209 protein-coding genes, 2 tRNA genes and 1 pseudogene (2 of these 212 cut by a window edge) are annotated in these 228271 nt (G+C 67.7%); 141 read left to right on the forward strand and 71 right to left on the reverse strand.

Features of this window, described 5'->3' with window-relative positions:
• On the forward strand, positions 1 to 547 hold the 3' portion of the coding sequence (locus LMA02_RS05840; RefSeq protein WP_228907242.1) for a porin. The gene continues 524 nt to the left of window position 1, outside the view; 547 of the gene's 1071 nt are visible here — the last part of the coding sequence; its start codon lies beyond the left edge, outside the window; its stop codon occupies positions 545 to 547.
• 68 nt (positions 548 to 615) lie between these two features.
• On the opposite strand, the gene LMA02_RS05845 is transcribed toward LMA02_RS05840, so the two are convergent.
• Complete coding sequence (locus tag LMA02_RS05845; protein WP_228907243.1) at positions 616 to 1572, reverse strand: LysR family transcriptional regulator; 957 nt, start codon at positions 1570 to 1572, stop codon at positions 616 to 618.
• A gap of 186 nt (positions 1573 to 1758) precedes the next feature.
• On the opposite strand from LMA02_RS05845, the gene LMA02_RS05850 reads away from it, so the two are divergent.
• The 3 genes from LMA02_RS05850 to LMA02_RS05860 are packed head-to-tail and all read left to right on the forward strand — an operon-like array spanning position 1759 to position 5413.
• Positions 1759 to 3069, forward strand: coding sequence for an MFS transporter (locus LMA02_RS05850; RefSeq protein WP_228907244.1), 1311 nt, complete (start codon positions 1759 to 1761; stop codon positions 3067 to 3069).
• Between the two features lie 30 nt (positions 3070 to 3099).
• A complete protein-coding gene (locus LMA02_RS05855; protein ID WP_228907245.1) occupies positions 3100 to 4365 on the forward strand; it encodes a Zn-dependent hydrolase in 1266 nt (421 codons plus the stop codon).
• A 25-nt stretch (positions 4366 to 4390) separates the two neighbouring features.
• On the forward strand, positions 4391 to 5413 hold the full coding sequence (locus LMA02_RS05860; RefSeq protein ID WP_228907246.1) for a histone deacetylase family protein: 1023 nt from the start codon (positions 4391 to 4393) through the stop codon (positions 5411 to 5413).
• A gap of 120 nt (positions 5414 to 5533) precedes the next feature.
• Here the strand turns inward: LMA02_RS05860 and LMA02_RS05865 are convergent, their stop codons facing one another.
• Both LMA02_RS05865 and LMA02_RS05870 read right to left on the reverse strand, forming a co-directional pair.
• Positions 5534 to 6739, reverse strand: a complete 1206-nt coding sequence (locus tag LMA02_RS05865; protein ID WP_228907247.1) for an MFS transporter — start codon at positions 6737 to 6739, stop codon at positions 5534 to 5536.
• A 576-nt stretch (positions 6740 to 7315) separates the two neighbouring features.
• The gene (locus LMA02_RS05870; protein WP_228907248.1) at positions 7316 to 8227 is read right to left on the reverse strand and encodes a LysR family transcriptional regulator; all 912 of its coding nucleotides are present in this window, start codon (positions 8225 to 8227) and stop codon (positions 7316 to 7318) included.
• Between the two features lie 173 nt (positions 8228 to 8400).
• Here LMA02_RS05870 and LMA02_RS05875 point away from each other — a divergent pair, with 173 nt between their 5' ends.
• A complete protein-coding gene (locus tag LMA02_RS05875) occupies positions 8401 to 9321 on the forward strand; it encodes a pyridoxal-phosphate dependent enzyme (protein WP_228907249.1) in 921 nt (306 codons plus the stop codon).
• Between the two features lie 84 nt (positions 9322 to 9405).
• Here the strand turns inward: LMA02_RS05875 and LMA02_RS05880 are convergent, their stop codons facing one another.
• The gene (locus tag LMA02_RS05880) at positions 9406 to 10533 is read right to left on the reverse strand and encodes a DUF2242 domain-containing protein (protein ID WP_228907250.1); all 1128 of its coding nucleotides are present in this window, start codon (positions 10531 to 10533) and stop codon (positions 9406 to 9408) included.
• A gap of 148 nt (positions 10534 to 10681) precedes the next feature.
• Positions 10682 to 11575 carry a LysR family transcriptional regulator gene (locus LMA02_RS05885; RefSeq protein ID WP_166726053.1) on the reverse strand — a complete coding sequence of 298 codons (894 nt, stop codon included), beginning with the start codon at positions 11573 to 11575 and terminating at the stop codon, positions 10682 to 10684.
• A 108-nt stretch (positions 11576 to 11683) separates the two neighbouring features.
• Here LMA02_RS05885 and LMA02_RS05890 point away from each other — a divergent pair, with 108 nt between their 5' ends.
• A complete protein-coding gene (locus LMA02_RS05890) occupies positions 11684 to 12439 on the forward strand; it encodes a TerC family protein (RefSeq protein WP_228907251.1) in 756 nt (251 codons plus the stop codon).
• 60 nt (positions 12440 to 12499) lie between these two features.
• Positions 12500 to 12802, forward strand: a complete 303-nt coding sequence (locus LMA02_RS05895; protein ID WP_228907252.1) for a zf-TFIIB domain-containing protein — start codon at positions 12500 to 12502, stop codon at positions 12800 to 12802.
• 107 nt (positions 12803 to 12909) lie between these two features.
• Here LMA02_RS05895 and LMA02_RS05900 read toward each other — a convergent pair whose 3' ends face one another.
• A complete protein-coding gene (locus LMA02_RS05900) occupies positions 12910 to 13320 on the reverse strand; it encodes an Hsp20/alpha crystallin family protein (protein WP_228907253.1) in 411 nt (136 codons plus the stop codon).
• A gap of 16 nt (positions 13321 to 13336) precedes the next feature.
• Positions 13337 to 13777, reverse strand: a complete 441-nt coding sequence (locus tag LMA02_RS05905; RefSeq protein ID WP_228907254.1) for an Hsp20/alpha crystallin family protein — start codon at positions 13775 to 13777, stop codon at positions 13337 to 13339.
• Between the two features lie 245 nt (positions 13778 to 14022).
• Here LMA02_RS05905 and LMA02_RS05910 point away from each other — a divergent pair, with 245 nt between their 5' ends.
• Complete coding sequence (locus tag LMA02_RS05910; protein ID WP_228907255.1) at positions 14023 to 14940, forward strand: 3-hydroxyacyl-CoA dehydrogenase NAD-binding domain-containing protein; 918 nt, start codon at positions 14023 to 14025, stop codon at positions 14938 to 14940.
• Between the two features lie 7 nt (positions 14941 to 14947).
• Here the strand turns inward: LMA02_RS05910 and LMA02_RS05915 are convergent, their stop codons facing one another.
• On the reverse strand, positions 14948 to 15796 hold the full coding sequence (locus tag LMA02_RS05915) for a LysR substrate-binding domain-containing protein (RefSeq protein WP_011656476.1): 849 nt from the start codon (positions 15794 to 15796) through the stop codon (positions 14948 to 14950).
• 332 nt (positions 15797 to 16128) lie between these two features.
• On the opposite strand from LMA02_RS05915, the gene madL reads away from it, so the two are divergent.
• From madL to LMA02_RS05970, 11 genes are all read left to right on the forward strand, one after another.
• Positions 16129 to 16524: a malonate transporter subunit MadL gene (gene madL, locus LMA02_RS05920; RefSeq protein ID WP_166726046.1), complete on the forward strand. Its 396-nt coding sequence runs from the start codon at positions 16129 to 16131 to the stop codon at positions 16522 to 16524.
• An 11-nt stretch (positions 16525 to 16535) separates the two neighbouring features.
• The gene (gene madM, locus LMA02_RS05925; RefSeq protein ID WP_228907256.1) at positions 16536 to 17303 is read left to right on the forward strand and encodes a malonate transporter subunit MadM; all 768 of its coding nucleotides are present in this window, start codon (positions 16536 to 16538) and stop codon (positions 17301 to 17303) included.
• A gap of 178 nt (positions 17304 to 17481) precedes the next feature.
• Complete coding sequence (gene mdcA, locus LMA02_RS05930; protein ID WP_165751173.1) at positions 17482 to 19128, forward strand: malonate decarboxylase subunit alpha; 1647 nt, start codon at positions 17482 to 17484, stop codon at positions 19126 to 19128.
• A gap of 10 nt (positions 19129 to 19138) precedes the next feature.
• On the forward strand, positions 19139 to 19453 hold the full coding sequence (gene mdcC / locus LMA02_RS05935) for a malonate decarboxylase acyl carrier protein (RefSeq protein ID WP_006754569.1): 315 nt from the start codon (positions 19139 to 19141) through the stop codon (positions 19451 to 19453).
• Entirely contained in the window at positions 19450 to 20373 is a 924-nt protein-coding gene (locus LMA02_RS05940; protein WP_228907257.1) for a biotin-independent malonate decarboxylase subunit beta, read from the forward strand. Before mdcC ends, LMA02_RS05940 begins: the two co-directional genes overlap by 4 nt.
• A gap of 79 nt (positions 20374 to 20452) precedes the next feature.
• Positions 20453 to 21160 carry a biotin-independent malonate decarboxylase subunit gamma gene (gene mdcE / locus LMA02_RS05945; RefSeq protein WP_228907258.1) on the forward strand — a complete coding sequence of 236 codons (708 nt, stop codon included), beginning with the start codon at positions 20453 to 20455 and terminating at the stop codon, positions 21158 to 21160.
• Complete coding sequence (gene mdcG, locus LMA02_RS05950; RefSeq protein ID WP_228907259.1) at positions 21147 to 21815, forward strand: malonate decarboxylase holo-[acyl-carrier-protein] synthase; 669 nt, start codon at positions 21147 to 21149, stop codon at positions 21813 to 21815. Before mdcE ends, mdcG begins: the two co-directional genes overlap by 14 nt.
• Positions 21812 to 22678 carry a triphosphoribosyl-dephospho-CoA synthase MdcB gene (gene mdcB, locus LMA02_RS05955; RefSeq protein WP_228907260.1) on the forward strand — a complete coding sequence of 289 codons (867 nt, stop codon included), beginning with the start codon at positions 21812 to 21814 and terminating at the stop codon, positions 22676 to 22678. The genes mdcG and mdcB overlap by 4 nt, the downstream gene beginning before the upstream one ends.
• Positions 22675 to 23607, forward strand: coding sequence for a malonate decarboxylase subunit epsilon (mdcH, locus tag LMA02_RS05960; RefSeq protein ID WP_228907261.1), 933 nt, complete (start codon positions 22675 to 22677; stop codon positions 23605 to 23607). The genes mdcB and mdcH overlap by 4 nt, the downstream gene beginning before the upstream one ends.
• 149 nt (positions 23608 to 23756) lie before the next feature.
• The gene (locus LMA02_RS05965; RefSeq protein WP_175663937.1) at positions 23757 to 24278 is read left to right on the forward strand and encodes a phospholipase D-like domain-containing protein; all 522 of its coding nucleotides are present in this window, start codon (positions 23757 to 23759) and stop codon (positions 24276 to 24278) included.
• Positions 24279 to 24468: 190 nt separating this feature from the next.
• On the forward strand, positions 24469 to 25137 hold the full coding sequence (locus tag LMA02_RS05970; RefSeq protein WP_228907614.1) for a phosphoribosyltransferase: 669 nt from the start codon (positions 24469 to 24471) through the stop codon (positions 25135 to 25137).
• On the opposite strand, the gene phaZ is transcribed toward LMA02_RS05970, so the two are convergent.
• Entirely contained in the window at positions 25124 to 26347 is a 1224-nt protein-coding gene (phaZ, locus tag LMA02_RS05975) for a polyhydroxyalkanoate depolymerase (RefSeq protein WP_228907262.1), read from the reverse strand. The two genes, LMA02_RS05970 and phaZ, sit on opposite strands and share 14 nt — an antisense overlap.
• Positions 26348 to 26533: 186 nt before the next feature.
• Here phaZ and LMA02_RS05980 point away from each other — a divergent pair, with 186 nt between their 5' ends.
• The gene (locus LMA02_RS05980) at positions 26534 to 27163 is read left to right on the forward strand and encodes a glutathione S-transferase family protein (RefSeq protein ID WP_228907263.1); all 630 of its coding nucleotides are present in this window, start codon (positions 26534 to 26536) and stop codon (positions 27161 to 27163) included.
• 353 nt (positions 27164 to 27516) lie between these two features.
• On the forward strand, positions 27517 to 27711 hold the full coding sequence (locus LMA02_RS05985) for a hypothetical protein (protein ID WP_006750289.1): 195 nt from the start codon (positions 27517 to 27519) through the stop codon (positions 27709 to 27711).
• Positions 27712 to 27823: 112 nt separating this feature from the next.
• On the opposite strand, the gene proP is transcribed toward LMA02_RS05985, so the two are convergent.
• Complete coding sequence (proP, locus tag LMA02_RS05990; RefSeq protein ID WP_228907264.1) at positions 27824 to 29308, reverse strand: glycine betaine/L-proline transporter ProP; 1485 nt, start codon at positions 29306 to 29308, stop codon at positions 27824 to 27826.
• A gap of 539 nt (positions 29309 to 29847) precedes the next feature.
• On the opposite strand from proP, the gene LMA02_RS05995 reads away from it, so the two are divergent.
• On the forward strand, positions 29848 to 30180 hold the full coding sequence (locus LMA02_RS05995; RefSeq protein WP_228907265.1) for a YnfA family protein: 333 nt from the start codon (positions 29848 to 29850) through the stop codon (positions 30178 to 30180).
• A 63-nt stretch (positions 30181 to 30243) separates the two neighbouring features.
• Here the strand turns inward: LMA02_RS05995 and dnaQ are convergent, their stop codons facing one another.
• From dnaQ to LMA02_RS06010, 3 genes are read right to left on the reverse strand one after another with little or no spacing between them, the layout of a single operon-like run.
• Complete coding sequence (gene dnaQ / locus LMA02_RS06000) at positions 30244 to 30978, reverse strand: DNA polymerase III subunit epsilon (protein WP_228907266.1); 735 nt, start codon at positions 30976 to 30978, stop codon at positions 30244 to 30246.
• 38 nt (positions 30979 to 31016) lie between these two features.
• Positions 31017 to 31460 (reverse strand): ribonuclease HI, encoded by a 444-nt coding sequence (rnhA, locus tag LMA02_RS06005; RefSeq protein WP_105833750.1) that lies wholly within the window; start codon positions 31458 to 31460, stop codon positions 31017 to 31019.
• Positions 31457 to 32269: a class I SAM-dependent methyltransferase gene (locus tag LMA02_RS06010; protein ID WP_228907267.1), complete on the reverse strand. Its 813-nt coding sequence runs from the start codon at positions 32267 to 32269 to the stop codon at positions 31457 to 31459. The genes rnhA and LMA02_RS06010 overlap by 4 nt, the downstream gene beginning before the upstream one ends.
• 18 nt (positions 32270 to 32287) lie before the next feature.
• Between LMA02_RS06010 and gloB the strand changes: the two genes are divergently transcribed.
• From gloB to LMA02_RS06050, 8 genes are all read left to right on the forward strand, one after another.
• A complete protein-coding gene (gene gloB / locus LMA02_RS06015) occupies positions 32288 to 33124 on the forward strand; it encodes a hydroxyacylglutathione hydrolase (protein ID WP_228907268.1) in 837 nt (278 codons plus the stop codon).
• 151 nt (positions 33125 to 33275) lie between these two features.
• On the forward strand, positions 33276 to 34850 hold the full coding sequence (locus LMA02_RS06020) for a transglycosylase SLT domain-containing protein (RefSeq protein ID WP_228907269.1): 1575 nt from the start codon (positions 33276 to 33278) through the stop codon (positions 34848 to 34850).
• A 137-nt stretch (positions 34851 to 34987) separates the two neighbouring features.
• Entirely contained in the window at positions 34988 to 36220 is a 1233-nt protein-coding gene (locus LMA02_RS06025) for an MFS transporter (RefSeq protein ID WP_228907270.1), read from the forward strand.
• Positions 36221 to 36583: 363 nt separating this feature from the next.
• Positions 36584 to 37729, forward strand: a complete 1146-nt coding sequence (carA, locus tag LMA02_RS06030; protein ID WP_228907271.1) for a glutamine-hydrolyzing carbamoyl-phosphate synthase small subunit — start codon at positions 36584 to 36586, stop codon at positions 37727 to 37729.
• A gap of 37 nt (positions 37730 to 37766) precedes the next feature.
• Positions 37767 to 38438, forward strand: coding sequence for a leucine efflux protein LeuE (leuE, locus tag LMA02_RS06035; protein ID WP_228907272.1), 672 nt, complete (start codon positions 37767 to 37769; stop codon positions 38436 to 38438).
• A gap of 60 nt (positions 38439 to 38498) precedes the next feature.
• Positions 38499 to 41753 carry a carbamoyl-phosphate synthase large subunit gene (gene carB / locus LMA02_RS06040; protein ID WP_006750300.1) on the forward strand — a complete coding sequence of 1085 codons (3255 nt, stop codon included), beginning with the start codon at positions 38499 to 38501 and terminating at the stop codon, positions 41751 to 41753.
• A gap of 118 nt (positions 41754 to 41871) precedes the next feature.
• Complete coding sequence (gene greA, locus LMA02_RS06045; protein ID WP_006750301.1) at positions 41872 to 42348, forward strand: transcription elongation factor GreA; 477 nt, start codon at positions 41872 to 41874, stop codon at positions 42346 to 42348.
• A gap of 14 nt (positions 42349 to 42362) precedes the next feature.
• Complete coding sequence (locus LMA02_RS06050) at positions 42363 to 42821, forward strand: DUF4149 domain-containing protein (RefSeq protein ID WP_059523468.1); 459 nt, start codon at positions 42363 to 42365, stop codon at positions 42819 to 42821.
• A gap of 58 nt (positions 42822 to 42879) precedes the next feature.
• Here LMA02_RS06050 and LMA02_RS06055 read toward each other — a convergent pair whose 3' ends face one another.
• On the reverse strand, positions 42880 to 43407 hold the full coding sequence (locus LMA02_RS06055) for a YhbY family RNA-binding protein (protein ID WP_228907273.1): 528 nt from the start codon (positions 43405 to 43407) through the stop codon (positions 42880 to 42882).
• A 193-nt stretch (positions 43408 to 43600) separates the two neighbouring features.
• On the opposite strand from LMA02_RS06055, the gene LMA02_RS06060 reads away from it, so the two are divergent.
• From LMA02_RS06060 to phoR, 11 genes are all read left to right on the forward strand, one after another.
• Positions 43601 to 44263 carry an RlmE family RNA methyltransferase gene (locus LMA02_RS06060; protein ID WP_228907274.1) on the forward strand — a complete coding sequence of 221 codons (663 nt, stop codon included), beginning with the start codon at positions 43601 to 43603 and terminating at the stop codon, positions 44261 to 44263.
• A 166-nt stretch (positions 44264 to 44429) separates the two neighbouring features.
• The gene (ftsH, locus tag LMA02_RS06065) at positions 44430 to 46325 is read left to right on the forward strand and encodes an ATP-dependent zinc metalloprotease FtsH (protein ID WP_006758678.1); all 1896 of its coding nucleotides are present in this window, start codon (positions 44430 to 44432) and stop codon (positions 46323 to 46325) included.
• A gap of 28 nt (positions 46326 to 46353) precedes the next feature.
• Positions 46354 to 47295 carry a dihydropteroate synthase gene (gene folP / locus LMA02_RS06070; protein WP_228907275.1) on the forward strand — a complete coding sequence of 314 codons (942 nt, stop codon included), beginning with the start codon at positions 46354 to 46356 and terminating at the stop codon, positions 47293 to 47295.
• 36 nt (positions 47296 to 47331) lie between these two features.
• Positions 47332 to 48687 carry a phosphoglucosamine mutase gene (gene glmM / locus LMA02_RS06075; RefSeq protein ID WP_228907276.1) on the forward strand — a complete coding sequence of 452 codons (1356 nt, stop codon included), beginning with the start codon at positions 47332 to 47334 and terminating at the stop codon, positions 48685 to 48687.
• A gap of 460 nt (positions 48688 to 49147) precedes the next feature.
• Positions 49148 to 50182, forward strand: coding sequence for a phosphate ABC transporter substrate-binding protein PstS (gene pstS, locus LMA02_RS06080; protein WP_228907277.1), 1035 nt, complete (start codon positions 49148 to 49150; stop codon positions 50180 to 50182).
• Between the two features lie 94 nt (positions 50183 to 50276).
• Positions 50277 to 51263: a phosphate ABC transporter permease PstC gene (gene pstC / locus LMA02_RS06085; protein WP_228907278.1), complete on the forward strand. Its 987-nt coding sequence runs from the start codon at positions 50277 to 50279 to the stop codon at positions 51261 to 51263.
• On the forward strand, positions 51260 to 52153 hold the full coding sequence (pstA, locus tag LMA02_RS06090; protein WP_228907279.1) for a phosphate ABC transporter permease PstA: 894 nt from the start codon (positions 51260 to 51262) through the stop codon (positions 52151 to 52153). Before pstC ends, pstA begins: the two co-directional genes overlap by 4 nt.
• A 15-nt stretch (positions 52154 to 52168) precedes the next feature.
• Positions 52169 to 53017 (forward strand): phosphate ABC transporter ATP-binding protein PstB, encoded by an 849-nt coding sequence (pstB, locus tag LMA02_RS06095; RefSeq protein WP_228907280.1) that lies wholly within the window; start codon positions 52169 to 52171, stop codon positions 53015 to 53017.
• An 18-nt stretch (positions 53018 to 53035) separates the two neighbouring features.
• The gene (phoU, locus tag LMA02_RS06100) at positions 53036 to 53740 is read left to right on the forward strand and encodes a phosphate signaling complex protein PhoU (RefSeq protein ID WP_166722308.1); all 705 of its coding nucleotides are present in this window, start codon (positions 53036 to 53038) and stop codon (positions 53738 to 53740) included.
• Between the two features lie 32 nt (positions 53741 to 53772).
• A complete protein-coding gene (phoB, locus tag LMA02_RS06105) occupies positions 53773 to 54474 on the forward strand; it encodes a phosphate regulon transcriptional regulator PhoB (RefSeq protein ID WP_006750313.1) in 702 nt (233 codons plus the stop codon).
• A 57-nt stretch (positions 54475 to 54531) separates the two neighbouring features.
• Positions 54532 to 55851, forward strand: coding sequence for a phosphate regulon sensor histidine kinase PhoR (gene phoR, locus LMA02_RS06110; protein WP_228907281.1), 1320 nt, complete (start codon positions 54532 to 54534; stop codon positions 55849 to 55851).
• A 110-nt stretch (positions 55852 to 55961) separates the two neighbouring features.
• Here the strand turns inward: phoR and ppk1 are convergent, their stop codons facing one another.
• Entirely contained in the window at positions 55962 to 58025 is a 2064-nt protein-coding gene (ppk1, locus tag LMA02_RS06115; protein ID WP_166722306.1) for a polyphosphate kinase 1, read from the reverse strand.
• A 279-nt stretch (positions 58026 to 58304) separates the two neighbouring features.
• Here ppk1 and ppx point away from each other — a divergent pair, with 279 nt between their 5' ends.
• Entirely contained in the window at positions 58305 to 59819 is a 1515-nt protein-coding gene (ppx, locus tag LMA02_RS06120) for an exopolyphosphatase (protein ID WP_228907282.1), read from the forward strand.
• Between the two features lie 69 nt (positions 59820 to 59888).
• Here ppx and LMA02_RS06125 read toward each other — a convergent pair whose 3' ends face one another.
• A complete protein-coding gene (locus LMA02_RS06125) occupies positions 59889 to 60320 on the reverse strand; it encodes a hypothetical protein (RefSeq protein ID WP_166722304.1) in 432 nt (143 codons plus the stop codon).
• 236 nt (positions 60321 to 60556) lie between these two features.
• On the opposite strand from LMA02_RS06125, the gene LMA02_RS06130 reads away from it, so the two are divergent.
• Positions 60557 to 61090, forward strand: coding sequence for a hypothetical protein (locus tag LMA02_RS06130; protein ID WP_228907283.1), 534 nt, complete (start codon positions 60557 to 60559; stop codon positions 61088 to 61090).
• 410 nt (positions 61091 to 61500) lie between these two features.
• On the opposite strand, the gene LMA02_RS06135 is transcribed toward LMA02_RS06130, so the two are convergent.
• Positions 61501 to 61577, reverse strand: a tRNA-Pro gene (locus LMA02_RS06135).
• Between the two features lie 161 nt (positions 61578 to 61738).
• Here LMA02_RS06135 and sixA point away from each other — a divergent pair.
• On the forward strand, positions 61739 to 62200 hold the full coding sequence (gene sixA / locus LMA02_RS06140) for a phosphohistidine phosphatase SixA (RefSeq protein WP_228907284.1): 462 nt from the start codon (positions 61739 to 61741) through the stop codon (positions 62198 to 62200).
• 159 nt (positions 62201 to 62359) lie between these two features.
• On the forward strand, positions 62360 to 63166 hold the full coding sequence (locus LMA02_RS06145) for a GNAT family N-acetyltransferase (protein ID WP_166722298.1): 807 nt from the start codon (positions 62360 to 62362) through the stop codon (positions 63164 to 63166).
• A gap of 194 nt (positions 63167 to 63360) precedes the next feature.
• On the opposite strand, the gene LMA02_RS06150 is transcribed toward LMA02_RS06145, so the two are convergent.
• Entirely contained in the window at positions 63361 to 63531 is a 171-nt protein-coding gene (locus LMA02_RS06150; RefSeq protein ID WP_166722297.1) for a hypothetical protein, read from the reverse strand.
• Positions 63532 to 63667: 136 nt separating this feature from the next.
• Between LMA02_RS06150 and LMA02_RS06155 the strand changes: the two genes are divergently transcribed.
• Positions 63668 to 63844 (forward strand): hypothetical protein, encoded by a 177-nt coding sequence (locus LMA02_RS06155; RefSeq protein ID WP_228907285.1) that lies wholly within the window; start codon positions 63668 to 63670, stop codon positions 63842 to 63844.
• A gap of 19 nt (positions 63845 to 63863) precedes the next feature.
• Here the strand turns inward: LMA02_RS06155 and LMA02_RS06160 are convergent, their stop codons facing one another.
• The 5 genes from LMA02_RS06160 to LMA02_RS06180 all read right to left on the reverse strand — a co-directional run bounded on the left by LMA02_RS06160 (position 63864) and on the right by LMA02_RS06180 (position 69374).
• The gene (locus tag LMA02_RS06160; protein WP_228907286.1) at positions 63864 to 65234 is read right to left on the reverse strand and encodes an MATE family efflux transporter; all 1371 of its coding nucleotides are present in this window, start codon (positions 65232 to 65234) and stop codon (positions 63864 to 63866) included.
• A gap of 8 nt (positions 65235 to 65242) precedes the next feature.
• On the reverse strand, positions 65243 to 65569 hold the full coding sequence (locus tag LMA02_RS06165; RefSeq protein ID WP_228907287.1) for a DUF2288 domain-containing protein: 327 nt from the start codon (positions 65567 to 65569) through the stop codon (positions 65243 to 65245).
• Between the two features lie 81 nt (positions 65570 to 65650).
• The gene (locus LMA02_RS06170; protein WP_228907288.1) at positions 65651 to 67270 is read right to left on the reverse strand and encodes an acyl-CoA synthetase; all 1620 of its coding nucleotides are present in this window, start codon (positions 67268 to 67270) and stop codon (positions 65651 to 65653) included.
• A 377-nt stretch (positions 67271 to 67647) separates the two neighbouring features.
• A complete protein-coding gene (locus LMA02_RS06175) occupies positions 67648 to 68340 on the reverse strand; it encodes a peptidoglycan DD-metalloendopeptidase family protein (RefSeq protein ID WP_166722293.1) in 693 nt (230 codons plus the stop codon).
• Positions 68341 to 68462: 122 nt separating this feature from the next.
• Entirely contained in the window at positions 68463 to 69374 is a 912-nt protein-coding gene (locus LMA02_RS06180; protein ID WP_228907289.1) for an aldose epimerase, read from the reverse strand.
• 156 nt (positions 69375 to 69530) lie between these two features.
• Here LMA02_RS06180 and LMA02_RS06185 point away from each other — a divergent pair, with 156 nt between their 5' ends.
• The 8 genes from LMA02_RS06185 to LMA02_RS06220 all read left to right on the forward strand — a co-directional run bounded on the left by LMA02_RS06185 (position 69531) and on the right by LMA02_RS06220 (position 74785).
• Complete coding sequence (locus LMA02_RS06185; RefSeq protein ID WP_006750334.1) at positions 69531 to 69638, forward strand: hypothetical protein; 108 nt, start codon at positions 69531 to 69533, stop codon at positions 69636 to 69638.
• Positions 69639 to 69859: 221 nt separating this feature from the next.
• Positions 69860 to 70690 (forward strand): undecaprenyl-diphosphate phosphatase, encoded by an 831-nt coding sequence (locus LMA02_RS06190; protein WP_228907290.1) that lies wholly within the window; start codon positions 69860 to 69862, stop codon positions 70688 to 70690.
• A 175-nt stretch (positions 70691 to 70865) separates the two neighbouring features.
• Positions 70866 to 70942, forward strand: a tRNA-Arg gene (locus LMA02_RS06195).
• Between the two features lie 624 nt (positions 70943 to 71566).
• Entirely contained in the window at positions 71567 to 72001 is a 435-nt protein-coding gene (locus LMA02_RS06200) for a hypothetical protein (protein ID WP_228907291.1), read from the forward strand.
• Positions 72002 to 72630: 629 nt separating this feature from the next.
• Positions 72631 to 73275 (forward strand): hypothetical protein, encoded by a 645-nt coding sequence (locus tag LMA02_RS06205; RefSeq protein ID WP_228907292.1) that lies wholly within the window; start codon positions 72631 to 72633, stop codon positions 73273 to 73275.
• A gap of 84 nt (positions 73276 to 73359) precedes the next feature.
• Complete coding sequence (locus LMA02_RS06210; protein ID WP_006750338.1) at positions 73360 to 73695, forward strand: RebB family R body protein; 336 nt, start codon at positions 73360 to 73362, stop codon at positions 73693 to 73695.
• A 199-nt stretch (positions 73696 to 73894) separates the two neighbouring features.
• The gene (locus LMA02_RS06215) at positions 73895 to 74263 is read left to right on the forward strand and encodes a RebB family R body protein (RefSeq protein ID WP_228907293.1); all 369 of its coding nucleotides are present in this window, start codon (positions 73895 to 73897) and stop codon (positions 74261 to 74263) included.
• A 198-nt stretch (positions 74264 to 74461) separates the two neighbouring features.
• On the forward strand, positions 74462 to 74785 hold the full coding sequence (locus LMA02_RS06220) for a RebB family R body protein (RefSeq protein WP_126227514.1): 324 nt from the start codon (positions 74462 to 74464) through the stop codon (positions 74783 to 74785).
• Positions 74786 to 74861: 76 nt separating this feature from the next.
• On the opposite strand, the gene LMA02_RS06225 is transcribed toward LMA02_RS06220, so the two are convergent.
• Together LMA02_RS06225 and LMA02_RS06230 are read right to left on the reverse strand one after the other, a co-directional pair.
• Positions 74862 to 75536 (reverse strand): Crp/Fnr family transcriptional regulator, encoded by a 675-nt coding sequence (locus LMA02_RS06225; protein WP_228907294.1) that lies wholly within the window; start codon positions 75534 to 75536, stop codon positions 74862 to 74864.
• Between the two features lie 15 nt (positions 75537 to 75551).
• A complete protein-coding gene (locus tag LMA02_RS06230; protein WP_228907295.1) occupies positions 75552 to 75746 on the reverse strand; it encodes a hypothetical protein in 195 nt (64 codons plus the stop codon).
• Between the two features lie 196 nt (positions 75747 to 75942).
• On the opposite strand from LMA02_RS06230, the gene LMA02_RS06235 reads away from it, so the two are divergent.
• The 4 genes from LMA02_RS06235 to LMA02_RS06250 all read left to right on the forward strand — a co-directional run bounded on the left by LMA02_RS06235 (position 75943) and on the right by LMA02_RS06250 (position 78419).
• Positions 75943 to 76500, forward strand: a complete 558-nt coding sequence (locus tag LMA02_RS06235; RefSeq protein WP_228907296.1) for an RNA polymerase sigma factor — start codon at positions 75943 to 75945, stop codon at positions 76498 to 76500.
• Between the two features lie 114 nt (positions 76501 to 76614).
• Positions 76615 to 76920 (forward strand): RebB family R body protein, encoded by a 306-nt coding sequence (locus LMA02_RS06240; RefSeq protein WP_228907297.1) that lies wholly within the window; start codon positions 76615 to 76617, stop codon positions 76918 to 76920.
• Between the two features lie 29 nt (positions 76921 to 76949).
• A complete protein-coding gene (locus LMA02_RS06245) occupies positions 76950 to 77561 on the forward strand; it encodes a hypothetical protein (protein WP_228907298.1) in 612 nt (203 codons plus the stop codon).
• A 411-nt stretch (positions 77562 to 77972) separates the two neighbouring features.
• Positions 77973 to 78419: a hypothetical protein gene (locus LMA02_RS06250; protein WP_228907299.1), complete on the forward strand. Its 447-nt coding sequence runs from the start codon at positions 77973 to 77975 to the stop codon at positions 78417 to 78419.
• 109 nt (positions 78420 to 78528) lie between these two features.
• Here the strand turns inward: LMA02_RS06250 and LMA02_RS06255 are convergent, their stop codons facing one another.
• The 10 genes from LMA02_RS06255 to LMA02_RS06300 form a co-directional block, all read right to left on the reverse strand.
• Positions 78529 to 78870 (reverse strand): L-rhamnose mutarotase, encoded by a 342-nt coding sequence (locus tag LMA02_RS06255; RefSeq protein WP_228907300.1) that lies wholly within the window; start codon positions 78868 to 78870, stop codon positions 78529 to 78531.
• 54 nt (positions 78871 to 78924) lie between these two features.
• Positions 78925 to 79278, reverse strand: a complete 354-nt coding sequence (locus LMA02_RS06260) for a hypothetical protein (RefSeq protein WP_228907301.1) — start codon at positions 79276 to 79278, stop codon at positions 78925 to 78927.
• A gap of 41 nt (positions 79279 to 79319) precedes the next feature.
• Positions 79320 to 80843: a UxaA family hydrolase gene (locus LMA02_RS06265; protein WP_228907302.1), complete on the reverse strand. Its 1524-nt coding sequence runs from the start codon at positions 80841 to 80843 to the stop codon at positions 79320 to 79322.
• Positions 80840 to 82000, reverse strand: a complete 1161-nt coding sequence (locus LMA02_RS06270; protein ID WP_228907303.1) for a mannitol dehydrogenase family protein — start codon at positions 81998 to 82000, stop codon at positions 80840 to 80842. Before LMA02_RS06270 ends, LMA02_RS06265 begins: the two co-directional genes overlap by 4 nt.
• Positions 82001 to 82024: 24 nt before the next feature.
• Entirely contained in the window at positions 82025 to 83032 is a 1008-nt protein-coding gene (locus LMA02_RS06275) for a zinc-binding alcohol dehydrogenase family protein (RefSeq protein ID WP_228907304.1), read from the reverse strand.
• Between the two features lie 13 nt (positions 83033 to 83045).
• Entirely contained in the window at positions 83046 to 83918 is an 873-nt protein-coding gene (locus LMA02_RS06280) for an amidohydrolase family protein (RefSeq protein WP_228907305.1), read from the reverse strand.
• Positions 83915 to 84931 (reverse strand): aldo/keto reductase, encoded by a 1017-nt coding sequence (locus LMA02_RS06285; protein WP_416378659.1) that lies wholly within the window; start codon positions 84929 to 84931, stop codon positions 83915 to 83917. Before LMA02_RS06285 ends, LMA02_RS06280 begins: the two co-directional genes overlap by 4 nt.
• 68 nt (positions 84932 to 84999) lie before the next feature.
• On the reverse strand, positions 85000 to 85947 hold the full coding sequence (locus tag LMA02_RS06290; protein WP_105833268.1) for an ABC transporter substrate-binding protein: 948 nt from the start codon (positions 85945 to 85947) through the stop codon (positions 85000 to 85002).
• Between the two features lie 39 nt (positions 85948 to 85986).
• On the reverse strand, positions 85987 to 87018 hold the full coding sequence (locus LMA02_RS06295) for an ABC transporter permease (protein WP_228907307.1): 1032 nt from the start codon (positions 87016 to 87018) through the stop codon (positions 85987 to 85989).
• Positions 87011 to 88558 carry a sugar ABC transporter ATP-binding protein gene (locus LMA02_RS06300; protein WP_228907308.1) on the reverse strand — a complete coding sequence of 516 codons (1548 nt, stop codon included), beginning with the start codon at positions 88556 to 88558 and terminating at the stop codon, positions 87011 to 87013. The genes LMA02_RS06295 and LMA02_RS06300 overlap by 8 nt, the downstream gene beginning before the upstream one ends.
• A gap of 239 nt (positions 88559 to 88797) precedes the next feature.
• On the opposite strand from LMA02_RS06300, the gene LMA02_RS06305 reads away from it, so the two are divergent.
• The 8 genes from LMA02_RS06305 to LMA02_RS06340 all read left to right on the forward strand — a co-directional run bounded on the left by LMA02_RS06305 (position 88798) and on the right by LMA02_RS06340 (position 99410).
• Positions 88798 to 89502 (forward strand): FadR/GntR family transcriptional regulator, encoded by a 705-nt coding sequence (locus LMA02_RS06305; RefSeq protein ID WP_228907309.1) that lies wholly within the window; start codon positions 88798 to 88800, stop codon positions 89500 to 89502.
• 383 nt (positions 89503 to 89885) lie between these two features.
• Positions 89886 to 90347 (forward strand): (2Fe-2S)-binding protein, encoded by a 462-nt coding sequence (locus tag LMA02_RS06310; RefSeq protein ID WP_006754739.1) that lies wholly within the window; start codon positions 89886 to 89888, stop codon positions 90345 to 90347.
• Complete coding sequence (locus LMA02_RS06315) at positions 90344 to 92668, forward strand: xanthine dehydrogenase family protein molybdopterin-binding subunit (protein WP_228907310.1); 2325 nt, start codon at positions 90344 to 90346, stop codon at positions 92666 to 92668. Before LMA02_RS06310 ends, LMA02_RS06315 begins: the two co-directional genes overlap by 4 nt.
• Before the next feature lie 534 nt (positions 92669 to 93202).
• A complete protein-coding gene (locus tag LMA02_RS06320) occupies positions 93203 to 95032 on the forward strand; it encodes an acyl-CoA dehydrogenase (RefSeq protein WP_228907311.1) in 1830 nt (609 codons plus the stop codon).
• A 126-nt stretch (positions 95033 to 95158) separates the two neighbouring features.
• The gene (locus tag LMA02_RS06325) at positions 95159 to 96139 is read left to right on the forward strand and encodes an NADPH:quinone oxidoreductase family protein (RefSeq protein WP_228907312.1); all 981 of its coding nucleotides are present in this window, start codon (positions 95159 to 95161) and stop codon (positions 96137 to 96139) included.
• A gap of 429 nt (positions 96140 to 96568) precedes the next feature.
• Positions 96569 to 97342: an ABC transporter ATP-binding protein gene (locus tag LMA02_RS06330; RefSeq protein WP_228907615.1), complete on the forward strand. Its 774-nt coding sequence runs from the start codon at positions 96569 to 96571 to the stop codon at positions 97340 to 97342.
• Positions 97339 to 98373, forward strand: coding sequence for an ABC transporter substrate-binding protein (locus LMA02_RS06335; RefSeq protein WP_416378660.1), 1035 nt, complete (start codon positions 97339 to 97341; stop codon positions 98371 to 98373). The genes LMA02_RS06330 and LMA02_RS06335 overlap by 4 nt, the downstream gene beginning before the upstream one ends.
• On the forward strand, positions 98370 to 99410 hold the full coding sequence (locus LMA02_RS06340) for a FecCD family ABC transporter permease (RefSeq protein ID WP_228907314.1): 1041 nt from the start codon (positions 98370 to 98372) through the stop codon (positions 99408 to 99410). Before LMA02_RS06335 ends, LMA02_RS06340 begins: the two co-directional genes overlap by 4 nt.
• Positions 99411 to 99590: 180 nt before the next feature.
• On the opposite strand, the gene LMA02_RS06345 is transcribed toward LMA02_RS06340, so the two are convergent.
• Both LMA02_RS06345 and LMA02_RS06350 read right to left on the reverse strand, forming a co-directional pair.
• Positions 99591 to 100961 carry an ATP-binding protein gene (locus LMA02_RS06345; RefSeq protein ID WP_228907315.1) on the reverse strand — a complete coding sequence of 457 codons (1371 nt, stop codon included), beginning with the start codon at positions 100959 to 100961 and terminating at the stop codon, positions 99591 to 99593.
• The gene (locus LMA02_RS06350; protein WP_228907316.1) at positions 100962 to 101687 is read right to left on the reverse strand and encodes a response regulator; all 726 of its coding nucleotides are present in this window, start codon (positions 101685 to 101687) and stop codon (positions 100962 to 100964) included.
• A 246-nt stretch (positions 101688 to 101933) separates the two neighbouring features.
• Between LMA02_RS06350 and LMA02_RS06355 the strand changes: the two genes are divergently transcribed.
• Together LMA02_RS06355 and LMA02_RS06360 are read left to right on the forward strand one after the other, a co-directional pair.
• Positions 101934 to 102680, forward strand: coding sequence for a MipA/OmpV family protein (locus LMA02_RS06355; protein ID WP_228907317.1), 747 nt, complete (start codon positions 101934 to 101936; stop codon positions 102678 to 102680).
• 268 nt (positions 102681 to 102948) lie between these two features.
• On the forward strand, positions 102949 to 103269 hold the full coding sequence (locus tag LMA02_RS06360; RefSeq protein WP_175695436.1) for a hypothetical protein: 321 nt from the start codon (positions 102949 to 102951) through the stop codon (positions 103267 to 103269).
• Between the two features lie 73 nt (positions 103270 to 103342).
• On the opposite strand, the gene LMA02_RS06365 is transcribed toward LMA02_RS06360, so the two are convergent.
• Both LMA02_RS06365 and LMA02_RS06370 read right to left on the reverse strand, forming a co-directional pair.
• Complete coding sequence (locus LMA02_RS06365; protein WP_228907318.1) at positions 103343 to 104563, reverse strand: transglycosylase SLT domain-containing protein; 1221 nt, start codon at positions 104561 to 104563, stop codon at positions 103343 to 103345.
• Between the two features lie 441 nt (positions 104564 to 105004).
• Positions 105005 to 106165, reverse strand: a complete 1161-nt coding sequence (locus LMA02_RS06370) for a porin (protein WP_228907319.1) — start codon at positions 106163 to 106165, stop codon at positions 105005 to 105007.
• A gap of 394 nt (positions 106166 to 106559) precedes the next feature.
• Between LMA02_RS06370 and LMA02_RS06375 the strand changes: the two genes are divergently transcribed.
• The gene (locus LMA02_RS06375) at positions 106560 to 107336 is read left to right on the forward strand and encodes a hypothetical protein (protein WP_228907320.1); all 777 of its coding nucleotides are present in this window, start codon (positions 106560 to 106562) and stop codon (positions 107334 to 107336) included.
• Between the two features lie 97 nt (positions 107337 to 107433).
• Positions 107434 to 108027 (forward strand): flavin reductase family protein, encoded by a 594-nt coding sequence (locus tag LMA02_RS06380; protein WP_228907321.1) that lies wholly within the window; start codon positions 107434 to 107436, stop codon positions 108025 to 108027.
• A gap of 40 nt (positions 108028 to 108067) precedes the next feature.
• Here LMA02_RS06380 and LMA02_RS06385 read toward each other — a convergent pair whose 3' ends face one another.
• On the reverse strand, positions 108068 to 108964 hold the full coding sequence (locus tag LMA02_RS06385; RefSeq protein ID WP_011656565.1) for a LysR family transcriptional regulator: 897 nt from the start codon (positions 108962 to 108964) through the stop codon (positions 108068 to 108070).
• 97 nt (positions 108965 to 109061) lie between these two features.
• Here LMA02_RS06385 and LMA02_RS06390 point away from each other — a divergent pair, with 97 nt between their 5' ends.
• The 5 genes from LMA02_RS06390 (at position 109062) to LMA02_RS06410 (ending at position 115150) form a co-directional block, all read left to right on the forward strand.
• Entirely contained in the window at positions 109062 to 110360 is a 1299-nt protein-coding gene (locus LMA02_RS06390; RefSeq protein WP_006757182.1) for a CitMHS family transporter, read from the forward strand.
• A 36-nt stretch (positions 110361 to 110396) separates the two neighbouring features.
• Positions 110397 to 111758 (forward strand): acyclic terpene utilization AtuA family protein, encoded by a 1362-nt coding sequence (locus LMA02_RS06395; RefSeq protein WP_228907322.1) that lies wholly within the window; start codon positions 110397 to 110399, stop codon positions 111756 to 111758.
• Positions 111758 to 112069, forward strand: a complete 312-nt coding sequence (locus tag LMA02_RS06400; RefSeq protein ID WP_012363621.1) for a hypothetical protein — start codon at positions 111758 to 111760, stop codon at positions 112067 to 112069. The genes LMA02_RS06395 and LMA02_RS06400 overlap by 1 nt, the downstream gene beginning before the upstream one ends.
• Positions 112070 to 112349: 280 nt before the next feature.
• Positions 112350 to 114179, forward strand: a complete 1830-nt coding sequence (locus LMA02_RS06405; protein ID WP_228907323.1) for a methyl-accepting chemotaxis protein — start codon at positions 112350 to 112352, stop codon at positions 114177 to 114179.
• Between the two features lie 122 nt (positions 114180 to 114301).
• Positions 114302 to 115150 (forward strand): topoisomerase IV, encoded by an 849-nt coding sequence (locus tag LMA02_RS06410; protein WP_228907324.1) that lies wholly within the window; start codon positions 114302 to 114304, stop codon positions 115148 to 115150.
• Positions 115151 to 115210: 60 nt separating this feature from the next.
• Here LMA02_RS06410 and LMA02_RS06415 read toward each other — a convergent pair whose 3' ends face one another.
• On the reverse strand, positions 115211 to 116140 hold the full coding sequence (locus tag LMA02_RS06415) for a phosphatidate cytidylyltransferase (protein WP_228907325.1): 930 nt from the start codon (positions 116138 to 116140) through the stop codon (positions 115211 to 115213).
• Positions 116141 to 116176: 36 nt separating this feature from the next.
• The gene (locus LMA02_RS06420; protein WP_228907326.1) at positions 116177 to 116809 is read right to left on the reverse strand and encodes a lysophospholipid acyltransferase family protein; all 633 of its coding nucleotides are present in this window, start codon (positions 116807 to 116809) and stop codon (positions 116177 to 116179) included.
• Positions 116810 to 117035: 226 nt separating this feature from the next.
• Here LMA02_RS06420 and LMA02_RS06425 point away from each other — a divergent pair, with 226 nt between their 5' ends.
• The 11 genes from LMA02_RS06425 (at position 117036) to LMA02_RS06475 (ending at position 129941) form a co-directional block, all read left to right on the forward strand.
• Positions 117036 to 117242 carry a hypothetical protein gene (locus tag LMA02_RS06425; protein ID WP_228907327.1) on the forward strand — a complete coding sequence of 69 codons (207 nt, stop codon included), beginning with the start codon at positions 117036 to 117038 and terminating at the stop codon, positions 117240 to 117242.
• A gap of 17 nt (positions 117243 to 117259) precedes the next feature.
• Complete coding sequence (locus LMA02_RS06430) at positions 117260 to 117865, forward strand: CDP-alcohol phosphatidyltransferase family protein (RefSeq protein ID WP_228907616.1); 606 nt, start codon at positions 117260 to 117262, stop codon at positions 117863 to 117865.
• A gap of 67 nt (positions 117866 to 117932) precedes the next feature.
• Positions 117933 to 119702, forward strand: coding sequence for a bifunctional alpha/beta hydrolase/class I SAM-dependent methyltransferase (locus LMA02_RS06435; RefSeq protein WP_228907328.1), 1770 nt, complete (start codon positions 117933 to 117935; stop codon positions 119700 to 119702).
• Positions 119699 to 121102 (forward strand): phosphatase PAP2/dual specificity phosphatase family protein, encoded by a 1404-nt coding sequence (locus LMA02_RS06440; protein WP_228907329.1) that lies wholly within the window; start codon positions 119699 to 119701, stop codon positions 121100 to 121102. Before LMA02_RS06435 ends, LMA02_RS06440 begins: the two co-directional genes overlap by 4 nt.
• Positions 121102 to 121554: a hypothetical protein gene (locus LMA02_RS06445; RefSeq protein WP_228907617.1), complete on the forward strand. Its 453-nt coding sequence runs from the start codon at positions 121102 to 121104 to the stop codon at positions 121552 to 121554. Before LMA02_RS06440 ends, LMA02_RS06445 begins: the two co-directional genes overlap by 1 nt.
• 244 nt (positions 121555 to 121798) lie before the next feature.
• Entirely contained in the window at positions 121799 to 124330 is a 2532-nt protein-coding gene (locus tag LMA02_RS06450) for a type VI secretion system Vgr family protein (RefSeq protein ID WP_228907330.1), read from the forward strand.
• A 5-nt stretch (positions 124331 to 124335) separates the two neighbouring features.
• Positions 124336 to 125355 (forward strand): DUF4123 domain-containing protein, encoded by a 1020-nt coding sequence (locus tag LMA02_RS06455; RefSeq protein WP_228907331.1) that lies wholly within the window; start codon positions 124336 to 124338, stop codon positions 125353 to 125355.
• A 5-nt stretch (positions 125356 to 125360) separates the two neighbouring features.
• The gene (locus LMA02_RS06460) at positions 125361 to 128186 is read left to right on the forward strand and encodes a T6SS effector BTH_I2691 family protein (RefSeq protein ID WP_228907332.1); all 2826 of its coding nucleotides are present in this window, start codon (positions 125361 to 125363) and stop codon (positions 128184 to 128186) included.
• 5 nt (positions 128187 to 128191) lie between these two features.
• Complete coding sequence (locus LMA02_RS06465) at positions 128192 to 128923, forward strand: putative type VI secretion system effector (RefSeq protein WP_416378662.1); 732 nt, start codon at positions 128192 to 128194, stop codon at positions 128921 to 128923.
• 25 nt (positions 128924 to 128948) lie between these two features.
• Positions 128949 to 129650 carry a putative type VI secretion system effector gene (locus LMA02_RS06470; protein WP_228907334.1) on the forward strand — a complete coding sequence of 234 codons (702 nt, stop codon included), beginning with the start codon at positions 128949 to 128951 and terminating at the stop codon, positions 129648 to 129650.
• A gap of 39 nt (positions 129651 to 129689) precedes the next feature.
• Positions 129690 to 129941 carry a PAAR domain-containing protein gene (locus LMA02_RS06475; RefSeq protein ID WP_228907335.1) on the forward strand — a complete coding sequence of 84 codons (252 nt, stop codon included), beginning with the start codon at positions 129690 to 129692 and terminating at the stop codon, positions 129939 to 129941.
• 51 nt (positions 129942 to 129992) lie between these two features.
• Here LMA02_RS06475 and tssF read toward each other — a convergent pair whose 3' ends face one another.
• Together tssF and LMA02_RS06485 are read right to left on the reverse strand one after the other, a co-directional pair.
• Positions 129993 to 131804: a type VI secretion system baseplate subunit TssF gene (gene tssF / locus LMA02_RS06480; protein ID WP_228907336.1), complete on the reverse strand. Its 1812-nt coding sequence runs from the start codon at positions 131802 to 131804 to the stop codon at positions 129993 to 129995.
• Positions 131805 to 132000: 196 nt separating this feature from the next.
• Complete coding sequence (locus tag LMA02_RS06485) at positions 132001 to 133587, reverse strand: sensor domain-containing diguanylate cyclase (RefSeq protein WP_228907337.1); 1587 nt, start codon at positions 133585 to 133587, stop codon at positions 132001 to 132003.
• Here LMA02_RS06485 and bcsB point away from each other — a divergent pair.
• From bcsB to LMA02_RS06530, 9 genes are read left to right on the forward strand one after another with little or no spacing between them, the layout of a single operon-like run.
• On the forward strand, positions 133531 to 135846 hold the full coding sequence (gene bcsB, locus LMA02_RS06490; protein WP_228907338.1) for a cellulose biosynthesis cyclic di-GMP-binding regulatory protein BcsB: 2316 nt from the start codon (positions 133531 to 133533) through the stop codon (positions 135844 to 135846). The genes LMA02_RS06485 and bcsB overlap by 57 nt on opposite strands.
• Before the next feature lie 3 nt (positions 135847 to 135849).
• On the forward strand, positions 135850 to 137070 hold the full coding sequence (gene bcsZ / locus LMA02_RS06495) for a cellulose synthase complex periplasmic endoglucanase BcsZ (RefSeq protein WP_228907339.1): 1221 nt from the start codon (positions 135850 to 135852) through the stop codon (positions 137068 to 137070).
• On the forward strand, positions 137055 to 140993 hold the full coding sequence (locus LMA02_RS06500; protein WP_228907340.1) for a cellulose synthase subunit BcsC-related outer membrane protein: 3939 nt from the start codon (positions 137055 to 137057) through the stop codon (positions 140991 to 140993). The genes bcsZ and LMA02_RS06500 overlap by 16 nt, the downstream gene beginning before the upstream one ends.
• 22 nt (positions 140994 to 141015) lie before the next feature.
• Positions 141016 to 142980: a cellulose biosynthesis protein BcsE gene (gene bcsE, locus LMA02_RS06505; protein WP_228907341.1), complete on the forward strand. Its 1965-nt coding sequence runs from the start codon at positions 141016 to 141018 to the stop codon at positions 142978 to 142980.
• Positions 142977 to 143186, forward strand: a complete 210-nt coding sequence (locus tag LMA02_RS06510) for a hypothetical protein (protein ID WP_228907342.1) — start codon at positions 142977 to 142979, stop codon at positions 143184 to 143186. Before bcsE ends, LMA02_RS06510 begins: the two co-directional genes overlap by 4 nt.
• Complete coding sequence (gene bcsQ, locus LMA02_RS06515) at positions 143183 to 143971, forward strand: cellulose biosynthesis protein BcsQ (RefSeq protein ID WP_228907343.1); 789 nt, start codon at positions 143183 to 143185, stop codon at positions 143969 to 143971. Before LMA02_RS06510 ends, bcsQ begins: the two co-directional genes overlap by 4 nt.
• Positions 143968 to 146505, forward strand: a complete 2538-nt coding sequence (gene bcsA / locus LMA02_RS06520) for a UDP-forming cellulose synthase catalytic subunit (protein ID WP_228907344.1) — start codon at positions 143968 to 143970, stop codon at positions 146503 to 146505. Before bcsQ ends, bcsA begins: the two co-directional genes overlap by 4 nt.
• 27 nt (positions 146506 to 146532) lie before the next feature.
• Positions 146533 to 148086, forward strand: a complete 1554-nt coding sequence (bcsG, locus tag LMA02_RS06525; protein WP_228907345.1) for a cellulose biosynthesis protein BcsG — start codon at positions 146533 to 146535, stop codon at positions 148084 to 148086.
• Positions 148068 to 148265: a hypothetical protein gene (locus LMA02_RS06530; RefSeq protein ID WP_175668454.1), complete on the forward strand. Its 198-nt coding sequence runs from the start codon at positions 148068 to 148070 to the stop codon at positions 148263 to 148265. The genes bcsG and LMA02_RS06530 overlap by 19 nt, the downstream gene beginning before the upstream one ends.
• Positions 148266 to 148325: 60 nt before the next feature.
• Here the strand turns inward: LMA02_RS06530 and LMA02_RS06535 are convergent, their stop codons facing one another.
• Genes LMA02_RS06535 through LMA02_RS06550 form a run of 4 tightly spaced genes read right to left on the reverse strand, consistent with a single transcriptional unit; the run spans position 148326 to position 151543 of the window.
• Complete coding sequence (locus LMA02_RS06535) at positions 148326 to 149210, reverse strand: pirin family protein (protein ID WP_228907346.1); 885 nt, start codon at positions 149208 to 149210, stop codon at positions 148326 to 148328.
• A gap of 24 nt (positions 149211 to 149234) precedes the next feature.
• Positions 149235 to 149627, reverse strand: a complete 393-nt coding sequence (locus LMA02_RS06540) for an OsmC family protein (RefSeq protein WP_006755536.1) — start codon at positions 149625 to 149627, stop codon at positions 149235 to 149237.
• A 49-nt stretch (positions 149628 to 149676) separates the two neighbouring features.
• Positions 149677 to 151257 (reverse strand): cation:proton antiporter, encoded by a 1581-nt coding sequence (locus tag LMA02_RS06545; protein WP_228907347.1) that lies wholly within the window; start codon positions 151255 to 151257, stop codon positions 149677 to 149679.
• Positions 151258 to 151282: 25 nt separating this feature from the next.
• Positions 151283 to 151543 carry a XapX domain-containing protein gene (locus LMA02_RS06550; RefSeq protein WP_006755534.1) on the reverse strand — a complete coding sequence of 87 codons (261 nt, stop codon included), beginning with the start codon at positions 151541 to 151543 and terminating at the stop codon, positions 151283 to 151285.
• 275 nt (positions 151544 to 151818) lie between these two features.
• Here LMA02_RS06550 and LMA02_RS06555 point away from each other — a divergent pair, with 275 nt between their 5' ends.
• On the forward strand, positions 151819 to 152505 hold the full coding sequence (locus LMA02_RS06555; RefSeq protein ID WP_228907348.1) for a hydrolase: 687 nt from the start codon (positions 151819 to 151821) through the stop codon (positions 152503 to 152505).
• 87 nt (positions 152506 to 152592) lie between these two features.
• Here the strand turns inward: LMA02_RS06555 and LMA02_RS06560 are convergent, their stop codons facing one another.
• Complete coding sequence (locus LMA02_RS06560) at positions 152593 to 153516, reverse strand: LysR family transcriptional regulator (protein WP_228907349.1); 924 nt, start codon at positions 153514 to 153516, stop codon at positions 152593 to 152595.
• A gap of 101 nt (positions 153517 to 153617) precedes the next feature.
• Here LMA02_RS06560 and LMA02_RS06565 point away from each other — a divergent pair, with 101 nt between their 5' ends.
• From LMA02_RS06565 to LMA02_RS06590, 6 genes are read left to right on the forward strand one after another with little or no spacing between them, the layout of a single operon-like run.
• Complete coding sequence (locus tag LMA02_RS06565; RefSeq protein WP_228907350.1) at positions 153618 to 153785, forward strand: DUF1427 family protein; 168 nt, start codon at positions 153618 to 153620, stop codon at positions 153783 to 153785.
• A gap of 19 nt (positions 153786 to 153804) precedes the next feature.
• Complete coding sequence (locus tag LMA02_RS06570) at positions 153805 to 155697, forward strand: amidohydrolase (protein ID WP_228907351.1); 1893 nt, start codon at positions 153805 to 153807, stop codon at positions 155695 to 155697.
• A gap of 1 nt (position 155698) precedes the next feature.
• A complete protein-coding gene (locus LMA02_RS06575) occupies positions 155699 to 156145 on the forward strand; it encodes a DoxX family protein (protein WP_228907352.1) in 447 nt (148 codons plus the stop codon).
• A gap of 53 nt (positions 156146 to 156198) precedes the next feature.
• Positions 156199 to 157113, forward strand: a complete 915-nt coding sequence (locus LMA02_RS06580) for a VOC family protein (RefSeq protein ID WP_228907353.1) — start codon at positions 156199 to 156201, stop codon at positions 157111 to 157113.
• Complete coding sequence (locus tag LMA02_RS06585) at positions 157110 to 157805, forward strand: YoaK family protein (RefSeq protein ID WP_228907354.1); 696 nt, start codon at positions 157110 to 157112, stop codon at positions 157803 to 157805. Before LMA02_RS06580 ends, LMA02_RS06585 begins: the two co-directional genes overlap by 4 nt.
• The gene (locus tag LMA02_RS06590; RefSeq protein WP_228907355.1) at positions 157802 to 159346 is read left to right on the forward strand and encodes an alginate export family protein; all 1545 of its coding nucleotides are present in this window, start codon (positions 157802 to 157804) and stop codon (positions 159344 to 159346) included. Before LMA02_RS06585 ends, LMA02_RS06590 begins: the two co-directional genes overlap by 4 nt.
• 200 nt (positions 159347 to 159546) lie before the next feature.
• Here LMA02_RS06590 and LMA02_RS06595 read toward each other — a convergent pair whose 3' ends face one another.
• Positions 159547 to 161133 (reverse strand): acid phosphatase, encoded by a 1587-nt coding sequence (locus LMA02_RS06595; RefSeq protein WP_228907356.1) that lies wholly within the window; start codon positions 161131 to 161133, stop codon positions 159547 to 159549.
• 221 nt (positions 161134 to 161354) lie between these two features.
• Between LMA02_RS06595 and LMA02_RS06600 the strand changes: the two genes are divergently transcribed.
• The 3 genes from LMA02_RS06600 (at position 161355) to LMA02_RS06610 (ending at position 163699) form a co-directional block, all read left to right on the forward strand.
• A complete protein-coding gene (locus LMA02_RS06600; protein ID WP_228907357.1) occupies positions 161355 to 162704 on the forward strand; it encodes a cytochrome-c peroxidase in 1350 nt (449 codons plus the stop codon).
• Between the two features lie 127 nt (positions 162705 to 162831).
• Positions 162832 to 163218 (forward strand): hypothetical protein, encoded by a 387-nt coding sequence (locus LMA02_RS06605; RefSeq protein WP_228907358.1) that lies wholly within the window; start codon positions 162832 to 162834, stop codon positions 163216 to 163218.
• Between the two features lie 10 nt (positions 163219 to 163228).
• Positions 163229 to 163699 (forward strand): NUDIX hydrolase, encoded by a 471-nt coding sequence (locus LMA02_RS06610; protein WP_228907359.1) that lies wholly within the window; start codon positions 163229 to 163231, stop codon positions 163697 to 163699.
• A gap of 149 nt (positions 163700 to 163848) precedes the next feature.
• Here the strand turns inward: LMA02_RS06610 and LMA02_RS06615 are convergent, their stop codons facing one another.
• Entirely contained in the window at positions 163849 to 165558 is a 1710-nt protein-coding gene (locus LMA02_RS06615) for a glutamine--tRNA ligase/YqeY domain fusion protein (protein WP_228907360.1), read from the reverse strand.
• 253 nt (positions 165559 to 165811) lie between these two features.
• On the opposite strand from LMA02_RS06615, the gene LMA02_RS06620 reads away from it, so the two are divergent.
• Both LMA02_RS06620 and LMA02_RS06625 read left to right on the forward strand, forming a co-directional pair.
• Positions 165812 to 166021: an ornithine acetyltransferase gene (locus tag LMA02_RS06620; RefSeq protein ID WP_006497729.1), complete on the forward strand. Its 210-nt coding sequence runs from the start codon at positions 165812 to 165814 to the stop codon at positions 166019 to 166021.
• Positions 166022 to 166183: 162 nt separating this feature from the next.
• Positions 166184 to 166732: an RBBP9/YdeN family alpha/beta hydrolase gene (locus tag LMA02_RS06625; RefSeq protein ID WP_228907361.1), complete on the forward strand. Its 549-nt coding sequence runs from the start codon at positions 166184 to 166186 to the stop codon at positions 166730 to 166732.
• A 96-nt stretch (positions 166733 to 166828) separates the two neighbouring features.
• On the opposite strand, the gene LMA02_RS06630 is transcribed toward LMA02_RS06625, so the two are convergent.
• Complete coding sequence (locus tag LMA02_RS06630; RefSeq protein WP_175668439.1) at positions 166829 to 168049, reverse strand: CaiB/BaiF CoA transferase family protein; 1221 nt, start codon at positions 168047 to 168049, stop codon at positions 166829 to 166831.
• 236 nt (positions 168050 to 168285) lie between these two features.
• Here LMA02_RS06630 and alaS point away from each other — a divergent pair, with 236 nt between their 5' ends.
• Positions 168286 to 170910, forward strand: coding sequence for an alanine--tRNA ligase (gene alaS / locus LMA02_RS06635; protein WP_228907362.1), 2625 nt, complete (start codon positions 168286 to 168288; stop codon positions 170908 to 170910).
• 261 nt (positions 170911 to 171171) lie between these two features.
• A complete protein-coding gene (locus tag LMA02_RS06640; protein WP_228907363.1) occupies positions 171172 to 172227 on the forward strand; it encodes a DUF6396 domain-containing protein in 1056 nt (351 codons plus the stop codon).
• A gap of 44 nt (positions 172228 to 172271) precedes the next feature.
• Here the strand turns inward: LMA02_RS06640 and LMA02_RS06645 are convergent, their stop codons facing one another.
• Positions 172272 to 173186, reverse strand: coding sequence for a LysR family transcriptional regulator (locus LMA02_RS06645; RefSeq protein ID WP_228907364.1), 915 nt, complete (start codon positions 173184 to 173186; stop codon positions 172272 to 172274).
• A 124-nt stretch (positions 173187 to 173310) separates the two neighbouring features.
• Here LMA02_RS06645 and LMA02_RS06650 point away from each other — a divergent pair, with 124 nt between their 5' ends.
• The 8 genes and pseudogenes from LMA02_RS06650 to LMA02_RS06685 all read left to right on the forward strand — a co-directional run bounded on the left by LMA02_RS06650 (position 173311) and on the right by LMA02_RS06685 (position 180278).
• Positions 173311 to 174546, forward strand: coding sequence for a YbfB/YjiJ family MFS transporter (locus tag LMA02_RS06650; RefSeq protein ID WP_228907365.1), 1236 nt, complete (start codon positions 173311 to 173313; stop codon positions 174544 to 174546).
• A 119-nt stretch (positions 174547 to 174665) separates the two neighbouring features.
• The gene (locus tag LMA02_RS06655) at positions 174666 to 175202 is read left to right on the forward strand and encodes an NUDIX domain-containing protein (protein WP_228907366.1); all 537 of its coding nucleotides are present in this window, start codon (positions 174666 to 174668) and stop codon (positions 175200 to 175202) included.
• 130 nt (positions 175203 to 175332) lie between these two features.
• Positions 175333 to 175770 carry an acyl-CoA thioesterase gene (locus LMA02_RS06660; protein WP_228907367.1) on the forward strand — a complete coding sequence of 146 codons (438 nt, stop codon included), beginning with the start codon at positions 175333 to 175335 and terminating at the stop codon, positions 175768 to 175770.
• A gap of 13 nt (positions 175771 to 175783) precedes the next feature.
• The gene (locus tag LMA02_RS06665; protein ID WP_228907368.1) at positions 175784 to 176722 is read left to right on the forward strand and encodes a branched-chain amino acid ABC transporter permease; all 939 of its coding nucleotides are present in this window, start codon (positions 175784 to 175786) and stop codon (positions 176720 to 176722) included.
• Entirely contained in the window at positions 176715 to 177941 is a 1227-nt protein-coding gene (locus LMA02_RS06670; protein ID WP_228907369.1) for a branched-chain amino acid ABC transporter permease, read from the forward strand. Before LMA02_RS06665 ends, LMA02_RS06670 begins: the two co-directional genes overlap by 8 nt.
• The gene (locus tag LMA02_RS06675; protein ID WP_228907370.1) at positions 177938 to 178687 is read left to right on the forward strand and encodes an ABC transporter ATP-binding protein; all 750 of its coding nucleotides are present in this window, start codon (positions 177938 to 177940) and stop codon (positions 178685 to 178687) included. Before LMA02_RS06670 ends, LMA02_RS06675 begins: the two co-directional genes overlap by 4 nt.
• Positions 178684 to 179369, forward strand: a pseudogene (locus LMA02_RS06680) (ABC transporter ATP-binding protein). Before LMA02_RS06675 ends, LMA02_RS06680 begins: the two are co-directional and overlap by 4 nt.
• A gap of 162 nt (positions 179370 to 179531) precedes the next feature.
• Positions 179532 to 180278: a glucose 1-dehydrogenase gene (locus tag LMA02_RS06685; protein WP_228907371.1), complete on the forward strand. Its 747-nt coding sequence runs from the start codon at positions 179532 to 179534 to the stop codon at positions 180276 to 180278.
• Between the two features lie 22 nt (positions 180279 to 180300).
• On the opposite strand, the gene LMA02_RS06690 is transcribed toward LMA02_RS06685, so the two are convergent.
• From LMA02_RS06690 to LMA02_RS06710, 5 genes are all read right to left on the reverse strand, one after another.
• Positions 180301 to 180807, reverse strand: coding sequence for a heme-degrading domain-containing protein (locus LMA02_RS06690; RefSeq protein WP_228907372.1), 507 nt, complete (start codon positions 180805 to 180807; stop codon positions 180301 to 180303).
• 86 nt (positions 180808 to 180893) lie between these two features.
• Positions 180894 to 181712 carry a 5-deoxy-glucuronate isomerase gene (gene iolB / locus LMA02_RS06695; protein ID WP_212084442.1) on the reverse strand — a complete coding sequence of 273 codons (819 nt, stop codon included), beginning with the start codon at positions 181710 to 181712 and terminating at the stop codon, positions 180894 to 180896.
• A gap of 43 nt (positions 181713 to 181755) precedes the next feature.
• Positions 181756 to 182685: a myo-inosose-2 dehydratase gene (iolE, locus tag LMA02_RS06700; RefSeq protein ID WP_228907373.1), complete on the reverse strand. Its 930-nt coding sequence runs from the start codon at positions 182683 to 182685 to the stop codon at positions 181756 to 181758.
• A 61-nt stretch (positions 182686 to 182746) separates the two neighbouring features.
• The gene (gene iolD / locus LMA02_RS06705) at positions 182747 to 184630 is read right to left on the reverse strand and encodes a 3D-(3,5/4)-trihydroxycyclohexane-1,2-dione acylhydrolase (decyclizing) (RefSeq protein WP_228907374.1); all 1884 of its coding nucleotides are present in this window, start codon (positions 184628 to 184630) and stop codon (positions 182747 to 182749) included.
• A 46-nt stretch (positions 184631 to 184676) separates the two neighbouring features.
• Entirely contained in the window at positions 184677 to 186632 is a 1956-nt protein-coding gene (locus LMA02_RS06710; protein ID WP_228907375.1) for a bifunctional 5-dehydro-2-deoxygluconokinase/5-dehydro-2-deoxyphosphogluconate aldolase, read from the reverse strand.
• A 307-nt stretch (positions 186633 to 186939) separates the two neighbouring features.
• Here LMA02_RS06710 and LMA02_RS06715 point away from each other — a divergent pair, with 307 nt between their 5' ends.
• The 8 genes from LMA02_RS06715 to LMA02_RS06750 all read left to right on the forward strand — a co-directional run bounded on the left by LMA02_RS06715 (position 186940) and on the right by LMA02_RS06750 (position 195969).
• Entirely contained in the window at positions 186940 to 187866 is a 927-nt protein-coding gene (locus tag LMA02_RS06715; protein WP_166725356.1) for a sugar ABC transporter substrate-binding protein, read from the forward strand.
• A 68-nt stretch (positions 187867 to 187934) separates the two neighbouring features.
• A complete protein-coding gene (locus tag LMA02_RS06720) occupies positions 187935 to 189509 on the forward strand; it encodes a sugar ABC transporter ATP-binding protein (protein WP_228907376.1) in 1575 nt (524 codons plus the stop codon).
• Between the two features lie 26 nt (positions 189510 to 189535).
• Positions 189536 to 190561, forward strand: a complete 1026-nt coding sequence (locus LMA02_RS06725; protein ID WP_228907377.1) for an ABC transporter permease — start codon at positions 189536 to 189538, stop codon at positions 190559 to 190561.
• 37 nt (positions 190562 to 190598) lie between these two features.
• A complete protein-coding gene (locus LMA02_RS06730) occupies positions 190599 to 191513 on the forward strand; it encodes a sugar phosphate isomerase/epimerase family protein (RefSeq protein ID WP_165751273.1) in 915 nt (304 codons plus the stop codon).
• Positions 191514 to 191576: 63 nt separating this feature from the next.
• Positions 191577 to 192590 carry a Gfo/Idh/MocA family protein gene (locus tag LMA02_RS06735; RefSeq protein ID WP_228907378.1) on the forward strand — a complete coding sequence of 338 codons (1014 nt, stop codon included), beginning with the start codon at positions 191577 to 191579 and terminating at the stop codon, positions 192588 to 192590.
• A 59-nt stretch (positions 192591 to 192649) separates the two neighbouring features.
• Entirely contained in the window at positions 192650 to 193576 is a 927-nt protein-coding gene (locus LMA02_RS06740; RefSeq protein WP_228907379.1) for a TIM barrel protein, read from the forward strand.
• Positions 193577 to 193631: 55 nt separating this feature from the next.
• Complete coding sequence (locus LMA02_RS06745; protein WP_228907380.1) at positions 193632 to 194804, forward strand: Gfo/Idh/MocA family protein; 1173 nt, start codon at positions 193632 to 193634, stop codon at positions 194802 to 194804.
• A 280-nt stretch (positions 194805 to 195084) separates the two neighbouring features.
• Entirely contained in the window at positions 195085 to 195969 is an 885-nt protein-coding gene (locus LMA02_RS06750; protein WP_175759410.1) for a MurR/RpiR family transcriptional regulator, read from the forward strand.
• A gap of 61 nt (positions 195970 to 196030) precedes the next feature.
• Here the strand turns inward: LMA02_RS06750 and LMA02_RS06755 are convergent, their stop codons facing one another.
• Complete coding sequence (locus LMA02_RS06755) at positions 196031 to 197551, reverse strand: CoA-acylating methylmalonate-semialdehyde dehydrogenase (protein ID WP_166725363.1); 1521 nt, start codon at positions 197549 to 197551, stop codon at positions 196031 to 196033.
• A 110-nt stretch (positions 197552 to 197661) separates the two neighbouring features.
• Between LMA02_RS06755 and LMA02_RS06760 the strand changes: the two genes are divergently transcribed.
• The 7 genes from LMA02_RS06760 to LMA02_RS06790 all read left to right on the forward strand — a co-directional run bounded on the left by LMA02_RS06760 (position 197662) and on the right by LMA02_RS06790 (position 205016).
• A complete protein-coding gene (locus LMA02_RS06760) occupies positions 197662 to 198597 on the forward strand; it encodes a LysR family transcriptional regulator (protein WP_006759565.1) in 936 nt (311 codons plus the stop codon).
• 128 nt (positions 198598 to 198725) lie between these two features.
• On the forward strand, positions 198726 to 198953 hold the full coding sequence (locus LMA02_RS06765) for a sulfurtransferase TusA family protein (protein ID WP_006753156.1): 228 nt from the start codon (positions 198726 to 198728) through the stop codon (positions 198951 to 198953).
• Positions 198954 to 199182: 229 nt separating this feature from the next.
• Positions 199183 to 199635 (forward strand): peptidase, encoded by a 453-nt coding sequence (locus LMA02_RS06770; RefSeq protein WP_228907381.1) that lies wholly within the window; start codon positions 199183 to 199185, stop codon positions 199633 to 199635.
• Between the two features lie 268 nt (positions 199636 to 199903).
• Positions 199904 to 200608, forward strand: a complete 705-nt coding sequence (locus LMA02_RS06775) for a response regulator transcription factor (RefSeq protein ID WP_166725289.1) — start codon at positions 199904 to 199906, stop codon at positions 200606 to 200608.
• The gene (locus LMA02_RS06780; RefSeq protein WP_228907382.1) at positions 200605 to 201966 is read left to right on the forward strand and encodes a FecR family protein; all 1362 of its coding nucleotides are present in this window, start codon (positions 200605 to 200607) and stop codon (positions 201964 to 201966) included. The genes LMA02_RS06775 and LMA02_RS06780 overlap by 4 nt, the downstream gene beginning before the upstream one ends.
• A 10-nt stretch (positions 201967 to 201976) precedes the next feature.
• Positions 201977 to 204364 carry a CHASE2 and HATPase_c domain-containing protein gene (locus LMA02_RS06785; protein WP_228907383.1) on the forward strand — a complete coding sequence of 796 codons (2388 nt, stop codon included), beginning with the start codon at positions 201977 to 201979 and terminating at the stop codon, positions 204362 to 204364.
• A 37-nt stretch (positions 204365 to 204401) separates the two neighbouring features.
• A complete protein-coding gene (locus LMA02_RS06790; RefSeq protein WP_228907384.1) occupies positions 204402 to 205016 on the forward strand; it encodes a DUF4136 domain-containing protein in 615 nt (204 codons plus the stop codon).
• A 60-nt stretch (positions 205017 to 205076) separates the two neighbouring features.
• Here LMA02_RS06790 and galU read toward each other — a convergent pair whose 3' ends face one another.
• On the reverse strand, positions 205077 to 205961 hold the full coding sequence (gene galU, locus LMA02_RS06795) for a UTP--glucose-1-phosphate uridylyltransferase GalU (RefSeq protein ID WP_166725285.1): 885 nt from the start codon (positions 205959 to 205961) through the stop codon (positions 205077 to 205079).
• A gap of 87 nt (positions 205962 to 206048) precedes the next feature.
• Positions 206049 to 208916: a valine--tRNA ligase gene (locus LMA02_RS06800; protein WP_228907385.1), complete on the reverse strand. Its 2868-nt coding sequence runs from the start codon at positions 208914 to 208916 to the stop codon at positions 206049 to 206051.
• Between the two features lie 214 nt (positions 208917 to 209130).
• Between LMA02_RS06800 and LMA02_RS06805 the strand changes: the two genes are divergently transcribed.
• From LMA02_RS06805 to LMA02_RS06815, 3 genes are read left to right on the forward strand one after another with little or no spacing between them, the layout of a single operon-like run.
• Entirely contained in the window at positions 209131 to 211494 is a 2364-nt protein-coding gene (locus LMA02_RS06805) for a UvrD-helicase domain-containing protein (RefSeq protein WP_228907386.1), read from the forward strand.
• A complete protein-coding gene (locus tag LMA02_RS06810; protein ID WP_228907387.1) occupies positions 211491 to 212300 on the forward strand; it encodes a 5'-methylthioadenosine/adenosylhomocysteine nucleosidase in 810 nt (269 codons plus the stop codon). The genes LMA02_RS06805 and LMA02_RS06810 overlap by 4 nt, the downstream gene beginning before the upstream one ends.
• Positions 212301 to 212311: 11 nt before the next feature.
• Entirely contained in the window at positions 212312 to 212608 is a 297-nt protein-coding gene (locus tag LMA02_RS06815; RefSeq protein WP_228907388.1) for a hypothetical protein, read from the forward strand.
• Between the two features lie 69 nt (positions 212609 to 212677).
• Here LMA02_RS06815 and LMA02_RS06820 read toward each other — a convergent pair whose 3' ends face one another.
• The gene (locus tag LMA02_RS06820) at positions 212678 to 213916 is read right to left on the reverse strand and encodes an MFS transporter (protein WP_228907389.1); all 1239 of its coding nucleotides are present in this window, start codon (positions 213914 to 213916) and stop codon (positions 212678 to 212680) included.
• A 395-nt stretch (positions 213917 to 214311) separates the two neighbouring features.
• Between LMA02_RS06820 and LMA02_RS06825 the strand changes: the two genes are divergently transcribed.
• Complete coding sequence (locus LMA02_RS06825) at positions 214312 to 215985, forward strand: methyl-accepting chemotaxis protein (RefSeq protein ID WP_228907390.1); 1674 nt, start codon at positions 214312 to 214314, stop codon at positions 215983 to 215985.
• An 18-nt stretch (positions 215986 to 216003) separates the two neighbouring features.
• On the opposite strand, the gene LMA02_RS06830 is transcribed toward LMA02_RS06825, so the two are convergent.
• Genes LMA02_RS06830 through LMA02_RS06845 form a run of 4 tightly spaced genes read right to left on the reverse strand, consistent with a single transcriptional unit; the run spans position 216004 to position 220904 of the window.
• Positions 216004 to 216882 (reverse strand): HlyD family secretion protein, encoded by an 879-nt coding sequence (locus tag LMA02_RS06830; protein WP_006755503.1) that lies wholly within the window; start codon positions 216880 to 216882, stop codon positions 216004 to 216006.
• Positions 216883 to 216894: 12 nt separating this feature from the next.
• On the reverse strand, positions 216895 to 217098 hold the full coding sequence (locus LMA02_RS06835; RefSeq protein ID WP_006755504.1) for a DUF1656 domain-containing protein: 204 nt from the start codon (positions 217096 to 217098) through the stop codon (positions 216895 to 216897).
• On the reverse strand, positions 217095 to 219296 hold the full coding sequence (locus LMA02_RS06840; protein WP_228907391.1) for an FUSC family protein: 2202 nt from the start codon (positions 219294 to 219296) through the stop codon (positions 217095 to 217097). Before LMA02_RS06840 ends, LMA02_RS06835 begins: the two co-directional genes overlap by 4 nt.
• A gap of 15 nt (positions 219297 to 219311) precedes the next feature.
• Complete coding sequence (locus tag LMA02_RS06845) at positions 219312 to 220904, reverse strand: efflux transporter outer membrane subunit (protein ID WP_228907392.1); 1593 nt, start codon at positions 220902 to 220904, stop codon at positions 219312 to 219314.
• A 157-nt stretch (positions 220905 to 221061) separates the two neighbouring features.
• Between LMA02_RS06845 and LMA02_RS06850 the strand changes: the two genes are divergently transcribed.
• A complete protein-coding gene (locus LMA02_RS06850) occupies positions 221062 to 222003 on the forward strand; it encodes a LysR family transcriptional regulator (protein ID WP_228907393.1) in 942 nt (313 codons plus the stop codon).
• A gap of 97 nt (positions 222004 to 222100) precedes the next feature.
• The gene (locus LMA02_RS06855) at positions 222101 to 222280 is read left to right on the forward strand and encodes a hypothetical protein (protein WP_228907657.1); all 180 of its coding nucleotides are present in this window, start codon (positions 222101 to 222103) and stop codon (positions 222278 to 222280) included.
• Between the two features lie 56 nt (positions 222281 to 222336).
• Here LMA02_RS06855 and LMA02_RS06860 read toward each other — a convergent pair whose 3' ends face one another.
• From LMA02_RS06860 to wrbA, 4 genes are read right to left on the reverse strand one after another with little or no spacing between them, the layout of a single operon-like run.
• The gene (locus LMA02_RS06860; protein WP_228907394.1) at positions 222337 to 223164 is read right to left on the reverse strand and encodes a metallophosphoesterase; all 828 of its coding nucleotides are present in this window, start codon (positions 223162 to 223164) and stop codon (positions 222337 to 222339) included.
• Positions 223165 to 223189: 25 nt separating this feature from the next.
• Positions 223190 to 224611, reverse strand: a complete 1422-nt coding sequence (locus LMA02_RS06865; RefSeq protein ID WP_228907618.1) for an FAD-binding oxidoreductase — start codon at positions 224609 to 224611, stop codon at positions 223190 to 223192.
• A 20-nt stretch (positions 224612 to 224631) separates the two neighbouring features.
• Positions 224632 to 225024: a DUF2069 domain-containing protein gene (locus LMA02_RS06870; protein WP_228907395.1), complete on the reverse strand. Its 393-nt coding sequence runs from the start codon at positions 225022 to 225024 to the stop codon at positions 224632 to 224634.
• Entirely contained in the window at positions 225021 to 225641 is a 621-nt protein-coding gene (gene wrbA, locus LMA02_RS06875) for an NAD(P)H:quinone oxidoreductase (RefSeq protein WP_228907396.1), read from the reverse strand. Before wrbA ends, LMA02_RS06870 begins: the two co-directional genes overlap by 4 nt.
• A 144-nt stretch (positions 225642 to 225785) precedes the next feature.
• On the opposite strand from wrbA, the gene LMA02_RS06880 reads away from it, so the two are divergent.
• Entirely contained in the window at positions 225786 to 227117 is a 1332-nt protein-coding gene (locus LMA02_RS06880) for a YihY family inner membrane protein (protein WP_228907397.1), read from the forward strand.
• A gap of 18 nt (positions 227118 to 227135) precedes the next feature.
• Here the strand turns inward: LMA02_RS06880 and LMA02_RS06885 are convergent, their stop codons facing one another.
• Positions 227136 to 227453, reverse strand: coding sequence for an Mpo1-like protein (locus LMA02_RS06885; protein WP_228907398.1), 318 nt, complete (start codon positions 227451 to 227453; stop codon positions 227136 to 227138).
• Positions 227454 to 227610: 157 nt separating this feature from the next.
• Here LMA02_RS06885 and LMA02_RS06890 point away from each other — a divergent pair, with 157 nt between their 5' ends.
• Both LMA02_RS06890 and LMA02_RS06895 read left to right on the forward strand, forming a co-directional pair.
• The gene (locus tag LMA02_RS06890; RefSeq protein ID WP_006755543.1) at positions 227611 to 228066 is read left to right on the forward strand and encodes a CBS domain-containing protein; all 456 of its coding nucleotides are present in this window, start codon (positions 227611 to 227613) and stop codon (positions 228064 to 228066) included.
• Between the two features lie 142 nt (positions 228067 to 228208).
• On the forward strand, positions 228209 to 228271 hold the beginning of the coding sequence (locus LMA02_RS06895; protein ID WP_228907399.1) for an MFS transporter. The gene runs 1872 nt beyond the window's last position; the window shows 63 of its 1935 coding nt (coding positions 1-63); its start codon is at positions 228209 to 228211; the stop codon falls past the right edge of the window.

The raw sequence follows: 228271 nt of genomic DNA on the forward strand, positions 1-228271 counted from the left end.
CGCCGGCTTCCAGGCCGGGCTGTACGTCGGGTTCGGCGAGGCGGGCGGCGTGCGCTCCGCGGGGTCGAGCCAGCAGTTCGACGTGACCTACGAGCACGGGCCGTTCGCGGCGTTCGTCGCGGGCCAGTGGTTGAAGAACACGACGGCGACCACGACCGATCGCACGATCATGGCCGGTGCATCGTATGCGATCGGCAAGGCGACCGTGTACGGCGGCTTCTCCGCGGTGAAATGGGCCGACCTCGGCATCGATTCGCGTGTGTACGGGCTGTCGGTCAAGTACCAGCTCAACCCGGCGAACTACGTCGCGCTCGGCTATGCGTACCTGCACGACCAGACGTCGCAAGGCGACAACGCCGACCAGTTCGGGCTGATGTACGAATACGACCTGTCGAAGCGCACGAGCTTCTACGGCGCGCTGTCGTACCTGCGCAACCGCAACCAGGCCGGCTACACGCTCGCGGGCGCGGCGAACCCGGGCCTGCCGCTCGCATATCCGGGCGCGAACGCGCGCGGCGTGCAGCTCGGCATCGTGCATCGCTTCTGACGATGCATCGGGCGCCGGGCCGTATGGGCCGGCGCCTGCTTCCTTGTCGCGGATGCGCGCATTCGCGCCTACATCCCCAGCCGTTCCGCGAGCGAGTGCTGTTGCATGCAGCGCTCCATCGCGTCGAGGAACGCGTGCTCGGCCGCGTTCATCTTGCGGTCGCGATGCCACAGCAGGAACACGTCGACGTCGACGAGGCCGTCGTCGGGCGGCAGCCGCCACAGCCGTTGCTGCGCGATGTCGTCGCGCACGATGTGCTCGGGCAGGCAGCCGATCCCGTAACCGGCGAAGATCAGCCGCCGCACTTCCTCCAGGCTCGGCGACGACGCGACGATGCGCCCGGTGAAGCCCTTCTGGTCGCGGAACACGGTGAGCGGCGACAGGCTGTCGCCGATCTGGTCGCTCGTGAACGACACGAAATTCTCCGCGAGCAGGTCGTCCATCCGCAACTGTGTCTGCCCGAACAGCCGGTGATGGCGGCCGCAGTAGATCGCGTAGCGCTGGCGCAGGAAGCAGCGCATCTCCAGCTTGTCGTGCGGCGTGCGGCACAGGCCGAGCCCGGCAGTGGCCGTCTTCTGCAGCAGCGACGACAGGATGTCCGACGAGCGCATCACTTCGATCTGCAGATCGATGCGCGGATACGCGCGATGGAAGTCGGCGAGGAATGCGTCGTAGACGGGCGACTCGATGCGGCTCACCGTCAGCAGCCGGATCGAACCGGTGAGGTCGGCCGTGCTGTCGTCGAGCTCCGTTTCGAGCCGCGACACGCCGCCGTAGATGTCGCTCGCGATCCGGTACACGGCTTCGCCCGCCGGCGTCGGCGCGAAGTGCGCGCCGCGCCGCTCGATCAGCTTTCGCTCCAGTGTGTCCTCGAGCCGCCGCAGCGCCTGGCTCACGGCCGGCTGCGTCACGTGCAGGCGCGCGGCCGCCCGGCTCACGCTGCGCTCCTGCATGATCACCAGGTAGGTGCGCAGCAGGTTCCAGTCGAGGCGGTCGTTGAGAAAGGGGGCGAGGTCGGCGCGCATCGGGTCTCCGGGCGAAGCATCGGATCAGTCATTAGCTGAATTTATACGCGAAATAATAACTTGAAATTTGACTAATGATGGGCGGTCGCCGATAAAGGAGGGGCGCCGCACCGTGCGGCGCGAGGCCGCGACAGACGGCCGGCCACCACGATATAGCGCGTGCCGCGGCGCGCGTCAGGAGCCCGCATGACCCAGTCCCTTCCTTCCGCCCGCCAGCCGGCGCGTGCCGCGACGGCCGCGTTCGTCGGCACGATGATCGAGTGGTACGACTTCTACATCTACGCGACCGCCGCCGCGCTCGTGTTCGGCGAACTCTATTTCCCGTCGCATGACCGCTTCGTGAGCACGATGGCGTCGTTCGCGACGTTCGCGGTCGGCTTCTTCGCGCGCCCGCTCGGCGGCATCGTGTTCGGCCATCTCGGCGACCGCATCGGCCGCAAGAAGGCGCTGATGACGACGCTGATGATGATGGGCGTCGCGACCGTGTGCGTCGGGCTGCTGCCCGACTATTCGCAGGTCGGCATGCTCGCGCCGGTGCTGCTGATCGTGCTGCGCGTCGTGCAGGGGATCGCCGTCGGCGGCGAGTGGGGCGGCGCGGTGCTGATGGCGGGCGAACACGCGCCGCAGGGCCGCCGCACGTTCTTCGCGTCGTTCGCGCAGCTCGGCAGCCCGGCCGGGCTGATCCTGTCGCTGATCGCGTTTCGCGCGGTCACGTCGATGGACAAGGCCGATTTCCTCGCATGGGGCTGGCGCCTGCCGTTTCTCGCGAGTTCGGCGCTGCTCGTCGTCGGCCTCCTGATCCGGCTCGGCGTGAACGAGTCGCCGGAATTCGCGCGCGTGAAGGAGGCGAACCGCACCGTGAAGCTGCCGGTGGCCGAAGTGTTGCGCTCCGCGTCGGGGCTCGTGCTGCTCTGCATCGGCGCGAACACGATCGGGATCGCGGGCGTCTATTTCACCAACACGTTCATGATCGCGTACACCACGCAGTACGTCGGCGTGTCGCGCTCGCTGATCCTCGACAGCCTGTTCGCGGTCGCGATCATCCAGTTCATCGCGCAGCCGCTCGCCGCGTGGATCGCCGAACGTATCGGCGGCGCGCGTTTCCTGAAGATCGCCGCGCTGCTCGCGATGCTGTCGCCGTACCCGATGTTCATGCTCGTGCAGGGCGGCACCTCCGCGTCGCTCGTCGCCGGCATCGCGCTCGCGGTCGTGTGCATGGCCGGCTTCTATTCGGTGATCGCCGGCTTCGTGAGCGACGTGTTTCCCGCGCACGTGCGCTATTCGGCGATCTCGCTCGCGTACCAGGTGTGCGGCGCGATCGCGGGCGGCCTGACGCCGCTCGTCGGCACCTGGCTCGCGCATCGCTTCGCGGGCCAGTGGTGGCCGCTCGCGGTGTTCTACACGGGTCTCGCCGGCATCTCGCTGCTTTGCATCGTCGCGCTCGACGCGCGACGCGCGGCCCGGCCGGCCGCGGCCGAAGCGCTCGGCTCGCACTGACCCTCGACGAACGAATTCATCGGAGTGCAAATGAAAGACCTGTGGGAAATCGACGGTGCTCGCCTGTGGCGGAGCCTGGCCGACATGGCGCGCATCGGCGCGACGCCGCGCGGCGGCGTGCGGCGCCTCGCGCTGACGGACGACGACCGCCGCGGGCGCGACCTGTTCGCGCAGTGGTGCCGCGACGCGGGGATGACGGTGAGCGTCGACGCGGTCGGCAACCTGTTCGCGCGGCGCGACGGCACCGATGCGCAGGCCGCGCCGGTGCTGATCGGCAGCCATCTCGACACGCAGCCCGAAGGCGGGCGCTTCGACGGCGTGTACGGCGTGCTGGCCGGGCTCGAAGTCGTGCGCACGCTGAACGATGCGGGCATCGCGACCGGCAAGCCGCTCGAGATCGTGTCGTGGACCAACGAGGAGGGCGCGCGTTTCGCGCCGGCGATGCTCGGCTCGGCCGTGTTCACGGGCGCGCTGCCGCTCGACGACGCGCTCGCGAAGCAGGACGCCGACGGCATCACGCTCGGCGCCGCGCTGGACGCATGCGGCTGTCGCGGCACGCGTGCGCCGGGCGGCGCGGTCGACGCGTATTTCGAAGCGCATATCGAACAGGGGCCCGTGCTCGAGGCGAACGGCACGACGATCGGCATCGTCACGGGCGGGCAGGCGATTCGCTGGCTCGACGTGCGCGTGACGGGCGTGGCCGCGCATGCGGGCACGACGCCGATGCCGTATCGCAAGGACGCGTATTTCGCGAGCGCGCAGATGGCGCTCGAGCTCGAGCGCATCGTCGCCGGCTACGCGCCGCGCGGGCTCGCGACGATCGGGCAGGTCGGCATCCGCAACGCGTCGCGCAACACGATCGCCGGCGACGTGACGTTCACCGTCGACCTGCGCCATCACGACGATGCGCAAGTCGATGCGATGGAGCGCGCCCTGCGCGACGCATGCGCGCGCGTGGGCGCCGCGCGCGGCGTGCAAGTCGCGATCGATACCTGCTGGCGCAGCCCCGCGACGCCGTTCGACCGCAGCTGCGTCGACCTGGTCGCGCAGGCGGCGGATGCATTCGGCTATACGAACGAACGGATCGTCAGCGGCGCCGGTCACGATGCGATCCTGCTCGCGCGCCGCGTGCCGACCGCGATGGTGTTCATCCCGTGCGTCGACGGGCTGTCGCACAACGAGGCCGAGGACGCGCTGCCCGACGACGTGACGCGCGGCACGAACGTGCTGCTCAACGCGGTGCTCGCCCGGGCGGGCGTCGCGACGCGCGTGGCCGCGGCCGCGCACGATGCATGACGCGACGAATCGACGAGGACCGACGATGAAAACCTATTTCCACCCCGAACAGTTGCTGCACCATCCGCGCACCTACCTGTCGCGCGGCAGGATGCGCGAGCCGCAGGAAGTGCCCGAGCGCGCGGCGCGGCTGGTCGCGGCAGTGCGTTCGCTCGACTTCGACGTGCGCGAGCCGGCCGATCGCGGCACCGCGCCGATCGCGGCCGTGCACGACATGAACTACCTGCGCTTTCTGGAGGAAGCGCACCGCGACTGGAAACGGATGCCCGACGACTGGGGCGACGAAGTGATGTCGAACGTATTCGTGCGCGATCCGAACCCGCTGCGCGGCGTGCTCGCGAAAGCCGCGCGCTATCTCGCCGACGGCAGCTGCCCGGTCGGCGCGAACACGTGGCGCGCCGCGTACTGGTCGGCACAGAGCGCGCTCGCGGCCGCGGCGGACGTCAACGACGGCGCGCGCGACGCGTACGCGCTGTGTCGCCCGCCCGGCCATCACGCGCGCCGCGATGCGGCCGGCGGCTTCTGCTACCTGAACAACGCGGCGATCGCCGCGCAGGCGCTGCTCGGCCGCCATCGGCGGGTCGCGATCCTCGATACCGACATGCATCACGGGCAGGGCGTGCAGGAGATCTTCTACGGCCGCGACGACGTGCTGTACGTGTCGATCCACGGCGACCCGACCAATTTCTATCCGGTCGTCGCCGGTTACGAGGAAGAGACGGGCGCGGGCCCCGGCGACGGCTACAACCTGAACCTGCCGATGCCGCACGGCGCGCCCGAGTCGACCTTCTTCGAGCGGCTCGACGACGCGCTGCGCGCGCTCGCGCGGTTCCAGCCGGATGCGCTCGTGCTCGCGCTCGGTTTCGACATCTACCAGGACGACCCGCAATCGCAGGTGGCCGTCACGACCGACGGGTTCGGCCGGCTCGGCGGCGCGATCGGCGCGCTCGGCTTGCCGACGGTGATCGTGCAGGAGGGCGGTTATCACCTCGAGAGCCTCGATGCGAACGCACGTGCATTCTTCGACGGGTTCGCCGCCACGCGCTGATACGTCGACCCGGCGGCCGCGATGCGCGGCCCGTCAGCGACAACGCCCGCGTCGGCATTCCGGCGCGGGCGTTGTTCAATTGAGGTGCCGCGTATCGGCACCCTGCGGGTCGCGGTGCGCTTACGAGTTCGCGGCGACCGGCGCGCGGCGGCGTTGCATCCTTTGCAGTGCGACCAGCGCGAGCCCGGCCGCGGCAATCAGCCCGCCGACGAGCGGCACGGCCGCGTAGCCGAAGCCGGCCGAGATCGCCGCGCCGCCGGCTGCCGCGCCGACCGCATTGCCGAGGTTGAACGCGCCGATGTTGACGGCCGATGCGAGGCCCGGCGCTTCGTGTGCGGCACGCATCACGCGCATCTGCAGCGGCGGGACCACCGCGAACGTCGCGACACCCCACACCAGCAGCGTGGCGGCCGCGCCGACATGCGTGCGGGCGAGCAGCGGGAACCCGGCCATCGTCACGATCAGCAGCACCAGGAAGCCGATCAGCGTGGCGTCGAGCGAGCGGTCGGCGAGGCGGCCGCCGGCGATGTTGCCGATCGAGAAGCCGACGCCGATCAGCACGAGCATCGCGGTCACGAAACCGGGCGTCGCGCCGGTCAGGTGTTCGAGCGTCGGGGCGACGTACGTGTAGAGCGTGAACATCGCGCCGGCGCCGAGCACCGTGGTCGCGAGCGCGCCGAGCACGACGGGGCGCGTGAGCACCGACAGTTCGGCACGCAGGTTCGGCATCTTGCCGGCGTCGCCCTTCGGCAGCGCGGCGAACAGGCCGGCGATGGCGATCAGGCCGAGCGCGGCGGTGGCCGCGAACGACATGCGCCAGCCGATCATCTGGCCGAGCCAGGTCGCGGCCGGCACGCCGCCGACGTTCGCGATCGTGAGGCCCATGAACATCGTCGCGACCGCGCTGGCCTGCCGTTCACGCGGCACGAGGCCGGCCGCGACCACCGAGCCGAGCCCGAAGAACGCGCCGTGGTTGAGGCTCGTGACGAGTCGTGCGAGCAGCAGCGTCGTGTAGTCCGGCGCGATGGCCGACAGCAGGTTGCCGATCGTGAAGATCGACATCAGCGCGATCAGCGCCGAGCGGCGCGACCAGCGCGCGAGCAGCAGCGTCATCAGCGGCGCGCCGACCATCACGCCGATCGCATACGCGCTGATCAGCATGCCGGCCTGCGGAATCGACACGTGTACGCCGTCGGCGATCACGGGCAGCAGGCCCATCGGCGAGAACTCGGTCGTGCCGATGCCGAACGCACCGGCGGCGAGCGCCAGCAGCGGCAGCGCGGCGCTGCCGCCCGGGCGGGAAGGAGAGGAAGTCGTGGTGTTCACGCGATGCGCTCCTGTAAGCGTGGGGCAACGGCATCGGCCGTTGTGGACAGGGTGAAGTGTGCCTGCATGACTTTTGCGGAAAAAGCCGTATCCGGGCGAAATTATCTTGATTTCATGTCAACAATGCGGGTTTGGGGCCGCGTGCGTGCGCGGCCCGCGGCCTCGGGCTGCTCGGGCGACGGGGCACGACAGCCGGCCCGTTGTGGCGCAAGCGCGTCATCCTTCCCGCCGATCCTGTACCCGCGCGGCTCGCGGCCAAAAAAAGCCCCGGTCACAGGGGGACCGTGACCGGGGCGGGAAGGCATCCTCTCTTTGGCACGAGGGTTGGATGCGGGCGCAGTATATTTCGGGGCATAACGATTCGAAATGACGTTAAACGGCCGTTTTTGGTGTCAATTTAAAAATAGCGACGCCGCAGCGCCGATTGTCATGAGTCTGAAAGGATTTTCGTACGTTCCAGCGGATGTTTACGTGCGATGACAGAGAGGCCGGCCGTCGCGCGACGCGGCCGGATCTGCGGTCGGCGATGCTACGGAATCCGTCGCAGGCGCGCGGGTTGAGCGCGCCGGCGCTCGGTCAGTCCGCGTGGCCGGCTGCGTCGCGCACGGCATCGAGAAACCGCGCGACGACGGGGGAAGCGGGCGCCGCCGCGCCGTCGAACACGAACTCGATGTCGAAGCGGCCCGCGAGTTCGTCGAGCGCGACGAGCCGGACCGTGCGCGGGCACGTCGGCGACGCGCTTTCCGGCACGAAGGCGCAACCCATGCCGGCCGCGACGAGCCCGATCAGCGTCGGGATATCGCTGCCGACCTGCGCGATGCGCGGCGTGAAGCCCGCGCGTTCGCACTGCGCCATCAGGAAGCGATGGTGCGCGGCGGAGCGCTGCGCGTCGAACCACACGAACGGTTCGTGCGCGACGTCGGCGAGCGTGCGCGGCGCGTGAAAGCGCCCTCCGGGTGGCGCGGGCATCGCCAGCACGAATCGGTCGCTCAGCAGCCGCACGCCCGACAGATGCGGTGCCTCGTCGCGGCGCCACGCCATGATGCCGCCATCGAGCTGGCCGCGCATCAGCGCCGCCGCCTGCTCGGCCGACAGCATCGGCGCAATCGACAGCTTCACGTCCGGACACGCGTCGCGAAACGTCTTGAGCACGTTCGCGACGACCGGCAGCGGCAGGCAGTTCGGCAGCGCGCCGAGCCGCAGTTCACCGAGCTGGCCGGCCGCGCTGCGCAACGCGCGTTCGCGGCTGTCCTGCAACGTCGCGAGCAGGCCCGTCGCATCCTGCAGGAAACTCGCGCCGGCCGCCGTGAGCGTGACGCCCGTCGTGCGGCGGATCAGCAGCGGCGTACCGATCGCGTCCTCGAGCTCGCGGATCTGCCGCGACAGCGCAGGCTGGACGATGCCGGCCGCGCGGGCGCCGGCCATCACGCTGCCGGCTTGCGCGACCGCCACGAAGTAACGCAGGTGACGCAGTTCGATCTGGCGCATGCGGTGTCGGCTCCGGTTTCGATGAAGGGGATATGCCTGTCAAGCATAGCAAGGGTCATTAAATGGTATTGGAAAGCATGGCCGGCGTGCCGTACGATGGGTGCGGTTGCCAGGCCTGTTCACAGGCCGCGTGCGTTTCCCTTGTCCCGACTGTCCCCACCGTGTCCCGCGCCATGCCGCTTCATATCCCGACCCCCTATATCCGTTCGCAAATCGCGTCGCGCCGCCTCGGCACGAACATCCGGCTGAAGCTCGACGCGCTGCAGCCGTGCGGTTCGTTCAAGTTGCGTGGCATCGGCGCGGTTTGCGAAGTGCGGCATGCGGCCGGCGCGCGCCGGTTCGTGTCGTCGTCAGGCGGCAATGCGGGCATCGCGGTGGCGTATTGCGGTCGTGAACTCGGCGTGCCGGTGCTCGTCGTCGTGCCGGAAACCGCGTCGGCCCGCGCGCGCGAGCTGATTCGTGTGGAAGGCGCGGAGGTGGTCGTGCACGGCGCGAGCTGGGCCGAGGCGAACGCGTTCGCGCTGTCGGCCGTCGGCGCGCAGGACGCGTTCGTGCATCCGTTCGACGACCCCGTGCTGTGGCAAGGGCACGCGACGATGATCGACGAGATGGCGGCGACCGGCCCGAAGCCCGACGCGGTCGTGCTTGCGGTCGGCGGCGGCGGGCTGCTGTGCGGCGTGCTCGAGGGGCTCGCGCGCAACGGCTGGCACGACGTGCCGGTCGTCGCGGTCGAGACGGAGGGCGCCGACAGCTATGCACGCTCGGTCGCGCAGGGGCGCCCGGTCGAATTGCCGGCGATCACGAGCATCGCGACGTCGCTCGGCGCGAAGCAGCCGTGTGACGCAGCGGTCGAATGGGCGACGCGGCATGCGATTCATCCGGTCGTCGTGTCGGATGCGCAGGCGGTGGCGGCGTCGTTGCGGTTCCTGGACGAGCACCGGATCGTCGTCGAGCCGGCGTGCGGCGCGGCATTGGCCGCGCTCGAGCAGTCGGTGCCGGTGCTTGCGTCGGCGTCGGACATCGCGGTGATCGTGTGCGGCGGCGTGACGGCGACGGTCGAGCAACTGCAGACGTTGAACGCGACGCTGCGGTAACGCGCCGACGCCCTCACGCCCCCCGTCCGTTATGCGGCGCAGCCGGCCGACGATGCAGACGAAGCCGTAACGGCGCTCGCGCAGTCAGTTCGCGGCGGGCGCGCTGGCGCCGGACGGCGCGGACGATGTGACGGGAGCGGCTGCCGACGCAGGCGCTTTATCTGTGGTCGTCGAAGCTGCGCTCGACGGCACAGGTGCGGATGCCGCGGATACGGGCGTGGCCGATACCGGCGTTGCAGCCGCGGTCGTGGCAGCCACAGGCGTCGAAGCAGCCGACGTCGATGCGGCCGACGTCGATGCGGCCGACAGCGAAGCGGCCGGCGCCGAAGCAGCCGGCGTCGACGCCGAAGCGGGCATCGGAGCAGCAGAGGCAGGTGCCGAAGCCGGCAGCGGAGCCGACGCGGGCGCTGCCCCCCCACCGGCCCCCGGCACGACACCGCGCATCGTCCCCGGCGCGACCACGGCCGATGCCGCCGCAGGTGCGGCCGGCACGACGGGCGTGCCCGGCGTCGGCGCGACGCTCGGCACCGACAGCGGCACCGGCGCGGCCGGCGGGGTCGGCACGACGGGCGTCGTCATCTTCATCGGCTCGCCCTGCGGCGTCGGTGCGGGTTCGGGCAGCGGCGCGACGGGTTCCTTCTCGGCCGCTTTCACGGTTGCGCGATCGCGGCGGGCGGGATCGATCTTCAGGAAATGCTCGACGAGATTGAAGAAGCGCTCGTAGAACACGCCGGCGGGAATCGTCTCGCTCGCCGTCTTCACGAGCGCGTCGTCGCTCGAGCCGATCGGCAGCGACAGCGACCCGAACACGCTGAGCCCGACGCTGGCCGACGTATTCGACTTCTTCAGCGTGTAGCGGTCCTGCACCGCGTTCACGTACGCGATGCTCGACGTGCCGTCCGCGTTCGCGTCCGCGCACACGACGTGAAACTCGATCACGACGTGCATGTCGTTGTTCGGCTGGAAATTCTTGCTGCCGTCGACCGCATCGTTGCGCGACGACGACACGACATAGCCCTGGCTCAGCAGCGCGCGACGCGCGGCCTCGCAGGCCGCGTCGGATTTCGAGCGGAACGTGTGCGCATACGGGCTGCTCGTCGCGTCGAACTGCTCCTGCTGGTAGATCGGCTTGGGCGGCGACGAGCACGCCGCCAGCACGGCCGCGGCCGCGAGCGCGCACGAAACGGAAAACAGGCGAAGTCGGTTGTGCATGGCGTCTTTCAAAAGGCTCGGCGAAATGCCGTGCGGGGCGGCGGGCGCCGCCAACGCGATGCCGCGCAACGGCTGGGCCGGTGCACGGCGCTTGGCAATCTCGTATGGCCGGGGCGTCATTATAGGTTCGTTTGATGTCGCGCTTGCTTCAGCCGGCCGGCGCCGGGCGCGCGACGGCGAGCAATTGCGACACGAGCGGATGGTGTTCGCCGCGCCGCGAGCGGATCGCATGGATTTCCTCGGTCACGTCGCCGGCACGGCCGAGCCGGCGCAGCCCGCGCAACAGCGATGCGTCGTTCGCGCCGAGTTCGCTGAGCGGAAACACGCCCAGGCCGCGTGCCGCGAACACGGCCATCAGCGCGCTGTCCTCGAATTCGCCGGCCACGCGGGGCACGATCCGTTCCCGCTCCAGCCACAGGTCCAGGCGTGCGCGTAGCGCCGAATGGGCAGTCGGCAGCAGCACCGGCAGCTCGGCGAGGCAGTGCGGGAAGCGCTGCCGCGCGGCGGGCGTGACGAGCGCCGCGGGCCCGTACCAGTCGACCGGCGACGCGACGAGCCGCTCGCTCGTCACGCGCAGATTCGACCCCGAAGGCGCCCCCTGGCCGGCCAGCACGAGATCGAGGTGATGCAGGGCCAGTTCCGCGAGCAGCGCGTCGTGCTCGCCCTCGTGACACAGCAGCCGAAGCGTGGGCGTGTCGAGCACCGGCGCGAGGATCGCATGCGCGGCCAGCTTCGAGATCCCGTCCGCGAGGCCGACCGCGAGCCGCACGGTCGGCTGGCTGGCCGCCGCGCGCACTTCGTCGGGGATCAGCCGGCCCATCTCGAAGATGACCTCCGCGCGCGCATACGCGGCTTGGCCCGCATCGGTCATCGTGACGCCGCGCCCGGCCGGGCGCAGCAGCTGGTGGCCGAGCGACTTCTCCAGGTCGCGCACCTGCGCGCTGATCGTTTGCACGGCCATGTCGAGCCGCTCGGCGGCGCGCGCGAAGCCACCTTCCTTCACGACGACCCAGAAATAGTACAGATGGCGAAAATTCAGCATCGGATCGAAATTTCGAAAAAACCGAACCAAAGATCAGATTCTCGCTGATTTTTCCGAAGTCGTGGAATGCCTATCATTGGGCTTTCCACATTCGAATCGGCCCTTTTCATGGACTATCTGCTGACGCTTGCCGCCGACCCCGCCGTCTGGGCCGCGCTCCTGACGCTCGTCGTGATGGAAGTCGTGCTCGGCATCGACAACCTGATCTTCATCTCGATCCTCAGCAACAAGCTGCCGGAAGCGCAGCGCGCCCGCACCCAGCGCCTGGGCATCGCGCTCGCGCTCGTGATGCGCCTCGCGCTGCTCGGCAGCGTCGCGTGGATCGCGAGCCTCACCGAACCGGTGTTCACGCTGTTCGATCACGCGTTCTCGTGGCGCGACATGATCCTGCTGTCGGGCGGCCTGTTCCTCGTGTGGAAGGCGACCACCGAGATCCATCATCACGTGTCGCATGACGCCGACGGCTCGGGTGCGTCCGGCGGCGCGGCCGGCCTGACGGTCTGGGCCGCGATCGGCCAGATCGTGATGCTCGACATCGTGTTCTCGATCGACAGCATCGTGACCGCGATCGGCATGACCGAGCACGTCCCGATCATGTTCGTCGCGGTGATCGTCGCGGTGAGCGTGATGCTGTTCGCCGCCCAGCCGCTCGCACGCTTCATCGACCGCAACCCGACCATCGTGATGCTCGCGCTGTCGTTCCTCGTCGTGATCGGCATGACGCTGATCGCGGAAGGTTTCGGTTCGCACGTGCCGAAGGGCTATATCTACGCGGCGATGGCGTTCTCGGCGTTCGTCGAGGGCATGAACATGCTGGCGCGTCGTGCGAAGGCCAAGCGCGCGGCGCGCGGCGAAGCTCACTGAGCAAGCGGGCGGGCGAGGGCCCGCCCTCGATCCGGAATTCTCAACGAAAGGAGAAGCGCGATGAAATGTCCGGTCTGCAAGACGCCCGACCTGCTGATGGCCGAGCGCCAGTCGATCGAGATCGACTACTGTCCGACGTGCCGCGGCGCGTGGCTCGATCGTGGCGAACTCGACAAGCTGATCGCACGCGAAACCGGCGAGGTGCCGGCACGCCGCGACGAGCCGCCGGTGCGGCACGATGCCCACGCACAGCGCGGGCGTGACGACGGCTGGGGGCGCGACGGCCGCCCGCACGACGACCGTTACCGGCACGACGGCCAGCGTCGCAAGAAGTCGATGTTCGACCCGTTCGATTTCGATTGAACGCGACGGCGCGCGCGTACCGCGCCGCACATAGCAAAAAGCCCCGCCAGGTGTGATGCCTGGCGGGGCTTTGTCATGCGCGTGACGCGATGAACACGCGCCGGCGCTTACGCGTTGCCGGCCGTCACGTCGATGCGGCGCGGGCGTGTTTCCTCGCGGCGCGGAATCGTCAACGTGAGCACGCCGTCGCGCAGGCTCGCATCGATTTGCGACGTGTCGAGATCGGGGCTCAGCACGAACGTGCGCACGAAGCGCGGCGCGCGGACCTCGGCATGGCGCACGCGCAGGTCGGCCGGCGTGTCGATGCGCGTGTCGGCTTCGATCGTCAGCGTGTTGTCGTGCACCTTCACGTCGAGGTTCTCGCGCGGCACGCCGGGCAGGTCGGCGCGCAGCGTGACGCGCCGCGCGTCCTCGACGATATCGACGGCCGGCGTGATCGCGGGCCGGCGCGCAGCTTCGGCGGCGGCCGCGTGGACGGCACCGGTCCTGTGTTCGGTCAGGGTCTGGCTGGTATTCATGTCGTTCTCCTGAAGGTTACTGAACGGTGATCGCACGCGGCTTCGCTGCCTCGCGCCGGCCGACGCGAATCAGCAGGCAGCCGTTTTCATAGCGGGCGCTGACGTTGTCGGCGTCGGCGTTCTGCGGCAGCTCGACGACGCGCCGGAACGCACCGTGAAAGCGCTCCTGCGCGTAGGTGCGCAGGTCGTCGCCGGCGTCGTGCGGCACCGGCTTGCGCTCGCCGCTGATCGTCAGCAGGTCCTTGTCGATCGACACGTCGAAGTCGGCCGCGGCCATGCCGGGGGCGAACGCGACGATCTCGATCGCGTCGTCGGTCGCGCCGACGTTCAGCGCGGGAAACGCGCTCGGCCGCACCGCGCGGATGCCGGTCGGATGCTCGCCGAACAGGCTCGCCATCTGCCGCTGCACGCGGGCGAATTCGTCGAACAGGTCGTAGCCGTGATGGATACCGCTCATGAAGGTCCTCCGGAACATGAAGTGCGAAAGACGCGACGACGCGACGCCGACGGCGTGTGCGATGCGCGGTTTTCCGCTGAGTCGAAACGGGGGCAGTGCGCGTGACGGGCACTGCCTGGCAACGGGTAATTAGAGGTCGTCGCGGCGGTTTTCAAGAGGGAAATTGCAACCGGCATCAACGCGTGACGATGCGAATCGATGCGACAATCGTCGCGCTATCCACAGACCACGGAGACGGGACGGACATGGACATTCAACGCATCGCGATCGTTGGTGCCGGCGTGATCGGCGCGAGCTGGGCGGCTTTCTATCTGTCGCAGGGCTTCGACGTCGTCGCGACCGATCCCGCGCCGCAGGCCGACGCGCGGCTGCGCGACGCACTCGCCGCGTTTCTCGGCGAACGCGCCGCCGAACTTTCCGCGCGGCTGTCGTTCGACGCGGATCTCGGGCGCGCGCTCGACGGCGTCGATTTCGTACAGGAGAACGGCCCCGAACGGCTCGACCTGAAGCGCGCGTTGTACCGGCAGATGGACGACGTGCTGCCCGCGCGCGTGCCGATCGCATCGAGTTCGTCGGGCCTGAAGATGTCGGAGATCCAGACCGCATGCGACAAGCATCCGGAACGCTGCCTGATCGCGCATCCGTTCAACCCGCCGCACCTGATTCCGCTCGTCGAGCTGGTCGGCGGCGACGCGACCGACCCGGGCGTGATCGCGCGCGTGAAGGCGTTCTACGACGCGCTCGGCAAGCAGACGATCGTGCTCAACAAGGAAATGACCGGTCACGTCGCGAACCGGCTCGCGGCCGCGCTGTTTCGCGAGGTGTATCACCTGGTCGGCGAAGGCGTGGTGAGCGTCGCCGATGCGGACAAGGCCGTCGCGTGGGGCCCGGGCCTGCGCTGGGGCCTGATGGGGCAGTGTCTGACCTATCACCTCGGCGGCGGCGCGGGCGGGATCGCACACTTCCTCGAACACCTGTCGGGGCCGATCACGACGTGGTGGGACGACCTCGGCACGCCGTCGTTCGATCCGGCCGTCGATCGCAAGCTGAACGACGAACTGCGCGCGATCCAGGGCGAGCGTTCGATGCAGGAACTGGCGGCCGAGCGCGACCGGCTGCTCGTCGAGCTGATCGACGCGCGGCGGCGCAGTTTCCTGCCCTGAGCGCCCGCTACAGTTCGGCGGCGGCCGTGATCAGCGTCGCCTCGAGCGCGAGCGTCGAGCGTGACGCAGCCGCGGGCCGGTCGATCACGTATTCGAGCTCGCCGAGTTCGGGCAGCCCCGCGTCGAGCCGTGCCAGCCCGGCCGGAATCACGTAGCCGGCGAACGCGCTGACGCCGAGCCCCGCGCTCGCGGCCGCGCGCAGCACCGCGATGCTGCTGCTCACGACGGCGATCCGGTAAGGGCGGCCGACCGCCTCCAGCGACTCGAGCACGCGGCGGCGCGACACGCTCGGCTCCGGATGCAGCGCGAGCGGCAGCACGGCCTCGTGGCCGGTGATCCGCGAATCGGGGCCGGTGCACCAGTACAGCGGTTCGCTGCGGATCACGCGGCCGCGCCGGCTGCCCGCGACGCGCTTTGCGAACACCAGATCGTGGCGGCCTTCGTCGAGCGCATCGAACAGGTCGCCCGACAGCCCCGTCGAGATCGCGAGCTCGACGTCCGGGTTGCGCTGCACGAAGCTCGCGAGCGCGGCCGTCAGGTGCGCGCTCGCGAAATCCTCCGACATCGCAAGCCGTACCTTGCCCGACAGCGGCGGGCCGCACACCGACGTGACGGCCTCGTCCATCAGTTCGAGAATGCGCACCGCGTAGCGGAACAGCGCGTCGCCGTGCTGCGACAGGTGCACGTTGCGCGTGTCGCGCTCGAACAGCGGCCGGTCGAGCAGCTCCTCGAGGCGGCGGATGTGCTGGCTGACGGTCGACTGCGACAGGCTCACGCGCTCGGACGCGGCGGTGAAACTGCCGGACTGGGCGACGGCGACGAAGCTGCGCAGCAACTCGGGCGGTAAGGGACGCATTGCTAAATCCACTGAATCGGTTTCGACAACTTCATAAATGGCCGGATTTTGCGGCGCTAGTATCGGATCACGCCCTGGTGCGGCCCATGCAAGGGGGCACATCGGACGCGTAGCCCGTGCCGTGCCGCCAGCTCCATCGGTCAGTCTAAGCCATCCGGCGTCCGGCCCGAAACCGCATCATCCCATCGACCGCCCGAGAATGCGCTCGCACGACGAGCCGCCGGGTCGCGGCGCCCCGCCGCAGGAGACAGACTGTCCGCGCCCGGGACCGGCGTGCGGGCCTGACTCCCGCACGCGTCAGGCGCTCGTCACGAAGAGACTGGAGACGACTCATGATCATCTACGGAACCGCGCTACTGGCGTTCTGCCATCTGGCCGGGCTGTTCCTCGGCGACCTGCTGGGCACCGCGATCGGCGTGAAGACCAACGTCGGCGGCGTCGGCATCGCGATGCTGCTGCTGATCTGCCTGCGCCTGTGGCTGCACCGGCGCGGCTGGCTGCCGAAGGAGACCGAGGCGGGCGTCGGTTTCTGGGGCGCGATGTACATCCCGGTCGTCGTCGCGATGGCCGCGAACCAGAACGTCGTCGCCGCGCTGAAGGGCGGACCGGTCGCGCTGCTGGCCGCCGTCGGCGCGGTCGGGATCTGCGCATGCTGCATTGCGGTACTCGCGCGCACCGGACGCGACGACACGGCCTTCGCGGGCGTGCCGCAATTCGAAGAACAGTGAAGGAGGCCGCCATGTTGCAGATGCTCGAAAAAACCGTCGCCCATAACGGGCTCGTCGCGTCGTTCGCGCTGGTCGGCCTGATCATGTGGCTGTCGTCGATCGCGTCGCGCAAGCTCACGTTCGGCCGCGTACACGGCTCCGCGATCGCGATCGTGATCGGTCTTGTGCTCGCCTATGTCGGCGGCGCGTTCACCGGCGGCGAGAAGGGGCTCGCCGACGTGCGGTTGTTCGCCGGTGTCGGCCTGATGGGCGGCGCGATGCTGCGCGATTTCGCGATCGTCGCGACCGCGTTCGAAGTGCAGCCGACCGAGGCGCGCAAGGCCGGCCTCGTCGGCGTCGTGTCGCTGCTGCTCGGCACCGTGCTGCCGTTCATCGTCGGCGCGTGCATCGCGCGCGCGTTCGGTTACACCGATGCGGTCAGCATGACGACCATTGGCGCGGGCGCCGTCACCTACATCGTCGGGCCCGTCACGGGCGCGGCGATCGGCGCGAGCTCCGACGTGATCGCGCTCAGCATCGCGACGGGGCTGGTCAAGGCGATCATCGTGATGGTCGGCACGCCGGTCGCGGCCAACTTCATGGGCCTGAAGACGCCGCGCTCCGCGATGATCTTCGGCGGCCTCGCCGGCACCGTGAGCGGCGTGAGCGCGGGCCTCGCCGCGACCGACCGCCGGCTCGTGCCGTATGGCGCGCTGGTCGCGACGTTCCATACGGGCGTCGGCTGCCTGCTCGGCCCGTCGCTGCTGTTCTTCACGACGCGCGCGCTGGTCGGCGCATAGCTGCCGCGTGCGACTCGGCGGGCCGCGCTCGGGCGGGCCGCGCGTGTAGCCGGTGTGCGCGGTTTCCGGCGCGCCGAATCCATCGCGGCGTCCTCTGAGTCGCATTCTTCAACATCATCAATCGACGGCGGCGCCAGGCTTAGAATGCCGCTGAACCATCGAAGCGGGAGAACTGTTCATGACGGGATGGAATCACGCGCGGCAAGCGCGCGACGCACGCCTCGCGGCCGGCGCGGCGTACGCGCAGGGCAAGCGGGTCGACGCGCGCGACACCGTCGCGTTGCTCGAAGCGGTGCTGCGGCCCGGCGACCGCGTTTGCCTCGAAGGCGACAACCAGAAACAGGCCGACCTGCTCGCGACGGCGCTCGCCGACGTCGACAGCGCGAAGATCCACGACCTGCACATGGTGCAGTCGGGCGTCGTGCTGCCCGAGCATCTCGACGTGTTCGAGCGCGGCATCGCGAAGCGTCTCGACTTCGCGTATTCGGGCCCGCAGTCGCAGCGGATCGCGAAGCTGCTGTTCGGCGGCAAGATCGCGCTCGGCGCGGTGCACACGTATCTCGAGCTGTTCGCACGCTACTTCATCGACCTCACGCCGCAGGTCGCGCTGATCGCCGCGGTCAGCGCCGATCGCGACGGTAACCTGTACACGGGCCCGAACACCGAAGACACGCCGACCGTCGTCGAGGCCACCGCGTTCAAGGACGGCATCGTGATCGCACAGGTCGACCGCATCGTCGACAAGGTGCCGCGCGTCGACATTCCCGGCGACCGCGTGCATTTCGTCGTCGAGGCCGGCCGGCCGTTCTACGTCGAGCCGCTGTTCACGCGCGACCCGGCCGCGATCACCGAAACGCAGATCCTGACCGCGATGCTCGCGATCAAGGGCATCTACGAACCGTACGGGATCAGGCGCCTGAACCACGGGATCGGCTTCAACACGGCCGCGATCGAGCTGCTGCTGCCGACCTACGGCGCGAAGCTCGGGCTGAAGGGCAAGGTCTGCACGCACTGGGCGCTCAATCCGCACCCGACGCTGATCCCCGCGATCGAGTCGGGCTGGGTCGAGCAGATTCACTGCTTCGGTTCCGAAGTGGGGATGGACGACTACATCCGCGCGCGCTCCGACGTGTGGTTCACGGGCTCCGACGGGTCGCTGCGCTCGAACCGCGCGTTCTGCCAGACCGCGGGCCTCTACGCGTGCGACATGTTCATCGGCTCGACGCTGCAGATCGACCTCGCGGGCCATTCGTCGACGGTCACGGCCGAGCGGATCGCCGGCTTTGGCGGCGCGCCGAACATGGGCAGCGACGCGCGCGGCCGGCGTCATCCGAGCGAGCCGTGGCTGAAGGCCGGCGCGCAAGCCGACCCCGACACGCCGGCGGCGCTCAGGCGCGGCCGCAAGCTGGTCGTGCAGATCGGCGAGACGTTCGGTGACAAGAACGTGCCGATGTTCGTCGAGAAGCTCGACGCGCTGAAGCTCGCCGACAAGCTGCAACTCGACCTCGCGCCGATCATGGTCTACGGCGACGACGTCACGCACATCGTCACCGAGGAAGGGATCGCGAACCTGCTGATGTGCCGCGACAAGGATGAACGCGAGCACGCGATCCGCGGCGTGGCCGGGTACACCGAGGTCGGCCGCGGCCGCGACCGCAGGATGGTCGAGCGGCTGCGCGAGCGCGGCGTGATCCGGCGTCCGGAGGATCTCGGCATCGATCCGCTCGACGCCGACCGCCGCTGGCTTGCCGCGCGCTCGATCAAGGATCTCGTGCACTGGTCGGGCGGCCTGTATGCGCCGCCGGCCCGGTTCCGCAACTGGTGAGGAAGAGGGCATGGAACAGTTGAACTACCGCTTCACCGCGCGCGAGCGCGCGCAGGGCGAACGGGCCACGGCGCTCGTCGGCGTGGTCGCGTCCGGCAATCTCGAGGTGCTCGTCGAGCGCGTGCTGCCGGGCAATGAATGCGAGATCGACATCCGCACCGCGGCGGTCGGTTTCGGCGCGGTGTGGCAGGCCGTCGTGTCGGACTTCGTCGAACGGCGCGCGCCGGGCGGCCTGAAGCTGTCGATCAACGACGGCGGCGCGCGGCCCGACATGGTGTCGCTGCGGCTCGCGCAGGCCGTGCGCGCGATCGAGGGGGACGCATGATGACCGACATGATCCATGACGCGCCCGCGTTCGTCGCGAACGGCGCGAGCTGGTACGAAGCGTCGGCGCGCCAGCGCGTCGACGGGCTGCTCGACGCGGGCAGCTTCACGGAATTTCTCGGGCCGGGCGAGCGCGTGACGAGCCCGCACCTGCCGCTGTTCGACCTGCCGCAGCAGTTCGACGACGGGATGGTGGTCGGCCACGGCCGGCTCGACGGCAAGCCGGTGTTCGTCGCCGCGCAGGAAGGCCGCTTCATGGGCGGCGCGTTCGGCGAAGTGCACGGCGCGAAGCTCACCGGGCTGCTGCGTGCGGCGCGCGAACTCGGCACGCCGGTGCTGATCCTGTTCGATACGGGCGGCGTGCGGCTGCAGGAAGCGAACGCGGGCGAGCTCGCGATCGCCGAGATCATGCGTGCGCTCGTCGACGCGCGTGCGGCCGGCGTGCCGGTGATCGGACTGATCGGCGGGCGCTCCGGCTGCTACGGCGGCGGCGGGCTGCTCGCCGCGTGCTGCTCGGCGCTCGCGGTGTCCGAGCAGGGGCGCATCAGCGTGTCGGGCCCCGAGGTGATCGAGACCAATCGCGGTGTCGAGGAGTTCGACGCGAAGGATCGCGCGCTGATCTGGCGCACGATGGGCGGCAAGCATCGGCGGCTGATCGGCGGCGCGGATCGTTACGTGGCCGACACGCCGGACGCGTTTCGCGCGGCGGCGCTCGAGCTGCTCGACCGTGCGCCGACATTCGATGTGGCGATGCTGCGCGCGGAGCAGACGCGTCTCGAAGCCCGCGTCGAACGGTTCGGGGGATGCAAGGACGCGCTCGACGTGTGGCGCGCGCTCGGCGCGGACACGCCGGAAGCGATCCCGGGCATGTCCGACGACGAATTCGCGAAGCTCGCCGACCAACTGCAGGAGCAGAAATGAAACGACCCCCACGCTCACTTCGTTCACTGCCCCCCGAGGGGGCGCCTGCCTACCTTGGGGCGGCCCGGCGGGAGGCAGCATGACGCTCGATGAAGTCCTGACCTCGCTGTTTCCCAAAGGCCATTCGATTACGCGTGGCGGCGGCCTGCTGACGGGCCACGCGCAGCTGGCCGGCACGCGCGTCGACGTGATCGGCGTTTCCGAGCGCTTGCCGTTCGGCATCGACGAAGCGCTGACGCTCGCGTCGCACGTGCTCGACACGATCGAGCGCGGCGGCGCCACGCCGATTCTCGTGCTCGTCGACAGCGACAGCCAGCGGATGAGCAAGCGCGACGAACTGCTCGGCCTGAACGAAGGGCTGTCGCATCTCGCGAAATGCCTGATGCAGGCGGAGCTTGCCGGGCACCGGACGATCGGCGTGCTGTACGGCCATACGGCCGCGGGTGCGTTCATCGCGACCGCGCTCGCGACACGTACGCTGCTCGCGGTGCCGGGCGCCGAGCCGGAGGTGATGGACCTGCCGTCGATGGCGCGCGTGACGAAGCTGCCGATCGACGTGCTGAAGGAGATGGCGCGCTCGACGCCGGTGTTCGCGCCGGGGCTCGACAATCTCGTGAAGATGGGCGCCGTCGACGCCGTGCTCGATCCGGCCCGCGCGCTCGACGCGCAGGTCGGCGAATGGCTCGGCAGGCCGGCCGAACGCGGCGACGGTCGTGCGGCGCGCGGCCGGCCGGTCGCGGCCGACGTCGCGCGACGCGTCGAGGCACTCGCGCGTGCCGCACGCTGACACACTGCTGCGCCGCCACACGCTTGTCACGCTGACGGCGGCCGGGTGGGGCGCGGCATGCGCGCGCGATCCCGTGCTGGCGGCCGATCCGCTGGTGCAGGCGTGGGTTGCGCACGGCTGGCCGCTGATCGTGCGCCGCGCCTCGCCCGACGAGGCCGACGCGGGTCGCATTCCGCTCGGCTTGCCGCTGCCGCCTTCCGCGGGCAAGCGGCGCATCGCGCTGAACGTCGCCGCCGACGCGGTGGCGGCGGTCGGCCCGCTGCCTGCGCTGGCCGACGTGCTCGCGGTCGCGCCCGACGCATGGCACGCGACGTTGCGCGAGCTGGACGCGCTCGGCGCGCGCTGCGGCGTGCCGGGCCGCGTGTTCGGCAGCCTCGCCTGGCAGGCGCTGACGGGCGAGCGCTACCTGAGCGCGTCCTCCGATCTCGATATCGTGTTTCCGCTGCCGGCCGCCGCCTCGCTCGCCGCGTTGCTCGACGGCCTGGCGGCGCTCGACGCGCGTGCGCCGATGCGTATCGACGGCGAACTGCTGCGCGACGACGGCGCCGGCGTGAACTGGCGCGAACTGCATGCGCGGCTGCCTGAAGTCGCGGTCAAGACGGCGATCGCCGTCGAGTTGATGTCTGCCGACGCATTCACGGGAGGCGCGCGATGAGAGCAGGGGCCGCCCGCCGCGCAACGGCGCCGTCCGACGCCGAGCGCATCGCCGCACTGGCCGAGCGCAGCCTCGTGCTCGAAATCGACACGTATCCGAAACCGGGGCTCGTCAGTCACGTCGACACCGGCAGCCATGCGGACATGGACGCCGCGACGTTCGCTCGCAGCGCGGCCGTGCTGCGGCCGTACTTCGCGGAACTCGCCGAAGCCGGCGCGCGCGACGCGGACATGGCCGTGCTGCGCAAGATCGGGCTGCGGGCGGAGCACGCGATGCTCGCCGCGACCGGCGGCGTCAACACGCATCGCGGTGCGATCTTCGGGCTCGGGCTGCTGTGCGCGGCCGCCGGCCGCCGCACGGTGCCCGGCACGGCGGCATGCGCGATGACGCTCGGCGCGTTCGTCGCGCGGCGCTGGGGCACCGAGATCCTCGGCGGCCCGCGGCTGCCCGACAGTCACGGCGAGCGCGCGAGCCGCCGTTATGGCGTCGGCGGCGCGCGTCGCGAGGCGGCTGACGGGTTCATGACCGTGTACGGCGTCGGGTTGCCGGCCCTGCGCCGCGCGCGGCGCAGCGTCCCGGGCGACCCGGAAGCCGCGCGTGTCGATGCCTGCTTCGCGCTGATCGCCGCGCTCGACGATACGAATCTGCTGCACCGGGGCGGGCAGGCCGGCCTGGAGTTCGCTCGGGCCACGGCACGCGCGTTCGTCGCCCGCGGCGGCATACGCGCCCGCGACTGGCGCTTGCGCGCGGCGGCCGCACACCGCGCATTCGTTGCCCGCCGGCTGAGCCCGGGCGGCGCGGCCGACCTGCTGGCGATGAGCGTGTTCGTCGATGCGCTCGAAGCGGATGAGGACGGGCGATGACGCTGGCGATCCTGTGTTCGGGGCAAGGCGCGCAGCGCGCGGACATGTTCGAGCTGACCGGCGCGCTGCCGCAGGCCGATGCGCTGTTCGCGCACGCCGGCCGGCTCCTCGGCGACGATCCGCGCCACTGGGTGCGGCACGCCGAACCGGACGCGCTCCACGAGAACCGCGCCGCGCAGATCCTCTGCACGGTGCAGGCGCTCGCGGCGGCCGCGTTGCTCGACACGGTGTGGCCGCGGCGTCGCTGTGTCGCGGGATACAGCGTCGGCGAAGTCGCGTCGTGGAGCGTCGCGGGGATGATCGATCCGCACGACGCGCTGGATCTGGCCGATGCACGTGCGCGTGCAATGGACGCCGCGAGCGGCGGCGACGAACGGATGGCGTTCGTGCGCGGACTGACGCGCGGGCAACTCGCGCAGCTGTGCGACGGACGCGATGCCGCGATCGCGATCGTCAATCCCGGCGACGCGTTCGTGGTGGCCGGGCGGCAGGCCGACGTCGCCGCGGTGGCCGACGACGCCGCACGCGACGGGGCGCTGCGCGTTGCGCCCGTGTGTGTGCGGATCGCGTCGCACACGCGACGGCTCGCGGCGGCGGTCCCTGCGTTTCGCGCGTCGCTGGCCGCCGTGAACGTGCGCCGGCCACCGCCCGGGACGCGACTGTTTTCGGGGATCGATGGTGCGTCGGTGCTCGATATCGGCGCGGGGCTCGACAAGCTCGCGCGGCAGATCGCGGAGCCGGTCGAGTGGGCGGCCTGCCTGGCCGCGTGCGTCGAGGCCGGCGCGACCGCGTTTCTCGAACTCGGCCCCGGTCGCGCGCTGGCCGAGATGGCGGGCGGCGCGTATCCGGCGCTGCCGGCGCGCAGCGTCGCGGATTTCCGTTCCGTCGACGGTATCGCGAGCTGGCTCGCGCGCGTCGCGGCCGGCTGACCGGCAGCGCGCAAGCGCCCCACAAGCGCCCCGGCATCGCGGTGCATCGATTCGGAAACCGCTCGGTTCGAGGGCTATTCCGCGGCGGGTGTTGCGCCGGCGCAGCACCGTTTCAGCGGGCGCTTGCCACGCGCATTGGCGTCGCTACAATGGCGCCCGCCATGAGACCAGCCGCCTTCCTCCTCGCCGCGCTCGGCTGCGCGGCGAGCGCCCACGCCAGCCCGATTCCGTCCGACGCCGCCTCGGTCGGCACGTACTTTTCGTATGACAATGCGGCGGCCGACGCGACCGTCGACCTGATCGGGCAAGCGCAGCGCCGCGTGCTGCTGGCCGGCTATGCGTACGTGCCGCCCGCGGTCGCGGCCGCGCTGCGTGCGGCGCGCTCGCGCGGGATCGAAGTGCGGGTCGTGCTGGTGCGTTCGTCGCGTGCAGGCAAGTACAGCGGCGCAGGCTATCTGAAATCGGCCGGCATCGATGTCGCGATCGACTCGCGACAGGGCGATCCGGCACCGCGCTTCGTGATCGTCGACGACAGCGTCGCGCTGACGACACTGTCCGACGACGCCGCCGCGCGCGCGGAAACGGTGAACGTGTTCCAGCGCGCGCCCGAACTCGCGCAGTCGTACGCGCAGTCGTTCTGGCGGCTGTACCGGCAGGCCGGCGGCCTCTGACCGGCGAACTGTCCGGCGCCCGCCTGGGCGAATTCCACTGTCCCTTTCCGCGCGGCATGCCCCCAGCCGCAATCCGCATGCCTTCCACGCCGGTGTGACCCCGCTTGCATCGGCGCGGCCGATGAACCATGCTCGTTGGACAGGCGCCGGCGCGGGTGTCGCGCGTGCGGCGCAACGCAGGGAGCCGATCGTGACCGAGTGTTTTGCCGATCGCGCCGACGCGGGTCGCCGGCTTGCGCACGCGCTGCGCGACTATGCGGGGCGTGGCGACGTCGTCGTGCTCGCGCTGCCGCGCGGCGGCGTGCCGGTGGCATTCCAGATCGCGCTGGCGCTGCACGCGCCGCTCGACGTGCTGGTCGTGCGCAAGCTCGGCATGCCGTCCGATCCCGAATTCGCGATCGGTGCGATCGCGACCGGCGGGGCAATCCACCTGCAACACGCGGCGATTCGCTCGATGGGCGTGACCGATGGCCAGCTGGCCGACGTGATCGCGCGCGAAACCGTCGAACTGGAGCGCCGCGACGCGCTGTATCGCGGCGGCCGGTCGCCGCTGCCGGTCGACGGCCGCATCGCGATCGTCGTCGACGACGGCGTCGCGACCGGCGCATCGATGCGCGTCGCGCTGCAGGCGCTGCGCGAGCGCCATCCCGCGCGCATCGTGGCCGCCGCACCGGTCGCGCCGGCCGGCGCGCGGCATGTGTTCGACGGTCTGGCCGACGCGTTCGTGACGGTGTCGCAGCCGTACCTATTCTTCGGGATAAGCCAGTTCTACGCGCGTTTTGACCAGACCGGAGACGACGAGGTGCGTGCGCTGCTCGAGGCGTCCCGCGCGCAGGACGACGGCATCACGTCCGCCTGACCCGGCGCCGGCGCGATCCGGGGCGAGCGGCTTCGGCCTGCGCGAACACGCGCTGCAGCGCCGGATGGACGTCGCCGCGCCAGCGGTCGCCCGTGAACAGCCCGTAGTGATCGCAATCGTTGATGTCGACACGATGGCGCTCGCCGGCCGCGAGGCCGCCGCACATGTCGAGTGCCGCATGCGTCTGGCCGGCGCCGGTGACGGCGTCGCAACTGCCTTCCACCGTCAGCAGCACAACGCCGCGCAGCGCGGCCGGCTCGACGCGCCGGCCGCCGACGTCCCACGTGCCGTTCGGCAGGCACATTCGCTGGAACACGACATCGACGGTATCGAGGAAATATTCGGCCGGCATGTCGAGCAGCGCCGTGTATTCGCGCAGCGCGCGCCGCGCGTCCGCCAGCGCCGTCAGGTCGAAGCGCGACGCGGCGCGCGCGTAGTCCTCGATCAGCGCCAGGAAGCGTTGCGGATACAGCAGCGCGATTTCGCCTTGCTGAAGATAGGTCGGGAACACATGCCGGCCGCGGCCGGGGAAGCAGGGCGGCACGATGTCGATCAGGTGACGGCGGCACCACGTGAGCGAACGCGACGCGGCGGTCGTGCCGAGCGAGCTCGGGTTGACGCGTGCGTCGAGCGGCCCGCCGATCAGCGTGACGCTCGCGGGCGGTGCGAGGCCGCGCGCGGCGCGCAGCGCAAGGGCGCCGAGCGCGGGCACGGTGGCCTGGCACACGGCGACCACGTGCAGCGGCCGATCGTCGCGTGCGAGCGCGTCGACGAAGCCGTCGAGCGTCGCCACGTACTCGTCGAGCCCGAAGCGGCCCGCCGCGAGCGGCACGTCGCGCGCATTGACCCAGTCGGTCACGCACACGTCGCCGTCCGCGAGCAGCGCCTCGACGGTCTCCCGCATCACCACGGCCGCGTGACCGGCGAGCGGCGCGCACAGCAGCATCGTGCGCCGTGCGCCGTCGCGCGCGAAGCGCCGCAGCTGGCAGAACGGCGTGCGCGCGACGATCCGCTCGTCGACGGCCGGCCGCCGGATCTCGAAGCGCGGCGGCCCGACGGCCGGCCCGAGCAGCGGCTCGAACAGGTCGTCATAGCACGACGACGCGGTGTGCGGCAGCGTCGCGGCGGGCCACACGTCGAACGCGTGACGCGTCGCTTCGCGCCACGCGCGCATCCATTCCCGCTGCTGCTCGACGACGGCGTACCACATGGCAAACCTTGGCGCGGAAGGGGCGTGAATCTGCATTATGGTCACTCCAGCCGCACAGCGGGTGTCAAAAAAAACGTGACCGGGTGACGTGGATCAAGCATGCATCGGGCACGCGTCGCGCTAGGCGGCGACGCACGGCGCTGCTACAGTCGTCGCTCCCATTCCCCCTCAAGCGGAGCGTTTGCGATGAAGCTGATCGGCATGCTGGATTCCCCGTTCGTGCGCCGTGTCGCCATATCGGCGAAGCTGCTCGACCTGCCGTTCGAACACGAGTCGGTCTCGGTGTTCCGCCACTTCGACCGGTTCCGGACGTTGAACCCGGTCGTAAAGGCGCCGACGCTCGTGACCGACGACGGCACGACGCTGATCGATTCGTCGCTGATCGTCGACTACCTCGACCATCGCGTCGCGCCGGAGCGGCGCCTGCTGCCCGACGCCGCCGACGCGCGGCTGCGCGCGCTCGTGCCGGTCGGTTTGGCGCTGGCCGCGGCCGAGAAGACGGTGCAGGTCGTGTACGAGCAGGCGCTGCGGCCGGCCGACAAGCAGCACGCACCGTGGCTCGAGCGGGTGCTGAGCCAGCTCGAGGCCGCGTACGGCGAACTCGAGCCGCTGGTCGCGGCCGCGAACGGCTGGCTCGGCGGCGCGCGCCTGCTGCAGTCCGACGTGACCGTCGCCGTCGCATGGCGTTTCACGCAGTTCATGACCGCCGATTACCCGGCGCTCGCGCGGATCGATCCGGCCCGTTATCCGGCACTCGCCGCGCATTCGGCGCGCGCGGAAGTACTGCCGGCGTTTGTCGAGACGCCGCTCGACTGAAGCTGGCGTCGCTCGCGGCGGCGCTCGATCGAGGGGCCGGGGCGCGACCGGCATGCGTGTGGCCTCATCGGGACCTTTGCCGGCATCCGGCACGGATTGACCCGGCCGTCCTCGACTGTCAGGCCGCCCGTTTTCTCCCCGGCCGTCCGGCGCAGCGTGCGCAAAACGACGGCGCGTGCGTCCGTTTTACGGTCCCCCGGTCGCCCCTCGCCACCCGCTCGGCCGCGCCGGCAAAGGGCCGGCCGATTGTTCTCGGCCGCTGACAAGTGACTTCGCATTCGTGCCATTTATCCGGATGCACCCGGTCCCTAGAATCCACTCCATCGAATACGCATTGCCTGATGGAGCCGAAGATGAGAGCCCTGATCGAATCGAGCCTGTACCACCCGTCCGTCGTGTTGCCGCTTGCCGCGCTGACGCAACTGATGGTCGAGCGCGACTTCAATCTCGGCCAGGTCGGCCTGATTGTCGCCGCGCGCGGCGCGCAGGCTGCCATGTCGCGTTCGCGCGCACTGATCTTCTCCCGCAACGGCGAAGCGCACGCATGAAGGTCCGTGCACCGGACAGACGAAAAAAAGGCCCGGCCGGCGCAAGCGCCGGTCGGGCCGATCGGATTCGATCGAGCCCCGGCTTCGGCCGGGGCTTTTTCATTTATGACGCTCAGGCGCGGGCGGCCGACACGACGCCATAGATCTCCGTGTCCTCTTCCTCGCGCAGCTGGCGCACCAGCTGGTGGGCTTCACGACGCGACGCGACGGCCGGCGGCGAGCCCTTGAGCGGCTGGCGCGCGGTTTCGGCGAGCGCGACCACCGACACGATACCGATCACGGCGGCGCCCATCATGTAGTACGCGGGCATCATCAGGTTGTGGGTCACGTCGACGAGCCACGCGGTGACGAGCGGCGTCGTACCGCCGAACAGCGACACCGACACGTTGAAGCCGATCGCGAGCGCGCCGTAGCGGATCTCGGTCGGGAACAGCGCCGGCAGTGCCGACGGCATCACGCCGGTGAAGCACGACAACAGCACGCCGAGGATCAGCAGGCCGCTGAACACCGAAGCGGTGGTGCCCGCATGGATCAGCATCATCGACGGGATCGACAGCACGAGCAGGCCGACGCAGCCGGCCAGCATCACGGGCTTGCGGCCGATCTTGTCCGACAGGCGGCCGGCGGCGAGCGTCAGCGGCATCATCAGCACCATCACGATCAGTACCAGCACGAGGCTGTGCGATTCGTCGAAGTGCAGCGTCGACGACATGAAGCTCGGCAGGTACGACAGCACCATGTAGTCGGTCACGTTGAAGATCAGCACGAGGCCGACGCAGAGCAGCAGCGCGCGCCAGTTGCGCAGCAGCGTGTCGCGAAAGCGTGTCTTCGGCACGGCCTTGTCCTGCGCTTCGCGCTCTTCGGCCTGGCGCTTGAACGCCGGCGTTTCCTCGAGCTTCATCCGGATGTACAGACCGATCAGGCCGAGCGGGCCCGCGATCAGGAACGGCACGCGCCAGCCCCACGACAGCAGCGCTTCCTGCGACAGCGATGCGGTGAGCAGCGCGACCACGCCGGCGCCCATCACATAGCCGATCAGCGTGCCGAACTCGAGGAAGCTGCCCATGAAGCCGCGGCGCTTGTCGGTCGAGAACTCGGCGATGAAGGTGGCGGCGCCGCCGTATTCGCCGCCGGTCGAGAAGCCCTGCACGAGGCGGGCGACGAGCAGCAGCACGGGCGCCATGATGCCGATCGACCCGTAGCTGGGGATCAGGCCGATCGCGAAGGTGCCGACGGCCATCATGATCATCGTGGCGGCGAGCACGCGCTGGCGGCCGATGCGGTCGCCGAGCGGGCCGAACACCATGCCGCCGAGCGGGCGCACGAGGAACGCGGCCGCGAAGGTGCCGAAGGTCGCGAGCAGCTGCGCGGACGGGCTGCTCGACGGGAAGAACACCTTGCCGAGCGTGACGGCGATATAGCTGTAGACGCCGAAGTCGAACCATTCCATCGCATTGCCGATGGCCATCGCGCTGACGGCACGTTTGAGCAGGCTTTGGTCGACGACGGTAATGTCGTCCGCGGCGAGCGGGGCCTCGCCGGACGAAGTGGAGGAAGAAGCAGCGGTCGGGCTGACGTGTGTTGCGGTCAAGGTCATGCACTCCTTTGACTGCGCCGGAACGGCTGGGCCGTCCGACACGGTTTGCCGGCAAGCGCGATGTCGTGTGCTGCGCGTCGGGGCAAGCCTTTAAGCGCTTACTGCACATAGGGCGGTAAGAGGCCGTAAGGGATTGCTTCGACGCGGGCCCGATGGGCCGTCGCGACGGTGCGCTCATGAAGAATGGGCCGCGTGATGCGAGCGGCGGATGCCGGTGCGGACGGGGTCCGGTGTTCCGGCAACTGCCCCGGAGGGGCAACGAAACGAGAAAAGCGGGCCTGTCGGGCGGGCTTTCCTGTGGATGCAATTCCGGTCGAAGCACCGGCCCGCAACGCGCGGACGGACTTCTCTCGAAATCGAATAGACAGAGATTGAATGTTGAAACAGGCGACATGATAGCACGATGACAGACGATCGTGCAAATTGCCCGGAATCCCCCGTGGGGCGGGGGTTCCGGCGCGGTCGGCTCCGGTATGATCGGCGGCGCGCGGCGGGGTCGCGCGGCCCGCCGGGCGACGGGCGAATTCACGAGGAACCGGATGACCGAACTGATGAAGATCGCGGCGCTGTTCGCCGTCACTGCGCTGGCCGAAATCGTCGGCTGCTACCTGCCGTGGCTCGTGCTGAAGGGCGGGCGGCCCGTGTGGCTGCTGGTGCCGGCCGCGCTGTCGCTCGCGCTGTTCGCGTGGCTGCTGACGCTGCACCCGAGCGCCGCGGGGCGCACGTACGCGGCGTACGGCGGCGTGTATATCGCGGTGGCGCTGATCTGGCTGCGGGTGGTCGACGGCGTCGCGCTGACGCGCTGGGATGCGGTGGGCGCGGTGCTCGCGCTCGGCGGGATGGCCGTCATCGCGCTGCAGCCGCGCGCGTAAGCGCGGCTGCAGGCGGGACTTTTTCGAGGCTCTTGAGGCTTTCGAGACTTGCGGGACGCCGCGTCAGGCGGCTTCGGCGGTATCCACGTCGGCGGACTTGCGCCACACGCAGGTGCCCTTGATCGACTTGTCGAGCTCGTCGAGCTGGGTCTGGTGGGCGGCGAGCTCGTCGTCGCTCGCCGCGAGGACCGGCAGGTCGAGCGACGCGAGCGACACGCGCTGGCCGTTCGCCGCGCCGCCGTCGGCGCCTGCGTCGTCGAGCATGTCGATCACGAGGCTGTCCTGGCCGCGCGTCATCGCGAGATAGACCTCGGCGAGCAGCTCCGAGTCGAGCAGTGCGCCGTGCAGCGTACGGTGCGCGTTGCTGATGCCGAACCGGTCGCACAGCGCGTCGAGCGAGTTGCGCTTGCCGGGGAACATCTGCTTGGCCTGCACGAGCGTGTCGATCACGCCGCCGCAATGCTCGGTGAACGGCGGCAGGTCGAGCCGCGCGAATTCGGCGTCGAGGAACCCGAGGTCGAACGGCGCGTTATGGATGATCAGCTCGGCGTCCTTCACGAAGTCGCGAATCTGGTCGACGACTTCCGCGAACTTCGGCTTGTCGCGCAGGAACTCGGTGGTGAGGCCGTGCACGGCCAGTGCGCCCGGATCGCTGTCGCGCTCGGGGTTCACGTAGATGTGCAGGTTGTTGCCGGTGAGCCGCCGGTTCAGCAGCTCGACGCAGCCGATTTCGATCAGGCGGTCGCCCGTGCGGGGGTTCAGGCCGGTGGTTTCGGTATCGAGAATGATCTGGCGCATGTCGGATAAATCGGGAAAGACAGTAGGATGGCCTGGGTTCAGGCCACGAGCGATTCGACGCCGCGATTCGCGAGCGCGTCCGCACGTTCGTTTTCGGGATGGCCGGCGTGGCCCTTCACCCAGCGCCACTCGATCTCGTGTTGCGCGACGAGCGCGTCGAGCCGCTTCCACAGGTCGGCGTTCTTCACCGGGGTCTTCGCCGCGGTGACCCAGCCTTTCTTCTTCCAGCCGTGGATCCACTCGCTGATGCCTTTCTGCACGTACTGCGAGTCGGTATGGACGATCACGCGGCACGGCCGTTTGAGCACTTCGAGCGCGCCGATCACGCCCATCAGCTCCATGCGGTTATTGGTCGTGTTGGGCTCGCCGCCGAACAGCTCTTTTTCGCGGTCGCCGTAGCGCAGCAGTGCGCCCCAGCCGCCGGGGCCGGGGTTGCCCTTGCAGGCGCCGTCGGTATAAATGTCGATGGTGTCGGTGGTCATGAGTGTTCTTGATGGGTGGTTGGGGTGGCCGCCGGCGTCAGGCCCGGCGCGAGCACGGGCTTTTTCATCTTGATCTGGCCGACGAGGCGCATGCCGCGCACGCGCTTGACGGCCGTGACCATGTAGACGGCGCCGAAGATCGGCCACCAGCGGTCGCCGGCGGCTTCCATGAAGCCATAGCGGGCAAGCCATTTGTCGGTGATGAGCGGCGGCCGGTAGCAGCCGAAGCGGCCGCGCTCGAGATCGAAGCCGAGCAGCTTGATCCAGTCCTTGAGCCGGATGAACGCGATCTGGTCGCGCGCGGCCGGCACGAACGGGCGGTTCGCCATGCGCCCGAACGATTGCCGCATGCCCCACAGGCTCAGCGAATTGAAGCCGGTGATCACGAGCTGGCCTTCCGGCATCAGCACGCGTTCGGCCTCGCGCAGCAGGCGGTGAGGGTCCGACGTGAATTCGAGCGTGTGCGGCATCACGATCAGGTCGACGCTCTGCGACTCGAACGGCAGGTCGAGCAGGTCGCACCACGTCGTGCTGCGATCGGTCGGCGCATGTTCGGGCCCGCGCGCCTCGCGCGCCCACGGATACTGGTAGGGCGCGCTCGCGCCGCTCGCCGGGTCGAGCACGAGGCCGCGATACGGCATGCGGTTCTCGCGCAGCGCATCGAGCTGCGGCAGGCCGAGCTGGAGCGCGTGAAACCCGAACACGTCGGACACGATCCGGTCGAGCTGCGCCTGCTCCCAGCCCAGCACGTAGCGGCCGGGCGGCGAGTCGGTCCAGGCGGGCCAGTCTATAATTTGTGGATCGGACATAACGTTGATTGCGCGCCCATGAACGAGCTGGAATACGTGCCGGTGCCGGCATTCGAAGACAACTACATCTGGCTCGTGTCGGACGGCCGCGATGCGATCGCCGTCGATCCGGGTGAAGCCGCGCCGGTACGCCGTGTTCTTGCGGAACGCGGCTGGCGGTTGACCGCTATTTTACTCACGCACCACCACGCCGACCATGTCGGCGGTGTCGCCGCACTGCGCGATAGCCAACCGGACGATGTGCCGCTCGTGGTTTACGGCCCGGCAGCCGAGGCGATCGGCGTGGTCACGCGGCCGCTCGCGGGCGGCGATCGCGTGACGCTCGACGCACCGGCGCTCGCGTTCGACGTGCTCGACGTGCCCGGACATACGCGCGGCCACATCGCGTATTTTCAGGCGGCCGGCGTAGGCGCGGCCGGCGCAGGCAGGGCTGGTCAAGGCGCGGCCACGCCGCACGTATTCTGCGGCGACACGCTGTTCTCGTGCGGCTGCGGCCGCCTGTTCGAAGGCACGCCCGCGCAGATGCTCGCGTCGCTCGACGCGCTCGCGGCGCTGCCCGGCGACACGCGCGTGCATTGCGCACACGAATACACGCTGTCGAACATCCGCTTCGCGCTCGCCTGCGAACCGGGCAATGCGGCGCTCGCCGCCTGGCGCGACGACGCGCAGGCGCTGCGCGCGCGCGGCGTGCCGACGCTCCCCACCACGATCGCGCACGAACGTGCCGTCAACCCGTTCATGCGCGCGGACAGCACGGCGATCCATGCGACGCTCGCGGCCGAGCTGCACGAAACGGTGCCGGATCGTCTGGCGGCATTCACGCTGATGCGCGAGTGGAAAAATCGTTTCCGATGACGCATTCCGGAGGATTCCAAACCTCAGGTGGCGCCTGTAAAAATTGCTCCAAATGTAGGATTTCGCTGAGTTTTCGGTGTTTTTATTGACGTGAAGCACGCACTTCCGTAGTATCGCCTGCAATTTCCAGCCGTCGGAAGCCGAGATTTTCATGCGACTTATATTGAGTGCGATGGTGGTCCTGCTACTCGCCGCTTGTGCGAGCCAGGCCCCTGTCGCCAACAACGCCGCCGATTCGCAGGCGACGTCCAACTACCTCCGTAAATCAGCCACCGCCAAAGAAACTGTCGACGTCGACAAGCAATCCGTCGGCGACCTGACCAGTGCGGACTCCGATCTCTGGGGCCGCATCCGTCGCGGCTTCCAGATGCCCGACCTGCAGAGCGACCTCGTCGACATGCAGACGACGTGGTACACGCAGCGTCCCGATTACGTGCAGCGCATGACCGAGCGCTCGCAGAAGTACCTGTATCACATCGTCGAGGAACTCGAAGCGCGACACATGCCGACCGAGCTCGCGCTGCTGCCGTTCATCGAATCCGCATACAACCCGCAGGCGCTGTCGGTCGCGAAGGCGGCCGGCATGTGGCAGTTCATGCCGGGCACGGGCCGCACGTACAACCTGAAGCGCAACATGTGGCAGGACGAGCGTCGCGACGTGCTCGCGTCGACGAGCGCCGCGCTCGACTACCTGTCGCGCCTGCATGACATGTTCGGCGACTGGTATCTGGCGCTGGCCGCCTACAACTGGGGCGAAGGCAACGTGCAGCGCGCGATCGCGCGCAACCAGGCGGCCGGCCTGCCGACCGACTACCAGAGCCTGCGGATGCCGAACGAGACGCGTAACTACGTGCCGAAGCTGCAGGCGGTGAAGAACATCATCGCGAGTCCGCAGCAGTACGGCCTCGCGCTGCCTGACATCCCGAACCACCCGTATTTCGTGACGGTCACGACATCGCGCGACATCGACGTGGCGGTGGCCGCGAAGCTCGCGAACCTGCCGCTCGACGAATTCCGCTCGCTGAACCCGTCGTTCTCGAAGCCGGTGATCCTGGGCGCGACCGAGCCGCAGATCCTGCTGCCGTTCGACAATGCGGCGGCGTTCGAGAAGAACCTGAAGGCGCACAACGGCCAGCTGTCGTCGTGGACCACCTACACGGTCAGCGAGCGCGCGCGCCCGGCCGCGATCGCCGAGAAGATCGGTGTCGACGCCGACACGCTGATGTCGGTCAACAAGATTCCGGCCGGCATGCGCCTGAAGCCCGGTTCGACGATCGTCGTGCCGCGCGGCGACGATGACGACGAGGACATCAGCGCGGACGTCGCGGAAAATGGCGCGCTCGCGATCGAACCCGATGTGCCCGACACGCGCAAGATGCTGATCCGCGTGCGCCGCAAGCAGTCGATGGCCGCACTCGCCGGCCGCTACGGCGTGTCGGTCGGCCAGCTGAAGGCATGGAACCGTACGCACCGCGATATGGTGATGCCGGGCCAGGCGCTCGTTTTGCACGTGCCGGTTGGCCGTTCGGTGCCGGCCGAGCCGGGTCCGGAGCGGATCGCGACGTCGGCGGCTGGTGCGCATATCGAGCGCGCGAGCCTGTCCGTCGGCGGCAAGTCGCGTGGCGCGAAGCACGGTGCCGCGAAGCCGGCGGCCCGCACGGCGAAGGCGGCTCCCGCGAAGGCGGCGCCGGCCAAGGCTGCTGCCCACAACGGCAAGAAGAAGTAACGCGGTCGCGATCGCAACGCGGCGGTCCGTCCGGGGCGCGCGATTGCGTTATCATCCGACGAAAGCAACGCCGTCACCGAGGTGACGGCGTTTTCATTTGTGCGCGGCAGCGGGGCGCGGGATAGCAAGGAGAGGCGATGTCGTCGGTGCAGGTGAGAGTGCTCGCGCTGTTCGCGATCGGGTATTTCGTGTCGTATGTGTTCCGCGGCGTCAATCTCGGCTTCGCGCCGTTCGTCACGCACGAGCTCGGGCTGTCGGCCGCCGATCTCGGGCTGCTCACCAGCCTCTATTTCCTCGGCTTCGCCGGCGCGCAGATTCCGGCCGGCGTGCTGCTCGACCATTTCGGCCCGCGCCGCGTGACGGCCGGGATGCTGCTGTTCGCGGCGGCCGGCGCCGCGGTGTTCGGCGTCGCGCACGACCTCGGCACGATGATGGTCGGCCGGCTCCTGATCGGCGTCGGCGTATCGGTGTGCCTCGGTGCGGCGTTCAAGGCGCTCGCGCAGCATTTTCCGGTCGGCCGGCTGCCGCTCCTCAACGGTCTCGTGATGGCCGTCGGGGGCCTCGGCGGCGTCGCGGTCGGCTCGCCGCTGACCTGGCTGCTCGGGCTCGCGAGCTGGCGCGCGATCTGCGGCGGCCTCGCGGTGCTGACGATCGTCGTCGCCGCCGCGATCGGCTTCGGCGCGCCGGAAGCCGAACAGCCGCGCCACCAGGGCGGGCTCGTCAGCCAGTTCAAGGGCACCTGGCACATCCTGAGCAGCCGCGCGTTCTGGAAGATCTCGTCGTTCTCGGTCGTCACGCAGGGCGTGTTCTACGCGATGCAGTCGCTGTGGGTCGGGCCGTACCTGCGCGATGTCGCGGGGTTCGATGCGCAGCGCGCGGCCCAGCTCGTGTCGGTGCTCGGGTTCGCGATGATGGCCGGCTGCGTCGGCTTCGGCGCGGCGGCGCGCGTGCTCGAGCGGCGCGGGGTGTCCGTCCAGGCGTTTTGCGGCGTCGGCATGGCGCTGTTCGTCGCGACGCAAGCCGCGATCGTCGCGCGCATCCCGCTGCCGCCGGCCGTACTGTGGGCGGCGTACGGGATGTTCGGCGGCGTCGGGATCCTGACCTATGCGGTGCTGGCCCGTCATTTCCCGGCCCATCTGATCGGGCGCGCGAACACGACGCTCACGCTCGTGATCTTCGTGCTGATCTTTGCGTTCCAGATCGGCATCGGCGCGGTGCTGTCACACTGGCCGGCGATCGACGGCCGTTATCCGGCCGCCGCGCACGTCACCGCATGGAGCGCGCTGCTCGCGCTGCAACTCGCGAGTGCGGTCTGGTACGCGTGGCCTGCGCGCGGCACTGGCAAGCAGGGTGATCCGGCGGTACGCTGACGGGTGGGCGGCCTGCGCAAACGGGGCCGCAGCAGCGCGCGCGGCGCGCGGTCGCCGCTGGCGTCAGGCGCGCCGCATGCATGATCGGGCGGCCATATCGATTGAAGATAGGGCCATTTTCGGGCTATAATTTGAAAGTTTGTGCTGATCAACCTCGCACCCTAGCGCCTACCTCACTCATCCCGTTCATCCGCCGCACGCCGCCTGTCGGGCGATGCCGCGAAGCCTCGTGCGCCACGCGCCGGGTTCGCGTCTCGACAACGCAGGTCGCGTCCAGCTAGCGACTCCGCGCGCCTACGCAGCGCGGCGCTCGCGCGGCAGGGTAAACAGGTCGGCAGCAGGGTGTTCCCCAAGGAGCCTCCCGTGTTGCCGTCTTTTTCTCCCGCCTTGCTTGCACTCGCCGACGGCACGGTCTTTCGTGGTTATTCGATCGGGGCCGAAGGCCATACGATCGGTGAAGTCGTGTTCAATACCGCGATTACCGGCTATCAGGAAATCCTGACCGATCCGAGCTACGCGCGTCAGATCGTCACGCTCACCTACCCGCATATCGGCAACGTCGGTATCAACGCCGAAGACGTCGAAGCCACGAAAGTCCATGCCGCCGGCCTGATCATCCGTGATCTGCCCACGCTCGCCTCGAACTTCCGCATGGACCGCACGCTCGGCGACTACCTGCGCGACGAAGGCGTCGTCGCGATCGCCGGCATCGATACCCGCAAGCTGACCCGTATCCTGCGCGACAAGGGCGCGCAGAACGGCTGCATCCTGGCCGGTTCGGACGACGAGGCGAAGGCGATCGAGCTCGCGCGCTCGTTCCCGGGCCTCGCCGGCATGGATCTCGCGAAGGTCGTGTCGACCACGAAGCCGTTCGAGTGGAAGCAGACCGAATGGCGCCTCGAAGGCGGCTACGGGATGCAGGAAGCACCGAAGTACCGCGTCGTCGCGTACGACTTCGGCGTCAAGTACAACATCCTGCGCATGCTCGCGGAGCGCGGCTGCCAGGTGACGGTGCTGCCGGCGCAGGCCAGCGCGGCCGACGCGCTCGCGCTGAATCCGGACGGCATCTTCCTGTCGAACGGCCCGGGCGACCCGGAGCCGTGCGACTACGCGATCGCGGCCACGAAGGAATTCATCGAGCGCGGCGTGCCGACCTTCGGCATCTGCCTCGGCCACCAGATCATGGGCCTCGCGGTCGGCGCCAAGACGCTGAAGATGAAGACGGGCCACCACGGCGCGAATCATCCGGTGAAGGATCTCGGCGACGGCCGCGTGGTCATCACGTCGCAGAACCACGGCTTCGCGGTCGACGCGGATTCGCTGCCGGCCAACGCGCGCGTGACGCACGTGTCGCTGTTCGACGGCACGCTGCAGGGCTTCGAGCTGACCGACAAGCCGGCGTTCTGTTTCCAGGGCCACCCGGAAGCGTCGCCCGGCCCGCACGACATCGGCTATCTGTTCGACCGTTTCACCGCCCTGATGGACGCGGCGCAGCAGCGCAACGCCTGACGTCACTGAAGCAACCGAAGAACGGGAGATTCGCATCATGTTCGGCCACGCACTCGGCATCACGGATATCTGGACCTACGTGTTCGGCGTGATCTTCATCATCCTGCTGCCGGGGCCGAACTCGATGTACGTGCTGTCGCTCGCGGCGCAGCGCGGCGTGAAGGCCGGCTATCGCGCGGCCTGCGGCGTGTTCGTCGGCGATGCGGTGCTGATGGTGCTGTCCGCCGCGGGCGTCGCGTCGCTGCTGAAGGCGAACCCGCTGCTGTTCTCCGTCGTCAAGTACGGCGGCGCCGCGTACCTGCTGTACATCGGCGCCGGGATGCTGCGCGGCGCGTGGCGCAAGCTGCGCGCACGCGCCGATGCGCCGGCCGACGCGCCGCTTGCGGTCGACGGCGAGCGGTCTTTCGACAAGCCGTTCCGCAAGGCGCTGATCGTGAGCCTCCTGAATCCGAAGGCGATCCTGTTCTTCATCTCGTTCTTCATCCAGTTCGTCGACCCGGCATTCCCGCATCCCGCGCTGTCGTTCGTCGTGCTCGGGGCGATCGCGCAATGCGCGAGCTTCCTGTACCTGAGCACGCTGATCTTCGCGGGCGCGCGGCTCGCCGAGCATTTCCGCCGCCGCCGCAAGCTCGCGGCGGGTGCGGCGAGCAGCGTGGGCGGCCTGTTCATCGGTTTCTCGGTGAAGCTCGCGCTCGCCACCATGAGTTGAGCGCAGCCGGCCGACCCGCGACAACGCCACGACAAAGATTACTTACTGAATTCACAAGCCATGCCAAAACGCACAGACATCAAAAGCATCCTCATCATCGGCGCCGGCCCGATCATCATCGGCCAGGCTTGCGAGTTCGACTATTCGGGCGCGCAGGCTTGCAAGGCGCTGCGTGAAGAGGGCTACAAGGTCGTCCTCGTGAACAGCAACCCGGCGACGATCATGACCGACCCGAATACGGCCGACGTCACGTACATCGAGCCGATCACGTGGGAAGTCGTCGCGCGCATCATCGAGAAGGAGCGCCCGGACGCGATCCTGCCGACGATGGGCGGCCAGACCGCGCTGAACTGCGCGCTCGACCTGCATCACCACGGCGTGCTCGAGAAATTCGGCGTCGAGCTGATCGGCGCGTCGCCGGAAGCGATCGACAAGGCGGAAGACCGCCAGAAGTTCAAGGACGCGATGACCAAGATCGGTCTCGGCTCGGCGAAGTCGGGCATCGCGCACTCGATGGAAGAAGCAACCCAGGTGCACGCCGAGATCATGGCGTACACCGGCGGCAGCGGCTATCCGATCGTGATCCGTCCGTCGTTCACGCTCGGCGGCTCGGGCGGCGGCATCGCGTACAACCGTGAAGAGTTCGAAGAGATCTGCAAGCGCGGCCTCGACCTGTCGCCCACGCGCGAACTGCTGATCGAGGAATCGCTGCTCGGCTGGAAGGAATACGAGATGGAAGTCGTGCGCGACCGCGCCGACAACTGCATCATCGTGTGCTCGATCGAAAACCTCGACCCGATGGGCGTGCACACCGGCGACTCGATCACGGTCGCGCCGGCGCAGACGCTCACCGACAAGGAATACCAGATCCTGCGCAACGCATCGCTCGCGGTGCTGCGCGAGATCGGCGTCGACACGGGCGGCTCGAACGTGCAGTTCTCGATCAACCCGAAGGACGGCCGCATGGTCGTCATCGAGATGAACCCGCGCGTGTCGCGTTCGTCGGCGCTCGCGTCGAAGGCGACCGGCTTCCCGATCGCAAAGGTCGCGGCGAAGCTGGCAGTCGGCTACACGCTCGACGAGCTGAAGAACGAAATCACCGGCGGCCAGACGCCGGCGTCGTTCGAGCCGACGATCGACTACGTCGTCACGAAGATTCCGCGTTTCGCGTTCGAGAAGTTCCGTGAAGCCGATTCGCGCCTGACCACGCAGATGAAGTCGGTCGGCGAAGTGATGGCGATCGGCCGCACGTTCCAGGAATCGTTCCAGAAGGCGCTGCGCGGCCTCGAAGTCGGCGTCGACGGTCTCGACGAGAAGTCGACCGACCGCGACGAGATCGCGATCGAGATCCACGAGCCGGGCCCGGATCGCATCTGGTACGTCGGCGATGCATTCCGTATCGGCATGACGGCCGAAGAGATCTTCGCGGAAACCGCGATCGACCCGTGGTTCCTCGCGCAGATCGAGCAGATCATCCTGAAGGAGAAGGCGCTGTCGGGCCGCACGCTCGCGTCGCTGACGTTCGACGAGCTGCGCTTCCTGAAGCAGAGCGGCTTCTCCGACCGCCGCCTCGCGAAGCTGCTCGGCGCGACGCCGGAAGACGTCCGCAAGCGCCGCGTGGAACTGAACGTGCGCCCGGTCTACAAGCGCGTCGACACCTGCGCGGCCGAGTTCGCGACGAAAACCGCGTACATGTACTCGACCTACGAGGAAGAGTGCGAGGCGCAGCCGACCACCAACAAGAAGATCATGGTGCTGGGCGGCGGCCCGAACCGGATCGGCCAGGGCATCGAGTTCGACTACTGCTGCGTGCACGCGGCCCTCGCGATGCGCGAGGACGGCTACGAAACGATCATGGTCAACTGCAACCCGGAAACGGTGTCGACCGACTATGACACGTCCGACCGCCTGTACTTCGAGCCGCTGACGCTCGAGGACGTGCTCGAGATCGTCGACAAGGAAAAGCCGGTCGGCGTGATCGTCCAGTACGGCGGCCAGACGCCGCTGAAGCTCGCGCTCGACCTCGAGGCGCACGGCGTGCCGATCGTCGGCACGTCGCCGGACATGATCGATGCGGCCGAAGACCGCGAACGCTTCCAGAAGCTGCTGCAGGACCTCGGCCTGCGCCAGCCGCCGAACCGCACCGCGCGCGCCGAAGAAGAAGCGCTCGCGCTGGCGGCCGAAATCGGCTACCCGCTGGTCGTGCGCCCGTCGTACGTGCTGGGCGGCCGCGCGATGGAAATCGTCCACGAGCCGCGCGACCTCGAGCGCTACATGCGCGAGGCCGTGAAGGTGTCGAACGATTCGCCGGTGCTGCTCGACCGCTTCCTGAACGACGCGATCGAATGCGACGTCGACTGCATCTGCGACGGCGAAGCGGTGTTCATCGGCGGCGTGATGGAGCACATCGAGCAGGCAGGCGTCCACTCGGGCGACTCGGCATGCTCGCTGCCGCCGTACTCGCTGTCGAAGGAAACCGTGGCCGAGCTGAAGCGCCAGACGGGCGCGATGGCGAAGGCGCTGAACGTGGTCGGCCTGATGAACGTGCAGTTCGCGATCCAGCAAGTGCCGCAGGCGGACGGTTCGAAGCAGGACATCATCTACGTGCTCGAAGTGAACCCGCGTGCATCGCGCACGGTGCCGTATGTGTCGAAGGCGACCAGCCTGCCGCTCGCGAAGATCGCGGCGCGCGCGATGGTCGGCCAGAAGCTCGCGCAGCAGGGCGTGACGAAGGAAGTCGAGCCGCCGTACTTCAGCGTGAAGGAAGCGGTGTTCCCGTTCGTCAAGTTCCCGACCGTCGATCCGGTCCTCGGGCCTGAAATGCGTTCGACCGGCGAAGTGATGGGTGTCGGCCAGACGTTCGGCGAAGCGCTGTTCAAGTCGCAGCTCGCGGCCGGTTCGCGCCTGCCGGAGTCGGGCACGGTGCTGCTGACCGTGATGGACGCCGACAAGCCGAAGGCGGTCGAAGTCGCGCGCATGCTGCACGACCTCGGCTACCCGATCGTCGCGACCAAGGGCACGGCTGCCGCGATCGAAGCGGCCGGCGTGCCGGTGAAGGTCGTCAACAAGGTGAAGGACGGCCGTCCGCACATCGTCGACATGATCAAGAACGGCGAGATCGCGCTCGTGTTCACGACGGTCGACGAGACGCGCCAGGCGATCGCCGATTCGCGTTCGATTCGCATGAGCGCGCAGGCGCACAAGGTCACGTACTACACGACGATGTCGGGTGCGCGCGCGGCCGTTGAAGGCTTGCGCTACCTGAAGGATCTGGAAGTCTATGATTTACAAGGTCTTCACGCTCGCCTAAACTAAGCAGTCAGTTTCCTGTCGAAGCAACACGTGCCGCGGTTAAGCGGTGTTTCCGGTTCACCGGAAATGCGCTTAATCGCGGTGATTTTTTTTATAGCCGTTATTATCGATTGAGCCGTTTATGAGCACCATTCCGTTGACAAAGCGTGGCGCAGAGCAACTGCGCGATGAATTGCAGCGCCTCAAGTCGGTCGAGCGGCCGGCCGTGATCACCGCGATCGCGGAGGCCCGCGCACAGGGTGATCTGTCCGAAAACGCCGAATACGACGCAGCGAAGGAAAAGCAGGGCTTCATCGAGGGCCGTATCGCGGAACTCGAATCGAAGCTGTCCGCCGCGCAGGTCATCGACCCCACCGTGCTCGATGCCGAGGGCCGTGTGGTCTTCGCGTCGACGGTCGAACTCGAGGATCTCGAGTCGGGCGACACCGTCAAGTATCAGATCGTCGGCGACGACGAAGCCGATATCGATCACGGCCTGATCTCGGTCAGCTCGCCGATCGCACGCGCGCTGATCGGCAAGTCCGAAGGCGACGTCGCGGCCGTGCAGGCGCCGAGCGGCGTGCGCGAATACGAAATCATCTCGGTCAGCTACATCTGAAGCCGGGCGACGTGATGCCGCATCGCGTGTTCCGTCTGCTGTCGGCCGTGTGGGTCGGCAGCCTGCTGACGATCGGGTATGCGGTCGCGCCCGTGCTGTTCAAGACGCTGGAGCGGATGACGGCCGGTTCGGTCGCCGCCCAGCTGTTTCGCATCGAGGCGATCCTCGGTGTCGTGTGCGGCGTGCTGCTGCTCGCGTTGTCGAATCAGCAGGTGCGGCGCGGCAGCGGCGATTATCGTCGCGTGCGCTGGATCGTCGCGGCGATGGTCGCGTGCGTGCTGGTCGGGTATTTTGCGCTGCAGCCGTTCATGAACGCGCTGCGAGTGGCCGCAATGGAAGCGGGCACCGATATCGCGAACTCACCGTATGCGAGCCGCTTCGGGATGCTGCACGGCGTCTCGAGCCTGTTCTATCTCGTCGAGAGCGTGCTGGGGCTGATGCTGATCTGGCGTCTGCCGGCGCGCGACGCCTGAACGGCCTGAGCGCCGCACGGGCAGCGCGGCACGGGATGCCCCGTGCCGCCCGGCAGGCTTACTTGCCCTGGTGCGGCCGCTTCGTGCTCGCTTGACGCTTTTTCGCCCGCTTCACCGTACCGCCCGCCGTCACGCGCTCGTTGCCGCGCACGACGACCTTGGTCGGCTTCGGGCGACGCACGGGGCTCGCGTTCGGCGACACCTTGACGACCTTGACGGTGCGCGGTGCACCGCCTTTCTTGTCGTCGCTGGCTTCGGCCGCGCTCGGCAGCGCGCCGGCACGGCGGCCGCGGGTCGGGGCCGTCACGGCGGCCTCGGGCTTCCAGATCACCAGCAGCTTGCCGATGTGCTGGATCGGCGCGGCGCTCAGGCGGTCGCAGATCTCGTCGTAAATGGCGACGCGCTCGTCGCGCTCGTCACCGAACACACGGATCTTGATCAGCTGGTGCGCGGCGAGGTGCACCTTGATTTCCTTCAGCACTGCGTCGGTGAGCCCTTCGGCGCCGATCAGCACGACGGGCTTGAGCGCATGGGCCTGGGAGCGCAGCGCGGAGCGCTCGGCGGGGGAAAGCGAAAGGGCGGGCATGGAAATGTCGAAATCTAGATAAGGGGCGCTGCGTCAGAAGCGAATCGCGGGAAGTTACCGCATCAGCCGCGCGCCGAAACCACGTAAAATCGCGGCTTGGGCCTCAAAAGGGGCCGCAGCCGCGCGAAGAAGACGCGTATTATCCGCCAAAAGCACGGCTTCACGAAGCAAATAGCAGCAATCTCTCTCTCGAATGGCAAAAAACCGCTTCAACCAGCACTGGCTGCACGACCACATCAACGACCCGTACGTCAAAATGGCGCAGCGGGAGGGCTATCGCGCGCGCGCCGCGTACAAACTGAAGGAAATCGACGAGCAGGACAAGCTGATTCGTCCGGGCCAGGTCATCGTCGATCTCGGTGCGACGCCGGGCAGCTGGAGCCAGTATGCCCGCAACAAGCTCGCGCAGGGCAAGAAGCGCGACACCCAACGCGAAGGCGGCATCGACGGCACGATCATCGCGCTCGACCTGCTGCCGATGGAGCCGATCGCCGACGTCCACTTCATCCAGGGCGACTTCCGCGAGGACGACGTCCTCCGGCAGCTCGAGGATGTGCTCGAAGGTCGCATGGTAGACCTTGTTATTTCGGACATGGCCCCCAACCTCTCCGGCGTGGCCTCGGCGGACGCGGCGCGCATCGAGCATCTGTGCGATCTGGCGCTTGAATTCGCGCAGAACCATCTGAAGCCGGATGGTGCGCTGCTCGTGAAATGCTTTCACGGCAGCGGCTACAGCCAGATCGTCGAGAAGTTCAAGCAGCAGTTTAAGGTGGTCGCGCCCCGCAAGCCGAAGGCGTCGCGCGACAAATCGTCCGAAACGTTCATTTTGGGCCGGCAGCTGAAGCAACCGCGGTGACGCGGAGCGCGGTGCCGCAAACGGGCTCCGGCCCTTGCCAGACAAGCGAAGCGCTATCGCGGCGGTTGTCAATGCTTATGGCAGGGGTGGTCGGACTGGATTAGAATGACCGAGGAGCGCCGCAAGGAAAATGTAGGCGCTCGTCTACGAGTGAAGGAGTGGTGCTTTGAACAACAATATGTTTTCGAAGGCAGCAGTGTGGCTGGTGATCGCACTGGTGCTGTTTACGGTGTTCAAGCAGTTCGACAAGCCCCGCGTCCAGGAAGGTGTGTCCTATTCGCAGTTCATGGACGACGCCAAGAGCGGCAAGGTCAAGAACGTCATCGTGCAGGGGCGCAACCTCACCGTCACTCCGGCTGATGGCCAGAAATACCAGATCGTGTCGCCCGGCGACATCTGGATGGTCGGCGACCTGATGAAGTATGGCGTGCAGGTCAGCGGCAAGGCCGACGACGAGCCGAACGCGCTGATGTCCGCGCTGTATTACCTCGGGCCGACGATCCTGATCATCGTGTTCTGGTTCTACATGATGAGGCAGATGCAGGGGGGCGGCAAAGGCGGCGCATTCTCGTTCGGGAAATCGCGCGCGCGGCTGATCGACGAGAACAACAACGCGGTCAACTTCTCCGACGTCGCGGGCTGCGACGAAGCGAAGGAAGAAGTGTCCGAGCTCGTCGACTTCCTGCGCGATCCGCAGAAATTCCAGAAGCTGGGCGGGCGCATCCCGCGCGGCGTGCTGCTCGTCGGCCCTCCGGGTACCGGCAAGACGCTGCTCGCCCGCGCGATCGCCGGTGAAGCGAAGGTGCCGTTCTTCAGCATCTCGGGTTCCGACTTCGTCGAAATGTTCGTCGGTGTCGGCGCGGCCCGTGTGCGCGACATGTTCGAGCAGGCGAAGAAGCACGCACCGTGCATCGTGTTCATCGACGAAATCGACGCGGTCGGTCGTCATCGCGGCGCCGGCATGGGCGGCGGCAACGACGAGCGCGAGCAGACGCTGAACCAGATGCTGGTCGAGATGGACGGCTTCGAGGCGAACTCCGGCGTGATCGTGATCGCCGCGACCAACCGTTCCGACGTGCTCGACAAGGCGCTGCTGCGTCCGGGCCGTTTCGACCGCCAGGTCTATGTCGGCCTGCCGGACATCCGCGGCCGCGAGCAGATCATGCGCGTGCACCTGCGCAAGGTGCCGATCGCGAACGACGTCGATGCAGCGGTCATCGCGCGCGGCACGCCGGGTTTCTCGGGCGCCGATCTCGCGAACCTCGTGAACGAAGCGGCGCTGTTCGCCGCACGTCGCGGCAAGCGCATCGTCGAGATGCAGGATTTCGAGGACGCGAAGGACAAGATCTTCATGGGTCCGGAGCGCAAGTCGGCGGTGATTCGCGAAGAAGCGAAGCGCGCGACGGCTTACCACGAGTCGGGCCACGCGGTGATCGCGAAGCTGCTGCCGAAGGCCGACCCGGTGCACAAGGTCACGATCATCCCGCGCGGTCGCGCGCTGGGTGTCACGTGGCAGCTGCCGGAGCATGACAACGAGACGTACTCGAAGGACTACCTGCTCGATCGCCTGGCGATCCTGTTCGGCGGTCGCGTGGCCGAGGAGCTGTTCCTGAACCTGATCAGCACCGGCGCGTCGGACGACTTCAACAAGGCGACGCAGACGGCACGCGCGATGGTGGCCCGTTTCGGCATGACCGACGCACTCGGACCGATGGTCTACGTCGACGACGAGAGCGACAACGGTCCGTTCGGTCGCGGCTTTACGCGCACGATCTCGGAAGCGACGCAGCAGAAGGTCGACGGCGAAATCCGTCGCGTGCTCGACGAACAGTACAACCTTGCGCGCCGCCTGCTCGAAGAGAACCGCGACAAGGTCGAGGCGATGACGGCCGCGCTGATGGAGTGGGAAACGATCGACGCCGATCAGATCAACGACATCATGGAAGGGCGTCCGCCGCGCTCGCCGAAGAGCTCGCCGGCTGTCGGCGGTGACTCGTCGGGTGGCGGCACGACCGCCGAAGTTAAGCCGGCCAACGCGCCGGCGCCTGCTTCGCCGGCCTGAGCGCCGCTGTAGCACCGTTCACGGGCTGGTGTGGCTTCACACCGGCCCGTTTTGCATTCATCAACGCCTCCCGCCCGTGTCCGATTCCGCTGCTTCCGCGTTCATTCCCGCGCCGCTCCAGTGCGGCCGTTTCTCGCTGACGTTCGAACGCCCGCTCGTGATGGGCATCCTCAACGCGACCCCCGATTCGTTTTCCGACGGCGGCCGCTTCCTCGCGCGCGACGATGCGCTGCGCCAGGCCGAGCGGATGATCGCCGAAGGCGTCGACCTGATCGACATCGGCGGTGAGTCGACGCGTCCCGGCGCGCCGCCCGTGCCGCTCGACGAGGAGCTCGCGCGCGTGATCCCGCTCGTCGAAGCGCTGCGGCCGCTGAACGTGCCGCTGTCGATCGACACCTACAAGCCGGCCGTGATGCGCGCGGCGCTCGCGGCCGGCGCCGACCTGATCAACGACATCTGGGGGTTTCGCCAGCCGGGTGCGATCGACGCGGTGCGCGAGGGCAACAGCGGGCTGTGCGCGATGCACATGCTCGGCGAGCCGCAGACGATGCAGGTCGGCGAGCCCGACTACGGCGACGTCGTGACCGACGTGCGCGACTTTCTCGCCGAGCGCGCGCAGGCGCTGCGCGACGCGGGCATCGCGCCGGAGCGGATCTGCGTCGATCCGGGCTTCGGGTTCGGCAAGGCGGTGGTCGACGACAACTACGCGCTGCTGGCCGCATTGGCGGACACGGCGCCCGCGCGGCCCGACGGGCGCGCGTACCCGATTCTCGCTGGCATGTCGCGCAAGTCGATGCTCGGCGCGGTGATCGGCGACAAGCCGCCGATGGAACGCGTCGCGGCGAGCGTGGCGGCCGCGCTGTGCGCAGTCGGGCGCGGCGCCGCGATCGTGCGCGTGCACGACGTCGCGGCGACGGTCGACGCGCTGAAGGTCTGGAACGCCGTGCGCGAAGCCGCGCGGCAACGATAAGTCAGAACTCAGAAAGACGAAGGAGGAAGATTCGCCATGGGACGTCGATATTTCGGCACGGACGGCATTCGCGGCACGGTAGGCGAGGCGCCCATCACGCCTGATTTCGTGTTGCGTCTCGGCTATGCGGCCGGCAAGGTACTGGCCGGCACGGCCGACGTCGCGGCGGGTGCGCGTCCGACGGTGCTGATCGGCAAGGACACGCGCGTGTCGGGCTACATGCTCGAGGCCGCACTCGAGGCCGGTTTCTCGGCAGCTGGCGTGGACGTGATGCTGGCCGGTCCGATGCCGACGCCGGGCGTCGCGTACCTGACGCGCGCGCTGCGCCTGTCGGCCGGCGTCGTGATCAGCGCATCGCACAATCCGTATCAGGACAACGGCATCAAGTTCTTCTCCGCGGACGGCAACAAGCTGCCCGACGATACCGAAGCCGCGATCGAAGCGCGGCTCGACAAGCCGCTCGAATGCGCATCGTCGGACCGGCTGGGCAAGGCGCGCCGCCTCGAAGACGCGGCCGGCCGCTACATCGAGTTCTGCAAGAGCACGTTCCCGGCCGCATACGACCTGCGCGGGCTGAAGCTCGTGATCGATTGCGCGCACGGCGCCGCGTACCAGATCGCGCCACACGTGTTCCACGAACTCGGCGCGGACGTGATCCCGATCGGCGTCGCGCCGAACGGCTTCAACATCAACGATGGCGTCGGTGCGACGGCGCCCGATGCACTCGTGCGCGCGGTGCGTGCGAACCATGCGGACCTCGGCATCGCGCTCGACGGCGACGCGGACCGCCTGCAGGTCGTCGATTCGACGGGCCGGCTGTTCAACGGCGACGAGCTGCTCTACGTGCTCGTGAAGGACCGGATCGCGACGGCCGGCAAGGTCGACGGCGCGGTGGGCACGCTGATGACGAACCTCGCGGTCGAGGTCGCGTTGCAGCGCGAGGGCGTGCCGTTCGTGCGCGCGGCGGTCGGTGATCGCTACGTGCTCGAGCAGCTGCGCGAACGCGGCTGGCAGCTCGGCGCGGAAGGCTCGGGCCACATCCTGTCGCTCGACCGCCATTCGACCGGCGACGGCATCGTGTCTGCGCTGCTCGTGCTCGCCGCGCTCAAGCGCAGCGACCGCACGCTCGCGCAGATGCTGGACGGCGTCACGCTGTTCCCGCAGAAGCTGATCAATGTGCGGATGAAGCCGGGCGCGGACTGGAAGGGCAGCGCATCGATTCGCACGGCGATCGACGCAGCCGAAAGCGCGCTCGCCGGCAGCGGCCGCGTGTTGATCCGCGCGTCGGGCACCGAGCCCGTGCTGCGCGTGATGGTCGAGGCGCAGCATGCGGCCGACGCGACCCGCCACGCGGAAGCGATCGCCGACGCGGTGCGGATGGCGACGAGCTGAGCCGAACCGGCGACGGCGCGCGACGCTCCTCCGGCCGAGTGCGCGTCTGCCACTGCGATGAGTCGACCTGCGGCGCCTTCGGGCGCCGCAATTCATCAGACGCAAAGGTTTGCGCTCTTAAATAGAAGGGGCTTCGACGCGGATTTCATCTGACAGAAGAAATCATCCGACCCTGAGTCGCAGCGGCATGCAGGAAAGGGCATGGCCACCTGTTTTCGCCGCGACATGATCGCATGCGCACCCCGGTCAAAACGGTGCCCATGCTGTCCCTGCCTGACCGGCAATTCTTGCCGTCATCCCCGCCGCGCGTTGCCTCCGCGGCCCCTCGCACAAGGCCGGCTACACCCTTTCAACCAGTCATGTTACTGTCACGCCAGTTTCATCGATTGTCACATTAACGTCATGAGGAGCCCCTAACCTTCGCGGTGCCGTAGTCATCCGCTCACACACTGGAGGTCTCATGAAATTGATGCAAACCGCGATTGCCGGCCTGGCTGGCGCGTTTTTCGCCGTTGCCGCGCACGCTGCCGACATCACGGGCGCAGGTAGCACGTTCGCCATGCCGATCTATACGAAATGGGCTGCCGACTACCAGCAGTCCGGCGGCGCGAAGGTGAACTACCAGGGTATCGGTTCGTCGGGCGGTCTGAAGCAGATCAACGCGAAGACGGTCGATTTTGCCGGTTCGGACGCTCCGCTGAAGGATGAAGAGCTCGCGAAGGAAGGCCTGTTCCAGTTCCCGACGGTGGTCGGCGGCGTGGTGCCGGTCATCAACGTGCCGGGCGTGAAGGCCGGTGAACTGACGCTGTCGGGCCCGGTGCTCGGCGACATCTACCTCGGCAAGATCAAGAAGTGGAACGATCCGGCGATCGCCGCACTGAACCCGAAGGTCAAGCTGCCGGACACGGACATCGCGGTCGTTCGCCGCGCTGACGGCTCGGGCACGAGCTTCATCTGGACGAACTACCTGTCCAAGGTGAACGACGAGTGGAAGTCGAAGGTCGGCGAAGGCACGACGGTCAACTGGCCGACGGGCACGGGCGGCAAGGGCAACGACGGCGTCGCGGCCTTCGTGCAGCGCCTGCCGGGCGCAGTCGGCTACGTCGAGTGGGCGTACGCGAAGAAGAACAACATGATCTACACCGCGCTGAAGAATTCGACGGGCACGGTGGTCGAGCCGAAGACGGAAACGTTCAAGGCCGCTGCGGCCGGCGCGAACTGGTCGAAGTCGTTCTACCAGATCCTGACGAACCAGCCGGGCAAGGAAGCATGGCCGGTCGTCGGCGCGACGTTCGTGCTGCTGCACGCGAAGCAGGACAAGCCGGAGCAGGGCGCCGAAACGCTGAAGTTCTTCAGCTGGGCATTCAAGAACGGCGAGAAGGCGGCTGACAGCCTCGACTACATCTCGCTGCCGCCGGCAGTCGAGGCGGAAATCCGCAAGCAGTGGAAGACGAAGGTCACGGACGCATCGGGCAAGCCGGTCGCCGCGGAGTAAGCATTGCAGCGGTTCACTGCCCGGCCGTGCCGGTCGGGCAGTGTGTGCGGTAAGGCCGGGCGTCACGGCGCCCGGCGATCCAGAACAGGCACCCATGTCTGAAATTTCCTACACGTCCTCCCGGTCCGCCGACGCCGCGTCGCAACGCGCGCCGAGCCGTCTCGGCGACGTTCTGTTCGGCGGCCTCGCACGGCTTGCCGCGATCGTGACCCTGCTGCTGCTGGGCGGGATCATCGTTTCCCTGATCATTGCGTCGCTGCCGACCATCCAGAAGTTCGGCCTCGGCTTCCTGTTTCAATCCGAGTGGGATCCGAACTCGGATGTCTACGGCGCACTCGTGCCGATCTACGGCACGCTCGTGACGTCGATCATCGCTCTCGTGATCGCGGTGCCGGTCAGCTTCGGCATCGCGCTGTTCCTCACCGAGCTGTCGCCCGTGTGGCTGCGCCGCCCGCTCGGCATCGCGATCGAGCTGCTCGCCGCGATTCCGTCGATCGTGTACGGCATGTGGGGCCTGCTCGTGTTCGCGCCGATCTTCGCCGAATACTTCCAGAAGCCGATCGGCCGCGTCTTCAAGGACGTGTGGGTGCTCGGTCCGCTGACGGCCGGCGCGCCGATCGGCATCGGCATCCTCGCGGCCGGCGTGATCCTCGCGATCATGATCATCCCGTACATCGCGTCGGTGATGCGCGACGTGTTCGAAGTCACGCCCGTGCTGCTGAAGGAATCGGCGTACGGGATCGGCTGCACGACGTGGGAAGTGATGTGGAAGGTCGTGCTGCCCTATACGAAGACCGGCGTGATCGGCGGCGTGATGCTCGGCCTTGGCCGCGCGCTCGGCGAAACGATGGCCGTGACCTTCGTGATCGGCAACACGAACCTGCTCGACAGCGTGTCGCTGTTCGCGCCGGGCAACAGCATCACGTCGGCGCTCGCGAACGAATTCGCGGAAGCGCAACCGGGCCTGCATACGTCCGCGCTGATGGAGCTGGGCCTGATCCTGTTCGTGATCACGTTCATCGTGCTGTCCGTCTCCAAACTGCTGCTGCTTCGTCTCGAGAAGGGAGAGGGCAAGAAATGAGCGAGCCCATCATGAATTTCCCCGGGCCGAACGGCGCCGCGCTCGACGCGATGCGCAACCGCCTGCAACGCAGGCGCAAGGTCACCAACGCGATCGCGCTCACCGCGTCGCTCGGCGCGATGGCATTCGGCCTGCTGTGGCTCGTGTGGATTGTCTACACGACCGTGCACCTCGGCGTCGGCGGCCTGTCGCTGCAGTTGTTCACCGAATCGACGCCGGCGCCGAACACGGAAGGCGGCGGTCTGGCGAACGCGATCGTCGGCAGTCTGCTGCTGTGCGGTTTCGGCACGCTGGTCGGCACGCCGATCGGCATCCTCGCGGGCGTCTATCTCGCCGAATACGGCCAGAAGAACCTGCTCGCGAGCACGATCCGCTTCATCAACGACATCCTGCTGTCGGCGCCGTCGATCGTCATCGGCCTGTTCGTGTACGCGATCGTCGTCGCGAAGTCGGGGCGCTTTTCGGGCTGGGCGGGCGTGATTGCGCTCGCGCTGCTGCAGATTCCGATCGTGATCCGCACGACCGAGAACATGCTGAAGCTCGTGCCGAACGCACTGCGTGAAGCGGCCGTCGCGCTCGGCACGCCGAAGTGGCGCATGGTGCTGAAGATCACGCTGCGCGCGTCGGTCGGCGGGATCGTGACGGGCGTGCTGCTCGCGATCGCGCGGATCGCCGGCGAAACGGCGCCGCTATTGTTCACGGCGCTGTCGAACCAGTTCTTCTCGTGGGACATGAGCCAGCCGATGGCGAACCTGCCCGTCACGATCTACAAGTTCGCGATGAGCCCGTTCGCCGAATGGCAGTCGCTCGCATGGGCGGGCGTGTTCCTGATTACGCTCGGGGTGCTCGGACTCAACGTCCTGGCGCGCTCGATCTTCTCGCAAAAGTAACGGCGGAGCGATCCGATGAATATGGCAGAAAGCCACCTGAATTCCGTCGAGCGCACCGCTGCGCCCGCCGGCACGCACGACGCGGTGCATGGCAGTCCGCTGGCGCCGCTGAACGCGAAGATCGAGGTCAACAACCTCAACTTTTTCTACAACAAGTTCCACGCGCTGAAGAACATCAACCTGCGCATTCCCGAAGGGAAGGTGACGGCGTTCATCGGCCCGTCGGGCTGCGGCAAGTCGACGCTCCTGCGCACGTTCAACAAGATGTACGCGCTCTATCCGGAGCAGCGCGCCGAAGGCGAAATCCTGATGGACGGCGAGAACCTGCTGACCACCAAGCGCGACATCTCGCTGCTGCGCGCGCGGATCGGCATGGTGTTCCAGAAGCCGACCCCGTTCCCGATGTCGATCTACGACAACATCGCGTTCGGCGTGAAGATGTTCGAAAAGCTCACGCGCTCGGAGATGGACGACCGCGTCGAATGGGCGCTGTCGAAGGCCGCGCTGTGGAACGAAGTGAAGGACAAGCTGGGCCAGAGCGGCTACGGGCTGTCCGGCGGCCAGCAGCAGCGTCTGTGCATCGCGCGCGGCATCGCGATCCGTCCGGAAGTGCTGCTGCTCGACGAGCCGTGCTCGGCGCTCGACCCGATCTCGACGGGCCGCATCGAGGAGCTGATCGCGGAGCTGAAGAGCGACTACACGGTCGTGATCGTCACGCACAACATGCAGCAGGCCGCGCGCTGCTCGGACTTCACGGCCTACATGTACCTGGGCGAGCTGATCGAATTCGGCGAAACCGAAAAGATCTTCATCAAGCCGGTGCGCAAGGAAACGGAAGACTACATCACTGGCCGTTTCGGCTGATGACGGAGAACAACAACCATGTCGGATAAACATCTGTCGAGCCAGTTCGACGCGGACCTGAATGCCGTGTCGTCGAAAGTGCTGGAAATGGGCGGACTCGTCGAGTCGCAGATCGTCGGCGCGATGCATGCGCTGAACGAATTCGACCGCGACGCGGCCGAGAAGGTGATCACGGCCGAGGAAACGCTGAACGCGATGGAAGTCGACATCGACCAGGAGTGCGGCAACATCATCGCGCGGAGACAGCCTGCCGCGCGCGACCTGCGCCTTCTGATGTCGATTTCGAAAACGATTACGAACCTCGAGCGCGCCGGCGACGAGGCCGAGAAGATCGCGAAGCGCGTGCGCCGCCTGGTCGACGAACCGGCCGCGCGCACGGTGAACATCGCCGAGATCAAGGTGTCGGGCGAGATGGCCGTGACGATCCTGCGCCGCGCGCTCGATGCATTCGCGCGCCTCGATACGGTGGCCGCCGCGCAGATCGTCAAGGACGACAAGGAAATCGACCTTGAATTCCGCGCGTTCGTGCGCAAGCTCGTGTCGTACATGCAGGAAGATCCGCGCACGATCTCGGTCGGTCTCGAATACCTGTTCATCGCAAAGGCGATCGAGCGGATCGGCGACCACGCGAAGAACATCGCGGAATTCATCATCTACATCGTGAAGGGCACGGACGTGCGGCATCAGCCGCGCGACACGCTCGACCGTGAAGCCAACAGTTAACGCGACCACGTACAGGAAGAACAGAGGTGCCGATGCCCAGCAACATTCTCGTCGTTGAAGATGAGCCCGCGATTTCCGAACTGATCTCGGTGAATCTCCAGCACGCCGGTCACTGCCCGATCCGCGCATACAACGCGGAGCAGGCGCAGAACCTGATCAGCGATGTGCTGCCCGATCTCGTGCTGCTCGACTGGATGCTGCCGGGCAAGTCCGGCATCGCGTTCGCGCGCGACCTGCGCAACAACGAACGGACCAAGCACATCCCGATCATCATGCTGACCGCGCGTGGCGACGAGCAGGACAAGGTGCTCGGCCTCGAGATCGGCGCGGACGACTATGTGACCAAGCCGTTCTCGCCGAAGGAACTGATGGCGCGTATCAAGGCCGTGCTGCGCCGCCGCGCGCCGCAGCTGACCGAGGACGTCGTGTCGATCAACGGGCTGCGCCTCGATCCGGCCACGCATCGGGTCGCCGCGCACGGCGACGGCAGCGAGATCAAGCTCGATCTCGGCCCGACCGAATTCCGCCTGCTGCATTTCTTCATGACGCATCCGGAGCGCGTGCACAGCCGCACGCAACTGCTCGACCAGGTGTGGGGCGATCACGTATTCGTCGAGGAGCGCACTGTCGACGTGCACATCAAACGATTGCGCGCGGCCTTGAAACCGGCCGGCTGCGATGCGATGATCGAGACCGTGCGCGGCAGCGGCTACCGGCTCGCCAAGCACGCGTAACGTATCAGCGCATGCCGTGTGCCACGGCATGCCGTTCATTCTTTCGGGCGCTGAATCATGAACATCATCTGGGCGCGCTTTCTCGTGTCGCTCGTGCTGCTCGTGCTGATCAGCGTATTGGTCGGCGTGTTCGCCGGCCCGACCGCGGCCTGCGGGTTCGCGGCCGTGATGCTGGTCGCGCAGGGCTTCTTCAGCACCTTCCATACGCAACGCCTGTGGCGTCTGCTCGATGCGCCCGTCTACGGCGAGGTGCCGAGCGCACCGGGCATCTGGGGTGAAATCTATTACCGGCTGCACAAGCTCGCGAAGCAGTGGCATGCGCAGGTGCGGCAGGTCGAGCAGCAGCATTCGCGCTTCATCCAGGCGATCCAGGCGTCGCCGAACGGCGTCGCGATGCTCGACGACCATGACCAGATCGAGTGGTGCAACGCGATCGCCGAGGTGCATTTCGGCCTCGATGCGAAACGCGACCTGCGCCAGCACATCACGAACCTGGTGCGTCATCCGGAATTCGTCCGCTACCTGAACGCGCAGCACTACGACGAAACGCTCGTGATGCGCGGGATGGGCGACTCGCGGCAGAACGTGCTGGAGGTGCAGGTGTTTCCGTACGGCGAGAACCGCAAGCTGCTGCTCACGCAGGACATCACGGAGCTCGAGCGGACCGACGCGATGCGCCGCGACTTCGTCGCGAACGTGTCGCACGAACTGAAGACGCCGCTCACCGTGCTGTCGGGTTTTCTCGAGACGATGCGCGAGCTGCCGCTGAACGAGGAAGATCGCGCGCGCTATCTCGAGATGATGGAGCAGCAGGCGTCGCGGATGCGGCACATCGTCACCGACCTGCTGGTGCTCGCGAAGCTCGAGGGCGAAAGCAGGCCGCCGGTCGATCACGCGATCGACATGCGTGCCGTGTTCGACCATCTGAAGGAAGATGCGCAGACGCTGTCGAACGGGCATCACGAGATCACGTTCACGATCGACGAGACGCTCGGCGTCACGGGCGCCCAGACCGAAGTGTTCAGCGCGTTCGCGAATCTCGTCACCAATGCGATCCGCTATACGCCGGACGGCGGCAAGATATTCGTGTCGTGGCGGCGCGAGGGCGCGCACGGCGTGTTTTCCGTCACCGACAGTGGTTTCGGCATTCCGGCCGCCGACCTGCCGCGGCTGACGGAGCGCTTCTATCGCGTCGACCGCAGCCGCTCGCGCGATACGGGCGGCACGGGGCTCGGCCTCGCGATCGTCAAGCACGTGCTGCAGCGGCACGACTCGCACCTGTATGTGCAGAGCGAGGAAGGGCGCGGCAGCACGTTCACCGCGCGCTTCCCGGCGTCGCGGATCATCGCGATCCGGCCGGCAGCATTCGAAGCTTGAGCGCGTGATCGTGTGACACGGTTCGTGCGCATCGCATCCGCGCACGACTGAAACGAAAAAGGCACAGCCCGCATGAGCTGTGCCTTTTTCGTTTAATGCGCGGCGCCTGCCTACGAACAGAACTTCGCGAGCAGCCCGAGTTGCGCGTTGCGCAGCGTCTTGCCCGCGCGACGGCGCCGATAGTGGCCGTCGCTTTGCATCAGCCACGCCGACTGGTTGTCGCCGAGGCAGACCGACAGCCCTTCGGCGATCACGCGGCGTTTGAGCTTGCGCTCGCGGATCGGGAATGCGACTTCGACGCGGCGGAACAGGTTGCGGTCCATCCAGTCCGCGCTCGACAGATAGACTTCCTCGGCGCCGTCCGCGTGGAAATAGTAGATGCGGTGGTGTTCGAGGAAGCGTCCGACGATCGAGCGCACCGTGATGTTTTCCGACAGCCCCGGCACGCCCGGCTTCAGCGCGCACACGCCGCGCACGATCAGGTCGACCTTGACGCCGGCCTGCGACGCTTCGTACAGCGCGGCGATCACCGTCGGCTCCAGCAGCGCGTTCATCTTCGCGACCACGCGCGCGCGCTTGCCGGCGCGCGCATTGTCGATCTCCGCGCGGATCGATTCGATGATGCGCGGATGCAGCGTGAACGGCGACTGCCACAGCTCGTGCAGCGTCAGCTCGCCGCCGATTCCGGTCAGTTGCTGGAAGACGTGGTGGACGTCCTCGCAGATCTTCTGGTCGGCCGTCATCAGCCCGAAGTCGGTGTAGAGGCGGGCGGTGCGCGGGTGATAGTTGCCGGTGCCGAGGTGCACGTAGCGGCGCAGCGTCGCCTTGCCGCCCTGCACGACGCGGCGCACGATCAGCATCATCTTCGCGTGGCACTTGTGACCGACCACGCCATACACCACATGCGCGCCGACGGCTTCGAGCTGCGACGCCCAGTTGATGTTGGTCTCCTCGTCGAAGCGCGCGAGCAACTCGACGACGACGGTCACTTCCTTGCCGTTGCGCGCGGCTGCCATCAGCGCGTCCATCAGCGGCGAATCGGTGCCGGTGCGGTAGATCGTCTGCTTGATCGCGACGACGCTCGGGTCCTTCGCGGCCTGCTGCAGCAGTTCGAGCACCGGCTGGAAACTTTCGTACGGGTGGTGCAGCAGGATGTCGCCGTCGTCGATCGCGTCGAACATCGCCGGTGCGTTGGCGATCGCGGGCGGGATCGATGCGGCGAACGGCGCGAACTTCAGGTCGGGGCGATCGACGAGATCGGGGATCTGCATCAGTCGCACGAGGTTCACGGAGCCGGCCACGCGATAGCAGTCCTTCTCGCCGAGCAGGCTTTCCTCGAGCAGGCGGCGCACGATATGTGCCGGCGTGTCGGCCGACACTTCGAGCCGCACCGCGTTGCCGAGGTGGCGCGCGGGCAGTTCGCCCTGCAGCGCGACGCGCAGGTTGGTGATTTCGTCTTCGTCGACGAACAGTTCGCTGTTGCGCGTGATGCGGAACTGGTTGCAGCTCTTCACGACGAGTTGCGGGAACAGTTCGCCGACGAAGCGCTGCATGAACGTGCTGAGCAGCACGAAGCCGTGCTCGAAGCCCGACAGTGCCTGCGGCATGCGCACGACGCGCGGCAGCGCGCGCGGCGCCTGCACGATGCCCATCACCGCCTGGCGGCCGAACGCGTCGCGGCCTTCGAGCTCGACGACGAAGTTCAGGCTCTTGTTCAGCACGCGCGGGAACGGGTGCGCGGGATCGAGGCCGATCGGCGTCAGCACCGGCAGCAGTTCGTCGAGGAAGTAGCGGCGCGCCCATTCGAGCTGCTCGTCGTTCCACGTGTCGCTTGCGTGGAAGTAGATGCCTTCCTGTTCGAGCGCCGGCAGCACGGTTTCATGCAACATCGTGTACTGGCGATGCACGAGCCGCTGCGCGCGCTCGACGACGAGGTCGTAAGCGTGCTGTAACGACATGCCGTCGGGCGTCAGGGCGCCGGGGTTGTCGCGGATCTGTTCCTGAAGGCCGGCCATCCGGACTTCGAAGAATTCGTCGAGATTGCTGCTGGTGATGCAGATGAAGCGCAGGCGCTCGAGCAACGGAACTTGCGGGTCGGCAGCCTGGGCCAGCACGCGCTCGTTGAAACCGAGGATGCCGAGTTCACGATTGAGAAGCGGATAACGGACGGACATCGGCAGAGTAGGGGATGATTCGGGCGATGATTCGAAAGGACGCTCGGAAACTCTCACGATACGATGACGTGCTGATGACGATTGTGTATTTATATCGGGAAATTCTACGCCGGAACCGTTTCGTCTCATAAATGTTTTGGCCATATACAATCTCCCCGTGTACATGCCCGTGAAGCGTGGCAACGGCAAGCGTTCCACGCTTAAAATGTCGCCTTTGATTGATCGTCCAGCGTGGCCGGAGCGGCTGCCGCGGGCGAACGCGCACGGAGCCCCCTTCTGATGGTTACATCCCCCCACTTGCTGGCTGCCGTCGATCTCGGCTCGAACAGCTTCCGGCTGATTGTCGGGCGCGTCGAGGAAACGCCGGCGGGCAGTCAGATCTATCCCGTCGATGCGCTGCGCGAGCCCGTTCGGCTGGCCGCGGGCCTGTCGAGCGACAAGATGCTCGATCGCGCGTCGCAGGAGCGTGGCTGGGAGGCGCTCAAGCGGTTTGGCGAGCGCCTGCGCGATTTCCACCCCGATCATGTGCGTGCGGTGGCGACCAACACGCTGCGCGTCGCGAAGAACGCGGGCGAATTCCTCGGCGAGGCCGAAGCGGCGCTCGGTTTTCCGATCGAAGTGATCGCGGGCCGCGAAGAGGCGCGCCTGATCTATGCGGGTGCCGCGCATTCGGTGCCGGCGAGCGCCGGCAAGCGGCTCGTCGTCGACATCGGCGGCGGCTCGACCGAATTCATCATCGGCTCGCACTACACGCCGATCGTGATGGAGAGCCTCTACATCGGCTGCGTGAGCCACAGCCGTGCGTTCTTTCCGGCCGGCAACGTCGACGAATACACGATGCGGCAGGCCGAACTCGCGGCCAAGCGCGAGATCCAGATCATTTCCAGCGAGTACAAGAAGGCCGGATGGGACCAGGCGATCGGCTCGTCGGGCACCGCGCGTGCGCTCGCGGAACTCGTCGAGGCGAACGGCTTCAACGACGCGGGCATCACGCACGGCATTTCGCGCGGCGGGCTCGAACGCCTGAAGCGTGCGCTGATCAAGTCCGAGAACGTGAACCGGCTGAAGCTGATCGCACTGAAGCCCGATCGCGTGCCGGTGCTCGCCGGCGGCCTCGCGATCATGCTCGCGGTATTCGAGGAACTGGGTGTCGACTATGTCGATACCACCGACGGCGCGCTGCGTCTCGGGGTGCTGTACGACCTGCTCGGCCGGACCCAGCACGAGGACATGCGCGCGGTGACCGTCGAGGGCTTCACGCGCCGCTACGGCGTCGATCGCGCGCAGGCCGAACGCATCGGTGCGCTTGCGGTGCGGTTCTACGACGAGCTCGAGGAAGCCGACGACGAAGCGCGCGAGGAGGCCCGGATGTTCCTCGGCTGGGCCGCCGCGTTGCATGAGATCGGGCTGTCGATCTCGCACAGTTCGTATCACAAGCATTCGGCCTATATCGCGAGCAACGCCGATATGCCGGGTTTTTCGCGCACCGACCAGGCGCGCCTTGCCGCGCTCGTGCTCGGGCACGCGGGCAAGCTCGGCAAGCTGTCGCAGGCGCGCGACGTCGAATGGCCGCTGCTGTTCTGCCTGCGGCTCGCGGCGCTGCTGTGCCGGCGCCGGACCGATGCCGGGCTGCCGGACATTTCCGTGTCGCAGATGAAGAAGGGCGGGTATGAAGTGCGCCTGCCGAGCGCGTGGGTCGAGCAGAACCCGCTGACCGACTACAGCCTCAGCCAGGAAGCGGCCGAGTGGGAGAAGGTCGGCATTCCGTATCGCGTGGTTTATACGGGCGCGTAACGAGACGCCCTCCCGGGAACGGCTCCGGCACCGGCGCGGCGCGCTCGCGCCGCTTTTCTTGCGACGCGCTCAGTCCGAGCACACGATCGCGGTCAGGAACGGGAACGCCTGCTTGACGGTCGCGTCGCTGCCGGCCTTGCGGACGGCCTGTTCGACGGCGCTTTTCGTGCCGCGTACCACAACACCATATGCCCAGTCGCCGATCGGTGTGCCGTCGCCCGGCTGGAAGATCGGGTCGTTCGCCTGGTAGCCAAGCACGACGTAGACGCCGAAGCCGTAGGCGGTCAGCGGATGGTTTGTGCGAAACGCGTTTACCGAATTCGCTTCGACGTGCATCGGCTCCGACTGGATGTCGCCGGCCGTAAGCAGCGGCGCGACGAACTTGTGGCCGTTCGAATGGCAGTCGAGCGCGTCGTCGAGCGACTTGGCCGACGCGGCGCCGGACGCGCCGAATGCGAGCAGCGCGCCGAACAGGGCGGTCTTGAGAACGTTGTTTTTCATGCTCGGTTGCGGGATGGTCACGGATATTATCGCGTGTTCTCGCAAGATTCGTGCGCGGGGTGAAAGGCGGCGACGATGGGAAAGCGTGGGGGCACGTTGGAAAGGCGGTGTAGGAGCGGTCGATTGCAGCGTTTTGTTTGCGACGGTTCGTTTCGAGTTCGTACATGCCGTATCGAAGTTGACATCGTTGAAGGATCGGATTGTCAAAAATGGCATGAATAAAGGCCAGACACCCAATGAAAAACTCCACAAAGACCACCTGCCCATTACTGCAAATAATCCGGAAATTTATTAACGCGAGTCAAATCGTGAAGCGCGCATGCGGATTAGGTGCACTGCTGTTCGGACTCGGTGTATTGAGCTTGCCGACGATCGGTGCGGCGCAGGACGTCGAAGGAGCAGGATGCCACGCAATTCGCCTGAAGCGGGCTATTACGCTCTCGGGGCAGTACGCGGTCGACTACGATGACGAGGCTATCGGCTCCGACATTTGGTTCGCGGAGGATGATGACTCGGCGAAACGGCTCCCGGATCGTTCGCAACGATCGGGCGCACTTGTGTTCACGAATCAGGCCGACGCGGTCCGCCGCCTGCGGATTCCGGTTGCGCGACCAGATGGTGTATGTCGGTTGGAAGGCACCGCGAAAGTAGAAATTAGAAATTTAGAAACGACGTGCCCCGGGCAGGAGGCGCCCGATCATGCTTTTCTGACAAAGGTTTTCCGTGCGAGCGTGCCCAACCGGATAGCTTGCGACGCCTCAGCTCAATAAGACGACTAGCTGCGGAACTTGACTGCGGATGTTTGCGAATAGGCCAGTACGGCGTCTGGGGGGCGGTTGGTTGCGGATCGCAGCGGTAGTGGATGAGCGGCTTATCGTCGAACGGCCGTGCTGGCAAGTGGGGGGAAGGCGTCTCTGCACTTTTGGTCGTCACCCCCTGATACTTCCCAATGCGACGAAGGGGTTCCGGAGCCCATGCCGCCGCGCGGCCATTTCGTCGTGATTGTTCACGTCGTTGCTGGCAGCGCGACGGACGAAATACGGCTGGTTGCGCTGCCGAACCGGTAGCAGCTGTGGCGCTTACTTATGGAAGTCGCCGCAGATGGTCGCAAAATATCAGGAATGACCCGACGGAGCACCAAAGAAAAAGGGGTTAGCTTACGCTAACCCCTTGATTCCTTTGGTCGGAGCGATAGGATTCGAACCTACGACCCTCTGATCCCAAATCAGATGCGCTACCAGGCTGCGCTACGCTCCGACGAGCCAAAGATTCTATCGTCTAATGGGTGACCGAGTCAATCACGTTATGCATATGGCGCACATCATCACGAACCGTTCACGATTGGCGACAATTCAGAGTGTGATCGTCCGGCACGCACCTGCGCGACCGGATCGTTCGCCGATGCATGGAGAGACATCATGATGAACCTGATCCTGTGGCGCCACGCCGAAGCCGAAGACTACGCGGCAAACGACCTCGCACGCCAGTTGACGGCCCGCGGGCGCAAGGAAGCGCAGGCAATGGCCAAATGGCTGCGCGGCCGGCTCGAGTCGAGCAGCGTGATCCTCGCGAGCCCCGCGGCACGCACCGTGCAGACCGTCGAGGCGCTCACCGACCAGTACCGGACCATCGATGCGCTCGCGCCGGGCGGCAGCGTCGACGACGTGCTGGCCGCCGCCGGCTGGCCGGACGGCATCGCGCCGACGGTTGTGATCGTCGGGCACCAGCCGACGCTCGGCAGCGTCGCCGCGCAGCTGATCGCCGGCAACGGCGACAGCTGGAGCATCAAGAAGGGCGGCATCGTGTGGGTCGCGAGCCGTACGCGCGACGGCAGCTGTCAGGCCGTGCTGCGTGCGTTGTTGACGCCGGACCTTGTGTGAAGAGGTTTGAAGGGATTGATCATACGGTTTCGCAAGCTTTCTGCTAAAGTCAATTCGGCGACACGTCATTGAAAGGACACGGTCGTGCCACAGAATGGTAACGGCCGGTTACTACATTGGCTGGCATGTCGTCCTATTCCTTACGATCAGGAAAGCCTAATGCGAGAACTGCCGACGCCTACGCTCCCTTTTGCCTCGCTTCCCCTCGACACGACGCGGCGTCACCTGCCGCGCGCTGCTGAAACCGTCACATCCGAGTACCGTCTGCGTGCCGCCTGGGCACGCACGGAAGACGAACTGCGCGAGGCACAGCGCCTGCGTTACACCGTCTTCGCCGAAGAGATGGGCGCGCAGCTCAGCGGCCCGTCCGGTCTCGACGTCGATCCGTTCGATGCCTATTGCGACCACCTGCTGGTGCGCGATCTCGACACGCTGAAGGTGGTCGGCACGTACCGCGTGCTGCCGCCGCACCAGGCCGCGCGTGTCGGCCGTCTGTACGCGGAAGGAGAATTCGACCTGTCGCGCCTGACGCACCTGCGTGGCAAGATGGTCGAGGTCGGCCGCTCGTGCGTGCACAGCGACTACCGCAGCGGCGCCGTGATCATGGCGCTGTGGGGCGGCCTCGGCGCCTACATGATGCAGAACGGCTACGAGACGATGCTCGGCTGCGCGAGCGTGTCGATGGCCGATGGCGGCCACTATGCGGCGAACCTGTATCAGTCGCTGTCGGCCAACTCGCTGACGGCGCCCGAATACCGCGCATTCCCGCATACTGCGCTGCCGGTCGACGAACTGCAGACGGGCACCGTCGTCGCGCCGCCGCCGCTGATCAAGGGCTACCTGCGCCTCGGCGCGAAGATCTGCGGTGCGCCCGCCTGGGATCCGGACTTCAACTGCGCGGATTTCCTGACCCTGTTCCGGCTGTCGGACATCAACGCCCGCTACGCCCGCCACTTCCTGGGCTGAGCAAACTGAATCGCGCGGCGCGCACGCGTGCGAACGCCGTCGCGTGGCAGGCTGCGCGACGGCGTTCGGCTATTCGGACGATGTCAGCCTATCCGGCCCTGTTAATTTGAACGAGACGCAGTAGCCACCGTGCGGGGGCGCGCACGTTCTGGGCGGGCCGCGCAGACGGCGGCCCGGACGACAGGGCGGCTTGCCTAGTGCTTGCGCCGCCAGTCGAGCAGGTGGTGTTCGGCCATCCAGTGATGGATCATCCCTTCGCCGCCGTGGCTGCGCTTGTATTCGCGCGATTCGAAGTACGACAGGGCGACGAGCACCATCAGGCCGACGAACAGGCCGATCAGGCCAGCGATTTCTTCAGACGACATGGCAGCCTCCTTTCAACGGGCACAGCGCCATGCCTTCATACTAGAACATCCGCGGGACGACCCCTAACCCGGAATTCCGCTAGACTCGGCGCGGTCCTGGCGCGCGATGGGCGCGCCGTTTTCCGGAGCCTTCCCGATGACCCGTTTCATGCTGGCCGTGCTGGCCGCGTCCATTCTTGCCGGCTGTTCCAGCGATCCCCGCCAGGCCCGTCGCGGCCACCCGCCGCAAGATCCGGCCGATTACCAAGGCGTGCCAACCGACATGACGCCGCCGTCGATGCTCGGCGCGCCGGCACCGGCACCCGCGCAATAACGTCCGGCCCGCGCGGCCGTCAGGCGCCGGCCGCGGGAGCGTCGGCGCCAATCCGCCGCACGAGCGCCGGCAGGTAGCGTGCGAGCGTCGCACCGCGCGCGACCATGAACAACAGCAGCGCGAACCACTGCCCGTGATTGCCGAACGGGCCGACGACGGTCAGCGTCGTGGCAATGAAGATCGCGAACGACGCGACCATCGCGCGCATCAGCGATTGCGTCTGCGTCGCGCCGATGAACACGCCGTCGAGCAGGAATCCCCACACGGACACGATCGGCGAGATCGCCGCCCACGGCAGGTATTGCAGCGCGACCGCGCGGATCTCGGCCTGATCGGTCAGTCGCGCGACGATCCATCCGCCGGCCGCCCAGTAGACGAGCGCGAACAGCAGCGCACCGAGCCCGGACCACAGCAACGTGACGCGCACGGTCTGCCGGAATGCGGCGCGGTCGCGCGCACCGGCCGCGGCGCCAACGAGCGCCTCGGCCGCATGCGCGAAACCGTCCAGCCCGTACGCCATGAACGTCTGGAAATTCAGCAGCAATGCGTTGGCCGCGAGCGTCGCGTCGCCCTGTTTGGCGCCGAGATGCGCGAACCAGCCGAACGCGCCGAGCAGGCACAGCGTGCGCAGGAAGATGTCGCGATTGAGCACGATCAGCCGCTTGAGCGCCGCACGGTCCGCCAGCGCACGCGCGGCGATGGGCGCGAGGCCGCGCGGCCGCAACTGCCACAGCATCCAGGCACCGAGTGCGAAGCCGCATGCGTCGGCGGTCGCGGTCGCCGCACCGATCCCGGCAATGCCCCAGCCGAAGCCGTACACGTACAGCAGTACGGCACCGATGTTCACGGCGTTGATGAAGACCTGTGCGACGAGTGCGAGCCGCACGCGCTGCACACCGAGCAGGTAGCCGAGCACGACGTAGTTCGCGAGCGCGAACGGCGCGCTCCAGATCCGCGCGTGGCCGTAGGCCAGCGCGGTTGCGCGGACCGCCTCGCTGCCGCCCAGCGCGGACAGTGCGAACGACAGCAGCGGCACCTGTAGCGCGAGCACCGCGGCGCCGAGCGCGAACGCGACGATCAGCGCGCGCAGCACGTTCAGCCGGATGCCGGCGGCGTCGCCGGCGCCGTGCGCCTGGGCGACGAGGCCGGTCGTGCCCATGCGCAGGAAGCCGAAGCCCCAGAACACGAAATTGAAGAACAGTCCGCCGAGCGCGACGCCGCCGAGATACTGCGCGCCGTCGAGGTGGCCGGCGACGGCCGTGTCCACCGCGCCGAGGATCGGCTGGGTCAGGTTCGCCACGACGATCGGGAACGCGAGCGCGAGGACGCGCCGGTGCGAGACGGCGGCCGACCCGGTGCCGGCAGCGTGCGGTAATGCGGATTCGGACATGGGACGCGTCAGGCGCGTTCCTGCACGCAGACCCACGGCGACACGACGACCGCCCACAGCTCCGGATTGCGCGCCGCGAAGTCGGCGGCGGTTTCCGCCGACATGCGCGCGACGAGGCCGGACGACAGCCAGCGCGTGACCTGTTGCGCATCGTCGCCGGCAATCGCTTCCGCGACGCTGACGAGATCGATATCGCGCGCGACCGACAGCAGCTTGCCCTGCGCGAAGAAGCGCTCGAGATCGCACCAGTCGATCTTGGCGGTTTCGCCGAGGAGTTTGGCGTAGAGCGGGCTGTGCGACGCGCCCGCGGCGGATTCGTGTTGGTGGGAGGACATCGTTGTGCGTTGGAAAGACAGCGTGGCGCCACTATAAACCATCCGGGCGACCGGCCGGCCGCCCGGCGCGGCCCACCCGGTTCACGCGTCGCGCAGCGCGCGGCGCACGATCTTGCCGGTCGCCGTCATCGGCAGGCTGTCGACGAACGCGATCGCGCGCGGGTACTCGTGCGCGGCCAGGCGCGTGCGCACGTGCGCCTGCAGCGCCTGGACGAGCGCGTCGTCGCCGACATGGCCGGGGTTCAGCACGACGAACGCCTTGACGATCTCGGTGCGGGTCGGGTCGGGCACGCCGACGACGGCCGCCATCCGCACCGCCGGGTGCGTGAGCAGGCAGTCCTCGATCGGCCCCGGGCCGATTCGGTAGCCGGCGCTCGTGATCACGTCGTCATCGCGGCCGACGAAGCGCACGAACCCGTCCGCGTCGATCGTGCCGGTGTCGCCGGTGAGCAGGTAGTCGCCCGCGAACTTGTCGCGCGTCGCGGCGGGATTGCGCCAGTATTCGATGAACATCACCGGGTCGGGGCGGCGCACCGCGATGCGCCCCTCGATGCCGGGCGGCAGCGGCGTGCCGTGCTCGTCGACGATCGCGACCGTATGGCCGGGCACGGCCTTGCCGATCGCACCGGGCTGCGCGTCGAACAGTGCGGCGCACGACGACAGCACCATGTTGCATTCGGTCTGTCCGTAGAACTCGTTGATCGTCACGCCGAGCGCGTCGCGTCCCCAGGCCGTCAGCTCGGTGCCGAGCGATTCTCCGCCGCTCGCGACCGATTTCAGCGCCAGCGTGTGGCGCTCGCGCGGCGCCGGCACCGTGCGCATCAGCTTCAGCGCGGTGGGCGGCAGGAACGCGTGGGTCACGCCGTGCCGCGCCATCAGCGCGAACGCGGCCTCGCCGTCGAACTTCTCGAAGCGGCGCGCGAGCACGGGCACGCCGTGATGCCATGACGGCAGCAGCACGTCGAGCAGGCCGCCGATCCAGGCCCAGTCGGCGGGCGTCCAGAACAGGCGCGCGTCGCGCGGGAAGCATTGCTGCGACATCTCGACGCCCGGCAGGTGGCCCAGCAGCACGCGATGGGCGTGCAGCGCGCCTTTCGGCTTGCCGGTCGTGCCGGACGTATAGATGATCACCGCAGGATCGTCGGCGGCGGTGTCAGCCGGCACGAAATCCGGCGATTCGGCTGCGAGGGCGGCGTCGTAGCGCAGCACGCCCGGCGCGTCGGGCACGTCGTCGCCGATGCAGTAGCACGTGCGCAGCGTCGGCAGTTGCGCGCGCAGCGGCGCGATCTTCGCATAGCCGGCCCCGTCGGTGACGAGCGCGGCGGCTTCGCTGTTCGCGAGCCGGTATTCGAGCGCGTCGGTGCCGAACAGCGTGAACAGCGGCACCGCGATCGCGCCGAGCTTGTACGCGGCGAGATGGGCAATCGCCGTTTCGGGGCCCTGCGCGAGGAAGATGGCGATCCGGTCGCCGCGTTGCAGGCCCGCACGCGCAAAGCTGTTCGCGAGCCGGTTAGAAGCATTCCTCAGGTCGTCGAATGTGATGCGCGACACGTCGCCTTGCGACGTTTCGTGGATCAGCGCGAGCCGTCCGCGCCCGTCGGCCCACTTGTCGCAGACGTCCACCGCGATGTTGTAGCGGGCCGGAACCGCCCACCGGAAGCGGGAGAGCAGGTCGTCGTAGCGTTCGGCGGCGGGCAGCATCGCGGGTCTCCTTGATGTCGATCGACGGATCCGGTCGATGGTTTACATCAACATTTCACGCGACCGAAACCACAATGGCGTGTGAGAGATAGGGAATGTTCGGACTCGTGCAACGGGTGCGACTCAGTGCACGATTCCGCAATGACGCATAAGATCACGACAAAACAGTGATGTGACCATGGATTTGCTTTTGATAGCTGCGGGGTTCAGCCTGTTCGGAATCGGGGCGCTGGTGGTGTTTGCCAGCCGCGTCGATCCGTTGTCCGGCCGTTTCACCGGCCGTCTGCGCAAGCGCTGACACAACCTTCCCGATTTCCTTCGCGACGACATGCGATGCATGCCGGCATCGCGTGTCGTCTTGTCGATGCCGGGCGCGTTCAGCGCGCCGGCAGGTAGCGTGCCGGATCGATCGAGCGGCCGCCGTAACGCAGCTCGAAATGCAGCGCGACGCGATCGGTGTCGCTGTTGCCCATCTCCGCGATCGTCTGCCCCTGCGTGACCGACTGACCTTCCTTCACGAGCAGCGCACGATTGTGTGCGTACGCCGTCAGGTAATCGGCGTTGTGCTTGAGGATGATCAGGTTGCCGTAGCCGCGCAATCCGTTACCCGCATAGACGACCGTGCCCGGCGCGGCGGCCAGCACCGGTGAGCCTGCGGCGTTCGCGATATCGATGCCCTTGGATTTCGAACCGTCGAACGTGCGCACCACGTTGCCGGCGGCCGGCCAGATCAGCGCGATGCTCGTGGCCGGCTTGACGGCCGATTCGACCGGCGCGGAAGGCGCAGGGCGACTGCGGCCCGCGCTGCCGGTGCCGGTGGTCGACGCGGTCGTGGTGCCGGGCGGCGGCGCGACGCGCAACACCTGGCCGACCTCGATCGCATCGGGGTTCGTGATCTGGTTCCAGCGCACGACGTTCGCCATCGACGTGCGATTCTCGCGCGCGATCTTGTAGAGCGTGTCGCCGCGCTCGACGCGGTAGTAACCCGGGCCGACGGGCGCGGAGCCGCACGCGACGAGCAGTGCGGCGCAGGCGGCCGCAAAGAGTCGCTTCGTTGTTGTTCCGAACATTGAACCTCGCAAAACCCTGCCGCGCGACGCGGCAGGCAATACAAAACGTCAGATTTTAACGGGTTCGACCCGAGCGCCGCAGTTTCGCGCCCATCGAGCGCCGTTTCGGGCGCGCGATCGCATCAGCCCGCGAGCGGCAGCACGCGGATGCGCAGCGTGGCCGTTTCGGTCGCGCCCGGCGCGAGCATACGCAGCCCGAGACCGTTGTGGATCGCGTCCGGCAGGCCGAGCCACGGTTCGACGCAGTAGAAGTCCGATTCCGGCTTTTCGGTCCAGGTCGTGACCGCGTACCACGGGATCGAGCCCGGTACGTCGAGCGCGATCTCGATCGTGCGGCGGCGGCCCGGCATCACGATGCGCACCGGCGTGGACGGCGCGCCGTCGAGGCAGTGGAAGCGGTCGAGGATGTCCGGATCATCGAGCGTGTAATGCGCGTCGCCGCGTTCGGGCGCGCTGATAGAGCCGTCGGCGTTCTGTGCGCAGCGGCGCGTGGGCGGTAGCTCGAGCGTGGTTTGCGCGCGTTCGCCGTGCGGCAGCGCGAAATAGAAATGGTGGCCCGCGTAGTAGGGCAGCGGCGTGTCGCCGCGGTTCGTCGTGGTGAGCGCGACCTCCAGCGTGTGTGCGTCGGCGAGCCGATAGGTCGTGTCGAAGCGGAAATCGAACGGGTAGCTCGCGTGCAGCGCTTCGTCGCTTTCCAGCGTCATCGTGAGTGCGGCGCCGTCGGCCGACGGGTGTGCCGCGAACGGCAGGTCGCGCGCGAAACCGTGCATCGGCAGGTCGCGGACCACGCCGGCGGCATCGCGCCAGCGGCCCAGTTCGCCGTCGACACGATGGCGGCCGAGGAACGGGAACAGCAGCGGATTGCCGCCGCGCACGCGCGCGAGGTTGCTCCAGTCGGCCGTTTCCGGCCAGAAGATGATCGGCTCGCCGCCGACGTGCCACGACAGCAGGCGGCCGCCGAATTGCGGGGCGACCCGAACGAGCGACGGGCCGGCGTGAAGTTCGTGAATGTCGTGCTGCTGGAAGATCGGCATGGCGAATCGGTATGAACGGGGTGGGCGGGGTGCGCGATGGCGCGCTCCATTATCGGGCCGCGAGGCGGTCGGGGAAAACCCTTCTCGGGAAATCGCGAGTTTTTCAGATTGTCAGCTGTCGGGATAATGCCTCTAAACCGGTGAGGTTGCCGGGTCATGACACTTCGAGGAGCGGCCATGGATCTGGCAATGGCAATGGGAATCGCACTGTTCGGCATGTTCACCGGCAGCACGGTATTATTTTTCTACCAGCTCGGCCGCTGACGGCAATTTCTGCCGGAATCGAAAGGCCCGCCATGCAAATGGCGGGCTTTTTGCTTTCCGTACGCTTACAAATTGCAAGCGTTTGTGTGCATTGCCGCAATAACCTGCCAAATGCCTTGGCGCGGTAATCCTGGCTGGGCATAATCGGGGCGCGTTTTTTCGGACGCGCACTGCGTCGTCCGCTTTTTCACCCGATTGCTCATCACTAAAAGGACCGACGCGTGAGTCTCTGGTTTCTGGTATTCCTGAGCGTCCTGCAGGGCGTCACCGAACTTTTCCCCGTCAGCAGTCTCGGCCACACGCTGCTCGTGCCAGCGTTGTTCGGCATGCACATCGACAAGCATGCGCCGCAGTTGCTGCCGTTCCTCGTCGCGCTGCACCTCGGCACCGCACTCGCGCTGCTGTGGTATTTCCGCGCGCGCTGGGTCGCGCTGATCAGCGGCTTCTTCGCGCAGCTCGGCGGCCGCAAGAACGACGACGGGCACCTGATGTGGGCGCTCATCATCGGCACGATCCCGACCGGGATCGTCGGCCTGCTGCTCGAGAAGCGCCTCGAGCGCGTGTTCCATGATCTGCGCATCGTCGCGGTCGCGCTGATCATCAACGGCGTGCTGCTGTGGGTCGGCGACCGCATTCAGCGCAGCCGTGCGCACCAGGCGCCCGAGAAGATGACGTTCAAGCAGGCGTTCTTCGTCGGCCTCGCGCAGATCGGCGCGCTGATTCCGGGTTTCTCGCGCAGCGGGCTGACGATGATCGCCGGCAATGTAGCCGGGCTGACGGCGGAGAAGGCGGCGGAGTTTTCATTCCTGCTCGGCACGCCGATCATCTTCGCCGCGGGCGTGCTCGAGTTGCCGAAACTCTTTCATGCGCGCGACGAGCTCATGGACGCGCTGCTCGGTGGCGTGCTGACGGCGATTGCCGCTTATCTGAGCGTGCGGTTTCTGATGCGCTATTTCGAAGGGCGCGGTCGGCTGGCTTCGTTCGGCGTGTATTGCGTGATCGCCGGCGTGTTTTTCCTCGGCTGGTTCATGATGCATCCGCAGCCGGTTTGACGGTTGCGGCGCCGGTCGCGCGTGATATGGCGCGATGATCGGGTATAATTTCGGGCTCGGCATCATGCCGGGCCCGTTTCGTTTCGGGGCTTTGAGTTCGTGGTTGTTGGCTGTGCTCGAAGCTTCGCGCGTCAAATGCGGTCCGGGTTTTTGTGGCCGTGTCTTGTTCCCTCGACCGCCCTTAGCTCAGTTGGATAGAGCAACGGCCTTCTAAGCCGTAGGTCACACGTTCGAATCGTGTAGGGCGGGCCAGTCAGATCAATGAATTACGCCGTTTTGCTCGTGTTCGATTTTCTGTTTGAGCCACTTGTGTAGGCATTTTGTTGTAGCGTCGTGCCCGTGCTGGCAACGTTTTGCTCCGTGTTGGCTGCACACCGTTACACCAACTGCGCGGCCCTTGTCACAGCGACTTCGGGGATGCCTCTCGGTGGAGCTAGCGAACTCGAACGAGCGGCGCGGGAGGCTCAGGCCCATTCGCAAGCATTCGGACCGACGTTTCCGACATACAATCTTCAACGAAGGTATCCCGCCGAACTGGCGCAATCGCGCCGGCCTTCTCTTTGGGATCGAAGTAGACCAATCTCCAAATAACGTCGTCATCGAAGTCCAAGTAGAAATCCGCGTTAGCCTCGCTCCAATTCTTCAGAAACTGCCCGCGCGCTCACCAGTGCAAGGCATAAGCCAACGGGTCGGCTTGAACGAGGCCGCTCAGACCAAGTTTCTGCCCATGCTCACCGTCTAGCAACCATACATAAGTCCACGTGGATGGACCGACGGATTGGCGTGCGTCAGCAGACGCTATCGGTGACATGGAACCTGGTTGGCTACATCGATGAGATATAACGCAACGCCGCCCGGACCGAACGGATATTGCTCATGAAACACAGAATTCAGTACGCGATTTCTACTGCACTGCTTGCCTTGGCGAGCCATTGCTTTGCTGTTGATGCGATCGACGGCGACGCGGCGAATCTCCTGGCGTCGTATTCCGCTAATCCCGGGGCTGGCGGCCCCGTGGGCTACCATGACCTTATCATGGGGAACAGTTACCACATGTATTTCACATTTCGGAGCGATGTGCCGAGTGCAAGCTATCGTAGGTGGACCGAAGACAAGCTGCGCCGCGAATTTCTTCCCCAGCTAGATCGCTACGCCTGCTCGGACACGCTCACCGCGGCACCTGGCGATGACTTGGCTTGGCCGGAATATCGCCGGAAGGGCGGCAACGTGGTCGTGCATATCCGTAGCCTTGCCGATCTTGATTATTCGATGGACGTTTCATTTCCTGGCCACCAGGATTTGTGTCACTAATCGCTGACCAGCAGTCGTCTCTTTTTTTGGGAACTGTCTCGCATCCGCGGAGAGGCTGCCGAATGGGCACGCCAACAGAGACAGTACTCAGATGAAACGCTATGTAATCCTAACGGACGACAAGGCAACATCCGCCGGTACGGTACAGGCTAAGGCCACGCTCTGCAGTGGAGCAATGTCCACGTTGCACATGAGAAAGATGGCGTTGTGTGCCAGCCTGCCATTCGACCGGACCGCCGGGTCAGTGCGGCGACAACATGCTCGCCACGCAACGAGCCGTCGACTTCAATGAACAGGCATTCCCGCGTGTAGTCCACGATCGTGAGCGTAGCGATCACGCAATTCATCGATCAACATGCGCCGACGCAACGTCGCGATCAAACCAGCCGATCACACAGCACGCCAACCCAACGCAACGCCGCCTGATTTCACAGACCCTTCGCATGGTTCGTCCCTGCAGCAGTCCTGCCGAATTTCCGGCGAGGCCGTCGCACATCCATTCCCGGGAGAACATCATGCGATATCCGTTGCAGTACTCCGACGCACGCGCGTCTGCGCCGCATCCATCTGACCTCGAACCCGCCCCGCACGCACCGGCACAGCGGCCGGACATCGAGGAGGTGTGAGCCATGAGCAACGAAGCACTTGACCCGCTGCTGCGGCAGTTCGCGGAAAAGCGATTGGGGCGGCCACTCGAGCCGGGCGAAGAACAGGCACTGCTGGAGCGGCTGCCGAGCAGGCACGCCAACCAGCCGGCGCCAACCGCCGGCACGGCCGCCACGCAGGCGTACGCCGCGAACCCGCCGCAGCCACAGCCGCAACCGAAAACCCGGCACGAGGCGCGCGAGCAGATCAAGCATTTCCTGCAGCTCAACCAGCAAAAGGCGTACGAGAAGATGCGCGGCATCCTGCAGACGATCGACGCGCAGAACGAGACGACCCTCGGCATGCTGGCGTCGGAACAGCGGAAGGTGTCCGGCGTACTCGACGCGCACGAGCCGCCGGCCGACGCTCAGGCATCCGGCGCGGCCGACATCCAGGACAGCACGCGCGAGGCAATGGCGATGATCGGCGAACAGCTGACGGGCCTCATCCGGCAGGAAATCGATGCGTGCTTCCGGCAATACGTCGATTTGCTCGCCGTACGGCTCGACGCGATATACGACCGCCTCCAAAGCATCGGCGCCGGTCCGACCGAATTGGCCGGATCGACCGCGCCGGATGCCGCCGCCACCGCGGTCGTTCACGACACCCCTGGCCCAGCGTCCATGTAGTAGCACGCGGGTCATGCGGCTGAACGCGAAAGACGGCCGGCCCCGATGTGCGACTTCTCAACTACGTGAACCAAGGAGCAACAAATGACTGAAAAGTGTCAAGTGTGCCAGGTCAATCCCGCGATTACCGACGCGGTCACACAGGTCAACGTCAAGGTGGTCGCCGAAGCGCCGGCAATGGCGATGGGCTCGCTGTACCAGGCCCAAAGTCATTCGCTCAGCATCCTGTTCGAGAACGCGGTGCAACAGCAATCGCAGGCCGCGATCCAGTCGCAGACGTCGACGAACGTGGGGACGATGCAGCTCTACACGATCGGGCCGGAAAGCGCGGGCGCGGCCGCCACGGAAATCGGCTCGAACGGGATCATCTCGCTGCTGGCCGACGTGATCGCGATCGGCAAGGCGGTGGCCCGTCCGTAAGGCGCCGTCGCAACACCGTGGTTGAGCGGCGGCGCAAGCGATACGAACCGCCAATGCCGCCGCCGCGCCGCGGATCCGCAGCACGGCCGCCGCCATCAGCGCAGCGGTGCCGTGTGGGGTTCCGGAGCAACTGACAGAACTGACAGAACGGGCAGAGCCGATTCGATGCGGCGCCCAATCGCAAACCAGGAGAAACTCGATGGGAAACGAAAACGATCCGACCACCGGCGACCCGGCAGACGCCTGCGACTGCAAGACCTGCGCGGTCAATGCCGCGATCACCGACGCGGTCACGCAGACCAACGTCAAGGTGGTGGGCGAAGCGCCCGCGATGGCGACGGGCTCGCTGTACCAGGCCCAGAGCCATTCGCTCAGCGTGCTGTTCGAAAACGCCGTGCAACAGCAGTCGCAGTCCGCAGTGCAACTGCCGACGTCGACGAACGTGGGGACGATGCAGCTCTACACGCTCGGGCCGGCGAGCGCGGGCGCCGCCGCGACGGAAATCGGCTCGAGCGGCGTGCTTGCCGTGCTGGCTGACGTACTCGCGATCGGCAAGGCGCTCGCCTGACGCGCAACCCGGCGTTGACGCCTGGCGGCAGCCGCGGTGGCTGCCGCCAGGCACCCGACGTCGTGCCGACGCCCGCGAAGGCCGCCGCCCGCGCCGCATCGACGGCCGCGCGGCGCGCTTCGCCGACCGACCCACTCATGCTTTCGCCGTGACCGCGTCGACTGCGCCGCTGCGGCGAGCAACAACAGGAGTAACGACATGCCGGAACAGGCCTCCGCTGCGATTGCCGATGCAGTCACGCAAGCCAACGTCAAGGTGGTGGGCGAAGCGCCCGCCGTGGCCTTGGGCACGCTCATGCAGTCGAACAGCCATGCGTCCGCGATCCTGCTTCACAACGCGGTGCAGATGCAGGCGAACCAGGCGGCGTCCAACCTCGCCGCCACGACCGTCGGCATCATGCAGCTCTATGCCGGCTCGCCGGTGGCGGCGGCTGCCGCGGCACGATCGTCGAACGACAGCTTCGTGTCGCAACTGGCCGCCGTCGCGCAGTTGATGAACGCGATCGGTCACTGGCGCAGCTGATCTGCACCGCGCGCCGCGCAACTCGGCGCGCAACCTCCTCGCGCCGCGGCGCCGCATATTCGTGCGCGCCGCGGCATCAATTGGCGTCGGCGATATACCGGAGCCGCTCCGGTTTCTCGATCGTCACACCGTGTTCGTGAAGCCGGATCAGGCCGTCGCGCTGCATCTTCTGCAGCGTGCCGTTCAGTCGCGGACGGCTGACGTTGAGCATCGCGGCCAGGATGCTCTGGTTCTCCGGCAGCGGCACCTCGAGGTCGTTCCCTTGCATGCGATTCAACAGATGGCGCGCAAGCCTTGCTTCGAGCCGGTACAGGCACGCCGACTCGACGAAGTCGCTCAGCTGGTGGATGTGCAGGCACAGCTGCTCGTAGATGCGCTCCATGAAATCAGCGTTGGCCCGCAGCGGTGCGAAGTGCTGGCGATGCAGCAGCGAAATGCGGCAGTCGTGGCTCAACTGCGCGGTGAAGCTGCGCCGGTGCGCGCGAAGGAGGGTGCTTTCACCGATGAGTTCGCCCGGCACCGAATGCCCGAGAATGATTTCGCGTCCGCCGGGTTCGTGCAGTGTCTTGTACACGCGGCCGCGGTGTACGAAGGCGACGAAATCTTCCGGATCGCCCTTGAAGAACAACATTCGGTTGCCGTGCTCGGGCCAGGGCATGAGATGCCGTTCGACGTGAGCGAGCAGGCTTTCCGGAAGATCGGTGAGTACCGGTATGTTGCGCAGCGTTTGAGCGTTAGCAAGGGCAGGCATGTTTTCCGTGCGAGGTTATTTGACGATGCGGCCACCTAGCGGAAAACGCTGCTGCTGGTACTGCGTGAAAAAAATAATGAAGATACCGAAATAATCGACGAGCAGTCCGGACGTGACGGCACTCTGGCGGCAATGACGCTCGGGCGATCGACCTCGATAGCGGCGTGCCGGCGCGCGAACGCGTCGCGACGCTAGTCGTTCTTTTTTCATCGCAATGCCATTATTTACGCCCGGCGGAGTGCCTGATACGACGGAACGGGCTACGCCCGTGGGTCAAAAATTTCCATTCATAATAATCAAGAAAATTGACCAAAACGATTATCTCAATAACGGTGTTACGCGGGTAACAGCGCCGTTCTCGGCATCAAATCGATTCTGTGTTTTCCATAAAAACGGAGGGCACGGAATGACAACCTCGAACCCACACGCCGGCCCGCCGGCCGCGTCACAGGCGCAGCAGCTCGATCGTACGTGGCGTGAAATGCAGGGGAAATTGCGGCGGCGCGCGCGCCTCTTGTGCAAGGGGGATATTTACCGTGCCGACGAACTGCTTTCGGATACCGCACTCAAGGTTCACATTTACCTGCAGCGTTCGCCCGAGCGTGTTCGGAATCTGGCCGGCTTTCTCTTTCTGGCGCTGAATCACGCATTCCTCTCTGGCGCGCGTCAGCGCCAGCGGGAAAACGGCATGCTCGAATACGACTCGAGCTGGGACGACGATCACATCGCCGAGCTGGCGGGCCACGCACCGTCGATGGAGCAGCAATTGGTGCTCCGACAGCAACTGCTGCGTCTCGACCAGGCGCTGTCGATGCTCCCGCAGCAGCAGCAAATGCTGTTCACGCTGAAGTTCGAGGAGGACATGCCCTATCCGCATATCGCGGCGACGCTCGGCATCAATGAGCCGCTTGCCAGAAAGCGCGTCGAGTTGCTGCGCAAGAAATTGCGCGACGGACTCGCTTGAGCGCGTTCACGAATGCGGGGACGCAGCGTTCCTAACGGCATACGCGGTGTCGATGGCCTGCCGGCCCGCCCGTTCCTTCAACCGCATGCCGGAGCCGAGATTCGAGGAGGCCTCGTGGCAGACAAAGTCAATGAGCAGGTTACCGACGCACTGACGCAGACCAATGTGAACGTCGTGGCCGGATCCCCGGCCCAGGCGCTGGGCACGCTTTACCAGATGTTCAGCCAGGCCGTCGGCATCTCCGCACAGAACATGACGCAGCAGCAGGCGGCGCTGAACCAGATTTCGAACGCCGTCGTGTCGAAAGCGGTGGCGATGATCCTGTCCGTCGAAGCATCGCCGAAGGCGGCATCGGGCGGCGCTTCGGGCGGCACGCCGCATGTCGCGACGGGCGGGCCGCAGACGGGTTCCACGCATTAGCACGCGCTGACTCTCGGGATACCTGAACCATGAATATGAAAGGCCTTTTGGGCGGGCGCGGCGACGACGCGCCGCAGACGCCGCGCGATGTCGAAGACGCCGCAGCCGAAGCCACGACGCCAGCCGATGTCGCGCCGGCCGCCGCGGCGTCGAAGGTCGGCGCGCGCGCGTGGCCGGTTAACCGGCTGCGCAGGTTCACCGATGCGCTGAAGGCGCCGAACCAGATCGCGGGTGGGGCCGGGCCAGGCGGCTCCGCGTTGCAGACCGTGCAGGCGATCAACGCGGAAGCGGCGTCCTACGCGACGACGCAGATCGCCGTCGGTCCGAACATGTTGATCACGCAGGCGGGCGGCATGGTTGCACAGGCGGCGGCCAACTACTTCGAGGCGTCGACGTCGCTGGCGATCGCGGGCAAGAGCGTGCTGATGAAGGATCTCGCGCAGAAGACCATCGACGAGAACGTGTCCGGGATGGCGATGGATGCGATGGGCCTGCTGTTGACGGACCTGTTCGTCGCGACCGCGGCGCTCGTCGCGGGTGCCGCGGAAGCGATCGAAGGGGAGGCCGCGAGCGTCGCGCTCGACAAGATCGACGAGAGCCTGCAGAAGTATCAGGCGCTGTTGGACAAGAAGGGTGCGTAGTGCGAGGCGTTGCGGCGGAATTCCCTGACGAATCAGGACGAAGGCGAGCGGATTTCCAACCTGCCGATCCTCGGGCACAAGCGGAGAAACAATGAGTACACCGACAGATTAAGAAATCGACACCGCGTGCTGCGCCGGGATCGCCTGCACGCATGACGAGGGAGAAGCAACCCCCATCGGCCGCGACAGGCCGATCCATTGCCGAGTTGAAGACGAACGTCCCGGGCAATCATGCCCGTGAAAGCAGGTCGATTGACGTCGGTGTGCGCAGCGACAAAGAATCAATCGACGCGATCCGCCGGGCCGTCAGGCCGGATGCGGGAAGTGAGCAGCGGGACCGACGCACGTCCGTTTTCCCGAACACGTCGCGGCTCCGCCACCAGCAGTCCCATCGAGTCATGCGAGGAACCCATGCCCTACATCATTCAGAACGTACAAGGTCCCGCGCCGCTGTCGGTTGGCGAGCGCATCTGGGGAGATGCGACGGAAATCGATTTCGGCGCGATGACGAGCTGCATCGCGCTCGTCGAGCAGACGCCGGGCCAACCGGCGTTGGTACGCGGGATCCATCTGTCGATCGTCAGCTCAGACGGCACGCCGGTCTACGATCCGGCGTCGAACGTGGCCGGACAGGTCGGCGCGATCATGCAGCCGAATGGCAACCTGCGTGCGTGCCTCGGGCGCATCGACGTCTGGCAGGCCAGTGAGTCGCAACCGCTGCGGGATTTCTTCGCGGGGCTGATGCAGAGCCTCGACATGACGACCTGGGTTCCGTTGCCGGACGGCAACCTGCGGGTGCGGTTCAACGGCGGTGTGATCCAGTATCGGGAGGGCACCGGCGCGTGGATCGACGTGTAGGCGGCACGATCCGTTGAAGCCGGCACCCGCCACGCGAGTGGGCACCGGCTAATGCCATTCAGGTGATCGTAGCGAAAACGTCAGGAAACGACATCCGCGAGTCGCACGCTCACGTCTGCGTTCGTAAATCGAATATGCAGGTCATCGGTGTCCACTTCAGACCGGCTGGTGTCCACGGCGTGGGGGCCTGGAATGTCCACATCACGTCTTCCCAAGCACGAACCGTCGGATTTGCTTCCGCGGCTTTGGCCATGCGTTCGGCATCGAACACCGCGTCATCGGTGTCCATCACCATCGTCATGCGCGTGCCGAGGCGGAAAATTTCCATACCGCGTACCCCATGCTCGCGTAGATGCCGTAACACTTCGGGCCATACGGCACGGTGATGCTCCTCATAGCGAGCGATCAGATCCGGATCGTCTTTCAGATCCAGTGCGAGACAGTAACGCATGGTGACCTCATGTTGGAAAGCGCTCGGAGAGCGTGAGTCGTCGACTGCTCAGGATCACCTATCAACGGGTAACGAAATACGTGCCGCACGTTTGCCCGATCGTCGCGGAATGCCGGATAGTACGGTCACGGCCGCTTGTGATCCCGAATGCGGCACCGTCGCGTCGGGTGGCGCACATGCTGCGGCAAGGCGCCGTTGCAGGTCGATGATCGCGGGCAGTTGAAAGTCGTGGACATCGGGCACGGCGCCGCCTTGACGTCGACAGACCTGAGCCGCAATGTCCAGCGCGTGCGAGCGCATGTCGATCAGGAGCGAGAGCGCCTCATCGAGCAGATCTTGTTGCTGCGCCGATAGCCGCAATTCGCTTGTGCGATCGCGCGGCGCCGATTGGGGCGGGTTCATGTCCATGGGTGACGATTTCCGGAGATGAGTGGGAGCAGGGCGGGGTATCACATGATCGGGCCGCGCAGCCACGGCACGAACTCGCGGTCGCCCATGCCGTTCTGCTCGCTGCAGGTGCGTGCGCCCGAGGCGACGTCCAGCATCAACCGGAATAGCCGCGCCCCTGCCTGTCCGACGGAAAGCGAGCCGTCGACGATCGCGCCGCCATTGAAATCCATATCCGAGCGCATCCGCTCGAACAGTCCGGTGGTCGTTGCCAGCTTGATGGTGGGAACCGGCTTGGAGCCAAACACTGAGCCGCGCCCCGTCGTAAAGCACACCAGATTGGCGCCTCCGGCGATCTGTCCGGTTGCGGATACCGGGTCATAGCCGGGCGTGTCCATGAAGACCAGGCCCGATTCAGATACACGGTCGGCATAGTCATAGACGGCGTTGAGCGTGCTGCTGCCGCCTTTCGAAACCGCGCCCAGCGACTTTTCGAGAATGGTCGTGATGCCGCCGGCCTTGTTGCCGGGCGAAGGGTTGTTGTTCATATCGCCGCCCGATTCGCCCGCATACCGTTCCCACCAGCGCAGCTTGTCGAGGAGCCGCTCGGCTACGACGTTAGACGCGCGTGCGGTCAGCAAATGTTCGGCGCCGTAGATCTCCGGTGTCTCGGAAAGGATGGCGGTGCCACCGTGGCGAACGAGCAGATCAACGGCTGCCCCGAGCGCGGGATTCGCGGTGATCCCCGAGTAGCCGTCGGAGCCGCCGCATTGCAGGCCCACCTTCAGCCGCGCGGCGGGAACTTCGGTACGCCGCATGCGATCGGCCACCGTCAGCATTTCCCGCACAATCGCGATGCCGCGCGCCACGGTTTCGCGCACGCCGCCTTCATCCTGGACGACAAGAGTCCTGACCGGGGTAGCGTGCGTTGTGTCAACGGACGTTGCAAGGTCACCGACCTGGTTCACTTCGCAACCGAGGCCCACCAGCAGCACGGCCGCGAAGTTCGGATTGCACGCGTAGCCGGTCAGCGTGCGGCGAAGTACGGCGATGCCGTCTCCGGTTGCGGACATCCCGCAGCCGCTCTGGTGCGTGATCGCAACCACGCCGTCCACCCTTTCGAACGGGGCCATCGCGTCGCCCTTGAAGGCGTCCGCAATCGCATGACAGACGCTGGCGGAACAGTTGACGCTGGCGATTACCCCAATGTAGTTGCGTGTGCCAACCTGTCCGTCCGCGCGCACAAAACCCTGAAACGTTTCCAATCGGTCTGCTGGTGCGAGCGCGTGCCCGGCATCGACGTGCGCGGGACGATGCGCGTGATGCTCGGGCATGCCGACGTTGTGAACGTGAACATGCTCGCCCGGCGCAATATCATTCAGCGCGACACCGATCGTTTGCCGGTACTTGATCACCGGGCTGCCTCGCACGATGCGACAGGTCGCTATCTTGTGACCCGCCGGAATGGACGTCGTAACGGTGGTCGCCAGGCCACTCACTTCAATTGTCGTGCCGGCCCCGAGCGTTCTCAATGCCACCGCTACGTTGTCGTCGCCATGAAGCATGACGACCATCCGATCATTCATGATGCATTTGCCTTTTTGGTTGAGGATGTCACGCCATGCCGCGCGAGCGTATCGCGTAGCCGCGTCTGATCAGGCGTAACTCCGAGCGAATCGGCCAGTTCGATCAGCGGCAGAATCCGCCGCCGGACTTTTTCTACATGGTTGCCGGCAATGTCCGCGATGTGATGGTCGAGATACGGATTGAGAAACCGTTCGCGCACGTTTGCAACGTACTGACCTGCGCGAACGCGCATTCCGAGCGCATCGAAGACGGGCAAGACTTCCTCGCCCCAGACGGCCTCGATTCCCTCGCGCAGCGTCGTGTCGTTCATCGCGTCGAACACGGTCTGCGCGCTGCTGCGGCGCTGCACGAGCCACTGGTCGGCGAGCCAGGTATGCCCGACGTTCAGAAAGAACAGCTTGAGCCGCTCATGGCTGAGCAGGTCGTCGGTCACGACGATATGTTCGTGCGTGCACGGCAGCTCCATGCCCGGATGTCGTTCGATGGCCCAGAGCGCGTAGGGCTCGGCCACGGCGCCCACCGGTTCGATCGGTTCGGACACGATCCGGTCGACCAGTGAGTTGACCCAGATGCATCGTTGCGACAGGTACGTGACGAAGGGCGCGGGCAGCGCCCATTGTTCAGCGAGGCCGATGACCAGCGCGCGTAGCGTGTCGCCATTGCGTGCGACGAGTTCGCACGGAAAGATCGACACGCCCGCACCGGGCAGTGCGCGCCAACGTGCATGCAGCAGCGTGAGCAGCTTGGCGGGGAAGCTGTGCGGGACATGACTCTCCCGCGCGAGCAGGGCCGGCGAATCGCGCTCGTCGAGACGATAGCCGGCGTCGCCGGTGTTCGACACAATCACGCGAACGTCATGCGCCATCGCATGCCGGATCATCGCCCAGTCGCGATCGGCGATCCACGCGGCGCGCACGGCGCGGCAGTGGACGACCGTATCCACGATCGCACCGTGTTCCCTGCCGCGGATCTTCACCGGATAACTGCCTGACTGGGCCAAAGCGGCGATGCGCGCATGGCTTGCCGGGTTGTCGGTGGTCTGCACCATGCGGATCCCGCCGATCGCGTCGCCGCGCTCCAGCGCCTGGGATACGAACAGCGCGACATGGGCCTGGAGAAACCGGCTGGTGCCAAACTGAAGAATCGGTTCACTCATCTCGAACGGTTCCCGCGAATTCGGTCAGCACTCGACCAGCGCCTTGACGACGGTCTGCCCGGGCTCCATCAGTTTCGGGAACTCGACGGGTACGTCCGACAGGCTCATCCGATGCGTATTGAGCGCCTTGTCCGGAATGTGGCCGGCGCGCATCGCGTCGAGGACCGTCTCGAAGTCTTCGGCGGTGGCGTTGCGGCTGCCGAGCAGGGTCGCTTCGCGCTTGTGAAACTCCGGATCGGAGAACGTAATCTCGCCCGGGACAATCGAAATCAGCACGTACTTGCCGCCGTGGGCAATGAACTCGAAACCGCGATTCATGGCCTTGACGTTACCCGTCGCATCGAACACCACGTCGAAGAACTCGCCGTTGGTCATCGTCGACAATTCGTCGACGTCGTTCGGCCCGATCTGCACCGTCGAAACGGCGAAGTGCTCGCGGCAGAACGCAAGGCGATCGGCGCGTGTGTCCAGACAGGTGACGTGTGCGCCTCTCAGCTTGGCGAACAGCATCGCCGCCATGCCGATCGGCCCCGCACCCACCACGAGGATCCTTTGGCCTGCGGACACGGCAGCACGCCGCACCGCGTGCGCGCCGATGGCCAGGAATTCGATCATTGCCGCCTGGTCCAGCGTGACCCCTTCGGCCTTGTGCACGAACTGTGCGGGCACCGACAGATATTCGGTCAATGCGCCGTCACGATGCACGCCGAGCACCTTGATGTTGACGCAGCAGTTGGTCTTGCCCTGTCGGCACGCGATGCACTGTCCGCACGACAGGTAGGGCATCACGTAGACCGCGTCTCCAGGCGCGACATGCGCGCCGGGATCGGCCTCGGCCACGATGGCGGACAGTTCATGGCCCATGACGCGCGGATATTGCAGGTAGGGTTGATTGCCCGAATAGATGTGCATGTCGGTGCCGCAAATACCGACTCGCTGCACGCGCAACAATATCTCGCCATCGGCGCGGGAAGGCGGAGCGCGATCTTCGTGGCGCAGTACGCCGGGCGATTCGCAAATGATGCTGAGCATGGTGACGTCCTCGTTATTGAGCGTGTTGATCGCCGGACGGCTGATCGATTCTGTAGAAGTGGCATGCATTGCCGCCGAAAACGCGCGCACGGGCGTCGGCCCCGAGGAAGCGGTCGCAGCATTGTTCGCACCACGCGAGCCAGGCCCCGTAGTCACCAAAATGGCCGGCAAGCCGGGAGACGGGCCAGTCACTGCCCCAGATCAGCCGGGACGCGCCGAACCACTCGCAGACGGCGCGCACGTACGGCTCGACGCGGAGAAGATCGGGATGCGGGCCGGCCTCCGTCCACAGTCCGGAGAGCTTGCAGTGCACGTTCGGATGCGCGGCGAGTTCGCTCATCGCGACGTGCCACGCTTCACTTCGGCCCGATGCGATCGGCGGCTTGGCAGCGTGATCGATGACGATGCGCAGGCGAGGGTAGCGGCGCGCGAACGCGAGCAGCGCGGGCAGATGGCGTGGCGTGACGAGTGCGTCGAACGCGAGGTCGTGCGCGAGCATGGCGTCGATGGCCGGCTCGAGAACCGGATCGTCGATCCAGTCGTCATCGGCAAGATCCTGCAGCATCGGACGAATGCCACGGAATTTCGGCTCACGGGCGAGCGACTCGATATCGGCCGGCGCATCCGTCGATTTGAGGTCCACCCATCCGACGACAGCCGACACGAAGCTCGTCCGGGATGCAACGTCGAGCAGATAGCGCGTGTCTTCCTCAGTCGGTAGCGACTGGACAAGGACGGTCCGCTGCACACCGGACCGCGCAAGCAGCGGTTCGAGATCCTGCGGACTGAAGTCCCGATAGATGGCATCCAGCGTTTGCGGGGGCCAATAGCCGTCGCGACTGGCCATCTGCCAGAAGTGCTGATGAGCGTCGATCGGGAACATCATGCGCACACCTCCGGAACCGGCGCGGCTGCGGCGATCAGCCCATCGCGTTGCAACGCAGTCCAGAGTTCCGGCGGGAGCGGCGTGTCGAGCCAGGCGATGTTCTTCTGCAACTGCTCGATACTGCGCGCCCCGACCACGCAGGACACGACGGCGGGGTGCGCCAGCGGAAACTGAAGTGCGGCCGCGGCAAGCGGTACCCCGAAGTCGGTACATACATCGGCGAGACGCGCGACCTTTCGGACCACTTCGTCCGGCGCATCCGCATAGTTGAACTTGCCGTTTCCGACCAGCACGCCCGAGTTAAACACGCCTCCTGCGACGATCCGGACATCGTTGCGCATGCATCTATCGAGCAAGGGCGCCAGCCCCTCCTGTTCGAGCAGCGTGTAGCGACCCGCGAGGAGCACGACGTCGAGATCCGCTTCCTCCATCGCGTCGACGGCGACTTCCCACTCGTTGACGCCGAGTCCGATGGCGGACACGGCATGGGCATCACGCAACTCCGCGAGCGCCCGGAATCCGCCTCCGCGGGTCAGCTGTTCCCAGTAGTGGGCATGCCGATCGCCGTGCGTGGCGGCGCCGATGTCGTGAACATAGAGGATGTCGATCGTCCGCATGCCGAGACGTTGCTGACTATCCTCGTACGAACGCATGATGCCGTCGAACGTGTAGTCGAAGTGAGGCCGGAAGGGCAACGGCTCCGCCCAACCGTCGTCGCCGGCCAGAACCGTATCGTCGGGCCGCATGAGGCGCCCGACCTTGGTGCTCAGTACATAGCGGTCGCGCGCCCGCGCCTGCAGCGATTGTCCGACGCGCCGCTCCGACAGCGTATAGCCGTAGAACGGCGCGGTGTCGAAATAGCGGATGCCGGCATCCCACGCCCAGTCGACGAGCGCATGGGCCTCGGCGGTCGACATTGACTTGTAGAGGCCGCCCAGTTGCGAGCAACCGAAGCCCAGTGTGCTCATGACCAATCCGCTACGGGGTAGCGCGTGCGTTGCAATGGCTTTCATGGCGTGTGTCTGAATGGAGGAGGTGCCGACGGGCGGCCCGGCAGAGAGCCGCCGCGACGGCGCGTTCGTCAGTACAGGACGTTCTTCGCTGCGGGCGAGTCGAGATTCTGCTTTTCGACCATCAGCACGCCTGTGTCCACCTGCTTGGACACCGGCTTGCGCTCGACCACGTTGACGAGGGTCTCGATGCCCTTGTAGCCCATCTGATACGAGCTCTGAACGGCGATGGCCTGAATCGTGCCGTCTCGAACAAATCCTTGGAGGTCCTGATTGCCGTCGAAGCCGATCGCCACGACCTTGCCGCCTTTGCCCGACTGCTGCAGCGCGCGTCCCATCCCTACGGCGGTCGGTTCGTTGGCGCCGAAAATGCCCTTGAGGTCGGGGTTCGCCGACAGGACGTCGGTCGTCTGATTCAGCGCATTCGCCATCTGCGACTGCGAATAGAACGGCCCCACCACCTGCAGCTTCGAATGCGCGGCGATGTACTTGCGGAATCCGCCGACGCGGCCGACTTCCGAACCGGCACCCGGCACGTACGACATGACCGCGACCTTGCCGGTCTGCCCGACCCGGTCGATCATCGCCTTCGCGCAGAGCTCACCGGCTTTCGCGTTGTCGGTCGACAGGAACGACTGGTAGTACTGCTTGCCGGCATCGGATACGGTCGAGTCGATCAACACCACCGGAATATGCGCTTCCCATGCTTTCTTCATGGCCGGCACGAGTGCATCCGGATCGGACGGCGCGAGGACGATGCCGGCGACATGCCGGTTCACCGCGTTCTCGACCATGTTGACTTCGTCGGCGATCGCCGATTCCGCGGCGGGGCCCTGGAATGTCATCGTGTATCCCTTCGCATTGGCCATGGCGGCGGTGGCGCCTTTCTGCACGTTCTGCCAGTAGTTGGAATTGGCCGTCTTCACGATCACGGCAATTTCGCCTCCGGCGGCCTGCGCATGCGCGCCGAACATCGCGCACAAGATTGCCGCCGCTGCCAGTACGGATAGTTTTTTCATGTCTCGCTCCTTGTTGGTGGTTGGAACTTCGTCTTGTGATTACAACTTCCGGTTGCGGAGTTGGTCGATCCACACGGTGCCGAGAATGACGACGCCGATGATGATCTGCTGGATGAAGCTCGACACGCCGTTCATGTTCAGGCCGTTGCGCAGCACGCCGATCACGAATGCGCCGATGGCGGTGCCGGAGATCGTGCCGACGCCGCCCATCAGCGACGTGCCGCCAATCACGGCGCTGGCGATGGCGTCGAGTTCGTACATCACGCCTTCGTTCGGCTGGGCCGTGACGAGACGCGACATCAGTACGCAGCCCGTGGCGCCGGCGAGCAATCCGGACAGGACGTAGGTAAACAGCTTGACGCCTTGCACGTTCACGCCGGACAGACGTGCCGCTTCCGCGTTCGATCCGACCGCGTAGATGTGGCGGCCCAGTGACGTTCGCGACAGCAGCACCGAGACCGCCACGAACAGGGCCACCATGATGACGACCGGGTACGGAATGCCGGGAAAGATCGTGTCGGGAAAGCCGTCGGCCCCGATGTGCGAGATCTTGAAGAGGGCGCCGTTGCCGAGTTCGCCGAACGCGTCGCCGAGCCCCGACACGGGTCGGGCGCCGGTGATCTGCAACGCGAGCCCGCGGGCGACCAGCATCATCCCGAGGGTGGCGATGAACGGCGGCAGCCCCATGTGCGTGACGCAGATCCCGTTGACCCAACCGCATGCAGCGCCGACCAGCATGCCGCCCAGCATCGCGACGGGGACCGGAATGCCGGCCTTGACGAGCAGCGCGGCGGCGACGCCAGCCAGCGCCAGGACCGATCCGACCGACAGATCGATGCCGCCCGTAATGATGACGCACGTCGCGGCCACGCCGAGATACGCGATCGACGTCACCTGAAGCGAGACGGTCATCAAGTTGCCGACGGAGAAGAATGCGGCGCTGGTCAGCGAAAACGCGACGATCAGCACGACCAGGCTGCCCAGCGCGGCAAATTTCTGGATCAGGTCGCGGCGTCGCTGCCGGGCCTGTTTATCGATGGCCGGCGTGCGGCCCGATGTGATGTCAAGCATGACTTCTTCCTGATGCATGATGCAAGATCTCCTCCTGATTGGTCTTTCCGGTTTCAAGAACCGCGGTGATACGTCCTTCGTGAAACACGGCAATGCGATCGGTCATGCCGAGCAACTCGGGCAGTTCCGAACTGATCAGGACGACACCGACGCCGTCCGCCGCGAGGCGGTCCATCAGCCCGTAAATCGCGTATTTCGCGCCGACGTCGATGCCGCGCGTCGGCTCGTCGAAAAAGAGGATGCGCGAGCCGCGGTATAGCCATTTGCTGATGACGATCTTTTGCTGGTTCCCGCCGGACAGGTTCCGCGCGATCTGTGCGACCGTCGGTGTGCGGATGCCCAGTTCGCGCACGTAACGCTCGGCGATAGCCGTTTCCTCGGCGAAACGCAGGAAGCCGCGTGACGAGATCGCCGCGACGTTGGCCAGCGTGATGTTTGCGGCGACCGGCATCGCCAGCGCGAGGCCGTCCTTTTTCCGGTCTTCGGACAGGTAGGCAATCCCGTGACGAATGGCTTCGCGCGGGGAGCCGATCGCGACAGGCGTATCGCCCAGCAGGATGGAGCCGGCATCGGGCCGCTCCGCGCCGAAGATCGCGCGGGCGACTTCGGTGCGTCCCGCGCCCATCAGGCCTGCGAAGCCGAGAATTTCGCCCTTGCGGAGTTCGAACGACACGGGGCCGAACGTGCCGGTTCGTTGCAGGTCGCGTACCTTCAGCAGCACGTGATCGGTGGGCGTGGATCGACGCGGCGGGTAGGCATCGTCGAGTGGACGGCCCACCATGCGGGCGACGATCTCGTTCACCGACGTCGATGCAAAATCGCTCGTGGCAATGTGGCGACCATCACGCAGCACCGTGACGCGATCCACGATTTCGGCCATCTCGTCGAGTCGATGCGAGATGTAAAGGATGGCGACGCCTTCGCTGCGAAGCTCCTTGATGATGCGAAACAGCTGGACCGTTTCCGATTCGGTCAGCGACGAGGTGGGTTCATCCATGATGAGCACGCGCGCGTCGAGTGACAGCGCCTTCGCAATTTCCACCATCTGCTGCTGCGCAATCGAGAGCGCGCCGACCAGCGTCGTAGGCGACACGTTCAAGCCGATTCGTTGCAGACACAACTGCGCGGCGTGGTTCAGCGTGCGGTAGTCGACGAACGGGCCGCGCTTGGGCTCGCGCGCCAGGTAGATGTTCTCCGCCACCGACAAGTGGGGCACCAGGTTCAGCTCCTGATGAATGATCGCGATGCCTGCGGCTTGTGCGTCGGTGGCGGACGAAAACTGCACGGGCGCCCCGTCGTAGAGGACGACGCCGTCGTCCGCGCGGTATTGCCCGCTGATGATTTTCATCAGCGTCGACTTGCCCGCGCCGTTCTCGCCGCAGACGGCGTGGACTTCTCCGGCCCGGAGATCCAGATCGATGCCGTCGAGCGCCACGACGCCGGGGAAACGCTTGCCCACGCCCTGCAGCTGCAGGATGGTTCGAGCAGTCGGCCCGCCGCGCGAAAGGGGTGGCGATTGCCGCAAGTCGGCAGGGGTCATGCGTGTCTCCGTAGGTCACTGGCGCAGTCGTCGAGCGGCAACTGGCCAGTCCAGTTGCAATGAATTCGAATGTGTGGCGCTCATCTGGTCAAGCCAATTGTGATTATGTTGAAGTGACCATACCAATGGTGTTAACCCTCATTTCGGGTAGATCCCATGCTGGTAGGGGGTTTCGTGGCCATGGTAGACTCCGCGTGAACGCGAAGCTCCGGCCATCTCGGTCGACCATTTTTCGGATCATGAAGCAGACAGAACCCAAGCGGCTTTACCAATCCGTGGCCGCGCAAATCCTCGCATTGATCCGTCAGGGCGGCATTCCCGCCGGTGGGCGACTGCCGCCCGAGCGAGAGCTCGCGACGACGCTCGGGGTCTCGCGCCCGTCGTTGCGCGAAGCGTTGATCGCCCTCGAAATCGGCGGGCAGATCGAGATACGTCTGGGCTCCGGGGTCTACGTTCGCGATCCTGGCGAGAGCGACGGTGGCGGGGTGCCCGCGTTGGGAGAGAGCCCATCGGAGCTGATGCAGGCACGCGGTGCCATAGAGGGTTCGGTGATCGTGCTGGCCACGGCGCGATTCTCGGCGGCTACGCTGGACCGATTGCGTCGCACGGTCGAGCGCATGAAGCGGCTCGCCGTCGCGGGAAAATCGCCCGTCGATGCGGACCGGCAGTTTCATATGCTCATTGCGGAGGTGGCAGGCAACTCCGTGTTGAGCCGCTTCGTGGGCGAGTTGTTCGATAGCCGACACGATCCGATTGCCGCCGCGATTCGCGGACATTCGGAAAGCCCGGAAACGTGGGCCGCCGCGGTGCGGGAGCACGAGCAGATCCTGAAGGCGTTGCAAGCGGGCGATCCGATCGCGGCGCAAACCGCGATGCGCGCCCATCTTCAAGCGTCGGAGGAGCGCTGGATCGGCGGCGCATTGCAGCACGGGATGGCGCCCTGACGGCGCCGATACCGGTCCCGCGAAATCCCTGACGCCCGGCCCACGCAGGCATGCGCGACATGCCGATACGCGTGCATCCATCTCGCGTTCGGCAGTTTCGCGGAATTCCCCTGTCGCCCCCGCAAACCGCCCCGTTCTGACGACAAACCGCAATTCGTCTGATAATACGCACGGCGATCCCACGCGAACGAGCAGTCGCGCGAATCCCGCCGAACCGTTGCACAGGCAACCAGGCGGCAGCATCGCCCCGATTGCGTCGTCACCCGCCGCAATCCGGAAACGAAACGGCGTCAGGCCCACCTGGTCGTTCGGAATGTGCCCAGCGCCGTTCAAATCCCCACACGACGCCCGCGCGACGCGGCGTCGCAACCAGGAGGTGAACGATGATCACGCTGACCGTCAACGGTGGCGAACGGCATTTCGATGGCAATCCCGACATGCCCTTGCTCTGGTATCTGCGCGATGTCCTTGGCCACACGGGCACCAAGTTCGGCTGCGGGATGGCGCTGTGCGGCGCATGCACCGTGCATCTCGACGGCGTCGCGATCCGGTCGTGCATCACCCCCGTTGCGGCCGCCGCGGGCAAGAAGGTGACGACGATCGAGGGCCTGTCGACGGACGTGAACCATCCGCTGCAGCAAGCCTGGCAGGAACTGAACGTCGCGCAATGCGGCTACTGTCAGTCCGGGCAGATCATGCAGGCCGCGTCGCTGCTGAAGACGAATCCCCATCCGAGCGACGCCGACATCGACGACGCGATGTCCGGCAACATCTGCCGCTGCGGTACCTATACGCGCATTCGCGCGGCGATCCGGCTGGCGGTGCGCCGCGGAGGTGCCGCATGAACGCGCCGGAACTCTCCGTCCACAATGAAAGCCGCCGCGCATTGCTGCTCGGCTTCGCATCCGGCGGACTGCTGCTCGCGTTCGGCGTGCCGTCGCTTGCGCGCGCGGCCACGCCCGCGCAGCCGCCGGTCAGCCCGAATCCGCAGTACGGCGGCGCGGGCATGCCGCACGGCTTGCGTGACGATCCGCACCTGTTCGTCGCGATCGCGCCCGACGGCACGGTGACGGTGACCTGCATTCGCTCGGAGATGGGACAAGGCGTGCGCACGAGCGTCGCGCTCGTGGTCGCCGACGAGCTGGGCGCGGACTGGGCACGCGTGAAGGTCGCGCAGGCCGTCGGCGACGAGCCGCGCTACGGCAACCAGAACACCGACGGTTCGCGCAGTCTGCGCCAGAGTTTCGCGGCGCTGCGCCGCGCGGGGGCGGCCGCGCGCACGATGCTCGAGCAGGCCGCGGCGGCGACTTGGGGCGTCGACGTGCGTCAAGTGAAGGCGACGGTGCACGAGGTCGTCGATACGAAAACCGGGCGCAAGCTCGGCTTCGGCGAACTGGCCGCGAAGGCGGCCGCGCTGCCCGTACCCGATACGAAGAGCGTGGCATTGAAGGCGCCGGCCGAGTTCCGCTATATCGGCAAGGGCGAAACGGCATTGATCGACGGACGCGACATCGTCGGCGGCCGCGCGCACTACGGGATCGACACGCGGCTCGACGGCATGCTGTATGCGGTCGTCGCGCGTCCGCCGGCCTATGGTGATACGGTCGCGTCGTTCGACGCGTCCGCCGCGGAAAAGCTGCCGGGTGTCGTCAAGGTCGTGCAGCTCGCGTCGACGCCGCTGCCGTCCGGGTTCCAGCCGCTCGGCGGCGTGGCCGTGATCGCACGCGACACGTGGACGGCCATCCAGGCGCGCGCCCGACTGAAGATCGACTGGAAGCACGGGCCGCACGCAGGCTACGATTCGGCGGCCTACCGCAAGACGCTCGAAGCGGCGGCCGCGCAGCCGGGCGACGTGATCCGCGACGACGGCGATACGGCCGCGGCGCTCGCGGGCGCCGCGAAGCGGGTGCGTGCGACGTACTACATTCCGCATCTCGCGCACGCGACGATGGAGCCGCCCGCGGCCGTCGCGCGCGTGGCCGACGGCCGCTGCGAAGTCTGGACCTGCACGCAGGCGCCGCAGACCACGCGCGACGAAATCGCGAAGGCGCTCGCGCTGCCGAGCGAGCGCGTCACGGTCAACGTGACGCTGCTCGGCGGCGGCTTCGGCCGCAAGTCGAAACCGGACTACGTGGTGGAGGCCGCGCTGCTGTCGAAAGCGGTGGGGGCGCCCGTCAAGCTGACGTTCACGCGCGAGGACGACATCGCGCACGACTATTTCCACGCGGTGTCGCTGGAAGCGTTCGACGGCGGCCTCGATGCGGCGGGGAAGGTGGTCGCGTGGCAGCATCGCACGGTCGCGCCGTCGATCCAGTCGACCTTCAGGGCCGGCGTCGTGCACGAGCAGCCGGGCGAGCTCGCGCAAGGTATCGCTGATCTTCCATTCGCAGTCCCGAACGTACGGATCGAGAACCCGGCCGCGCAAGCGCACACGCGGATCGGCTGGTTCCGTTCGGTGTACAACATTCCGCACGCGTTCGGGATCCAGAGCTTCGTGTCGGAACTCGCGCACGCGGCGGGCCGCGACCCGAAGGATTTCCTGCTCGACCTGATCGGGCCGGCGCGGCGTTTCGAGCCGCACATCACGGTGAAGAACGTGAACTACGGCGAGGATCCGGCGTTGTATCCGGTCGATACCGGACGGCTGCGGCGCGTGATCGAGACGGTCGCGCGCGAAGCCGGCTGGGGCCGCAAGCTGCCGAAGGGGCACGGGCTGGGGATCGCCGCGCATCGCAGCTTCGTGTCGTACACGGCGGTCGTGTGCGAAGTGCAGGTGGCCGCGGACGGCGCGATTTCGGTGCCGCGCGTCGACATCGCGATCGACTGCGGGCCGCAGGTCAACCCGGAGCGCGTGCGTTCGCAGCTCGAAGGCGCGGTGGTGATGGGGCTCGGCATCGCGCTGCACGGCGAGATCACGTTCAAGGACGGGCAACCGGAGCAGAGCAATTTCAACGGCTTCCAGGTGCTCCGGATGAACGAGGCGCCGCGTGAAATCCGCGTGCATCTGGTCGCGCCGGACGACTATGCGACACCGCTCGGCGGCGTGGGCGAGCCGGGCCTGCCGCCGGTCGCGCCGGCGCTGACCAACGCGATCTTCGCGGCAACCGGCACGCGGATTCGCAGCCTGCCCGTCGCGGATCAGCTCGCGAAGCAAAAGGCGGGTTGATACGCTGCCGCGCGCCTGCCATGGGCAGGGTGCGGCTCGCGCACGGGTTTGCGGCGCCCCCGGCGCCGCGCATCGATCGAATGCCTGCGCTCGCCGGACGGCGGCGCGAGGCCGGAGCATTGTTGTTTGCGAACGACCGTGCTAAATTCTCCGCCAGCACTTGCAGTCACCGACCCAATCATCCGGTTCCGGCAACCGGCGCCCACGGGCGCGCCGGCGCGCCGCCCGACCGCGAAGCATGGGACCAGAGTAAGCGCTAAAGCACTAACTCTGGTCGACCGCAAAGCATGGGACCAGAGTAAGCGCTAAAGCGCTAACTCTGGTCGACCGCAAAGCATGGGACCAGAGTAAGCGCTAAAGCGCTAACTCTGGTCGACAGGAGACAGACGTGATGGAGCATGCATCGATCGAGCACCCGCGGATCGACCGGGCCGCGCACGGCCGGGCCGCGCACGGCCGGGCCGCGCACGGCCGGACCGCGCGCGAGCGGCCGTCGACGATGGGGAAAACGCAGGCCACGCGGAGGGTGTCACGATGAGCCTGCTGATGTCGCGACGCGATCTCGCGTTCCTGCTGTACGACTGGCTCGATGCCGACACGCTCGGCGCGCTGCCGCGCTATGCGGAGCACAGCCGCGAGACCTTCGATGCGGTGCTCGATACCAGCGAGCGGATCGCCGCCGACCTGTTCGCGCCGCATGCGGCGCGCGGCGATCGCGAGGAGCCGCGGTTCGACGGCGAGCGCGTGACGCTGATCCCCGAAGTCGAGCCGGCCGTGCGCGCCTTCGCGGCTGCCGGCCTGATCGCCGCGGGCCAGGACGAAGCGTTCGGCGGGATGCGGTTGCCGAAGCTCGTCGAAGCCGCATCGTTCCTGTTCTTCCAGGCCGCGAACATCGCGACCGCCGCGTATCCGTTCCTCACGGTCGCGAACGCCAACCTGCTGCTCGCGCACGGCAGCCCCGCGCAGATCGACGCGTTCGCGCGTCCCGAGCTGGAAGGGCGATTCTTCGGCACGATGTGCCTGTCGGAGCCGCAGGCCGGCTCGTCGCTGTCCGATATCGTCACGCGCGCCGATTTCGAGTGTGCGTCGCCGCTCGGCCCGCGCTATCGGATCACCGGCAACAAGATGTGGATCTCCGGCGGCGAGCACGAGCTGGCGGAGAACATCGTCCATCTCGTGCTCGCGAAGATTCCCGACGAACAGGGCCGGCTTCTGCCTGGCACGCGCGGCATCTCGCTGTTCATCGTCCCGAAGTACCTGCCGACCGACGACGGCGCCGCGCGCGGCGAGCACAACGACGTGGTGCTGGCCGGCCTGAATCACAAGATGGGCTATCGCGGCACGACCAACTGCCTGCTGAACTTCGGCGAAGGCACGCGCCATCGTCCGCAGGGTCGCGCCGGCGCGATCGGCTATCTGGTCGGCGAACCGAATCACGGCCTCGCCTACATGTTCCACATGATGAACGAGGCGCGCATTGGCGTCGGCGCGGGCGCGGTGGCGCTCGGCTACACCGGTTACCTGCACGCGCTCGACTACGCGCGCAACCGGCCGCAGGGGCGTCCGCTTGGACCAGCCGGCAAGGACGCGGCCGCGCCGCAGGCGCCGATCGTCGCGCATCCGGACGTGCGGCGCATGCTGCTCGCGCAGAAGGCGTACGTCGAAGGCGGGCTCGCGCTGATCCTGTATTGCGCGCGGCTCGTCGACGAAGCGCGCGCGCATGGCGATGCGGCGGTGCGCGCCGAGGCCGCTCAACTGCTGGACATCCTGACGCCGATCGCGAAAAGCTGGCCGTCGCAGTGGTGCCTCGCGGCCAACGATCTCGCGATCCAGGTGCATGGCGGCTACGGCTATACGCGCGACTATCCGGTCGAGCGACTGTATCGCGACAACCGCCTGAACCCGATCCACGAAGGCACGCACGGCATCCAGGCGCTCGACCTGCTGGGCCGCAAGGTCGGCCAGGACGACGGTGCGCTGCTGCGCACGCTCGATGCGCGTATCGGCGCGACGCTCCAGCGCGCACGGGCCGCGGACGGCGACGCGCGCTCGCATGCCGACGCGCTCGCGCAGCGCTGGGCGCGGCTCGTCGAGGTCACGCGCGCGCTGGCCGAGCTTGACGATCCGCAGGTCCGGCTCGCGAATGCGAGCGTCTACCTGGAGGCGTTCGGCCATCTGGTCGTCGCGTGGCTGTGGCTCGACGTGACGCTTGCCGCGCACGGGCATGACGGCGATTTCCACGACGGCAAGCGTGCCGCCGCGCGTTACTTCTTTCGCTGGGAGCTGCCGAAGGTGGATGCGCAGCTCGATCTGCTGGCGAGCGTCGATACGACGACGCTCGAGATGCGCGACGCGTGGTTCTGAGCGTCGCGATGCACGGATGACGGTGCCGCGGTGCAGGCCGGTGTGCCTGCGCCGCGCGCCGCTCGCGCGGGCGTGTCCCGCTGCCGTATCGATGCGCGGCGACGTCGCGCAAGGAGAGAGGAAAGCATGAAAGCCCTGATGTGTACCGCATTCGGCCCGATCGACCGCTTGCGTATCGAGGACGTCGCGATTCCCGAACCGGCCGCGGGCCAGGTGCGGATTCGCGTGAAGGCGGCATCGCTCAATTTCCCCGATGCGCTGATCGTCCAGGGACTGTATCAGGTGAAGCCGGCGCTGCCGTTCTCGCCCGGTGCGGAATTCGCCGGCGTGATCGACGCGGTCGGCGACGGCGTGAGCGCATGGCAGCCGGGCGACGAGGTGGTCGCGTTCACCGGTCACGGCGGCTTCGCCGAGCAGTGCGTGGCCGACGTGCACCAGATCGCGGCGCTGCCGCCGGGGATGACGTTCGAGCAGGGCGCGGCGCTGGTGCTGGCCTACGGAACGTCGCTGCATGCGCTGCAGCAGCGCGCGCGTCTGCAGCAGGGCGAGACGCTGCTGGTGCTGGGTGCGGCGGGCGGCGTCGGGCTGGCGGCGATCGAGATCGCGAAGGCGCTGGGCGCGCGCGTGATTGCGGCCGCGTCGAGCGCGGACAAGCTCGCGCTGTGCCGCGAAGCCGGCGCCGACGACACGATCGACTATGCGACCGAGGACCTGCGGCGCCGCGTCGACGAATTGACCGGCGGCCGCGGCGCGGACGTCGTCTACGATCCGGTCGGCGGCGCGTACAGCGAGGCGGCGCTGCGCGCGACCGCGTGGCGCGGCCGGTTCCTCGTGGTCGGTTTCGCGGCCGGCGAGATTCCGAAGATCGCGCTGAACCTGGCGCTGCTCAAGGAGCGCGATATTCTCGGCGTGTTCTGGGGCGACGCGGTGCGGCGCGATCCCGCGCAGCACGCGGCGAACATGCGCCAGCTTGCGCAATGGTTCGCGGCCGGCAAGGTACGGCCGGCCATCACCGAACGCGTGCCGCTGTCGGCTGCGGCCGACGCGATCGCGCGCATGGCGAACCGGCAGGTCAAGGGCAAGGTCGTGATCCTGCCGGACGCGTGATCACGCTGACACCGGACCAAGCGGCGGCGGCCCGATCGGGCGCCGCGTTGGCCGCCGAGGTGTCCGTGCATCGCTGCACGTGAGCGCGCCGCGCGAACGGCGACGGCTCGTTCGTCATGTCGATTCCGGTTGGGCCATCCTGCTCTCGACCTGACAAATTCCTGACGATCAAGTTGATATATTGTATCATCTGACGTATTTGCCGCGGGCCGGCCCGGTTTGCCGGGCACGGCCGCCTGCGGCCAAGCCACGCGAAGATCGATACGAATTGACGAAGACCAGGAACACGGCCGTGCGCCGCGCGCGACGCGATTGCGCATCGGAACGCAACGACGGGGGGCGGCGTGCACGCGCCGCGCATGGGTGCACGACGCTGCCGGGTTGCGTGATGGCGAGCTCCGGCGCGCTTGCCGCGGAAGGCTGCCCGTGATGCACAGGCTCGATATCGAGCGCGTGAGCTGGTCGCCCGGTGGCGCGCTCGCCGTGCTCGACGCCGTGACGCTCACCGTCGCCGCAGGCGAGTTCGTCGGGCTCGTCGGCCCGAACGGCAGCGGCAAGACGAGCCTGCTGCGCTGCGTGTTCCGTTATGCGCGGCCCGACGCGGGCCGCATCGCGCTCGATGCGCAGGACGTATGGCGAATGCGGCCGCGCTCGCTCGCACAGCGCGTCGCTGTACTCCAGCAGGAGACGCCCGACGACTTCGGGCTGACGGTCGACGAACTGGTCGGTATGGGACGCACGCCGCACCAGCGCGCGTTCGAGGGCGAGCGCGCCGACGATCGCCGGATCGTCGAAGCCGCGTTGCGAGACGTCGACCTCATCGAGCGCCGCGCGCAACGTTTCGCGTCGCTGTCGGGTGGAGAAAAGCAGCGCGCGTTGCTGGCGCGCGCGCTTGTTCAGCAGCCCGAACTGCTGCTCCTCGACGAGCCGACCAACCACCTCGATCTCCGTCACCAGCTCGAACTGCTCGCGCGCGTGCGGCGCCTCGGCATCGCCACGCTCGCGACGATTCACGATCTCAATCTCGCGGCCGCGTACTGCGACCGGCTTCACGTGCTCGCGCACGGGCGCGTCGTCGCGTCCGGCTCGCCGTCCGACGTGCTGACCGATGCACTGCTGCGCGATGTGTTCGGCGTCGCCGCGCTCGTCGATCGCCATCCGGTCACAGGTCGGCCGCGCATCACGCCGCTTCATTCGGAATGACCATCATGCCGTTTTCCGTTTCATGCCGCAGATCGCGGCGTTCCTCGCATTCCCGCCCGCATTCCCGCCTGCTTTCTCGCTCGCTTGTCGCGGCCGTCGTATTCGGCTGCGCGGCCGCTCATGCCGGCGCGTATCCCGTCACCGTGCGCAGCTGCGATCGCGACGTGACGTTCGAGCGCGCGCCGACGCGCGCGGTGAGCAACGACGTGAACCTGACCGAGATGATGCTCGTGCTCGGATTGAAGGACCGGCTCGTCGGCTATACCGGTATCGGCGGCTGGAAGACCGGTACCGCGCGCGTGCACGACGCGCTGCGCGGCGTGCCGGAACTGGCCGCTCAATATCCGTCGCTCGAGGTGCTGGCGGCCGCGCGTGCGGACTTCTATCTCGCGGGCTGGAACTACGGGATGCATGTCGGCGGCGCGGTGACGCCGGCGACGCTCGCGCCGTTCGGCATTCGCACGTATGAGCTGACCGAATCGTGCTCGCACGTGATGAAGCGGCCGCCCGCGTCGTTCGACGACGTGTTCCGCGACCTGACCAATCTTGGCCGGATCTTCGGTGTCGACGCGCGCGCCGCGCAGGTCGTCGCCGACATGCGCGCGCGCCTCGCGGCGGTGTCGCGCGCGATCGGTCGTCCCGCGCCGCTGCGCGTGTTCGTCTACGACAGCGGCACCGACAAGCCGATGACCGCGGGCGGGCTCGCGATGCCGAGCGCGCTGCTCGCGGCGGCCGGCGCGCGCAACGTGATGGACGACGTGCCGCGCAGCTGGACGCAGGTCGGTTGGGAAAGCGTGGTCGCGCGCGATCCGCAGGCGATCGTGATCGTCGACTACTCGGCCGTGACGGCCGCGCAGAAGCAGCAGTTCCTGCTGAGCCAGCCGGCGCTCGCGCGCGTCGCCGCGATTCGCGACCGGCGTTTCGTCGTGATTCCGTACGACGCGGCGACGCCGGGCCCGGAGAACGTCGCGGCCGTCGAGGCGTTGGCGCGCGCGCTGTATCCGGCCGCGTTCGCCGCGCCGTCGCGATGAGCGCGCGGGGTGGCGTGTCGCGGCTCGGGCCGCGCAGGGTGACGGCCGTTCTGATGGTGCTGCTGGCGGTATCGATCGTCGTGTCCGCCGCGTTCGGCCCCGCGCCGATCTCGATGTCGGCCGCCGCGCGGATCGTCGCCGCGCACGCTGCGTCCGCGTTCGGCGCGACCGCTTCGTGGGCCACCGGCACGGGCGACGACAGCATCGTCTGGCTGATCCGGATGCCGCGCGCGCTGCTCGCCGCGATCGTCGGCGCGACGCTCGCGGCGGTCGGCGTCGCGTTGCAGGCGGCGACCGCGAACCGTCTCGCCGATCCGCATCTGCTCGGCGTGAGCGCGGGCGCGATGCTCGGCGCCGTCGCGGTCACAGTGGTGGCAGGTGCGGTGTTCGGTCCGTTCACGCTGTCGGCCGCCGCGTTCGCGGGTGCGCTGGCCGCGACCGCGTGCGTGGTCGCGCTCGCGTACCGGCGCGGCCGGCTCGACGCCGACCGGCTGCTGCTCGCCGGCGTGTCCGTGTCGTTCATGATGGCCGCGTTCGGCAACCTTCTGCTGTATCTGGGCGACCAGCGCGCCGCGTCGTCGGTGCTGTTCTGGATGCTCGGCGGCGTCGGGCTCGCGCGCTGGGATCTGCTGCCGGTGCCGGCCGTGTGCGCGGTGCTCGCGGGCGGCGCGCTCTACGCGCGGCGGCGCGAGCTGAATGCGCTGATGTCGGGCGACGTCGCGGCAGCCGCGCTCGGCGTGTCGGGTGGGCGGATGCGGCGCGAGGTGTTCGTCATCGCATCGTTCGCGACCGGTGCGGTGGTCGCAGTGAGCGGCGCGATCGGCTTCGTCGGTCTCGTGACGCCGCATCTGTGCCGTCGCGTCGTCGGCGCCGAGCACGGTCGGCTGCTGCCGGTCGCCGCGCTGACGGGCGCGATCATGCTCGTGTGGGCCGATGTCGCTGCGCGCACGCTCGCGGCGCCGGAGGATCTGCCGATCGGCATCGTGACCGCGCTGTTCGGCAGCCTGTTCTTCGTCGCGCTGTTGCGGCGGCGGTGAGCGGCTTGCGCTGAGCGGTCGGCGATGCTCGGCGGGCGAGAGCGGGGCGGCGCATCATGTGTCGCCTCGCCACCTCGCCACCTCGCCACCTCGCCACCTGGGCACCTCGGCACCTCGGCACCGCGGCACCGCGGCACCTCGGCACCGTGGCACCGTGGCACCGTGGCACCGCGGCACCGCTCAGCGAAGCGGTGAAGCCGCGTCGCCCAGCTCGGCCCGGCCGCGTGCCGGACTCGCCTGCGCGTTGCCCAGGAAGTCCGGCAAGGTCCGCGCCGGCAGCGAAATCACGAAGCGTGCACCGCCGAGCGGCGAATCCTCGAGTCGCACATTACCGCCGTGCACGAGCGCGACGCGTCGCACGATCGCGAGCCCGAGACCGAACCCGCCGGTCTGCCGGTCGCGGCTCGAATCGAGCCGCTGGAACGGTTCGAACACGCGTGCGCGCTCGGCGGCGGGAATGCCGGGGCCGTCGTCGTCGACGCTCAGCACCAGTGCACCGGACGCATCGTGCGTCGCGGACAGCAGGACCGTGCGCGCCGCATAGCGCGCGCTGTTGCGGATCAGGTTGAGCAGCGCACGGGCGACGAGTTTCGGATCGCACACGTGGGTGGCGGGCGCGCCGGTCGTCGACACGCCGAGCGTGATGCCGCGATCGGCGAGGTCGTTCGCGACGTTGCCGGCGACGCTGTCGATCAGCGCATCGACGACGACGTCCATCGGTGCGAGCTCGCTGGCGCCTTGTTCGAGGCGCCCGATCGTCAGCAGCTCCGTCACCAGTTCGTCGAGTTCGCGCACGTCGCGCCGCAGTTCGTCGCGGCGTTCGCGCATCCGGCCGCTCTCGTCGGATTCGGCGAGCAGCGCGAGCCCGAATTCGAGGCGGGCGAGCGGCGTCTTCAGCTCGTGCGAGATCCCGTGCATCATCTCGCGCTGCTGCTTGATCGACGCCTCGATCCGCTCGGCCATGTCGTTGAATTGCTGCGACAGCTCGTAGATGTTCGACCGGCCGGACAGCTTCACGCGGGTCGACAGGCGGCCCGCGCCGAACGCATGGGCGGCGGCCTGCAGCCTGCGCAGGTCGCGCCAGTGATACGAGATCCACAGCACGACCGCGAACAGCGCGGCGAGCGCGAGCAGCAAGTAGGCGTAGATCTTGATGTCGAGGTCGAAGGGCTGGATCGGGCGCGCATGCAGCACGGAGCCGTCCGCGAGCGGCATGTAGTAATCCTTGCCGTCGTAGCCGATCGCGATCTTGTGAGCGTCGAGGTCGCGCAATGGCGCGCCGCTCAGTTGGGCGCGGGCCTCTGCCATCGTCACGAAGTCGAATCCTTCATTGCCGTGCTTCGCGAGCTCGCGCAGCGCGAGCGTGCGCTGCGCGCCCGGATGGCGTTCGAGATAATCGTTCAGCACGAACGCGTAGGTCGTCAGCGAGTCTCGCTGCGCCTGCGCGGCGCGTTCGTAGAAGATCCGGTCGAACGAGAACTGGATGAACGCGATCGATCCGGCGACGCACAGGATCACGATGAGGTACAGCCTGATCAACGGACGCAGCATTTATTCGTCCCACGCGGAAGGGCTGAACAGGTAGCCGCGGCCCCAGATCGTCTTGATCTTGTGCGGCTCCGACGACGCATCCTCGAAACGGCGCCGCAGCTTCGAGATGCCGGAATCGACCGAGCGGTCGAGCCCGTCGAACTCGATCCCGCGCAACTGCTTCAGGATGTCGTCGCGGCTCAGCACCGTGCCGGCCGCGCGCGCGAGGATCAGCAGCAGGTTGAATTCGGCCGTTTTCAGGTCGACCGGTTCGCCGCGCCACGTGACCGTGCGGTTCGGCGGCGAGATCGTCAGGTCGCCGAATATCAGCGCGTCGGGCGCGGCGGCGCGGGTTTCCGTCGCGGCCGGCTGTGCCCGGCGCAGCAGCGCGCGGGCGCGCGCGACCAGCACGCGCGGCTCGATCGGCTTCGTCACGTAATCGTCGGCGCCGGTTTCGAGGCCCGCGACCTGATCGTAGACGTCCGCGCGCGCGGTGAGAATCAGCACCGGCACGTTGGTGAATGCGCGAATGCGCCGGCACACTTCCATCCCGTCGAGATTCGGCAGCATCAGGTCGAGTATCACGAGCGCGGGCTCGTGCTCGCGCACCGCCGCGACGGCCAGGTCGCCGCGCCGCACGACCGTTACCGTGAATTCATAGTTGTCGAGGTATTCGCGCACGAGCTGCGCGAGGCGGTCGTCGTCCTCGATCAGCAGCACACGGTATTTGAGCGGATTGTCGTACATGGTCTCCTCGATATGCGCGCGTCGTCCCGGCTCCCGGCAGGCGGGCGCGCGGCGCGGCACGCGAATTCTAGCCGGCGTTCCGGCGCCCCGGGCAGCAGGACGACAATCGCGAACAATCGAACACAATTGAGCACAGATTCCCCGCAGATTACGGACAACCCCGGTGCACGGCGGCACCTAGACTGCGGGCTCCGTCACTCATATCTCAATATTGTGCGCTCAACCCTTCGCCGTTCCCGCTATTGCGTGCCGCTTGCCGGCCTGACCCTTGCCGCCGCCGCTCACGCGGAAAACCAGTATTCGATTTCGCTCGGCGGCGGGTTCGCGCCGCGCTACCCGGGCAGCAACCAGTATCGCGGCGTCGTCGCACCGGGGCTGTCCGCGAAGTTCGGCAACGGCTTCTTCATCGACGGTCGCGAAGGTGCCGGCTACCGGCTGGATCTGCCGCACGGTGCGTTCGTGTCGGCGGCAGTGAGCTACGACCCGGGCCGCGCGGACGAGAACCGCTTCGACCTGCCGGGTTCGGACTACCTGAAGGGGATGGGCCGGATTCCGGGCTCGGTGCTCGTCGGCGTGCGGGCCGGTGTGACGCTGCTTGACGCGGCCGAACTGAGCGTCACGGTCGACACGCCGGTGACGCATACGTCGCGCGGCGTGTCCGGGCACGTCGATCTCGCGGTGCCGGTGTTCAAGACCGCGCAGCACGAGATCGTCGTGACGGGCAGCGTGCATGCCGGCACCGGCCGCTATACGCAGACGTTCTACGGCGTGACCGATGCGCAGTCGATGACGAGCCGCTTCCGGCCGTATTCGACGAGCGGCGGGATCGACAGCGCGACGGTGTCGGTTGCATGGAACTGGAACCTGTCGCGGCACTGGTCGGTGCTCGCGACGGGCGGCGTGACGCGGCTGCTCGGGCGCTATGGCGACAGCCCGATCGTCCAGTCGCGCAGCAACTACTACGGGATGGCCGGCGCGACCTACAAGTTCTGAACGGGTGGCGCGCGCATGCCGGCCGCGATGCGTCGGCGTCGCGCCGTTGCCGCGCATCGCGTGCGGTAACATGCAGGCGGTCCGGCACCACGCCGGGCTCGCGACGCCGGTGCGCCGAATCGATTCGACCGCGTCGCGCAACGCCGCCGTATGCGGGCCGGCATCCGTCAGGAAGCGGCCGGTGACGCTCGGCACCCATCACGCATGCAATGCCCGGCCGTGCACGACTGCCGTACTGGGACCGCCGGGCCGCGACAGGGAGAAGCTGGTGAAGAACACGATCGCGATGCTCGTTGCACTCGTTGCGAGCGCAACCTTTTCAGGATGTGCGGACATGAACACGAAGCACCCCAACGCCACCGCCGGCGGCGCGGCGCGAAACGCCGCGCCGATGTGCAGCGCAGACGGCGCGCCGGACGATGCGCTGATCGGCAAGACCGAAGCCGAGGCGACCGCGCTGCTCGACGGTTGCCTGTGGCGCGTGCTCGAGCGCGACGGCAAGTCGTTGCCGGGCACGATGGACTACCGCGAGGAGCGCCGCGACCTCGGCATTCGCGACGGCAAGGTGATCTGGGTAAGGCGCGGGTGATCGATGAGGCCGGTGGGGCCGGCCGAGCCGCATATCGTATGTCGGCCGCGACGGCCGTGCGAACCCGTGCGCGTTACTTCGAGATATACCAGAGCGCGTCGGTGCTGACGCGCGCGGCCGGCGCCTGAGGTGTTGCGGCCGGCGGCGGCGTATTCGACGTCACCGCGGTGGGCCACGTGGCCGGCGTGTTCGACGAAGGCGACGAGGTGGACGCCGGCGCGGTATTTGCCGTATTCGCGGCCGCGGCCGAGCCCGATGTCGACGGCGTGTTCAGATACCACAGCGCGTCGGCCGACGCCGTGCGCTTGGCCGACGCATTCGCGGGCTGTTTCGCCGCAGGCGTCGTGGCAGCCGTCGTCGCCCCCGAACGTGGCGCTCCCGCCGCGGTTCCAGCTCCTGCCTGCGTCGTTGCCCCCGCCGCGCCGCGCTGCGCGCGCGCCTCGAACGGCCCGAGCTGGAAGATCAACGTTTGCGCGGGGCGCGTCAGAACGGCATACGGGAACTGCAGTTCCCACGACATCAGCACGCGGCCCGACGACGTTTCGGTGAAGATCGCGGGCACATGCTTCATGTCGCTGAACTGCACGTAGATCCGCGCACCGTCGTCGAATACCTGGGTCGGTTTGGCCTGATCAGCGCCCGTGACGGTCCAGCCGAAGTTGTACGTGCCGGCCGGGCCGGCGGGACCGCCTTGCGGCGGCGGTGCGGCCGGTGACAGCGTGCGGGCCCGCGCGGCCGGCGGCGCGGATACGCTCAGGCTCGCGAACGGGTTGTATGTCTGCACCTGCTGCGGCGGTGTAAAGGAGGGGGGCAGGATGGGCATGGGAGTATCCGGCGAATCCGGCATGGTCCGGATTGCATCATAGACCTTGCGGGCATACGCGAGGCGCTTGTCGGGCGACGCGGCGTTGTACGCGCCGATCGCGGTCCAGTTGGCGCCGAGCTGGCGGATGTTCTGCGACAGGATCCACGCGCCGACGTACGCGTTGGTGCACGCATCGAACAGGCTTTCCCGCGTGATGCCTTCGCGCGCGAGCGTCGGCAGCCAGGTGCTGTTGATCTGCATCAGGCCGATGTCGACGGTGCCGTTCGTGTTGGTGTTGACCGCGTTCGGATTCATCCCCGATTCGACCTGCGCGATGCCGCGCAGCAGGCTCACGCTCACGTGCTGGAACGTGGCCGCGTCGTCGAGACAGTCGGCCCACGCGGCCCCGTGCAGCGCGCACGACAGCGCGATCGTCGCGGCGATCTTCGGCGTGGCGTGGCTGATCGAACGGGCAGTATGACGCGGCATGGCAGGATGGGGCGGGATCCGGCCGCCCGGTGCAAGGAAATTACGCAGACGCGAAGTGTGCCATAGCGCGCAGTCAAATGGCTCGCGTCAAACTTTCCTTTGCATTTGCCGGTGCGTTTATCGCGCATTTTCCGCTGCGCCGGGATCGTCGCGCGACCGGATGGAATCGGTAAAAACGGCTGATTTTCGCGCGCATGCCGACGTCCGATCGCAGGCGCAATACTGACGCCGCGCGTCAGTTGCGCCGTGAATGCGGAATGCGGTGATGAATCGCGCAGCGATGTGAAAGGAACACGGTGCGGCCGCCGATGCACGGCCCCGGAAGCGGCGACGGCGGCCGTAGCCGCCGTCTTGGCGAATCGATCATCCGGAATCCGCGATCCGACACCGACCGACCGGCCGCGCGACACCGAGACACCGCGCGCAGCCGGCCGTCGTCGATCAGAAGCGGTGACGCAGGCCGAGGTTGACCAGCGTCTGCGAGCTCGTGCCCGCATAGCCATACGAGGCGATCGACGCCTGCGCGGCCATCGATCCGCCGTTGCCGTCGCCGGTCTGGCCGCTCGCATGCTGGTACGCGGCGCTCAGGTACACGTCGGTGCGCTTCGACAGGCTGTAGTCCGCGCCGGCCGACACCTGGTGATAGGTCGCCGACGTATCGCCGCCCGAGCGCGTGTAGCTGTAGCCGACGCCGACGAGCAGCGCATCGGTCGCCTGATAGTTCACGAAGCCTTGCCCGGTGTTGTAGTGCTCGTTCGAGTCGAACGCCGAGCTTGCGTCGCGACGGTACTGCGCGTTGCTGTAGCCGAGGCCGAACGTGAACGGGCCGGCGACGTACTGGCCCGCGATGCGGGCGATGCCGATCGAGTGCGCGCTCGCATAGCCGCTGTTGATCGGGCCGTCGAAGGTGCCGTCCGACGAACTGGTCCAGCCGTTGCGCAGGCCGTTCGACGCGGGGCTGTTGGTCGCGTGGAAGTAGCCGCCGGCGACGGTGAACGGCCCGTTGTTGTACGACGCGGCTGCCGAATACGATTGCGCGGCGCCGGTGCTGCCGGCGATGCCGCCGAACGAGTACATCGCGGAGAACTGCAGGCCCGAATACACGGCCGACGTGTACTTCACCGCGTTGTCGACGCGGAAGCTGTTGTCGTAGTTGTCGACGTCGCCCGGCGTCGCGAACACGCTGCCGAGATAGTTGTCGGCGGTGATGCCCTGCACGAGGTCAACGAGCGGATCGTACTGGCGGCCGAACGTGAGGGTGCCGTAGCGCTCGCTCGTCAGCCCGACGAATGCCTGCCGGCCGAACAGGCGGCCGCCCTGGCCCTGCCGGCCGTTGCTCGGGTCGAAGCCGTTCTCGAGCTGGAACAGCGCCTTCAGCCCGCCGCCGAGATCTTCGGTGCCTTTCACGCCCCAGCGGCTGCCGGCCAGGTTGCCGGCGCTGCTGTTGCCGAGCATCCATGCGTTGTCCTTGCCCTGCGCGTGATTCACGTACGTGATCGACGTGTCGATCACGCCGTACAGCGTCACGCTCGACTGCGCGTGCGCGGCGGGGATCGCGGCGAACGACGCGAGCGAAATCAGCGAGAGGGTCGTGCGTTTCATTTCATCTCCTTGCCATTGGCGTGCTTGAACCGGAATGGCAGGAGACTACAGAGCCGCCGCCGAACGGCAAAAATGGAATTCTCCGATGTGACCTAAAGCAGACAGGCGCGTGCTGCGAAAAGGCCTGTTGAGAGATTCAGATTATTGAGCACTGTGTGCTAATCGACCTGAATTTCAAGATAGTGTGATCGGCGTATTGCCGGATTCGTGATAATTCCGGGGGATTTTCGATGGGATTTCGCTAAAACGGTGTTCGTGATGGATTCGTCAATTCATTATTTAATGGAATCGAATCGCGCGATGCGGGCCGAATATGCTATTGCACGTGTCCCACTTGTTTCATGCAATCGCCGCGTGTCGCGCATGACGGCGCGCGGCTTCGGAGAAGAACCTGATGAACCGGAAGATGAAGACGGGCGCCGCGCGCGCCGTGGTGGCCGGCACGCGGCGTCGCGCGTTGCGCTCGCTCGCGGGCGCGGCGTTCGCTCTGTGCGCGGGCCTGTCGGCCAGCGCGCCCGCGCGCGCCGCCGATGGCCCGGCTGCGGCGCCGGCCGTCACGCGCGTTGCGATGCTCGTGCAGCTGCGCGGCCCGAACCTGAAGATCGACGAACGGATCGGCCAGCATCTCGGCGAGCGCGGTTACGCGGTGCGACTGATCGACGAGAGCGCGACGCCCGACGCGGCGCGCGATGCCGACCTCGTCGTGATCTCGTCGACGGTGTCGTCGAAGAACGTGCGGCCCGGCTGGCGCACGCTCGACAAGCCGCTCGTCACGTGGGAGAACGACCTGCTCGACGATCTCGCGATGACGGGCAAGCGCCACGACGTCGACTTCGGCGAAACGGGCAAGGAACGCTATCTGTGGCTCGTCAACGCGCCGCATTCGATCTCGGCCGGATTGCCGGCCGGCGTGGCCGACGTGTATGGCAAGCAGGCGCCGATGAGCTGGGGCAGGCCGGGGCTTGGCGCGATCACGATCGCGACCGTGTACGGGCAGCCGGACAAGGCCGCGATTTTCGCGTACGAGAAGGGGGCGACGATGGACTACGAAGCGCTCGCGCCGGCGCGCCGCGTGATGTTCTTCCTCGCCAACGACACGTTCGCGAACCTGTCGCCGGCCGGGCTCGCGCTGTTCGACGCGGCGCTCGACTGGGCGGCGGGGCGGCGCTGATGCAACGCGGCGCGCGCAGCGTCGGCGGCGATCGGCATTGAGTGCGAGAATTCGCCCTTCGGCCGGCGCGCGCCGCGCCGCTCACCAGGGAACCCGCATGGACAGTCACATCGCTCCGGTGGCGCTGCAGAAAGCCTACCGTCTCCTCAACCACGGCCCGACCGTGCTCGTGTCGGCCCGCCACGACGGTGTCGACAACGTGATGGCCGCCGCGTGGGCCTGCGCGCTCGATTTCCTGCCGCCGAAGCTGACGGTCGTGCTCGACAAGTCCGCGAAGACGCGCGAGCTCGTCGAGCGCAGCGGCACGTTCGTGATCCAGGTGCCGACGGCCGCGCAACTGCAGCTCACGCACGCGGTCGGCAGCCACAGTCTCGCCGAGCGGCCCGACAAGCTGCGCGACGCGGGCGTCACGCTGTTCGACCTTCCCGGCCACGACCTGCCGTTCGTCGCCGGCTGCTCCGGCTGGCTCGCGTGCAAGCTGATTCCCGAGCCGCACAACCAGCAGACCTACGACCTGTTCATCGGCGAGGTGGTCGGTGCGTGGTCCGACACGCGCGTGTTCCGCGACGGTCACTGGTATTTCGAATCGGCCGATCCGGCGCTGCGCAGCCTGCATTACATCGCGGGCGGCAACTTCTATGCGATCGGCGAATCGCTGCACGTCGATCCGGGCCAGCCGGACCCGCAGTAAGCCGCCGGCCGGTGGTCGGCCGCAGTTCCTGGCGCGCGCCTCACGCGCGCTTTTTCAACGCCGCCAGCATCGCGTCGGCGAACGCCTGCGTGACGCGCGGCAGCGTGCGCCCGCGCTTCACGACGAGCGCGATCGGCCGCACGAACGCGGGATCGTCGATCGGTTTCGCGACGAGGTCGGGCTCGGCGCGCACCTCGCGCGCGGTCGCCGGCAGGATCGTCACGCCGAGCCCGCCGCGCACCATCGCGACGGCCGTCATCATGTAGGTCGGTTCGCACGCGATGTCGGGCGTGCAGCCGGCCGCGTCCAGTGCGGCATCGACCACGCCGCGCACGCTCGTGCCGCGCGCGGTCAGCACGAGCGGCACGGCGGCGACGTCGGCGGTGCGCACGCGCCGCTTGCGCGCGAGCGGATGATCCTTCGGGCACACGGCGACGAGCCGGTCGGCGCCCACGTACAGCACCTCCAGCGACGCATCGAACGCATCGCCGCCCGTCAGGCCGAGATCGGCTTCCTCGTTGCGCACCAGCGCGGTGACGAGGCTCGCGACACCGTCACGAATCTCGAAGCCCGCACGCGGCACGTCGTGCCGGAACGACTGGATCAGCTCCGGCAGCAGGCTCGATGCGAAGGTCGGCAGGCACGCGAGCCGCACCGTGCCGCTCGCGCCTTCGCCGAGCGCACGCGCATCGCGCAGCACGCGCTCCATGTCGTCGAGCGAGCGCTGCAGCAGCGGCAGCAGTTCGCGCCCGGTCTGCGTGAGCGCGACGCTCCGGCTGTTGCGGTCGAACAGCCGCGCGCCGACGATTTCCTCGAGCCGCCGGATCTGCACGGTCAGCGCCGGCTGCGACAGGTGCAGCCGCGCGGCCGCACGCGTGAAGTTGCCGGCGTGGGCGACGGTGACGAACGCGCGAATGTCGCGAAGATTCAGATCCATAACGATTCGTGATTGCTGCGATCAAATCATTTCAATTGTGCTATCGCTGCGCCGACCTTACGCTCGTCTCCAACAAAAGACAAGGTAGGAGACACGGATGCTGCCGTTACTCGGGCTTGGCACGATCGTCGTGCTGCTGGCCGCGATTCTGTCGAAGCGGATGTCGCCGCTCGTCGCGCTGATCCTCGTGCCGATCGCGGCATCGCTGATCGGCGGCTTCGGGCTGCATACGAGCAAATTCGTGATCGACGGGCTGAAGGGCCTCGCGCCCGTGGTCGGGATGTTCGTCTTCGCGATCCTCTATTTCGGGACGATCACCGACGCCGGCACGCTCGATCCGATCATCGATCGCATCCTGCGCGCGGTCGGCACGCGGCCCACGCGCATCGTGATGGGCACGACGCTGCTCGCGCTGCTGATCCACCTCGACGGCTCCGGCGCCGTCTGCTTTCTCGTGACGATTCCCGCGGTGCTGCCGCTGTACGACCGCCTGAAGATGGACCGGCGCGTGCTGGCCGCGGCCGTGTCGATGGCCGCGGGGATCAACTTCCTGCCGTGGACGGGGCCGATGATCCGCGCGTCGGCGTCGCTGCACCTGCCGGTGTCGGCGCTGTTCAATCCGCTGATTCCGGTGCAGGCGATCGGGCTCGTGTTCGTGTTCGGCGTCGCGTACTGGCTCGGGCGGCGCGAGGAGAAGCGGCTCGGCCTGTCGCGCGACGATGCGTCGATTCCGCTGCCCAAACGCGAGCTGACGCCCGACGAGCAGGCGCTGCGCCGGCCGCACCTGTTCTGGTTCAACCTGGTGCTGACGCTCGTCGTGCTCGGCACGATGGTCGTGATGGGCGAGAAGATTCCACCCGCGATCATGTTCATGGTCGGGCTGTGCGTCGCGCTGATGGTGAACTACCCGAACGTCGACATGCAGAGGAAGCGTATCGACGCGCACGCGCGCGCGGCGCTGATGATGGCCGGCATCCTGCTCGCGGCCGGGGTGTTTACCGGGATCATGCAGGGCAGCGGCATGCTGAAGGCGATGGCGCAGGCGGCGGTCGGCTTCGTGCCGCCGTCGATGGCCGGCCACATTCCGGTCGCGCTCGGCCTCGCATCGATGCCGCTCAGCATGCTGTTCGATCCCGATTCGTTCTACTTCGGCGTGCTGCCGGTGATCGCGGAGGTGGCCGGCCAGTTCGGCGTGCCGGCCGTCCATGTCGGGCAGGCCGCGTTGCTCGGCCAGATGACGACCGGCTTCCCGGTCAGCCCGCTGACGCCCGCGACGTTCCTCGTCGTCGGCCTGTGCGGGATCGAGTTGGCCGAGCACCAGAAGTTCACGTTCCCGCTGCTGTTCGGCGCCTCGATCGTGATGACGATCGCGTGCGTCGTGCTGGGCGTTTTTTGATTGTTCCCGGCGCGCGCGCCGGATGACGGTACCGACATGACAGCAAAGCCACCACACGAACGGCGCGTGCGCATCGGCGCGGGCGCCGGCTACTCGGGCGACCGGATCGAGCCGGCGGTCGAACTGGCCGAACACGGGCAGCTCGACTATCTCGTCTTCGAATGCCTGGCCGAGCGCACGATCGCGATCGCGCAGCAGGCGCGGCGCAAGGATCCGTCGCTCGGCTACGATCCGCTGCTCGACGCGCGCATGCAGGCCGTGCTGCCGGTGGCCGCGCACAAGCGCGTGCGGATCGTGTCGAACATGGGCGCGGCCAACCCGCGCGCGGCCGCGCGGCGCACCGCGCAGATCGCGCAGTCGCTCGGCCTCGCGGGGCTGAAGGTCGCGGCGGTCGAAGGCGACGACGTGCTCGACGTCGTGCTGCGCGGCGCGTTCCGGTTCGAGGAGTCGGGCGACGAAGTCGCCGTGTATCGCGAGCGCATCGTATCCGCGAACGCGTATCTCGGCGCCGCGCCGATCGTCGAGGCGCTCGCGGCCGGCGCGGACGTCGTGTTGACCGGGCGCGTCGCCGATCCGTCGCTGTTCGCCGCGCCGCTGATCCATGCGTTCGGCTGGCGGATGGACGACTGGGACACGCTGGGGGCCGCGACGGTCGTCGGCCATTTGCTCGAATGCGCGGGGCAGGTGACGGGCGGCTATTTCGCCGACCCCGGCTACAAGGACGTGCCGGATCTCGCGCGGCTCGGATTCCCGATCGGCGAGGTCGCGGCCGACGGCTCGGTCGTGATCACCAAGGTGCCGCACGCGGGCGGCCGCGTGAGCGCGGCGACCTGCAAGGAACAGCTGCTGTACGAGATCCACGATCCGGCGCGCTACCTGCAGCCCGACGTCGTCGCGGATTTCACGCGCGTGGCCGTCGCGGAGGAGGCGCCGGACCGCGTGCGCGTGACGGGCGGGCGCGGCACCGCGCGCCCCGAGACCCTGAAGGTGTCGGTCGCGTATGTCGACGGCCATATCGGCGAAGGGCAGATCTCGTACGGCGGGCCGGGGGCGCTGGCGCGCGCGCGGCTCGCGCTCGACATCGTCCGCGAGCGGCTCGCGCTGACCGGCGTGGCCGCGACCGAGTTGCGCTTCGATCTGATCGGCGTCGATGCGCTGTACGGCGACGCGACGCCCGCCGTGCGCGGTGAGCCGGCCGAAGTCCGCGTGCGGGTGGCCGGCCGGGCGGCGAGTGCCGCCGAGGCCGCGCGGATCGGCAACGAAGTCGAGACGCTTTATACGAACGGGCCGGCCGGCGGCGGCGGCGCGTTCAAGTCGACGCGCGAGGTGATCGCGGTGCAGTCGGTGCTGCTGCCGCGCGCGGCCGTGACGCCGTCGTTTTCATTCGTGGAGGCCTGATGCAACTGCGTGAACTCGCGCATGCGCGCACCGGCGACAAGGGCAATACGCTGAACGTGTCGGTCATCTGCCGCGATCCGCGTCACTACGAACACCTGCGTGCGCATCTCGATGCGCGGGCGGTGAAGACGTGGCTCGCGGGCATCGTGCACGGCGACGTCGTGCGCTACGAACTGCCGGCGCTGGCCGCATTCAACTTCGTGCTGCGCGATGCGCTCGGCGGCGGCGTCACGCGCTCGCTCGCGCTCGACGCGCACGGCAAGTCGGTCAGTTCGGCGCTGCTGGCGATCGAGGTGCCGGAGCCGGTGTGACGATGTGACGGTGTGCGCCGCCGGCGGGGCGTGCGCTCATGATCACCGTTCATGGTGACGGAATCGGCCGTTCGCGGGCCCGTCTGCGTGCTCGACGCGTTCGCCCGCGATGTGCGCAGGCGCTGATCCACGCAAGTGTCGTGGGCCGAGCCGGCGCATCCCGGATTTTTTGCATGGTCTGACCAGTCTAACCTCAAGTTGCGTCGCGGCCGGTCGTTAAACCCGTTTGCGTACTCATTGACTGTTCGATAACAACGCGCAACCGGAGATCGCCGTCACCATGCTGTCATCAATTCGCGCCCGGATCGTGGCGACCTGCGTCGCCATCGTCGTCACGGCGCTCGCCGTCACCGGCGGCCTCGTGTACCAGGTCGTCAAGCGACACAACGACGAAACCATCGACCGGAACCTGCAGTCGGTCCTGGCCGGCCACGCGCTGGCGCTCGACGAGTGGGTCGCCAGTCGCGCGCAGCAGACCCAGGCGCTGGCGGATACGCTGGCGATCGGCGAAGGCGATCCGCTGCCGGCACTGACGCTGCTCGGCAAGTCGGGCGGGTTCCAGGTGCTGACGCTCGGCCTGCCGGACCGCACGGCCTTCTCGAACATCCCGCTCGCGCCCGGTTACGATCCGACCGCGCGCCCGTGGTACAAGCAGGCGGTCGAGGCCGGCCGGCTCGTCGTCACCGCGCTGTATCAGGACGCGTCGACCGGCAAGCCGGCTTTTGCATTCGCGGTGCCGATCATGCGCGGCGGCGCGCTGAAGGGCGTGCTGGCGGCGAGTCTCTACATGGAACGCGCGAGCGCGATCGTCGCGTCGATGCACCCGACGCCGGCGAGTTTCGCGTTTCTCGTCGACCGCGGCGGGCGCCTCATCGCGGGCGCGAAGACCGACCTGATCATGAAACCGGCCGTGCAGCTGTCGCCGGAACTGACGCCCGAGCGCCTCGCGAGCCTGCAGAGCGCGAGCGAGCCGGTGGCGATCGAGGTGGACGGCGTGACCAAGCTGTTGCGCGCGCAACCGATCGCCGGCACCGACTGGTCGCTCGTGATGGCGCTCGACCGGTCGGACGTGACGGCCGGCATGCGGGCCGTCGCGACGACGACGCTCGTGGCCATCGTCATCGTGGCCTGTATCGCGGCCGCGCTCGTCGGCGCGCTGACGAACGCGGCATTCAAGCGCGTGCTGCTGGTGCGCGATGCGCTGACCGACGTCGCCAGCGGCAGCGGCGACCTGACGAAGCGGCTGCGGGCGGACGGCAACGACGAGGCCGCGCAGATCGCGCGCGCGTTCAACCTGTTTGCGGAAAAGATTTCGGCGATCCTGCTGCAGATCCGCGGGTTCAGCGAGTCCGTGAGCGTGGCGAGCGCGGAGATCGCGCAGGGCAACCAGGACCTGTCGGGCCGCACCGAGCATGCGGCGTCGAGTCTTCAGGAAACCGCGGCGGCGCTCGAGGAGATTGCCGGCACGGCGCGTAACTCGGCCGATGCGGCGACCCAGGTGAACCGGCTCGCGGAGTCGGCGTCGGGCGTCGCGATGCGCGGCGGCGAGGTGGTGAGCCAGGTGGTCGCGACGATGGGCGAGATCACGGCGGCCTCGAACGAAATCTCGAACATCATCGGTGTGATCGACGGCATCGCGTTCCAGACCAACATCCTCGCATTGAATGCGGCCGTCGAGGCGGCGCGCGCGAACGAGCACGGGCGAGGCTTCGCGGTCGTTGCGGGCGAGGTGCGCACGCTCGCGCAACGCAGCGCGCAGGCCGCCAAGGAAATCAAGCAGCTGATCCAGGCGTCCGTCGACAAGATCGAGGGCGGGTCGGGGCTCGTGCACACGGCGGGCGCCACGATGGACGAGATCGTCGAGGGCGTGCGCGGCATCACGAGCGTGATCGCGGAAATGACGGTTGCTGCGAACGAGCAGAGCACCGGCCTCGCGCAGGTGAACCAGGCGGTGTCGCAGCTCGATCACTCGACGCAGCAGAACGCGGCGCTCGTCGAGGAGTCCGCCGCGGCCGCGGCGCTGTTGCGCGAGCAGGCGGCGCAGCTCGCGCAAATGGTCGGCGAATTCAAGCTGGCGCAGCCGCAAACGGCCGATACCGCGCCGGTGTGACGCGGCGCGCGCCGGGCCAGCGCGATGCGCGCTTGCGATGCCGCGCCGTGCGTGTACGCTACGGCCTCGCGGGCAGCGCCCGCGCGTGCGGCAGGGGCCGCGCGCATCGACCGGATCCTGGAATGAAGAACGAGATCGTCACGCCGGCCGGCGTGAAGGGCGCGGTCATGCGCCGTGGCCGGTTCGCGGCGACCCTCGCCGCACTGTCCGCCCTCGCGGCGTTCACCGCGCTCGTCGCGACATCGCCGGCCCATGCCGCCGAGCCGGCGCGCCCCGAGCGTCAGCTGCAAAAGTTCATCCACGACACCTACGGCAAGTGGCGCACCGATCGCAAGGGCTGGCAGTCGGACGCGGGTGATTTCATTTACGCGTCGTGCGGATCGCTGCGCGTCGCGACGGCCGATGGCCCGCGCACGCTGCTCGCGATGTGCGGCGAGACCGAGGACGCCGTGCAGAACGGGATGCCGGGGATGGATTCCGATGCGACGCCGGGCACCATCGACCTGTACGTGCTTCGGCCTTCGCAGGACGGGACGACGCTCGAACCGGCGCTGAAGAAGACAGGCATCGCGTCCGGCGGACGCGGCGAGCCGGGCACGGTGAGCATCCAGCGGCTCGGGCCGCACCTGTTCGGTTTCGTCCTCGGCAACAGCGACTCGCGGCAAGGCTATACGCAAACCATGCGCTCGATCTGGCTGCCGTACGGCGACGCGCTGGTGCCGGCGGCGGCGCGCATCGACGAAGCGCTCGACAATGCGGAATCGACCGAATGCGCGAACGATCCGGCGCGCTGCGAGGAACGCCGCTTCGCAATCGCGCCGGACACGAGCGTCAACGATAGCGTCTATCCACTGATCGTGACCGAGACCGGCACGCGCGGCAATCGCGCGATTCACGCGCGCCATACCGTGAAGTTCGACGCGGCGCGCGGCCGCTACATCGTGCCGAAGGCCGTGCGCGACGGGTATTGAGCGGTCCATGCGGGGGTACCGCGGAACCGCGGATCCGGGCGGCATCGCGCCGCCCGCCCGTCACACGTACACGTAGCGCACGAGGTGGAAGAACACCGGCGCCGCGAAGCAGATCGAGTCGACGCGATCGAGCATCCCGCCGTGGCCCGCGATCATCGAGCCCCAGTCCTTGGTGCCGAGCGAGCGCTTCACGGCCGACAGCACGAGGCCGCCGACGAAGCCCGCGATCACGATCGCGAGCGAGATCCCGAACGCCGCGCCGAAGCTGAACGGCGTCACGCGATACAGCGACGCGCCGCACAGCGTGGCGAGCAGGCCGCCGCCGATGAAGCCTTCGACCGTCTTCGACGGCGACAGGCGCGGCGCGATCTTGCGTCGCCCGCACAGCTTGCCGACCACGTACTGCAGCACGTCGCTGATCTGCACGACGAACAGGAAGAAGAACAGCAGCAGCGCGTTCTGCCCCGTGTAGCGCGGAATGTCGAGGATCAGCACGGCCGGCGCATGGCTCAGCCCGTACACGCAGACCATCAGCGCCCAGTTGATCTTCGCGTTGCGGCTCAGGAATTCGCGCGTGTCCTGCGTGAGCGCCGACACCAGCGACATCGCGAAGAACAGGTGCACCGGCACGAAGATCGAGTACATCCCGTACCAGTTGATCGCGAGCAGCAGGTACTGCACCGGAATCGCGATGAAGAACGCGATGAAGAGCGTCGTATGGTCGCTAGCGGTGGTCGGCGTGAGCGTGATGAATTCGCGCAGCGTCAGGTACGACAGCAGCGCGAACACCAGATACGTGACGTTGTTGCCGAGGCTAATCGCGATGACCATGATCGCGATCATCGCCCACCACGCACGGATGCGCTGGTTCAGGTTGACGACGGTCGCGCTGGCGCCGCCGCTGCGCGCGCCGAGGATCGCGCCGATCACCGTCGCGAGCAGCAGCACGCCGGTGACGCCCGCGACCAGTTCCCAGAAGAGAGTTCGCATGAAGAGGTCCGGAAAAGGGAGAGGAGGGCGCCGCGATCAGCCGGCCGGCCGCTGCGGCGGCGCGAGCGCGACGATCGCGTCGCGCATGCGGGTGAGGAAGGTTGGCTTGTCTTCACTGGCGCCGAGCGCGTCGTTCGCACCGAAGTGCACCTTGCAGATCAGCGGCACGGGCCAGATCGCGCCCTTCGGCATGATGCGCTGCAGGTTTTCGAGATAGACCGGCACGAGCGCGACGTCCGGAAATTCCGTCGCGAGATGGAACAGGCCGCTCTTGAATGGCTGCGGCAAGACGTCGGCGCCGCGCGTGCCTTCCGGGAAGATGATGATCGAGTGGCCTTGCCGCAGCGCGTCGCGCACCGGATCCAGAGGATTGCCGCTGTTTTCGCGATGACGGTCGATCAGCACGACGTTCAGCAGCTTCTGCGCGATATGGCGCTTCAGGTCGCTGCTGTCCCAGTAGTCGCGCGCGGCGACCGGCCGCACGACCGCGCGCACGTCGCGCGGCAGCGCGGCGAGGATCGCGAGCGTGTCGATGTGGCTCGTGTGGTTCGAGAAGTAGATCTTCTGCGTCGGCGACGGCGGTGCCTGATGCCAGACCGGATACGCGCCGGCGACGAGCCGGACGATCGACAGCAGGAAATCGCGCTGCCAGACGTTCAGGATGTTCATCGGCGCCGCGCCTCCTGCCTGCACGCCCGCGCGGCCGCGCATGCGCGGCAGGCGGAATCCCGGAATGCCGGCGCGGCAGGATGCGCACCGGACGGCCATTGTTTAAGTTTTTTCACATTCGTGGCTGCCTGTCGCAGGGCCGCGATAATCGGACGATGCGCCGGCGGACGTCGCGGCGCGGTCGCCGGTCGGCGGCGTGATAATCGGCTGTTGCACGAGCGCCCGTTTGCAGTTCGAATGGATCTTGCTGCGATCGGGCCAGCGGATTATCGCGAGTTTCCGTCAAAAACGCCAGATTGCCCGGTGCGGCGCCGGCGGCGTGCTGCTTGACGCGTCCGGGCTGCTCGGCGACGATGACGACCACCTGTCGAAAGCCGTCGATGCCGACGGTTGTGCCGCCCGGGGCATGGCGGCTGGAAACGTGTCCGAATGAGCAGAACCAATAAAACGATGAGCCTCTACGCACTCAAACCGAAATTCCAGAACCGTCTGCGTCCGTTCGCGGATTCGCTTGCCGAACGCGGCGTCACCGCCAACCAGGTCACGTTGTTCGCGGCCGGCGGCTCGATCGTCGTCGGCGCGCTCGCGGGGCTCGGCGTGTTCGCCCGCGTGCTGTTCCTGCTGATCCCGATCTGGCTGTTCGCGCGGATGGCGCTCAACGCGATCGACGGCATGCTCGCCCGCGAACACGGGCAGAAGAGCACGCTCGGCGCGTACCTGAACGAGCTCGGCGACGTCGTGTCCGATGTCGCGCTCGTGCTGCCGTTCCTCGCGATTCCCGCGTTTGCTCCGGCAGACGTCTGGCTGTTCGCGCTGACGGCGGTCATCGTCGAATGCGCGGGGCTGATCGGCCCGCTCGCCGGTGCGACGCGCCGCTACGACGGCCCGTTCGGCAAAAGCGACCGCGCGCTCGCGCTCGGCGCGTTCGCGCTGTGGATCGGCTTCGGCCTGCCGGTCGGCAGCGTCGCCGCGTGGCTGTGGCGCGTGCTGATCGTGCTGTCGATCGTGACGGTGGTGCGGCGCGTGCAGGCCGGGGTCGCCGAAGCGGGCGGCTGACGGCCAGGGATGGGCCGGCGCCTGAGGGCGGCGCCGCATGATTCGAACAACGAAACGAGAGAAACGCATGAGCGCACGCACGGCCCGCGAGGCTGACTTCATCACGCACGACGGCGAAACGCTGTTCTATCGACACTGGCCCGCGACGGGCCCGCGCTGCCGCGGCGCGATCGTGCTGCTGCATCGCGGCCACGAGCATTCGGCGCGCGTCGCGCATCTCGTCGACGAGCTCGACCTGCCGGACTTCGCGTTCTTCGCATGGGATGCGCGCGGCCACGGCCGCTCACCCGGCGCGCGCGGCTACAGCCCGAGCGCGGCCGCGTCGGTGCGCGACCTGCAGGTCTTCGTCGAGCATATCCGCGACACGCACGGCATCGCGATCGAGGACATCGCCGTGGTCGGGCAGAGCGTCGGCGCGGTGCTCGCGGCCACCTGGGTACACGATTACGCGCCGCCGATCCGCTGCCTCGTGGTCGCGTCGCCGGCGTTCCACATCAAGCTCTACGTGCCGTTCGCGCGGCCGGGGCTGCGGCTGATGCACAAGCTGCGCGGGCTGTTCTACGTGAACAGCTACGTGAAACCGAAATTCCTCACGCACGACCCCGAACGGATCGCGAGCTATGCGGCCGATCCCCTGATCACGCGGCCGATCGCCGTCAACATGCTGCTCGACCTGCACGACACCGCGAAGCGGATCGTCGCCGATGCGGCCGCGATCACCGTGCCGACGCAGCTGTTGATCTCGGGCGCCGACTGGGTCGTCCATCGCGGCCCGCAGGACCGCTTCTTCGAGCGGCTCGGCGCCGTGCGCAAGGAGCGCATCGTGCTGCCCGGCTTCTATCACGACACGCTCGGCGAGCGCGACCGCGCGCAGGCGCTCGCGCCGCTGCGCACGTTCGTGCTGCGCGAGTTCGATACGCCGAGCCCGCGCGTGTCGCTGGCCGACGCCGACCGGCGCGGCGCGTTCCACGACGAATACGCGGCGCTCGGCCGGCCGCCCGCGAACCCGTTCGCCCGCGCGTACTGGGCGATCACGCGGGCGGGGCTGAAGGCCGGCGGCGCACTGTCGGACGGCATCGCGCTCGGGCTGCGGCTCGGCTTCGATTCGGGCTCGACGCTCGATTACGTGTATCGCAACAGCGCGCAGGGCCGGCTCGGCGTCGGCGCGCTGATCGACCGCACCTATCTCGATTCGCCGGGCTGGGTCGGCATCCGTCAGCGCAAGGTGCATCTGCAGGAGCTGATCGGCGCGGCGATCGGCCGGCTGCGCGGCCTCGGCGAACCCGTGCGGATCGTCGACATCGCGGCCGGGCACGGACGCTATGTGCTCGACGCGATCGCGACGGCCGCCGAACGCGACGGCGCGGCGCCCGACGACATCACGCTGCGCGACTACAGCCCGCCGAACGTCGAAGCCGGACGCGTGCTGATCGCGCAGCGCGGCCTCGAGCCGATCGCGCGCTTCGAGCGCGGCGACGCATTCGACGAGGCGTCGCTCGCGACGCTCGAGCCGCGGCCGACGCTCGCGATCGTGTCGGGGCTGTATGAACTGTTCGGCGAGAACGCGCTGATCGAGCGCTCGCTGCGCGGGCTCGCGCAGGCGGTGCCGCCCGGCGGCTATCTCGTCTATACGGGGCAGCCGTGGCATCCGCAGCTCGAATTCATCGCGCGTGCGCTGAACAATCACCGCGGCGACGCGACCTGGGTGATGCGCCGCCGCTCGCAGGCCGAGATGGACGAGCTCGTCGCGCGCGCCGGTTTCCGCAAGCTCGATCAGCGCATCGACGAGATGGGCATCTTCACGGTGAGCCTCGCGCAGCGGGTCGACGCGTCGTGAGCGCGCTCGGCGGCGGCGCGGGCGGCGGTCTGGCCGAGCCGGCGGCCGGCGCGCGCGATGCGTCGTTCGCGCTGCGCGTCGGCTGGCTCGCGGCGATGGGCGCGGTGTTCTTCTCCACCTACGGCTTCGCGAACTGGCTCGCCGCGCGCCGCGCCGAGGTGCCGACCTTCGCGTTCGGCTGGGAGCACGGGATTCCGTTCGTGCCGTGGACCATCGTGCCGTACTGGTCGATCGACCTACTGTACGCGCTGTCGTTCTTCTTCTGGACCCGCCGCGACGATCTGCTCGATCACGTGAAGCGGCTGTTGACCGTGCAGTTGATCTCGGTCGCATGCTTCATTGCATGGCCGCTGCGCTTCGGCTTCGAGCGGCCCGATGCGGGCGGCGTGGCCGGCGCGCTGTTCACGCTGCTGATGGGGTTCGACAAGCCGTTCAACCAGGCGCCGTCGCTGCACATCGGCCTGCTCGTCGTGTTGTGGGCCGTCTATGCGAAGCATCTGCGCGGCACGGCCGCGCGCATCGTGCTGCACACGTGGTTCGCGGCGATCGGCGTGTCGGTGCTGACGACCTACCAGCATCACTCGATCGACGTGCCGACCGGTGCGGCTGTCGGCTGTCTCGCGCTGTTCCTGTTTCCGTTGCGTGACGCCGCGGGGCGGTTGCCGGGTGCGGCCGCTTCCCCGTCCACCGCCGGCCGCGCGCTGGCGCGCCGCTACGCGCTCGGCGCGGCGCTGGTCGCGCTCGCGGCGCTTTACTGCGTGTCGCGTGCGCCGGGCCTGGCGCTGGCGGCCGGGTGGGGGGCGCTGGCGCTCGCGTGCGTCGCGCGGATCTATTGGCGCGGCGCGCCCGGCGCGTTCCAGAAGGACGACGCGGGCCGCTTGCCGATGTCTGTGCGCTGGCTGCTCGCGCCGACGATCGCCGGGGCGTTCGTCAATTCGCGGTGGTGGACGTTCCGGCAGCCGGCGCCGGTGCGGATCGACGAGCGCGTGTCGATCGGCCGCACGCCGACCACGCGCGAGGTGCGGCGCCACGGCTTCACGGCGCTCGTCGACCTGACGGCCGAGATGCCGCGCTGGGCCACGGCCGACGCGGCTCTCGCGTATGCGGCGGTGCCGCAACTCGACCTCGTCGCGCCCACGCCCGCGCAGCTCGCGGCGGCCGTCGCGGCACTCGAGCGCCTGCATGCCGAAGGGCGTGACGTGCTGGTCTGCTGCGCGCTGGGCTATGGGCGCAGCGTGTTGTGCGCGGCCGCGTGGCTCGCCGCGCGGCGGGGGCTCGGCGATGCGCGCGACGCGCTCGCGGCGGTACGGGCGGTGCGGCCGCGAGCGGTATGGTCGGACGACGGCGTGGCCGTGCTGCAGGACTGGATCGACCGCCGCCGCGTGACGGGAGGGTCATGATGCGCGACCCATCTGCTCCGTTCCGGATCGCTGCCGCGCGCGGTGCGCTCGATGCGGGCGCGTGGGCGATCGCGGCCGCGTTGGCCGCGGCCGGTGCCGGCTGGTGGATCGCGTCGGGCTGGGCGCCGGCGACGATCACGCGCGTGCTGTTGGCCGTGGTCAGCACCGGGTCGGGGATTGCCGCGCTGTGGTACGCGGTGCGCATCGAGATCGACCGGCGGCTGTTCGCCGCGCTGGCGCGGGCGGCGTCGTGCGATGCGTCGGTCGACGACGGGCTCGCCGCGCTCGATCGTGCGCTTGCCGAGCTCGGCTGGATCGATGCAGGGAAGGCCGGACGCGCGCTCGCCGAGCGCGTGCGCGGCGCGGTCGGGCTGTGCCGTGCTGCAGTGCTGGTCGCGATCGTGCAGTCGATCGTGGTCGGGCTGGCGATCGCGGTGCCGCAGGTCGGTTAGCCGTGCGTGCGTGCGCGGCGGCGGATGCCACCGAGCGATAGCCATGTATGGACGAGGGTGCGAGTCAGGTAACGATTGCCGAATAAAAACTAAGAATACGAAATATCGGCAATATTTACCCGTCAATGGTTGCATTGAGCCTGACGATATTCAAAGACTGTCGGCTAATCGAATTTATTGTGAAAGGTATTTATAATATCGGCTCGGCAGAAATCCCGCCTTAATACAATCAAGGGCATGCTGCATGGGCCATACCGCACTTTATAAGACGTTGCGTCTGGGCGACGCGCAATACAATCGGCTTGTCAAACTGGATACGCCACTCGGCGTCGACTGGTTACTGCCTCTGTACGTTAAAGGAACGGCCAGATTAGGACGCGATTATGAATTCGTGATCGACGTCGTGTCGCCGCGCGGTGGCCAGATCGAACTCAAAGCGCTGCTCGCCAAGCCGGTGACGCTCTGGATTCAGCAGGTCGACGGTACGTACATGCCGATTCACGGTTACGTTCACCGCTTCAGCCGGCTGGGATCCGACGGGCCCCTCACGTACTACAAGCTGGCCTTTTCCTCGTGGCTTTACTTCCTGTGCCTGCGTCGCGACATGCGCGACTGGCAGGAGCAGAACGGCGAACAGATTCTCACCGACGTATTCAACGAGCATGCGCAGGCACGCGGAGCGTTCCGCTTCGACCTGCATGGTGCGTTACCGTCGTATTCGAATCGCGTGCAATGGGAATACGATCTGAATTTCGTCCACCGAAGCATGGAAGAGGTGGGTGTATTTCCCTACTTCGAACAAGCGGACGACGGCCGATCCCACACGATGGTCGTGACGGACGACGCCTATTTCGTTCCGGCGCTCAGGCAACCGGTCGTCGAGTTCGGCCGCATGGAAATTGGCGGCGAGCTGGACGGATTCGCTCAATGGAAGGAGCAGCTTCAGATCGAGAGTGCGCAACTGACGTCGCGCTCGTTCGACTACAAGCGGCCCGATCTTCCCCGGCAAGTTCAAGGCGTGACCGACGTCCACGGCAATTTACCGACGCACGGCGAGGTCTACGACTATCCGGGTGCCTATATGTGGTCCGATCGGGAGCAGGGCGAACGCCTCGCGCGGATTCGCCTCGAAGAGAAGATGTCGCGAATGAAACGCTTTCACGGTGTGGGCGGCTTGCGCTGCGCGATGCCCGGAAGGCGTTTCGAACTTCGCGGTCACCCGGTTCATGATGCGGGCAACCAAGCTGATCGAGAGTTCGTGCTGCTTGGAGTCGACTGGTTGATATGCAACAACGTGCCGGGTCTCGATGGTGTGGAGGCCTTTCCCGACGGGCTGGCTGCCGAGGTTTCCGAGGCGAAGGCCGGAGCGACCGTGCGTCATGCAGACGGCAGCGAAGGCTTCTTTCAGGTGAAGGTCGAGGCACAGCCGCGCAACGTTCCGTTTCGCAGTCCGTTCGAGCACAAGAAGCCGGTCATGCAGTTGCAGAACGCGATCGTTGCCGGGCCGGGTGGTGAAGAGGTGTACACCGACTCGCTGAATCGCGTGAAGGTGTGGTTTCACTGGAACCGCCGCAATGACCAGGACGAACGCGCGTCATGTTGGGTGCGGCCGACTTTTCTCGATGCCGGTGCGAACCGCGGCGGCATCCAGCCACTGCGCAAGGGCGATGAAGTCGTCGTCGGTTTCATGGAAGGCGATTGCGACCGACCCGTCATCATAGCGAGGATGTACGGGGGCGCGACCCAACCGGTGTGGCACTCGAACGGACTGCTGTCGGGCTACCGGTCGCGCGAGTATGGCGGGACGGGCTACAACCAGCTCGTCATGGACGACTCGACGCAGCAGAATCGCGTTCACCTCTATTCCAGCAGCTATCAGTCGCATCTGCATCTCGGCTACCTGATCCAGCATACGGACAATGCACGCGGCGCATTCCTCGGCAATGGCTTCGATCTCAAATCGGACGCGTATGGCGCCATTCGTGCGGGGCAGGGGCTGTTCGTTTCGACGCATTCGGCAACGGCTCAGCAGCCTCTGAACGTGACTGCCGCGACCGAGCAATTGGCGAGTGCGGAGAGCGTGGTGGAACTGACGTCCCAGGCGAGTGCGGCAAATCAGGCCGAGAGCCTGGACGAGGGGCACGACGCACTGAAGCGATTCACCGATGCGACGCAGTACAACGTGGCGGGTGGCGCAGGCAGCGGCGGGCGAACGGGAGGTGGCGGCACGGGTAGCGCAAACGGGTTCTCGACGCCGATCATGCTGATCGCGAGCCCCGCGGGCGTGGGCGTGTCGACGCAGGACTCGGCGCAGCTCACGGCGAACCAGCAAGTCAATATCGTCAGCGGCAGAAGTACCCACGTCGCAGCCGGGAAATCGCTGATCGCGAGCGTGATGGAAAAGATCAGCCTGTTTGCTCAGAACGCGGGGATCAAGCTCTTCGCGGCCAAGGGGAAGGTCGAGATTCAGGCGCAGAGCGACGAGATGAAGCTTGCGGCGCTCAACGACGTGACGATCACGAGTTCGAGCGGGCGTGTCGTGATCTCCGCGGAAAAGGAGATCTGGATCGGTGCCGGCGGCTCCTATATCAAGATCGCGCCCGACCTGATCGAGAACGGAACGAGCGGCCAGATCCTCGAGAAATGTGCATCGTGGGACAAGCCCGGCGCATCATCGATGCGCCTGCCGTCGCCGATTGCGAGCGTACAGAAAGGTTGCGCTTGGAAGGCGGCGTCGGCGGCGGCCGACAGTGCGTCGAGCGTCGTGCTGGAGTAATCGAGATGAATACTCCGAACAATCGTTTCGCGGATCGTCCAGGCGGCCTGGATGCGTCGAGCGAGAACGCGGCGATCGATGCAACCGCCAGTGTGCTGCACGCCTATTTCGACAAGCATCCGGAAATGCTTTGTCTTCTGGTTGTCGATCCGTCGCAGCGTGACTTGCCGGCCGACGACGGATCGGCATTCAGCGAGCTGAAGCGCACGATCGTGACGATCGCGCACGACGGATTTCCGGCTGAACAGCAGCCTTACCTCGTTGAACTGGATTTGCTGTCGCCGGGAGGCGCCATGCTGCTGAAGGAAAGCGTGCGGCTCGCATTCGAAGACCGGCGTCCCGCATCGATGGCGCAGGGCCTCGGACAGCGGATCGGCGGATGGTTGGCGAGTACTGCTTCCGCCGACGAAGTCGCCGGACACTGGTCGACGCAAGTGTTGCAGTACGACGAGCGCGGACGACTGTGTGCGCTGCGCTTTTACGATACGCGCGCGTTGGGTTTGATCTGGCCGCTATTGACCGAGCAACAGCAGCAGGCGCTACTCGGCCCGGTGACTGTCTGGCATGCGCTCGACGTGTGCGCGAAACCGCGAGCGTATGGCCGGGGCGTTGGATCGAGCCGGGCGTGTTCGCTCACGGCGGCACAATGGCCGGAGGTGCATCGCCACGGCCTCGTCAACCGCGCGCTCGCATTGCACGCGTTGGCGGTAGGCCGTCAGCCGACGCCTGCGGAAGTGGAGGCGGCCGTTGCCGCTGCGGCGCGGGCGGAGCAACACGGGCTGCAGGATCGGGACGACCTGATCGCGTTCATCGGACACGCACTTGACTGGCATCCGCAGTTCGACCGGCATCCCGAGATTGAGAAGGTGCTGCGGCAGTTTTCGCCCGACGATTTTTATACTGCGGCGATCGGCCACCTTCAGCCTGACGACATCGATGAAATTCGACAAGGGGCGTGGTACGGAGAGGCGGCATCTCTATCCAACCCGCAACGCCGACCGAGCCCCGACACGAGATACGAATAAAAGAAATGGCGACCACTGAACGAGAATGCGCGAATTGCCAGAAGACCGGGCTGCCGATCCTGCCTGTCCGCTATACCGTTTTGCCGAATAAGGTTCCGGCAAAACTGCCGGACGGCATTGGCGGGAAAGGCATCACTGACGTTCCGCTGACGACGCACCGTTACGGGCTGCGCACCCTCCGCGATGGATGGGTGTACCTGTATTACGTCCAGAGTGCCCGAGGTCCCAAGCGGTGGGAGGTGTACAAGGTGACGGAGGACGGGCGCCTGTGGAAACAAGCGCGTCCGCTGCCTGAGGAACCGTCCACGCATCCTGCGTGCGCCCAGTGCGCGATTGCGGTGCCGATGGACTTGATCGCGATCGAGCGTCCGGAAAAATGCACGGACCGTGTCTACATCGCATTTTCCGAGCACGCATGGGTCGAGGATACGTTCAAGCGATACGAGCAAAATCCGGCATTGCTCGAACAGCGCATGCAATGGATCGAGCCGTCCAAATGGATCAACGGCGGCAACGACCCGAAGAAGCATGCGGTCGTTGCAACCCGTGAGCGTATCGATGATGTCGTCGAGTACATGCCGGCGCTGGACCCCAAACTGCTCGTCCCGCAGGACCAGCGATTGACCGACGAGACCGGCGCTTACGACCCGAAGCTGATGGGACGGGAGTCGACCCGCTACCCGCTGCATATTCGACAGGCGTCGCCATTGTCGACGAGCGAAGCGCTGGTCAAACTGATGAACACGATCGGCTCGACCGGGAAAGGGCAATCTCATCCGCCCATGATGCTCGCGTTGTGGGACGGCATCGGCAACGTTCACGAACTGAACGATTTTCGTAACGATGCAGGCAGCATGTTGTCGCTGTACGTGAAGGAGCAGGGCCGGCAGATCGATGCGATGCTCTCGATCGATGCAGCCGAGGTTGCCGTGCGCAACGGTGCGGTTGCGTTCAAGAGCCGCATGCGCTCCGCCCTGCGGGCTGGTTGGGAAGGCATGCTGAACAACCCCGGCGCGATGGACGGCATTCCAAGTTACGCCGTCATCTCGCCCGAGCAGCAGGCGGCGTCGGACCGGCGGATCGAGCAAGCGGGCGTGATCAGCCCCGAGGAAGCGAAGACGATCGGCGATGCCGAGTGGCCCAAGTACGAGGGCAAACTGAATCTACGCAAGCTCGGCGACTTCCGGCCATGGTTCACGTCTGTTCAGGATGCGGTCAAGGCAATTCAGGCCCGCCGTACACCCGACGTGAAGGCATGGCTGAAGGCGCCCACGTTCATCGCCGCGCTGCATGACTATCACGAAGAAAACGCGGACGACGGACGGGCGTTCGAGAAGGTCGTGATCGAGGCGATCAACGGATTGCCGTCGGAAGATCGTGGTGCGGCCGTGGTCGAGGAACTGGTCAACAACATGGATCCGACTTTGCCGACCAGTCTCGTGTGGCGTGCGTTCGCCTACAACCAGAAGCAACCGAAGGTCGAGATCAAGCAGCTGCTGGCCCAGGCGATTGCGAACAAGACGACCAAGGCCGACACGGTCAGCGACATTGCCGACAAGGTCAGCAAGGTTCTGGAACAGGTGAAGAACTTCGTCGATTTCCGGGACAAGATGCAGGAGGTACATGAGCATCAGAGTCCGGTATCGGTGTCGGAAAAATATTTGAAAAGCCTTCAGGGCGATGCACTCGTCATCACGATGGGCAATGCACTGTTCAAATGGACAGGGCTTGGCGTTCTCGGCGATTGCGCCGGCACGTTCATGATTCGCGGTGCACTGATGTTGCGCATCGGCATCAGCAAGGCGGACACGATCGATCTCGTCAGGCAGGCGATCAAGGTCGAACCTGAGTTGCGTCTGAGGTTGCAGCAGGGATATCGGACGTTGCGCAGTCAGGGCGTCGCGGCGAAAGACGCGTTCGTCAGGACGATTCAGTCGCTCGCCGAACACGAAGGCGGGCAGCTCTATCGCGCGAAATGGAATGCGGTCAAGTTGACGCAGGAGGGCAAGGCGGTCAATCTCGGTGTGCGGATCGGCGGCACGCTGGCCGTGATCGAGTTGCTGAGCTTCGGTTGCGCGCTTGCGAAGGCGGACAAGAAGGGCGAAGACTACGCGATGTTGGTGGCGGGGGGATTCTCGTCGATGTCCGCTTGCCTGCAGGCTTCGACGAAGCTGATGACGGGATTGTCGAAGGATGCGGCGCGGACGTTGAGCAATTTGAAGGCGATTACCGGGTATTTTGGCGGGGCGTCTTCGATGATTGGGATGGTGCTGGATACATATAAATTCATTGATAGCGGTAGCAAGAGTCAGTACTCCATGGCGGCTGCCTATTTCTTTAAAGCATCGATCGGTTTTGGGGCGACGGCAGCCAATTTTCTTACCGCATTGACGTCATCTGCACCATTGGTTTCCCGGATTACAGGGGGGCGTGGGGTGGTATTTATCGGAAAGATGGGCGCGGGTATCGCCGGGGCAGCAGCCAGGTCCGGAGCAATAGCTGCAGGTGCCGCGACCGGAGAGGCTTACAAAGTTGGTATGAGGGTAGTTGGTGTAGCTGCCGAAGAGGCCGGAATTGTAATTACCGAGCGTGCTGGCCTACTGGTGATTGGCCGGATGGTGTTGTTCCTTGCTGGTTGGGAGGTAGCCGTGGCGCTCGTGGTACTACAGCTTTTGATTGCATATTTCACCGATAACGAATTGCAGACATGGTTCGAGAAATGCGCGTTTGGCAAGGGGCAGGATAGTCCGCCGTGGGCTATGGACAAGCAACGGGACGAATTTGAGAAGGCTCTTGCTAGTGTCGGTTTGAAATCCGATGCCGGAGTGTGATGAATATGAGTGTAAATAAAGCTGCTTCTGCTGTATTGCTGCGTGGGAATATTAATCGTCTTAAAAAGACGCGTTGCAGTCATGATTTTCTGTTCAGTGATGTTGATCGAACCAAGATGGGCGCGACGGCCGTTGCTGCTGGTTTGGTCGGATTGGGTGGGATTGCCGTTGGACTAAGTGGTATGGCGATGGACACCACTGAGGAGGCGGATTTGCTTGAATTCGATCTTAATGGTGAATCGGTCAGGGCCTGGGTGTGGTGGTCGATATTTTCGGAAGGTGATGAAGTAGAGGTTGTTGCAGAGCGTTTCGATGATGCGTGGCAGGCGTTTGGTATTCGGCGACTCTCGGATAAAATCGTTGCACTTCACCCGCATTGCAGTCGAGGTCGTTTTGCGCATTACCGTGCGTCGTTTAAATGGGGTGGGATATTTTTTGCGGCGGCAATGGCCGTGCTATATTTTATATCGGCATGTTTTTTAATATTGAGGGGTGGAATGCCGGTTGAAAATCTTCTTATATCGATTTCGCTGGGAACTCTGGTGTCAGCGCTAGGTTATGGGTTCATTACTTATCGCGTTGCCCGTAAGATGATGGGCTTCGTTCGGCTGGCCGAAGGAATTTTTGAGGGATTTGGCTGGAAGGACGTTAAAAACATCGATCTCCCGGCCATCACGAAGAAGAATAAGCAACCAGGCGAGCCGGGCGCATTGGGGGTGCTGTATTTCCGGTACTAACTTCACATCACGACCGCAGTCTCAGTTGCTGCGTGGGCGCATCTGCAACCTTCGCAAGACTCGTTGCAGTCAAGACTTCTTCTTTACCGATGCTGACCGCACCAAGATGGGCGCGACGGCCGTTGCGGCCGGCTTGGTCGGATTGAGCGGAGTTGCTGTTGGGCTGGGCGGTATGGCAATGGATACGACCGAAGAGGCCGATCTGATCGAGTTCGATCTCGATGGGACGACTGTGAAGGCCTGGGTTTGGTGGTCGGTGTTCACGGAAGGCGACGAGGTAGAGGTCGTTGCTGAGCGTTGGGGTGACACTTGGCAGGCCTTCGGTATCCGGCGACTGTTGGACAGAATTGTGGCGCTTCATCCGCATTGTAGTCGAGGCCGCTTTGCTCATTATCGAGCTTCATTTAAATGGGGTGGGGCGTTTTTCGCGGCTGCGATGTTTTTCGCATATTTTATAATTGCGTGCTTCGCTATTTTTAAAGGCGGCGTGCCAATTGAGAATTTGATCATATCATGCGCACTGGGGACTTTGGTGTCGGCGCTGGGCTACGGGTTCATTACTTATCGTGTTGCCCGTAAAATGATGGGTTTTGTTCGCCTGGCCGAAGGAATTTTTGAAGGATTCGGCTGGAAGGACGTCAAAAATATCGATCTCCCTGCCATCACGAAGAAGAATAAGAAACCCGGCGACCCCGCGGCACTTGGCATCCTGTATTTCCGCTACTGACAAGCACCCGGATCACGTTACGAGCAAGGAATCGAATTCATGATGAACCTCATCCGTGTCGGCGACGACACCGACCATGGCGGCAAGGTGATCACCGGTTCGTCGAAGATGCGCTTCGACGGCCGATTCGTGGCGCGCAAGGGCGACGAAGTGACGTGCCCGCAGCATCCCGATATCAAACCGAACCTGATCGTCGAGGGCGACGAATCGATGACTGACGATGGCGTCCCGATTGCCCGGCACGGCCATCGCGCGACTTGCGGATGTTGTTTGATTTCGAGTCTCGTCTGACCGGCATAGGTGACCGAGCGAACGTTCCGCGAGACGTGTCGCACCGCGAGATTAGACGAGCGGCGTCGCTCCCGGTCGCGGCGCACAGCGGCGAATTTCCCTGCCGTTGTTGGCGGACATGACGACCAGCTGCACGAAATTCGTTGCGGACATATGTGCAGTGAAAAAACACTCCATCACACCGACGAACGCATTCAGACTCGTTGCCGCGAACGCCTGTTCGTCCACGGTCAGCGTCACCTCCAGACCGCGTACAAAGCTCGGCATCGGCTCTCCCGACAGCCAGAGTTGCCGGACGCGATGACCCAGGTTCGTCAATCCATCGATCAGATTCGCGTGCGTGCCCGACTGCACCGCAAATTGGCGGAGCAGGCGTTTCAATTCTGCAAGCCCCGAACGGGTCAGTTCGATCGAATGCGGCGCGAGTTGCGCGATGAGCCGCCATACGGCGTCGCCTTCTTGCGGTAGACGGGCAACCGCAGTGGGCGAGTCGAGCATGTCGATGCGCGACACGATTGCGCCTTGTTCGTTGACGAGATCGCCATTGGGCGCACTCGCCCGTATCGTCCGGGGGAGATCGCCGTTCGTGCACGTCATGTTCGCGGTGATCTGCTCGATCCCGGTGTCGGACGCAGGGCGACCATCGAGTCCGACCAGACTGATCGCAGCCTCGGCTTTTCCCGAAGAAGTCGTCGCCGCGCGTTGGGCCGAAATCCAGTAGGGGCCGGTCGGGCCGTCGACACCGCCATGCATGAGCGACGTGAACGGCGGAATGACAGCCGCCCTCGACACGCCAGTCGTGGCGCGTACCGTGTCGACCGACCAGATCGCAACCTGCGCTGCATCGGTGTTCTGCGACTGCACCGGATACGTGCCGGTCAGCGAGTCTCGTTTGAGCGGCACCGACGTTAGCCGGAACAGATTGATGATCGGGGTGCAGAAGAGCTTCAGGTTATCTGCCGACAACGCGCCCAACCGCTGGGCTTCCCGAGAGTCCGGATGTACGCCGCCGATCGCCAGGTGCAACGTCAGTTTGTGATCCGGACCTGCTGCATCGGTCAGCGCACCGAGATCGACGTCAATGAAATCGAACTTCTTCGAGTATGCGAAGTATTCGCCGAGCAATCGCAGGGCCGGCGCTCCGTCGTCCTCCTCGATCAGCCGCTCGGTGTCGTCATAGCCTACCGGTGCAAGCGGCGAAGCGTGCAATGCGGTCCAGCGCTGTTGCGTGTCTTCGACGAACGCTGCCGCGGTCCGCATTGTCATCGAATCGAGGATCGTGGCGACGACTTCGTCTGCACCGTGGATATGGACACGCAGCGGACTCGGGATGGACGCGATACGAAAATCAGGGCGCGTGACGGCGAAGGTAATCGAGAGGAGGCCGGATGTGCTCGGTGGCAATACCGCATAAGACGGAACGCTGGTTGCCGGCCCGTACCGCGCGTGCTCGATGCGTATGGGCGCAAGCGAAACGTCGTAGACGGTACGGAAGCGACAGTCCTCCGCTTTGCTCGAGAGTTCGGTGTTGCGGCGAATCGACGACGGTTCGGTCAGCTTGTCGAATACGTCGCCGAGGTCGAACCGGGCAATCGTACATGCCGGGACCGGTCGCAGGTATTGCGGACACAGCATGCCTGCCAGCGACGTGGTGAATTCGGGATACTCGTCGCTGAGCCGAGTGCCGATATTCGCGGCAAGAAGAGCGAATGACTGCAGCATTCGCTCGATATGCGGATCTTCAGAGCGGTCTCCGTTGATCCCGAGACGGACGGCAATTTTGGGATAGCGCGCCGAGAAGGAGGCAATTGATGCGCGCAGCAGGCCAAGCTCTCGTTCGTAGTGCGGAAGCAGATGATCCATTGCGTGAAGTGGCGAACCGATCGAGCTGCAAAGGCACGTACTCCCTGCCTGCTCGATTGCGCCGCATGATGTCGGGCATGTCGGTGCTTGGGATCGCAATGATAACCATAAAATTACATATTGCTGTCATCGCATGTCGATCTGCTTTCTGTTCCGCCGGATGCCGAGACGGGCGACGCGACATTCCGCCTTCGCATCACGCGTGGGCCGCCCGCCGCGTCCGCGTGCGCTTCACCTCGTACATCTCCTGGTCCGCATGCTCGATCAGCGCGTTCATGTCGGTGCCGTCGTCGGGCAGCATCGCGATGCCGACGCTGACGCCGAGCCGCAGCGGATGCCCGTCGAATTCGAACGGCTCGCCGACCTGCCGCGCGAGCCGTGCGCGTTGCGCGTCGACGTCGTCGCGGCCGCCGACGTTCGGCAGGATCACCGCGAACTCGTCGCCGCCCACCCGCGCAACCGTATCCGAGCGCCGCACGGCGCCGAGCATGCGCGTGGCGATCTCGCGCAGCGCGGCGTCGCCCGCGCGGTGGCCAAGGCCGTCGTTGATCGGTTTGAGCCCGTCCATGTCGATGTTGAGGATGCCGAGCCGGCCGTTCGCGCGCAGCGCCGTGTGCATCGACTGGCGCAGGCGGTCGTAGAACAGCGCGCGGTTCGGCAGGCCGGTGAGCGCGTCGTGCGTCGCGCGCAGGTACAGCTCGTTGGCCTCGTTGCGCGCCGCGTGGAACATCGCGGCGGCGATCAGGTCGGCCATCAGCCGCAGCGTGCCGGCGTCTTCGGCCGAAAAACCGTCGACGTCCGGCGACATCACCTTCAGCACGCCGACCGTCGTGTCCGCATGGGTGAGCGGCATGACCAGCATCGAGCGCAGCCCCACCCGGCGGCACGCGTCACGATCGACGCGCGGGTCGGTTTCCGAATCCGTGCAGCGCAGCAATTCACCGCGCGTCACACACAGGCCGGACAGGCTGCCCGTGCGGCGCAGCCGCAGCCCCAGCATCCCGGCGGCGGAGCCCGACGCGGCGCGGTACACCATGTCGTCGCCTTCGGCGAATTCGACCGCCGCGCCGCCCGCGCCCGTGAGTTGCGGCACCTGCTCGGTCACGTAAGCCATCACGCTGCCGAGATCGAGGCCGAGTTTCGCGATCTCGGTCTGCGCGGCAATGATGCGCAGCAGCGTGTCGGGGGACGGGGTGGCGGTGTCGACAATTTGATCCAAGTCAGTTTTCCATAAAGAAAGCGCGGCGCTCTGTGCGAGCTTGCGGTAGCATACGCGCCGCCCGTGCGGCAGCGCATTCCGGGCGGCCCGCAAGGGGTCGCAACCGGCATCCGGCCGGTAGTCGGGTCTTCGACCACCAGTCCGGCAGCGCCGGCAGTATGCCGGTCGGTCCGGCAGGCAGCAACGGCGTAACTCTTGCCATTCAATCGCGGCGCGCAGCATTTCCGACCGAATTGAGTTGTTTTTCGCGTCGTCAGCGCGAATCACGGTGAGTTTCGCCCTTATTTTGAGATAGTGTGACGAATGTGCGAGCGCCGGTGCCAGGCGCGCGCCGCCGTCTGACGAATCGGCAGCAAAAGCGTTCGTCGCGTCGTTCCGATAATTGCATTCAGGCAGACTTTGAGGGGAAGCAGTGGGGATGTGCACTCGCGGGCATAGCTGCTGTGCGCGCGTCGGTCGCGACGCGCTTGATAACAACCGGATGATCACGACGATGCGGAGCCGCGCATGAAGCCGGCCGTTTCGCTGTTCGTCCTGTCGGTGGCCACGTTCGGCGCGCTCCATGCGGCCGCGCTGTCGGCCGCACCGATGCCGGCGGTGCCTGCCGCCGCTTCGGCGTCCGCCGGCAGTCCGGCCGTGCCGCCGCCCGCCAGCGGCGCGGCCATGCCGAGCGCCGCCAGCGCGGCGTCCGCCGGCCTGCCGACGACGACCGTGCACCTGCCGTTCGCGTCGCTCGGCGCATTCGATCCGGTGCGCCTGCGCGGCGCCGACGACGCGCGCACGATCAACGCGGGCGTGCGGCTCGACCGCGTGGTCACCGGCGCGCGGCTGCGTCTGACCTATGCGTATTCGCCGTCGCTCGTGTTCCCGATGTCGCACCTGAAGGTGTCGATGAACGGCGAGGTGATCGCGACCGTCCCGTTCGACGCGACGCGCGCGGGCCGCACGGTCACGCAGGACATCCCGATCGATCCGCGCTACTTCTCCGATTTCAACCAGATCGGCCTGCGCCTGATCGCGCATTACACGCTCGATCACTGCGAGGACCCGTCGAACTCGGCGCTGTGGGCCGACGTGAGCCCGACGAGCGAGCTGATCCTCGACGAATCGCCGCTGCGCCTGCCGAACGACCTCGCGCTGCTGCCCGCGCCGTTCTTCGACCGGCGCGACAACGGGCTGCTGCTGCTGCCGTTCGTGCTGCCGGCGTCGCCCGATTCGGCGACGCTGCGCAGCGCCGGCGTGCTCGCGTCGTGGTTCGGCGCGCAGGCCGACTACCGGCAGGCACGCTTCCCGGTCGCGGCGACGCTGCCGGCCGACGACCAGGCGGTGGTGGTCGGCACGGCCGCGACCCTGCCTGTCGGCCTCGCGCTGCCGTCGGTCACCGGCCCGCTGCTCGCGGTGGCCGACAACCCGGCCGCGCCGGGCCGCAAGCTGCTGGTCGTGACGGGCCGCACGGCGGCCGAAGTCGACGACGCGGTCGCGGCGCTCGTGCTCGGCCGTGCGGCGCTGTCGGGCCCGGCGGCAACCGTCGCGCACGTCGATCTCGGCGCGCCCCGCAAACCGTACGACGCGCCGCGCTGGCTGCCGGTGAACCGGCCGATCGCGTTCCGCGAGCTCGTGTCGGACCCGCGCGAACTCGAAGTGCGCGGCACGTCGCCCGACGCGATCCGCCTGAACCTGCGCGTGCCGGCCGATCTCCATTCGTGGAACGGCTCGGGCGTGCCGATCACGCTGCGTTACCGCTATACGGCGCCGACCGTGCAGGACGACTCGACGCTCGCCGTCGAGATCAACGAACAGCTCGTGAAGTCGTACCGGCTCGGGCCGGCCCATGCGGAAGACGCGCGCGGGCGCATGCAGCTGCCGCTGCTGGCGGTGCCGGAAGGGCGCGTGACGAGCGATGTCGACATCCCGGCGTTTCGCGTCGGCAGCGGCAATCAGCTGCAGTTCCGCTTCACGCTCGATTCGCAGAAGACGGGGCTCTGCTCGAGCACCGCGACCGAGCCGCAGCGCGCGGCGATCGATCCCGATTCGACGATCGACTTCTCGCACTTCGTCCACTACGCGCAATTGCCGAACCTCGCGTTCTTCGCGAACAGCGGCTTCCCGTTCACGCGCTTCGCCGACCTGTCGCAGACGGCCGTCGTGGTCCCCGACCGGCCGTCGCCGCAGGAGCTCGAAGCCTACCTGACGATGCTCGGCCACATGGGCCAGTGGACCGGCTTCCCGGCGCTGCGCGTGGAGGTTGCGCGGCCCGGCGACGTCGCCGCGCTGGCGGGCCGCAAGGACCTGCTCGTGATCGACGGCTCGCCCGCGTCGGCGCTGCTGTCGCGCTGGCGCGCGGCGCTCCCGCTGACGATCGACCAGCAGGGCGGCACGGGCGCGACGCGCGTTGCCTTCTCGGTGAAGGAACGCTGGCGCAACGGCATCGGCATGGCCGACGGCGGCGCGCATATCGAGCAGACGGGCTCGCTCGCCGCGCTCGCCGGCTTCGAGCTGCCGGGCAGCCACGGCCGCAGCGTCGTCGCGCTGACGGCGACCGACCAGACGCGCCTGGCCGATCTGCTCGACGTATTCGAGAAGCCGGGCCTCGTGTCGCAACTGCAGGGCGACCTCGCGCTGGTGCGGCCGGGTCAGGTCGACAGCCTGCGCGTCGGCGAGCCGTACGTGGTCGGCTTCGTGCCGTGGTATGCGCGCGTCTGGACGCATGCGGCGCGGCACCCGGTCGTGCTCGGCGTGGTCGGCGTCGCCGCGGGGCTGCTGCTCGCGCTCGGCGTGTTCAGCGTGCTGCAGAGAATCGCCGCGCGTCGACGGGGGATGTAACGGATGGCGTGGGCATTCGCAAGGCGACGGGCAACGCGGCCGGCGCGTCGCGTCGGCACGACGCTCGTGCTGGCCGTCGCGGCGGCGTGTGCGGCGACCGGCGCCGCCGGGCGCGCGCAGGCGGCGCAAAGCGGCGCGGCCGATGTGCAATGCGGCGCGGCGTGGCCGCGCTGGGACGCGTTCAAGCGCGATTTCGTGTCAGCCGACGGCCGGGTGATCGATGTCGGCTCGGCCGATTCGCGCACGGTATCGGAGGGGCAGGCGTATGGGCTGTTCTTCGCGCTGGTTGCGAACGACCGGCGCACGTTCGACACGATCCTCGCATGGACCGAGAACAACCTCGCGCAGGGCGACCTGAGCGCCCGTCTGCCGGCGTGGCTGTGGGGCCGTGCGCCGGACGGCGCCTGGCGCGTGCTCGACGCGAACGCGGCGTCGGACGCCGACCTGTGGATCGCCTACACGCTCGTCGAAGCCGGCCGGCTGTGGCGCGAGCGCAGCTACACGGCGCGCGGCGCGCTGCTCGCGAAGCGCGTGCTGGACGACGAGACGGCCAGCGTGCCGGGCCTCGGCCTCACGCTGCTGCCCGGGCCGACCGGTTTCAAGCTGGCGAACGGTCAATGGCGCGTGAACCCAAGCTATTCGCCGCCGCAGGTGATCCGCGGGCTCGCCGCGCGCCTGCCCGATGATCGGCGCTGGGCCGCGCTCGCGGCCAGCACCGGCCGCGTGCTGCTCGACACCGCGCCGAAGGGCTTTTCGCCGGACTGGGCGCTGTATCGCGCGGGCGCCGGCTTCGGGCCCGATCCGCAAACCCGCGCGGAAAGCGCGTACAACGCGATCCGCGTGTACCTGTGGGCCGGCATGCTCGATCGCGCCGATCCGCTCGCCGCGCCGCTGCTCGCGCGGTTTGCCCCCTTTGCCGACTACATTGCCGCGCATGGCGCGCCGCCGGAGAAGGTCGACACGACGACCGGCGTCGCGGGGCCGAACGACGGCAACGGCGGCTTCTCCGCGGCGGCCGTGCCGTTCCTCGACGCGCGCGGCCAGCGTGCGCTCGCGGATGCGCAGGCCGCGCGTGTCGATACGCTCGCGCGCCAGTCGGCGCCCGGCTACTACACGAGCGTGCTGACGCTGTTCGGCCTCGGCTGGCGCGACGGCCGCTACCGGTTCGGCGCGGACGGGTCGCTCGACGCGCGCTGGGAGGGTCGTCCATGCGCGGCCCGATGAAGCGCACCGCACCGCGCGTCGCGGGGTTCGCGTGGCTCGCGTCGTCGGTCTGCGCGGCGGCGCCGGCCGCGGCTGCCGGCGCCGTTGCCACCGCGGTTGCTCCGCCGCCCAAAGCCGTCGCGCCGAAGGCCGCGCCGGCCACGACCGATCGGGCCGACGCGCAGCGCCAGCTCTCGACCGCCCGCATGTGGGGCGCGAAGCATCGCGACGACCTCGCGCGCGACGCGCTGCGCAAGGGGCTCCTGATCGCGCCGGACGATCCCGAACTGCTCGCGGAGCAGATGCGCGTGCTGTTACGGCTCGGCGACGCGCAAGGCGCGCAGGCCGCGCTGGCGCGCCTGCAGGCGCGTGCGCCCGCGGCACCCGGCACGCGGCGTGCGGCCGACGAATACCGCGTCGCGACGAGCGGGCGCGGCGAGATGGCGCAGATCCGCCTGCTCGCGCGCAGCGGCCGCGCCGACGAAGCGGCCCGGCGGATCGTCGCGCTGTTTCCGAACGGCGCGCCATCCGGCGCGCTCGGCGCCGAGTACTACCAGATCGTCTCGAATGCGCCGGGCGGACGCGAACCGGCGATCGCCGCGCTGCGCCGCGCGGTCGCGGCCGACCCGCAGGACGTGAGCGCGGCGCTGGCGCTCGCGCGGCTGCTGAACCAGCGCGACGACACGCGCGCGGAAGCGAACCGGATCGCGTGGTCGCTCGCGAAGCGGGCCGACACCGACCATACGGACGCGATGGCCCTGTGGCGCCGCGTGCTGCAGTCCGCCGGCGCCGATCCCGCGTATCTCGACGCGTTGCATGCGTATTTGGCGTTCGTGCCGGACGACACCGAATTCCGCGATCGCGTCGCCACCCTCGACCGGCAGCGCGACGCGCAACGCCGGCTCGAACGCGATCCCGACTACATCGCGCAGCAGCGCGGCCTGCAGGCGCTCGCGCGCGGCGACCTGGCCGGTGCCGATCCGCTGCTCGCGCGCGCCGCGCAGGCGCGCGCCGACGACGCCGATGCGCTCGGCGGGCTCGGCCTGCTGCGCCTGCGCGAAGGCCGGCATGACGAAGCGCGTGCGCTGTTCACGCGCGCCGCGGCGCTGTCGACCGACCAGCGCGGCAAGTGGCAGGGCCTCGCGCGCACCGCGCAGTTCTGGGGGCTGCTCGCACAGGGCCGCGCGGCGGCTTCGGCCGGGCGGCCGCAGGATGCCGAGCGCGCGGCGCGCGCCGCGCTCGCGATGCAGCCCGCCAGCCCGGACGCGAAGCTGCAGCTCGTCGATGCGCTGCTCGCGCAGCGCGACTGGGCGCGCGCGGAGCCGTTGCTGCGCGAACTGCTGGCCGCACGTTCGCCGACGCTGTCGGCGGTGCGCGGCACCGCGATGCTGTATGAGAACACTGGCCGCGCGGATCGCATTGGCCCGCTGCTCGACGCGCTGCAGGGTCGCGTGACGGGCCGCGACGATCGCCGCGCGCTCGACGGGCTGCGCGCCGACCTGCTTGCGAGCCAGGCGCGCGCGCTCGCCGACAAGGGCGAACGCGGGCCGGCCGCGCAACGCTACGAAGCCGCGGTGCGTGCGGCACCCGATGCGCCGTGGACGCGTTTCGCGCTCGCGCGGCTGTATCGCGACATGGGGCTGCGGCAGCTCGGTCGCACGGTAATGGACGAAGGGCTCGCGCAAAGCGACACGCCCGAGATGCGCTATGCGACCGCGCTGTATCGCAACTCGCTCGACGACATCGCCGGCGCGCAGGCCGCGCTCGCGGGCGTCGACGACGCGCACCGCTCGGACGGCATGCGTGCGCTCGCGCGCAAGCTCGACGCGGAAAGTGCGCTGGCCGACGCGCGCGGCGCGCTCGGCCGCGGCGATCGCGCGGCGTTCACCGCGTCGCTCGCGCATGCGCAGGCGAGCGCGCCGGACGATCCCGACATGCTCGCGGCGATCGGCGCGCAGTGGATCGACGCGGGCGAACCCGAGCGCGGCCTCGCGCCGTTGCGCGACTGGATCGCCGCGCATCCTCACGAGGCCGACACCGACGTCCGCCTGCGCTACGGCGACCTGCTCGGCAGCGCCGGGCGCGACGACGCGCTCGCCGCGTGGCTCGACGCACTGCGCCGCGAGCCGGCGCTGACGGCGGCACAGACCGCGCGCATCGAGGATCAGTCGCTGCGGCTCGTGCTGCGGCAGACGGACGACGCGATCGCACGGCAGGACTATGCGCGTGCCCGCACGCTGCTCGGTCGGGCGAGCGACGCCGGCCGCGCGGACAAGCGCTACGCACTGGAACTGGCCGACCTCGAACGCGCGCAGGGGCACTACGACGCGGCGCGCGACGCGCTCGCGCCGGTCGTCGCGCGCACGCCGGACGATGCCGATACGCAGCTCGCGCTCGCGCGGATCGACGAGGACAGCGGTCATCGCGCGGCGGCGCTCGCGCGCGTGCAGGCCGTGCTCGCACGCACGCCGGACGACGACGTCGATACGCGGCTGTCGGTCGTGCGCCGCCTGAACGCGCTGCGCCGCCCGGACGAAGCCGCGCAGGTGACCGGCCCGCTGCAGGCCGCGTATCCGGCGCGCGCCGACGTGACGGTGGCAGCCGGGCGCGTGGCCGAGGCACAGGGCCGCTACGACGATGCCGCGTCGCTGTACCGGCTGTCGCTGTCGCAGGAACGCACGAGCGGCGTGAGCCCCGGCCGCGACGGCCGCACGCCCGCGCAGGCCGCGTTCGCGGATCTCGAGCAGCGGCGCGACCCGGAGATCGAGACCGGCTGGCTGCCCGCGTACAAGTCGGGCGACGAAGGGGTGTCCTCGTACCGCGCGCAACAGGTGCCGATCTACCTGCAGGTGCCGGTGCGCTACGACGGGCATGCGTTCCTGCAGCTCGACACCGTGCATCTGGACGCGGGCACGCTCGATACGAGCGACCCGAACGCGTATTCGCTGAAGACCTTCGGGACCTACGCCGCGCTCAACACGCCGCTCGGGTTGCCTGCGCCGTTCGCACCGAATCCGTCGGCCGCCGAGTTGATCGCGCATCCGCGCGGCGACCTGCACCAGCCGATGACGGGCGTCGCCCTCGGCGCCGGCTATCGCACGGACGCGTGGCGCGTCGATCTCGGCACGTCGCCGCTCGGTTTCCCGGTGCATTACCTGGTCGGCGGCGTGCGCTACCGCTTCGACGCGGGCCCGGCGAGCTTCACCGTGAACGCGTCGCGCCGGCCGGAAACGAGCAGCGTGCTGTCGTATGCGGGGATGCGCGACCCGTGGACCGGTGCGGTATGGGGCGGCGTGCGCCGCGACGGCGTGAACCTGCGTGCGGCGGTCGACGTCGGCCGCGTGAACCTGTTCGCGGAACTCGGCGCGGGCGTGCTGTCCGGCCGCAACGTCGAGCGCAATGCGGAAGTCACGCTGCGCTCGGGCTTCACGGTGCCCGTGTACGAACGCGCGACGATGAAGGTGAGCACGGGGCTCGTCGGCAATGCGTGGCATTACGCGCAGAACCTGCGCTACTACACGTACGGGCAGGGCGGTTACTACAGCCCGCAGCGCTACCTGTCGCTCGGCGTGCCGATCGAGTGGGCGGGTCGGCGCGACGCGCTGTCGTGGGACCTGACCGTCACGGCCGGGATCTCGAACAGCTATGAAAAGGATTCGCTGTTCTACCCGACCTTCGCGGGCCAGCGCGCCGCGCAGGAGGCGGCCGGGCTGGTCTACACGGGCAGTTCGACGCGCGGCGTGTCGTTTTCGTACGGCGTGAACGGCATCGTCGAGTATCGCGTGAATCCGCACCTGAGCGTCGGCGCGCAACTGCATGTCGACCGGTCGCACGACTATGCACCGAGTTCGGCGCTCGTGTACCTGCGCTATGCGTTCGACGCACGCGCGGAGCGCAGCTGGCTCGTCACGCCGACGCCGGTGCGGCTTTATTCGGATTACTAGGGTCTGCTTGCATATGGAACGCGTGAATACCGAAATCGACGCAACCCGTCCCGCGCTCGGCGCCGCCGGCCTGCTGGACCGCCTGCGCGCGCTGCTGCGCACGGGTCCGGCCGGCGGCCGCGCCGGCCCGCTGAGCCGGCTCGCGATCGACGGGCTGCCCGATGCGTGGACGCAACTGGAAGCAGGCGGCCTGTACGCCGTCTATGCCGCCACCGGCACGCCGGCGTGCGACGCGCTGGTGTGGGAAAGCGCGCGGCAGTCGCGCACGCGCGACGTGACGGTCGTGCTGTCACGCGACGCGGCGCGCGTGGCCGCGCAGATGCAGGCGCACGGTTTCGCGGGCGCCGCGCAGCCGGCCGGCTGGCCGCGCAACCTGAACGTGCTGGCGATGCCGCCCGCACCCGCGTCTGCGTCCGCGGCGGCCGACGGCGACGCCGCGATCGAACCGGGCGCGCCGCGCCGTGCGGCGCCCGCTCCGTTCGCACGGCTCGCGGGCGGCTTGCGCGCGATGAAGCGCTACGGCTTTCGCACGCGCTCGCTGTATTTCATCGAAGGCGCGCAACGCTGGTTCAGCTGGGACGATCCGGCCGCGCTCGCGGAAGAGGCGCACGCGCTCGCCGACTGGTGCCGCACGCACCGGATCGCGCTGGTGCTGCTGGTCGATCCCGAGATCGTGCGCACCGGCGCCGCTCCGGACACCGACGATCCGCCGCTCGTGCGCGACGCGAATCGCGCGCCGCGCAGCGGCTTTCACGGCGTGTGCTCGGGCGTCGCGCAACTGCAGCGCACGCACGGCGAACTGCTGTGGGTCGTCGATTTCTGGCGCGCGGGCGACACGCTCGCGGCCGGCGAAGTGCGGCCGCTGCGCTTCGCGCCGGGCGGCCGGCTCGCGGCGATCGCCGATGGCGGCGCCGTCCAGCCGTCGCGCGGGATGAAGCTCGCGACCGACGAGGATCGCGTCGTCGTCAGCCGTGCGGTGCTCGACGACGCGGGCCGCGTGCCCGCCGGCTGGGAAATCGTCGACGACAACGCGGCGGTCGTCGCTGCCTGTGCGCACGCGCAGGCCGCGACCGCGGTGCTCGCGTTCCGCTCGCATCCGCAGCTCGAGGCGTTGTGCGCGGCCGTGCACGCGCTGCGCCGGCAATGCGGCGGCGCGCTGAAGATCGCCGTCGTCGAACGCGGCGAGGTGCTGCGCCAGCAGTTCGAGATGCTCGTGCTGAGCGTCGGCGCGAACCGCGTCGTCGCACGCGACCTGCCGCTGTCGCGGATGCAGGCCGCGGTGAACGCGCTGCACGGGCAGCTCTATGCGCGGCCCGTCGCGCCGGACTATCGCGCGGCGCTCGCGGCCGCGCTCGGCGATTCGGTGCTCGGCTATTTGCCGGTCGGCGCGTTCTGCCTGCGGATTCGCGCGGTGCTCGATCGCGGCGCCGTGCTCGCGCTGCCGCATACGCTCGCGAAGATCGCGCTGCTGCCCGGCGTGTCGCACGTCGACGCGCTGCGGCACTGCCGGCCGCGCCGCGCCGGCGACGTCGTGACGGCCGACGCCGCGCACCTGTACGTGTTCCTGTTCGCGTGCGAACCGGTCGATGCCGAGGACGCGCTCGCGCGGATCTTCGACGTGCCGGTCGATACGCTGTCCGATCGCGTCGTGTGTCTCGGGGCAGGCAGCATCGACACCGAGCTCGATGCGCTGAAGACCGAGAACCGGCGCGCGCCGATCGCCGACTACAGCGACCTGTTCGCGGCGGCGAAGCAACCGGGGGCGACGCGCGTGCCGGCCGAACGCGCGGACGAGGGCGCGGGCGCGGCGAATGCCGAACCGGGCGGCGCGCCCGATTCGAACCTCGACAACTCGCCGCGGCCCGTGCGCGACGAAGACCTCGTGCCGGCCGCCGCTGCGCCGGCCCCGTCTGCCGACATTCCCGCTGCGCGCGCGCGCGGCGCCATCCGCAGCGCGATGCCGCTGCGCAAGCCGGAGGGCGCATGATCGCCGAACTCGTCATCGGATTCATCGTCGGCATCGCGATTGCGGTGCCGGTGTGGATCGTCGCGCAGCACCTCGGCATCGGCCGCGGTTTTCATGCGCCGCGCGGGCTGAACCGGCGCGACGCGGTGCCGTGCGAACTCGTGCCGATCGCGCTGCGCGGACGCCTGCTGCCCGACGCCGACCGCGCCGACGAGGCCGCGCGATGAAGACGATCGCCATCACGTCGACGACCGGCGGCGCGGGCCGCACGACGCTCGCCGGCGCGCTCGCGGTGCTGCTCGCGCGCCGCGGCCGGCCCGTCGTCGCGGTCGAGTTCGACGCGCAGAACCTGATGGGCGCGACGCTCGGGCTCGACACGCTGGCCGAACACGGGCTCGCGCACAGCCTGCTCGCGGATCCTGCTGACGCCGCGCCGTGGCACGCGCATACGTGGCGCAATGCCGACGGCGTGCTGTTCGTGCCGTACGGGCAGGTCGACGCGGCAGACGCCGCTGCCTGCGATGCGCGGCTCGCGGCCGAGCCGGACTGGCTCTCGCGCGCGCTCGACGAGATCGCGCTGCCGGCCGAGGGCGTCGTGCTGGTCGACACGGCCCGCTATCCGTCGCCGCAGGCCGAGCAGGCGATTCGCCGCGCCGACCTCACGCTCGTCGTCGTGCCGCCCGAACCGGCCGCGTGCGCGACCGTCGCCGCCCGCCTGGACGCGCTGCGTGCCGGCGGCGGCGACCTGCAGATCGTCGTGAACCGGCTGAACCCCGCGCGCGACATGCAGCGCGATGCGCTCGCGATGCTGCGCGCCGTCGCGGGGCCGATGTCGATGCTCGAGCAGCGCATTCACGTCGACGCGGCCGTGCCCGAAACGCTCGCGCGCGGCAGCTGGATCTTCGACGATGCGCCGTATTCGCAGGCGTCGCACGACCTGAACGGCATCGCGAACTGGGTCGATGCGTGGCTCACGGCGGCCGCGGCCGGCCGTGCGGGAGCGTCGCGATGAAAGCCGCGTTCGCGTCGCGCTGGCGCGCCACGGTCCGACGCGCGACCGACTGGTGCGCGCGCGGAATCGGGCTGCCGGCCGAGCGCACGCTGCTCGACTGGCTCGTGCGGCTGTTCTTCCATGCACCGCGGCCCGGCCGGCCCGATCCTATACGCCGCCGGGCGCGCACCGCGTTCCTTTGGCTCGCGCGCGAGTGGGGCGTGCTGCAGCCGCTGAGCCCGCGTGAATGGCTGTGGCGCGCGATCGTGCGCGCGCCGCGCGCGGCCGGCGAGCAGCCCGCGCGCGATCCGCTCGCGTGGTTCGACACGTTCGTCGTGCCGGTCTACGTCGCGGTGCGCGCGCTCGGCGCATGCATCAGCGCACAGCTCGAGCGTTTGCCGTGGGCGCGCTGGGGCGGCTGGCTCGACGCGCGCGCACACGGCGTCGGCCGGCGCCGCTGGCTCGCGCCGCTGCTGCTGATCGCGGGCGCGCTGATGTGGGCCGCGGCCGGGATGTCGCCGCTGATGCCCGGCGCGCAGTTCGCGTTCTTCGCGATCGTCGCGGTGCTGGCGCTCGCGCTGCGCCGCCTGCCGGGCCATCTGCCGACCCTCGCGCTCGCGTCGCTCGCGCTGCTCGCCACGCTCCGCTACGTGTGGTGGCGCACGACCCAGACGCTCGATTTCCGCAGCCCGATCGAGGCGGTCGCCGGCTACCTGTTGTACGGCGCCGAAGCCTATACCTGGATGATCCTGCTGCTCGGCTTCGTGCAGACCGCGTGGCCGCTTGACCGGCCGATCGTGCCGCTGCCCGACGACCCGGACAGCTGGCCGAGCGTCGACATCTACATCCCGACCTACAACGAGCCGCTGTCGGTCGTGAAGCCGACCGTGTTCGCCGCGCAGAGCATCGACTGGCCGACCGGGAAGCTGCACGTGTACCTGCTCGACGACGGCAAGCGCCCCGAGTTCGCGGCGTTCGCGCGGGAGGCCGGCATCGGCTACCTGACGCGCGACGACAACCTTCACGCGAAGGCCGGCAACATCAACCGCGCGCTGCCGAAGACGCACGGCGAATACATCGCGATCTTCGACTGCGATCACGTGCCGACGCGCTCGTTCCTGCAGACCACGATGGGCGTGTTCCTGCGCGACCCGAAATGCGCGCTGGTGCAGACGCCGCACCATTTCTTCTCGCCCGATCCGTTCGAGCGCAACCTCGGCACGTTCCGCGAGATCCCGAACGAGGGCAACCTGTTCTACGGGCTCGTGCAGTCGGGCAACGACCTGTGGAACGCGACGTTCTTCTGCGGGTCGTGTGCGGTGCTCAAGCGCACCGCGCTGGAGGAGGTGGGCGGCGTCGCGGTCGAGACCGTGACCGAGGACGCGCACACCGCGCTCAAGCTGCATCGCCGCGGCTACACGTCGGCGTACCTGCCGACCGTGCAGGCGGCCGGCCTCGCGACCGAGAGCCTCGCGGGCCACGTGAAGCAGCGCACGCGCTGGGCGCGCGGGATGGCGCAGATCTTCCGCATCGACAACCCGTTCCTCGGGCGCGGGCTCGGCTTCATCCAGCGGATCTGCTACGGCAACGCGATGCTGCATTTCTTCTACGGGATCCCCCGGCTCGTGTTCCTGACGATTCCGCTCGCGTACCTGTTCTTCCACCTGTACTTCATCAACGCGTCGTCGATCGCGCTCGCGAGCTACGTGATCCCGTACCTGGTGCTCGCGAACGTCGCGAACTCGCGGATGCAGGGGCGCTATCGCCATTCGTTCTGGGCCGAGGTCTACGAATCGGTGCTCGCGTGGTACATCGCGCTGCCGACCACCGTCGCGTTCTTCAGCCCGAAGCACGGCAAGTTCAACGTGACCGACAAGGGCGGCAAGATCGACGAAGGTTACGTCGACTGGTCGACGTCGAAGCCGTACCTCGTGCTGTTCGCGCTGAACGTGCTCGCGATCGCGGCCGGGCTGTGGCGGCTCGTGGCTGATCAGGGCGACGAGGCGTCGACGATCCTGATCACGCTCGGCTGGACCGTCTACAACCTCGCGATGCTCGGCGCGGCACTGGCCGTCGCGCGCGAGACCAAGCAGGTGCGCGTCACGCACCGGATCGCGATGCGCGTGCCGGCGACGCTGCTGCTCGCCGACGGCTCGACGGCCGCGTGCTTCACGAGCGACTACTCGACCGGCGGCCTCGGCCTCGAAGCGGTGCCGGGGCTGCCGCTCGCGATCGGCGACACGCTGACGGTGTGCGTGACGCGCGGCGACCGGCCGTTCCCGTTCCCGGTGCGCGTGAGCCGCGTGACGCCGACCCACGTCGGCGTGAGCTTCGAGGCGCTGACGCTCGAGCAGGAGCGCCAGCTCGTGCAGTGCACGTTCGGCCGCGCGGACGCGTGGCTCGACTGGCATGCGGGCACGCGCACGGACACGCCGCTGCGCGGGTTGAAGGAAGTGCTGCGCGTGGGCCTGGACGGTTACGTACGGATGTGGAAGGGTGTGGCGCGCGGCGTGCAGTCGATGCTGGCACCGAAGCTCGATCGGGCGCGCGACTGACGCGGCGCCCATCACGGAGTGGTTTAGATGACGTTCTGGAATCTGTATTTCATCCTGAAGTTCGCGCTGTTCGCGACCGGCCACCTGCAGCCGATGTGGCTCGCGAACCTCGCGTTCGCGCTGGCGCTCGCGGTGAGCGCGCCGATCCGGCAGCGCGGATGGCGCATCGTGCGGCTGCTCGTCGCGATCGCGATCGCGGTGCCGCTGCTCGCGCGCGAACTGCATGCGCCGCCGCTCGCGCGCCTCGCCGAAGCCGCGCGCGAGGTCAGCACGTTCCGCCTCGAATACTGGATGGAGCTGTTGCCGCGCCTGTTGCCGCCGGTGCTGGTGTTGACGGTAGTGGGCGCGCTGATCGTCTATTTCATCGTCAACCGCTGGGTGCGCGTCGCGACCTTCGTGCTCGCCGTGCTGATCGTGATGCCGCTGTGGCAGGCCGGCAGCGGGCTGATGGCGCGCGTCGTCGCGCCGCTGCCGCAGCAGGCCAGCGCGACGGGCGGGCGCTCCGACCAGCCCGAGGATCACAACGCGGCACTCGCGACGTTCCGCACGCAGGAGTCGCAGCGGCAGGTCGCGTTCGGCCATCTCCCGAGCGATCCGTCCGCGCAGTTCGACGTGATCGTGCTGCACATCTGCTCGCTGTCGTGGGACGATCTCGATGCGGCGAAGGTGCGTAATCACCCGATGCTGAGTCACTTCGACTACCTGTTCAACAACTTCAGCACGGCCGCGAGCTACAGCGGCCCGGCCGCGATCCGCGTGCTGCGCGCGAGTTGCGGGCAGGAAGCGCACGCGGACCTGTACAAGGGCGCGCCGCAGCAGTGCTACCTGTTCTCGCAGCTCGCGTCCGCCGGCTACACGGTGCAGTCGCTGCTGAACCACGACGGCCACTTCGACAACTTCCTGCAGGTCATTCACGACAACATCGGCGTGCCCGACGCGCCGATGATCCCCAACACGGCCGCACCGGTTGCGATGCATGCGTTCGACGGCACGGCGATCAAGGACGACTACGGCACGCTCGCGAACTGGTACGCACAGCGCGCGTCGGTGCCGGGCCCGGTCGCGCTGTACTACAACACGATCAGCCTGCACGACGGCAACCGCGTGGTGGGCAGCCCGCTCGCCAGCATCGATTCGTATCCGCAGCGCGCCAACAAGCTGATGAGCGACTTCGACCGGCTCGCCGATCTGATCGCGCAGTCGGGCCGGCGCGCGGTGATCGTGTTCGTGCCCGAGCACGGCGCCGCGCTGCGCGGCGACAAGAACCAGGTGGCCGGCCTGCGCGAGATTCCGACGCCGCGCATCGTTCACGGGCCGGTCGGCGTGCGGCTCGTCGGCTTCGCCGGCAATCACGGCCAGACGACCGTGATCGACCAGCCGACGAGCTTCCTCGCGCTCGCACAGCTGCTGTCGAACCTCGTGTCGAACAGCCCGTTCAAGCCTGGCGCGACGCTCGCACAATATGCGGCCGACCTGCCGCGCACGCGGATGGTTGGCGAGAACGAAGGCACGGTGACGATGCAGACGAGCGCGGGTTACGCGGTCAAGACTCCGGATGGCGTATGGATCGACGAACAGTAATCAATATCGGCGAAGGTGACGACGATCGCCTGTCGCAGCCGAACGACGTGCTCGGCCTCGCGCGGCACCTGCCCGCGCTGGACCCGGCCCGTTATGTCGACGAGCAGGCGCGGCGCGCATTCGTCGAATCGCTCGACCGCTGGCCGACGCTCGCGAAGCTGATGGGATTGAAGCGGTGAGCGCACGGCGGCCGGCGTGAATGCCGGCCGCCGTGTGTGGATGGACCGACCGATGCCGGCTTACTGCGCCTTGCGCGCCGGCTGGCGCGTCCACTCGTTTTCCTCGCCTGGCACCTTGCCGAAGGTCTGCTCAGCCCACGCGTTGCGGGCCGCCTCGATCTTCGCGCGCTCGCTCGACACGAAATTCCATTCGATGAACCGCTCGCCCGGCAGGTGCGCCCCGCCGAGCAGCATTACGCGCGCGCCGTTCGCGCTCGCGAGCGCCACGGTCGCGCCCGGTTCCAGCACGGCCATCGTCGCGGGGGCGAGCGGCGTGCCGTCGATCGTGAGGTCGCCGTCGACGAGATACACGCCGCGCTCGTCGTGTTCCGCGTCGAGCGCAAGCCGGCCGTTCGACGCGAATTCCGCATACGCATAGAGCGTCGGCGAGAACACGGCGACCGGCGACGTGAGCCCGAACGCGGTGCCCGCGATCACGCGCACGCTCGCGCCGTCGCGCGTGAACGACGGCAGCGTGTCGGCCGCGTGATGCGCGAACGCGGGCGCCGTGTCCTCGTGCTCGACCGGCAGCGCGACCCAGGTCTGGATTCCATGCACGGGCTGCTCGAGCGGCCGATCCTCGTCGGGCGAACGCTCCGAGTGGACGATACCGCGCCCGGCCGTCATCCAGTTCACGTCGCCGGGCACGATCTTCTGCCTGAAACCGAGGCTGTCGTGATGCATCAGCGTGCCATCGAACAGGTAGGTGACGGTCGCGAGGCCGATGTGCGGATGTGGCAGCACGTCGATGCCGCTGCCGGCCGGCAGCACGGCCGGCCCCATTTCATCGAAGAAGATGAACGGGCCGACGAGGCGCGCGGCGCGCGCGGGCAGCACGCGGCGCACGACGAGGTTGCCGATGTCGCTCTCGCGCGGCGTGAGTACGGTCTTGATCGATGCGGACATGGTGAGACTCTCGTGTTCGGTGGGTCAGGCAATCGCCGTGTCGATCGCGATCGGATGCGTGAGGATCTTGTGCACCGGGCATGCGTTCGCGATCTGCAGCAGGCGCTCGCGCTGCTCGTCGGACAGGTCGCCGTCGAGCGTGATGCGGCGCACGATCGTGCTGCCCGCGCTGCCCGATTCGTGCGCGAGCTTCACGTGCACTTCGGCGAGCGGCCAGCCCTTGCGTTGCGCGTACATCTTCAGCGTGATCGCGGTGCATGCGCCGAGGCTCGACAGCAGCAGCGCGACGGGCGTCGGCGCGGCGTCGCCGCCGCCGAGCGCTGCCGGCTCGTCGGCGCGCCATTGATGAACGCCGTCGGTGAAATGGACCAGGTAATCGACCGAGCCGATGCTCGCTTCGACGGACAGTTCGCTCATTGAAATTCCAGGTGGGGGAAGGGGAGGCGGGCCGGCAGCCGGCCCGGCATTACGGTTCGAGCAGACGCTGCAGCCGCAGTTCCTCGAAATCCAGCTCCGATTCTATGCGGTGCAGCACCGCGTCGTCGACCCGCCCGTCGCGGTGCAGGTCGAGCAGCGCGTCGCGCGACACGCCGACCAGCTCGAGCTCGACGCGCAGCATCCGCGCGCGCACGCCCGCCGGTTCCGCGCCGTCGCGATGCGCGCTTTCGTTGAACGCGACGCGGCTGCGATATTCGGTCAGCAGCCGGTCGAGCGATGCGCGTTCGAGGCCCGAGCCGCGCTGCTCGCGTGCGTCGAGCTCGGCGAGCGCCGCGCCGAACGTATGCGCGCGCACCGCGTGCTCGGACATCGTGCGTCGCGCGGCCGGGCGCAGCTTCAGCACGCGGATCAGCGGCGCGAGCGTGCCGCCCTGCACGACCAGCGTCGCGATGATCAGCAGGAACGTGCTGAACAGGATCAGGTCGCGGCCGGGGAAATCGCTCGGCAGCGCGATCGCGGCCGCGAGGCTCACGACGCCGCGCATGCCGGACCAGCCGAGCACGACGGCCTCGCGCCACGACCACGGCGGATGGCCCGCGCGTCGTGCGCGCAGACGGCCCGGCAACCACATCGCGACGAACACCCACACGACGCGCGCGGCGATCGCGGCGGCCGTCGCCGGCAACGCGACGCGCAGGCCGGCCATCAGCACCGCGCCTTCGTGGTTCACGCCCGCGAGGATCGCGTGCAGCGCGAGGCCGATCAGGATGAACACGAGCGCGTCGAGCACGAACACGATCGCTTCCCAGGTCGCCTTCGCCTTGATCCGCAGGTCGGCGTCGAACACGCGATGCTGGCGCACGCCGAGCACGAGGCCGCAGGTCACCACTGACAGCACGCCGGAGCCGTGCACGGCTTCCGCGATCCCGTAGCTGCCCCACGCCATCGCGAAGGTCACGACGATCCCGAGCATCGGCTCGCGCAGGCGCTGCAGCACCCAGCACATCGCATGGCCGCACGCGAGACCGACCGCGATGCCGATCAGCGTGAGCGAGAAGAACAGGCCGGTGGCGCTCGCGGTCGTGATGGTGACGGCGAGCGCGGCCGACACGGCCATCTGATACAGCAGCAGGCCCGACGCATCGTTGACGAGGCTTTCGCCTTCGAGCACCGCGACGAGCCGCGCGGGCAGCGGGTGACGCTGCAGGATCGCCTTCGCGGCGACCGCATCGGGCGGCGACACGATCGCGCCGAGCGTGAAGCACGCGGCCCACGGCAATGCCGGATTGGCCGCATGCACGGCGAGCGCGACCGCCACCGTCGTGAACACCACCGCGCCGAGCGCGAGCGATGCGATCGACGCGAGCTCTTGCCGGAATTCCTTCCACGCGGTGTAGAAGCCGCTCGACATCAGGAGCGGCGGCAGCACGGCCGCGAGCAGCAGCGCCGGGTCCATGTCGGGCACGCGCTTGCCGGCAACGGCCACGACGCAGCCGCCGAGCAGCAGCACGACGGCCGGCGGAATCGAGATCCGTTCGGCGAGCCACGTGAGCGCGCCCGCGCCGCAGATCAACAGCAGCAGGTAATGGAACAGCTCGACGTTGCTCATGCGCGGTGCGTGCGGAAAGCGGGCATCAGGACGGCGTGCGTTCGTTCGTGCTGCCGCCCGGCAGCGGGCCGAACATGTGCTGGCCGCACTTCGCGTCGCGCCATGCGGCGTTCAGCCGATGGCCGGCGAGCATGCGCCGCGCGACGGGCAGGATCTGCTCGCCGGCCAGCATGCCGAGCAGGCCGGTGAGCGCGATGATCGGCGGCGCGGGCGAGTTCACGCCGATCGCGCCGTAGATGACGCCGGCAAGGATGCCGGCGAGCAGCGAGAAGACATACGGTTTCATGGTGGAGCGTCCGGTGATGGCCGAGCGGCGCCGCAACGGCGCCGTCAAAGATTTGAAAGCGTAGCGGGTTTGCGTGAAGAAAAAAAGAGCGAGGGGCCCCGAACGCACGTTGTTTCCGGAATCGCATCGATTCCGTTTCTTGGGTGGTCACGCCGAGCGTTTGCGGATTAAATACGTCGCGCCGGGTCACGATCCGGCGTGATGCATTTCTGGCTCCTCCCGTTCTCACGGCCGAGGCAGGCCTCCCTTTTTCCGTTCACAGGACTCCATGCGCCATGAGCAACCCGAAACTTGAAGTTCTCACCCCCCAGAACAGCCAGCTGATCTTCATCGACCAGCAGCCGCAAATGGCGTTCGGCGTGCAGTCGATCGATCGCCAGGTGCTGAAGAACAACGTCGTGGGCCTGGCGAAGGCCGCGAAGGTATTCAACATCCCGACCACGATCACGACGGTCGAAAGCGACAGCTTCTCGGGGCATACCTATCCCGAGCTGCTCGACGTGTTCCCGAACCAGAAGACGCTCGAACGCACGTCGATGAACTCGTGGGACGACCAGAAGGTGCGCGACGCACTGGCCGCGAACGGCCGCAAGAAGGTGGTCGTGTCGGGCCTGTGGACCGAAGTCTGCAACACGACGTTCGCGCTGTGCGCGATGCTCGAAGGCGACTACGAGATCTACATGGTCGCCGACGCATCGGGCGGCACGTCGCAAGCAGCGCACGACGTCGCGATGCAGCGCATGGTGCAGGCCGGCGTGGTGCCGGTCACGTGGCAGCAGGTTCTGCTCGAATGGCAACGTGACTGGGCGCGCCGCGACAGCTACGACGCGGTGATGGCGATCGCGAAGGAGCATTCGGGCGCGTACGGGATGGGCGTCGACTACGCATACACGATGGTCCACAAGGCGCCGCAACGCACCGCGACGCCGCACGAGTCGATTCCGGCCGTTCCGGCGAAGTAACGAGTGATCGGCCGCGTTCGCCGCGGCCGATGCGATCGACGCATCCGGCGGCCAGGGCGGCCTCAGCGTTCCCAGGCCGCCGCTCGCTCAGGCCACGGGCAACGCCCACGGCGCGTGCGCGAAGTGGTCGGCGAGGAAATCGAGCAGCACCGTCACGCGCGCGGCGCGCAGCATGCCGGGCGGCGTGACGAGGTTGACGTTGACGTCGGCGATTTTCCACTCGGGCATCACTTCCTCGAGCTCGCCGCGCTGCAGCGCGTCCCACGCGAGGAACTCGGGCTGCAGCGCGAGGCCGTGACCGGCGAGGAGCGCGGGGGCGATCACGTCGGCATTGTTGGTGCGGATGCGTCCGTGCACGGACACGCCGAAATCCTCGCCCGAAGCCGGATTGCGAAAGCGCCAGTGCTCGGGCGTCGGCAGGTTCGTGTAGGTGAGGCACACGTGCCGTTCGATGTCGCGCGGATGCGTGGGACGGCCATGCCGGTCGAGATATGCGGGCGATGCGACGAGCGGACGGCGCACCGCGCACAGGCGGCGCGAGCGCAGCGACGAATCGCTCAGCTCGGCGATACGAATCGCGACGTCGAACCCGCCGGACACGATGTCGACGATGTGGTCGGTCAGCACGAGGTCGATGTCGACGCGCGGATAGCGCTCGAGGAACGCGGGCAGCAGCGGCGACAGATGGCGCAGCCCGAACGACATCGGCGCGTTCACGCGCACGAGACCGTGCGGTTCGAGCGCTTGCGCGGAGGCCTCGCTCTCGATCAGTTCCGCATCGGCGAGCAGGCGGATCGCGCGGTCGCGCAGCAGTTCGCCGGTCGGTGTGAGCGACAGTTTGCGCGACGTGCGGTACAGCAGCATCGCGCCGAGGCGCTTTTCGAGGCGCGCGATGGCCTTCGACACGGTCGGTTGCGAGATGCCGAGCAGTTCCGCGGCTTTCGCGAACGAACCGGTCTCCGCGACGCGCGCAAAGATGGCCCAGGCTTCGAGATCAGGAAGGTGTTGCATGGCCGGACAGGGTGACAGGAAAGCAAAGTGGAAGCGAAGGCGGCGAAGCATGCGGCCGACGCGATGCGGGTCATTCTAATCCGGTCGGGAGAAAAATCGTTATGGAATCTTATCTATCGTCGTTGGCGGCGGGCATGCTGATCGGCGTCGTGTACAGCGTGATCAAGGTGCGCTCGCCGGCGCCGCCGCTGATCGCACTGATCGGCCTTGCCGGCATGCTGGTCGGCGCACAGGCCATCGGGCCCGTGCGTCACTGGCTCGGCTTCTGACTGTTTCGAGGACATGTTAATGAGCGCAACCGATACCCAACCGGATCTGATCCTGCACAACGGGCGCATCACGACGCTCGACCGTGCGAACCCCGTCGCCGCCGCGGTGGCGATCAAGGACAGCCGCTTCGTCGCGGTCGGCAGCAACGCGGACGTCATGCCGCTCGCGGGCCGCGCGACCAAGGTCGTCGACCTCGACGGCCGCGCGGTGCTGCCGGGCCTGACCGACAACCATACGCACGTGATTCGCGGCGGCCTGAACTACAACATGGAGCTGCGCTGGGACGGCGTGCGCTCGCTCGCCGTCGCGATGGAGATGCTCCGGCAGCAGGTCGCGATCACGCCCGCGCCGCAATGGGTGCGCGTGGTCGGCGGCTTCACCGAACATCAGTTTGCCGAGAAGCGCCTGCCGACGATCGAGGAGCTCAACGCGGCCGCGCCCGATACGCCGGTGTTCATCCTGCACCTGTACGATCGCGCGCTGCTGAACGCGGCCGCGCTGCGCGTCGTCGGTTATACGAAGGACACGCCGGAGCCGCCGGGCGGCACGATCCTGCGCGATGCCGCGGGCAACCCGACGGGCCTGCTGCTCGCGAACCCGAACGCGACGATCCTCTACGCGACGCTCGCGAAGGGCCCGAAGCTGCCGTTCGAGTACCAGTACAACTCGACGCGCCACTTCATGCGCGAGCTGAACCGGCTCGGCGTGACGGGCGTGATCGACGCGGGCGGCGGCTCGCAGAACTACCCCGACGATTACGAAGTGATCCGCCAGCTGCACGACGAGGGCGAGATGACCATCCGCATCGCGTACAACCTGTTCACGCAGAAGCCGAACGCGGAGAAGGAAGACTTCGTGAACTGGACGAAGAGCGTCAAGTATCACGACGGCACCGACTACTTCCGCCACAACGGCGCGGGCGAGATGCTGGTGTTTTCCGCGGCCGACTTCGAGGACTTCCGCGTCGCGCGTCCGGATCTGCCCGCGCAGATGGAGGACGATCTCGAAGGCGTCGTGCGCGTGCTCGCGCAGAACCGCTGGCCGTGGCGCATGCATGCGACCTACGAAGAAACGATCAGCCGCGCGCTCGACGTGTTCGAGAAGGTCAACGAGGACATCCCGCTTGAAGGGCTGAACTGGTTCTTCGATCACGCGGAAACGATCTCCGAGCGATCGATGGACCGGATCGCGGCGCTTGGCGGCGGCATCGCGGTGCAGCACCGGATGGCGTATCAGGGCGAGTACTTCGTCGAGCGTTATGGCGCGCAGGCGGCCGAGGCGACGCCGCCGGTCGCGAAGATGCTGTCCAAGGGCATCAAGGTGTCGGCCGGCACGGACGCGACACGGGTGGCGTCGTACAACCCGTGGGTGTCGCTCGCATGGCTCGTGACGGGCAAGACGGTCGGCGGGATGCGCCTGTATCCGCAGCGCAACCTGCTCGATCGCGAAACCGCGCTGCGCATGTGGACCGAGTACGTGACGTGGTTCTCGAACGAAGTGGGCAAGAAGGGCCGCATCGCGGTCGGTCAGCTGGCGGACCTGATGGTCCCCGACCGTGATTTCTTCACGTGCGCGGAGGACGATATCGTCGACACGACGGCGTTGCTGACCGTGGTCGGCGGGCGCATCGTGTGGGGTGCCGGGCCGTTCGCGTCGCACGATTTGCCGATTCCGCCGGCGATGCCGGACTGGTCGCCGGTGCGTGCATACGGCGGCTATGGCGGCTGGGGCGCGACGCAGCGCGAGGGTGCGCCGCTGCAGCGTGCGGCGGCCGCCGCTGCCGCGTGCGGTTGTTCGACCGCCTGCGGCATGCACGGCCATGCGCATGCGAGCGCGTGGGGCCGCACGTTGCCGACGTCGGACGCGAAGGGCTTCTGGGGCGCGTTCGGCTGTTCGTGCTGGGCGGTCTGACATGGCGACCCTGACCGGCCGGTGCAGCCCCGGGTGGATTCGCGCGCTCCTGTCGCAGGCGTGGGTCGGATCGCTGGTCCGGCTCGCGCTCGTTTCCGCGTTCCTGATCGGCGGGGTGAACAAGGCGATGCACTTCGGCGATGCGGTCGCGGAGCAGGCGCATTTCGGCCTGCACCCGGCCGCGCTGTGGGCGGCGTTGGCGATTGCGGTCGAGATCGGCGGCTCGCTGTGCGTGGTGTTTCGCCGCTTCACGTGGCTCGGCGCGAGCAGCCTCGGTATGCTGACGCTGGTCGCGATGGTCGTGGCGAACGATTTCTGGAACCGCTCGGGCGCCGAACATTTCATGGCGCTGAACAGCTTTTTCGAGCATCTTGGGCTGATCGCGGCGCTCGTGCTCGCGACCGTCCTCGACGATGCGCGGCAACCGGCCGACGATGGCCGCGGATGACCGGGATTGCCCGAGCCGATCCATCCTCTGATGAAACAACAAGGACTTCCGTTATGAAAACCCTTCGTTCCGCGCTGCTGGCGCTGACGATTGCCTGCGGTCTCGTCGCCGCGCCCGCCGCGTTCGCGAAACCGCCCGTGCCGCCCGCGGCTACGCCAACGGTGGCCGTTGGTCCGCAGTACGACACGACGCACGTGTGCGTGGCACCCGACGACTTCGACCGCTTCACCGACAGCGTCGTCGCGACGTTCGGCGGCACCAAGTCGAAGCAGGGCGTGTTCCAGGTCACGCCGACGCCGAGCCAGACGATGTCGCAGCTCGTGCTGACGCCGGTCGGGACGATCTCGGTGTTCGGCTTCAAGACGCCGATCCCGTATCCGTTCTGTGCCGAGCGTACCGGCTATCTCGTGACCGACATGGACGTCGCCGTGAAGTTGGCCCGCGAGCACGGTGCCGACGTGATCGTCGACACGTTCCCGGATCCGATCGGCCGCGATGCGATCATCGCGTGGACGGGCGGTGTGAAGATGCAGCTCTACTGGCATACCCAGGCGCCGCACTACGACGCGTTGCAGACCATTCCCGAGAATCGCGTCTACGTGTCGCCGCAAAGCGTGCGCAAGTTCGTGCACGATTTCGTCAAGTTCTCCAAGGGCAAGGTGGTGTCCGACAACCTGAAGGCGCCGGGCGTCGAGATCGGTCGCCCGAACGACACGTACCGCCGCATCCGCATCGAATCGGGCTTCGGCAAGATGACCGTGCTCGTGACGGACGGCAGTCTGCCGTACCCGTTCGGGCGCGAGATGACGGGCTACGAAGTGCCTGACCTCGCCGCCACGCTGAAGAAGGCCGAAGCCGCGGGCGTGACCGTGCTCGTGCCGCCGTTCTCGTCCGATGGCCGCGACGCGGCGCTCGTGCAGTTCCCGGGCGGCTACGTCGCCGAGATCCACGCGAGCGCGGCGCGATGAAGCACGAGGACACGATCCTTGCCGCGGTGGCCGGCTTCGTCGACACGCTGAGCTTCGTCGCGCTGTTCGGGCTGTTCACCGCACACGTGACGGGCAACTTCGTGCTGATCGGCGCGGGCATCGCGGGCTTCGGCCAGGGCGTGGTGCTGAAGCTCAGCGTGTTTCCCGCGTTCGTGTGCGGCGTCGTCGCGGCGAGCCTGATCGCGCGATCGATGTCCGGGCGGCCCGGCTGGCAGGGCACGCGCGCGCTGCACACGGTCCAGGCCGTGCTGCTGCTCGGCTTCTGCGCGGCCGGCCTGTGGGCGACGCCCGTCACGCAATCCGACAGCCTGCCGGTGCTGGTGGCCGGCATCGTCGGCACGTTCGCGATGGGCGTGCAGAACGCGCATCCGCGCGTGATGGCGCGCGCCGGCGTGCCGAACACCGTGATGACGGGCAACGTCACGCAGGCGATCCTCGACGTCGTCGACCTGCTGTCGGCCGGCACGACGGATAGCGCCCGAACGGCGGCACGCGCACGCTTCGGCAAGATGCTGCCGGCGATCGTCGCGTTCGCGCTCGGTGCGGCCGGCGGTGCGCTCGGGTTCCATTACGTCGGCTTTGCGGCGCTGCTCGCGCCTGTCTGCGCGCTGGCGATGCTTGCGCTGGGTTCGGCCCAAGCGGCCGCGCCGGCCACGCAGGAGCGCGCATGATCGCGCGGAGGCCGGGCAGACGACGGACACATCACGGCCGCCGCTTCGCGCGGGCCGCACGCCTGTCGATCGTCGCGGGGCTGTTGGTCGCGGGCGCCGACGCGGCGTTCGCGGAGACGGCGGCGGCATCGACTTCGACGCCGGCGCAAGAACCGGCGCCGGCTTCGGCTGCGTCATCGGTTTCTACATCGGCAACGACACCCGCGGCGACCACTGCATCGACCTGCACGGCCAAGCGGCCGACGGTGCTGTTCAACCGCTGGCAGGAAGACTGGTCGGTGCTCGCGAATCCATGCGTGCCGCGCGCGCCGCTCGACGGGCTGAAATACATTGCGCTCGGCAATGATCCGGCATCCTATCTTTCGCTCGGCGTGAACCTGCGCGAGCGGCTGGAGATCAACGACGCGCCGCTGTTCGGGATCGGCTCCGCGCAATCGGATACGTACCTGATCCAGCGCGTCGAAGTGCATGCCGATGCGCATCTCGGCCAGCACTGGCAGTTCTTCGCGCAATTGCAGGATGCGCGCGCGTTCGGCAAGAACACGGTGTCGCCGGTCGACCGGAACCCGCTCGATCTCGAGCAGGCGTTCGCGACCTACACGGGCGCGCTCGGCGGCGGCACGCTCAAGTTCCGCGTCGGCCGGCAGGAGATGGCGTTCGACTTGCAGCGCTTCATCGCCGCGCGCGACGGCCCGAACGTGCGGCAGGCGTTCGATGCGGTCTGGGCCGATTACGAATACGGGAAGTGGCGCTTCATCGGCTATGCGACGCAGCCGGTACAGAACCGCAACGCATCCGATTTCGACGACGTGTCCAATCGCAATCTCACGTTCAGCGGCGTGCGCTTCGAGCGGCAGTCGGTCGGGCCGGGCGACCTGTCCGGCTACTGGTCGCGGTACAACCGCAAGAACGCGCGCTTTCTCGATGCGAGCGGCCCCGAGCATCGCGACGTGTGGGACCTGCGCTACTCGGGCACGCAGGGCCGTTTCGACTGGGATCTCGAGACGATGCTGCAGACCGGGACGGTCGGCAGCAACACGATCGGCGCATGGGCCGTCGGCTCGATTGCCGGCTACCGGCTCGACGCGCCGTGGTCGCCGCGCATCGCGCTGCAGGTCGACGCGGCATCGGGCGACCGGCATCCGCACGACGGCCGCGTCGGCACCTTCAATCCGCTGTTTCCGAACGGCTATTACTTCACGCTGGCCGGCTTCACGGGCTACTCGAACCTGATCCACGTGAAGCCGTCGGTGACGCTGAAGCCGGCACCGAACCTGTCGCTGCTCGGCGCGCTCGGTTTCCAGTGGCGCGAGACGGCCGGCGACGCCGTCTATCAGCAGGCGAACGTCGCGGTGCCTGGCACCGCGGGCAAGGGCGGCCTGTGGACGGGGATGTACGTGCAGCTGCGCGCGGACTGGACGATCGCCGCGAACCTGATCGGCGCGGTCGAGGCCGTGCATTTCCAGGTCGGCGACGCGATCCGGCAGGCGGGCGGGCACAACGCGGACTACGTCGGCGTCGAACTGAAGTATGGGTGGTAGCGCGCGGCGGCCACGCGGTTCCGCCCGAGCGGGCGGCCGCCGCCGCCGAATGCGGGCGCGATGATGCTGGCGCTCGCGCTCGATGATGCCGGCCTCGCGCGCGCACGAGCAGGCGACGCATGAAAAAGGGCGACCCCGCGTGAGCAGGGTCGCCCTTCGTTCGGGCCGGCAGCGCGGCCGGCCCGTTCGCGGTGATGCCGTTACAGGTTCGGCGACAGCGCGAGCGCGTTCGTCAGGTCGCCCATCGGCTGCGCGCCGTTCGTCTTCAGCGCGTCGTCGCGCTGCTGCAGGCCTGCGAGGCGCGGCAGCGAGAAGCGGCGCGTGATGAAGCGCAGGATCGAACCCGTGTCGTACTGCGTGTGGTCCACGAAGCCCTTCTTCGCATACGGCGACACGATCAGCGCCGGAATGCGGGTGCCCGGGCCCCAGCGATCGGCGGTCGGCGGCGTGGCATGATCCCAGAAGCCGCCGTTCTCGTCGTACGTGACGACGACGACCATGTTCTTCCACTGCGGGCTTGCCTGCAGGTGCGCGATCACGTCGGCGATGTGCTGATCGCCGGAGGTGACGTCCGTGTAGCCAGGGTGTTCGTTCAGGTTGCCCTGCGGCTTGTAGAACGCAACCTGCGGCAGCGTGCCCGCGTCGATCGCCTTGATGAACTCGGCACCGTTCGCGCCGCCGTCGAGCAGGTGCTGCGCGCGGCTCGCGGTGCCCGGCGCTTGGTTCGCGAAGTAGTTGAACGGCTGATGGTGCGGCTGGAAGTTCGGCGTCGACAGATCGGCGCCGTAGATCACGTTCGACGTGCCGTTCTGGCTCGCCTGCAGCGCCTGGCCCCATGCGCCGCCATACCATGCCCACGAGACCCCCGCGTTGGTCATCAGGTCGCCGATGTTGGTCGCCGTCTGCGGCGGCATCGTCGACGCATTGGCCGGATCGGCGAGCAGCGGATCGCCGCCCGTGGCGGCCTTGTTGCCGCTCGGCTGGTACGCCGGCTGCATCGTGTTGACGCCATAGAAGTCAGGCGTCAGCGCGCCGTCGTTGACGAACTTCGGCGGGCCGCTCAGTGCGGAGGCCGGCGAGTTCGTGGCGACCTTCAGCGACTTGCCGTCGGCGTTCAGGACTGCGATCTTGCCGGCCGCCGGACTCTTGTCGGCGTTCGCGTAGAACGGCGCGCACGCACAGATCAGGTACTGGTGGTTCAGGAACGAGCCGCCGAACGCGCCCATGAAGAAGTTGTCGGCCAGCACGTACTGCTGCGCGATCTTCCACAGCGGCAGCTTCGACGGATCCGCCGTGTAGTGGCCCATCGTCAGGCCGCCCGCATCGGTCCATGCGGCATACATGTCGTTCTTGCCGCCGTCGATCTGCATCTGGTCCTGGTAGAAGCGGTGCACGATGTCGCGCGTCGCGATGCTCATCGACTGGTTGAAGCCGTTCGGATCGTCGATCGCGAACGGCGCGTTCGGCAGGTTCGCCGTCATCGCCTCGGTGACGGCCGGCGTGATGCCGGTCGCGGTCAGGCCGCCCCAGATCTTCGGCAGCGTCGCCATCGTCGAACCGTCGCGATCCTTCTGCACCGAGTTCGCGGCCGTCGCGTTCTGCAGACCGTTCGCACCCGGGAAGTTGCCGTACAGGTTGTCGAAGCTGCGGTTTTCCGCATAGATGACGACGACGTTCTTGACGGCCGACAGGCCTTGCTGCGTGACATCGTCGCCGCCGCAGGCGGTCAGGCTGAGCGCGGCCGCGAGGGCGATCGGCGTGTAGCGAATCCAGGCGTGCTTCTTCATGCGATGTTCTCTCTTTCGTCGTTTGTCGCGTGTGGGAACCGGGTTGGCGCAGGGCCGGCGCACGATCTTCGAGGCATCGGCCGGCTGCGCGCATTATCTGGAATCGATTTGACAGGCAGGTGTAGGGGTGCTTTCGATTAACTGTCGGTCGAACGTCATGTAACAGTCACGGAACTGACATAAGCTCCGGCCGATTGCCCACCGCTACAAGAAGAACGACGATGCACACCCTTCTGAAACCCGTCGCGTCCGCGCGATCGCTGATCGCTGCCGCGGCAACGCTGACACTCATTGCGGGATTCGCGGCGCTCGCCGGTTGCGATGCGCGGCCCGGAGCGAATGCGCCGGCCGTGGCCGTCGTCCCGGCGGCACAGGCTGCTCCGGCCGCTCCGGCGGTCGCGCCGGCCAGCCAGCCGCAAACGCGCGCGCAGGTATTCGAGGGCGTCAAGCAGATGACGGCACTCGGCAAGCAGTTGTTCTTCGATCCGTCGCTGTCGGGGTCCGGCAAGCTCGCGTGCGCGTCGTGCCATAGCGCCGAGCATGCGTTCGGGCCGCCGAACGCGCTGTCGGTGCAACTCGGCGGCGACGACATGCACCGCACGGGCTTTCGCGCGGTGCCGTCGCTGAAGTACCTGCGCGGCATTCCTCCGTTCAGCGAGCACTTCCACGATTCACCGGACGAAGGAGACGAAAGCATCGACGCGGGTCCGACCGGTGGGCTGACCTGGGATGGCCGCGTCGACACGCGCGATGCGCAGGCGCGCATTCCCCTCACGTCGCCATTCGAGATGAGCAGCTCGCCGGCGCGGGTTGCGAAGGCAGTTCGCGCCGCACCCTATGCCGGTGCGTTCCGCCACGCGTTCGGCGACCGGGTCCTCGCCGACGACCAGGCGACCTTCGGCGCGGTGCTGCGCGCGCTCGACGCATTCCAGCAGCAGCCGGCGCTGTTCGATCCGTACACGAGCAAGTACGACGCGTATCTCGCCGGCCACGCGCAGCTCACGCCTGCGGAGCTGCACGGGCTGCAGCTGTTCAACGACGAGAAGAAGGGCAACTGCGCGAGTTGCCACGTGAGCCAGCGCACGCTCGAAGGCGGTCCGCCGCAGTTCAGCGATTTCGGTCTGATCGCGATCGCGGTGCCGCGCAACCGCGCGCTGCCGGTCAATCGCGATCCGCGCTTCCACGATCTCGGCGCGTGCGGCCCCGAGCGCACCGACCTGAAGGGCCGCGACGAATTCTGCGGACTGTTCCGCACGCCGTCGCTGCGCAACGTCGCGCTGCGCAAGACGTTCTTCCACAACGGCGTGTACCACTCGCTCGAGGACGTGATGCGCTTCTACGTCGAGCGCGACATCCATCCGGAGAAGTTCTATCCGGTCGTGCACGGCAAGGTGCAGGTGTACGACGATTTGCCGAAGCGCTACTGGCCGAACATCAACCGCGAGCCGCCGTTCGACCGCAAGCGCGGCGATGCGCCCGCGCTGAACGCGGCCGAGATCAAGGACGTGATCGCGTTCCTGAACACGCTGACTGACGGATATCAACCGGTGGCCGCGTCGGCTGCGCGCTAGAAGGCGTTCCTTGCGGCACGCATGCTATGCTCGCTCGCTGACGGGCGTGGCGCGTGCCGGATGGCCGGCCCCCGGTTCGCCGGCCGCGCGCCACGCCGTTCGATCGAACATCCAAGGAGAACAACACATGTCGATGCGTGCATCCCTTTCCATCGTCACGCGCGTGCTGGCCGGCGCCGCGTGCGCAGCCGCGATGCTGCCCGCCCACGCACAAAGCAACCTGGGCTTCCTGAGCGACACGCCGCTGACCTACTTCAGCAAGACCGACCGCGCGTCGCTGACCAAGGCCGTCGCGCAGGTGCGCGACGAAGGCAAGGACGGCGAGACCACGACGTGGCAGAGCAACGGCCGCGGCACGCAGATCGATGCGAAGCTCACGCCGTCGACGTCCGAAACCGACGGCAAGACCTGCCGCGAAATCGCGACCGAAATCACCGCGAAGGGCCAGTCGATGACGCTCAAGCCGGTCTTCTGCAAGACCGCCGCGGGCAAGTGGCAACTGCAGAAACGCTGAGCGTGGTGCGATGAAGCGTAGCAGTGCGCCGCGCACGGTATCGTGCGGCGTCGTGATTCTCGACAGGGCCGGCCGCGTATTCCTCGCGCATGCGACGGATACCACGCACTGGGATATCCCGAAGGGGCAGGGCGAGCCCGGCGAGTCGCCGGTCGACGCGGCGCTGCGGGAGCTGCGCGAGGAAACCGGCATCGAGTTCGCGCCGGCGCGCCTCGTCGATCTCGGCCGCTTCGCGTACCGTCACGACAAGGACCTGCACCTGTTCGCGGTGCAGGTCGCCGACGACGAGATCGATCCCGCGCACTGCACGTGCACGTCGCTGTTCCCGAGCCGTCGCGACGGCTCGCTGATTCCCGAGATGGACGCGTATCGCTGGACCGCGCCCGGCGACGTCGATACGTATGCGAGCCGCAGCCTCGCGCGGCTGTTTCGCACGACGCTGTCGCTCGCGGACCTGCATCGGCGGTTGACGGGCGCGTGAGCGCTGCGGCTTCGATGTCGCGGATGGCACGAATGGCACGAATGGCACGAATGGCGCGCACGCAATAAAAAACCGACCCCGAGGGTCGGTTTTTTTTCATCGTCGCGCGACGTCGGCTCGACGTCGCACGCCGCGCGCGCCGCAGGCCGTCAGGCCGGCTTGCCCCAGCTGTCGCGCAGCCCGACGATCCGGTTGAACACGGGCTTGCCCGGTTTCGAATCGACGCGGTCGGCAACGAAATAGCCGTGACGCTCGAACTGCAAGCGCGTTTCCGGCGCGACATCGCCGGCGCCCGGTTCGACGTAGGCCTGCGTGATCTTCTTCGAATCGGGGTTCAGTGCCTCGAGGAAGTTCGCGCCGCCCGCGTCCGGGTGCGGCTCCTTGAACAGCCGGTCGTAGATCCGCACTTCGGCCGGCTGCGCATGCTTCGCGCTGACCCAGTGGATGTTGCCCTTGACCTTGTACGTGTTCGCGCCTTCCGTGCCCGACTTGCTGTCCGGGAAGTAGTTGCAGTGCACGGCCGTCACGTTGCCGTTGGCGTCCTTGTCGAAGCCCGTGCACTCGATCACGTAGCCGTAGCGCAGGCGCACCTTGTTGCCCGGGAACAGGCGGAAATAGCCTTTCGGCGGGTTCTCGACGAAGTCCTCGCGTTCGATCCACAGCTCGCGCGAGATCGGGAACGTTCGCACGCCGCGCTCCGGATGATGCGGATGCACGGGGGCCGTGCACGCTTCCTCGAGGTCTTCCGGATAGTTGTCGATCACGAGCTTCAGCGGATCGAGCACGGCGACCGAGCGCGGCGCCTTGTCGTCGAGATCGTCGCGCAGCGCGCCTTCGAACACGCTCATGTCGATCCACGAATCGACCTTCGTCACGCCGATCCGCTCGCAGAACAGGTGGATGCTCTCCGGCGTGAAGCCGCGGCGGCGGATCCCGACGATCGTCGGCATGCGCGGATCGTCCCAGCCTTCGACGTGACCTTCGGTGACGAGCTGCAGCAGCTTGCGCTTGCTGGTGATCGCGTACGTGAGGTTCAGGCGCGAGAATTCGATCTGTTGCGGCAGCGGACGCGTGAACATGCCGGCATCCGCGAGTTCGTTCAGCACCCAGTCGTACAGCGGGCGGTGATCCTCGAACTCGAGCGTGCACAGCGAGTGCGTGATGCCCTCGAGCGCATCCGAGATGCAGTGCGTGTAGTCGTACATCGGATACACGCACCATGCGTCGCCGGTGCGGTAGTGGTGCGCGTAGCGGATCCGGTAGATCACCGGGTCGCGCATGTTCATGTTCGGCGACGCCATGTCGATCTTCGCGCGCAGCACGTGCTCGCCTTCCTTGAACTCGCCGGCCTTCATCCGGCGGAACAGGTCGAGGTTGTCCTCGGGCGAACGATCGCGGTACGGCGACGGCTTGCCGCCTTCGGTCAGCGAGCCGCGGTTCGCGCGCATTTCGTCGGCGCTCTGGCTGTCGACGTACGCCTTGCCGCGCTGGATCAGCAGCTCGGCGAATTCGTACAGCTTGTCGTAGTAGTCGCTCGCGAAATACTGGTGATCGACCGCATCCTTGCGCCAGTCGAAGCCGAGCCAGCGCACCGCGTCGACGATCGAGTCGACGTACTCGACGCTTTCCTTTTCCGGATTCGTGTCGTCGAAGCGCAGGTGGCACACGCCGCCGTAGTCGCGCGCGACGCTGAAGTTCAGGCAGATGCTCTTCGCATGGCCGATGTGCAGATAGCCGTTCGGCTCGGGCGGGAAGCGCGTTTCGACGCGGCCGCCCCATTTGCCGGTGCGGTTGTCGTCGTCGATGATGTTGCGGATGAAGTTGGAAGCCGCGGGGGCGTCGTTACGTTCGGTGCTCATGCGGTTGGCGTCAGGTTGTGTCGGCGCGTCGCGCCGGTTTAATCCTGTAATTCTACCTGAGCGGGGTCCGTCCCGCGCGGGTTGCGGCGCCGCAAGGCCCGGTTCGCGCTGCGTACTGCAATATCTCGATAATGTGTCGGCTGTAACACGACGTAAATCGGTTTGCCCGGCGCGTTCGGCTTTTCCTATGATGGCTTCACCGAGTCAATGCCGCCGGCGGGCCTTTTTGCTGGCGGGAGGAAGCCAATAATCCATGATGAAGAAGACCACTTTTCTCGTTCGTACCGCGGTAATCGTCGCGGCCCTGTCGCAACTCGGCGCATGCGCGATGACGCATACGCAACGTAACGCCGGGATCGGCGCGGCCGCGGGCGGCGCGCTCGGCTACCTGATCACGGGCGGCCCGGTCGGCACGGTTGCCGGCGCGGCGGCAGGCGGCCTGGTCGGCGCCGGCGTGCGCTGATCGACGCCGGCGCGCATGCGCGCCGGCCGGTCGTGACGGCGTTCGCCGCGCGTCACGACCTCGCACATCCCTTCCGCGATTCGACAGGCAACATCAGGGAGGAACGGGTGTGCGACACTTCGTCGACATCACATAACGACTTCATTCGTCGACGAATCCTCCATGAGCGACTCTCCCGTTTTCGTGCTGCCGGGCTACGGCAACTCCGGTCCGTTCCACTGGCAAAGCCGCTGGGAGCGCGCCGACGCGCGTTTCGTGCGCATCGCGATGCCCGACTGGGACCGTGCGTTCCGCAACGGCTGGTGTCTCGCGCTCGATCGCGCGGTCGAGGCCGCGCCGGGCCCGGTGTTGATCGCCGCGCATAGCCTCGGCACGCTGACCACCGCATGGTGGGCGACCCGCTACGCGCGGCCGGCCGCGCTCGCGAAGGTGCGCGGCGCGCTCCTTGTCGCGCTGCCCGATCCGGCCGGGCCCGGGTTTCCGGCCGACGCGCACGGCTTCGGGCCGGTGCCGCACGAACGGCTGCCGTTTCCGACCTGCGTGGCCGCGAGCAGCGACGATTCGTACGGCTCGCTCGCGTTCGCGCGCGGCTGCGCGCACGCGTGGGGCAGCGCCTTCCATGATCTCGGCCCGCGCGGCCACCTCAACGCGGACAGCGGGCTCGGCGACTGGCCCGACGCACGCGGCTGGCTCGACGCGCTCGCGCGTTAGCCATCGATTCACTGGCCATTGGCTATCGGCCGTCGGCCGCACGCCGCCGCGCCGCCGCGCCGCCGAAGGCGCCGCGACGCACACGTCCCGGCGGGCTCAGATCGCCTGCTTCGCCTTGAGCGCCGCAATGCGCGCCGCGTCGTAGCCGAGCATGTCGCGCAGCACCGCTTCGGTCTGCGCGCCGAGCAGCGGCGGGGCCGTGCGCGCATCGGGCGGCGTCGCGCTCATCCGGATCGGATTGCGCACGAGCTTCACGTCCGCGCCGCACGGATGCGGCAGCGACACCTGCATTCCGCGCGCGACCACCTGTTCGTTGTCGAACACTTCGTCGAGTTCGTTGATCGGCCCGCATGGCACGCCGGCCGCTTCCAGCGTGCCGATCCAGTCGGCCTTGCCGCGTGTCTTGACCATCTCCGCGAGGATCGGCACCAGCGTGTCGCGATGGCGCACGCGCGACGGGTTGGTCGCGAACCGTTCGTCGTCGGCCAGCTCGGCCCGGCCCCCGGCCTCGACAAACTTGCGGAACTGCCCGTCGTTGCCGACCGCGACGATGATCCAGCCGTCGCTCGTCTGGAATGTTTGATACGGCACGATGTTCGGGTGCGCGTTGCCCCAGCGCACCGGCGGCTTGCCGCTCGCGAGGAAGTTGGTGTTCATGTTCGCGAGCAGCGCGACCTGCACGTCGAGCAGCGCCATGTCGATGTACTGGCCTTCGCCCGTGCGGTCGCGGTGCGCGAGCGCGGCGAGCACCGCGATCGTCGAATAGAGGCCCGTCGCGAGATCGGCGATCGCGACGCCGGCTTTCTGCGGGCCGCCGCCCGGCTCGCTGTCGCGCTCGCCGGTGATGCTCATGAAGCCGCCGATGCCCTGGACGATGAAGTCGTAGCCCGCGCGATGCGCGTACGGGCCCGTCTGGCCGAAACCCGTGACCGAGCAGTAGACGAGATCGGGCTTCACCGCGCGCAGCGATTCGTAGTCGAGCCCGTATTTCGCGAGCTGCCCGACCTTGTAGTTCTCGAGCACGACGTCGCTTTGCGCGGCGAGCTCGCGCACGATCTGCTGGCCTTCCGGCGTCGCGATGTCGACCGTGACCGAGCGCTTGTTGCGGTTCGCCGCGAGGTAGTAAGCGGCCTCGGCGGTATCGGCGCCGGCTGCGTCCTTCAGGTACGGCGGCCCCCAGTGGCGCGTGTCGTCGCCGGCGCCGGGGCGCTCGACCTTGATCACGTCCGCGCCGAAATCGGCAAGGGTCTGCGCGCACCAGGGGCCCGCGAGCACGCGGGTGAGGTCCAGCACGCGGATATGGCTCAGGGCACCCATCGTCGAATCGTCTCCTTTCATGGCTTGGCGTCGGGCAACGCGGATCGGCATGCCGACCATCTTAAGGCGAATCGGCCGCGCGGGTGGCCCAGGCCGGTCGTCCGGCACGGCGGGCCGCTGCCGTCTGGGCCGCCGGTCGGTATCGTATAATCGATCGTTTACGATATTTGCCCGCCGTGCGTCCGCGAGGACGGCCGGCGTTTGAAGCCGTCTCAGCCAGACATTCCCCGCACGCCATGAAAGCTGCCGAAATCCGCGAGAAATTCCTCAAATTCTTCGAATCGAAGGGCCACACGATCGTCCGCTCGTCGAGCCTCGTGCCCGGTAACGACCCCACGCTGATGTTCACGAACTCGGGCATGGTCCAGTTCAAGGACGTGTTCCTCGGCACGGACCCGCGTCCGTACTCGCGCGCCACGACGGCGCAGCGCAGCGTGCGCGCGGGCGGCAAGCACAACGACCTCGAGAACGTCGGCTACACGGCGCGCCACCACACGTTCTTCGAGATGCTCGGCAACTTCTCGTTCGGCGACTACTTCAAGCACGACGCGATCCGCTTCGCGTGGGAGCTGCTGACCACGGTCTACCAGCTGCCGAAGGACAAGCTGTGGGTCACCGTCTACCAGGAAGACGACGAAGCCTACGACATCTGGGCGAAGGAAGTCGGCGTGCCGACCGAGCGGATCATCCGGATCGGCGACAACAAGGGCGCGCGCTACGCGTCGGACAACTTCTGGACGATGGGCGACACCGGCCCGTGCGGCCCGTGCACGGAAATCTTCTACGACCACGGCCCGGACGTGTGGGGCGGCCCGCCGGGGTCGCCTGAGGAAGACGGCGATCGCTACATCGAGATCTGGAACCTCGTGTTCATGCAGTTCAACCGCGACGCGCAGGGCAACATGACGCGCCTGCCGAAGCAGTCGGTCGACACGGGCATGGGCCTCGAGCGCCTCGCCGCGGTGCTGCAGCACGTGCACAGCAACTACGATATCGACCTGTTCCAGAACCTGATCAAGGCCGCCGCGCGCGTGACCGAGATCAGCGATCTCACCAACAACTCGCTGAAGGTGATCGCCGATCACATCCGCGCGTGCTCGTTCCTGATCGTCGACGGCGTGATTCCGGGCAACGAAGGCCGCGGCTACGTGCTGCGCCGGATCGTGCGCCGCGCGATCCGCCACGGCTACAAGCTCGGCCGCAAGGGCTCGTTCTTCCACAAGCTGGTGGCCGACCTCGTCGCCGAGATGGGCGCGGCCTATCCGGAGCTGAAAGAAGCCGAGCAGCGCGTGACCGACGTGCTGCGCCAGGAGGAAGAGCGCTTCTTCGAGACGATCGAGCACGGGATGTCGATCCTCGAGGCCGCACTCGCCGACGTCGAAGCGAAGGGCGGCAAGGTGCTCGACGGCGAACTCGCGTTCAAGCTGCACGACACCTACGGCTTCCCGCTCGACCTCACGGCCGACGTGTGCCGCGAGCGCGGGATGACGGTCGACGAGCCGGCATTCGACGACGCGATGGCGCGCCAGCGCGAGCAGGCACGCGCGGCCGGCAAGTTCAAGGCCACGCAGGGCCTCGAATACACGGGCGCGAAAACCACCTTCCACGGTTACGAGGAAATCGCGTTCGACGACGCGAAGGTCGTCGCGCTGTACGTCGACGGTTCGGCCGTCAACGAAGTGAAGGCCGGTCAGGATGCGGTCGTCGTGCTCGACCATACGCCGTTCTACGCGGAATCGGGCGGCCAGGTCGGCGACCAGGGCGTGCTCGCGAACGCCGCGACGCGCTTCGCGGTGGCCGACACGCTGAAGGTGCAGGCCGACGTGGTCGGCCATCACGGCACGCTGGAGCAGGGCACGCTGAAGATCGGCGACGTGCTGCGCGCGGAAATCGACGCGCACCGCCGCGCCCGCACGCAGCGCAACCACTCGGCCACCCACCTGATGCACAAGGCGCTGCGTGAAGTGCTCGGCGCGCACGTGCAGCAGAAGGGTTCGCTCGTCGACGCGGAGAAGACCCGTTTCGACTTCGCGCACAACGCACCGATGACCGACGACGAAATCCGTCGCGTCGAACAGATCGTCAACAACGAAATCCTCGCGAACGCGCCGGGCATCGTGCGCGTGATGCCGTACGACGAAGCGGTGAAGGGCGGCGCGATGGCGCTGTTCGGCGAGAAGTACGGCGACGAAGTGCGTGTGCTCGATCTCGGTTTCTCGCGCGAACTGTGCGGCGGCACGCACGTGCATCGCACCGGTGACATCGGCTTCTTCAAGATCGTCGTCGAAGGTGGCGTCGCGGCCGGCATCCGCCGGGTCGAGGCGATCACCGGCGACAACGCGGTGCGTTACGTGCAGGAACTCGATGCGCGCGTGAACGAAGCCGCGACCGCGCTGAAGGCGCAACCGTCGGAACTCACGCAGCGCATCGCGCAGGTGCAGGACCAGGTGAAGTCGCTCGAGAAGGAACTGGGCGCGCTGAAGTCGAAGCTCGCGTCGAGCCAGGGCGACGAGCTCGCGCAGCAGGCCACCGAAGTCGGCGGCGTGTACGTGCTGGCCGCGACGCTCGACGGCGCGGACGCGAAGACGCTGCGCGAGACGGTCGACAAGCTGAAGGACAAGCTGAAGAGCGCGGCGATCGTGCTGGCGGCCGTCGAAGGCGGCAAGGTCAGCCTGATCGCGGGCGTCACGCCGGATGCGAGCAAGAAGGTCAAGGCCGGCGAGCTCGTGAACTTCGTCGCGCAGCAGGTCGGTGGCAAGGGCGGCGGCCGTCCGGACATGGCGCAGGCAGGCGGCACGGAACCGGCGAACCTGCCGGGCGCGCTCGCGGGCGTCAAGGGCTGGGTCGAAGAGCGTCTTTGATCGTCCCGGCTGATGCGATGCGGGCTTGCCGGCCCCATCGCATCGCATGAAAAAAACGACCCGATCGGCGTTGGCCGGTCGGGTCGTTTTGCGTTTACGTGCGGTTGGACAGTTGTCGCTTGATGTTTGCAATTCTTGATGGAGGTGGGACGATACGGACCTGTGTAGGGAGGGGGCGAACAAAGTGCAATCTGGAGCATGCTCGGTTCTATGTACCGTCGTCGACCTACGCTTCCAGGACTGTGTGATCGAGGCCATCTGATGTCGATAATTGCTGCTTTCAGAGTGATTCTTGTCGTGAGCCTGTTTGCGGTTAATGCACGTGCAGAGACGCCGACCCCATCGAAAATCGATCCGATTGCCGCGATGTCAGATCATCCGCGCTATGAAAAACTGCCGCGGTTCGATCCGCATCAAAAGAGTTTCACATGTACATATCAAGTAAAGCATGTGCCGCCGATCGATCCGCAGGCGGAGGTGTGGTTTCGGCAAGCGCTTGCGCTCGATGATCCCGACCTGTATTACCAGAAGCGTGACCACGCGAAGATCTATCAGTTGTACGTCCAGGCGGCCGAACGCGGGCACTGGAAAGCAATGCTCAATGTTGCCTCATTAATCCGGAGCAACTATCCCGGCGTGCCGCAGCACGATCCTGAGGTCGCGATTGAATGGATCGAAAAAGCGATGAAGCTGGGTGTGCCGGATGCCTACGACATGATGGGTGTCTATCACTTGAATGGCTTGGTCAAGGGAGGCGATGTGACGACCGCCTATGCTTTCTTCCAGCGTGCGGCAGACATGGGCAGTCCGTCGGCAATGGCATTTCTCGGAGAGAAACTCGACGCGACGTATGACGATTCCGATGAGGAGTTTTGGGGAAATTTGCCGATTGCTACCCGGATGCTTGAGTGTGCGGTTGCGCAAGGTTATGGAGATGCTGCTGAAGAATTATCTTTTGTCTATGCGCGTCCACGAACAACGGACGCAAAACGACGCGCTCTCACGATGCTTCAAGAAGGGGTAAAGCTGGGGAGTGCAAAATGCGCAACGAAGCTGTCTATTGAATTTGACGGCTTCAACCTGGCTAGTGGTCGGAATCTTCCCGGTGGCATTGATAAAGCGCGCGGTGACAGATACCGCGCACTAAAGGGCGCATTGGAGCATTATCAGGGGCGCATCAAACTTCCGAGTCTTGACGAAGTACTGCCGCTGCCGCCTGCGTCTCTGCCCAAGTGGGACGGTAACGTCCAGAGCCTGATCGACGCCGCGAAGCCCGTGGCGCTTTCAACGGAGCCCAACACAAGGCAACCGCAGTAGCAGCGGGTGGCGAGCGGTTGCCACCACGGCTAACCTCGTCCACCTCAAACCGGCATCGCCACCCATGGTTTCACGGCATCACTCGGCTGCCGAGCAGCCTCGCCGAGCGCCTCCCGCAGCGCGGCGAGTGCCGCCGACGCGTAACCCTGCCGCCACGCGAGCACCGTATCGATCCCTTCGAGTTCGGCGATCGTGTGGGCCGTGACGTTGCCGGTTTCCGGCTGCAGATCGAGCACCGACCTCGGCGCGACCGCGACGCCCGCGCCAGCCGCGACGCACGCGACGATCGCGTGATACGAACCGAGTTCGAGCACGCGCGCGGCTTTCACCCCGTGCGCCGCATACCATTGCTCGACGTATTTCCGGTACGTGCAGCCGCGCTCGAACGCGATCAGCGTCGGCAGGATCACGTCGCGCGGCGTGCGCACCGGCGGATGGCCGCGCGGCGTCAGCAGCACGAGATCCTCGCGGTAGATCGGCACCGTCTCGAACGTGTCCGGCAGCGTGTCCGGTGCGGGCGGACGCGCGAACAGCGCCGCGTCGACCTCGAAGTCGCGCACCCTGTCGATCAGCCAGCCGGTCGTGCCGGTCACGAGTTCCAGCGATACGTCGGGCCACGCATGGTGATAGCGCGCGAGCACGGTCGGCAGCCGGCTCGCGGCCGTGCTCTCCATCGTGCCGAGCCGCAGTCGCCCGCGCGGCGTGTCCTCGCGCACCGCGTCGCGCGCCTCGTCGGCAAGCGCGAGCAGCCGCTCCGCGTACGGCAGCAGCGTGTGCCCGGCCGGCGTCAGCACGAGCCGGCGGCCGTCGCGCACGAACAGCGCCGCGCCGAGTTCCTCCTCGAGCTGCTTGATGCGCGTCGTCACGTTCGACTGCACGCGATGGAGCTTCGCCGCCGCGCGCGTGACGCCGTTCTCGCGCACGACGGCCCGGAAAATCGCCAGTGCCGCCAGGTCCATGATTCTCTCCAAGAGATATGTGGATTCTTTATTATTCATTTTTAGAGAACGTTTGGTCAAGCTACGATACAAGCGTTCCGATTTCCGTTCCGGCCGGCGCGCACCGCGTGCGGCCCATGCCTCCATGTCCCGTTCCGATGCTCCGAGTGCCGCCGCCGGCGCCCACCTGTCCGATGACGCCGACCGCCGCGCCCGCGCAGCCGCGCTCGCCTGCATGATCGGGCTTGCGGTCGCGCTGGGCGTCGGCCGCTTCGCGTTCACGCCGCTGCTGCCGTTGATGCTCGCCGACGGCTCGATCGGCCTGAAGGCCGGCAGCTGGCTCGCGTCGGCGAACTACGCGGGCTATTTCGTCGGCGCGGTCAGCTGCGCGGCGGTGCGGGTCGCGCCCGCGCGGATGGTGCGCTTCGGGCTCGCCGCCACCGTGCTGCTGACCGCCGCGATGGGCGTCGGCCATCTGCTTTCAGCATGGCTCGTGGTGCGCTTCGTCGCGGGTGTCGTCAGTGCGTGGACGTTCGTGTTCGTGTCGCAATGGGGGCTGCGGCGGCTCACCGAGCTGCACGCGCCCGAGTGGAGCGGGGTGATCTACGCGGGGCCCGGTGTCGGCATCGTGCTGACGGGGCTGATCGGCGGCGCGCTCGCCGGCCATCGCGCGGCGCCCGGCTGGCTCGGCTTCGCGGCGCTGTCGGCGGTGCTGTCGGTCGCGATCTGGCGCATATTCGGCACCACGCCGGCGGTTGCGCCGCCGGCCGCGCCCGCCCGGCACGCGGCGACGGCCGCGGCACCGCACGACGCGCGGCGCCATCGGGCCGACGCCGCGTGGCTCGTCGTGCTGTACGGGATGCCGGGCTTCGGCTACATCATCACCGCGACGTTCCTGCCGGTGATCGCGCGCGCCGCGCTGCCGGCCGGCTCGCCGTGGCCGGACCTGTTCTGGCCGATGTTCGGCGCGGCGCTGATCGTCGGCGCGATCGCCGCCGCGCGGCTGCCCGGCCACTGGGACAATCGGCTGCTGCTCGCCGCCGGCTGCGCGACGCAGGCGCTCGGGATCGCGGCGGGCATCGTGTGGCCGAACGCGGCCGGCTTCTCGGTCGGCAGCGCGCTGCTCGGCCTGCCGTTCACCGCGATCACGCTGTTCGCGATGCGCGAGGCGCGGCGGCTGCACGGCGAGCGCGCGGCCGGGCTGATGGGCTATGCGACCGCGTCGTACGGGGTCGGGCAGATTCTCGGTCCGCTCGTCGCCGCGCCGCTGACCGCGCGTTTCGGGTCGTTCTCGCCGGCGCTGTGGGTCGCGGCGGGCGCGTTGCTCGTCGGGGCCGCCGGCTTTGCGGCAACCGCCGCACGCGGGCGCGCGCGACCCTGACGCGATCGGGGCCGGATCGTCTGCGGCGCGGGCAAACTCGCTAGAATGAAGCCTTTCCCGCGCCGAGCGGGCGTGAGGCGGCCCGCGGGCCGCCGCCGGCGTCCGCCAGATCCCCATCGATGACCACCGCCGACTACCGTTTTTGCCCGCGCTGCGCGAGCCCGCTGACCGAGCGCGCCGATCCCGAACACGAGGGCGGCCGCGTCCGCCGGGCCTGCCCGGACGACGCGTGCGGCTACGTGCACTGGAACAACCCGCTGCCGGTGGTGGCCGCGATCGTCGAACTCGACGGCAAGATCCTGCTTGCGCGCAACGCGGCCTGGCCGGAAGGGATGTTCGCGCTCATCACCGGCTTCCTCGAGAACGGCGAGACGCCCGAGGACGGCATCGCGCGCGAGGTGTTCGAGGAAACCGCGCTGAAGGCCGAGCAGGTCACGCTCGTCGGCGTCTATGAATTCATCCGCAAGAACGAGCTGATCATCGCGTACCACGTGCGCGCATCGGGCACCGTCGCGCTGTCGCCGGAACTGCTCGAATACCGGCTCGTCGATCCGCCGCGGCTGCGCCCATGGCGGGCCGGCACCGGCTACGCGCTGGCCGACTGGATGTGCGCGCGCGGCCTCGATTTCGAATTCGTCGATCGAGCGGGGCAGTGACGGCCCGCGCCGCTCCCGGTATTCCATCCGTCGCGCCGCGCACAGTCGCGTCGCGGCATCTCGCCGTTTCCCGGCGTGCCGTCCCGCGCGGCCGCCGCGCGGCGTCCCACTCGTCCTGACCGCCATTGCCATGTCCGACAAGCCGCAGCCGCGTCCGCGCGACGCCTATCGCCACTTCCTGCCGATCACGACCCGCTGGATGGACAACGACGTCTACGGGCACGTGAACAACGTCGTCTATTACAGCTACTTCGACACCGTCGTGAACGAATACCTGATTCGCGCGGGCGTGCTCGACGTCGAGCACGGGCAGACGATCGGGCTCGTGGTCGAGACGCAATGCAACTACTTCGGGCCGCTCGTGTTTCCGCAGTCGGTCGACGCGGGGCTGCGCGTCGCGAAGCTCGGTACGTCGAGCGTGCGCTACGAGATTGGGCTGTTCGCGGCAGGGGAATCCTCGCCGGCGGCGCAGGGGCATTTCGTGCACGTGTACGTCGATCGCGGCACGCGCCGCCCGGTGCCGCTGCCGGACGCGCTGCGCGCGGCGCTCGAACCGCTCGCCGGCTGACAGGCGCGCGGCGGTGCACGCGTTCGCGCTCCAGGCGTTCAATGGCCTCAGCTACGGGTTGCTGCTGTTCATGCTGTCGGCCGGCCTGACGCTGATCTTCAGCGTGCAGGGCGTGCTCAACTTCGCGCATGCGAGCTTCTACATGCTCGGCGCGTACGTCGGCTACAGCATCGCGGCCGGTGCGGGTTTCTGGCCCGCGCTCGTGCTCGCGCCGCTCGCGGTCGGGCTGCTGGGCGCCGGCTGCGAGCGCTGGCTGCTGCGCCGCGTGCAGGCGCGCGGCGGCCATACGAGCGAACTGCTGCTGACCTTCGGCCTCGCGTACCTGATCGGCGAGGGCGCGAAACTCCTGTGGGGCCTCACGCCGCTGCCGGCTCCGGTGCCGCCGCTGTTCGACGGCGCGCCCGTGACCGTGTTCGGCCTCGCGCTGCCGCGCTACCGGCTCTTCATGATGACGATGTCCACGGCGATGCTGGTTGCGCTCGGCGCGCTGCTGCGCGCGTCGCGCATCGGGCTCGTCGTGCGCGCCGCGCTCACGCATCGCGCGGCCGTCGAGGCGCTCGGCTACGACGTGCCGCGCGTGATGACGGGCCTGTTCGGCGCGGGCACCGCGCTCGCGGCGCTGGCCGGCGTGATCGGCGCGCCGCTCGCGGTGATCGAACCGGCGCTGGCCGAGACGGTCGGGTCGGTGGTGTTCGCGGTGGTCGTGATCGGCGGGCTCGGTTCGCTCGGCGGCGCGTTCGTCGCGTCGCTCGCGGTCGGCTTCGCGCAGACCTTCGCGGCGTCCAGCGACACGTCGCTGCGCGACCTCGCGCAATGGGCGGGCGTCGCGCTGCCCGACAGCGTCGCGGCCGTATCGATCGCGCAGCTCGCCCCGCTGGTTCCGTACCTGCTGCTCGTCGCGGTGCTGGTCGCCCGTCCGCGCGGCTTGTTCGGCGAGCGTGTCGATGGATAGCCGCGCGCGGGCCGGCGCGCTGCGCTGGGTGCTGTTCGCCGCGGGCGTCGCGCTGCCCGCGTGGCTGTGGCCGCATGGCGCGGTGCTCGGCTATCTCGCGCAGACGGCCGCGCTCGTCGTGCTCGCGCTGTCATACAATCTGCAGCTCGGCACGACCGGGCTGCTGTCGTTCGGTCATGCCGCGTTCGCGGGCCTCGGCGCCTTCGCCGCCGCGCACTGGTTCAATCACGTCGGCGGCCCGCTGCCGCTGTTGCCGCTCGTCGGCGGCGTGGCGGGCGCCGGCTTCGGCTTCATGGCCGGGCTGCTCGCGACACGCCGCGCGGGCACCGTGTTCGCGATGATCACGCTCGGTCTCGCCGAATGCGTCGCGGCCGCCGCGTGGAGCGTGCCCGCGTGGTTCGGCGGTCTCGGCGGCGTGCCGATCGACCGCGCGAGCGGCACGCCCTGGGGCGGCTGGCATTTCGGCGCGCCCGCGCAGGCCTACGCGGTGATCGCCGCGTGGTGCATCGTGTCGGCGCTGGCGATGCGCGCGCTGACGCGCACGCCGCTCGCGCGGCTCGCGAACGCGGTGCGCGACAACCCCACGCGCGTGGCTGCGCTCGGCACCGAGCCGCGCCACGTGCGGCTCGCGATGGTCACCTGCGCGTCGTTCTTCGCGGGTATCGCCGGCACGCTGACGCTGATCGACGTCGAGATCGCGACGCCCGACAGCCTGTCGATGGCGCGGTCGGCGACCGTGCTGATCGCCGCGGTGATCGGCGGCACCGGCACGTTCTTCGGGCCGGCGGCCGGTGCCGTGGTGCTGACCGCGCTGAGCGTGGTCGTCGCGGGCGTGTCGCGTGCATGGGCGCTGTATCTCGGCGTGCTGTTCGTCGCGGTCGTCGTCGCGGCGCCCGGCGGGATCGCGGGCCTCGCACAGACGCTCGCGCATGCGTTGCGCCGCGACGCGCCGGCCGCCGAGCGCTGGCGCGTGCTGTGCGGCGTCGGCGCCTGCGTGTTCTGGGCCGTCGCGATCGTCTGCGCGGCCGAGCTCGGCTATGCGTGGCGCTTCGCGCAGGACGACGGTGCCGGCATCGCGTTCGGCGCGTGGGGCATCGACGCCGATGCGCCGGCCGGCTGGGTCGTCGCATGCTCGGCGGCCGGCATCGGCACGCTGCTGTGGGGCTGGCGCGCGCGGCTGATGCACCACGGTCACGGCAAGCGGGAGGACGGGCGATGAACGGCAACGCGATCGCGCTGCACGGCATCGTGCAGCGCTTCGGCGCGCAGACGGTGCTCGACGGTATCGAACTGAGCGTCTGCGCCGGCGAGCGCCACGCGCTGATCGGGCCGAACGGTGCGGGCAAGTCGACGCTGTTCGGCGTGATTGCCGGCGCGACGCGGCCGACGCGCGGGCGCGTCGTGCTGCACGGCGTCGAGCTGCGCGGACGCGGGCCGGTCGTCGCGAGCCGGCTCGGCATCGGCCGCAGTTTCCAGCAGACGTGTGCGTTCGCGCGGCTCTCCGTGTTCGACAACCTGCGCTGCGCGGCGCTGCATGCGCCGGACGAGCGGCGGCGCTGGTGGAACCGGCTGCGCGAATCGGCGTCGGTCGATCGCGCGGCCGCGCGCGTGCTGCACGACATCGGCCTCGATGCACGGCGCGACGCGCCGGCCGGCGAACTCGGCTACGCGGAACAGCGCGCGCTCGATCTCGGCATCGCGCTCGCGAGCGGCGCGCGCACGCTGCTGCTCGACGAACCGACGGCCGGCATGAACCGCGACCAGGCGGCGCGGATGATCGCGCTGATCCGCGCGACGACGCAGGGCCGCACGGTGCTGATGATCGAGCACGACATGGATGCGGTGTTCGGCTTCGCCGAGCGCGTCACGGTACTGGTGCGCGGCGCGGTGGTCGCGACCGGTGCGCCCGACGCGATCCGCGCGGACCCGGCCGTGCGCGCCGCCTATCTCGGCGACGGCGCATGAGCGCGCTGCTCGACATTCGCGGCCTGCGCGCGTGGTACGGGATGCAGCCGGTGCTCGACGGCGTCGATCTCGCGCTCGCGCCGGGCGAGACGCTCGCGCTGCTCGGCCGCAACGGCTCGGGCCGCTCGACGCTCGCGAAGGCCGTGATGGGGCTCGTGCGCACTGCGGGCTCGGTACGCATCGGCGGCGCCGAATGCGCGGGCGCCTGCACGTTCGAGATCGCGCGGCGCGGCGTGGCTTACGTCGCCGAAAGCCGCGACGTGTTTCCGCTGCTGAGCGTGCGCGAGAACCTGCGGCTCGGGCTGCGCGGTGTGCGCGGCGCGGCCGAACGCGACGCGCTCGACCGGCTGTTCGCGCGCTTTCCGCTGCTGGCCGCGCGGATCGACGTGAAGGCCGGGCGGCTGTCGGGCGGCGAGCAGCAGGTGCTCGCGCTGGTGCGTGCGCTTGCCGGCCGCCCACGCGTGCTGATCGTCGACGAGCCGGCCGAAGGGCTCGCGCCGCTCGCGGTCGACGAGGTCGGTGCGTGCCTCGCCGCGTTGCAGGCCGATGGCGTCGCGATCCTGCTGATCGAGCAGCGACTGCAGCTCGCGCCGCGGTGATGGGGCGCGGACGGATCGTCTATGACGGCGCGCTCGACGGGCTCGGCGGCGACGTCGTCAGTGCGTGGCTGAGTGCCGGCTGAGCGCAAGCCCGCCGATTGTTCGGCAAACCCCGCCAGTCAATTCGTGTCGAGCCGCTTTATCGCCGTCGCGCGAACCGCGAATATTGCCAGCAAGGCCGGCGCGCCGCGCACGCGGCAATCGGCTCCCATCCATGGAAAGTCTTCCGACTGAGGAATGAAATCATGAGCAAGCTGACAGACAAGGTTGCGATCGTCACGGGCGGGTCCAAGGGCATCGGCGCGGCGATCGCGAAGGCGCTGGCTGCAGAAGGTGCGTCGGTCGTCGTCAACTACGCGAGCAGCAAGGCCGGTGCCGATGCCGTCGTGAGCGCGATCGTCGAAGCGGGCGGCCGCGCGGTCGCGGTGGGCGGCGACGTGTCGAAGGCAGCGGACGCGCAGCGCATCGTCGATGCCGCGATCGAGAACTATGGCCGTCTCGACGTGCTGGTCAACAATTCCGGCGTCTACGAATTCGCGCCGATCGAGGCGATCACCGAAGAGCACTATCGCCGGCAGTTCGATACGAACGTGTTCGGCGTGCTGCTGACGACGCAGGCCGCCGTCAAGCATCTCGGCGAAGGCGCGAGCATCATCAACATCAGCTCGGTCGTGACGAGCATCACGCCGCCCGCGAGCGCCGTGTACAGCGGCACCAAGGGCGCCGTCGACGCGATCACCGGCGTGCTCGCGCTCGAGCTCGGCCCGCGCAAGATTCGCGTGAACGCGATCAACCCGGGGATGATCGTGACCGAAGGCACGCACAGCGCGGGCATCATCGGCTCGGATCTCGACAAGCAGATGCGCAGCGACACGCCGCTCGGCCGCCTCGGCGAGCCGGACGACATCGCGTCGGTCGCCGTGTTCCTCGCGTCGGACGATGCGCGCTGGCTGACCGGCGAGCGCCTCGTCGCGAGCGGCGGGATGCACTGACGCGTCAGGTCGGCGCGCGCCGCTACGCGATCATCGCGAGCGCGTTCGCGCCGACATGCCAGCGCAGGCTCTCGACGACGAGTGCGTGATCGTGTTCGTCGTCGAGCCCCGCGATCGTCATCGCGCCGACGAGTGCACCACCGCTTGCGCCGCCGGCAACCCGCAACGGCACGCCGCCGCCGTCGAGCGCATAGTCGGCGTCCGACAATCCCTGCGACTGCAACGACCAGCCGGCACGGCGAAAGCGCGCACCGACCTCGAGCGAGCTGACGCCGAAACGCAATACCGTGTTCTGCCGGCGGCGGATCGCGTCGCTGTCGTCGGCGCGGCTGCCGTCGAGCGCGCAATAGAACAGCGGTGCGGCTTCACCGACGATGCCGACCGCGATCGGCAGCCCGCGCCGCGACGCGAGATTGACCGCGATGTCGCCGAGCCGGCGCGCGACGTCGGCATCGAAATGCGGCAGCATCGGCGCCGACGCGGTGGCGCCGCAGGGCGCGGGTGCGAAGCGCGGGAAGGGGATTGCCATGGCAGCTCCGTGTCGTCGCGAGTCCGGCTCGTGCGGGCGCGTGCCGCGTCGCGCGCCGGCCGTCGATCGTTCAGCGCATCAACGTGTCAGCGCTTGGGCGCCGCGTCGAGCATCCACTCGTGCGCGGGATCGTTCCTGAACGCCCATGCGCGGCTCGGCCCGGCCATCACGTTCAGGTAGTACAGGTTGTAGCCGTGCGGCGCGACCACCGGGTGATAGCCGCGCGGCACCATCACGACGTCGTGGTTCTCGACCGCGCACGCTTCGTCGAGGCTGCGATCGTCCGTGTACACGCGCTGGAACGCGAAACCCTGCGGCGGATCGATCCGGTGGTAATAGGTTTCCTCGAGCGACGTTTCGTCGGGCGCCGCGTCGCGATCGTGCTTGTGCGGCGGATAGCTGCTCGAATGGCTCGCGGGCGTGATCACTTCGACGACCAAGAGCCGGTCGGCGGCCGGGTTGTCGCCCATCAGGATGTCGCACACGTAGCGCGTGTTGGTGCCTTGCCCGCGCACCGCGCGGCGCATTCGTTCGCCGTCGAGGCGCTGCACGCGCTTGTCGCCGCTCGCGTAAGGCGCGGTGCATAGCGCAACCTCCGCGTCGCGTGTCGCGACCAGCGTGACGGTCTTGCCGCCCGGCACGTACAGCGCGTCCGGCGACACGTCCTCGAACACGCTGTCGCGCTTGCCGAGCGCATCATAGGTTTCGCCGTCGACTTGTGCGCGCAGCGTGCCCGTGAGCACGACGACGCACAGTTCGCGCGTGCCCGTGTCGAGCGTTTCGGTGTCGCCGGCCTTCAGGCGCAGCGCACGAAAGCCGACGTGTTTCCAGCCGGCCGACTCGGGCGTCACGTTGCAGATTTCGCGGCCGGCGGATGCCTTGACCAGCAGGGGAGAAATCGTCATGGAACGGGGCTCCACAATGGGGGAATAGCGGGGATGACGGGGCTCACGCGCTCAACCGGTCGACGATCGCGCGCAGAGACTCGTAGCCCTTCTTCGCGTACTGATAGCTCGGTGCGACGGCCGGGTCCTGCTCGGCCTCGACGACGAGCCAGCCTTCGTAGCCGGCATCCTTCAGCGTGCGCAGCGTCGCTTCATAGTCGAGCGCGCCGTCGCCCGGCACGGTGAAGGTGCCGTTGATCACGCCGTTCAGGAAGCTCCAGCCGCCGTTGCGCGCCTGCGTGACGACCTGCGGCCGGACGTCCTTGCAGTGCACGTGCACGACGCGCGACACGTGCTTCTTCAGCAGTGCGACCGGATCGGCCGCGCCGCCGAAATACGCGTGACCCGTGTCGAACAGCAGGAACACCTTCGCGGGATCGGTCAGCGCCATCAGGCGGTCGACGTCGTCCGGCGATTCGACGTAGGCGCCCATGTGGTGATGGTAGGCGAGCTTGATCCCGTAGGTCTCGAGCAGGTGCGCGCCGAATGCGTCGAGGCGCGCCGCGTAGCGCCGCCAGGTTTCATCGTCGACGAAGCGCGGCCGCTTCGCGACCGGCGTGTCGATGCTGCCCTGGATCGTCCCCGCGCATTCGCCGTACACCACGACCTTCACGTCGTTCACCTGCAGCTTCGTCATGTGCGCGCGGCAGCGCTCGATCTCGGCGGCGACCGCGTCGGCATCGCTCATGCCCGGCTCGACTTCCGCGAGGAAGCCCGAATACCAGCCCGACACGCACACGAGCCCGAACTCGGCGAGCTTCGCCTTCAGCTCGGGGCCCGTCTTCGGAAACTTGTTGCCGAGCTCGAAGCCCGCATAGCCGATCTCGGCGCCTTCCTTCAGCGCCGTCTCGAGCGGCGTCTCGCCGCCGAGCGACGGCAGGTCGTCGTTCATCCACGACAGGGGATTGATACCGATGCGAACGTTCCAGCTCATGACGCGGTTCCTTGGTTCGGTTGTTGTTTTCGCGGGGCGGCCCAGGGGAAGGGAAAACGGTTCAGCGCCGCTGCCGGGTTTTCTCGTCGAGATACGTCTGGTGCGCACGTTCGACGTCGGCGCGCGCGGATACCTGCGGCACCGCGACTTCCCACCACGCGCCGCCGTCCGCGGTCGTGCGCTCGTGCGTCGTGTCGATCACGAGCACCTGGCTCGTCGTGGCCGCGCGCGCACGCTTCATCTCGCTGCGCAGTTCGCCGACGTCGCGCACGTGCACGGCTTCGGCGCCCATCGCGCGCGCATGCATCGCGAAGTCGATCGTCGAGCGCTCGCCGCCTTCCGGCACGCAGTCGTCGAGCATGTTGTTGAAGCTGGCGCCGCCGCAATTCAGTTGCAGCCGCTCGATGCAGCCGTAGCCGCGGTTGTCGAGGATCACGACGATGATCTTGCGGCCGAGCATCACGGACGTCGCGAGTTCCGCGTTGAGCATCATGTACGAGCCGTCGCCGACGATCACGATCACTTCGCGCTCGGGCCGCGCGAGCTTCGCGCCGAGGCCGCCCGCGATCTCGTAGCCCATGCACGAGTACGCATAGTCCATGTGGTAGTTGCCCGGCACGCCGCTGCGCCACAGCTTGTGCAGCTCGGCCGGCAGCGTGCCGGCCGCGCACACGACGAGATCGTCGCGCGCGCTGTCGCGCCCCGCGTCGGCCGCGGAGTCGCGCACCGCGCCGATCACTTCCGCGTCGTACGGCAGCGTGTCGTTCGGCACGCGCGTGGTCAGCTCGGTCACGCGCGCGTTCCACGCGGCGGCCTGGTCGCGGTTCGCGGCGGTCCATGCCGCATCCGCGCGCCAGCCCGCGAGCGCGGCGGACAACTGGCCGAGGCCGGTGCGCGCATCGGCGATCAATTGCCGGCCGCGCTTCTTGCCCGCGTCGAACGGCTGCACGTTCAGGCTCAGCAGCGTGGCATGGCCGAACAGCGCGTGCGAGCCGGTCGTGAAGTCCTGCAGCCGCGTGCCGACCGCGAACACCACGTCGGCCTGCGCGGCCGCACGGTTCGCGGCGGGCGAGCCCGTCACGCCGATCGACCCGAGGTTCAGCGAGTGGTCCCACGCGAGGCTGCCCTTGCCGGCCTGCGATTCGGCGACCGGCACGCCGTGCGTGTCGGCGAACGTGCGCAGCGCGTCCCACGCCTGGCTGTACAGCACGCCGCCGCCGGCGACGATCAGCGGCTTCTTCGCGGCCTTCAGCACGTCGAGCGCATCCGCGAGTTCGAGCGCGTCGGCCGGCGACCGGCGCATCCGGATCAGCGGCGGCGCGAAGAAGTCCTCGGGCCAGTCGTACGCGAAGGTCTGCACGTCCTGCGGCAGCGCGAGACACACGGGGCCGCACTGCGCGGGATCGCTCATCACCTGGATCGCGCGCGGCAGCGCGACGAGCAACTGCTCGGGCGACGTGATCCGGTCGAAGTAGCGCGTCACCGGCCGGAAGCAGTCGTTCGCGCTGACGTCGCCCTGTTCGAAATCCTCGACCTGTTGCAGCACCGGGTCGGGCAGCCGCGACACGAACACGTCGCCGGGCAGCAGCAACAGCGGCAGCCGGCCGACGTGCGCGAGCGCGGCGGAGGTCAGCATGTTGGTCGCGCCGGGGCCGATGCTCGACGTCGCGGCCATCATCCGCTGGCGGAAATTCGCCTTCGCGAACGCGACGGCCGCATTCGCCATGCCTTGCTCGTTATGCGCGCGCAACGTCGGCAGCCGGTCCCGTTCGGCGTGGAGCGCCTCGCCGAGCCCGGCGACGTTGCCGTGGCCGAAGATCGCGAACACGCCGCCGCAGTACGGCAGGATCTCGGTGCGGCCGTCCGGCTGGACGACTTCGGCGCGCAGGGCGGCCAGGTAGCGCACGAGCGCCTGGCTGACGGTCAGTCTCACGGTGGTGGTCATCGTCTGTCGATAAGGAAGAGTCGGGTGGTCGTCACAGGCGCCGGCATCAGGCCGCGGCGGCGCGCGCGGCGGCACGGCGGCCGAGCCACGCGTCGACCAGCTGCGTGAAATTGCCGGCCACTTCGTCGATCAGCGCCTGGTCGTCGCTCTGGCCGGCGAGCCAGCGCAGCGACGCATCGGCCCACAGCGTGCGCCCGACCATGAAGCCCTTGACGATCGGGTTGGTCGCCGAGCGGAAGCTGTCGACCAGGTACTGCAGCGGCTGGTTCAGCCCGAGGATCACCGCGCCGCGGCAGTGGTGGTCGCGCTCGGCCACGAGCGTTTCGAGCCGCGCCCAGCCGTCGGCGCTCAGCGGCGGGAGCTTCCACCATTCGGGCATCACGCCGAGGTTGTAGAACCGCGCGACCGTGCGCAGCACCGCGTCGTCCTCGGTGCCGGCCGGCGTGACCGCGCGCGGCGGAATCATTTCAAGCAGCAGTTCGTTGCCGCTTGCGCGCGTGGCTTCCCACAATTCCAGCACGCGCTGTTCCTGCTCGACGCGCAGGTCGACGTCGTCGTCGGGGTGGTAGTGGACGAGGCACTTCACGACCTGTTCGGTCGGCCAGTGCGTGAGCGACGAGCCGACCGAGCGCGTGTCGTCGAAACGCAGCGGCCGCGAGCCGGGCAGCTCGACCGGGCGGCCGACCCACCAGCCGCGGCCGGTGGCCTGCGCGAGCGCGTCGCTGCCGTATGCGCCGCCGTCGATCAGCACGCCGACGTGGCCTTCGATATGACGATCGCGCTCGACTTGTTCGACCGCGCGCACGAGCAGGCGCTTGAGCGTCTTGATCCGCGCTTCGTCCGCGCCGGCCTGCACCGCGAGTTCGTAGAACTGGCTGCGATGGTCGAACGCCATCACGCACAGTTCGTCCCATTCGCGGCGCGGCACCGTCACGCGATGCAGGTGCGCGAGCGTGCGATCGGCGTCGACCTGCGGGTTGCGGCTGCCGCCGAACCAGTGCGCGAGCTCGGCCGGCGTCGGCATCGCGGCCGAGCACGCGTGGCGCGACACGACGATCGCGCCGCACGCATTCGCGATGCGCGTCGCTTCCCGCCAGTCGCGCCCGCGCAGCAGCCCCGACAGCAGGCCCGACAGGAATGCGTCGCCCGCGCCGAGCACGTTCAGCACGTCGACGCGTTCGCCGTGGAAAGTCGGTGCATCGTCGATGCGCGCGGGGATGTCGCCCTCGATCACGCAGCAGCCGAGCGCGCCGCGCTTGACCACCAGCACCGCGCCGCTCGCGCGGCGCACGGCCTCGAGCGACGCGATCAGGTCGTGCGGCACGCCGCCCGCGATCAGGAATTCCTCCTCGGTGCCGACCAGCAGGTCGAACTCGCCGAGCACCTGCTGCAGCTGTCGCGTGACCTGCGCATCCGGCACGTAGCGGTTCTCGCCCGCGCCGCGCGCGGTCAGCCCCCACAGCACCGGCCGGTAATCGATGTCGAGGACGCGCACGACGCCGTGGCGGCGCGCGTAGCCGAGCGCGGTCAGCGACGCTTCGCGGGTGGCCGGCGTCGAAAGATGGGTGCCGGTGATCGCGAGCGCGCGGCAGCCGGCAATGAAGTCCTCGCGGATCTCGTCGGCGCGCACGGCCATGTCCGCGCAGTTCTCGCGCACGAACAGCAGCGGGAACGTGTCGCGGTCCTTCAGCCCGAGCAGCACGAGCGCGGTCAGGCGTTCCGGATCGGTCTGCAGCTGGCTCGTATCGCAACCTTCGCGCTCGAGCGTCTCGCGCACGAAGCGGCCCATCTGCTCGTCGCCGACGCGCGAGATCATCGCGGTCTTCAGCCCCAGCCGGGCGACGCCGAACGCGAGGTTGCCCGACGAGCCGCCGAGATACATCTGGAAGCTGCGCGCGTCCTCGAGGCGGCTGCCGTACTGCTGCGCGTAAAGATCCACGGCGACGCGGCCGAGGCAGGCGAGATCGATGGGGCGGTCAGTCGGAAAGTTCAACGGGCTCATATCACGTATCACGCTCGCGGCCGGCGTTCGACCTGCCGGCGGATTGAGGGGACCGATCCCGCGACGGTTCTGCGTCACGTATGCCGCACGGCACGAGAACGCCTGCCGCAAGGAATCGGGCTACGGAACGGAGTCTAGACTTTTTGGAAATCCAGTTCCCTAGGTGAAATCACGTAGAAATAAATTTCCAAATTTTCGAGGAAGTGATCTACAGTTTCATCCGGATGCTTCGGTCCGTAACGGACTCGACGCCGACGGCGCGCAACGCGCCGCTTTCCGCCCCCGGAGATGAGGAGACAGAGTGATCATGAAGACCCAGCTGATGGCCGCCGCGGCCGCCGCGATCCTGACCATGCCGCTCGCGCATGCCGAGAAGATCGGCGTGACGATGGCATCGTTCGACGACACGTTCCTGACGATCCTGCGCAACAGCATCGGCGACGCGGCGAAGAAGGACGGCGCGACCGTGCAGATCGAGGATGGCGGCAACGACGTCGGCAAGCAATTGAGCCAGGTCCAGAACATGATCGCGCAGAAAGTCGACGCGATCATCGTGAATGCGGTCGACACCGACGCGACGCCGAAGATCACGAAGATGGTGAGCGCCGCGAAGATTCCGCTCGTCTACGTGAACCGCAAGCCGGTCGACTTCGACAAGCTGCCGGCCGGCGTCGCGGTGGTCGCGTCCGACGAGAAGCAGTCGGGCACGCTGCAGGCGCGCCAGGTGTGCAAGCTGCTCGGCGGCAAGGGCGACATCCTCGTGCTGATGGGCGAGTTGTCCAACGAGTCGGCGCGTGCGCGCACCAAGGACATCGAGGACGTGATCGCGACCAAGGACTGTTCCGGCATGAAGATCGTCGACAAGCGCGAAGGCAAGTGGAGCCGCACGCAGGGCCAGGACATCACGATGAACTGGCTGAGCTCCGGGACGAAGTTCGACGCGATCGTGTCGAACAACGACGAAATGGCGATCGGCGCGATCAACGCGCTGAAGGCCGCGCGCAAGCTGACGCCGAAGACGGTCGTCGCGGGCATCGACGCGACGCCGGACGGGCTCGCGGCGATGAAGAGCGGCGAGCTGAAGGTGTCCGTGTACCAGAACGCGGCCGGGCAGGGCGCGCAGGCCGTCGCGACCGCGCTGAAGCTGGCGAAGAAGCAGCCGGTCGACCGCTACGTGAACGTGCCGTTCGAGCTCGTCACGCCGGAGAACATGAACCAGTACGCGAAGCACTGACCGGTTTTTCCGCTGAACTGCGCGGGCCCGGCGCGTCCGGGTTCGCGTGTGACTTTCGAGGAACGTCCATGTTTACAGCCAGGATGGCGCGCTCGATGGCCAACGAAAGCGCGCCGGCCGCGTCGTTCGCCGCGCCGGGTTCGTCCGGTGCGCCCGTCGCCGATTGCCTGCTCGAGGTGCGCGGCGTCGGCAAGTCGTTTCCCGGCGTCGTCGCGCTCGACGGCGTGCAGTTCCGCGTGCGCCGCGGCACCGTGCATGCGCTGATGGGCGAGAACGGCGCCGGCAAGTCGACGCTGATGAAGATCATCGCCGGCGTCTACACGCCCGACCAGGGCGAGATCCTGATCAACGGCGAGCCCGTCGTGCTGAGCGGCCCGCTCGACGCGCTCGATCGCGGGATCGCGATGATTCACCAGGAACTCAACCTGATGCCGTACATGACGGTCGCGGAGAACATCTGGATCCGCCGCGAACCGAAGAACCGCTTCGGCCTGATCGATCACGCCGCGCTGCGCCGCCGCACCGCCGCGCTGTTCGAGCGGCTGTCGATCGACATCGACCCGGAAGCCGACGTGCGCACGCTGACCGTCGCGAGCCGCCAGATGGTCGAGATCGCGAAGGCCGTGTCGTTCGACTCCGACGTGCTGATCATGGACGAGCCGACCTCCGCGCTGACCGACAAGGAGGTCTCGCACCTGTTCCGGATCATTCGCCAGCTGCGCGAGCAGGGCAAGGGCATCGTCTACATCACGCACAAGATGAACGAGCTGTTCGAGATCGCCGACGAGTTCTCGGTGTTCCGCGACGGCAAGTACATCGGCACGCACGCGTCGACCGACGTCACGCGCGACGACATCATCCGGATGATGGTCGGCCGCGAGATCACGCAGATGTTCCCGAAGGAGGAAGTGCCGATCGGCGAGGTCGTGCTGGCCGTGAAGAACCTCGGCGTCGACGGCGTGTTCCGCGACGTCAGCTTCGAACTGCGCGCGGGCGAGATCCTCGGCGTCGCGGGCCTGGTCGGCTCGGGGCGCTCGAATGTCGCGGAGGCGCTGTTCGGCGTCGTGCCGGCGACCGCCGGCGAGATCCGCATCGACGGCAAGCCGGTGCGCATCGCCACGCCCGCGCAGGCGATGAAGCACGGGATGGCGTTTCTCACCGAGGACCGCAAGGACACCGGCTGCTTCCTGAATCTCGACCTGCTCGCGAACATGGAAGCGGCCGTGCTCAGCAACCGCTACGTGAAGTTCAATTTCGTGCGGCAGGCGCAGCTGAAACGCGACTGCGAGGAAATGAGCCGGATGCTGCGCGTGAAGACGCCCGGGCTGCACGAGGAAATCCAGAACCTGTCGGGCGGCAACCAGCAGAAGGTGCTGATCGGCCGCTGGCTGCTGACGCAGCCGCGCATCCTGATCCTCGACGAACCGACGCGCGGGATCGACGTCGGCGCGAAGGCCGAGATCCACCGCCTCGTCAGCGCGCTCGCCGGCAAGGGCGTCGCGGTCCTGATGATCTCGTCGGAGATGCCGGAGGTGCTCGGCATGAGCGACCGCGTGATGGTGATGCACGAAGGCCGGATGACCGGCATCGTCGAACGCAAGGACGCCGACCAGGTCCGCATCATGGACCTGGCCTCGCGCTGAGCCGAAACAAGATTGGAGACAAAGCAATGGGCAACCTGAACCCGGTCGCGGACGCGCAGTCCCTGACGATCAAGACGCGGCACGCGAAGTGGCCGCCCGAACTGAGCATCTTCCTGGTGCTGGTGGGCATCAGCCTGTTCTTCGAGGTGATCGGCTGGCTCGTCGTCGGCCAGAGCTTCCTGTTCAACGCGGAGCGGCTCGAGATCATCGTGCTGCAGATGGCCGTGATCGGCATCATCGCGGTCGGCGTGAACCTCGTGATCATCACCAGCGGGATCGACCTGTCGTCGGGCTCGGTCGTCGCCGCGGCGGCCGTCGTATCGGCCAGCCTCGCGCAGGTGTCCGATTTTCCGCGCGCGGTGTTCCCGCACCTGACCGACCTGCCGGTCATCTGGCCGGTGCTGGCCGGCGTGTGCGTCGGGCTGCTGGTCGGCCTGCTGAACGGCTCGCTGATCGCGCTGACGGACATCCCGCCGTTCATCGCGACGCTCGGCACGATGGTCGCCGCGCGCGGCTTCGCGAAGTGGTTCACCAACGGGATGCCGGTGTCGATGCTGACCGACCCGTTCGCTGCGATCGGCGCGGGCGCGAACCCGGTGATCATCTTTCTCGTGGTGGCCGCGATCTTCCACGTCGTGCTGCGCTACACGCGCTTCGGCAAGTACACGTATGCGATCGGCGCGAACCGCCACGCGGCCGTCGTGTCGGGCATCAACGTGACGCGTCACCTGGTGTTCGTCTATGCGATCGCGGGCCTGTTGAGCGGGATCGCCGGCACCGTGACGGCCGCGCGTGCGATCTCCGGCCAGTCGGGCATGGGCGTGATGTACGAGCTCGACGCGATCGCGGCCGTCGTGATCGGCGGTACGTCGCTGTCGGGCGGCCTCGGGCGCGTGACGGGCACCGTGATCGGCGTGCTGATTCTCGGCGTGATGACGTCGGGCTTCACGTTCATCCGGATCGACGCGTACTACCAGGAGATGGTCAAGGGCGCGATCATCGTCGCGGCCGTGATCGCCGATCAGTACCGCAACAAGAAGTCGCGCCGCTGAGCGGCCGAGACCGATACCCACGTCGCTAGGAAAGAAGATGAAGATCGCTCTGGATCCCTACATGATTCGCCACCTGCCGCTCGACCGGTTGCCGCATGCGGTCGCCGAGCTCGGCTACGACCAGATCGAGCTGTCGCCGCGCAGCGATTTTCTCGACTGGTGGGTGATGCCGCGCGCGACGCGCGCGCGCATGACCGCGTTCCGGCACGCGTTGCGCGCAAGCGGCGTGGGGCTCGCGTCGCTGCAGCCGATGTACCGCTGGGCCAGCCCGTTCGAGGACGAGCGGCAATGGGCGGTGCGCTGCTGGAAGAAGGCGATCGAGGTCGCCATCGAGATGGAATGCGCGCTGATGGTGTCCGAGTTCGGGCGCGGCGCGTCGCCGGAGCGCTCGGTCGGCGAGCGGCCGGGCGCGAACCCGAAGGAGCTGTGCGAAGCCGCCTGGTTCCGTTCGATGGACGAGCTGCTGCCGATCCTCGAGCGCGAACGCATCGTGCTGTCGGTCGAGCCGCATCCGGAGGACTGGATCGAGCAGCTGCAGCCGGCGATCGACATCGTCACGAACCTTGGCTCGCCGTCGCTGAAGCTGTCGTACATCGCGCCGCACACGTTCTACTACGGCGACGACATGGCCGCGATGATCGCGCAGGCCGCGCCGATCCTCGCGCACGTGCGCGTGGCCGACACCTTCGACCACCGCAAGAGCAGCCAGCTGCGCTACATCGTGAACCCGCCCGGCTCGAACCAGATCCGCGTGCACCAGCATCTCGACATCGGGCAGGGCGAGATCGACTGGGACACGTTTTTCCGCGCGCTCGGCGATGCCGGCTTCGACGGCGTGATGTCGTCGTGCGTGTTCGCGTGGGAGGACCGCGCGGAAGCGTCGTCACGCTACATGCGCGACACGATCCAGCGCTACGTCGATCGCCATTTCGATCGCGCGGCGGCGCGCTGACTCACGAATGACCGGCGCGGCGCCGGCCGCGCCATTGATGAACGACAGACTGGAGATATCCGGATGACCTTGCAAATCGGCGTGATCGGCTGCGGCGCGATCGGCCAGGACCATATCCGCAGGCTGACGCGCACGCTGTCCGGCGCGCGCGTGGTGGCCGTCAACGACATCGATCCGCAGCAGGCGCGCGATGCGGTGATGAAATACGGGCTCGACGCGGAAATCTACGGCGATGGCCACGAAGTGATCGCGGCCGCCGACGTGCAGGCCGTGCTCGTCACGTCGTGGGGGCCGACGCACGAAGCGTTCGTGCTCGACGCGATCGCGCACGGCAAGCCGGTGTTCTGCGAGAAGCCGCTCGCGGTGACGGCGCAAGGCTGCATGCGGATCGTCGAGGCCGAGGTCGCGCACGGCCGCCGGCTCGTGCAGGTCGGCTTCATGCGGCCGTACGACGAAGGCTATCGCGCGCTGAAGCACGTGATCGACAGCGGCGGGATCGGCGCGCCGCTGATGCTGCATTGCGCGCACCGCAACCAGTCGGTCGGCGAGCGCTACACGACCGACATGGCGATCACCGACACGCTGATCCACGAGCTCGACGTGCTGCGCTGGCTGCTCGGCGAGGACTATACGAGCGCGCAGGTCGTCTACCCGAAGAAGACGCGCCACGCGAGCGAGCATCTTGCCGATCCGCAGATCGTGCTGCTCGAAACCGCGAGCGGCGTGCGCATCGACGTCGAGATCTTCGTCAACTGCCAGTATGGCTACGACATCCAGTGCGAGGTCGTCGGCGAGCACGGCATCGCGAAGCTGCCCGATCCGCCGGCCGTCGGGCTCAAGCATGCGGCGCGGCAATCGGTCGAGATCATGACCGACTGGAAGGAGCGCTTCATCGCGTCGTACGACGTCGAACTGCAGGCATTCGTCGACGGCGTGCGGCAGGGGGTGCTGACCGGCCCGTCCGCATGGGACGGCTACGCGGCGGCGGTCGCGGCCGACGCGTGCGTGCGCGCGCAGCAGAGCGGGGCGGTCGAGCCGATCGCGATGGCCGAACGCCCGGCGTTCTATCGCGGCTGAGCCACGGCCGCGCCACCCCACACGCGGCACCGCGCCGCTTTTCTGCCGGACTGACCGACATGACGATGAAGATTGGCTGCGCGCCCTGCTGCTGGGGCGTCGACGACGTGAACAACCCGCACCTGCCGTCGTGGCGGCACGTGCTCGCCGAGGCCGCGCAGGCCGGCTACTCGGGCATCGAGCTCGGGCCCTACGGCTATATCCCGCTCGAACTCGACGTGGTGAGCGCGGAGCTCGAACGGCAGCGCCTGAGCATCACTGCCGGCACGATCTTCGACGATCTGGTGTCGCCGGAGAACCTGCCGAACCTGCTGCGCCAGACGCGCGAGATCTGCGCGCTGATCACGCGACTGCCGAAGCTGCCGACGCAGCACGGCCAGCGCTATGCGGCGCCGTACCTGGTCGTGATGGACTGGGGGCACGAGGAGCGCGACTACGCGGCCGGCCATACGGCGCGCGCGCCGCGCCTGGGCGCCGAGCGCTGGGCGCGGATGGTCGACCACATCCGCCGGATCGCGACCATCGCGCGCGACGAATTCGGCGTGCGCGCGGTGATCCATCCGCATGCGGGCGGCTACATCGAGTTCGCGGACGAGATCGACCGGGTTGTCGCCGACATTGAGGCCGACACGGCCGGCCTGTGTCTCGACACCGGCCACCTGTACTACTCGGGGATGGATCCCGAGACCTGGCTGCGCCGCCATGCGGCTCGGCTCGACTACGTGCATTTCAAGGATATCGACGCGGCCGTCTACGACGCGGTGATGGGCGAGCACATCGCGTTCTTCGCGGCCTGCGCGCGCGGCGTGATGTGCCCGATCGGCAACGGCGTGCTCGACTACCGCGCGATCCGCCGCGCGCTCGACGACATCGGCTATGCCGGCTACATCACGATCGAACAGGAGCGCGATCCGCGCAACGCCGGCACGAGCCTGCGCGACGTCGCGGCGAGCCGCGCGTTTCTCGCGTCGGCCGGATTCGCATGAACGATCGACCGCCTGAACCTTTGAACACCTGAACACGGACAGGAACACGACAATCATGATCGACGGACAGATTCTGCTCGGACATTCGATTCCCTGGGGCATGGTCGGCGGCGGCCTTGGCAGCCAGATCGGCTACAGCCACCGGTCGGCCGCGTTGCGCGACGGCAGCTTCCGGCTGGTCGCCGGCGCGTTCGATATCGACGCCGAGCGCGGGCGGCAGTTCGGCGTGAAGCTCGGCGTCGACGCCGGGCGCTGCTATCCCGACTACCGGACGATGTTCGACGCCGAGGCACGCCGCGCCGACGGCATCCGCGCGGTGTCGATCGCGACGCCGAACAACACGCACTTCGAGATCTGCCGCGCGGCGCTGAATGCGGGGCTGCACGTGGTCTGCGAGAAGCCGCTGTGCTTCACGACCGCGGAGGCTGAGGCGCTGCAGCGGCTGTCGGTCGAGAAGAACCGCATCGTCGGCGTCGCGTATGGCTATTCGGGCCACCAGATGATCGAGCAGGCGCGCGAGATGATCGCGCGCGGCGATCTCGGCGAGATCCGCATCGTGCAGATGCAGTTCGCCCACGGCTTTCACAGCGAGGGCGTCGAGGCCGCCAGCGCGGCCGCGCGCTGGCGCGTCGACCCGAAGTTCGCGGGCCCGAGCTACGTGCTCGGCGACATCGGCACGCACCCGCTGTACATCTCGGAGGTGATGGCGCCCGAGCTGAAGATCCGCCGGCTGATGTGCTCGCGGCAGAGCTTCGTGAAGAGCCGCGCGCCGCTCGAGGACAACGCGTTCACGATCATGGAATACGACACCGGCGCGATCGGCTACGTCTGGTCGAGCGCGGTGAACGCCGGCTCGATGCACGGGCAGAAGGTGCGCGTGATCGGCTCGAAGGCGAGCGTCGAATGGTGGGACGAGCATCCGAACCAGTTGCGCTACGAAATCCAGGGGCAGCCCGCGCAGGTGCTCGATCGCGGGATGGGCTATCTGCATCCGCACGCATTGCGCGAGGATCGCATCGGCGCCGGGCATCCGGAAGGGCTGTTCGAAGCGTGGTCGAACCTGTATGCGCGTTTCGCGCTCGCGATGGACGCGGCCGATCGCGGCGACACGCAAGCATTGAAGAACATCCGCTTTCCGGACGTTCACGCAGGCGTCGAAGGCGTGCGCTGGGTCGAGAACTGCGTGCGCTCCGCCGATGCGGGCGGCGTGTGGGTCGACTATCGTTGAGTCATGGCGGCCGATGCGCGGCATCGGCCGTCGGCCGCCGGCGTCGGTAGAGGCCCTGATCTTTACGACGCGGCGAGCGCATTGGAAAATGGGTCCCGGTACGGTTCCAGTATCGCCGTGGAGCGTGTGCAGGTGATGATCGAGCGCGTGGGAGCGAGCATGCGGCACGGGCCGTGCCGCAAACGTGATTAAATTCGCCCTTCATGCATGTATTCAGGGGAGTCCCGGGCCGCGCCCGCAAGCCGCGCGCGCATCGGGGCCGTCAACTTCGCGCTATCCGATGAGTTCATCCGAGAAACCTCCCGCCACCGTCGAGGAGTTCCTGCAGCATCTGACGCAGGAGTACGACGGCCTCAGCAATCGCCTGAAGGTGATCGCGCGTCACGTGGAAACGCATCGCGATCAGCTTGGCCTGGAGGGCATCCAGTCGCTCGCGGAGGCCTGCGGCGTCCAGCCGTCGGCCGTCGTGCGGTTCGCGAAGCATTTCGGCTTCTCCGGCTTCTCCGAGATGCAGCGGCTGTTCCGCGAGGGCCTGGCCCAGCAGATCGCGCCGGGCCGCGCGTACAACCTGCGATTGCGCGACGTGATCGAATCGGGCTCGTCGAGCCTGCAGCCCGAGCAGATCGCCGACGAATTCATCAAGGGCAGCATCGCCGGGATGCAGCAGCTGCGGCAGACGCTCGATCCGCAGGCGCTCGCGCAGGCCGTCGACCTGCTCGCCGACACGCAGGCAATCTGGATCGCCGGCTCGCGCCGCGCGTTTCCGATCGCCGTGTATCTCGACTATGCGCTGCAGCACACCGACAAGCGCATCGGCCTGTTCAGCGCGCTCGGCAGCATGCATCTCGGTCAGATCCGCTCGGTGCGCGAGGGCGACGTGATGATCGTGATCTCGTTCATGCCGTATGCGGAAGAGACGGTGCAGGTCGCGCAGCAGGCCGTGCAGCGCGGCGCGCGCCTGATCGCGATCACCGACAGCCGGATGAGCCCGCTCGCGCGGGAGGCCGAGGTGACGCTGATGGTGCAGGACAGCGCGACGTTCGGGTTCCGCGCGCTGACCGCGACGATGGGCCTCGCGCAGAGCCTGTTCGTCGCGCTCGCGTACCGCCTCGAGCTGTCGTACCTGCCGACCGCCGACGGCGCGCACGGCACGAAGGCCGGCTGACACCGGCCATGTGCTTGCCCGCCGCCCGCGGGATTCCCCGGCGGGCGGCGCACCCGTCCGCTTACTTCGCGGTCGGCATCGCGAACTCGGCGCCCTTGCCGATGCTCGACGACCAGCGCTGCATCACCGACTTCTGGCGCGTGTAGAAGCGCACGCCTTCCTCGCCGTACGCATGCATGTCGCCGAACAGGCTCTTCTTCCAGCCGCCGAAGCCGTGCCATGCCATCGGCACCGGAATCGGCACGTTGATGCCGACCATGCCGACCTGGATGCGCCGTGCGAATTCGCGGGCGATGCCGCCGTCGCTCGTGAAGCAGGCGACGCCGTTGCCGAACTCGTGCGCGTTGATCAGGTCGACGGCTTCGCCGAAGTCCTTCACGCGCACGCAGCCGAGCACCGGCCCGAAGATTTCTTCCTTGTAGATGCGCATGTCGGGCGTCACGTGATCGAACAGCGTGCCGCCGGTGAAGAAGCCTTCCTCGCGGCCCGGCACGCGCAGCCCGCGTCCGTCGACCACCAGTTGCGCGCCTTCGCTGACGCCTTGCTCGATATAGCCTTCGATGCGCTTGAGCGCTTCGCCGGTGACGATCGGGCCCATCTCGACTTCCGGCGACATCCCGTCGCCGATCACCAGCTTGCGCGCGCGCTCGGCGACCGCCGGCACGATCCGGTCGGCCACGTCGCCCACCAGCACCGCGATGCTGATCGCCATGCAGCGTTCGCCGGCCGAGCCGTACGCGGCGCCGATCAGCGCATCGACCGCCTGCTCGATATTCGCGTCCGGCATCACGACGAGGTGGTTCTTCGCGCCGCCGAGCGCTTGCACGCGCTTGCCCGACTGCACCGCGCGCTGCTGCACGTAGGCCGCGATCGGCGTCGAGCCCACGAAGCTGACGGCCTGCACGTCCGGATGGTCGAGCAGCGCGTCGACCGCGCCCTTGTCGCCCTGCACGACGTTGAACACGCCGGCGGGGAGGCCGGCCTGCGTGAGCAGGTCGGCGATGAACAACGCCGCCGACGGGTCGCGCTCGCTCGGCTTCAGCACGAACGTGTTGCCCGTCGCGAGCGCGACCGGGAACATCCAGCACGGCACCATGCACGGGAAGTTGAACGGCGTGATGCCCGCGACGACGCCGAGCGGCTGGCGCATCGTCCAGTTGTCGATGCCGGTGCTGACCTGGTCGGTGAAGTCGCCCTTCAGCAACTGCGGCACGCCGCACGCGAACTCGATGATGTCGATGCCGCGCGCGACTTCGCCCTGTGCGTCGGAGAACACCTTGCCGTGCTCGGCCGTGATGATCGCCGCGAGCGTGTCGCGGTGCTCGTTCATCAGTTGCAGGAAGCGGTGCAGCACGCGGGCGCGGCGGATCGGCGGCGTCTCGGCCCAAGCCGGGAACGCGGCATGGGCCGACGCGACGGCGCGCTGCACTTCGTCGCCGTCGGCGAGCGCGACGCGGCGCACCGCGCGGCCCAGCGCCGGGTTGAGGACGTCCTGGAAGCGGCCGCTGCGGCCGGCAACGGGCGCGCCGTCGATGTAGTGGCCGACGTCGGCGTCGGACGTATAGGCGGGAACCGGGTTCATCGTGTCTCCTGGGGGATGGGGGGCGGACGGAACCTAGTCTAGGCAAAGCGGCGGGGCGGGAGAAGGCCGCGCAGCTTGATTCACTGTTCAGAATTCTGAATAATCACTGGATGAATCAGCAAAATGTCCAGGCGCTCTGGCCGCATATTCATTCGCTGACGGTGCTCGCCGCGGCCGGCAGTTTCACGGCCGCCGCGCAGCGGCTCGGCATCAGCAAGGCCGCGATGAGCCAGCGCATCGCCGATCTCGAGAAGGCCGCCGGCGTGCCGCTCGTGCGGCGCACCACCCGCAGCGTGCGGCTCACCGACGCGGGGCAGACGCTGGTCGACAGCACGCGCGACGCGTTCGAGTCGATCGGCCAGCATTTCGCGCGCGTGAAGGATCTGGCCGGCGAACCGCGCGGGCTGCTGCGCGTGACGGCGCCCGTCGCGCTCGGGCGCCAGCAGGTGGTGCCGCACCTGCCCGATTTCCTGCGGCAGCATCCGGGCGTGCACATCGAGCTCGACCTGTCCGACCGGCTGCATTCGCTGACGCAGGAGGGCTTCGATCTCGCGATCCGCCATACAACGACCGCGCCGCAGACCCACGTCGCGTGGAAGCTGTGCGACACGCGTTCGCTGCTGGTCGCGAGCCGCGACTACCTCGACGCGCGCGGCGCGCCGCGCCACCCGAGCGAACTCGTCGATCACAGCTGCCTGTGCTACCTGCGCGACAACGAGCCGGCCGCCTGGAGCTTCGAGCCCGACGGCCGGCGCCGCCAGCGCGTGAGCGTGCCGGTGCGCGGTAGCTTCGCGGCCAACAATAGCGAGGCGATGCGCGAGGCCGCGCTCGGCGGGCTCGGCATTGCGCTGCTGCCGGATTTCAGCGCGCAGCGCGATCTCGACGCAGGCCGGCTCGTCGCGCTGCTCGACGGCTGGCGGCCGTCGGGCGCGTTCGGCGACCATATCTTCGCGATCCGGCCGTACAGTCCGGTCGTGCCGAGCGCGGTGCGCGCGCTCGTGCGGCACCTGCGCGAGCGGCTCGCAGGCGGTTTTTCGGGCGCCTGAGCGGCGAGCGCGGCCGGGCCTGCCCGCATGGCCGGGCCAGGGCCGCGCGGGCAGGCCCGGCCGCGCTGCGGTAAAATCGCCGCTTCCTCCCGCGCCCGTGTGGCGCGTCATTCGAAGGTCGACAGCCGATGCAGATTCACAAGGAAGTGGACGCGCGCGGGCTTAATTGCCCGTTGCCGATCCTGCGCGCCAAGAAAGCGCTCGCCGATATGGAGAGCGGGCAGATCCTCAAGGTGCTCGCGACCGATCCGGGCTCGCAGCGCGATTTCGCCGCGTTCGCGAAGCAGACGGGCAACGAGATCGTCGAAGTGACGACCCAGGACAAGACCTTCGTATTCCTGATGCGCCGCCGCTGACGGCCCGCATCACGCGCCTCTCGCGGCACCCGGCCGGGCGGGCAGCGCCCGTTGCGGGCCGGCCGCGCCTCCGATGCTCTGACAATTCTTAAACCTCGTCGCATGACCGGCTGCGTATACTGACCCGGCCGGTCGTCCGTCTCGGATGGATGCGCCGGCCACGGTACGTCATACGAGGCGGGCACGGGGGCCATGCCTGACGCTACCGTCGTACAAACGGGGAGAGGACATGTCCTTCAGACCAGGGACCATTCGAAGTCCGTCCGCAGCGGAACGCATCGCGCCCGCACGCGCGGCGGGGTTGAGCCGGATCGAGCTCGACCCGCAACAGGATCGCCACGCGCGTGCCGCGCTGGAGGCCTATGCCGATTCGGCGGCGGCCGAGATGCCGTGGCTGGCCGAATCGCTCGACGAACGGCTGCGCGACGCCGCGCAGGACGGCGGCGCGGGCTTCACGTATTGCGGTGCGACGGTCGAGCGCGTGTTCGATCTCGCGCAGGCGTGGGCGGCGAGCCAGCCCGACTATGTGGCGCCGGCGTGGGAGCGCGTGCGCGGCCAGCTGGAGCGGATGCTGGGGCAGCCCATGCTGCGGCAGCCGGAGCAGCCGTCGCTCGCGCGGCGGCGGCGCGTGCCGACCGACGATTTTGCCGAGCCGATGGCCGGCCTGGCGGGCGCCGACTAGGCGCGCGATCGCGTGACGGGAAGGATTATTCGAATAAAGGACCGTAGTCCGCGCAATTTCTTGGCGAATTTCATACTACTATGATGAAATCGCCGGTTCGTCCGTGCCCTGTTTTTGAGATATTTTGCCGGGGCGCCGTGTCGCGCAGGGTGCGCGCGCGGCAAACGACGGCTCGCCGGCCGGTGTCGGAAGCCGCGCCCGTGTGCGGCGCGGCGGGGTGAGCGCGGGAAGCTGAACTGGACGAATCGATTTCGATTTGCGGGGTGCTATGAGAATTGCTGTACTGGATGACGATCCGGCCCAGACGGATTTCGTCAGTCAAACGCTGACGGCCGCCGGCCACACGTGCTATGCGTTCAAGGAAGGCAAGGCCCTGAAGAAGCGTCTGCAGCGCGAGACGTTCGATCTGCTCGTGCTCGACTGGAACGTGCCCGACATGTCCGGCGAGGAAGTGCTCAAGTGGGTGCGTGCGAATCAGGCGGAGCACAGCCTGCCGATCATCTTCATGACGAGCCGCGACGACGAGGCGGGGATCACGCAGATCCTCAACGCCGGCGCCGACGATTACGTGGTCAAGCCCGTGTCGGGCCCGATCCTGCGCGCGCGCATCGGCTCGCTGCTGCGCCGCGCGTATCCGGTCAACGCGGAGGCGACCGTTCGCGAGTTCGACCAGTTCCGCTTCGACGTGAACCTGAAGCAGGCCTATGTCGGCGACAAGGCCGTGAGCCTCACGCAGAAGGAATTCGAGCTCGCGCTGCTGCTGTTCCAGCATCTCGACCGGCCGCTGTCGCGCGCGCACATTCTCGATCTCGTGTGGAAGCAGGCGACCGACATTCCGTCGCGCACGATGGACACGCACATCTCGATGCTGCGTACGAAGCTCGGCCTGCGGCCGGAAAACGGCTATCGCCTCGCGCCGATCTACGGCTACGGCTACCGGCTCGAGCGGGTCGGCCAGGGAGAGCCGGAGTGACCGCGCGAATCATGCAGCGCACGCCGAGCCTGCGCGCGGCGGCCCTGCGTGCGGCGTGCGCGGTCGCGCTTGCGTTTGCGGCACAGCAGGCCGCCGCGCGGCCGCCGGCTGCCGCGGGCAAGATGGTCGTCTACCGCACGCAAGCCGGCGACACGCTGTACGACGTCGCCGCGCGCTACCTGCAGGGCCCGGACGACTGGCAGCTGCTGCAACAGATCAACGGCGTGCCCGCCCCGAAGCACCTGCAGCCCGGCATCGCGCTGAAGCTGCCGGTCGCGCGGCTGCGCAAGGAAAAGCTGTCCGCGCGCGTGGTCGCGGTGCAGGGTGCGGCCGAGCGCGCGTCCGGCGACGCCTACGCGCCGCTCGCCAACGATGCGACGCTCAACGAGGGCGACCGCGTGCGCACCGGCGCGAACGGTTTCGTGACGATCGAGCTCGCCGACGGCACGCACATGAGCCTGCCGCCCGACAGCCAGCTCGACCTGAAGACGCTGCGCCGCACCGTGCTGACCGGCACGCTCGACCGCGAGTTCGAGCTCACGCGCGGCTCGGTCGACAGCGAAGTCACGCATTTGAAGAAACGCGACGATCGCTTCCAGATCCGCTCGCCGTCGGTCGTGGCCGGCGTGCGCGGCACGCGGTTTCGCGTGAACTACGACGCCGCCGGCAACGCGGCGACGCGCGTCGAAGTGCTCGACGGCACCGTCGGCGTCGCGGGCAAGCGGCAACCGGCCGACCCGACGCTCGTGCATGCGAACTTCGGCAGCGTCGCGACGTCGTCCGGCGCGATCGGCGCGCCCGTCCAGCTGCTGCCCGCACCGGCGCTCGCGCATCCGGACAAGGTGCAGGACGAGCCCGACGTCGCGTTCGACATCGCGCCGCTCGCCGATGCGCACGCCTACCGCCTGCAACTCGCGCACGACGCGGGAATGCTCGACCTGTTCCGCGAAACGCGCACCGATACGCCGAGTGCGGTGTTTCGCGACGTGCCCAACGGCACGTATTTCGTGCGGGTCGCCGCGATCGACACCAACGGCCTCGAAGGCATGCCGCGCACCTATGCGTTCGAGCGACGCCAGATGGGGCTCGACGCGAGCGCGTCGCCCGGCGCCGGCGGCTACGAGTTCCGCTGGTCGCCGAACGGCTCGGGCAAGGATGCGCGCTACCGGTTCGTGCTGTCGCGCTCGAAGGACCTGAGCGCGCCGGTCGTCGACCAGGTCGGCCTGCAGGCGCGCAAGATCACCGTCGCGCACCTGCCGCCCGGCGACTACTACTGGGCCGTGACGGTCGAGGAGTTCGAAGGCGGCAAGTTCTACCAGAAGACGAGTCCGGTCAGCGCGTTCACGTTGTCGCGCTGATCCGCGGCACATGAAAACCGACTCCGTTTCTCCGCGGCGGCGCCTCGGCCGCCGCTTCCTGATCGAGTGGATCGCGATCGGCTGCCTCGGGATCGCGGTGATTCTCGCGTGCGCGCTCGGCCGGCTGTCGTCGAGCGTCGACGGGCTTATCTACGACCGGCTGCTGATGCTGCGCAGCCTGCCGCTGTCGCCCGACATCGTCGTCGTCGACATCGACAACCAGAGCGTGTCCGCACTCGGCCGCTGGCCGTGGCCGCGCAGCGTGCATGCGCGCCTGCTCGACACGCTGGCGCGTGCGCAGCCGGCCGCCGTCGTCTACGACGTGCTGTTTACCGAGCAGTCGCCCGAGGATCGCGCGTTCGCGGACGCGATGGCCCATGTGCCGACCTTCCTGGCCGTGCTGCTGAGCCCCGAGCAGGCGGACGGCACGCGCATCGTCGATCCGCCGGTGGCCGAGCTTGCGGCCCGCGCGACGGGGCTCGGCCACATCAATCTCGAAGTCGATCCCGACGGCATCGTGCGCAGCGTCGCGCTGTTCGAAAGCGACGGACGCGTGCGCTGGCCGCAACTGATGGTGCCCGTCTACCGCGCGATCGAGGCCGGCCGGCTGCATCCGGTCGGCGGGGCGCCCGGCGCGACTGCGCACGACCTGTCGCGCGACGCGACAGGCGAGGGCCGCTACCTGATCCCGTTCAGCCGCAACACACCCGCGTATCCGACGCTGTCGTTCGACGACGTGCTCGAAGGGCGCGTGAAACCCGACGCGCTGCGCGGCAAGATCGTCGTCGTCGGCGTGACCGCTTCGGGCCTCTACGACCGCTTCGCGACACCGGTGTCGGGCGAGTTCGGCCCGCTCGCCGGCGTGTACATCCATGCGAACGTGCTCGACATGCTGACGACCGGCAGCGCCATCCTGCCCGTGTCGCGCGCGGGGCTGTTCGCCGCGTCGCTGCTGCCGCTCGCGGTGCTGCTGGCCGGTTTCCTGATGCTGTCGCCGTGGCGCGGCCTGCTGTTGACGCTGAGCCTGGCCGCGGCCGCCGTCGTCGCGAGCCTGGCGCTGTTGTTCGAGGCGCGCGTGTGGCTGTCGCCCGCGCCCGCGATCTTCGGGCTGATCGCCGTGTACCCGATCTGGAACTGGCGGCGCCTGGAAATGACGATGTCGTACCTGCGTCGCGAACTGCAGCGGCTGGCCGACGAGCCGCACCTGCTGCCCGAGGCGCCGCGCACGCGCAGCGTCGGCGGCGACGTGCTCGAACGTCAGATGGCGCTGATGGCGCAGGCCGCGCAGCGCGTGCAGGACATGAAGCGCTTCGTGTGGGACAGCCTCGACAGCATGCCGGAGCCGATCTTCGTCACCGATCTGGCCGGCACCGTGCTGATCGCGAACCATGCGGCGAAGCGCTACGGGTCGCGGCTCGCGCTGCCGTTGCCGGAAGGGCGGCCGCTGCGCGCCGCGCTCGGCGAGCTGACCTTCATGAAGACCGTCGACGGCAACGTCGAACACGACGTCACGATCCGCGAACACTGGCCGGCCGCGCTCGACCCGACGCTCGAGGCCGAACACGACGCGATGGCGCGCGGCATCGAGGTGCGCGACCGCGACGGGCTCGACCATCTGTTACGCTACGCGGCATGTACGAACGCGCAGGGCCGCGTGACGGGCTGGATCGCCGGCCTCGTCGACGTGACCGAGCTGCATGCGGCCGAGCGGCAGCGCGAGGAGGCGCTGCACCTGCTGTCGCACGACATGCGCTCGCCGCAGTCGTCGATCCTCGCGCTCGTCGAGATCGAGCGCGAACGCGTCGAGACCGACGCGACGCGCACGCTGCTCGCGCGGATCGAGCGGTATGCGCATCGCGCGCTGTCGCTCGCCGACGAGTTCGTGCAACTGGCGCGCGCGGAGTCGCAGGCGTACCAGCTCGAACCAACCAGCCTCGTCGACGTGCTGATCGACGCGAGCGACGAAGTCTGGCCGCAGGCGCAGGCGAAGCGCATCCGCATCGATACCGATGTCGGCACCGACATGGGCTGGACGCGCGCCGACCGCTCGCTGATCACGCGCGCGTTCGTCAACGTGCTGAACAACGCGGTCAAATACAGTCCGTCCGACACGGTGATCACGTGTACGCTGACGATCGAGCACGCATCGAGGCGGATGTTCTGTACGATTCGCGATCAGGGGTACGGCATCGCGCCGGAAGATCAGCGGCATCTGTTCGAGCGTTTCAAGCGGTTCCATGCCGGCGAGCGGCCCGAAATCTCGGGTTCCGGGCTCGGCATGGCATTCGTGAAGACGGTCGTCACGCGCCACGGCGGCAGCGTGACGGTCGACAGCGAAGTGGGTGTCGGCACCGCGGTGACGGTGTCGCTGCCCGCGATCGACGAGCCGTCCGCCTGACAGGGCCGGGCACGACGGCAGGCATTTGGGGGAAGTCATGAGAAAGGAATGGGCAGCGACCGCATTGGCGGCGTCGCTGTTGACGGGTTGCGCCGGCGTCACGACCGGCGTGAGCGCGCTCGGACAGCCGAATGCGTTCGCGTCCGGTGCGCACGGCTACGATGTCGTCCGCACGGCCGCTCAGGCCGACGATGTCGAATATCAGCGGATCGAGACGCTCGTGCGCGACGAGCTCGCGCATCGCGGCTTCGACGCGCAAGCGGCGAAGGATGCGCGCTACCGGCTGTCGATCGCGTATGCGACGCAGCCGGCGTCGGTCGCGGCGACGGCCGACCAGTGCGGCGCGGCGAGCAGCGCGTGCGTGACCGTCGACGGGCCGGCGCCGTTCGCGCTGCCGTTCGCGGGCAAGGTGTACCGCCACGTGCTGACGCTGCGTTTCGTGGACGCGACCTCGGGCGCCGACGTCTATCGCGTGTCGGCGTCGCTGCGCGATCGCGATGCGGGCACGCAGCAGGCTGCGCCGACGCTCGTGCGGAGCGCGCTCGCGAAGCTGCCGTTCGAGCAGGGTGACGGCTGGCTCGTGAAGACGAAAAAAGACGACGCGGGCGCAATGCCGGGCGTCGTCTCGGTGAAGCCGGCCGCGACGCGCTGACGCGCCGGCCGTGAGGTGAGGGCGGGCCCGCCGGGTAGGCGAGGCCGGCCCGTGCCGCGTTCAGGCGGCCGGTTGCCCGTTGCCGCGCGTGCGCAGGTACGCGTCGAACTCGGTGCCGACTTCCGGGTGGCGCAGCGCGAATTCGACCGTCGCCTTCAGGTAGCCGAGCTTGCTGCCGCAGTCGTAGCGCGTGCCCTGGTACTTGTAGGCCAGCACCTGTTCGTCGGCGAGCAGCGCCTGGATCGCGTCGGTGAGCTGCAGCTCGCCGCCCGCGCCCGGCTTCAGCGCGCGCAGGTGTTCGAAGATCCGCGGCTTCAGGATGTAGCGGCCGACCACGCCGAGGTTCGACGGCGCGACTTCCGGCGCGGGCTTTTCGACGATCGCCGACATCTTGACGATCGACTCTTCCCACTCCTTGCCATCGATGATCCCGTACGACTTCGTCTCCGACGGGGGAATCTCTTCCACGCCGATCACCGAGCTGTGATAGTGGTCGAACACGTCGACCATCTGCTTCATCACGGGCGGGTTGCCGTCGAGCAGGTCGTCGGCGAGGATCACCGCGAACGGGTTGTCAGCCACGAGCTTTTCCGCGCACAGCACCGCGTGACCGAGGCCGAGCGCTTCCGGCTGGCGCACGTAGAAGCAGTCGACGTGGCTCGGCTTGATGCTGCGCACGAGCTCGAGCAGCTTTTCCTTGCCGCGCGCCTCGAGTTCGGCCTCGACCTCGTACGACTTGTCGAAGTGGTCCTCGATCGCGCGCTTGCTGCGCCCGGTCACGAAGATCATCTCGGTGATGCCCGCGGCGATCGCTTCCTCGACCGCGTACTGGATCAGCGGCTTGTCGACGACCGGCAGCATTTCCTTCGGGCTCGCCTTCGTTGCAGGGAGGAACCGCGTGCCGAGACCGGCAACGGGGAATACCGCCTTGGTGACTTTCAACATGATCGAACCTTTATTCCTGTAATCGACTTGTCAGACGGTCTATGTTCACGTTCCGATTATAGTGAACGCAAACGACCTTACCGTTTGTTACGCAGGCAACCGATCGAGCTGGGCACGCAGTTTTTCCAGCGTGCTCTGGAACTCGGCGACGCGCTTCTGCTCCTGTTCGACCACGGCCGGCGGCGCTTTCGCGACGAATGCCTCGTTGCCGAGCTTCGCGTTGCACTTCGTGATCTCGCCCGTCAGGCGCGCGATTTCCTTCGACAGGCGCTCGCGCTCGGCCGCGACGTCGATCTCCACCTTCAGTACCAGCTTGTTCGGGCCCACGATCGCGATCGGCGCGCCGTGCGCTTCCTTGTCGAGCGTCGCTTCGTCCGCGAGGATCTGCACTTCCGACAGGCGGGCGAGGGCCTGAACGTACGGCGCGAACGAGCGCAGGCGCTCGGCGTCGCCGGCCGCGAGCAGCGGCACCTTGGTCGCCGGCGACAGGTTCATCTCGCCGCGCAGGTTGCGGCACGCGTCGACGATCGCCTTCAGGTCGGCCGCCCATTGCTCGGACGCCTCGTCGATCTTCTGCAGGTTCGCGACCGGATACGCCTGCGTCATCAGCGATGCTTCGCCCTCGGCCTTGCCTTGCGGATAACGGCCGGCGAGCGGCGCGACCTTCTGCCAGAGCGCTTCGGTGATGAACGGGATGATCGGGTGCGCGAGGCGCAGCACCGTTTCGAGCACGCGCAGCAGCGTGCGGCGCGTCGCGCGCTGCTGTTCCGGCGTGCCGTTCTGGATCTGCACCTTCGCGAGTTCGAGGTACCAGTCGCAGTACTCGTCCCACACGAACTTGTAGATGCTGGTCGCGACGTTGTCGAAACGGTAATCGGCGAAGCCCTTCGCGATGTCGGCCTCGGTGCGCTGCAGGAGCGACACGATCCAGCGGTCGGCTGCCGAGAAGTCGAGGTAGCCGCCGGGGCCGCAGTCGCCCGCGCCGCACACTTCCGGCTTGTCGTTGCCGCAGTCGTGGCCTTCGCAGTTCATCAGCACGAAGCGCGTCGCGTTCCACAGCTTGTTGCAGAAGTTGCGATAGCCTTCGCAGCGCGCGAGATCGAAGTTCACGTTGCGGCCGAGCGTCGCCATCGACGCCATCGTGAAGCGCAGCGCGTCGGTGCCGAACGCGGCGATGCCGTCCGGGAATTCCTTGCGCGTCTTCTTCTCGATGGTGGCGGCCTGCTTCGGGTTCATCAGGCCCGTCGTGCGCTTCGCGACCAGCGTTTCGAGGTCGATGCCGTCGACGATGTCGATCGGGTCGAGCGTGTTGCCCTTGCTCTTCGACATCTTCTGGCCTTCCGCGTCGCGCACGAGGCCGTGCACGTACACGGTGTGGAACGGCACCTTGCCGGTGAAGTGCGTGGTCATCATCACCATCCGGGCGACCCAGAAGAAGATGATGTCGAAGCCCGTGACGAGCACCGACGACGGCAGGAAGTGCTGCAGTTCAGGCGTTTCGTTCGGCCAGCCGAGTGACGAGAACGGCACGAGCGCCGACGAGAACCACGTATCCAGCACGTCCTCGTCGCGCTTGAGCGCGCCGGCGTAGCCCTTCGCGGCGGCCTGCGCGCGCGCTTCTTCCTCGTTGCGCGCGACGAACACCTCGCCGTTCTCGCCGTACCACGCGGGAATCTGGTGCCCCCACCACAGCTGGCGCGAGATGCACCAGTCCTGGATGTTCTCGAGCCACTGGTAGTAGGTGGTCGTCCAGTTTTCCGGCACGAACTTGATCTGGCCGTTGCGCACGACGTCGAGCGACGTTTCGGTGATCGACTTGCCCGGGTTGAACGTGCCTTCCGGCGCGGCCTTCGTCATCGCGACGAACCACTGGTCGGTCAGCATCGGCTCGATCACGACGCCCGTGCGGTCGCCGCGCGGCACCATCAGCTTGTGCGGCTTCACGGAGTCGAGGAAACCTTGCGCGTCGAGGTCGGCGACGATCGCCTTGCGCGCGTCGAAGCGGTCGAGGCCGCGATACTGCTCGGGGCCGTTGTCGTTGATCTTCGCGTCGAGCGTCAGGATCTCGATCGGCGCGAGGTTGTGGCGCAGGCCGACCTGGTAATCGTTGAAGTCGTGCGCGGGCGTGACCTTCACGACGCCCGTGCCGAACTCGCGGTCGACGTAGTCGTCGGCGATCACAGGGATATCGCGGCCCGTCAGCGGCAGCGTGACCAGCTTGCCGATCAGGTGCGCGTAGCGCTCGTCTTCCGGGTGGACCATCAGCGCGACGTCGCCGAGCATCGTCTCGGGACGCGTCGTCGCGACGGTCAGCGAGCCCGAACCGTCGACGAGCGGGTAGCGGATGTGCCACAGGTGGCCGTTTTCCTCTTCGCTCGCGACTTCGAGATCCGACACCGCGGTGAGCAGCACCGGATCCCAGTTGACGAGGCGCTTGCCGCGGTAGATCAGGCCCTGTTCGAAGAGCGTGACGAACACGTCGCGCACGGCGGCCGACATCTTGTCGTCCATCGTGAAATATTCACGCGACCAGTCGGTCGACGCGCCGAGGCGGCGCACCTGGCCGGTGATCGTCGAGCCGGACTGCTGCTTCCACTCCCACACGCGCTCGACGAACTTCTCGCGGCCGAGGTCATGGCGCGACACGCCCTGCGCATCGAGCTGGCGCTCGACGACGATCTGGGTCGCGATCCCCGCGTGGTCGGTGCCGGGCACCCACAGCGTGTTCTCGCCGAGCATCCGGTGGTAGCGCGCGAGGCCGTCCATGATCGTCTGGTTGAACGCGTGGCCCATGTGCAGCGTGCCGGTGACGTTCGGCGGCGGCAGCTGGATCGCGAAATCGGGGCGCGCCGGGTCGAAGGCCGGGGCGGCATAGCCGCGTTTTTCCCACTCCGGCCCCCATTGGGACTCGATGGTGTGGGGTTCGAAACTCTTCGCAAGCGTGCTGTCGCTCATGGTTGGAAATCTGCCGAAAAATGCGTGAATTGGATGCCGAATCCGACAATTATAAATGGATGCACATCGGCCAGCCATTGCAGGGTCCGCGCCGGTCCGTCGGGAGGCGCTCGCGGCGCGGCGGCGGCGCGAGGCCGAACGGATCGGAAACGGCATCGCGCCGCCGACTTATAATGTCGGGTCCGCATTTTTCTCGCACGCCCGCTGCCGCTCCATGCCCGATCTGCTCGCCAATCTGAACCCTGAACAATACGCCGCCGTCACGTTGCCCAACGAACCGGCGCTGATCCTCGCGGGGGCGGGCAGCGGCAAGACCCGCGTGCTGATCACCCGCATCGCGTGGCTGATCCAGCAGGGCTACGCGTCGCCGCCCACCGTGCTGGCCGTCACCTTCACGAACAAGGCCGCGCGCGAGATGATGGCGCGCCTGTCGGCGATGATGCCGATCGACACGCGCGGGATGTGGATCGGCACGTTCCACGGGCTGTGCAACCGGATGCTGCGCACCCACTGGCGCGACGCCGGCCTGCCGCAGACCTTCCAGATCCTCGACACGGCCGACCAGCTGTCCGCGATCAAGCGGCTGATGAAGGCGGCGAACGTCGACGACGAGAAGTACCCGCCGAAGAATGTCCAGTACTTCATCAACAACGCGAAGGAGCAGGGGCTGCGTCCCGACAAGGTCGACGCGACCGACAACTTCAACCGCAAGTTCGTCGAGCTGTACCAGGCGTACGACCAGCAATGCCAGCGCGAAGGCGTCGTCGACTTCCCCGAGCTGCTGCTGCGCTGCTACGAGCTGCTCGCGTACAACGCGCCGCTGCGCGCGCACTACCAGGCACGCTTCAAGCACATCCTCGTCGACGAGTTCCAGGACACCAACAAGCTGCAGTACGCGTGGCTGAAGATGCTCGCGGGCGGCGAGAACGCGATCTTCGCGGTCGGCGACGACGACCAGTCGATCTACGCGTTCCGCGGCGCGAACGTCGGCAACATGCGCGACTTCGAAGACGAATTCCGCGTGCGCAACCTGATCAAGCTCGAGCAGAACTACCGGTCGCACGGCAACATCCTCGACGCGGCGAACCAGCTGATCTCGAACAACGCGCACCGCCTCGGCAAGAACCTGCGCACCGACGCCGGCCATGGCGAGCCCGTGCGCGTGTACGAGGCGAGCACCGATGCGCAGGAAGCCGGCTGGATCATCGAGGAGATCCGCTCGCTGATCAACGCCGGGATGTCGCGCAGCGAAGTCGCGGTCCTGTATCGCAGCAACGCGCAATCGCGCGCGATCGAGCACACGCTGATGACCTCGGGCATTCCGTATCGTGTGTACGGCGGCCTGCGCTTCTTCGAGCGCCAGGAAGTGAAGCATGCGCTCGCGTACCTGCGCCTGATCGACAACCCGAACGACGACACCGCGTTCGCCCGCGTCGTGAACTTCCCGACGCGCGGGATCGGCGCGCGCTCCATCGAGCAGCTCGCGGATGCCGCGCGCCTGTACGACTGCTCGATGGCCGCCGCGATTCCGTACGTGACCGGCAAGGCCGGCACGAGCCTTGGCGGGTTCGCGACGCTGATCGCGAAGATGCGCGCCGAGACGCAGCAGATGAGCCTGCCCGAGACGGTCGAATACGTCGTGCGCGCGAGCGGCCTCGCCGATTTCTACCAGGGCGAGCGCGAAGGCCAGGACCGCCTCGAGAACTTGCAGGAACTCGTGAACGCGGCCACCGCGTTCGTCAGCGAGGAAGGCTACGGGCTCGACGCGCCGGCCCGCTCGATCCCGCTGCGCGCGGGTGCGATCGCGGCGCCGGAGCTCGGCGTGGACGCGAACGATCCGTCGGTCGACGTGCTGGATCCGGCGCCGCTCGATGACCCCGCGCAGAACCCCGACACGATGACGCCGCTCGCGGGCTTCCTGTCGCACGCATCGCTCGAAGCCGGCGACAACCAGGCGCAGGCCGGCCAGGACGCCGTGCAGCTGATGACGGTGCACGCGGCGAAGGGGCTCGAATTCTCGGCCGTGTTCATCACCGGCCTCGAGGAAGGGCTGTTCCCGCACGAGAACAGCGTGCTCGAATCGGACGGCCTCGAGGAAGAGCGCCGGCTGATGTACGTCGCGATCACGCGCGCGAAGGAGCGGCTCTACCTGTCGTTCGCGCAGAGCCGGATGCTGCACGGCCAGACGCGCTACAACGTGCGCTCGCGCTTCTTCGACGAATTGCCGGAGCACGTGCTGAAGTGGTTGACGCCGAAGGTCGAGGCGGGCTCGCGCTGGGGCGGCCGCTCGGACAACGCCGGCTGGGGACGCGACTGGTTCTCGCGGCCGGGCGGCGGCAGTCGCGAGCAGGTCGTCGACGCGGCGGTTTCCGCGCCGCTGCCGGCGTTCGCGAACAAGCAGCGCGCGGCCGACACGGGCTTTCGCGTCGGCCAGCAGGTATTTCATACCAAGTTCGGCGAGGGCACGGTCACCGCGCTCGAAGGCAACGGCGCCGATGCGAAGGCGCAGGTGAAGTTCAAGCGGCACGGCGAGAAGTGGCTCGCGCTGGCGGTCGCGAAACTGCAGGCGGTGGAATGATGAGCATTGACATGGTTGAAATGGTTTCGACGCGCCCGCTCGGCATTCTGGCCGCGCTGCCCGAGGAGCTTGGCGACCTGATCGCCGCGATGCGCGCCGAGGGCGTGATGAAGACGATCACGCTCGGCCGCCGCGACTACCACCTCGGCACCGTGCACGGCGCGGCCTGCGTCGTCACGCTCGCGCGGGTCGGCAAGGTCGCGGCCGCCGCGACGGTCAGTGCGCTGATCCATGTGTTCGGCGTGTCCGGCGTCGTGTTCACCGGTGTCGCCGGCGGCGTGTCGCGCACGGTGCGCGTCGGCGACGTCGTCGTCGCCGATACGCTGCTGCAGCACGACCTCGATGCGTCGCCGCTGTTTCCGCGCTACGAGGTGCCGCTGCTCGGCATCACGCGGTTCGCGACCGACCTGGAACTGACGGCCCGCCTGAAGGCCGCATGCACGCTGTTCGTCGCCGAGGAGGGCGCGCAGTTCGCCGAGCGTTTCGGGCTGGCCGGCGCGTCGCTGCACGGCGGGCTGATCATCAGCGGCGACCGCTTCGTGTCGAGCGAGCACGAGGTCGTCGCGCTGCGCGACGCGCTGCCCGACGCGCTTGCGGTCGAGATGGAAGGCGCGGCGATCGCGCAGGTGTGCGCCGAACACGACGTGCCGTTCGCCCTCGTGCGCACGATCTCCGATACGGCCGACGACCACGCGACGCAGTCGTTCTCGCACTTCCTGTCGGCGATCGCGAGCAGCTATTCGTCCGGCATCCTCAAGCGTTTCCTGACGCTGCATGCGACGGAGCGTGGCGCCGCAGTCATTTAGGGAGGCGCGCCGTGCTCAGGCGCTGCAATGACGGTACGCATCGCGCGGCTTGGTTCGCCGCGATCGCATTAACGATCCCGGTCTATCTCGGCCTGGCGAATTCTCCTCTGGATGAATGGTTTCAAAGCGGCGCCGGTTGGCGAGCGTTCGAACCGTTGTTCAACGTGTTCGACATGCTCGGTGTCCACGGCCAGGGTGACATCCTGATCAGTACCATGCTCGGCGTCAGCTTCGTGATCGCGTTGGCGCTGGTCCTGCTGGGCGCTCGAATTTTCGATCGTGGGATGCGAAAGTCCCCGCACCGATAGCCCTTTGGCGACACACTTCGCAACGTTTATTGAGGCACCGGCCGCGGCACGCATGCCGCGGCCGGCTCGTCACGCCTTCTTGCGGCGAGCGCTTTCGAGGTTCGGCAGGAACACCGTCAGCACGCCGATCAGCGGCAGGAACGAGCACACCTTGTAGACGAACGTGACGCTCGTCGCGTCCGCGAGCTGGCCGAGCACGGCGGCGCCCACGCCGCCCAGGCCGAACGCGAAGCCGAAGAACAGGCCCGCGACCATCCCGACCTTGCCGGGCATCAGTTCCGTCGCATAGACGAGGATCGCGGCGAACGCCGACGCCAGCACGATGCCGATGATCACGCTCAGCACGCTCGTCCAGAACAGGTTCGCGTACGGCAGCAGCAGCGTGAACGGCGCGACGCCGAGGATCGACACCCAGATCACGTACTTGCGGCCGATCCGGTCGCCGACCGGCCCGCCGATCAGCGTGCCGGCCGCCACGGCGGCGAGGAACACGAACAGGTGGATCTGCGCGGCCTGCACCGACAGGTGGAACTTGTCGATCAGATAGAACGTGAAATAGCTGTTGATGCTCGCGAGGTAGAAGTACTTCGAGAACACCAGCAGCACCAGCACGCCGATCGCGGCGAGCACGCGGCGCGGCGACAGCGTCGGATGGCCGGCCGCCGCGGCCTTCTTCTTCATCGACGGATGCTTCTTGTACCAGTGGCCGATCTGCGTGAGCACGACCATCGCGACGAGCGCGGCCGCCGAGAACCACGCGATGCTGTGCTGGCCGTGCGGGATGATCACCAGCGCGGCGAGCAGCGGCCCGAGTGCCGAGCCGGCGTTGCCGCCGACCTGGAACAGCGACTGCGCGAGCCCGTGCTGCCCCCCCGACGCCATCCGCGCGACCCGCGACGATTCCGGGTGGAACACCGACGAGCCGCAGCCGACCAGGGCCGCCGCCACCAGCAGCGTCGGGAAGTTCTGCGCGGCCGACATCAGCAGCAGCCCCGCGAGCGTGAAGCCCATCCCGACCGGCAGCGAATAGGGCTTCGGCCGCTTGTCCGTATAGAGCCCGATGAGCGGCTGCAGCAGCGATGCGGTGATCTGGTAGGTCAGCGTGATCAGGCCGATCTGCGCGAACGACAGCGCGAACTGGCTCTTGAGCATCGGATAGATCGCGAGGATCAACGACTGGATCATGTCGTTGAGCATGTGCGAGAAGCTGATCGCGCCGAGCACCGGGTAGACGGTGCGCGGCGCGGGTGGAGCAGACGGCTGGGCTGCGGCGGCGTTGCCGGCACCCGTATCGAGGCTGGTTTCCATGTGAGCTGAGCGAGTTGAGGTGACGGGACGCGCTCTGACGGGGATCGGCGCGTTCGAATCGTTGTTGCGTCAAAGAAGTGTAATGTGGCGTATCGAGAATGTCAGGCCAAGTTTTATCGCGATTCGGACATCGCCGCCAGCCGCGGGGCCGGCTGATCGGCCATTCCGCCCTTTTTTGGCCGGGTATAACGCAGGCAGCGCGTCTGCCGTGAGCGCGGGCACACTGGGCTCGGATCGGTGTTTGTCCGGACTCAAGGAATGGCGAGAGCGGCCGTAGAACGACGCAACGGCAACAGAGGCGCGCCGCGCACCGCACCGGCCACGAGCCGGGCGGGCATCACGGTGACCGCCGGACCCGACCTGTCCGGCGGTGGGATCAATACGGGGATATATCGATGAAAGCAGCATCATTGCATCCGCGGCCGGGTGCGGCCACTAGCGCATCCGGTGCAGCCGCCAGGCCCGCCACACGACGTCCGCGCGTAGCCCGGCGCGAAAGCCGGCCCTGGACGGTCAAGGCGACGTTGCGCGCGGCGTTCGCGATCCTGCTGGCCGGCACGCTCGCGATCGGCGTGTTTTCGCTATGGCAGATCAGCCGGTTGAACGCGTCGATCGCGTCGGTCTACGAGCAGGGGCACGTCGCGAGCCGCGCGGCGGAGGAAGTGCGCGCCGAGGTGCTGCGTGCGAGCCGCGCGCAGAAGATGCTGCTGACCGCGACCACCGCGAAGGAGCGCGACGACCTGGGCGCCGAGGTTCGCGCCGGGCTCGCGTCGATCGGCCAGGCGCTCGTGACACTGCAGCGTTACGCGGATCCGGCCGATGCGGACGATTCCGCGCGACTGCGCGCATTCTCGATGGCGGTCGGCACGTGGAGCGGCCATCTGCGCGATTTCGTCGCGCTCGTGCAGGCGCAGCCGCTCGACCTGTCGCAGATGAACTGGCAGGTCGGCACGCAGGACGTGTCGCTACTGGTCGAGACCGGCAAGCTCGAGAAGCTCGTCGCCATGCTGGTGAAAACGCGCGGCGCGAAGTCGAAGGCGACGCTCGATGCGTCCGCAACGATCTTCTCGTCGTCGTTCGCGATGATCGCGGCGATGACGGCCGCGCTGTTCGTGCTGGCGATCGTGATCGCCGAACGGGTCGTGCGCCGCCTCGCGTCGCAGCTCGGCGGCGAGCCCGCCGATGCGAAGGCGATCGCCGCCGACATCGCGCGCGGCGACCTCACGCGGCCGATCCCGCTCGGCCGCCACGACCGCGACAGCATGGTGCGTGCGCTGTCCGACATGCAGACCGGGCTCGCGGCGACCGTCGGCGAGATCGCCGTGAGCGCCGAGGCGATCGCGGCTGCGTCCGGCGAGATCTCGACCGGCAATCTCGACCTGTCGCGGCGTACCGAGCAGCAGGCCGTCGCGCTCGAGCGCACCGCGGCCAGCATGGAGCAGCTCACGTCGACGGTGCGGCAGAACGCCGAAAACGCGCGGCAGGCGAGCGCGCTCGCGGCCAATGCATCGGCCGTCGCGGAGGCCGGCGGCGAAGTCGTCGGGCGCGTGGTCGCGACGATGAGCGAGATCGACGACAGCGCGAAGAACATCCGCGACATCATCGGCACGATCGAGGGGATTGCCTTCCAGACCAACATCCTCGCGTTGAACGCGGCGGTCGAAGCGGCGCGCGCAGGCGAGCAGGGCCGCGGTTTTTCGGTGGTCGCGGGCGAGGTGCGACTGCTCGCGCAGCGCGCGGCGAGTGCGGCGAAGGAGATCCGTGGATTGATCGGCGCGTCGGTCGAGCGCGTCGCGAACGGCGCGGCGCTCGCGCACGATGCGGGCCGCACGATGGACGACGTGGTGCGGGCGGTCAAGCGCGTGACCGACATCATCGGCGAAATCTCCGCGGCGTCGGACGAGCAGAGCGCCGGGATCGACGAGATCGGCCGCGCGGTCATGCAGATGGATTCCGGCACCCAGCAGAACGCGGCACTCGTCGAACAGGCGGCTGCCGCGGCGAATGCGCTCGACGAGCAGGCGCAGGCGCTCAAGTCGCTGGTCGGACGCTTTCGCATCGCGGCGTAAGCGCCCGGCCGCCGGCGCTTACGACTTCTTCTTCTGCTGGTCCGGGTCGATGATGACCGTGCAGGTCGTGCCCGCCGACAGCACCACGTCGGCCGGCACTTCGTCGATCCGGATGCGTACCGGCACGCGCTGCGCGAGGCGCACCCAGTTGAAGGTCGGGTTCACGTCCGCGACGAGGTCGCGGCTTTGCGGGTTGTCGCGATCGTAGATGCCGCGCGAGATGCTCTCGACGTGACCTTTCATCACGCCGCCGCTCATCAGCCGCATCTCGGCGGGGGCGCCGATCTTCACGCGCGGCAGCTTGGTTTCCTCGAAGTAGCCGTAGACCCAGAACGAGTGGCTGTCGACGATCGCGAGCTTCGCCTGGCCGGCTACCGCGTAGTTGCCCTTGAACGTCTGCAGGTTCGTGACGTAGCCGTCGACCGGCGCGACCACGCGCGTGCGTTCGAGATTGAGCTTCGCGGCGTCGAGCGCGGCGATCGCCTGCTGGTACTGCGCGTCGGCGCTGGACGCGCTGTGCGCCGCGTTCTCGCGGTTTTCCTTCGACACGACGAGCGCGTCGAGGTCGGCGCGGCGGGCCGCGTCGTCGCGGCGCATCTGCAGTTCCGCGCGGCGGGCGGCGACGGCCGCCTGTGCCTGCTCGACCGCGATCTGGTAGTGCGACGGGTCGATCTGCATGATCAGGTCGCCCTTTTTCACGAGCTGGTTGTCATGCACGGGCAACTCGACGATCGCGCCCGACACGTCCGGCGCGACGTTGACGATCTCGGCGCGCACGCGCCCGTCGCGGGTCCAGGGATCGTCCATGTAGTGCACCCACAGCGAGCGCCCGATCAGGATCGCGACGAGAAGGATGACGGCGGTCGCGACGAAGCCGAAGAGTTTTCTGAGAATCATGATGGTTCGGAATCAACGGTAAACGGCAAGACTCAGTCCGCCGCAAATGCAGACGAGAAGGCACGCGCGGAACAACGACGGGTGCCAGACGTGACGGTAGAGGCCCGTATAGGCGAGCACGCGGTCGACGGCCCAGGTCGCCAGCGCACCCAGGACGAACATCAGGACCACCGTGGGCATGTAGGCATCGAGAATGGCGATTTCACGCGGCATCATGACGAGGCTCCTTGTTGGGGACGCACGGGGCGGTTGCGGTTGAGCGGCTCGAGCGGCGATTCCGGATCGAGCAGCGCCGTGCGTACGAAATGCAGATGGCTCAGGATGCGCTGCAGCCGGTGGCGCTCGTCGCGCGACGACGTGACGGCATCGAGTGTGTGCCGGGTTGCGTCGATCGCGGCGTTGACCGCCGCGAGCGTCGCGTCGAAGCGCTTCGCGCTCGGCTTGCTGAACAGCGCGGACAGCGCGGTGCGCATCGTCTCGATCGCGCGTCGCCACGGCGTCGTCGGCGCATGGCGCGGGTCGGACGGCAGCGTCGCCAGCTCGGCGCGCAGGTCGAGCACCGCGTTGCCCGTTTCCAGCACCGCGAACATCCAGCGCAGCGCGTCGCGCTGCACGTCGGGCTGGTCGGCCGACAGCGTGTGCGCCTGATACATCAGGTCGCGCGCGCCGCTCTCGAAGCGCGTGCGCAAGCCGGCCAGCCGTGCGTGGCAGGCCGCGACCACCTGATGGCGCAGGTCGGCGAACAGCCGCTTCTTCAGCCACGGCGCGGTCGGCGGGAACAGCACCGCGAACGCGATCGCCGAAACCAGCATCGACAGCACCAGCGCGAGCGCATCGTTCATGAAGCTCGTCGGGTCGTAGTGCGTGATGTTGTCCGGGCCGGCGAGGAAACAGAAGAAGATCAGGTAGCCCATCCCGTAGCCCGCGAGCTTCGGCTTCAACGTCATGTAGATGCCGATCGCGAGCAGCGGCGCGAGCGCCACGCACAGCAGCGGGAAGCCGTCGATGTGCGGGTAGATGCCGAACATCAGCAGGAAACCCGTGCAGACGGCCAGGGCCGTCCCGATACCCATCTGCGCGGACATCGCGGTCGGGCGCGGCGTCGACGACGCGAGCGCGCAGGTGGCCGCCGCCGTCAGCGTCATCGTCACGCCGCTCGGCCACGCGGTCTCGATCCAGAACCAGCCGAGCACGAGGATCACGGTCGCGGTGCGGATCGCGGCGATTACCATCGCCGTCACGTTGGTGCGCGGCTCGTAGCGCTCGATCCAGCGTTCGCGCTCGTGCGTCGCGGTCGACAGCGACGCATAGGTCGCCGCGTATTCGTGCAGGTCGGTGATGAAGCGGTACAGCAGCTCGGCGGCCGTGTCGAAGTCGAGCAGCGGAAAATCCGGCTGCGCTTCGAGCGCCGCGCGCGTCGCGCGAATGCGGCGCGGCAGCGCGTCGCGCCATGCAAGCAGCTGTTCGGCCGCGCGCGCCGCGTCGGTCGACGTGCGCACGGGTTCGCCATTGCGGGTCAAGAGCGGCGCGATCTCGCGGAAGTACGGCTCGATCGCATCGATCGCGGCCTGTGCGCCGGCCGCGCGCAGCCGGTTCATCAGCTGGTGCAGCGCATGGAAGCGGCTCGACACGCTCATGAACTCGCTGTTCAGCCGCGCGAGGCGGCCGCTGCGCATCCGCGTGTCCGGATCCTCGAACACGGCCATGCTGCGCGCGGCCTCGAAACCGACCACGTCGGCGACGAAGCGCGTATGGATCGTTTCGATGTGCGCGCGGTCGAGCTTGCCCGACAGTGCCGCCGCGACGTAGTCGACGAAGCTGCCGAAGCGCTTGCGTACCGTCGTGCGCATCTGCTCGCCCGTGTACTGCGGAAACACGAGCGCGCTGACGACGCCGGCCGACACGATCCCGATGATGACCTCGGACACGCGCGTCATGGCGCTCATGAACGCGCCGTCCGGATGCTGCGACGCGGGCAGGCCGATCAGCGCGGTCGTATAGCCGGCGAGCAGGAAGCCGTAGCTGCGGAAGTTGCGGTTGCGCGCGGCACCGGCCGTGCACAGTGCGATCCACAGCGCGACCGCAAGCAGGAACAGCTGCGGCTGCTGCGGGAACAGTCCGACGAACGTGAGCGTCGCGATCAGCCCGAAGATCGTGCCGGCGACCCGGTAGAAGCTTTTCGCGAGCACGGCGCCGCTTTGCGGCTGCATCACGATGAACACCGTGGTCATCGCCGTCTTCGGCGCCGGCAGGTCGAGCCGCATCGACACGCCGGTCGCGATGAACGCGGCGAGCAGTGCCTTGAACAGATAGAGCCACGCGGCGCCGTCGCTGCGGGCCCAGTCGCCGAACGCGGCGTACCAGGCCGCGAGCGGGCCGCCGGCGTGCGTGGAAGCGGAGGAGGAGACTGACATGGCGGTCGCTCCGCGTTACCGTGCGGCCGGCGTGGCGCGCGCGCCGGCCGTCGCGACCTGCGCGGGCCGGGCGATGGCCGCGACGGGCTTCGCACCCGATGCGGCTGCCGGCGCGGCGGCACCAGCGGCGGATTCGTCGCGCGACGGATGGTCGCCCGGTCCGTCCTGACCCGTTTCGACGCCGCCGCCGAGCGCGGCCATGAGTTGCGCGTGCGCGGCGAGGCGTTCCGCGTCGATGCGGGCCGCCGTCTCCTGCGCGCGCAGCAGCTGCTGTTGCGCGATCAGCACGTTCACGTAATCGGTCAGCCCGCGGCGGAAGCCTTCGCGCGACAGCTGGTAGCTGCGATCGTTGGCGGCCACCGAGCGCGCGGCGTCCTTCTTCTGCGTTTCGAGCGAGCGGATCCGCACGACTTGGTCGGCGATGTCCTTCAGCGCGCCGACGACCGTCTGGTTGTAACGCTCGACCGCCTGGTCGTAGCCGGCATCGGCGGCACCGAGTTGCGCGCGCAGGCGGCCGCCTTCGAAGATCGGCAGCGACAGCGCGGGGCCGGCCGTCCAGCCGCCGTTCATCGCACGCAGGAAGTCGGTGAACGGCGCGGTCACGCCGAAGCCGCCGACCGTCGCGAGCAGGTCGATGTTCGGGTAGAACGAGGCTTTCGCGACGTCGATGCCGCGGGCCTGCGCGTCGACCGTCCAGCGGGCCGCAACGACGTCCGGGCGGCGGCCGAGCAGGTCGGCCGGCATCGCGGACGGCAGGCCGGCCGGCGCGTCGAGCGACAGGCTCGGCCGCTTGATCGCGTCGCCGGCGCCCGGGCCCTTGCCCGCGAGCGCGGCGAGCTGGTGGCGCGCGAGCTGGATGGCTTCTTCGTAGGTGTCGATCTGGCGCTCATAGTCGGGCAGCGTCGATTCGGCCTGGCTGACTTCGAGCTGCGTGCCGAGCCCGGCCTGCAGACGCTTGCGCGCGAGATCGGCCAGCGAGCGCTGGCGTTCGAACGTCTCATGCGCGAGGTCGAGCAGCGCGTAGTTCATCGACATGCCGACATACGCGCGCACGACGTTGACGTCGAGCTCGAGCCTCGCCGCCCGTGCGTCGGCCGCGGTCGCATGCGCGGTGTCGAGCGCGCGCTCGGTCGCGTTCTTGTCCTTGCCCCAGAGATCGAGGTGGTACGACAGGCCGAGCGTGCCGGTGTTGTTCCACGTGTCGGTGTCGGCGAGCGGCCCCGGGCCGTAGTAGACGTTGTCGGGCCAGTGCTGGCGCATCAGCGACAGGTTGCCGTTGATCTGCGGCAGTTCCGCCGACCGGGCGACGCGTGCCATCGCCTGCGCTTCGCGCACGCGGGCCTCGGCTGCCGCGAGGGTCGGGTTGCCGGCCTGGGCGGCGGCGATCCACGCGTCGAGCTGCGGATCGCGGTACGCGCGCCACCAGTCGGACGCGGGCCAGCCCGCGTCGCGGTCGGCCGCGCGGATGGCCGCGCCGGCGTCGAGCGTGTTCGCTTCGATGCGGGTGGACTTGGGCTTGTTGTCGCCCATGCTCGCGCAGCCGGTCATTATTAATGAGACTGCAAGAACCGCCAGTGCCAGCGTCCCTTTTGTTGCCGGAGACCGCACGATTTTCTCCCTTTCGGATATAGATGAGTCGGATGCGATTATATTTTTCAGTGATTCCTGAATAAATGGACAACGGTGCAAGTCATTTTTACGAATCCTGAGATAATATTTGTTGGCCCCTGTGCAACAATCCACCCGGATTCAAAGGGGTAATGGGATGGATACGTTACAAAACATGCGGGTATTCGTCCGCGTGGTCGACGCGGGAAGCTTTACCGCGGCCGCCCAGCAGATGAATTCGACGACCGCCTATGCGTCGCGCGCCGTGTCGGATCTCGAGGCGCACCTGCGCACGCGCCTTCTCAACCGGACGACACGCCGGATCGCGCTGACCGAAGCGGGCGAGCGTTACCTGCAGCGCTGCGAGCAGATCCTCGCGTACGTCGACCAGGCTGAAGCCGAAGCGGGCGACGCGCACGCGCGCCCGTCGGGCAAGCTGAAGGTCCATTGCTTTACCAGCCTCGGGCAGCACTACCTGGTGCCGGCCATTGCGCGCTATCGGCAGCGCTATCCGGACGTCCACGTCGAGCTGACGCTCGCGCAGCGGATGCCCGACCTGCTCGACGAGGGGTACGACGTCGCGATCGTCGTCGGCCGCGACCTGCCCGATTCGGGGCTCGTGTCGCAGCGGCTCGGCGAGAGCTACAGCGTGGTGTGCGCATCGCCCGCCTATGTCGACGCACACGGCGCGCCGCATACGCCGGCGGATCTCGAGCAGCACATCTGTCTCGGGATGGTCGCGCCGGGCTTTCACTTCGCCGAGTGGGCGCTGTCGGGGCCGCGCGGCGACGAGGTGATTCCGATCACGGCGCCGCCGTTCCGCGTGAACGTCGCCGAGGCGCTCGCGGTGGCCGTGCGGGAAGGGATGGGGATCGGCGGGTTGCCGCTCTATTCGGCGATCGGCGGGCTGCGCAGCGGCGACATCGTGCGCGTGATGCCCGAATACCGGTCGCACGTGATGAACATCTACGCGCTGTATCCGTCGCGTCAGTACCTCGACGCGAAAATCCGTACCTGGGTCGATTTCCTGCGCGACGAGTTGCCGGCCACGCTCGAAGCCGACGAAGCCGCGCTCGCGCAGTTCACGGCTGCGACATGATGGCGCGCCCGAGCCCGATCTGACGAGATTTGTCGTTCGCGCAACATTTTTTTACCATCGGGCGGCAGACAGTTTGATACTGTTGAAACATAGAGACATGGATCTGCCCACACCCGGAGTCGCAATGGATACGCAATTGATGATCGGCCTTGGCGTTCTGCTTGGCGCGGCGGCGGCCGCCGCGGCCACGCGTGATCTGCTGCGCGCGATGAAGGCACGCATGAAGCCGGTGCCGGTGCGCGCGTCGTCGAACGGATCGCGCCGCGCCGACCGCTGATCGGCCGGCATTCCGGATCGGAGAGGGCCGCATCGCGCGGCCGCATGGCCCGGCGTTCAGCCGAGCTCGACCACTTTGTCCCACGCAAACGCGGGATTTTCCACCTCGCCGGTGCGCCGGTAGATATAGCCGCGCGGGTTGCACACCACGTGCGTGCCGCTGTCGGTCACGTAATCGAATGAAGTATGCGTGTGGCCGTGGATCCACAGGTCCACGGGCGGCCGCACGAGTTCCGCCATGTCCGTGACGAATCCCGCCGACGCCAGGTCCTCCGCGTAACGCTCCGCGAGCGAGCGCAGATGCGGCGCATGATGGGTGACGACGATCGTCCGGCCCGCGAACGGCGTCGCGAGCCGCGCTTCCAGCCACGCGCGGCCGTGGTGGTGCAGCGCGATCGCGTCGGCGGGCGTGAAGTCCCGCTCCGGCGTGCCGCCCGCATGCAGCGCGGCTTCATGCGGCCACGTCACCTGGATCAATCCCTTGAAATCGAGCATCACGCGCAGGCCGGCCTCGATCGCGCGCGCGACGCTCGCATCGTCCGCGCCGAACAGCGTGAAATCGCTCCACAGTGTCGTGCCCAGCACCCGAAAGCGCCGCGCCGGATCGACGTACACGCCGTTGTTCAGATAATGCACGTGGTCGAGCGTATGCGCGGCGTCGCGCATCGCGGTTTCGAGCGCGCCGAATTCCCCGTCGTAGTACTCGTGGTTGCCCGGCACGTAGACCACCGGCACGTCCGGATCGAACGTCTCGGCGGCCCAGCGCAGGCCTTCCGCATGATTGTGGATGTCGCCGGCCAGCACGACGAGATCCGCGTCGGCATGCACGATCGTGTCGGGCTGGTTGCATTCGAGATGCAGGTCGGACAGGACGCGGATTCTCATGGACGTCGCTCCGGGGTGGGGGGCTTCAGCGCAGGACCTTGCCGGGATTCATCAGCCCGCGCGGGTCGAGCGCCGTCTTCAGCGTGCGCATGAGCGCCGTTTCGACCGGCGACTTGTAGCGCTGCGCGTCGTCGATCTTCAACTGGCCGATCCCGTGTTCCGCGCTGATCGTGCCGTGGTGGCGATGCACGTTGTCGTAGACGATCCGGTTGATCGGCTTCTGGAATTCCGCGAGGAACGCCTTCGGGTCGCCGCCTTCGGGCGTCTGCACGTTGTAGTGCAGGTTGCCGTCGCCGAGGTGGCCGAACGTGACCATCCGCGCGCCCGGCGCGGCCTGCTGGATCGCCGCGTCGGTTTCGTCGATGAAGCGTGCGATCGACGAGATCGGCACCGCGATGTCGTGCTTGATGTTGAGTCCCTCGTCGGCCTGGGCGAGCGGAATGTGTTCGCGCAGGCCCCAGAACGCGCGCGATTGCGCGAGATTTTCCGCGACCACCGCGTCGACCACGAGCCCCGCCTCGAACGCCTCTTCCATCAGCTTCTCGAACAGCGCGCGCGCATGCGCTTCGCTCTCGTTGTCCGACAGCTCGAGCAGCACCGTCTGCGCATGGGGGCGATCGAACGGGTAGCGCAGCTGCGGATAGTGCTTGCCGACGAGTTGCATGCAGAAGTCCGACATCAGCTCGAAGCCGGTCAGCAGCGGGCCGGCCGCGCGCTGCGCGAGCGCGAGGAAGTCGAGCGCCGCGTGCGGCGACGCGAGCGCGGCCAGCGCGGTGACTTGCGCGGCGGGCAGCGGATGCAGCTTCATCACGGCGGCCGTGATGATCCCGAGCGTGCCTTCCGCGCCGATGAACAGGTCGCGCAGGTCGTAGCCGGTGTTGTCCTTGCGCAGCCCGCGCAGGCCGTCCCAGATCTCGCCCTGCGGCGTCACGACCTCGAGCCCGAGGCACAGTTCGCGGGCGTTGCCGTAGCGCAGCACCGCGGTGCCGCCCGCGTTGGTCGACAGGTTGCCGCCGATTGTGCAGCTGCCTTCGGCGGCGAGGCTCAGCGCGAACAGCCGGCCGCCTTCGCGGGCGCGCGCCTGCACGTCCGCGAGGATCACGCCGGCTTCGACCGTGATCGTGTTGTTGTGCGGATCGAGCGCGCGCACGCGGTTCAGGCGCGCGAGGCTCAGCACGGCCTGGCCGCCGCTCGCGTCGGGCGTCGCGCCGCCGGCGAGGCCCGTGTTGCCGCCCTGCGGCACGAGCGCGACGCCGTGCGCGTTCGCGAGCCGGACGAGCGCGGCGACTTCCGCCGTATCGGCCGGTTTCAGCACCGCGCACGCGCTGCCCTTGTAGCGGCGGCGCCAGTCGGTCAGGAACGGTTCGGTGTCGTGCAGATCGGTCAGCACGCCGGCGGCGCCGATCGCGTCGCGGCAGGCGGATACGAAGGCTTCGGAAGAAATCATCACGGTCGGTCGCGTAAGGGTCAGGACGCAGCGCGCTGCTTTTTCGCCAAGCGCTTGAACGGCGCGACGTAGGCAAGCGCCGCCACGAAGAAGCCGACGGCGAGCGCGGTCTCGCACCAGCCGAGCGTCGCGGACAGCCCGCGGTCGGACATGCCGCGCACGATGCCTTCGGCAAAATAGACGAGGATCAGCATGCTCGCCCACTGCATCGTATAGATGTTACGCCGCCAGACGCCGGGCAGCGCGAGCGCGAGCGGCACGGCCTTGAGCATCAGCGCCGAGCCGCCCGGGCGCAGCGGCGCGAGCCACAGCTCCCATGCGAGCGACAGCGCGATCAGCGCGACCAGGCACGCGGCGGCGGCCAGTGCGTAGCGCGGCCGGGCGACGACGGCGGGGCGGGCGGGCGCGTTCATGCGGCTTCGGTCGCCTGAGCGGCGGACAGCGCGGCCGCCGCGCGGGCGAGCCGCACGCCGAGCGCGGCCGCGAGCGCTTTTTCGTCGGCCGACAGCCCCGCGGCCGCGCTGCGATCGTGCTGCGACACGTGCGACGCGCCGTAAGGCGTGCCGCCGGTGCGCGTCGTGCTGAGCGCGGCTTCCGTGTACGGGATCCCGACGATCATCATCCCGTGATGCAGCAGCGGCAGCATCATCGACAGCAGCGTCGATTCCTGGCCGCCGTGCAGGCTGCCGGTCGACGTGAACACGCTCGCCGGCTTGCCGGTCAGCGCGCCCGACAGCCATTGCGGGGTCGTGCCGTCGAGGAAATACTTGAGCGAGGCGGCCATGTTGCCGAAGCGGGTCGGCGAGCCGAGCGCGAGGCCCGCGCATTCCTCGAGATCGCGCAGTTCCGCGTACGGCGGGCCGTCGGCGGGGATGTCGGGGGCGGTGGCTTCGCAAACCGTCGAGACGGACGGCACGGTGCGGATGCGCGCCTGCATGCCGGGCACGCTGTCGACGCCGTTCGCGATCGCGAGCGCGAGATCTCGCGTGGCGCCGTGACGGCTGTAATAGAGGACGAGAATGTCTTTCATGGGCGACGGGGCCGCGTGCGGCCGCGCGGATGCCCGGTGCAGTCGGCCCCTGCTGGATCGAGCGGCTATTATAGGGGCTGAAGTCGTCGCGCAGCGCGGCGGCGGCGCGCCGTCGGGCGCGCGGCATCAAGAAGGAGAAACCGTTTGCCGAAGTTGAGCGTCGATCTCGACACCATCAAGCGCCTCGCGCAGTTCGCGGCCCGGCGCAGCGCCGAGGATCGCATCCCGCAAGTGGCGGGCAGCCTCACGTTCACGACGATGCTGGCACTCGTGCCGCTCGTGACGGTCGCGTTCGCGCTGTTCACCGCGTTCCCGATGTTCTCGTCGTTCCAGATCTCGCTGCAGGGGTTCCTCGCGGACCACCTGATGCCTGCGCAGTTCAACGTCCAGATCTTCAAGTACCTGAACCAGTTCGCGTCGAAAGCCAAGGGGCTGACGACGGCCGGCCTGATCGTGCTCGTCGTCACGTCGGTGATGACGATGATGACGATCGAATCCGCGTTCAACCTGATCTGGCGGGTGCGCAAGCCGAGACCGTTCGCACAGCGCGTGCTCGCGTACTGGGCGCTGATCACGCTCGGCCCGCTGCTGTTCGGCGTGAGCCTGTCGATCTCGTCGTACCTGTTTACGCAGTCGCTGGCGTTCACCGGCGCCGCGCCGTCGACGTCGATCGTCGAGTGGCTGCTCGCGCTCGTGTCGCTGCCGCTGACCGTGCTCGCGTTCACGCTGCTGTACGTGTACCTGCCGAACTGCACGGTCGCGTGGCGCGACGCGGTGATCGGCGGGCTGTTCGCGGCCATCGCGTTCGAGCTTGCGAAGCGCGGCTTCGGCTATTACGTGCGGCGCATTCCGACCTATACGGCCGTATACGGCGCGTTCGCGGCGCTACCAGTGTTCCTGCTATGGGTGTACCTGAGCTGGTTCATCGCGCTGCTCGGGGCGATGGTCGCGTCCGCGTTGCCGGCGATCCGCGTCGGGCAGTTCCATCGCATCCACTATCCGGGCAGCGACCTGCTCGACGCGCTCGAATTGCTCGCGCGGCTGGCCGAGGCGCACGCGGTCGGCAAGGCGGGCTATACGGCGACGCGGCTCGCGACCATGTTGCGCTGCGACATGGAAACCGCGCAGCGGCTGCTGCTGACGATGGAGGAGCGGGAATGGATCGCGCGGCTGGATGGCGGTGAAGTCGGGCCGCGCTACATCCTGCTAGCGAACCCGGCGCGCCTGACGCTCGCGCAGCTGTTCGACGTGCTGGTGATCGACCGCACGGAGTTGACCTACCAGCTGCAGCGGCGGCGCAGCCACGTCAATGGCGCGGCCTTGCTCGAGGTGCTGTCGAACGACCGCTTCGACGTATCGCTCGCGTCGCTGATCGCCGCGCACCGGCTGACGGGCGCGCAGCCGGCGGAAAGCGTGCCCGGGCCGGTGCCCGGCGGGGCGCCCGACCCGCACGCGCGGCCGCCGAAAACGGCGTGACGCGGTGCCGGGCGGGTGTTACAGCCCAATCTTGCCCGTGCAGATGTCCTTGAACATCACCCAGTCGCCCATCAGGCTGTAGATCGGGTGCCGGAACGTGGCGGGGCGGTTCTTCTCGAAGAAGAAGTGTCCGACCCACGCGAATCCGTAGCCGCACACGATCGCCGCCGGCAGCCACAGCCAGTGGCCCGTCGCGATCGCCATCGCGACGCAGCCGATCACGCCGAGCGAGCCGATGAAATGCAGCCGCCGCGACGTCAGGTTCTGGTGTTCGTTCAGGTAGTACGGGTAGAAATCAGCGAAGCTGGCGAATTGCTCCGTATGCGTATGCGCCATGGCCGTCTCCTCTGGCCGCCGTCCATGCAGCCATTGTGCGGCGGGCGGCCCGCGTCCGCAAGCGCCGGCGGCCGCGCCGCGCGGGCCCGCGCTTTCCTTTTGACAGGCTTTCCGATAGGATCGAAAGCGATTTGCATTCAAGCATGAGGGGACTACGATGCGCGTCAGCGATATTCTGAAAGTGAAGGGCAACACGCTGTTTACGGTGACGCCCGATAAGCCGCTGCGCGAAGCGGTCGATACGATGGCCGAACACGATATCGGTTCGCTCGTCGTGATGGAGTACGGCGATCTCGTCGGGATGCTGACGTTCCGCGAGATCATCCTGCGCCTGCATGTCAACGGCGGTGCGATCGGCGACGTGCAAGTGCGCAAGGTGATGGACGAGCCGCTCACCTGCACGCCGGAAACCGATGTCAACGAAGTGCGCCGGATGATGCTCGAGCGCCATGCGCGCTACATGCCGGTGCTCGACAAGAAGGTGCTGATGGGCGTCATCTCGTTCTACGACGTCGCGAAGACGGTCGTCGAAGCGCAAAGCTTCGAGAACCGGATGCTGAAGGCGTACATCCGCGACTGGCCGGAATCGGAAGCCGAAGCGCACAAATCGTGAAGCACGCCGCGCCCGGTGCCATGACGCGCGGGCGCTGCCATCCGACGACCGGCGGCGCAGGTTCAGCCTGCGCCGCCGTTTTTTCAACAACAACAACACGAGGCCCGCGCAGCTTCGCCCAGACGATGCGCGCGTATTCCGCATGAGCGATCACACGCAAGTCTCTTCCGCGTCGCGCGGCGAACGGCGCGCCCACGCGTCGCAG

Source organism: Burkholderia sp. B21-005 (genome assembly GCF_020843965.1).
Classification (GTDB): Bacteria; Pseudomonadota; Gammaproteobacteria; order Burkholderiales; family Burkholderiaceae; genus Burkholderia; species Burkholderia ambifaria.

Coding starts and splice junctions, on each gene's coding strand:
- LMA02_RS05845 (WP_228907243.1), bottom strand. CDS start 1,572: ATGCGCGCCGACCTCGCCCCCTTTCTCAACGACCGCCTCGACTGGAAC.
- LMA02_RS05850 (WP_228907244.1), top strand. CDS start 1,759: ATGACCCAGTCCCTTCCTTCCGCCCGCCAGCCGGCGCGTGCCGCGACG.
- LMA02_RS05855 (WP_228907245.1), top strand. CDS start 3,100: ATGAAAGACCTGTGGGAAATCGACGGTGCTCGCCTGTGGCGGAGCCTG.
- LMA02_RS05860 (WP_228907246.1), top strand. CDS start 4,391: ATGAAAACCTATTTCCACCCCGAACAGTTGCTGCACCATCCGCGCACC.
- LMA02_RS05870 (WP_228907248.1), bottom strand. CDS start 8,227: ATGCGCCAGATCGAACTGCGTCACCTGCGTTACTTCGTGGCGGTCGCG.
- LMA02_RS05875 (WP_228907249.1), top strand. CDS start 8,401: ATGCCGCTTCATATCCCGACCCCCTATATCCGTTCGCAAATCGCGTCG.
- LMA02_RS05880 (WP_228907250.1), bottom strand. CDS start 10,533: ATGCACAACCGACTTCGCCTGTTTTCCGTTTCGTGCGCGCTCGCGGCC.
- LMA02_RS05885 (WP_166726053.1), bottom strand. CDS start 11,575: ATGCTGAATTTTCGCCATCTGTACTATTTCTGGGTCGTCGTGAAGGAA.
- LMA02_RS05890 (WP_228907251.1), top strand. CDS start 11,684: ATGGACTATCTGCTGACGCTTGCCGCCGACCCCGCCGTCTGGGCCGCG.
- LMA02_RS05895 (WP_228907252.1), top strand. CDS start 12,500: ATGAAATGTCCGGTCTGCAAGACGCCCGACCTGCTGATGGCCGAGCGC.
- LMA02_RS05900 (WP_228907253.1), bottom strand. CDS start 13,320: ATGAATACCAGCCAGACCCTGACCGAACACAGGACCGGTGCCGTCCAC.
- LMA02_RS05905 (WP_228907254.1), bottom strand. CDS start 13,777: ATGAGCGGTATCCATCACGGCTACGACCTGTTCGACGAATTCGCCCGC.
- LMA02_RS05910 (WP_228907255.1), top strand. CDS start 14,023: ATGGACATTCAACGCATCGCGATCGTTGGTGCCGGCGTGATCGGCGCG.
- LMA02_RS05915 (WP_011656476.1), bottom strand. CDS start 15,796: ATGCGTCCCTTACCGCCCGAGTTGCTGCGCAGCTTCGTCGCCGTCGCC.
- madL (WP_166726046.1), top strand. CDS start 16,129: ATGATCATCTACGGAACCGCGCTACTGGCGTTCTGCCATCTGGCCGGG.
- madM (WP_228907256.1), top strand. CDS start 16,536: ATGTTGCAGATGCTCGAAAAAACCGTCGCCCATAACGGGCTCGTCGCG.
- mdcA (WP_165751173.1), top strand. CDS start 17,482: ATGACGGGATGGAATCACGCGCGGCAAGCGCGCGACGCACGCCTCGCG.
- mdcC (WP_006754569.1), top strand. CDS start 19,139: ATGGAACAGTTGAACTACCGCTTCACCGCGCGCGAGCGCGCGCAGGGC.
- LMA02_RS05940 (WP_228907257.1), top strand. CDS start 19,450: ATGATGACCGACATGATCCATGACGCGCCCGCGTTCGTCGCGAACGGC.
- mdcE (WP_228907258.1), top strand. CDS start 20,453: ATGACGCTCGATGAAGTCCTGACCTCGCTGTTTCCCAAAGGCCATTCG.
- mdcB (WP_228907260.1), top strand. CDS start 21,812: ATGAGAGCAGGGGCCGCCCGCCGCGCAACGGCGCCGTCCGACGCCGAG.
- mdcH (WP_228907261.1), top strand. CDS start 22,675: ATGACGCTGGCGATCCTGTGTTCGGGGCAAGGCGCGCAGCGCGCGGAC.
- LMA02_RS05965 (WP_175663937.1), top strand. CDS start 23,757: ATGGCGCCCGCCATGAGACCAGCCGCCTTCCTCCTCGCCGCGCTCGGC.
- phaZ (WP_228907262.1), bottom strand. CDS start 26,347: ATGTGGTACGCCGTCGTCGAGCAGCAGCGGGAATGGATGCGCGCGTGG.
- LMA02_RS05980 (WP_228907263.1), top strand. CDS start 26,534: ATGAAGCTGATCGGCATGCTGGATTCCCCGTTCGTGCGCCGTGTCGCC.
- LMA02_RS05985 (WP_006750289.1), top strand. CDS start 27,517: ATGAGAGCCCTGATCGAATCGAGCCTGTACCACCCGTCCGTCGTGTTG.
- proP (WP_228907264.1), bottom strand. CDS start 29,308: ATGACCTTGACCGCAACACACGTCAGCCCGACCGCTGCTTCTTCCTCC.
- LMA02_RS05995 (WP_228907265.1), top strand. CDS start 29,848: ATGACCGAACTGATGAAGATCGCGGCGCTGTTCGCCGTCACTGCGCTG.
- dnaQ (WP_228907266.1), bottom strand. CDS start 30,978: ATGCGCCAGATCATTCTCGATACCGAAACCACCGGCCTGAACCCCCGC.
- rnhA (WP_105833750.1), bottom strand. CDS start 31,460: ATGACCACCGACACCATCGACATTTATACCGACGGCGCCTGCAAGGGC.
- LMA02_RS06010 (WP_228907267.1), bottom strand. CDS start 32,269: ATGTCCGATCCACAAATTATAGACTGGCCCGCCTGGACCGACTCGCCG.
- gloB (WP_228907268.1), top strand. CDS start 32,288: ATGAACGAGCTGGAATACGTGCCGGTGCCGGCATTCGAAGACAACTAC.
- LMA02_RS06020 (WP_228907269.1), top strand. CDS start 33,276: ATGCGACTTATATTGAGTGCGATGGTGGTCCTGCTACTCGCCGCTTGT.
- LMA02_RS06025 (WP_228907270.1), top strand. CDS start 34,988: ATGTCGTCGGTGCAGGTGAGAGTGCTCGCGCTGTTCGCGATCGGGTAT.
- leuE (WP_228907272.1), top strand. CDS start 37,767: ATGTTCGGCCACGCACTCGGCATCACGGATATCTGGACCTACGTGTTC.
- carB (WP_006750300.1), top strand. CDS start 38,499: ATGCCAAAACGCACAGACATCAAAAGCATCCTCATCATCGGCGCCGGC.
- greA (WP_006750301.1), top strand. CDS start 41,872: ATGAGCACCATTCCGTTGACAAAGCGTGGCGCAGAGCAACTGCGCGAT.
- LMA02_RS06050 (WP_059523468.1), top strand. CDS start 42,363: ATGCCGCATCGCGTGTTCCGTCTGCTGTCGGCCGTGTGGGTCGGCAGC.
- LMA02_RS06055 (WP_228907273.1), bottom strand. CDS start 43,407: ATGCCCGCCCTTTCGCTTTCCCCCGCCGAGCGCTCCGCGCTGCGCTCC.
- LMA02_RS06060 (WP_228907274.1), top strand. CDS start 43,601: ATGGCAAAAAACCGCTTCAACCAGCACTGGCTGCACGACCACATCAAC.
- glmM (WP_228907276.1), top strand. CDS start 47,332: ATGGGACGTCGATATTTCGGCACGGACGGCATTCGCGGCACGGTAGGC.
- pstS (WP_228907277.1), top strand. CDS start 49,148: ATGAAATTGATGCAAACCGCGATTGCCGGCCTGGCTGGCGCGTTTTTC.
- pstC (WP_228907278.1), top strand. CDS start 50,277: ATGTCTGAAATTTCCTACACGTCCTCCCGGTCCGCCGACGCCGCGTCG.
- pstA (WP_228907279.1), top strand. CDS start 51,260: ATGAGCGAGCCCATCATGAATTTCCCCGGGCCGAACGGCGCCGCGCTC.
- pstB (WP_228907280.1), top strand. CDS start 52,169: ATGAATATGGCAGAAAGCCACCTGAATTCCGTCGAGCGCACCGCTGCG.
- phoU (WP_166722308.1), top strand. CDS start 53,036: ATGTCGGATAAACATCTGTCGAGCCAGTTCGACGCGGACCTGAATGCC.
- phoB (WP_006750313.1), top strand. CDS start 53,773: ATGCCCAGCAACATTCTCGTCGTTGAAGATGAGCCCGCGATTTCCGAA.
- phoR (WP_228907281.1), top strand. CDS start 54,532: ATGAACATCATCTGGGCGCGCTTTCTCGTGTCGCTCGTGCTGCTCGTG.
- ppk1 (WP_166722306.1), bottom strand. CDS start 58,025: ATGTCCGTCCGTTATCCGCTTCTCAATCGTGAACTCGGCATCCTCGGT.
- ppx (WP_228907282.1), top strand. CDS start 58,305: ATGGTTACATCCCCCCACTTGCTGGCTGCCGTCGATCTCGGCTCGAAC.
- LMA02_RS06125 (WP_166722304.1), bottom strand. CDS start 60,320: ATGAAAAACAACGTTCTCAAGACCGCCCTGTTCGGCGCGCTGCTCGCA.
- LMA02_RS06130 (WP_228907283.1), top strand. CDS start 60,557: ATGAAAAACTCCACAAAGACCACCTGCCCATTACTGCAAATAATCCGG.
- sixA (WP_228907284.1), top strand. CDS start 61,739: ATGATGAACCTGATCCTGTGGCGCCACGCCGAAGCCGAAGACTACGCG.
- LMA02_RS06145 (WP_166722298.1), top strand. CDS start 62,360: ATGCGAGAACTGCCGACGCCTACGCTCCCTTTTGCCTCGCTTCCCCTC.
- LMA02_RS06150 (WP_166722297.1), bottom strand. CDS start 63,531: ATGTCGTCTGAAGAAATCGCTGGCCTGATCGGCCTGTTCGTCGGCCTG.
- LMA02_RS06155 (WP_228907285.1), top strand. CDS start 63,668: ATGACCCGTTTCATGCTGGCCGTGCTGGCCGCGTCCATTCTTGCCGGC.
- LMA02_RS06160 (WP_228907286.1), bottom strand. CDS start 65,234: ATGTCCGAATCCGCATTACCGCACGCTGCCGGCACCGGGTCGGCCGCC.
- LMA02_RS06165 (WP_228907287.1), bottom strand. CDS start 65,569: ATGTCCTCCCACCAACACGAATCCGCCGCGGGCGCGTCGCACAGCCCG.
- LMA02_RS06170 (WP_228907288.1), bottom strand. CDS start 67,270: ATGCTGCCCGCCGCCGAACGCTACGACGACCTGCTCTCCCGCTTCCGG.
- LMA02_RS06175 (WP_166722293.1), bottom strand. CDS start 68,340: ATGTTCGGAACAACAACGAAGCGACTCTTTGCGGCCGCCTGCGCCGCA.
- LMA02_RS06180 (WP_228907289.1), bottom strand. CDS start 69,374: ATGCCGATCTTCCAGCAGCACGACATTCACGAACTTCACGCCGGCCCG.
- LMA02_RS06185 (WP_006750334.1), top strand. CDS start 69,531: ATGACACTTCGAGGAGCGGCCATGGATCTGGCAATGGCAATGGGAATC.
- LMA02_RS06200 (WP_228907291.1), top strand. CDS start 71,567: ATGAAACACAGAATTCAGTACGCGATTTCTACTGCACTGCTTGCCTTG.
- LMA02_RS06205 (WP_228907292.1), top strand. CDS start 72,631: ATGAGCAACGAAGCACTTGACCCGCTGCTGCGGCAGTTCGCGGAAAAG.
- LMA02_RS06210 (WP_006750338.1), top strand. CDS start 73,360: ATGACTGAAAAGTGTCAAGTGTGCCAGGTCAATCCCGCGATTACCGAC.
- LMA02_RS06215 (WP_228907293.1), top strand. CDS start 73,895: ATGGGAAACGAAAACGATCCGACCACCGGCGACCCGGCAGACGCCTGC.
- LMA02_RS06220 (WP_126227514.1), top strand. CDS start 74,462: ATGCCGGAACAGGCCTCCGCTGCGATTGCCGATGCAGTCACGCAAGCC.
- LMA02_RS06225 (WP_228907294.1), bottom strand. CDS start 75,536: ATGCCTGCCCTTGCTAACGCTCAAACGCTGCGCAACATACCGGTACTC.
- LMA02_RS06230 (WP_228907295.1), bottom strand. CDS start 75,746: ATGAAAAAAGAACGACTAGCGTCGCGACGCGTTCGCGCGCCGGCACGC.
- LMA02_RS06235 (WP_228907296.1), top strand. CDS start 75,943: ATGACAACCTCGAACCCACACGCCGGCCCGCCGGCCGCGTCACAGGCG.
- LMA02_RS06245 (WP_228907298.1), top strand. CDS start 76,950: ATGAATATGAAAGGCCTTTTGGGCGGGCGCGGCGACGACGCGCCGCAG.
- LMA02_RS06250 (WP_228907299.1), top strand. CDS start 77,973: ATGCCCTACATCATTCAGAACGTACAAGGTCCCGCGCCGCTGTCGGTT.
- LMA02_RS06255 (WP_228907300.1), bottom strand. CDS start 78,870: ATGCGTTACTGTCTCGCACTGGATCTGAAAGACGATCCGGATCTGATC.
- LMA02_RS06260 (WP_228907301.1), bottom strand. CDS start 79,278: ATGGACATGAACCCGCCCCAATCGGCGCCGCGCGATCGCACAAGCGAA.
- LMA02_RS06265 (WP_228907302.1), bottom strand. CDS start 80,843: ATGAATGATCGGATGGTCGTCATGCTTCATGGCGACGACAACGTAGCG.
- LMA02_RS06270 (WP_228907303.1), bottom strand. CDS start 82,000: ATGAGTGAACCGATTCTTCAGTTTGGCACCAGCCGGTTTCTCCAGGCC.
- LMA02_RS06275 (WP_228907304.1), bottom strand. CDS start 83,032: ATGCTCAGCATCATTTGCGAATCGCCCGGCGTACTGCGCCACGAAGAT.
- LMA02_RS06280 (WP_228907305.1), bottom strand. CDS start 83,918: ATGATGTTCCCGATCGACGCTCATCAGCACTTCTGGCAGATGGCCAGT.
- LMA02_RS06285 (WP_416378659.1), bottom strand. CDS start 84,931: ATGAAAGCCATTGCAACGCACGCGCTACCCCGTAGCGGATTGGTCATG.
- LMA02_RS06290 (WP_105833268.1), bottom strand. CDS start 85,947: ATGAAAAAACTATCCGTACTGGCAGCGGCGGCAATCTTGTGCGCGATG.
- LMA02_RS06295 (WP_228907307.1), bottom strand. CDS start 87,018: ATGCTTGACATCACATCGGGCCGCACGCCGGCCATCGATAAACAGGCC.
- LMA02_RS06300 (WP_228907308.1), bottom strand. CDS start 88,558: ATGACCCCTGCCGACTTGCGGCAATCGCCACCCCTTTCGCGCGGCGGG.
- LMA02_RS06305 (WP_228907309.1), top strand. CDS start 88,798: ATGAAGCAGACAGAACCCAAGCGGCTTTACCAATCCGTGGCCGCGCAA.
- LMA02_RS06310 (WP_006754739.1), top strand. CDS start 89,886: ATGATCACGCTGACCGTCAACGGTGGCGAACGGCATTTCGATGGCAAT.
- LMA02_RS06315 (WP_228907310.1), top strand. CDS start 90,344: ATGAACGCGCCGGAACTCTCCGTCCACAATGAAAGCCGCCGCGCATTG.
- LMA02_RS06320 (WP_228907311.1), top strand. CDS start 93,203: ATGAGCCTGCTGATGTCGCGACGCGATCTCGCGTTCCTGCTGTACGAC.
- LMA02_RS06325 (WP_228907312.1), top strand. CDS start 95,159: ATGAAAGCCCTGATGTGTACCGCATTCGGCCCGATCGACCGCTTGCGT.
- LMA02_RS06330 (WP_228907615.1), top strand. CDS start 96,569: ATGCACAGGCTCGATATCGAGCGCGTGAGCTGGTCGCCCGGTGGCGCG.
- LMA02_RS06335 (WP_416378660.1), top strand. CDS start 97,339: ATGACCATCATGCCGTTTTCCGTTTCATGCCGCAGATCGCGGCGTTCC.
- LMA02_RS06340 (WP_228907314.1), top strand. CDS start 98,370: ATGAGCGCGCGGGGTGGCGTGTCGCGGCTCGGGCCGCGCAGGGTGACG.
- LMA02_RS06345 (WP_228907315.1), bottom strand. CDS start 100,961: ATGCTGCGTCCGTTGATCAGGCTGTACCTCATCGTGATCCTGTGCGTC.
- LMA02_RS06350 (WP_228907316.1), bottom strand. CDS start 101,687: ATGTACGACAATCCGCTCAAATACCGTGTGCTGCTGATCGAGGACGAC.
- LMA02_RS06365 (WP_228907318.1), bottom strand. CDS start 104,563: ATGCCGCGTCATACTGCCCGTTCGATCAGCCACGCCACGCCGAAGATC.
- LMA02_RS06370 (WP_228907319.1), bottom strand. CDS start 106,165: ATGAAACGCACGACCCTCTCGCTGATTTCGCTCGCGTCGTTCGCCGCG.
- LMA02_RS06375 (WP_228907320.1), top strand. CDS start 106,560: ATGAACCGGAAGATGAAGACGGGCGCCGCGCGCGCCGTGGTGGCCGGC.
- LMA02_RS06380 (WP_228907321.1), top strand. CDS start 107,434: ATGGACAGTCACATCGCTCCGGTGGCGCTGCAGAAAGCCTACCGTCTC.
- LMA02_RS06385 (WP_011656565.1), bottom strand. CDS start 108,964: ATGGATCTGAATCTTCGCGACATTCGCGCGTTCGTCACCGTCGCCCAC.
- LMA02_RS06390 (WP_006757182.1), top strand. CDS start 109,062: ATGCTGCCGTTACTCGGGCTTGGCACGATCGTCGTGCTGCTGGCCGCG.
- LMA02_RS06395 (WP_228907322.1), top strand. CDS start 110,397: ATGACAGCAAAGCCACCACACGAACGGCGCGTGCGCATCGGCGCGGGC.
- LMA02_RS06400 (WP_012363621.1), top strand. CDS start 111,758: ATGCAACTGCGTGAACTCGCGCATGCGCGCACCGGCGACAAGGGCAAT.
- LMA02_RS06405 (WP_228907323.1), top strand. CDS start 112,350: ATGCTGTCATCAATTCGCGCCCGGATCGTGGCGACCTGCGTCGCCATC.
- LMA02_RS06410 (WP_228907324.1), top strand. CDS start 114,302: ATGAAGAACGAGATCGTCACGCCGGCCGGCGTGAAGGGCGCGGTCATG.
- LMA02_RS06415 (WP_228907325.1), bottom strand. CDS start 116,140: ATGCGAACTCTCTTCTGGGAACTGGTCGCGGGCGTCACCGGCGTGCTG.
- LMA02_RS06420 (WP_228907326.1), bottom strand. CDS start 116,809: ATGAACATCCTGAACGTCTGGCAGCGCGATTTCCTGCTGTCGATCGTC.
- LMA02_RS06430 (WP_228907616.1), top strand. CDS start 117,260: ATGAGCCTCTACGCACTCAAACCGAAATTCCAGAACCGTCTGCGTCCG.
- LMA02_RS06435 (WP_228907328.1), top strand. CDS start 117,933: ATGAGCGCACGCACGGCCCGCGAGGCTGACTTCATCACGCACGACGGC.
- LMA02_RS06445 (WP_228907617.1), top strand. CDS start 121,102: ATGCGCGACCCATCTGCTCCGTTCCGGATCGCTGCCGCGCGCGGTGCG.
- LMA02_RS06450 (WP_228907330.1), top strand. CDS start 121,799: ATGGGCCATACCGCACTTTATAAGACGTTGCGTCTGGGCGACGCGCAA.
- LMA02_RS06455 (WP_228907331.1), top strand. CDS start 124,336: ATGAATACTCCGAACAATCGTTTCGCGGATCGTCCAGGCGGCCTGGAT.
- LMA02_RS06460 (WP_228907332.1), top strand. CDS start 125,361: ATGGCGACCACTGAACGAGAATGCGCGAATTGCCAGAAGACCGGGCTG.
- LMA02_RS06465 (WP_416378662.1), top strand. CDS start 128,192: ATGAGTGTAAATAAAGCTGCTTCTGCTGTATTGCTGCGTGGGAATATT.
- LMA02_RS06475 (WP_228907335.1), top strand. CDS start 129,690: ATGATGAACCTCATCCGTGTCGGCGACGACACCGACCATGGCGGCAAG.
- tssF (WP_228907336.1), bottom strand. CDS start 131,804: ATGGATCATCTGCTTCCGCACTACGAACGAGAGCTTGGCCTGCTGCGC.
- bcsB (WP_228907338.1), top strand. CDS start 133,531: ATGAAGCCGGCCGTTTCGCTGTTCGTCCTGTCGGTGGCCACGTTCGGC.
- LMA02_RS06485 (WP_228907337.1), bottom strand. CDS start 133,587: ATGGAGCGCGCCGAACGTGGCCACCGACAGGACGAACAGCGAAACGGC.
- bcsZ (WP_228907339.1), top strand. CDS start 135,850: ATGGCGTGGGCATTCGCAAGGCGACGGGCAACGCGGCCGGCGCGTCGC.
- LMA02_RS06500 (WP_228907340.1), top strand. CDS start 137,055: ATGCGCGGCCCGATGAAGCGCACCGCACCGCGCGTCGCGGGGTTCGCG.
- LMA02_RS06510 (WP_228907342.1), top strand. CDS start 142,977: ATGATCGCCGAACTCGTCATCGGATTCATCGTCGGCATCGCGATTGCG.
- bcsQ (WP_228907343.1), top strand. CDS start 143,183: ATGAAGACGATCGCCATCACGTCGACGACCGGCGGCGCGGGCCGCACG.
- bcsA (WP_228907344.1), top strand. CDS start 143,968: ATGAAAGCCGCGTTCGCGTCGCGCTGGCGCGCCACGGTCCGACGCGCG.
- bcsG (WP_228907345.1), top strand. CDS start 146,533: ATGACGTTCTGGAATCTGTATTTCATCCTGAAGTTCGCGCTGTTCGCG.
- LMA02_RS06530 (WP_175668454.1), top strand. CDS start 148,068: ATGGATCGACGAACAGTAATCAATATCGGCGAAGGTGACGACGATCGC.
- LMA02_RS06535 (WP_228907346.1), bottom strand. CDS start 149,210: ATGTCCGCATCGATCAAGACCGTACTCACGCCGCGCGAGAGCGACATC.
- LMA02_RS06540 (WP_006755536.1), bottom strand. CDS start 149,627: ATGAGCGAACTGTCCGTCGAAGCGAGCATCGGCTCGGTCGATTACCTG.
- LMA02_RS06545 (WP_228907347.1), bottom strand. CDS start 151,257: ATGAGCAACGTCGAGCTGTTCCATTACCTGCTGCTGTTGATCTGCGGC.
- LMA02_RS06550 (WP_006755534.1), bottom strand. CDS start 151,543: ATGAAACCGTATGTCTTCTCGCTGCTCGCCGGCATCCTTGCCGGCGTC.
- LMA02_RS06555 (WP_228907348.1), top strand. CDS start 151,819: ATGAGCAACCCGAAACTTGAAGTTCTCACCCCCCAGAACAGCCAGCTG.
- LMA02_RS06560 (WP_228907349.1), bottom strand. CDS start 153,516: ATGCAACACCTTCCTGATCTCGAAGCCTGGGCCATCTTTGCGCGCGTC.
- LMA02_RS06565 (WP_228907350.1), top strand. CDS start 153,618: ATGGAATCTTATCTATCGTCGTTGGCGGCGGGCATGCTGATCGGCGTC.
- LMA02_RS06570 (WP_228907351.1), top strand. CDS start 153,805: ATGAGCGCAACCGATACCCAACCGGATCTGATCCTGCACAACGGGCGC.
- LMA02_RS06575 (WP_228907352.1), top strand. CDS start 155,699: ATGGCGACCCTGACCGGCCGGTGCAGCCCCGGGTGGATTCGCGCGCTC.
- LMA02_RS06580 (WP_228907353.1), top strand. CDS start 156,199: ATGAAAACCCTTCGTTCCGCGCTGCTGGCGCTGACGATTGCCTGCGGT.
- LMA02_RS06585 (WP_228907354.1), top strand. CDS start 157,110: ATGAAGCACGAGGACACGATCCTTGCCGCGGTGGCCGGCTTCGTCGAC.
- LMA02_RS06590 (WP_228907355.1), top strand. CDS start 157,802: ATGATCGCGCGGAGGCCGGGCAGACGACGGACACATCACGGCCGCCGC.
- LMA02_RS06595 (WP_228907356.1), bottom strand. CDS start 161,133: ATGAAGAAGCACGCCTGGATTCGCTACACGCCGATCGCCCTCGCGGCC.
- LMA02_RS06600 (WP_228907357.1), top strand. CDS start 161,355: ATGCACACCCTTCTGAAACCCGTCGCGTCCGCGCGATCGCTGATCGCT.
- LMA02_RS06605 (WP_228907358.1), top strand. CDS start 162,832: ATGTCGATGCGTGCATCCCTTTCCATCGTCACGCGCGTGCTGGCCGGC.
- LMA02_RS06610 (WP_228907359.1), top strand. CDS start 163,229: ATGAAGCGTAGCAGTGCGCCGCGCACGGTATCGTGCGGCGTCGTGATT.
- LMA02_RS06615 (WP_228907360.1), bottom strand. CDS start 165,558: ATGAGCACCGAACGTAACGACGCCCCCGCGGCTTCCAACTTCATCCGC.
- LMA02_RS06620 (WP_006497729.1), top strand. CDS start 165,812: ATGATGAAGAAGACCACTTTTCTCGTTCGTACCGCGGTAATCGTCGCG.
- LMA02_RS06625 (WP_228907361.1), top strand. CDS start 166,184: ATGAGCGACTCTCCCGTTTTCGTGCTGCCGGGCTACGGCAACTCCGGT.
- LMA02_RS06630 (WP_175668439.1), bottom strand. CDS start 168,049: ATGGGTGCCCTGAGCCATATCCGCGTGCTGGACCTCACCCGCGTGCTC.
- alaS (WP_228907362.1), top strand. CDS start 168,286: ATGAAAGCTGCCGAAATCCGCGAGAAATTCCTCAAATTCTTCGAATCG.
- LMA02_RS06640 (WP_228907363.1), top strand. CDS start 171,172: ATGTCGATAATTGCTGCTTTCAGAGTGATTCTTGTCGTGAGCCTGTTT.
- LMA02_RS06645 (WP_228907364.1), bottom strand. CDS start 173,186: ATGGACCTGGCGGCACTGGCGATTTTCCGGGCCGTCGTGCGCGAGAAC.
- LMA02_RS06650 (WP_228907365.1), top strand. CDS start 173,311: ATGTCCCGTTCCGATGCTCCGAGTGCCGCCGCCGGCGCCCACCTGTCC.
- LMA02_RS06655 (WP_228907366.1), top strand. CDS start 174,666: ATGACCACCGCCGACTACCGTTTTTGCCCGCGCTGCGCGAGCCCGCTG.
- LMA02_RS06660 (WP_228907367.1), top strand. CDS start 175,333: ATGTCCGACAAGCCGCAGCCGCGTCCGCGCGACGCCTATCGCCACTTC.
- LMA02_RS06670 (WP_228907369.1), top strand. CDS start 176,715: ATGGATAGCCGCGCGCGGGCCGGCGCGCTGCGCTGGGTGCTGTTCGCC.
- LMA02_RS06675 (WP_228907370.1), top strand. CDS start 177,938: ATGAACGGCAACGCGATCGCGCTGCACGGCATCGTGCAGCGCTTCGGC.
- LMA02_RS06685 (WP_228907371.1), top strand. CDS start 179,532: ATGAGCAAGCTGACAGACAAGGTTGCGATCGTCACGGGCGGGTCCAAG.
- LMA02_RS06690 (WP_228907372.1), bottom strand. CDS start 180,807: ATGGCAATCCCCTTCCCGCGCTTCGCACCCGCGCCCTGCGGCGCCACC.
- iolB (WP_212084442.1), bottom strand. CDS start 181,712: ATGACGATTTCTCCCCTGCTGGTCAAGGCATCCGCCGGCCGCGAAATC.
- iolE (WP_228907373.1), bottom strand. CDS start 182,685: ATGAGCTGGAACGTTCGCATCGGTATCAATCCCCTGTCGTGGATGAAC.
- iolD (WP_228907374.1), bottom strand. CDS start 184,630: ATGACCACCACCGTGAGACTGACCGTCAGCCAGGCGCTCGTGCGCTAC.
- LMA02_RS06710 (WP_228907375.1), bottom strand. CDS start 186,632: ATGAGCCCGTTGAACTTTCCGACTGACCGCCCCATCGATCTCGCCTGC.
- LMA02_RS06715 (WP_166725356.1), top strand. CDS start 186,940: ATGAAGACCCAGCTGATGGCCGCCGCGGCCGCCGCGATCCTGACCATG.
- LMA02_RS06720 (WP_228907376.1), top strand. CDS start 187,935: ATGTTTACAGCCAGGATGGCGCGCTCGATGGCCAACGAAAGCGCGCCG.
- LMA02_RS06725 (WP_228907377.1), top strand. CDS start 189,536: ATGGGCAACCTGAACCCGGTCGCGGACGCGCAGTCCCTGACGATCAAG.
- LMA02_RS06730 (WP_165751273.1), top strand. CDS start 190,599: ATGAAGATCGCTCTGGATCCCTACATGATTCGCCACCTGCCGCTCGAC.
- LMA02_RS06735 (WP_228907378.1), top strand. CDS start 191,577: ATGACCTTGCAAATCGGCGTGATCGGCTGCGGCGCGATCGGCCAGGAC.
- LMA02_RS06740 (WP_228907379.1), top strand. CDS start 192,650: ATGACGATGAAGATTGGCTGCGCGCCCTGCTGCTGGGGCGTCGACGAC.
- LMA02_RS06745 (WP_228907380.1), top strand. CDS start 193,632: ATGATCGACGGACAGATTCTGCTCGGACATTCGATTCCCTGGGGCATG.
- LMA02_RS06750 (WP_175759410.1), top strand. CDS start 195,085: ATGAGTTCATCCGAGAAACCTCCCGCCACCGTCGAGGAGTTCCTGCAG.
- LMA02_RS06755 (WP_166725363.1), bottom strand. CDS start 197,551: ATGAACCCGGTTCCCGCCTATACGTCCGACGCCGACGTCGGCCACTAC.
- LMA02_RS06760 (WP_006759565.1), top strand. CDS start 197,662: ATGAATCAGCAAAATGTCCAGGCGCTCTGGCCGCATATTCATTCGCTG.
- LMA02_RS06765 (WP_006753156.1), top strand. CDS start 198,726: ATGCAGATTCACAAGGAAGTGGACGCGCGCGGGCTTAATTGCCCGTTG.
- LMA02_RS06770 (WP_228907381.1), top strand. CDS start 199,183: ATGTCCTTCAGACCAGGGACCATTCGAAGTCCGTCCGCAGCGGAACGC.
- LMA02_RS06775 (WP_166725289.1), top strand. CDS start 199,904: ATGAGAATTGCTGTACTGGATGACGATCCGGCCCAGACGGATTTCGTC.
- LMA02_RS06785 (WP_228907383.1), top strand. CDS start 201,977: ATGAAAACCGACTCCGTTTCTCCGCGGCGGCGCCTCGGCCGCCGCTTC.
- LMA02_RS06790 (WP_228907384.1), top strand. CDS start 204,402: ATGAGAAAGGAATGGGCAGCGACCGCATTGGCGGCGTCGCTGTTGACG.
- galU (WP_166725285.1), bottom strand. CDS start 205,961: ATGTTGAAAGTCACCAAGGCGGTATTCCCCGTTGCCGGTCTCGGCACG.
- LMA02_RS06800 (WP_228907385.1), bottom strand. CDS start 208,916: ATGAGCGACAGCACGCTTGCGAAGAGTTTCGAACCCCACACCATCGAG.
- LMA02_RS06805 (WP_228907386.1), top strand. CDS start 209,131: ATGCCCGATCTGCTCGCCAATCTGAACCCTGAACAATACGCCGCCGTC.
- LMA02_RS06810 (WP_228907387.1), top strand. CDS start 211,491: ATGATGAGCATTGACATGGTTGAAATGGTTTCGACGCGCCCGCTCGGC.
- LMA02_RS06820 (WP_228907389.1), bottom strand. CDS start 213,916: ATGGAAACCAGCCTCGATACGGGTGCCGGCAACGCCGCCGCAGCCCAG.
- LMA02_RS06825 (WP_228907390.1), top strand. CDS start 214,312: ATGAAAGCAGCATCATTGCATCCGCGGCCGGGTGCGGCCACTAGCGCA.
- LMA02_RS06830 (WP_006755503.1), bottom strand. CDS start 216,882: ATGATTCTCAGAAAACTCTTCGGCTTCGTCGCGACCGCCGTCATCCTT.
- LMA02_RS06835 (WP_006755504.1), bottom strand. CDS start 217,098: ATGATGCCGCGTGAAATCGCCATTCTCGATGCCTACATGCCCACGGTG.
- LMA02_RS06840 (WP_228907391.1), bottom strand. CDS start 219,296: ATGTCAGTCTCCTCCTCCGCTTCCACGCACGCCGGCGGCCCGCTCGCG.
- LMA02_RS06850 (WP_228907393.1), top strand. CDS start 221,062: ATGGATACGTTACAAAACATGCGGGTATTCGTCCGCGTGGTCGACGCG.
- LMA02_RS06855 (WP_228907657.1), top strand. CDS start 222,101: ATGGATCTGCCCACACCCGGAGTCGCAATGGATACGCAATTGATGATC.
- LMA02_RS06860 (WP_228907394.1), bottom strand. CDS start 223,164: ATGAGAATCCGCGTCCTGTCCGACCTGCATCTCGAATGCAACCAGCCC.
- LMA02_RS06865 (WP_228907618.1), bottom strand. CDS start 224,611: ATGATTTCTTCCGAAGCCTTCGTATCCGCCTGCCGCGACGCGATCGGC.
- LMA02_RS06870 (WP_228907395.1), bottom strand. CDS start 225,024: ATGAACGCGCCCGCCCGCCCCGCCGTCGTCGCCCGGCCGCGCTACGCA.
- wrbA (WP_228907396.1), bottom strand. CDS start 225,641: ATGAAAGACATTCTCGTCCTCTATTACAGCCGTCACGGCGCCACGCGA.
- LMA02_RS06885 (WP_228907398.1), bottom strand. CDS start 227,453: ATGGCGCATACGCATACGGAGCAATTCGCCAGCTTCGCTGATTTCTAC.
- LMA02_RS06890 (WP_006755543.1), top strand. CDS start 227,611: ATGCGCGTCAGCGATATTCTGAAAGTGAAGGGCAACACGCTGTTTACG.